Raw genomic sequence first — 226,930 nt, 5'->3', positions numbered from 1 at the left:
GGTGATCATGGACGTTGACCCGCCAGTCCCAGGGGACGCTCCTGCCTCGCGGCGCAACCGGGATCGCACGCGAACGCAACAGGCCGCACCCAGGCTGCGGCAGACCACCCAGCCGCGCCGTCCAAGCGATCTTTAAGCCCCGCCCGAACGCCTAAGCCTCGGCGAGTTCGGTGAGCCAGCGGGCGGCGTCGGTTCTGGCCTGCGCCCAGGCGCGTTCCAGCGGCGGGACGGGCATGCCGGTGGTGTACATCAGGGCCAGGCCGCGCAGGGTGTTGATCACGACGTCGGCATGCACCTCGACCTGCCGCTCGCCGGGGGCGAGGCCGGTCATCCGGCGCACGACGTCGCGCAGCGCCTCCTCGATCTCCGCCTCCAGGCGCAGCACCCGCGGGCGCAGCGCCGGGTCGGTCCGGCCGGCCACGTAGACCTCCAGCGCGGCGGTGTAGATCGGCGACTTGAACACCACCCACAGCTCGTCCAGGCCGGCCTCCACCCGCTGCCGGCCGGGCGGCACGGCCGCCAGCAGGGCCTGCGCCTCGACGGTGCGCCGGCGGGCGATCTCGTCCACCACGTCCACCACCAGCCGGCGTTTGTCCGGGTACTGGTGGCTCACCGCGCCCCGGGAGACGCCGGCCCGCTCGGCGACGGCGGCGATGGTCGCTCCGGCGTAACCCCGTTCCACCAGCAGCTCGATGGTGGCCGCGATGGTCTTCTCCCTGGTCGCCGAGCTGCGTTCCAACTGAGTCGCCACGAGCGCTAGCTTACAAGACGTGCGTCCTGTAACTTGCGAGTCAGCCGACTTGCAAACGGGACGACAGGAGTTCGGATGCCACGTCAGCCGAGGGTCGCCATCATCGGCGCCGGCATGTCCGGGATCTGCACGGCGGCCAAGCTGCGCCAGGCCGGCATGACCGACTTCGTCATCTACGAGAAGACCGGCGAGGTCGGCGGCACCTGGCGGGAGAACACCTACCCGGGCCTGTCCTGCGACGTCCCGTCCCGCTACTACAGCTACACGTTCGCGCCCAACCCGGACTGGACCCGGGTGTTCTCCCCCGGCCCGGAGATCCACGCCTACCTACGCCGCGTCGCGCGGGAGCTGGAGATCGTCCCGCACGTCCGGTTCAACACCGAGGTGGCCGAGGCCGAGTGGCTGGCCGACCGGTCGGTGTGGCGGTTGGGCACCAAGGACGGCGAGGAGCGCGAGTTCGACTTCATCGTGTCCGCCGCCGGGGTGCTACACCACCCGAGGACGCCGGACATCCCCGGCCTGGACGAGTTCGCCGGCGCCGCCTTCCACTCCGCCCGCTGGGACCACTCGGTGCCGCTGGACGGCAAGCGGGTCGCGGTGATCGGCAACGGGTCCACCGGCGTGCAGATCACCACCGCGCTGGCCCCCCGGTGCGCGTCGTACAAGATGTTCAGCCGCACCCCGCAGTGGGTGATGCCGATCGCCAACCCCCGGTACAGCCGGCTCAGCCGGGCGCTGCTGCGCCGGTTCCCGGCGCTGAACCGGGCCTGGGGGCGCGTGGGGTACAAGTTCTGGCAGCAGGTGTTCGAGAAGTCCTTCTGCCAGGCGGTGATCCGGCCGGGGTGGCAGCGGCGGCTGCTCACCGCGATCTGCCGCCTGCACCTGCTGCGGCTGCGCGACCCCGAGCTGCGCCGCCGGATGCGGCCGGCCGACCAGCCCATGTGCAAGCGGATGATCTTCGCGTCCGGGTTCTACTCCAAGTTCGCGCGCGGCCAGGCGGAGCTGGTCGACTCGCCGATCGAGCGGGTCACCGAGCGCGGCATCCTGACCGCCGACGGCACACTGCACGAGCTGGACGTGATCGCGCTGGCCACCGGCTTCCACGCGCACGCCTACCTGCAGCCGATCGAGCTGGTCGGGCAGGACGGGCTGCGGCTGTCCAAGGTGTGGAGCGACGAGCCGCGCGGCTACCGGACGGTGGCGCTGCCCGGGTTCCCCAACTTCTTCCTGCTGCTCGGCCCGCACTCGCCGATCGGCAACCAGTCGCTGTTCATGATCACCGAGACTCAGGTGGACTACGCGCTGCGCTGGATCGACCGCTGGCGGCGCGGCGAGTTCACCGCCGCCGCGCCCCGAGAGGACGCCGCCGAGACGTTCAACGCCGAGCTGCGCACCGCCTACCCGAGCACGATCTGGACCAGCGGCTGCGACAGCTGGTACATCGGCAAGGACGGCCTGCCCGCCCTCTGGCCCTTCACCCCCCAGGCCCACCGCGACATGCTCGCCACCCCCCGCCCCACCGAATGGCACCTAACCGGAGCCGCCTAGCCGGACTCACGCTCCCAACGCGAGCAGCCTCTCGACGAGGGGCCGGGCCTGGGCGGCGGGGCCGCCCGGGCCGAGCGCCTGGGCGGATGCGGTGTAGCCGTCCAGGATCAGGACCAGCTGGTCGGCCAGGGCGTCCGGATTGGGCTCGTCGGGGAGTTCGGCGGTGAGGGTGCGGACGGTGTCGCGGATCCACCGCTTCATGGCGACCGCGTGCCGGTGAGCGGCCAGCGAGTCGTCGGGCAGCTCGGTGAGCACCATCAGGAACGTGCAGCCCCGGCACTCCGGCGCCGCCGGGGCGACCTCCGCGCTCAACACCTCGAACAGTGCCAGGATGCGCTCCCCGGCCGGGCGCCCGTCGGCGGCCACCACGTCCGTGATCGCCCGCCGCCGCAGCTCGGCGGCGCGTTCGGTGTAGGCGGCGACCAGCTCGTCCTTGGACGGGAACAGCCGGTACAGCGTGGTCGGGGCGACGCCGGCGTCGGCGGCGATCTTGTCCACCCCGGTGGCCCGGATGCCCTCCCGGTAGAACAGGTCACCGGCCACGCACAGCACGTGTTCCCGGGTCTCCGCCGAACTGCGGCGCGGTTGTCTTGGCACGAGCCCAGTCTAGCGCTAATGTTAGGGAACGTTCCCTTACATTCACTGGAGAGGGTTATGGGCAACCTGACTGACAGAACCGCACTGGTCACCGGCGCCTCCCGAGGTATCGGCCGGGCCATCGCCACCCGGCTGGCCGCCGAGGGTGCGCTGGTCGCGGTGCACTACGGCAGCAACCAGTCCGCCGCCGACGAGACCGTGGCCGCCATCCGCGACGCCGGCGGCCAGGCGTTTGCGGTGCGGGCCGAGCTGGGTGTACCGGGTGACGTGGACACCCTCTTCGACGGGCTGGCCGCCGGCCTGGACGGCCGGCCGCTGGACATCCTGGTGAACAACGCGGCGACCATCGCCTACGCGGCCACCATCGACACGGCGACCCCGGACGACTTCGACCGCCAGTTCGCGATCAACGTTCGCGCGCCGTTCTTCATCACCCAGCGGGCGCTGGGCGTCATGCGCGACGGCGGCCGGATCATCAACGTGTCCTCCGGCGTGACCTGGTTCGCCACTCCGGAGACGGTCTATGCCATGACCAAGGGCGCACTCAACGTGCTCGGCCGCTCACTGGCGCAGCAGCTCGGCCCCCGGGGCATCACGGTCAACACGGTCTCCCCCGGCATCACCGCGACCGAGATGAACACCTGGCTGGACACCGAGCCGGAACGGGCGCGGCAGGTGTACGCGATGGTCGCGCTGGGCCGGGCCGGCCAGCCGGCGGACATCGGCGACGCGGTGGCGTTCTTCGCCTCCGACGACGCGCGCTGGATCACCGGCGAGACCGTCGAGGTGAACGGCGGTCTACTCCTCGGCCCACCCCGCCCGACAAACTGATAGCCACCTTCGGGCGCCTCCCGCGAGGCTATGGCTCTGCGTGGAAATATGCGACATACGGCGTACGCAACGATGGATGCCAGCCCAACGACTCCTCTCGCCTCACAAGTGGCACGCGGAGGGCAACCGCGCGGAACGGCTGTGACCCGTGATGCTTGCCGAGGCTCAGCCCATGATCAGCAGGGCATGGTGATCGCATGGCGGGATCCGCACCGAGCACTCGGTGTCGCATATTTCCACGCAGAGCCATAGCGGCGAAGTAGGTACTCGAGTCGGAGTCTCAGGCTCCGACTGCCGGTGCCGAGCTGGGACACAGTTTTGAATCCGCGGTAAAATCTGTGCCGCGGGAGACGCCGGAGGTGTGCGGTGGGGCGGCAGGTTCAGTTGGTCTGCGCGTGGTGCGGGCCGGTGCTGGTGCTGTTGGGGCTGGGCGGGATGACGCTGGCCGGGGTCCTGCCGGTGCCCCCGGCGGCGAATGCCACGCCGGCCGAGGCGGCCGCGTTCTACTCGGAGAGCCCTAACCTGGTGCGGCTGGGGCTGATGCTGGCCAGCGTCGGGGTCAGCCTGATCGGCCCGCTGGTCGCGCTGATCACCGTCCAGATGGTGCGCATGGAACGGGACCGCCCACCCACCCTGGCCATTCTGCAGGCGGTGTCCGGGTCGGTGACCTGGGTGATGCTGATGGTCCCGATGATCATCCTGAACGTGGCGGCGTTCCGCCCGGACCGCTCCCCCGAGCTGACCCAACTGCTCACCGACCTGGCTTGGCTGCTGTTCCTCACCCCGGTGGCGCCGTTCCTGATCCAGAACTTCGCCATCGGCGCGGCCGTGCTGGGCGACCACGCCGGGACGCCGGTGTTCCCGCGCTGGGTGGGGTACGCCAACTTCTGGACCGGGCTGCTGTTCGTGCCCGCGCTGCTGGCCTTCTTCTTCAAGTCCGGGCCGTTCGCCTGGCACGGCATCTTCGTGTTCTACCTGGGCACCGTGGTCTACGGGACCTGGGTGCTGGTCATGTCGATGGTGCTACTGCGGGCGGTGCGGGAGCAGGCCCGCTGACCTCCAGGCCGAGGCGCTCCGGGCGGTTGCGTTCCAGCTTGCGACGCACCCAGCCGCGCGCCGGGTCGGCGGCGAATGCGTCCACCCGGTCCACCCGGAGCGATACATCCGTCCGAGTCCCTCAGTCACTGAGGAAGCGTCCCAGGTTCTGGTGCAGGTTGCGGATATTGCGCTCCTGGTAGTTGGCGAAGTGCACCTGCTTGATGCCGTCCGAGCGCATTCCCCGCTGGAACTTGACCAGGTTCACCATGTCCTGGTCGATGATCGGCCCCAGCCCACCCAGCTCGGCGACCTCGCCCCACGGCCGGTCCGCCGGGGTCATCTTCAGCGGGCTGTCCTTCGGCGGGTCGGCGTCGCCCGGCATCCACATCATCACCAGAACCTCGAAGATGCACGACTCATGGTCGTCGCCGTTCGGCCGCACCCGGTAGGCCATCGGGAACGCGTTGCCGGCCCACGGGATGAAGTTGGGGAACACGAAGTACTGGGTGGCGTCCAGCATCTCGGTGTCACTCGCCTTGGAGAAGTCCTGGCCGAACTGCTTGCCCATCGACTCGCGCACGAAGTCCGCGCACAGCCGCCGCGCGTCCATCTCGGTGGCGCCCTCCGGCAGCTGGGGCATCTCGAACTCGCCCTCACCGAACATGTTGCCCACCGCGTCGCCGAGCATGCCGTCCACGATCATCTGCGGGTCGTCCAGCTCACCGAGGTGCGGGCTGGACACCCCGACGATGCCCATCATGCGCGCGTGGTTGCCCCAGAAGTCGTACTGGGCGTTGCAGTCCGCCGAGTACGGCAGGAAGTTCGGGTGGGTGGCCACGATGTGGTAGATCTCCAGGAACGCCTCGGCGGCCAGCTTCCAGTTGCACGGGATGACCTTGCCGATGTGCGCGGCCTTGTACGCCTTCTCGCGCGGCCAGTTCCGGAAGTGCCGGGGAATGGTCTCGCCGAGGAACTCCTCGAACGGCGGGGCGTCCGGGTCGAGGTTGACGAACACGAAACCGTTCCAGGTGGCCGTGCGCACCTCGGAAAGATGCACGTCAGCGTCGCGCACCAGCGGGAAGTCCCACCGGCACGGGATCTGCTTGATCGAACCGTCCAGGTTGTAGCTCCACTTGTGGAAGCTGCAGGTGAACTCCTTGCCCGACATCGGGTCGCCGACCTCCGGGTCGACCAGCCGGGTGCCCCGGTGCATGCAGGTGTTGTGGAACGCCTTGATCTCGTCCGGACCCGAACGCACCACCACCACCGACTGGTCCACGATGTCGTAAACGCAGCGGTCGCCCACCTCGGGGATGTCGTTCTCCCGGCAGGCCATCTGCCAGACCCGCTTCCACAGCTTCACCTTCTCCAGCTCGTGGAAGGAGCGGTCCACGAACGGCCCCTTGTCCAGTGGCTCGTCGCCGAGGTCCCTGGTGGACTGCTCGAACAGCGCGTCCGGCACCGTGCCCCGGTCCTGGCGCAGGTAGTAGTCGGCGGTCCGCATGGACTCCCGTACCTCGGCGCTGACCGGACCGTCGTACTCGGTGGTGGAGTGGCTGACGTCAGTGGACACTGTTCCTCCCAGTGATAGAGAAGACGAAGTCGAGAATGCTTTCCGTGGTGGAGCCGGGGCCGAAGATCCCGGCGACGCCGAGGCCGCGCAGGGTCGGCTCGTCGTCGGTGTGGATCAGGCCGCCGACCATGACCGGCACGTCGGCCAGGCCGACGGAGGCCATGGCCTTCATCAGCTCCTCGACGTAGTACAGGTAGCTGGCGGTGGAGAAGCTGAGGCCGACGATGTCGGCGTCCTCGGCGGCGGTCGCGGCGGCGAATCCCTCCGGGGTGTTGTGCTCGCCGAGGTAGACCACCTCGATCCCGGCATCCCGGAAGTGCCGGGCCAGGGTGCGGATGCCCTTGGTGTGCACGTCGGTGCCGAGCATGCCCAGAACACATCTCACCCGGGTCATGGCGTGTGCCCCCAGGGCGAGGTGAGCACGCCGAACGGGTCGTAGGGGTGGCCGTGCGCCACCCGTACGGTGCCCCAGACCTCGGCGATGCTTCCGTCGGCGCGCAGCGCTTCGATCATCGCGCCGACCGGGTTCTCGCCTCGGCGGGCCACCGCGTAGAGATCGGCGGCCGCGGCGGCCAGCCGGGCGTTGTCCCGGTGCCGTTTCAGCTCCACGAACCGCTGGATGTGCGCCTCCACGTTCGCCCGGTCGAACCGGAACCGGGGTGGCTGCTGCTCGGCCGACGTCGGCACGAACCGGTTCACCCCGACCTTGATCCGCTCGCCGGTGGCCAGCTCCCGCTCCTGCCGGTAGTTGAACTCGTCCATCAGCGCCTCGATGGAGCCGTCCCGCACCGATTCGACCAGGCGGCGCTCCTCGATGCGGGCCAGCAGGGCCAGCGCCTCCGCCTCCACCCGGTCGGTGAGCGACTCGACGTACCAGCTGCCGCCCAGCGGGTCGGCGGTGCGCGCCGCACCCACCTCGTGGGCCAGGATCTGTTGGGTGCGGGTGGCCAGCTCGCGCGCCTCGTGGGTGGGGATGCCGACCGGTTCGTCCCAGGTGCACGCCTCCACCGACTGCACCCCGCCTAGCAGCGCCGCCAGGGTCTGCACGGTCGCCCGGGCCAGGTTGTTCAGCGGCTGCTGGTGGGTCAGCGAGCGGCCCGAGGTGTGGCAGGCGATGCGCAGCCGCATGGCGCGCGGGTCGGTGGCGCCGAACCGCTCCTTCATGGTGCGCGCCCACACCCGGCGCAGCGCGCGGAACTTGGCCACCTCTTCGAACAGGTCCACGTCGGTGATGGACACCCAGGCCAGGCTGGGCGCCACCTGGTCCACCGGGACGCCGCGCGCGGCCAGGTCGGTCAGCGTGGCGTTGGCGATGGCCATCCCGACGGCGATCTCCGCGACCGGCGTGAGGCCGCGTTCTCGCAGGTCGTAGGCCTGCGGGAGGCCCAGAGCCCAGCGCGGGCTGTGCTTGGCGGCGTACTCCACGCAGTCCACCGTGGCCCGGTGGGCCAGGTCCGCCGGCATGATCTTCTCGCCCCAGCCGGCCAGGGTCAGCTGCAGATGGTCGGGCATGTGCGAGCCCTGGATGTCGGCCAGCGGCACGCCGGTGTCCACCGCGAACGCGGCGATCATCGGGTAGATCATCATCGTGGAGTGGTAGGCCACGTCGGTCCGGGTGATGTCCACGCCGTCCAGCAGCCGTTTCACGTCGCGCAGGGACGGCAGCGAGCAGCCCTCCAGCCCGACGTCGGCGCGCAGCGCGGGGTGGTCCGGGTCCACCGCCTCGGCGGTCAGCGTGTCCACCGCGACGTCCACCCCGGCGCCGCCGGCGGCCAGTGCCTTGGCGATGCCGTCCCGGGTGTCCTCCGGCGCGCCGTAGCCGACGATGTTGCGCAGCGTCCACATCCGGCTCCGGTACATCTTCGGGTAGCTGCCCCGGGTGTACGGGAACTCACCCGGATCGCCCAGGTCACGGCCGTAGTCGATCGGCGTTTCGCCGTAGTGGCTCTCGGTCTCCAGCCCGCCCCAGGTCGCGGTCCGGGAAAGCCGCACCGAGTCCAGGTCCACCTCGGCGCCGAAACCCTCGTCAGCCACCTGCGTCGACCTCGCTCAGCGCACCCTCTCCGATCAGCTCGACCAGCCGGAACTTGCGGACCTTGCCGCCGGCGGTGAGCGGCATGGCATCGGTGAGGAACCACCGCCTCGGCGCCTTCTGGCCGGAGAGCCGCTCGCGCACCGCCGCCCGCCAGGCCGCCGGATCCGGCTCCACCCCGGGCGCGGGGCGGACCACCGCCGCGACCTGCTCGCCCCAGTACTCGTCCGGCATACCGACCACGGCCGCCTCGGCGATACCCGGCACGGTGTGCAGCAGGTCCTCGATCTCCCGGGGGTAGATGTTCTCCCCACCCCGGATGATCATGTCCTTGAGCCGCCCGGTGACCGCGACGTAACCCCGGTCGTCCATGGTTCCCAGATCACCGGTGCGGAACCAGCCGTCCGCGTCCAGCGCCTTCGCCGTGTCCTCCGGCCGGTCGAAGTAGCCGCTGAACTGGCCGATGCCCCGCACGTGGAACTCGCCGACCTCGCCGCACGGCACCACCTCACCGGACACCGGGGAGACCACCTTCATCTCGGTCCGCTCCAGCGGCCGGCCGACCCGCGCGGACTTGTCGGCCAGCGAGTCCCCGGGCAGCGACTGGCACATCACGCCGCCCATCTCGGTCTGCCCGAAGATGGCGCCGAACCGGGCGCCGAACTCCTTCTCCACCCGTCCGACCAGCTCCGGCGGCACCGTGGTCCCGCCGGACATCACCACCTCCAGGGAGGAGAGATCGGTGTCCGGGAAGCGGGGGTGCTCCATCATAGCGATCAACATGGTCGGCACACCGGGGAAGAACGCGGCCCGCTCGGCCTCGATCAGCTCCAGCGAGAGGCCCGGCTCAAACCCGGTGACCACGTGCGCGGACCGGTTCCACATGGCACCCAGCGCACCGAAACCGCAGCCCCCGACGTGGAACATGGGCAGCGGGTTCAGCCAGACCGACCCGGCCGCGATGCCGAACCGGCGGGCGAACAGCCGGGCGTTGTTCACCATGCCCCGGTGGGCCAGGATCGCCCCCTTGGGGAAACCCGTCGTCCCGGAGGTGTACTGGATCATCGCCGGGGAGGCCGGCGTGACCTCGGGCCGCGCGCCACCGGGGACCCCGGCCCACAGCTCGGAACCCGGCTCGAAGTCCAGAATATGGCGCAGTGCCGGCAGATCACCGCGCACGGACGCCACGAGCCGCCGGAAGTCCCGGCCCCGCACGTCCCCGGCGGCGACCACGGCGGCGCACCGGGACTGGCCGAGCGCGTAGCTCGCCTCCACCTCGGTGTACGCCGGGTTCAGGCTGACCACGGTGATCCCGGCCAGCGCCGCGCCGAACTGCACGACCTGCCACTCCGGCACGTTGGGCGCCCACACACCCAGGCGCTCCCCCGGCTCGAGGTGCTCCAGCAGCACGCCGGCCACCGCGTCCGCGTCCGCCACCAGCTCGGCGTAGGTCCACCGCCGGCGCGCCGCCGGGTCCCCCACACCGGCGACCAGGGCCAGCTCGTCCGGCGCCCGGGCGGCGGTGTCCCGCAGCAGCTCACCGACCGTGGTCTCGGCGACCGGCACGGAGGTGTCCGCCGGCCACAGCGATCGGGTGAGCCTGCACATCGGGCCTCCCGCTGGTGACTGGCCGCCGCGTCGTTGCGTACCGATAGGTAGCGTGGCATCGGCATGGTGTGGCTTGGAGCACGTATGACTATGTGACATAATTTGCCGACTGTCAATGCACGGGAGGGGACCATGGCCTCACTGGCCGCGGACCGCGCCGCGAACCACGCCGCGCAAGCCGAGGCCGAGGACCAGCGGGAGGAAGGCACCTGGCCGAGGGTTCTCGCGGCCGCCCGTGGGTGCTTCCTGCGCTACGGCGTGCGCAAGACCTCGATGGCCGACATCGCGGACGCGGCCGGACTGGCCCGGCAGTCCATCTACCGGTACGCCTCGAGCAAGTCCGCACTGGTGGACGCCGCCCTGCTGGCCCGGCTGAGCGAGATGGGCGAGCTGCTGCAGGACATCCTGTCGCGCACCGACGACTGGGAGACGGCGGCGGTGGAGGGCTCGGCGGCGGTGATCACCGCCGCGCGCACCGATCCCGAGCTGACCACGCTGCTCGAGGTCACCCACGGCCGCCACCTCTCCGAGCTCACCGCCACCTCCAGCGCCGCCATGCACCACCTGGTGGCCGAGCTGTGGCGGCCGCTGTTCGCCCGGGGACGCAAGGAAGGCAAGCTGCGCGAGGACGCCACCGAGGACGAGCTGGTCGAGTGGATCCGGGGCATCTACCTGATGCTGATGCTCCGGACCGACCTGGACGCGGACGGCGACCGGCATCTGATCCGGACCTTCCTGCTCCGCTCACTGGCCCCCTGAAATCCGAGAAATCGATCTCCGAGCATTCTCAAGCCATTAGTTGAGGATCGGAGTAATACCTCCGCCTTAAGCTTGGGCAAAACTTAAGGTTCGACACTCCCTCCCCATGTCATGATCTGACCTGGGGTGGGGGTGGTACGACCATGCAAATCTTGCTGATCGGCGACGACAAACGCGAGGCAAACGAGCTCGTTAAGTCGTTAGCCAAATACGATATTACGGCGAAATGGATCCGTAACGCTGGTGACGCATTTCCGGCATTCACCACAGTGGATCTTGTGCTGTTGGACTTCTCGACACCGGATATCGACGGCCTCACCGCGTGCCGGGCGATCCGCTCGATATGCGATGTGCCGGTAGTGGTGCTGACCAGCCGCACGGCCGTCGAGACCCGGGTGCGCGCGCTGCGCGCCGGCGCGGACGACTACCTGATCAAACCGGTCAACCCGGCCGAACTGATCGCCCGGATCCACGCGGTGGCGCGCCGAGCACGTGCCTCCGCACGCGCGGACACGCTACGCATCGCGGACATCGACATCGACATCGCCCGGCAGGTGGTCCGGGTCGGCGGAACCGACATCACCACCACCCGCAAGGAGTTCCAACTGCTCGCGCTGCTCGCCGACGAGGCCGGTCGAGTATGCCCCCGGGAACGTCTCATCGCACAGATTTGGGGCCGGCCATGGCCCGGCGCGAACGACACGCTGAATGTTCACGTGGCCATGTTGCGGGCAAAGATCGGGCGGCCCGATCTCATTCAGACGGTACGGGGTATCGGATATCGACTGCGCTCGGACAAACGGACCGAAAGGTTGGCGACATGCGCAAGGTGAAAGGGGTAAAGCGCGCGCCGGCCCGGCGTTACTGCCACCCGGCAGCCACGGTGCGTACCGCTTTGCCCGCGCAGCACTCCCGCACCGGCCGCATCCGGCTCCGCCCGCCGCTCAACAAGATCCACAATGGTGACACGGTCGCGGCCGTCGACCTGAGCGGCATCACCTGGTTCGGCGTCGCCGTGGGTGAGATCGACCAGGACCACCCGTGGCCGTCCGTCCGGGTCAAGGTCGGGCAACAAGTCATGATCTTTCCGGCGCGCGACGTCACGCTCTGGCCGGCCCCGGAAACCCTGATGGCGCGGCGCGCGGCCCGGCGGGCCCGCTACGCACGAGAGAACTGAGAGGCCACAGTGCGGGTACTCGTAGTCCAAGACGACGATCAGGCGGACAACACGCTGAGCGACGCCCTCAGCGCACAGGGTCACCGGCCGGTGAGCTGTGAGCCCGAGACCGAAGCCTTGATGGCCAACCTGGACACCGACCTGGTGCTGCTCGACCTCTCCCGCCCGGACGTCGACTGCTTCCAGGTGCTGCGGCAACTCTGGGGCACCACCGACGCCCCGGTGCTGCTGCTCAACGCCAACCGAGGCGGTGCGGCGGCCCCCGCCGCCCCGGCCGCCGAATGCCCGAGCGACCCACCCACCGAACCCATCCCGCTGCCCCAGTTGCTGGCGGCCGCGCGCGGCATCTCGCGGGAGGCGGGCCGCCGCACCGGGCAGGCGGCTCGGCCCAAGGTGAAGGTGGGCGACGTGCAGATCGACCTGGACGCCCGCACGGTCCGGGTGGGCAGCCGCTACATCACGCTCACCATGAAGGAGTTCGACATCCTCGAGGTGCTGGCCCGGCAGGTCGGCGTCGCGGTGAGCCGTAAGACGATCATGGACGAAGTGTGGCGGGACACCCGCGAGAGCACCTCGCACGCGCTGAACGTGCACCTCACCGCGCTGCGCACCAAGCTGGACCGGCCGAACCTGCTGTGCACAATCCGAGGCTTCGGCTACCGCCTGGGCTAACCCAGGTCGAAGACGAAGCGGTCGTGCTCGGGGTGCAGGCAGGACTGGTCCACCTTGCCGTTCGGGTCGGCCAGGAAGCTCCTGATCATCTTGCGGGCGCAGGCGCTGCCCCGGAACACCCCGTGGGTGGCGTTCGGGATGATGCTGAGCTGGCCGTTCGGGAACCGGGCTGCGGCCGTCCTGGCCACGGCGGGCGGGCAACCCGGGTCGATCTCGGCGGCCAGGAACAGCGTGGGCAGCGGGCTGCTCACCGGCTGCGCCTCGACCGGGTCCGGCGGCCCGACCGGGTAGCTCCGGCAGACCTGGAAGTACCGGCCCATCGAGTTCTCCAGCAGCCGCGAAACCGGGTCGCGCTGGGCGCGCCGGCGCATCCGGCCCTCGTCCTCGAACGGGAACTCTTCCTTGCACAGGTGGGTCAGGTGCTGCGCCTCGTGGTAGCCGGACCGCTCGGCCAGGTGCTGGTCCAGCTCGGTCATGTCGCCGGCGGTGAACCGGGCCACGGTGGCCGGTAGTGCCCGCGCGCCGGGCGAGCTGTAGGCGGTGTCCATCAGGAAACCGCCGAGGTCGTCGGCGGTGTAGGTCTTGCCGTTGATGGTCTGTGGCCCGGGCAGTAGCCGGTTGGCCAGCGCGTCCAGCTGGGGCGCGGCGTCCGGGAACCGGCCGTGGCAGGCCGGGTCGGCGGCGCACCGGGTGAAGATCTCCCGCACCGCGTCGGACACCATCTCCGGGCCGCCCTCGGCCCACATCGCCTCGGGCGTCCACGGCGAGTCCAGCACCACCGCTCGGACCCCCTCGGCGGCGTGCTGCACGGCGGCCAGGGCGATCCGGGTGCCGTAGGAGACGCCGAACAGGTCGATCCGGTCCAGCCGCAGGGCGGCGCGCAGGTCCTGGATGTCCCGTACCACCTCCTCGGCGTTGTAGCGCGACAGGTCCACGCCGGAGGCGCGCAGCCGCTCCGCGCAGGAAACCAGTTGGGCCGCGGCGACGTCGCTCAGCGGCCCGGCGTCGGTCAGCGCCACCTCGCCGCAGTCCAGTGCGGGCGCGGACAGCCCGCCGCCGCGCTGGTCGAAGAAGATCCAGTCCTGGTCGATGGCCACCAGCTCGCGGCCCCGGGCGTCGCGCAGCTGGCCGCCGACGTCCTCCACCGCGCCCGCGCCGGGCCCGCCGTGCAGGTACACCACCGGCACCGCCCCCGGCCTCGGCGCACTGGCCCGCACGATGGTCACCGGAAGGGCGATCCGCCGAGGGCCATCGGCGCCGCGGGTCTCCGGCACCACCAGCGTGCCGCACTCGATCTTGTTGGGCACCCCGGTGTAGTCCCCCGCGCAGGCCCCGGGACGGAACGCCGGCTCCGACGGCGCTTGCGGCGCCGGTTGCCCAGCGCACGCGGTCAGCCCCAACGTCACCACGGCAAGCATCGAACCCAGCAACAGCCGCATTGGTTCCCCCCTTGCCCGGTGACGTTAGCGCGGATCACGCCGGTTTGGCGTGCAGTCGTCGCATCTTGGCGAGGAGTGGGGGTGATCATGCCGTTGCCGCCGGCTGTGACCGTGGGTAGCCATCGCTGAACGCAACAGGCCGCACCCAGGCAGCGGCAGACCGCCGAACCGCGCCGTCCAAGCAGCTCTTTGAAACCGGCACCGTACCCCGGTCGTCAGGGCTTGCGTTGACGCGCGGGGGAACGTTTACGTTCGGAGCATGCGGATTGGGGAGCTGGCCGAGCGGACCGGGACGACCACCCGCGCGCTGCGGTTCTACGAGTCGCTGGGGCTGCTCGCCGCGCGGCGATCGGCGAACGGCTACCGGGCCTACGACGAGCACGACCTGCGCCTGGTCACCGAGATCGTCGGGCTGCGGGCGGCGGGCCTGAGCCTGGACGAGACCCGGCCGTTCGTGGCCTGCCTGCGCGCCGGGCACACCAGCGGGGACGACTGCCTGGACTCCATCGAGGTGTACCGGCGCAAGCTGGCCGAGGTGGACACCCTGATCGACCGGCTCGCCGAGGTGCGGGCCGACCTGGCCGGGAAGCTGGGCCGCGCGCTCGCCCGGCACCCCGGCACCTGCGGAGTACCCGACCACGAGGAGTCCCGATGCTCACCGAGTTGACCGACCAGACCTTCCGGCACGAGGTGCTGGAGGCGGACAAGCCGGTGCTGGTGGAGTTCTGGGCGCAGTGGTGCGGCCCCTGCCACATGCTCGCCCCGGTGCTCGCGGAGATCGCCACCGAGCGGGCCGGCCAGCTGGCCGTCTACAAGATCAATGCCGACGAGAACTCCCGCTACGCCCGGGACTACCAGGTCATGGCCCTGCCCACCATGCTCGTCTTCCGGGACGGCCGGCCGGTGCACGCGCTGGTCGGCGCCCGGCCCAAGGCCCGCCTGCTGGCCGAGCTGGACGCCGTGCTCGCCGGTTAGCCCGACGAGCACGGTTCAACCGGCATTGAACCGTTGAACGGATAGCGTCTCCGGCATGGCGGTGGTTGGCGAGGCGGACCTGGCGCGCATAGGCGCACTGATCGGCGACCGCACCCGCGCCGCCATGCTGCTGATGCTGTTGGCCGGGCGGCCGCGCTCCGCCTCCGACCTGGCGACGGCGGCCGGGGTGTCCGCCCCGCTGGCCAGCATGCACCTGCGCAAGCTGGTGGACGGCGGCCTGCTGGTGGTCGAGCCGGCGGGCCGCCAGCGGCTGTTCCGGCTGGCCAACGCGGTGGCCGACGCCCTGGAGGGGCTACTGTTGCTGGCCCCGCCCGCCTCGGTCGACTCGCTGCGCGCGGCGGTGTCCGGGCGACGATTGCGCTGGGCCCGGCTCTGCTACGACCACCTGGCCGGCACGGTCGGGGTGGCGATCCGCGACGGCCTGGTCGCCGCCGGCCACCTCGACCCCGGCGAAGCCGGCATGGGTCGGGCGGCCAGTTCGGCGTCCGACGGCAACACAGCTGACGACGTCACGGCCGGGGGTGCCGGGGCTTTCCGGGCGCTGGGCATCGACGTGGCCGTGCTGGAGCGCAGGCGCCGGCCACTCACCCGCCGGTGCATGGACTGGAGCGAACGGCGCGACCACCTGGCCGGCAGCCTCGGCGCCGCGCTGCTCTCCCGCCTGATCGAACTGGACTGGGTACGCGCGAGGGAGGCCAGCCGGGTGGTCACGGTGACCGCCGAGGGGCACGCCGGCCTGCGCGGCTGGCTGGACATCGCGATGGAGGTAACGGAATGAAACCCGCCGCTCTGCTGGTGGACATCTTCGGCACCACGGTGGACTGGTGGACCGGGGTGGCCGGCCAGGTCACCGCGATCGCCGCCGAGCGCGGGGTGCAGCTGGACGGCGGCGAGTTCGCCGGCGCCTGGCGGGAGCGGTACCTGCCGTCCATGGCCGAGGTCCGCGAGGGCCGCCGCCCCTGGGCCTACCTGGACACGCTGCACCGCGAGTCGCTGGACAAGCTGCTGGACGGCTTCGGTCTCGCGGACCGGTTCGACGAGGCCGACCGGCAACGGCTGGTGCGCGCCTGGCACCGCCTGCCGGCCTGGCCGGACGCGGCGGAGGGGCTGCGCCGGTTACGGGTCCGCTACCCCGTCGTGGCGCTGTCCAACGGCGGGTTCGCCCTGCTCATCAACCTGTTGAAGGCCGAGGACCTGCACTTCGACGCGATCATCTCGGCCGAGCTGGCGCACAGCTACAAACCGGACGCCCGGGTGTACCACCGCGCCGCCGGGCTGCTCGACCTGCCGCCCGAGCAACTGCTCATGGTGGCCTGCCACGGCTGGGACCTGGACGGCGCCCGGGCCGCCGGCCTGCGCACCGCGTTCGTCGAACGCCCGGCCGAGAAGGGGCCGGACCAGGACGCCGACCGGCCCGCCGACACGCCGACCGACCTGGCCTGCGCGAGCTTCACCGAGCTGGCCGGCGCCCTGGGGTGCTGATCAGCGCCGAAGGCGCTGCCGAGCGCGCGCCCAGTCAGGCGCGTGCCGGAAATCTAGCGCGAGTGGGTTCCGTCCAGCAGCATCCGCACCCCCACCCAGCCCCAGTAGACCCGGTGGTGGGCGATCCGCCCGTCCCGGATCTCCATCATCTCCACGATGTCCATCTGGTCGCCGTCCGGCGACTGCCGGGGGTACTCCCAGGTCAGGTGGGTGCCGTCGGTGAGGTAGCCGGTGCGGAAGCGGCGCCGCTCCGCCGGTTGGTTGGCGAACACCTTGGCGACGAAGGCGCGCAGGTTGTCCCGGCCGCGGATGACCCCCTCCTCGGTGCTCTGCAGGTGGCAGACCAGCGGGCTCTCCAGGGTGGCGTCCTCCCGGTAGAGGGCCATGGCGGCGTCCAGGTCCTTGGCGCCGAGTGCGTCGTCCCAGGCGCGGAAGATGTGTTCGATCTGCTGTTCGGTCATGCGGATGACGCTATGCGCGGGACGTTTCGCCCCGGACCAAATCGTGGTTGTGGCACGGTGGACCGGTGACCGAGCCAGCCGTGCCGGACCGCGACCTCACCCCGGTGGCCGCGCTGATCGGCGACCCCACCCGGATCGCCATGCTGGCCGCCCTGGCCGAGGGCCGGGCGCTGCCGGCCGGCGACCTGGCCCGGCGGGCGGGGGTGCGCCCGGCCACCGCGACCGCACACCTGCGCCGGCTGATCGACGGCGGGCTGGTGGCGGTGCGTGCGCAGGGCCGGCACCGCTACCACGAGCTGGCCAGTCCCTCGGTGGCCGCCGCGGTCGAGGCGCTGGCCCAACTCGCGCCGCCGGCCCCGGTTCGCTCGCTGCGCTCCGACCGGGCGGCGCGGGCACTCGCCGAGGCGCGCACCTGCTACGACCACCTGGCCGGCCGGCGCGGGGTGCAGCTGCGCGACCGGCTTCTCGCGGCGGGCGCGCTGCACCAGGAGAACGAGCGTGACCACCGGCTGACCCCGGCCGGCCGTTCGCTGCTCACCGGGCTGGACATCGACCCGGAGCGCCTGGCCCGCACCCGGCGGATGTTCGCCCGGGGCTGCGTGGACTGGACCCAGCGCCGCCCGCACCTGGCCGGCGCGCTGCCGGCCGCGCTCACCGCGCGCTTCCTCGAGCTGGGCTGGCTGAGCCGGGCGACCGGGCGCGCACTGCGCGCCGCGCCGGACTACGACCAGCGGCTGGATGCCTGGCTAGTGGGCCAGGAGCAGCGCACCGACCACCGGGACGCCGACGAACAGCAGCACGGCGAACACGGCGACCAGCCGCACCGTGGCGGCGGTGCGCGGGTCCAACGTCGTATACCGGGCGGGAGTCCTCATGAGGATCGATGATCCCCCGCCGTCAGCGGCCGCGCAGGGTCCTTGACGGCATCTTGACGGCTCAGCCGGCTAGGCCTGGCACCCGCTCGGCCAGGTCGTCCAGTCGCCAGGGACCGTCGGCCTGGATGGTCGCCTCGGCCGTCCAGCCCTTCAACAGGGAGATCGCCCCGCCCTGCACCGCGAACACCTGGCCGTTCAGCGGGCACTTCTCCTGGGCCAGATAGGCCACCAGCGGGGAGATGTTCTCCGGCGCGAACCCGTCGAACCCGCCCTCCGGCACCTCGGCCGCGAAGATCGCCCCCATGCCCGGGGTGGCCAGGGTGAGCCGGGTGCGCGCCACCGGGGCAATGCAGTTCACCCGCACCCCGTAGCGCTCCAGCTCCACCGCCGCGACCTGGGTGAGCGCGGCGATGCCGGCCTTGGCCGCGCCGTAGTTGGCCTGCCCGGCGTTGGGCATGAAGGTGCCGGACGCCGAGGCCGTGTTGATCACCGATGCGGCGCGCGGGCGACCGGCCTTGGCCTCGGCCTTCCAGTACGCCGCCGCGTGGTGCAGCACGGCCGCGTGCCCCTTCAGGTGCACGCCGATCACCGCGTCCCACTGCCGCTCGTCCAGGCTGGCCAGGAAGGCGTCCCGCAGGATGCCGGCGTTGTTCACCACGATGTCCAGCCCGCCGAAGGCGTCCACGGCGCTCCGCACCACCCGTGCGGCGCCGGCCCAGTCGGACACGTCGTCACCGTTGGCCACGGCCCGGCCGCCGGCGGCGGTGATCTCCGCGACCACCTCTTGCGCCGGTCCGGCGTCGGCGCCTTCGCCCGTGTTGTCCCCGCCGAGGTCGTTCACCACCACGCTCGCGCCTTCCGAGGCGAGCAGCAGCGCGTGCGCCCGGCCGATGCCGCGCCCGGCCCCGGTCACCACGGCGACCCGGTTGTCCAGCGTGCCCATCAGGCGACCAGCCCGGCGAGCTTGTCCAGGGACGCGGCCAGCTCCTTGTTGGTGGCCCGCTCCACCGCGTCCCCGATGGCGCCCACCATCATCTGGCTGATGAACTCGGCGTCGATCTCGGCCACCGAGGCGTCCGGGCCGTCCGCCGTCACGTTCAGCACGAAGGTGACCCGCGCGCCGGCCAGGCCGGTGCCGGACATCTTCAGCCGGGACGGCGCGGCAAGCTCCTGGATCGTCCAGTCGATCTTGTTCGCCATGCCCATGATGGTGGCCTGCTGGGTGGCCGTGCCGCCCTCGGCCAGCTCGCCCGGCACGTCGCCGTGCCAGCGGTCGTGGATGGTCATCCACTTCTCGTAGCCGCCGAGGTCGGTGAACGCCCGCCACACCTTCTCCTGGCTGGCGGCGATGTTCTTGCTGCACTGCGCCTTTGCCATGTCCGTCCTCCTCCGTCAGGCCGGCCGGTACGCGGTGACCACCGCGCTGCCGCCCAGGCCGATGTTGTGCTGAAGGGCGACCCGTGCGCCCGCGACCTGGCGTTTGTCCGCCGCGCCGCGCAGCTGCCAGGTCAGCTCGGCGCACTGGGCCAGCCCGGTGGCACCGAGCGGGTGGCCCTTGGAGATCAGCCCACCGGACGGGTTCACCACCCACCGCCCGCCGTAGCCGGTGTCGCCGGCCTCGACCAGCTTGTGCGCCTCCCCCTCGGCGCACAGCCCGAGCGCCTCGTAGGTGATCAGCTCGTTGGGGGCGAAGCAGTCGTGCAGCTCGATCACCTGCACGTCCTCCGGGCCGATGCCGGCCTGGTCGTACACCCGGCGAGCCGCCTCCGTGCTCATCTCCGAACCCACCAGGGTGCGCATGCTGCGGGTCTCGAAGGTGCCCGGCACGTCGGTGACCAGCGCCTGCCCGATGATCTCCACCGCCCGGTCGGCCAGGTCGTGCTCGGTCACGAACCGCTCGCTGGCCAGCACGGCCGCCGCCGAGCCGTCCGAGGTCGGCGAGCACTGCGGCCGGGTCAGTTGGGCCGGCTCGTAGACCATCTTGGCCGCCTTGATGTCCTCGACCGAGTAGTGCTCCTGGAACTGGGCGTACGGGTTGTTCACCGAGTGCCGGTGGTTCTTCTCCGCGATCATCACGTTGTGCTCGGGCGTTGAGCCGTAACGTTCGTTGTGCTCCAGCCCGGCCGCGCCGAACATCCACGGCGCCGGCGGGAAGGCCAGCTCGCGCAGCTCGGCCATGGCCATCAGGTGCCGCTGCATCGGCTGCTCGCGGTCGTTGTACGTGGTGCCCAGCGAGCCCGGCTGCATCTTCTCGAAGCCCAGCGCCAGGGTGCAGTCCGCCAGCCCGCCCCGGATCGCCTGCGCGGCCAGGAACAGCGCGCTGGACCCGGTGGAGCAGTTGCTGTTCACGTTGAACACCGGCACGCCGGTGAGCCCGAGGCCGTACACCGCCCGGTGCCCGGAGCAGGACTCGCCGTAGCAGTAGCCGACGTAGGCCTGCTCCACCTTCTGGTACTCGATCGCGGCGTCGGCCAGCGCGTTCTCCCCGGCCTCCTTGGTCATCGCCGGGTAGTCCCAGCCCTCCCGGCGGCCGGGCTTCTCGAACTTGGTCATCCCCACGCCGACGACGTAAACCTTGTTGCTCACTTCAGCTCCGCTCAGTCGGCGAACTCGGCGCGGCCGTCCTTGATCACGGCCTGGCCGTCGTCCTTGGTGGTCTGGAAGGAGTACGAACCGGCGCCGGACGGCCAGATCGCGGTGGTGATCGTGTCCCTGGGCCGGGCCGGCGCGCTGAACCGCACGGCCAGCCGGGTCAACCGGGCCGGGTCGGCGGGCGAGGCGTGCCCGAGCACCGCGTGCGAGGTGAACGCCATGGTGCACAGGCCGTGGATGATGATCCCGGGCAGGCCCATCTGCTTGGCGAACTCGTCGTCCAGGTGGATCGGCATCGGGTCGCCGGATGCCTCGGAGTAGCGGAAGGTCTGGTCCTCGTCGAACTTCTGCACCACCCGCTCGGCCGGTTCCCGGGCGCTCAGCGCCGGGTCGAACCCGTGCTCCGGCGGCGCCTCACCCACCTGCCCGTCGAACTTGCCGCCCCGGAAGAAGCCGACGAAGAACTGCTCGTTGACCAGGTCGCCCCGGTTGCTCCGGCACTCGATCTGGGTGGTCACGGTGACCCCGGAGGACTTGCCGGCCACCCCGACCGCCCGGGCCCGGCTGATGATCGTCTCGCCCGGCTCGATCGGCCGGCGGAACCGGAAGTCGTGCTCGCCGTGCAGGATGCGCATCATCAGCTCATCCGGCACCACCGCCATGGTGCGCTCGGCCATCAGCTGGAACGGCGGCACGATGGCGAACACCGGCGGCGCGTAGGTGCCGTCCAGGTGCTGGCTGGTCGGGTCGTTGGTGGCCTCCGCGTAGGCGACCACCCGCTCCCGGGTGACCTCGAACTCGACCTCGTCCCCCCACACCCCCAGCTGGGCGAGGTCGAACCCCGCGTTCTCCGGCATGTCGTCTCCTAGGTTGCTCCGTTGCCGGTAACTACCGTAGGAACTGGCGGTGGGGTCCGGGATGACCGTGACTAGCGGCATCGATGACCGAACAGATACCGCACGGACTGCTGGTAACTTCGCCCGCGGTGTCCACCTCGACCGTGCCGATCCAGTTCGTGCACCGCGCGTTGCAGGCCGCGGTGCGCGCCGGCGTGGACGTCAACGAGCTGCTGCGCGGCACCGGGGTGGCCCCGGACCTGGTGGTGCACGCGCGCAGCCGGGTCACCGTGGGGCAGGCCGCCCGGGTGGCCCGGCGGCTGTGGCGGCTGACCGACGACGAGATGTTCGGCGCGGGGCCGCACCCGGTGCCCCGCGGCACCTTCCGGATGGTCGCCCTCGGCGTAATCCACTCACCGGACCTGCGCACCGCGCTGCAACGCACCTGCGAGTTCAGCGCCGTGCTGCCCGGCCTGCCCACGATCAGCGCCTCGATGGGGCCGGAGCGCACCGTGGTCTGCCTGGACCACACCGGCCTGAGGGACCCGGAGCACCTGGTGGTGGACCTGATGGTCGGTGTGGTGCAGCGGTTCACCGCCTGGCTGGTCGGCCAGCGGATCAAGCCGCTGGCGCTGGAGCTGCCCTACCCATCGCCAGAGGACCCCGCGGACTACGACCGGGTGTTCGGCGCCCGGCCCCGTTTCGACGCCGAACGGGCCGCGCTCACCTTCGACAGCGCGCTGCTGGCGGCACCGGTGATCCGCACCGAGGCCGAGATGCTGGATTGGGTGCGCAACTCCCCCGGTGATCTGCTGGCCCGGCGGGACTACGGCAGCTCGCTGGCCGACCAGGTGCGCCGCATCATGGAGTACCCGCTGGTCTCCGCCGGCGCCCCGGTCCCGGCGCGGCCGGTGCCGTGGCCGGCCCCGGAAGAGGTGGCCGCGCGGCTCAACCTCAGCCTGCAACACCTGCGCCGCCGGCTGCGGGCGGAGGGCACCTCGATGAGCGTGATCCGCGAGGAGATCCTGCGCGACGCGGCCGTGGCCGCCCTGGCCAGCGGACGGGAACCGGTAACCGACCTGGCCATCCGCCTCGGCTTCTCCGAACCCAGCGCCTTCCGCCGCGCCTTCCGCCGCTGGACCGGCACCCCACCCGGCTCCTACCGGCCACGTTAGTGGGAAAGGTCGCTGGCACCTACCGCTCCAGCGCCACCTGGGAGACCAGGTTGCCCGGGCCGGCCAACCAGACGGCGACGGCGCGGGCATCGGCGGCGAGCGGGCGGTGCAGGTCCACGGTCAGCCGGTGCTCGCCCGGGCCGTCCACCGAGGTGGTGGCGCTGCCGGCGGTGCCGTCCGCGTCCCGCAGGAGCACGGAGAGCACCCCCCGCCCGGAGCTGGCGAACCGCGCCTCGACGGCGTTGTCGTCCTTGTCGGCCGAGGTCAGCCAGCCGCTGGCCCCCGGAGGGGTGCTCGGGCCGCCGGACAGCGGCATCCGCACCGCCAGCGCCTGCTCCACCGACCGAGGGGACTCCCGGCTGGCCAGCGCCTCGCTCGGGATCACCGGCCGGGCCGCGCGGGCCCCGCCGGGCGCCTGGTAGCCGGGCAGCGCGGCCACCCCCCAGCGGTAGGGGTCGCCCTGCACGCCCGGCCAGGTGGACCAGCCGATCCGGGTCTGCCCGGTCTGGTCCGGCGTGTCCGAGTCGTACACCAGCAGGTTCAGCCCCAGCCGGGCCGGGTCCACCGGCCCGGGCAGCGCGGACAGCGGGATCGCCACCTCGACCGTGTAGCCGCCGGGCACCGGCGTACTGGCGAAGCGCACCCCGGGGGCGGTCTGGGAGGCCGGCCCCTGGTGGTTGTCCGCGTCCCGCTCCGCGCAGGCCGGTCCCCCGGCGGTGAACGGCAGCACCGCCAGCTTCATCGTCGTCGCGGTGTTCTCGCTGGTCCCGGACGGATCGAGGGCGATCTCCAGGCTGTCCGTGCGCCAGTGACGCTTGCAGTCGGCGGCGGCCAGGGCCGCGCCGCGGACCGAGTCGTGGACCTCGGCGAACACGTTCAGCGTCTCGCCGGAGCGGGAAAGGCGGGCGGTGCCGGAGCAGTCCGCCGGCCCGTCACACGGCTGGTCGCCCTCCCAGCGCCGGGACAGGTCCAGCGGTGCGCCCGGGTACTCGCCCGGCGCGGCCACCCCGTCGATCACCGGCGCGGCCGGCACCGCGGGCACCGACGTGGCGGGCACCAGCTCCAGGGCCGGCCGTTCCGCGGCGGTCAGGCCGGTCTGGGTGCGGGCGCTCACCTGGTAGGGGTGGTCGCCGCCCTGGTTCGCGGTGGGCAGGGCCGGGTCGGTGCTGGTGAAGGTGAACGGCACCGCCGTGGACGTCCCCGGGGCGATCGCCGCGAACGGCTTCTCCCGCGCGTCCACCGCGAACCCGGCCGGCGGCGCCACCGTCACCGTGCCCGACTGGACGACGTCGGAGCGGTTGGTCACGGTCATGGCCACCTCCCGGGAACCCCCGGACGGCACGGTCAGCACCGGCGGCACCGATCCGCGCAGCCAGGGCATCCCGGCCCGTTCCGCCCACCGGTCGAACTCGGCCACCTGCGGGAGCCGCTGCTGGGCGACCTCGATGGTCCGGTCCGGTGGCACCCAGGCGCCGGGTGTTCGGGGCACGTCGGGGCCGGTACCGGTGAGGATGGCGGCGGGGAGGGCGGCGGCCGGGGTGCCGGGCGCCGGATACGGCACCCGGGAGTGCAGCTGGGTGAACCAGTCACAGCCCAGCCGCGCCGGGTCGCTCGGCACGTCCGGCAGCACGGCCCAGCCCTGCGTGACGTACCGGCGTTGCGCGTCCCGTTCCACCGCCGCCCAGGTACGGCCGTCCGGCGCGGAGGCCCCGCTCCAGACCCCGAACACCTGCTGGTTCGGCCCGGCCGGGATCACCGCCGACGCGCAGCCCGGCCCGGTGGGGGTGGCCGAATCCGAGCCCGCCAGCCCGTTGCGCAGGATCTTCGCCGGCGCGTACGGCTTCAGCCCCTCCCCGGTGATCTGCTCGGGGAAAGCGGCCGGGTCGGCCGCCGCGAAGTAGGCCTGGACGGCCAGGCGGGCGGCCAGCTGGTGGTTACCGTGGTTGCCCGGGGACGGCGCCGGGTCCATGGTGACGAGCACGTTCGGCCGGGTCTGCCGGACGATCCGGACCACCCGTTCCAGGGTGTCCCGCTCGTCCCACACCTGGCCGGTGAGCGCCGAGGAGACGGTGTAGAAGAAGTCCACCTTGTCCAGGTTGAGCACCTCGCCGACCCCGGCCAGCCCGACGGCGGCGCGCTCCTCGCCCTCCCGGATCATGCCGAGCGCCGGACCCTCCTCGTGCCCGACCGCGTTTCCGCCGCCCTCGCCCCGGGTGATGGTGAGCACGCCGTTGCGCGCGCCGGCCTGCTTCCACTGGCCGAAGGTGGAGAGCAGGCTCGCCTCGTCGTCCGGGTGGGCGCCGATGAACAGCGCGTCCAGCTTCACCGACTCGCCGGCCGAGGTGCCCTCCGGCGGCGGCTCGAGCGTCGGCCCGGCACACCCCGCGAGCACGGCGAGTCCCGTCAGCACGGTGAGCGCCGCGACGGCCCGGCCCATCCTGCCCCCTTGGGTCACTCGCGGAGCGCGCCGTCCAGCATGCCCCTGATGAAATGGCGTTGGAGGAACAGATACACGATCACCACCGGCGCCGCGACGATCACCGCGCCAGCCGCAAGCAAAGTGAAACCCGAGGTGTGCTGGCCCTGGAACAGCGCCAGCCCCAGGGGCGCCGTGCGCAGGCCCTGGTCGGTGGCCATGACCAGCGGAATCAGGAACTCGTTCCAGGTGAACATGAAGGTCAGCACCACCATGGTCACGATCGCCGGCCGGCCGGCCGGCACCAGCACCGACCACAGGATCCGCCAGCTGTTGGCGCCGTCCAGCCGGGCCGCCTCGATCAGCGTGCGGGGTAGCGCGGCGAAGTAGGCGCGCATCCAGAAGGTGCCGAACGCGACCGTCTGCGCCACCTGGGGCATGGCCACCGCGCCGAAGGTGTTGGTCAGCCCCAGGGTGCGCAGGTCGAAGTACAGCGGCACCACGATCACCTCGGCCGGCACCATCAGGCCCAGCACGAACAGCCAGAACAGCACCCGGCCGCCCGGCACCCGCATGGTCCCGAACGCGTAGCCGGTGAACAGCGAGAACACCCCGCCGACCAGCACCACGAACCCGGTGACCGCGACGCTGGTCAGCATCGAGGTGCCGAACCGCCCCTCCCGCCAGGCCGCCGGGAAGTTGGCCAGGCCGCCGCCGGTGCCGCCAACGTCGGGTGGCCCGAGCGCGGCCAGCACGATGGTGCCCAGCGGCCACAGCACGAACAGCGCGAAGGCCAGCAGGATCGCGTAGTTGGCCGCCCGTTCCGCCCGCGTGATCACCGCCGCCGGCCGATCCGGGCGATGCCCAGGTTGATGGCGAAGATGATCACGGTCAGGGTGACCCCGATGGCGGCCGCCGAGCCGACCTCGTTGGCCCGGAAGGCCCGGTAGTACACCTCGAACGCGGGCACCGAGGTCCGGTTGCCCGGGCCGCCGCTGGTGGTGATGTAGATCAGGTCGAAGGTCTTCAGGCCGGCGATCACGGTAAGGGTCAGCGCCACGGCCAGCTCGGCCCGCACCGAGGGCAGCGTGATGGCGAAGAACTCCCGCACCGGGCCGGCGCCGTCCAGGCGCGCCGACTCGTACAGCTCGCCGGGGATCCGGCTCATCCCGGCCATCATCAGCACGGTGACCAGGCCGGTCTGCACCCAGGTGCCGACCAGGCCGACCGCCGGCAGCGCGGTCGCCGCGTCACCCAGCCAGGCCCGGGCCAGCCCGTCCAGGCCGAGCGCCCGCAGCAGGTCGTTCACCGAGCCGTCCGGGGCGTACAGCCGCCGCCAGGCCACCCCGACCACCACCATCGCCATCACCTGCGGCAGGAACACCACGGTGCGGAAGAACGCCAGCCCGCGCACCCGCCCCCGGTTCAGCACGGCGGCCAGGACCAGCCCGATCGCGGTGGGCAGGCCGGCGAAGAACACGATCAGCACCAGCGCGTGCCCGAACGACGCGCGCAGCTTCTCGTCGGTGACCACCTCGGCGTAGTTGTCCAGGCCGACGAAGGTGGCCAGCGTCAGCCCGTCCCAGTCGTACAGCGACAGCTGCACCGCCCGCCCCAGCGGGAACAGCAGGAACGTCGCGTACACCACGAACGCCGGCAGCAGGTAGGCCAGCGGCAGCCACGGCGAATGCCCCAGCCGGGTCTTCCGGTCAACCATTCTTGGTGACGAAGGCGGAGTAGTCGGCCTGCACCGCGTCCAGGAACTGTTCCGGTGTCCTGGCGCCGCCGAGCAGGTCCTGCAGCGCGGCGCCCATGGTGTCCGACATGGTCGGCGTGGCGTAGTCCAGGTACGGCAGCAGCGCCGCGTTCGGCGCGGTGACCTGCGCGAACGCCGCGAACACATCGTGCGAAAGCCCGGCCGGCGGGGTCTGCGCGGCGGTGTTCACCACCGGCAGGTTGCCGGTCTCGGTGAGCACCTTCATGGCGTCCGGGTTGGTCACGAAGTCCAGGTAGGCGGCGGCCGCGTCGGGCTGCTTGCTACCGGCGGTGATGGCGAACGGCAGCCCGGTGCCGCCGGTGGCCGCGACCGCCCGGCCGGCCGGCGGCGGGGGCGCGATGAACCGCACCTTCGGCCCCATCGCCGGGGCCAGGTCGGCGGCCAGCCAGCTGCCGCCGATCATAAACACCGCCTCGCCCCGGGAGAACGCCTGCCAGGCCTGGTTGTTGTCTGTTCCATTCACCCCTTGATTGAAGTAACCGGAACGCGCCCAGTCGGCGACCTTCCGGGCGGCAGCCAGGTTCTCCGGGGTGGTCCAGGACGCGCCGGACCGGCCGAACGCCAGCGCGCCGATCTGCTCGGCCGGCACCAGCTGGTCCTGCACGGTGCCCAGCACGTGCAGCGCCGGCCACTTCTCCACGTTGCCCAGCTGCAGCGGCACCGCGCCGGCCGCCTTGGCCTTGGCCAGCGCGGCCTCGAAGTCGGCCCAGGTGCGGGGCGCGGCGATGCCCAGCCGGTCCAGCTCGGCCTGGTTGTAGTAGATGCCGACGACCTCGCCCACCTGCGGCAGCCCGTACAGGTTGCCCTCGCCGAACTTCTTCCCGTCCGCGGTGTAGCTGGAGTAGCGCTTCACCGAGGCCGGGAACCGCTCGTTCCAGCCGTACGCCTTGGCCCACGGTTCCAGGGAGAGCAGCTGGTTGGCCGCCACGAAGGCGCCCATCTCGGCCCGCCCGTTGTTGGCCTGCACCACGTCCGGGGCCTCGTTGCCGCTGATGGCCAGGCGCAGCGTGGTGGACAGGTCCTCGAACGAGCGGGACTCACGCTTGATCGTGACATTCGGGTAGCGGCGCTGGAAGGCGTCGTTCAGGCGCTGCATCTGCTCGTTCTGCCCGCCCCGGACCTCCTGGTCCCACACGGTGAGGGTGACCGGGCCGAGCGCCGCGACGTCCGTGCGCACCGGCCGGTCGGCGTCCTGCGCCGGCCGTTGGGCGTTCTGCGCACCGGGTGCGCAGGCGGCCACCAGCAGGGCGCACAGCCCCGCCAGCACGGTAACCAGGCGTTTGGGCATCGTTGCCCTCCTCGGGGTCAAGGCCGCTGGGGCGGGTCGGGTCGGTTGGGCGGGTCGGGGCGGGTCAGGTCCGACCGGCGGGCGATGGTCGCGGCCGCCCGCCGCACCCCGCACACGTGCGTGCGCGGCACCAGATCGTTCAGGAAACCGTAACGGCAGCGCAGCTCGGCGGCGGCGCGGCTGCCGTGGGCGGCTTCCATCGCCACCCGCTGCCACCAGTCGCCGATGTCGCCCCAGCCGGGCGCGGCCAGCGAGCCGCCGAACTCGTGCACCGCCAACCCGGCCGACACCCCGGCGAACAGCAGCCGGTGGCGCAGCGGCCAGCCGGCGATGGTGCCCAGCACCAGGCCGGCGCCGAACACGTCGCCGGCCCCGGTCGGGTCCAGCGCGTTGACCGGCAGCGCGGGCACGGCCGCCTCCTCGCCGGTGGTCGCGTCGACGGCGATGGCGCCGTCCCCGCCGCAGGTCACCACGGCCAGCGGCACGTGGTCGGCCAGCGCGTGCAGGGCGGCGGCGGGCGAGTCGGTGCGGGTGTAGCTCATCGCCTCCACCGCGTTCGGCATGAACGCGTCGCAGCCGGCCAGCGAGCCGAGCATGGCCCGGTCCCAGGCACCGGTCGGGTCCCAGCCGGCGTCGGCGAACACCAGCGCGCCGTCCCGGCGGGCGCGCGCGGCCCACTCGGGCAGCACCGGCTCCAGGCCGCCCTCGCCGATGCTGGTGATCACCGCGCGGCAGGGCGGCGGGGTGCCCACCAGCTCGTCGGGGCTGATCGGCAGCTCGTGCCCGTGGGTGACCATGCTCCGGTCCCGGTCGATCGCCATGGACACGGTCACCGGGGAGTGCCATTGGTCGAAGCGCCGGGACCGGGAAAGATCCACCCGTTCCTGCTCGGCCAGGGTCTCCCAGCAGAAGTCGCCGTACACGTCGTCGCTGAAACCGGCGGCCAGGGTGGTGCGCAGGCCCAGGCGGGATGCCGCCACGGCCAGGTTGGCGATCCCGCCCGGGCAGGAGGCCATGCCGGCCGCCCACACCTCGGTGCCCGGGGTCGGCGGGGTGGGCAGCCCGGTGAAGATGATGTCCAGGAAGACCGTGCCGGACATGAACACGTCGACCTCCGGCCGGCCCGGGCCGCGAAGATGGGCGAGCGGGTCCCACCAGACCGTCTCGTGCGGCGTCCCCGGGTCGAGCTCCGGGCTGGAATCGGTTTCCCGCTGCACCGCGCCGGCCACCGTCGCGCTCCTTCCCCTCACGTCCGGATACTGCCGCGTGCACCGCGCGAATGGCAACATTTTCTGCTCACTTCTGCGCGAAGTTGCTCGATCGTGCGCTATGTTGGCCCCGTGCTAGCGGCCATCCGCCATGGGGAGATCGTCCGCCTGGTGCGGTCCTCGGGCGTGGTGTCGGTACAGGCGCTCGCCGACAACCTCGGGGTGAGCCCGTCCACCATCCGCCGCGACCTGCAGTGCCTGGACGCCGAGGGGATGCTCCGGCGGGTGCGCGGCGGGGTGACCCTGCCGAACGGCGACCTGGACGACCCGGTGCCGTTCGCCCAGGTCGCGACGGTGGCGGCGGACGACAAGGAGCGCGTGGCCCGGCGCGCGGCCGAGCTGGTCGCCGACGGCGAGGTGGTGCTGCTGGACATCGGCACCACCACCGCGATGCTGGCCCGGTACCTGCGCGGGCGGCGCATCACGGTGATCACCAGCAGCCTGGCCGTGGTGGACGAGCTGCGCGACGACCAGTCGGTGGAGCTGCTCGTGCTCGGCGGGATCCTGCGCCGCAACTACCTGTCCATGGTCGGCATGCTGACCGAGCAGGCGCTGCGTGAGGTGCGCGCGCACCGCCTCTTCCTGGGCACCAGCGGCATCCGGCGGGACGGCCGGGTGATGGACTCCACCGTGGTCGAGGTGCCGGTGAAGCGCGCGATGATCGCCTGCGCGGAGCACACCGCGGTGCTCGCCGACCGCACCAAGTTCCCCGGCACCGGCCTGCTCCCGGTGTGCGGCCCCCAGGACGTGGACGTGATCGTCACCAACGAGGGAGCCGACCCGCTCACCCTGGCCGCGTGCGCGCGGGCCGGCACCGCGATCGCGCTGGCATGAAGCTCACCATCCTGGGCGGCGGCGGCTTCCGCGTCCCCCTGGTCTACCGCGCCCTGGCCGGTTCCCCGATCACCGAGGTCGCGCTGCACGACGTGGCCCCGGGGCGGCTGGCCGCGATCCGGGCGGTGGTGGCGCGGTTGCCCGGTCCCGCCGTGCGCACCACCACCGACCTGGACGACGCGCTGGCCGACGCGCGCTTCGTGTTCGCCGCGATCCGGGTGGACGGACTGGTCGGGCGCACGCTGGACGAACGGGTGGCGCTGGCCCACGGGGTGCTCGGCCAGGAGACCACCGGGGCCGGCGGCATCGCCTACGGCCTGCGCACGGTTCCGGTGGCCGTCCGGATCGCCGAGCGGATCGCCGCCGTGGCGCCGCGCGCGTGGACGATCAACTTCACCAACCCGGCCGGAATGATCACCGAGGCGATGCGCCGGGTGCTGGGCGACCGGGTGGTGGGCATCTGCGACTCGCCGGTCGGCCTGATCCGGCGGGCCTGCGCCGCACTGGACATCCCGGAGGGGGTGGCCCACGCCGACTACGTGGGGCTGAACCACCTGGGCTGGCTGCGCGGGCTGCGGGTGGACGGCACCGACCGGCTGCCCGAGCTGCTCGCCGACGACGCCGCGCTGGCCGGCATCGAGGAGGCGCGCCTGATCGGCCCGGACTGGGTGCGCGACCTCGGCGCGCTGCCCAACGAGTACCTCTACTACTACTACCGGAACCGGGAGGCCGTGCGGGCGATCCGGGGCGCGGCCAGCACCCGCAGTGAGTACCTGGCCGAACAGCAGGAACGGTTCTACGCCTCGGTGGCCGCCGACCCGGCCGGCGCGCTGGCCCGCTGGGAGGCCACGCGGGCCGAGCGGGACGCCAGCTACATGGCCGAGGGCCGGGGCGAGGCGGAGGAGCGCGCCGCCGAGGACATCGCCATCGGCGGCTACCAGGAGGTCGCGCTGCGCCTGATGGAAGCCCTCTCCGGGGCCGGCCCGGCCCGGGTGTTGATCCTCAATGTGCGGGGCGGCGGCGCGCTGGGCGGGCTGCCGGCCGACGCCGTGGTGGAGATCCCGTGCGCGGTCGGCCCGCACGGCATCACGCCGCTGGCCACCGGCCCCCTGCCCGGCGGGATGCTGGGCCTGCTGCAACAGGTCAAGGCGGTGGAGCGGGACACCATCGAGGCCGCGCTGACCGGTTCGGCGGCCCTGGCCCGGCGGGCCTTCGCGCAGCACCCCCTGGTCGACTCGGCCGCCGTGGCCCGCGACCTGGTGGACGCCTACCGGAAGGCCCACCCCTCCCTTTTGGAGCTGCTCCGCTGATAATGGCCCGGTGACCGGACTGCGCCGGGCGGCGGTGCTGCTGCCGTTATACCGAGGCCCGGCGGGCGAGCCCAGGCTGATCCTGATCCAGCGGACCCCGCGCGGCCGGCACGCCGGACAGATCGCGCTGCCCGGCGGCAACCAGGAGCCCTCCGACCCCAGCATGCGGGACACCGCGCTCCGGGAGACCCGCGAGGAGCTGGGCCTGCCGGCCGAGGAGCCGATCGACGTGCTCGAGGAGCTCCCGGTCACCCAGACCTACAGCACCGGCTACCTGGTCTGGCCGTTCATCGGCCGGCTGCACGGGGTGCCGGAGCGCTGGCGGCCGCAGCAGAGCGAGGTGGCCGAGGTGCTGGACTTCGCGGTCGCCGAGGTGGCCGACCCGGCCACCGTGGGCCGCCAGCGCATCGCGGTTCCCCAGTTCCGGGGCGAGGTGCCGGTGCGCCGGGTCGGCGGCTACACCATCTGGGGGCTCACGCTGCGCATCCTGGAGCCGGTGCTGCCCCGCGCGCTGGCCGGCGAGTTCCCGGTGTGACCGGTGTGACCGGTATGACCCGGCTGATCGCGCTGGCCACCGGCGCGGTGCTGGTCGCGTTCGCCGGCGGCTACGGCTGGCACCGGGACGAGTTCTACTACCTGCGGGCCGGGTTGCACCCGGCGCTGGGCTACGTGGACCAGCCACCGCTCACCCCGCTGATCGCCGGGGCCGGCTACCAGCTGTTCGGTGACTGGCTGGTCGGCTTCCGGCTGCCCGCCGCACTGGCCGCGGCGCTGACCGTGCTGCTGACCGGGGCGCTGGCCGGCCAGTTGGGCGCCGGACGCGGCGGCCGGGCGCTGGCGGCCGGCGCCGTGGCGGTCTCCGCGTTCCCCATCGCCACCGGGCACGTCGTCTCCACCAGCACCTTCGACCTGCTGGCCTGGACCGCGCTGAGCCTGCTGCTGGTGCGGGCGGTCCGAGACGGCGGGCCGGTCTGGCTGGCCGCCGGCGCGGTGGCCGGTCTGGGCCTGCAGAACAAGGCACTGATCATCGCGCTGCCCGCCGCCGTGGCACTAGGCCTGCTCGCGGTGGGGCCGAGGAGCGCGCTGCGCGGCCGCTGGCCGTGGCTGGGCGCCGGGGTGGCGCTGCTGATCTGGGCGCCGCACCTGGCCTGGCAGGCCGCCAACGGGTGGCCGCAGCTGACCATGGCCGACTCCATCGCCACCGTGGGCAACGGCGGCAGCGTGGGCCGCTGGCTGTTCCTGCCCTTCCAGCTGGTGCTGTTCTCCCCCCTGCTGGTGCCCATCTGGCTGGCCGGCTGGCGGGCGCTTCACCGCGAGCCGGCGCTGCGCTCGTTCGCGGTGGCCTTTCCGCTGCTCGCGGTGTTGCTGCTGGCCGCGGGGGGCAAGCCGTACTACCTGGCCGGCATGTACCCGCTGCTGCTGGCCGCCGGCGCGCAGCCCACGCTGCGCTGGGTGGCGCGGGCCGCCGGGCCGCGCGCGGCGAGGCTCCGGCGAGGGTTGCTGGCCGGCGCGCTGGCGTTCAGCGCCGCGATCACGGCGGTGCTGATGCTGCCGGTGCTACCCGCCCGGCTGCTGCCCGGCACGCCGATCGTCGCCATCCAGCCGATCTCGGCGGAGTCCATCGGCTGGCCGGAGTTCACCGCCGCCGTCTCGGCCGCCTACCGAGCAATCCCGCCGCCGGAGCAGGCCGAAACGGTGGCGCTGACCCGCAACTACGGCCAGGCCGGGGCCATCGACCTTTTCCGGGACCGGGACCCGTCGGCGCTGCCGCCCGCCTACAGCGGGCACAACGCCTACTACTCGTGGGGCCCACCCCCGGAGTCGGCCCGCACGGTGGTCGCGGTCGGCGTGGACGAGACGCGGCTGCGCGAGTGGTTCGGCTCGGTGCGGCCGGCCGGCCGGGTCGACAACGGGATCGGCCTGGACAACGAGGAACAGGGCCGGCCGATCTGGCTGTGCCGGGACCGCCGCGTGCCCTGGGCGGTCATCTGGCCCGCCCTGCGCCGAGTGGGCTAGGCCTAACCCCGGCGGGTTTCGTCCAGATCGGCCGCCCACTCGCGGGCCGGCGGGGACATCAGCAACCCCAGCGCGGCCAGCACCACGACGGCGGTTGCCGCGCCGAGCGGCACCTGGCCGGACGGCACCAGCAGCGTGTAGGCCACCGGCAGCAGCAGAAGCTGCGTGACGATCGCCGGAGTGCGCGCCCAGAACAGGCCGCGCAGCAGGCCCACGGCCACCCACAGCAACGCGGCCCCGCACAGCGCGAACATGCCCGCCTCACCCAGCAGCGGCCCCAACGGCAGGCTGGCCGAGGAGGCCCGGACCACCAGGTACCCGGCGAACCCCACGCCCAGCAGGCCCTGCAGGCCGACCAGCACGGCGGCCGCGCGCACCGGCCACGGCGGTCGGGCACCGGAACTCGGTGGCCGTTCGGCGGGCGGTTGAGTCACGCCCGCGAGGTTATCGCCCGGCCGGGCGCGGGACGCGTTCACCCGCTTTGGTTACCCTTCCCTCGTGCGCGCCCTGCTCGTGGTCAACCCCCAGGCGACGTCGACCACCCCCGCCGGGCGCGACGTGCTGGCCCGGGCACTGGCCAGCGAGCTGAAACTGGACGTGCTGCAGACCCAGTACCGGGGACACGCCGCCGAGGCCACCGCCGCCGCCGTGCGCGCCGGCGTGGAGCTGCTCATCGCGCACGGCGGGGACGGCACGGTCAACGAGGTGGTCAACGGCATGCTGGAGGCCGCCGCCGAATCCGGCGTGTTGCCCCCGCCGACCGAACTCCCGCTGCTGGCCGTGGTGCCCGGCGGTTCGGCGAACGTGTTTGCCCGGGCGCTCGGCCTGCCGCCCGACCCGATGGAGGCCACCTCGGCGGTCCTGCGCGCGCTGGCCGAGCGCAGCTGCCGGACGGTGCGCCTCGGGCGGGCGGACGACCGGTGGTTCACCTTCAACGCGGGCATGGGCTGGGACGCCGACGTGGTCGCCTCGGTGGAACGGGCCAGGGCGCGCGGACACGAGGCCAGCCCGGTCCGGTACGCCCGCACCGCGCTGCGCCACTACTTACGGCAGCGTCGCCACCCGAACGTGCTCACCGTCGAGGTGCCCGGTCGGTTGACCGAGACCGACCTGCGGCTGGCGATGGTCTGCAACACCGATCCGTGGACGTACCTGGGCTCCCGCCCGGTGCGCACCAACCCCGGCAGCGGCGCGACGGACGGCCTGGCGCTGTTCGGGTTGCGCAGTCTCGCCATGGGCACCGTGTTGCCGGTAATACGCGAGATATTGCGCAAACAAGGTGATCCAAACGGCCCGAACGTGGTACGTCACGACGAATTGCCACTCATTCGAGTGAGCAGCGAGACCCCCGTGGCGCTCCAGGTGGACGGCGATTACCTGGGAGAACGCCGCGAGGTGGAGTTCCTCTCAGTTCCCTCAGCACTGCGCGTCGTCGTGTGAGAACCGCGGCTCGTCGCGGTTGCCGGTGCGACCATCGGACGTAGCCAGCCCTTTTTCCGCCATTCACCGACCGAGCTGAACCGTCGATCCCGTTGGGGCTCGCATAGTTGCCCGTGATCGTTCAACGTTGTTCTCGAAGCCAGCACGGCCGCTGAGGAGCAATCCTCTGGCACGGTCGGCCCGGAACTCGGGGGAACCGCGTATAGCGCGGAGAACCCGGTGGGGCCGGCGGGTTCGGTCAGTCGTTCAGCGTAGTCGGTGACGCGGAGTAAACAGCCGCTACCCCGATTACGGTGTGTGGGTGAGGAAGCTCTCACCCGGCTGTCCCAGAATCCTTGAATAGACCCGTCGCTCGTGAAAGAATTCACAAGCGATATGACCGCAGACCAACCGCGATGAGGTGTGCCGGGCAACAACCCGCCCGGCGCGCGGAAGCAAGGAGCAAAGCAATCATGGACTGGCGCCACCGCGCGAGCTGCCGTGACGAGGACCCGGAGCTTTTCTTCCCCGTGGGGACGTCCGGGCCCGCACTTCTGCAGGTCGCCGAGGCCAAGACCGTCTGTCGGCGCTGCCCGGTGAACACCGAGTGCCTGACCTGGGCGCTGGAGAGCGGCCAGGATGCCGGTGTCTGGGGCGGTATGAGCGAAGACGAGCGTCGTGCGCTGAAGCGCCGCAACGCTCGCACTCGGGCACGTACGGGAGCCTGAGGGATACCCGAAAAGGGACCAAGCCCCAAACGCGCTCCCCGTCCGCGAGCCCGGACCGTTCAACGGTTCCGGGCTCGCGGTCTGTCTGAAGAACGTCAGTTGCGCAGCAACGGCACGCGGAGCACCGCTTCGGTGCCGATCGGCGCGCGCGGACGCATGCTCAACGAGGCGTCCAGCTCGGACTCCACCAGCGTGCGCACGATCTGCAGGCCCAACCCCTTGGACCGCTCCAGCGAGAAGCCCTTGGGCAGGCCCCGGCCGTCGTCCAGCACGGTGACCTCCAGCCAGCCGGCCGAGCGGTTCGCCAGCAGGACCACCTCGCCGCGCGCGCCCGGCGCGAAGGCGTGCGAGATGGCGTTGTGCACCAGCTCGGTCAGCACCAGCACCAACGGGGTGGCCAGCGCGCTGTTGATCACGCCGAAGGTGCCTTCGCGGCGCACCGTGACCTTGGACTCGGTGATCGCCACGTCGGTCATCATCGGGATGACCCGGTCCACCACCTCGTCCAGGTCCAACCGTTCGTCGACGGAAAGCGACAGGGTCTCGTGCACCAGGGCGATCGAGGTCACCCGGCGCATCGACTCGCCGAGTGCCTTGCGCGCCTCCTCGTTGGGGGTGCGCCGGGACTGCAGCCGCAGCAGCGCGGCCACCGTCTGCAGGTTGTTCTTCACCCGGTGATGGATCTCCCGGATCGTGGCGTCCTTGGTGATCAGCGCGCGGTCCCGGCGCTTCACCTCGGTCACGTCCCGGACCAGCACCAACGCGCCGGCCGGTGCCCCACGCGGGCGCAGCGGTAGCGCGCGCAGCAGCATCGCCGCCCCGCCCGCCTCCAGCTCCATGCGCAGCGAGGGCTTGCCGTCCAGCGCGGCCTTGATCCGCTTGACCACCTCGCTGGCGTCGAACGGGTCGCGGGCCAGCGGCCGGGTCACGTTGCTCAGCACCGCGCCGACCAGGTCGGCGGCGTGGCCCATCCGGTGGTAGGCGGACAGCGCGTTCGGGCTGGCGAAGACCACCCGGCCACCGGTGTCCAGGCGGATCAGCCCGTCGCCCACCCTGGGGTTGGTCTGGGTGTCGGCCGTGGAGTCCGGCGAGGGGAAGGTGCCGTCGGCGATCATCTGGCACAGGTCGGCGGCGCCGCCGAGGTAGGCGATCTCCAACGGGCTGGGCACCCGGGCCACGGCCAGGTTGGTGTCCCGGGAGAGCACCGCGACCACGCGCGAGTCGCGATATACCGGGATCGTCTCCCGGCGCACCGGAATGCCCTGGTGCCAGCGCGGCTCCTCCTCCCGGCAGATCCGCCGGTCGGCCACCGCACGGCGCAGCGGCGCGTGTTCCGGCTCGGTCACGATGGAGCCGACGGCGTCCTCGGGGTGCGCGGTGGGGGCGGTGGTCGGCCGCGCCTGGGCCACGCAGAGGAAACGGGTCTCCTCGGCCGGCGCGGCCGTGTCCTCTTCCGGCAGTGGAATCCACAGCATGAAGTCGGCGAACGACAGGTCGGCCAACATCTGCCACTCGGCGACCACCCGCTGCAGGTGGTCGACCTCTTGCCCGGAGAGCTTGGTGTGCGCCGCGACCAGCTCGGTCAGCGTTGACAAACCCTCTCCCATCACCCGCTGTCGAGGGACATCCAACCACGCATGGCAGACTCGGCTGAGCACCTAGTTGGAAAGTGAGGCGAGACCATGTCCCGCAGGGCCCGCAAGCGGCGCTCCCGCAAGAGCAACGGCGCGAACCACGGCAAGCGCCCCAACGCCTGACGTACGACGCGTGACCGGGGCGGTCTCTGCCTCCCGCACGCGCCGAACTGGGCGCGTGCTCGGCAAGCGCGTTCGCGCTAGAGCCGGCGTTCGATCCGGGTGCTGCGCACCTCGATGCTGGCGTGGCCGCCCCGGTGCTCGATCCGCACCTCGGCCTCTTCCACGGTGACCTGCGCCTGCTCGGCCATGGCCGAGCGGATCTGGTCCCTCAACCGGGCCCGCAGGGTGTTCGGCGCCTGCTCGCCGCCGCACTTGCGGGCCAGCAGCTTCTTCAGCTTCTCCTCGAGGCCGTACTCGGCCAGGCACGGGTTGCACTCGTCCAGATGCTTGGCCAGCAGCTCACGGCGCGCCTGGTCGCACTCCCGGTCGAGGAAGAGCCATACCTCCGCGAGCACCTCGTTGCAATGGGTCTCGTGCTCGTCTCCGCAGCTCACCTGGCCACCTCCTGGCCACGCAGGAAACCACGGTCACGCGCGGTGTCGGTCAGCAGGTCCCGCAGCTGGCGCCGGCCGCGGTGCAGGCGCGACATCACGGTACCGATCGGGGTACCCATGATGTCAGCGATCTCCTTGTAGGCGAAACCCTCGACATCGGCCAGGTAGACCGCCATGCGGAAGTCCTCGGGCAGCTCCTGCAGCGCCGCCTTCACGTCGCTGTCCGGCAGCCGGTCCAGGGCTTCCACCTCGGCCGAACGCAGCCCGGTCGAGCTGTGCTCGCCGGCCTGCGCGAGCTGCCAGTCGGTGATCTCGTCGGTGGGGTACTGGCTGGGCTGCCGCTGCCGCTTGCGGTAGCCGTTGATGTAGGTGTTGGTGAGGATGCGGTACAGCCAGGCCTTCAGGTTGGTGCCCGCGCGGAACGAACCGAAGGCGGCGTACGCCTTCAGATAGGTCTCCTGCACCAGGTCCTCGGCGTCGGCGGGGTTGCGCGTCATGCGCAGGGCGGCACCGTACAGCTGGTCGAGCAGCGGCATGGCGTCCCGCTCGAACCGACTGGCCAGGGCGGCCTCGTCCTGGGGGGTGGCGGCTTCCGGCTCCGCTGGTTCGGGCGTGGCCGGTTCGAGCGCGGTGTCCAGCTCGGAAGGCGTGGCCGACGCCACCGCCTCGCTCTCTGTTGCCACCAAGTTCCCTCCGTGCCGGTCGGCCGGCTTGCCGACTCGCGAAGAGGATACGCCCCGGGTCCGACGATTTTTGCCGGGCGCGGACGTGGTGCCGGCGGCGAACAGCTCGGTCATCGACTCTTCCGGCCCCGACACGGTCGGTTCGGTCACGGCGGTAAGGCATGCGTGTCCCACGGGCGGTGGAACGCCCCCGGCCGACGGGACATTCCCACTCCGTAAGGTGCACCACATGGCAGGCAAGACCCCGGCCACCGCGCTGCTGGACGCCCAGCGGGTGTCCTACCAACTGCACAACTACCCGCACCGGGCCGGCCAGGCGTACGGGCCGGAGGCGGCCGAGGCACTCGGCCTCGACCCGCGCCGGGTGTTCAAGACGCTGGTCGCCGAGGTGGACGGCGCGCTCGCCGTGGGCGTACTCCCCGTGACCGACACGCTGGACCTCAAGGCGCTGGCCTCGGCCGTCGGCGGCAAGCGGGCCAGGATGGCCGAGGTGCGCGGCGCCGAACGGGCCACCGGCTACGTGGCGGGCGGCATCTCCCCGCTGGGCCAGAAACGCCGGCTGCCGATCGTGCTGGACGCCAGCGCCAACGGTTTCGACACCGTGTTCTGCAGCGGCGGCCGGCGTGGCCTCGAGGTGGAGCTGGCCCCGGCGGACCTCATCCGCCTGACTGGTGCCAGGGTGGCAACAATCACTGCTAGTTAACCGTTCGGGGCGGTGACCGAACGGGTCGGCGCAGGTGAATCGGGGAGCGGTTGACGTGCGTCGTTGCTTCCGGTACGACGGGCAGGCCAATTTCACACCGTTGGGCGAACACCACCGGCCGGCGGGCGCGGCCCCGTTGATCTCGTTACGGTGGGTAGGAAAGATCCGTTTGTCGCCCGGTAGTGTTACGTTCGATAGCGGTCGGGGGAGGACTTAGGGTGTTGGTGCAGTTTCGAGTTCACACGGCATTAGGCTGATGTGATGACGGTGACAGCTCCAAACGGGTCAATGCAGAACGTGGGATGGCCGAACTCCATCTCGCCGGGCATTGGCGCATTCCGCATCGACGTGCCGTCGGACTGGTCGGCCATAGAGCCGACCGGTGGTCTCATCGCCTTCCTGGCCCCGCCCCGGGACGAGTTCCGGGTGAACCTGGTCGTCTTCGGCGAGCGGGTGCCGGCCGACAAGGAGCTCGGCGAACTGGCCGAGGAGGCGCTGCTCGGCGCCGGCGCGACCGACATCGTGGCGATCGGCGTCGACGGCGCGGAGACCGAGGACCAGCTGCCCAGCGCGGCCCGGCGCACCGACATCATGCTGGAGGGCCGGATGGTCCGTCAGCTGGCCGTGACCACCGAGGGTCCGGATCGCTCCCCGACCGGGGTACGCAGCGTGTATGCGCTGGTCGGCAGCTGCCTGACCGAGCGGGCCGACGTGGACGAGCACGTGCTCACCGAGATGATCTCGTCGTTCACCGTGACCGCCGAGGAGCCCTCCGTGATGCAGGCCCAGCCGGCGCAGCGCTAACCAGCGCCGAAGGCGCTGGGCCCGAGCACGTGCCCAGCTAGGCGCGTGCGGGAAACTTGCTTCAGTCGGCGGGGCGCAGCACCCGCTCCAGCCACTCGCCCACCGAGCGAGCCAGGCCGTCCAGGTCGCCCTTGAGCGAATGGTCCCCCGGCTGGAGAACCACGTCCCGATGCGGCGCCGGGTCCGGCCGGCCGAACGGGTCCCGTTCCCCCTGCACCACCAGCACCGGGACCTTCACCCCGGCCAGCTCCGGCAGCCGGTCCTTTTCCGGCTTACCCGGCGGGTGCACCGGGAAGGCCAGGCAGAGCACCGCCATCGCACCGCCCTCGTCCGCCGTCCGGCAGGCCACCCGCGCACCGGACGACCGCCCGCCGAAGACCAGCGGCAACCCCTCCAGCACTCCCTGGCCGAGCTCGTCGGCGACCGCCAACCAGGCCGCGTCCAGCTGGTGCGCCGGGGCCGGCGCACGCCGCCCGGCCACCCGGTACGGCTGCTCGACCAACGCCACGTGCACCCCGGCCCGCTTCGCCGCCTGTGCCGCCGCCACCAGGTCGGGCGCGGCCAGGCCGCCACCCGCGCCGTGCCCGAGCAGCAGCCCGGCCCGGCCCTCCGGCGCGCAGTGCAGGGCCACCCTGGCCGGGCCGTGCGGCGTGTCGATCTCCCGGGCGGTCATTTGCCCAGTTCTAACGCGAGGATGGGTTCGACCTCTTCGGTGCGCCTGAGCAGCTCGGGACCCTCGTTGCGGACGTTGTTCACCAGGTTCGACACCGGGCGCAGCTCCATCCGGGCAACCCGCTCCGGCGCGGGCGGGCGGAGCATCGCGGCCACCCGCTCATCGTCGGCGCCGGTGTCCGGGTCCAGCCAGGCCTCCCAGTTCTCCGGCGCGATGAGCAGCGGCATCCGCTCGTGCACGTTGATCAGCTCGCCGACCGCGTCGGTGGTCAGCACGGCGGCGGTGATCAGGGGGTCGCCCTCGCCGTTCGCCGCGCGCCAGAACTCCCACACGCCGGCCATGGCCAGTGAGGCGCCGTCGCCGCCGGTGATGAAGTACGGCTGCTTGGCCGACCCTTCGCGGCGCCACTCGTACCAGCCCTCGGCGGGGATCAGGCAGCGGCGGGACTGCATGGCGCGGCGGTACGCGGGCTTCTCGGTGGCCGTCTCCGACCGGGCGTTGATCATGCGCGAGCCGACCGAGGGGTCCTTGGCCCAGGAGGGCACCAGGCCCCAGCGCATCACCCGCACGCTGCGCTCCGTGCGGTCCGGGTCGGGAGTGCCCTCCTCGTCGCGCGGGTGCCGCTGCACCACCGCGAGCATCGGTTTGGTCGGCGCGACGTTGTAGTCCGGACCCGGGTCATCGCCGCCGGTGGCATCCACCGCGCGGAACTCGTCGGCGATGTCCGTCGCCGATTTCGTCGAGGCATACCGGCCGCACATATATCGATGCTCCCACATGGCTCCCACGTAGCCCGGATCCGGCGGCGGTACGGAATCATGGGCCTCATGTCCGCCTCTGCCGCGCCTTGGGTGGCGCCCACCGTGTGCCGGCCGGTCAACGGCCGGGTCCAGGTTGCCGGTTCCAAGTCCCAGACCAACCGGGCGCTGCTGCTCGCCGCGCTGTCCGGCGGGCGCTGCGCGGTGAGCGGCGCACCGGCCACCCGGGACACCGCGCTCATGCTCGGCGCACTGTCCGCGCTGGGTGTGCCGGTGTCCGGCCAAGCGGGCGAGGTGCTGGCCATCGGCCCGCACGACGGGCTGCGCGGCGGTTCCACGGTGGACTGCGGCCTGGCCGGCACGGTGATGCGGTTCGCCCCGCCGGCCGCCGCGCTGGCCGACGGCCCGGTGCGGTTCGACGGCGACCCGCGCGCCCGGGAACGGCCGATGGGGCCGGTCCTGGACGCCCTGCGTGCCCTGGGCGCCGGGGTGGAGGGGGAGGCGCTGCCGTTCACCCTGCACGGCACCGGCGGGCTGCCGGGCGGCGAGGTGGTGCTGGACGCCTCCGGGTCGTCCCAGTTCGTGTCCGGGCTGCTGCTGTCCGGGGCGCGCTACGACAAGGGCGTCCTGGTGCGGCACGACGGGAAACCGGTCCCCTCGCTGCCGCACATCGAGATGACGGTGGACATGCTGCGCACCGCCGGCGTGGAGGTGGATGACACGGAGCCGAACAGCTGGCGGGTGTCCCCCGGGCCGATCGCCGCGCGGGACTGGGCGATCGAGCCGGACCTGTCCAACGCCTCGGTGTTCCTCGCGGCGGCGGCGCTGACCGGTGGCCGGGTCACCGTGGCCGGCTGGCCGGCGGAGTCCCGCCAGCCCGGCGTGGCCATCCTGGACATCCTGGCCTCGTTCGGCGCCTCGGTGTCCCCCGGGCCGGACGGTCTGACGGTGACCGGGCCGGCCGAGCTGGCCGGCGTGGACGTGGACCTGCACGACGTCGGCGAGCTGACCCCCACCGTGGCCGCGCTGGCCGCGTTCGCCACCGGGCCTTCGGTGCTGCGCGGGGTGGCGCACCTGCGCGGGCACGAGACCGACCGGCTGGCCGCGCTGGCCGCCGAGCTGACCGCGCTGGGCGGTTCGGCGGCCGAGACCGAGGACGGCCTGGCGATCACCCCGGTGCCGCTGCGCGCGCCGGCCGACCGGCCGTGGCGGGCCTACGCCGACCACCGGATGGCCACCGCCGGCGCGCTGGTCGGGCTGCGGGTGCCCGGGGTGGCGGTGGACGACATCGGCAGCACGGACAAGACCATCCCGGACTTCCCGGCCCGCTGGCGGGAGCTTCTGGGCGACTCGTGAGGCTGGGATGAGTCCGCGCGAGTACGACGAGTCCGACGTCCGGGTCCGCCCCGGGCGCGGCACCCGACCGCGTACAAAGCGCCGCCCCGACCACGCCGACGCCGCGCCGGCCATGGTCGTGGCGGTGGACCGGGGCCGCTGGACCTGCGTGCCGGACGGCGCCGCACCGTCCCAGCACGTGGTGGCCATGCGCGCGCGGGAGCTGGGCCGCACCCCGATCGTGGTCGGCGACCAGGTGGACCTGGTCGGCGACGTCAGCGGCGAGCCCGGCGCGCTGGCCCGGATCGTCCGGGTGGCCGAGCGGTCCAGCGTGCTGCGCCGCACCGCCGATGACGACGACCCCTACGAGCGGCTGGTGGTGGCCAACGCCGAGCAGCTCATCATCGTGGTGGCGCTGGCCTCGCCACAGCCGAGCGTCGGCTTCGTGGACCGCGCGCTGGTCGCCGCGTACGCCGGCGGCCTCACCCCGGTGCTGTGCCTGACCAAGGCCGACCTGGCTCCGGCCGAGAGCGTGGCCGAACCCTGGGCCGAGCTGGACCTGCCGGTCCTGGTCACCCGGCACGACCAGCCGCCTTCGGCGCTCCGCTCGGTACTGGACGGCCGGGTGTCCGCGATGCTCGGCCACTCGGGGGTGGGCAAGTCCACCCTGGTGAACGCGCTGGTGCCGGACGCCTTCCGGGCGGTCGGTGTCGTCTCCGGGGTGGGCAAGGGCCGGCACACGTCATCCTCCGCGGTGGCTCTGCCGCTCGACCCGTCGTCGGCCGAGGCCGGCTGGATCGTGGACACCCCCGGCGTACGCTCCTTCGGCCTGGCCCACGTGAGCGCCACCGACGTGGTCACCGCATTCGCCGACCTGGCATCAGCGGTGGACGACTGCCCGCGCGGCTGCGGCCACCTCGGCCCGCCCACCGACCCGGAATGCGAGCTGGACCAACTGGTCGCCCGAGGCGGCGTAAGTCCCGGCCGCCTAACCGCCCTCCGCCGCGTCCTGGTAGCCCTGAGCGCCCCGTCGTGGTCGGTTTGACCAGAACCGGGTCGATCGACCTCTGGCTGGCGGCAGCGAGCTGACGGACGCGAGCCCAACTGTTCGATCGCTCGAGTTCGGCGGGATCCCAGGCCATATCGGCGTCACTCAGCAACCGGTCAAGCTCATCCAGGCGTGACGACGCCTCCCGCCAGGTCGCCCGCCCCTCAAGTAAAGGTCTAAACACTCGCAGGCATCGTCAAACTCAAGGGCAAGCTCGTCGAGCGACTCATCTGTGCCGAGTTTCCGCAGGTATCCGAGCTACGCTCGAGTTTCTGCGACGAGACGAGCCAATGCCTCGCCCAAAGCCTTCAGCCCGGCAGGCGCTGTCTCCGTCATCCGATGATGCCCCCAGAGTGAATAGCGCAAGAACGGGCAACCCAGCCTACGTCGCAACTGATGGGTAGGTAACTCAAGATCCAGGCGCAGCAGACTTCGCAAGATAGAGCCATCGCCCTACATTCGCGTTTGAATCAGCTGGAGGGTCGTCAAGTAACACATCGCAGGTAATTAGCATGTCTTCAGGCTGCAGGAGGCCATCCATGTCAAATATTATCTCCTCGGCATCCTCCTTGACCTCGTCCACACTCGAGCCCACCCATATGCGAAAGTGGAGCCGATCGGACATGACTTCGAGAGCGACCGCGTTGACCGACGGCGCTATCAGACCGAGTAGCGCCTGGACCGCCGCAACCACGTACCTGTTCTCGCGCTCCACTTGTCGCTGATCGACTTTCACCACTCACCCTCCGTCATGGACTGATCGGGACCACACTCGGGCTAGACGTGCCCTTGATCATGAAAGTGTTCGTCGGCTGGTTGATATAACCCGAACCGGGATTGTTATTATAGCCGGTTACACCATCGAACTTGACCTTGACATGTCCGGCCTTGGTCACACCCATCACTTCAGCTGACCCATTATGAAAAGCGTCCAACACCTTTTGAGCATCGTCTGTCGTATTGAAATAGCTAACAGTCCGTCCAGCTGGAGTCGTACCGAGCACGTGTCTTGCCTGTTTCTGCGGGCTCACTGCGGCACGCACCGCCTGACGATCGATTGTTACGCCGGCGGGTGTGGTGATGAAGCGAGCTACCTTAGCCCCGTCCACGACCTCGTCGGCGCCTTTGAGGAGTTTACCCGCAATCTTTCCACCCGGAACAACACCCATCATGGCAAAGGTGGCTTCGCCCTCCTTGCCTTCGGCGAGGTAGGCGCCCGCATTGATGACGCTGGCGGCGATGCCGACCGGGCCGGGAACGAAGCTGGCGGCGTCCAGGATCAGGTGGCTGACCTCCAGTGCCGTGGAACCCGCGCTGGAGGAGTCGCAACCGGCTTTGCTTCCGGATCCGTCCGCGCACACCGCGCTCGTGCCCTGCTCGTAGGGTGGAATGCCGGTGACCGGGTTCGGACAGTTCTCCGCTCCCTCGCATTCCTGCGCGATCGGTACCGCTCCCGGCGACGGGGGTGGCTGGACCCCAGGGGCGGCAGGCGCTCCGGAGGGCCTGGCGCCGTCAACCGGCGCGGCGGGCAACGCCGTCTCGTTGGGCCGCGCCCCGTCGATCGGCGCCGGGGCCGGGGTCGTCTTCGCGCCGTCTCCGGGCGCTACGGGTTCGTCCCGTTTCACGCCGTCCGCGACCGGTGCGGCGGTCGGCGTCGGCCGTGCACCGTCGGCCGGGGCTCCCGGTGCCGGGGCCTCGGTCGGCCGAGCGCCGTCCGCGACCGGTGCGGCGCTTTCGGTCGGCCTCGAACCATCGGCCGCGGGCGCGGCGGGCTCCGTCGTCCTCGCACCGTCCGCGCCTGGAACAGGCGTCTCCGTCTGCTTCGCACCATCCGCGACGGGTGCGGGCGTCTCGGTCGGGCGAGCACCATCCGCGACGGGTGCGGGCGTCTCGGTCCGCTTGGCGCCGTCCGCGACGGGTGCGGCGGTCTCGGTTTGCCTGCTGCCGTCGGCAGCGGACTCGGTGGTCGGCGCCGAGCTTCCCTGGCCTCCGTTCGGCTCGGACGTGGGCTTGGAGCCGTCCGCGTTCGACTCCTCCTCCGGTTTCCGGTCGGAGGTGCCACCGCTCGAACCGGCGGACGAGTCGTTGTTGTCGGAGCCGCTGCCGCACGGACTCCCATCGGAGCCACAGCCACCACCACCGCTGCCGCCACCGCCGTCCGCACCGTCCTGCGCGGGCACCAGGGGCACGGCCGCCGATACCGGCCGCACGGCCATGGCGCCGGCGCCATGGCCGCCGACCGGCGCCGAGGCGGCAGCGAGCAACCGGGCCGGTGAGACGTCCACAACGCCGAGTTGCAGGACCACCGCCAGGCCGGCAACCAATGCGGAGATCGCCAGTCGACGGAAATTCCGGGCACGGCAAAGCGCCGGTCGCACCATTGGTGTACTCCCCCTGCTCCAAGAGCCGACGTGGACCAGACGCCGCTCGTCGAACCGCTCAGGAATCTATCAAGGGAAAGTAATTCTGAAGCGGCTATTCACAGAGATGAGTAGAACTACTCATGCGTCATACCCGCAGCTCACGAACCCGCAGAGGATGACCGGAGCTTGATATTCGCCGGACTAACTGTCGTACTGGTTAACGAAGGCGTGCGGACTCGTAGGTGTCGTAGGCCCGTCGGTCGAAGAGGACGAAGCGGACCGTGGTGATGCCCGGAACCCTTTCGAGGGCCTCACGGACGGCGCCGAGCGCGATTTCCGCCGCCGAGTCCAGCGGCCAGTGGTAGACGCCGGTGGAGATCGCCGGGAAAGCCACGGTGGCGGCGCCGAGCTCGGCGGCTACCCGCAGCGAGTTGTGGTGGCAGTCGGCGAGCAGCGATGAGCGGTCCTCGCTGCCCGACCACACCGGGCCGACAGTGTGCACCACCCAGCGCGCGGGCAGCCGGCCGGCCGTGGTGGCCGCCGCCTGGCCGGTCGGCAGGCCGTCGGGGTAGCGGTCGGCGCGCAGTTTCCGGCATTCGGCGAGGATCTCCGGGCCGCCACGGTGATGGATCGCCCCGTCCACCCCGCCCCCGCCGAGCAGCGACGAGTTGGCCGCGTTCACCACCACGTCGACGTCCTGCTCGGTGATGTCGCCGACCACGCACTCGATGACCGCCATGCCGGCGATTGTGCCGAACAACAGGCGATCGTGGCGCGGCAACCGGACCGGATGACCCGACTCACGGGACAAACGAGCCCAACTCACCGTACCCAGATCCCCAACTCGCCGTACCTGGATCCCCGACTCGCCGTACCTGGATCCCCGACTCGCCGTACCTGGATTCCCGACTCGCGGGCAAGCACGGGGTCAGAGGTCCAGGAGGTCTAGGAGGAAGGGGAGCTCGGTGGGGTCGTACCAGGCGAGCTCGTAGTCCTCGGCCTCGCCGATGATGAACTCGGCGTCCAGGTCGCCGAGGTCGGCGGCGTCCACCGACGCGGCGGCCTGCTTGACCGCGTACTCCGCCTCGGGGTCGTCGATGTGCACGGAGGCGATGGCGGAGCGGGGGATCGAGCCGGTGACCCGGACGGCGGCGTCGTCCAGGTCGGGGCGCGCCTCGGCCATGTCGGTGTCGGCGGCGATGACGACCCGGCGCGGCCAGGCCTCCTCCTCGCGGTCCAGCTCGATGGAGAGCAGGCGCAATGACGCGCGCGCGGCGTCGCGCATGGCCACGTACTCCAGCTCCTCGGTGTCACCGCTGGCGTACGCCTCGCGCAGGCTCGGGGTGAGCGCGAACGCCGTTCCCCCGAGCGGGTCGACCACGCCGTCGGCGACGAGCCGCCGCAGCATGGGCAAGGTGGCCGGAATGTAGATACGCATGGTTCAACCCGTCGAGCCGGTGCGGAGTTCGTCCAACGACTCGCTGATCATGCCGGCGAGCAGGTCCACGTCGCCCATGGCATCCCGGTCCGCATTGAATCCGTAATAAACGCCACCATCGTACGAGGTGAGCCCGATGGCCAGGGCCTGCCCCCGGGCGAGCGGCACCACCGGGAACATCTCCAGCATGGTTGCCCCGGCCGCGTACAGCGGCACCTGCGGCCCCGGCACGTTGGTCACCACCACGTTGAAGATCCGTTTGGAGATACCGCTGGCCGCCCGGGCGCCGAGCGCGTGCAGCGTGGGCGGGGCGAACCCGCCGAGCCGCACCAGCGCCTCGGCGCCGACCGAGCGACCGCTGTCCGTGTGCGCGCGCAGTTGGTGGCTGAGCTGGTGCAGCCGCACCACCGCGTTCCCCTCGCCGACCGGCAGGTCTACCAGGAACGACGCCACCCGGTTGCCCATGTTCCCGGCCAGTGCGCCGGACCCGGTGGCAACGTCCGGGTCGGCGCGCACCGACAACGGCACCATCGCGCGTACCGTGCTGGAGCTGGTCACCGGTTCACCCCGGGCCAGCAGCCAGTTCCGCATCGCGCCCGCCACCACCGCGAGCACCACGTCGTTCACCGCGCAGCCGTGCGCCGTGCGCACCGCCCGGTAGTCGTCCAGACGGGTGCGGGCCACCGCGAACCGGCGCTGGGTGGAGACGGCCACGTTGAGCGGGCTGACCGGTGCGCGGCTGGCCGCGGTGCGAACCACGGTGGCGACCTGGCCGATCACGTCGGCCATCTTCCCGGCGGTGGCCACGGCGTCCCCGGCGGCGGCGCGCACGTTGTCCACCACCTCGGTCGGTCGGTTCCACGCGTCCCGTACCGCGTCGGTGACCAGCCGCAGCCCGCTGGGCTCGGGGCGCGGGCGCCATTCCGGCCCGTGCCCGGGCTGCCGGTCGGGCGAGACGTCCAGGATCACCTGCGCGATGTCGATCGCCCGCACCCCGTCCACCAGCGCCTGGTGGGTCTTGGTGACCATCGCGATGCGGTTGCGGGCCAGCCCCTCCACCAGGTACATCTCCCACAGCGGGCGGGTGTGGTCGAGCGGGCGGGACATCAGCCGGGCGATCAGGTCGAACAGCGCGCGGTCGGTGCCGGGTTTGGGCAGCGCGGACCGCCGCACGTGGTAACCGAGGTCGAAGTCCTCGTCGTCCACCCAGACCGGGCGGGCCAGGCTGGCCGGCACGTGCCGCACCTTCTGGCGGTACCGGGGCACCATGTCGATCCGCTGGTCGATCAGCCGGCGCAGCCGCTCGTAGTCGAAGCCCGACCGTGGACGGCGGAAGATGGCCACCGCGCCCACGTGCATCGGCGTGGTCGGGTGTTCGAGGTAGAGAAACGACGCGTCCAACGCCGAGAGGCGATCCGGCATGCCGAAATACTTACATGCGATGCTGGCACGGTGCCGCCCACCGGACCGAAACAGAGCCCGAAAGACACGTATATCACCGTGTACGGGCGAAAGCCGGTGCTGGAGGCCCTGGCCGACCCGGCGCTGAGCGTGGACAAGGTGATCGCGGCCGAGGACCTCTCCCGGTCCGCCCTCGGCCCGATCCTGAGCGCCGCGCGGGAGCGGGGCGTACCGGTGCGCCGGGCCACGGCCCACCGGGTGAAGGTGCTGGCCGGCAACGGCCGGCACGACCAGGGTGTGCTGGCCGACGTGGTGGCGCCGAGGATGCGCCTGGTCACCGACTTCCTCGCCGCGCTGCCGGCCCAGGCGCCGTGCGCGCTGCTGGTGCTGGACGCGGTGACCAACCCGGCCAACGTGGGCATGGTGCTGCGCAGCGCGACCGCCGCCGGCGTGGACGGCGTGCTGCTGCCCCGCCGGGGGGTGCCGGCCATCGACCCGCTGGTGATCAAGGCGTCCGCCGGGGTGGCGTTCCGCGCGCCGGTGTTGCGCTCGTCCACCGCCGCCGAAGGTTGCGCGGCACTGCGCGCGGCCGGGGTCCGGGTGCTGGGGCTGGACGCCCGTCCCGGCGGTTCGGCCCTGTTCCGCGACCCGCTGCCGGAACGGGCCGCGTTGGTGCTGGGCAACGAGACGGACGGGCTGTCCCCCGACGTACGGGCGGAGCTGGACGGCACGGTGGCCATCCCGATGCGCGGCGGGGTCGAGTCGCTGAACGTGGCCAGTGCGGCGGCGGTTGCCGCGTACGAGCTGATGCGCCTCCGGCGCCCGTGAGTGAGAAGTGTGGCTATAGCGATACTCGCCACTCACGGGGCAGCCTAAGCTGCCAATATGGTGAACCGCCGCTTCCCCCGACCGGCCGAGCTCCGCGAGCTGCTGCAACCCGCCCCGCTCAGCCTGGACTTCCTCCAGGCTCGGCTGGATCGCGCCGCTTCCATCGGTGACCTGCGGAAACTCGCCATGCGCCGGACGCCGCGCGCGGTGTTCGACTACACCGACGGCGCCGCCGGGGTGGGCGAGCTGGCGTTGCGCCGGGCCCGGGAGACCTTCGCGCGGCTGGAGTTCCACCCGACGGTGCTCACCGACGTGTCCGGGGTCTCCGCCGAGACGATGATCCTGGGCAAGCCGTCCGCCCAGCCGTTCGCGCTGGCCCCGACCGGTTTCACCCGGATGATGCACACCGAGGGCGAGCGCGCCGTGGTCGCGGTCGCCCAAGCGGAGAACATCCCGTACACCCTGTCCACGATGGGCACCAGCACCATCGAGGAGGTGGCCGAGGCCGCCCCGAACGCGCGCCGCTGGTTCCAGCTCTACCTGTGGCGGGACCGGGGTTTCGCCAAGGACCTGGTGGAACGGGCCATCGCCGCCGGTTACGACACGATCATGCTCACCCTGGACACCAAGGTGGCCGGGGCGCGGCTGCGGGACGTGCGCAACGGCCTTTCCGTGCCGCCGCAACTGACCCTGCGCACCTTCGTGGACGGCGCCATGCACCCGCGCTGGTGGTTCGACCTGCTGACCACCGAGACGCTCAGCTTCGCCACCCTGACCTCCACCGGGGGCTCGGTGGCCGGCGTGATCGACAAGGTGTTCGACCCGGCGATCACCATGGCCGACCTGGAGTGGCTGCGCGAGGTGTGGCCGCACAAGCTGGTGGCCAAGGGCGTGCAGTCGGTGGCCGATGCCGAGCAGGTGGTCAAGGCGGGCGTGGACGGCGTGCTGCTGTCCAACCACGGTGGCCGGCAGCTGGACCGCGCGCCGGTGCCTCTGGAGCTGGTGCCGGCCGTGCGGGAGGCGGTGGACGGCCGGGCGGAGGTGCTGGTGGACACCGGCATCACCACCGGCGCGGACGTGGTCGCCGCCGTGGCCATGGGCGCCAACGCCGCACTGGTCGGCCGCGCCTACCTGTACGGCCTGATGGCCGGCGGCCAGCGCGGCGTGGCCCGCGCCGTCCGCATCCTCGCCGACGAGGTGGCTCGCGCGATGGCGCTGCTCGGCGTCACCAAGGTCACCGACCTCAAGCCGTCACACGTGACGTTCCGCGCGTCCTAGTCCAGCGCACGCTTCTGGAAGCCGCGCAGGCCCAGCCAGCCGGACGCGAGGATGGCCGCCGTGGTGACGAGCAAGCACAGGGCGAACGGCAGGTGTGGCACGTGCGGCACCAGTGACGCGCGGATGCCCTCGCTCACGTAGGTGAGCGGGTTCAGCGCACACAGCACCTGGAACCAGCGGTGCCCGGCCAACGCCTCCCACGGGAACTGCACCGAGCCGGTGAACATGAGCGGCGCGAAGATCACCGCGAACAGCACGTTGATCCGCCTCGCGGGCAGCAGCGTGCCGATCGCCAGCCCCATGGTGCCGCCGAGCAGCCCGCCGAGCGCGGTGATCAGGAACCCGGGCAGCAGGCCGGCGAGCGGCCAGGACACGTGCGGCAGCACCAGGAAACCCACCGGCACCATGAGCACCGAGGCGAGCAGCCCGCGCAGCGCGCCGAACACCACCTTCTCCACGCCGACCCACGGGATGGGGATCGGCGCGAGCAGCCGGTCCTCGATCTCCCTGGTCCAGGCGAAGTCCATGACCAGCGGAAACGCCACCGCCTGCAGCGCGCCGAAGAATGCGTTCAGCGCCAGCAGCCCGGGCAGCATGATCTCCCCGTAGTTGCCGGCCACGTAGCCCGCGCTGCCCAGCACGTTGGCGAAGATGAACAGGAAGAAGAACGGCTGGATCAGCACCTGGGCCAGGAACGCGCCCAGTTCCTTCCCGGTCACGTGCACGTCGCGGGCCAGCACGGCGACGAACACGCGCGCCGGGGATGTGGTCGCGCCGGTCATCGCAGGTCCCTCCCGGTGAGGTGAATGAACACGTCCTCCAGGTCCGGCTCGCCGGGCGTCTTCACCGCAGCGTCCGGCGGCAGCGCCTCGACCAGCGCGGACGGGGTGTCCAGGGCCAGCATCCGGCCGTGGTCGACCACGCCGACCCGGTCGGAGAGCTTCGCCGCCTCGTCCATGTCGTGCGTGGTCAGCACCACCGTGACGCCGTCCGCGCGCAGCGCCCGGATCCGGTCGTGCACGAACAGCCGCGCCTGCGGGTCCAGCCCGGTGGACGGCTCGTCCAGGAACAGCACGGTCGGCCGGTGCATCAGCGCGCGGGCGATCATCAGCCGCTGCGACTGACCGCCGGACAGGTTGTCCACGCTGGCCTTGCCCTTGTCCGCCAGGCCCATCCGGTCCAGCAGCTCGTCCGCCCGGGCGCCGGCCTCGGCGCGGGACGAGCCGTGGTAGCGGGCGTGGAAGACCAGGTTGTTCCGGGCGGTCAGCGAGCGGTCCAGGTTCACCCGCTGCGGCACCACGCCGAGCCGCCCGCGCACCGCGACCGCGTCCCGCACCACGTCCAGGCCGGCCACCGTCGCGGTCCCGCCGGTGGGCAGAACGCGGGTGGTGAGCACGCCGACGGTGGTCGACTTGCCCGCCCCGTTCGGCCCCAGGAGCCCGAACACCTCGCCCGGCCGGACCGCGAATGACAGCCCGTCCACCGCGTTCGCCGGGCTCTTCGGATACCGCTTGACCAGTTCCTTCACCTCGGCCGCCGGGATGCCGGACACGTCCGGCACCCCGGGCGAGCCGGCTAATTCCGCGTAACCACGCTCCACGTCCGCCACCCCTCCCCAGGTACGACCCGTACCAGTGTGCGGTAGCTGGCGAACGATTTTCTTGACCTCAACCACCGTTGAGCCGCGATCCTGGCCGCATGATTCTGGTAACCGGTGCGACCGGCAACGTCGGCCGCGAACTCACCCGGCAGCTGCTCGACGCGGGCGAGCGGATCCGCCTGCTCACCCGTTCCCCCTCCACGGTGTCGGTGCCGGCCGGCGCCGAGGTGGTGGGCGGCGCCGAGGTGGTGGGCGGTGACCTCGGGCGGCCGGCCACCCTGGGTCCCGCGCTGGTCGGCGTGCGGCGGCTGTTCCTGAACGGGCCGCCCGGCGCGGCGCGGGGCGTCCTCGAGGTCGCCCGGGCCCACGGCGTCCGGCGGGTGGTGGTGCTGTCCTCGGGCAACGCCCGGGCCACTCGGGAGTGGGACGCGATCGGCGGGATGCACGCGGCGACCGAGCGCGCCGTGGCCGCGTCCGGCCTGGACTGGACCGCACTGCGCCCGGGCGCCTTCGCCAGCAACGCGCTCGCCTGGGCACCGGGGATCCGCGCCGAGTCGGTGGTACGCCAGGCCTACCCGCTCGCCGCCCGGGCCACCATCCACCCGGCGGACATCGCCGCCGCGGCGGTCGCCACGCTGCTGGGCGACGGGCACGGCGGGCAGGCGTACGAGCTGACCGGTGGGGAGTCGCTCACCTTCGCCGACGAGGTCGCCACCATCGGCGCGGCGATCGGCCGGCCGGTACGGCTGGAGCCGCTGTCCCCGGAGCAGGCCCGCGCGCGGATGGTGCAGGTCATGCCCGAGGCGATCGCCGACACGCTGTTGCGGCTGTGGGCCGAGATCGACGGGACCATCGCCCCGGTGAGCGACACCGTGCGGCGCCTGACCGGTTCGGCGCCGCGCACCTTCGCCGACTGGGCCAAGGAGCACGCCGAAACCTTCCGCTGACCGGTTTCGCCTGCCCGGTTTCGCCTGACCGTTTCGCCTGCCCGGTTTCGTCTGCCCGGTTTCGTCTGCCCGGTTTCGTCTGCCCGGTTTCGTCGAAACGCCCCGGCGCGGCGGTCCGGTCGGGGATACTCGAACGGCCCGGCGACCGGTCATGCCCCGGCGTCCCCATTCACGCGAACGCGCCCTTGGGGAGACGCATGACCGCAACCGTGGAACCCGGTGAGACCGTCGAACCCGGTGATCGGACCGCCCGGGTGGTGGTCCGCCGGCTACCCGGGTTCGACCCGACCGCGCCGGTCATCCCGGCACCCCGCCGCCCCACCGACACCGACCCACCCGAGGCGGCGGCCTTCCCCGACTCGGGCGGGGTGGACCCGGCCTACGTGCGACTGGTGCTGCGCTTGGTGCTGGAGGTGCTGCACCGCCGCCGGCCGCCGACCCACCTGGCCGGCGCGCTGGGTGTGCGGGCGCGCCGCTACGTGGCGTCCATGACCGGCCGGTTGGGCGAGCACCCGGGCGCCGGCCCGGGCCGCCGCCGGGCGGGCGGCACGCCGGTGGGCAGTACGCCGGTGGGCAGTACGCCGGTGGGCAGTACGCCGGTGGGCGGCAGGCCGGTGCGCGGGAGGCTGGGCGGCGGCCTCCACACCGTCCGGATCTGCTCACCGGCGGACGGGATCGCCGAGGTCGGCGCCGTGTGGGCGGACCGCAACCGGTACCGGGCACTGGCCGCCCGATTCGAGCGCGACCGCCCCACCCCGACCGGCCCACCGCGCTGGTACTGCACCGAAATCCGCCTGGGCTGACCCGCCCGGCCTCGACACCGCCGGCTTAAAGATCGACTTGGACGACCGGTGCCCGGGTGCTGTGCCGCGCCTTGAGGCGGCCTGTTGCGTCGGCCTGGCTCAGCCTGGCTACTCAAGGTGACGTCTCGGTCGGGGTGGGGCGGGGATTTCCGGCGGGTCTGTTCATCGACATCGACACCAGTCGGGATTTTTCGAGCTCGAACCAGCCTGACGTCGATCTCGATGAGCGACCCGCCCGCCCGGCCCCACCAGCAGCTACAGCGCGTGACAACGACCGAGCGACGCCCCGGCCAACGCAACCGGCCGCCGCCCGCGTCGCAAGGGGCCGTCACCAAGCCGCGGCAGACCAACCCGGCCGCGCCGTCCAAGCCATCCCGAGAACCCGCACCGCAACCCAACCGGCAGCCGGATCCGACCCCAATCCCCGTCGACGCACAGGAAACCGGGACCCCGCACAGGTCTCACCGTATGCGGCGTCACGGTTTCTTATGCGGCGCCGGTGGGGCGTCGGGGTGGGATCCGGCTGAGCCGCTCCGGCTAGAGCAGGGGGTTGCCGGGGGCTGCGTCGCCCAGGCCGACGAGGAGTTTGCGGAGCAGGGCGGCGAGCCGCTCCCGGTCGGTGCCGGACAGGCCGCCGAGCAGCTTCTCCTCCAGGTCGACGTGGCACACGACGGTCTCGTCGACCAGCTCGCGGCCGCGCTCGGTCAGCGTGATCAACACACTGCGCCGGTTGTGCGGATCCAGCTCGCGGGTCACCAGCTCCCGGGTGACCAGCCGGTCGATGCGGTTGGTGATCGCCCCGGAGCTGACCATCGACGCCTCCACCAGTTGCCCGGCGGTGAGCTGGTAAGGCGGCCCGGACCGGCGCAGCGTGGACAGCACGTCGAACTCCCACAGCTGCAGGTCGTGAGTGGCGAAGTGGTCGCTGATCTGGCGGTCGAGCAGCCGTGAGGCGCGCTGGATCCGGCCGACCACGCCCATCGGCGACGGGTCGAGATCGGGCCGCTCGGCCCGCCACTGATCCAGCCGCCAGTCCACGTTGTCCCGCACGGCAGGCCTCCAGGCATCTCAACGTTGAACTGTTTGACGTCATGGTATCAGTCCGCTACTTTTGTCGACGTTAAACATTTCAACGTTAAGGAGTCGACATGTCGCAGGCACCCAGCCGCCCGGCCGCCGGCAACGCGACAACGACCGGCAACGCGACAACGACCGGCGCCCCGAGAACGACCGGCGCCGCGGGACTGACCGCGCTGACCGCCGTCGCACCGGTCATCTGGGGCACCACGTACCTGGTCACCACCGAGTTCCTGCCCCCCGGCTACCCGTTGTTCTCCGGGGTGCTCCGTGCGCTGCCGGCGGGGCTGATCCTGCTCGCGGTGACGCGCAGGCTGCCGCACGGCGGGTGGCTGTGGCGCGCTCTCCTGCTCGGCACGCTCAACATCGGCGCGTTCATCGCGCTGCTGTTCATCTCGGCGTACCGCCTGCCCGGCGGCGTCGCGGCCACCCTCAACGCGGTGCAGCCGCTGTTCGTCACCGGCCTGGCGTTCCTGCTGCTGGGCGAGCGTCCCACCGGCTGGCGGCTCGGCTGGGGCGTGGCCGGCGTCCTGGGGGTCGGGCTGATCGTGCTGCGCGGCCAGCTGTCCTTCGACCTGATCGGCATCCTGGCCGGCGTCGCGGGCGCCGGCGTCATGGCCGCCGGGATCGTGCTCACCCGGCGTTGGGGGCGCCCGGACGGCGTCGGCGCGGCCACCATGGCCGGCTGGCAGCTCACCGCCGGCGGCCTGGTGCTGGTGCCGCTGGCGCTGGCCTTCGAAGGGCTGCCACCGGCGCTGGACCTCCGGGCGATCGGCGGCTACGCGTGGCTGGGCCTGCTCGGCGCCCTGCTCACGTACCCGATCTGGTTCGGCGGCATCGGCAAGCTGCCCGTGGTCGCCGTGGCCTTCCTGACCCTGCTCTCCCCCGTGGTGGCCACCCTCCTCGGCTGGCTGGTCCTCGGGGAGTCACTCACGCCGTGGCAGGGCGTCGGGTTCGTACTCGCCCTGACCGCCGTCGCCGCCGCCCAGCTGACCCCCGCCGTCTTCCGCAAAGGAGCCTGAACATGTCCCGCACCGTACTGGTCACCGGAGCCACCGGAACCGTCTCCACCGCACTCCTGAACGCACTGCAAGGCGCCGACGTCCGCCTGAAGGCCCTGGTCCGCGACGCGGCCAAGGCGAACGACGTCCGGGGTGCCGAGGTGTTCGCCGGTGACCTCGACGACCCCGGTTCGCTCCCGCCCGCCTTCGAGGAGGTGGACGATCTCTGGCTGCTGGTGCCGAACGGCCCGCGAGCCCCGGAGAACAACATGAACGCGCTGTGGGCCGCCCGCCAGGCCGGTGTGGAGCGCGTCGTTCGCCTGTCCGTGGTCGGCGCGGCGCACGACGCGCCGAACCGGAGCGGCCGGCTGCACGCGCTCTCCGACCGGGAGACCGAGCGGTGCGGCATGCGCTGGACGATCCTGCGCCCGCACTGGTTCATGCAGAACCTGCTGAACGAGGCCGGCGACATCGCCGCCGCCGGCACCTTCGCCCTGAACATGGGGGCGTCGCGGATCGGCATGATCGACGCCCGGGACATCGCCGCCTGTGCCGCCCGCGTGCTGCTGGACGACCCGGACCGCCACCACGGCCGGACGTACACCCTCACCGGTCCCCGCTCGCTGACCTTCGACGAGGTTGCCCGCGAGCTGGGCCGCGCCCTCGGCCGGCCAGTCGGGTACCTACCGGTCGGCGACGACGCCAGGCGCGGCACGCTGCTCGGTTACGGCGTGCCGCGCTGGATCGTCGACATGCTCGAGGAGTACGCGCGGGCCTACTCCTCCGGTTGGGGCGACTTCACCACCGACACGGTCACCGAGCTGCTCGGCCGCGGTCCGCGCGACGTCGCCGAGTTCATCCGCGACCACGCCGGCAGCTTCACCCCGGCCGACCAGCCCTAACGGTTAGCGCTGGTGGCCGCTCCGTGGCAGTGCTTGTACTTGCGGCCGGAGCCGCAGGGGCAGGGCTGGTTGCGGGACGGGGCGCCCCCGGCGGCCGCGCCGCCGGTGCCGGCGGCGGAGCGGGCCCGGCCGGACGAGCGGCGGGTAGTCTCGGTGCCGTCCTCGGACGGACCGCTGTACTGCAGCGCCCCGGTGTCGGCCGGCGCACCGAAGCCGCGCAGCGCCGGCGGGATGCTGCCGGTCGGGTCGGTGGTGGTCGGGTCGGAGGTGGGGTCCCCGGCCCGCGAGGCGTGCCGGCCGCGCTTGCCGGTCGGCGTGGCCGTTGCGGAGTCGACGCTCCCCGCCGCGACGCCGGCGGCGGCACCGGCCGCCGCACTGGCCGCGGCGGCACCCGCCACAGCGCCGGAATCGGTGGCCGGGGCCGCCGGGCGGGCGCTGCTGGCCGGGTCCGCGGCGCTCGGCGCGTCGGACAGCTCGACCGCCGGCTGGCTCTCCGTCTGCGCCGGGGTGACCTGCACGTTGAACAGGTACCCGACGGCCTCTTCCCGGATCCCCTCCAGCATCGCCACGAACATGTCGTAGCCCTCGCGCTGGTACTCGATCACCGGGTCCCGCTGGGCCAGCGCACGCAGCGAGATGCCCTCCTTGAGGTAGTCCATCTCGTAGAGGTGCTCACGCCACCGGCGGTCCAGCACGGTGAGCAGGATCTGCCGCTCCAGCTCGCGCATGCCGCCCTGGGACTCGATCGCCTGGTCGATCTCCGCCTCGCGCCGCCGGTAGGCCGCCTTGGCGTCGGCCACGACCTTCTCGTAGAGCAGGTCGCGGCTCATCTCCACCGGCTCCCCGAGGAAGTCCTCGCCCGTGTGGTCGTCGTCGTTGACCAGGTCCTGCCAGCGGATGCTGACCGGGTAGAGCGTGCCCAGCGCGGTCCACAGCGCATCCAGGTCCCAGTCCTCGGAGAACTTGTCCGAGGTGGCACCGTCGATGTACGCCGCGATCACGTCTTCCAGCATGTTCTCGACGTGCTTCTTCAGGTTCTCCCCGCCGAGCACCCGACGGCGCTCTTCGTAGATCACCGTGCGCTGGTTGTTCATCACCTCGTCGTACTTGAGGATGTTCTTGCGGATCTCGAAGTTCTGCGTCTCGACCTGGGTCTGCGCGCTCCGGATCGCCTTGGTGACCATCCCGGAGGTGATCGGGACGTCCTCCGGCACGTTGAGCTTGTTCATGATCATCTCGACGGCGGCGCCGTTGAACCGGCGCATCAGCTCGTCGCCGAGGGACAGGTAGAACCGGGACGTGCCGGGGTCGCCCTGCCGGCCGGACCGGCCGCGCAGCTGGTTGTCGATCCGCCGCGACTCGTGGCGCTCCGTGCCCAGCACGTACAGCCCGCCGGCCCGGCGCACCTCCTCGGCCTCCTCGGCCACCTGCCGCTTGGCCATGGCCACCGCCTCCGGCCAGGCCGCCTCGTACTCGTCGCGGGTCTCCACCGGGTCCAGGCCGCGCTCGCGCAGCTGCTGCTCGGCCATGAACTCGGGGTTCCCGCCGAGCATGATGTCGGTACCCCGGCCGGCCATGTTGGTGGCCACGGTGACCGCACCGGCCCGGCCGGCCTCGGCCACGATGGTCGCCTCCCGCTCGTGGTGCTTGGCGTTCAGCACCTCGTGCGGCACCTGGCGGGCCAGCAGTAGCTTGGACAGGTACTCGGACTTCTCCACGCTGGTCGTGCCGACCAGCACCGGCTGCCCCTCGCGGTGCCGCTCGGCGATGTCGTCGGCCACCGCCTCGAACTTGGCCGCCTCGGTCTTGTAGATCTGGTCGGCCTGGTCGTCCCGGACCATCGGCTTGTTGGTCGGGATGCTGACCACGTTCATCTTGTAGATCTGGTGCAGCTCGGCCGCCTCGGTCTGGGCGGTACCGGTCATCCCGGCCAGCTTCTCGTAGAGCCGGAAGTAGTTCTGCAGGGTGATCGTGGCCAGCGTCTGGTTCTCGGCCTGGATCTGCACCTTCTCCTTGGCCTCGATGGCCTGGTGCATGCCCTCGTTGTAGCGCCGGCCCACCAGCACCCGGCCGGTGAACTCGTCCACGATGAGCACCTCACCGTTGCGGACGATGTAGTCCTTGTCCCGCTTGAACAGCTCCTTGGCCTTGATGGCGTTGTTCATGTAGCCGACCAGCGGGGTGTTCGCCACCTCGTAGAGGTTGTCGATGCCGAGCTGGTCCTCGACGTAGCGGATGCCCTTCTCGGTCACCGCGATGGTGCGCTTGCGCTGGTCGATCTCGTAGCAGTTGGACTCGATCTGGTCGGCCTTCTTGGCCCGGTCCTCCGAGGTCCAGTTGGTGGTGTCGATGCCGGGCATCAGCGCGGCGATCCGCTGCAGCTCGGTGTACCAGCGGGCGCTCTGCTCGGCCGGACCGGAAATGATCAGCGGGGTGCGGGCCTCGTCGATCAGGATGGAGTCGGCCTCGTCGACCACGGCGAAGTAGTGCCCGCGCTGCACCATGTCCTCGCGCAGCCAGGTCATGTTGTCACGCAGGTAGTCGAAGCCGAACTCGTTGTTGGTGCCGTAGGTGATGTCGGCGGCGTACGCCTCGCGCCGCTCCGGCGGAGTCATCTCGGACAGGATCACGCCGACGGTGAGGCCGAGGAAGCGGTGGACCCGGCCCATGTTCTCCGCGTCGCGCTTGGCCAGGTAGTCGTTCACCGTGACCACGTGCACGCCCTTGCCCGGGATGGCGTTCAGGTACGCGGCGAGCACGCAGGTGAGCGTCTTGCCCTCACCGGTCTTCATCTCGGCCACGTTGCCCAGGTGCAACGCGCCGCCGCCCATCATCTGCACCTTGAAGTGCCGCTGCCCGATGGTGCGCACGGCCGCCTCGCGGGTCACCGCGAAAGCCTCCGGCAGCAGCTCGTCCAGGGTCTCGCCCTTGGCGAAGCGCTCGCGGAACTCGACGGTCTTGGCCCGCAGCTGCTCGTCGGAGAGGCCCTGTACGTCGGGCTCCAGCGTCTCCACATGATCGGCGATCTTGGAAAGCCGGCGCACCAACTTGTGTTCGCCGGCACGGAGCAGACGGTTCAGGACCACCGGAAGACCTCAGCTCGTATTCGAGTGTGACTACGACATGTACCAACGGCGCGCCAACGTTACGCGGGACACCGTAGTTCCATACACCATGGTAGGCACTCCCCGGACACGACGAAGGCACGGGCCGTGACAGCCCGTGCCTTCGTCTACGTTCCGAGGACCACGCAAGCCCTCGCGGGCTCGGTCAGGTCAGTCTGATCACTCCGTAGGCGTAGCCCTTGCGCCGGTAGACCACGCTGGGCATACCGGTGTCCGCGCAGGAGAACAGGTAGAAGTCGTGCCCGACCAGCTCCATCTGGGACAGCGCTTCGTCCACCGACATGGGCTTGGCGGCATGTTCCTTCCGCCGGACGATCCGGCCGGGCAAATTCTCCAGATCCTCGGTCGAGTCGGTCTCCTCCCACTCGACGGCGTTCCGGGGCCGGGGAATCTCCGGCATCCCGTTGCCGGAGAACTCGAGCTGGCTGGATGTCTCCTCGGTGCGTTCGGCCTCCAGGAGAGCGGTGCCGTTCACCTCGGCTCCGGCCATCATGCGTACCGTCGAGCGGGGGCGACGCCCGTACGGCACCCGGCGGCGGTCGTGCGCACGGCGAAGCCGGGACTCCAGCTTGCCGATTGCGCTGTCCAGCGCCGCATAGAAGTCCGGTCCACAGGCCTCCGCGCGGGCGATGCCGCTCCGGCCCCTTCCGGTGATCTCGACCCGCTGACAGTTCTTCAGCTGCCGGCGGTTGGGCTCGTGAAAGAGCTCCACTTCCATTCCAACGATCTTGTGGTCGTACCGTTCCAGTCGGGCGATCTTGTCGGTGACATGGACCCGGAAATGATCCGGAACCTCGACATTCCGACCAGTGACGACAATCTCCACTCGGACCTCCCTCTCGCACTCCGCGTCGGGATAACGGGCGGCGCGGTGATCACCGATGGTGACTCTCCGCGAACCGGTCTCGTTGGTTTGCTAGTCCTTCACCACTCGTTCAACGTGGTGGCACGCACGGTAACGCGCATCACGCCAATCCTCCAGAGTTATCTGGCGCAGAGCCCCCAGCCGGGCGGACCAGGTTCCCCAATCGGACCACCTGTACTACCCTTAGCCACTTTTATCTGCGGAAATAAGTGTCAGATATGCCCCGGCCGGTTACAGTTGAGGCTAGTGGTGTGCATGATGTTTAGCTTGCACCTGTTGCATCGCATAGCACGAGGGCGCCCCGCACCGGCACTCCGGCCTCGCTCAGCGCCGCCACGCAGTGACGCAAAGTGACCCCGGTGGTGACCACGTCGTCGATCACCAGCACCTCGGCCCCGGGCGGGGGAAGCCGGGACCGGTCCACCCCGACCCGGCCGAGCAGGTTCGCCGCCCGGGCCGCCGGGCTCAGCCCCACCGAGTCCCGCCCGCCGCCGCGCATGCGCAACGCGCAGCCGACGCCGACCGCGACGTTCGCCGCCAACAGCTCGGCCAGCCGTTCGGCCAGCGTGCGCACGTGGTCGTGGCCCCGGGCCCGGACCGCCGCGCGCCGCGAGGGCGCGGGCACCAGCCAGCACCGCTCGGCCACCGGCAGCGGGCAGCCGCGCAGCGCGGCGTGCAGCTGGCCGGCCAACGGCCCGGCGAGCTCCCGGCGGCCGCGTTCCTTGTAGCCGAGCAGCGCGGCGCGCAGCGGGCCGGCGTACCGCCCGGCCGCCACCACCGGCGGCAGCGCGGGAAGGCCGCCCACGAACCGGGGCCGGCCCACCCCGGCGGCGCAGTCCGGGCACCAGGCGGCGCCGTGCCGGCCGCAGCCGGCGCAGCACAGCGGCAGCACCAGCTCGACCAGCCCGCGCCACAGCGCCCTCGGTGCCGCCACCCGTCGGCTCACCCCACCCGCCCGTTGAACCCGCCCGCCCTCACCCGACCAGCCTGGCCGAACGGCCCCCCGGGCCGGCGCGGATCACCGGCCGGAGGCCCGAGTTGTGCACATCCGGGCCGGCCATCCACAGTCGGGCGGAACCGGCTGGCGGAAGAGGGTCAGCCGGGGTATCCGGCGATGACCCCGGCTCCGGGGGAGAGCTGGCGCCAGGTGCCGAGGTCGTCCGCGCCGAAGCTCCACAGCCCGTTCTGGTCGGTCACCAGCAGCGGCCGCCCCGGCGAGCTGGCGATCGAGGTCAGCGGCGGGGTCAGGTTGTTGGTCGGCACCGGGCTCAGGTCCAGCCCGTCCACCGACACCATCGCCACCGCGTTCTGCGCCGCCCTCCCGGCCACCGCGAGCTGGTCGGCGGCCCGCCAGTCCACGGTGATCAGGTTGGTCAGCTGGCCGGCGTGCAGCATCCGCACGTTGCGCACCACCGCGCCGCCGTCGGTCGACCGGGCCAGCGCACCGACCACCAGCCGGCCGCTGGCGATGGCCGCCACGCGCAGGCCGTCCCGGGAGAGCCGCAGGTCGGTGATCGGTCCCAGCGCGGTGAGCGAGGAGGCGTCCAGCGGCGCGCGCATGGGGTGTTTGGCCCCGTCGAAGGTCAGCCGGACGACCGTGTCCGTGTTGCGCACGCACCACAGCTCGCCCCCGGTCGGCGACCAGCTGGGACGGCTCAGCGCAACCCCCTGCACACCGGTCCCGCCCAGCGGGCCGCCCAGCTTGCCGACCAGCAGCGACCGGCCGCCCTGCCGGTTCACCACCGCGACCTGCTGACCGTCCGGGGACATGATGGCGCCGGCCAGGTCCAACCCGGCGACTCCGGGCGCGGCACCCAGCGGCGCGCCCAGCTCGGTGCCCATCAGCGGGCGGGCCTTGCCGGCGACCACGACCAGCCCGGGGATGTCCGGCCGGGGGTCGTCCGCGTTCTCCAGGTCGGCGAACGTCTCCCGGGACAGCACCGGTTCCTTGGCCAACAGCGGCGCGCCGTCGTCCAGCAACCGCACCCTGGACACGTTGACCTCGGCCACGCTCAGCACGATCTGCGCGGCGAGCAGCCAGCGCTGCCCCTCGTCCAGGTTGCCCAGCTCGGTCAGGTCCACGATCAGCGTGCCGTCCGGGCTGGTCGCCACGTTCGAACGCAGCCGGACCGCGCGCGGGATGGCGCTCACCGCCGCCCCGGACAGCGCGTCCGAGGGCCCGCCGAGCAGCTGTTCGACCACGCGCGCGGGCAGCGAGCGGGCCGGGCTCAGCGCCAGGTGGCGCAGGTCGGCCACCGGGCTGTGCCGGATCGGGTCGACGAAGTACAGGCGCACCTTCTTGTAGTTGGACCGCACGTCGCCCAGCCGCACGACCGTGCCGCTGGGCGGGCCGTCGATCCTCCACTGCCCGTCCTCGCGGCTCACCGCGACGTCCAGCTCGACCGGCGCCTCGGCCGGCGCGAAGCTGCCGTTCGCGGTGATGCGGCCCAGCTGCTGGCCGCGCAGCCGGACCACCGCGCGGTTCTCCCCGGGGGGATGCGCGTAGACGGTGTCGAACTGCTCGGCCAGCACGGTCAGTGAGGCGTTGTCGTCCCAGTTCTGCGCGTCGGCGGTGAGGAAACGCCGGGCGGCGGCGTGCCGGTTCTCGCTGCTCCCGGACGCGTTCACGAAGCCGCGCACCAGGTCCAGCGGGTTGGTCTCGTCCCCCGGCCCCGGCGGCAGTGCCGGCCCCTGGCCCTCGCTGATCTTCTTCAACGGGGTGACCTGGGACTCGCTCGGCACCGAGGCGCACCCGCCCGCGCCCAACACCCCGAGGGCCAACAGACCGGCCAGCAACCGCGCCAGCGGACGGTTCACCGCTGCTCCCCGGTCCGGGCCGGCTCGACGGCTTGATCCAGGTCGTCGTCCAGGTCGTCCGGTCGGCCGTCCGGCTGGTCCTCCGGCGGGGGCTTCGGCGCGGGGGTCTCCAGCGGTTCCTCGGTGGGCACCAGGGGCAGCGGGCTGCCGGCCAGCACCTGGCCGGCCACCTTGGGCAGCGTCAACCGGAACGCGGCGCCCCGCCCCGGCTCGCCCCAGGCCTGCAGCCAGCCGCCGTGCAGGCGGGCGTCCTCCAGGCTGATCGAGAGCCCGAGCCCGGTGCCGCCGCTGCGCCGCTGGCGCGAGGAGTCGGCCCGCCAGAACCGGTTGAACACCAGGCCGGCCTCTCCCGGCCGCAGCCCCAGCCCGTGGTCGCGGACCAGCACCGCGACGCTGTGCTCGTCCTCGGCCAGCCGGATCTGCACCGGCCGGCCCTCGCCGTGGTCCAGCGCGTTGGCCACCAGGTTCCGCACGATCCGCTCCACCCGGCGCGGGTCCATCTCCGCGACCACCCCGGCCGGCACGTCCAGCTCCAGCCGGGTGGCGTTCTCCTCGGCCAGGCCGCGCACCGCCTCCACCGCATTCAGCACCACCGGGCGCAGCTCGGCCCGCTCGGCGCTGAGGTCGGCCATGCCGGCGTCCAGGCGGCTGATCTCGAGCAGGTCGGCGAGCAGCGCCTCGAACCGGTCCAGCTCGTCCACCAGCAGCTCGGTCGAGCGGGCCAGCCCCTCCGGGAACTGCTCGCGGCTGGCGTGCAGCACGTCGGCGGCCATCCGCACGGTGGTCAGCGGGGTGCGCAGCTCGTGGCTCACGTCCGAGGTGAACCGGCGCTGCAGCGCGCCGAACTCCTCCAACTGGCGGATCTGGGCCTGGATGCTGGAGGCCATCTCGTTGTACGACTCGGCCAGCCGGGCGACCTCGTCGTCGCCCTTGACCGGCATTCGTTCCTCCAGGTGGCCGTCCGCGAACCGTTCGGCCACCTCGGCGGCCTGTTGCACCGGGCGCACCACCTGCCGGGTCACCAGGCTGGCCACCGCGGCCAGTAACAACAGCAGCACCAGGCCACCGACGATCAGCGTGCTCTGCACCAGTCCGAGCGTGCGTTCCTCGGACGAGAGCGAGAAAACCAGGTAGAACTGGAGGTCACGGCCGGCGGTGCGGATCGGCTGGCCGTAGATCACCGCCGGCACTCCGTCCACCGCCTGGAACTTGCGGGCCAGCACGCCGCTGGCCACCGTGGCGCGCAGGTCGGGCGGGATCGCGTTCAGGTCGCCGACGGTGGCCTGGGATCGCTCCTCGTCGTCGCCGGTGGTGAGCACCGCGCGGAAGTCGCCGACGTTCTGGTTTCGCGGCTGGTCGGTGAGGGTAACCACGGACAGCCGGTCCAGTGCCTTGTTCAGCGTGCCCAGCACGGACTCGTCGTCCGGGTTGACCGCCGACATCTCCCGCTCGAGTACGGCGGCGGCGGACTCCATCTGGTTCTTCGCGGCGGTCAGCTTGCTCTGCACCAGCCGGTCCGCGATCTGCGTCTGCAGCACCAGGCCGAGCACGATGATCACGCCGGTGCACAGCGCCAGGGTGCTCGCGGTGACCCGCAGCTGCAGCGAGCGGCGCCAGGCCACGCCGAAGATCGTGAGCACGTCGGCGACGATGTCGCGCAACGCTCGCAGCGAGGACGACACCGAACGGGACGTGCGCATCAGGGTTGTCTGATCACGGGGGGCCGGCCTTGTATCCCACACCGCGCACCGTCAACACCACCTCGGGCCGTTCCGGGTCGCGCTCCACCTTGGAGCGCAGCCGCTGCACGTGCACGTTCACCAGCCGGGTGTCGGCCGCGTGCCGGTAACCCCACACCTGCTCGAGCAGCACCTCCCGAGTGAACACCTGACGCGGCTTCCGGGCCAGTGCCACGAGCAGATCGAACTCCAGCGGGGTCAGCGAGATGTGCTGGCCGTTCCGCGTCACCTGGTGACCGGGAACGTCGATGTTCACCTCGCCGATGGTGAGCATCTCGGACGGCTCCGCGTCGGTGCGGCGCAGCCGGGCCCGGATCCGGGCCACCAGCTCCTTGGGCTTGAACGGTTTGATCACGTAGTCGTCGGCCCCGGACTCCAGGCCGAGCACCACGTCCACCGTGTCGCTCTTCGCGGTGAGCATGACGATCGGCACGCCGAACTCCGCCCGGATCGCGCGGCAGACGTCGATCCCGTTCATGCCCGGCAGCATGAGGTCCAGCAACACCACGTCCGGCCGCACCTCGCGCACCGCCGGCAGTGCCCTGGTCCCGTCGGAGACCACCGTGGTGTCGAAGCCCTCCCCCTTGAGCACGATGGAGAGCATCTCGGAGAGCGCTGGATCGTCATCGACCACCAGTACGCGCGATTTCATACTCTTAATGTTGTCATCCCTGCCTAGACCCTTAACCTCGAGGTGTGGGTATCAAGCGGTTGAACCATGCGGTGCTGTATGTGCGCGACCTGGAACGGAGCGTTCCGTTCTACGTCGGGGTGCTCGGTTTCCGGGAGGTGCACCGGGTCCCGGGCGCGGTGTTCCTGCGCGCGGCCGACTCGGACAACGACCACGACCTGGGACTCTTCGAGATCGGCTCGGCGGCGGGGGACTCGCCGGCCGGGCGCGGCGCGGTGGGGCTCTACCACCTGGCCTGGTCCGTCGGCACCCTGGCCGAGCTGGCCGACTACCAGCGCAAACTGTCCGCGGCCGGCGCGCTGGTCGGCGCCTCCGACCACGTCACCACCAAGGCCCTTTACGCCAAGGACCCGGACGGGCTGGAGTTCGAGGTCAGCTGGCTGGTCCCGCTGGACCGGGTGACCGAGGAGATGCGCTCCGAGCTGGCCACCCGCCCGTTGAACCTGGACGCCGAGCTGGACCGGTGGGGAGCCGACCTGGTCGGCATGTCCTGATCCACGCGGTCGCCGGCACGGGCGCCGGGGGGACTCAGCCGGGGCGGCCGGAGGTGGCGCCCAGGTCCATGCCGAGCGTGCGGGCCAGGCGGTCGCGGGCGGCGGAGATCGCTTGGGCGGGCTCCGCCGGGTCGCCGAGCAGCTCGAGCGCGTCGTTCACCGCCTTGCGCAGCGTGGCGCACTCGGCGGCGCGCGCGGCCACCTCGCTGTGCAGCTTCCAGAGCTCGGCGAACACCTGCACCTTGGACCGCAGGATCCACGGGTCGAACGGCTTGGTCAGGTAGTCCACCGCGCCCAGTTGGTAGCCGCGGAAGGCCAGGTGCGGGTCGTAGTTGGCGGCGGTGAGGAACACGATCGGGATGTGCCGGGTGCGCTCCCGCTGCTTGATGTGGCTGGCGGTCTCGAAGCCGTCCATGCCGGGCATCCGGGCGTCCAGCAGGATCACCGCGTAGTCGTTCACCAGCAGGTGCTTCAACGCGTCGTCGCCGCTGGTCACGGAGGTGATCTCGATCGGGAGGCCCTGCAGGATGGCCTCCAGCGCGACCAGGTTGTCCGGCCGGTCGTCCACCACCAGGACCTTCGCCCTGTTACCCGCCATTTCGGTTCTTGCCCTCGCGCGCCAGCGAGATCCATTTCGCCATGATGGTTAGCAGTTGCTCCTTGTCCACCGGTTTGGTGACGTAGTCGGTGGCACCGGCGGCGAGGCTCGACTCCCGCTCGCTCGGCATCGCCCGCGCGGTCAAGAAGACCACGGGAAGCTCGGCGCCACCAGGCAATTTGCGAATAAGTTTGGTGGTTGCGTTGCCGTCGAGATCGGGCATCATCGCGTCCATCAGGACGATGTCGATCTCCGGGTGCTCGGTGAGCAGCTCGATTCCGGCCGCGCCGTTGTCCGCGTAGAGCACCTTCAGCCCGTGCAGCTCCAATGCGCTGGTCAACGCGAACACGTTGCGCACGTCGTCGTCCACGATCAGCACCGTCGCGCCGTCCAGGTCGATCACCGGGCGCGCCGACACGACCGGCTCGGTGCGGGCGCGCAGGATCGGGCCGAGCCCACTGGACGGCTGGACCAGCCCGGGCACGCCGGAGCCGCTCACCACCGGTGACTCGGCGACGCCGCCGTCCCGGTCCTCCGCCGGATCGCCCGACGGCTCCGCGCCGTTGTCCCCCGGCGCCGAGGCTTCCGGCGACCGCGGCGCGATCGGCCCGCCGCCGTTGTTGGACACTCCGGCCGCCGGGGCGGGCCGCATGGGCATGTCCGGGTCGGTCCGGTCCATCGGCAGCTCGTCCGGCAGGAACAGGCTGAACACCGAACCGACGCCCACCTCGGAGCTGACCGTGATGGTGCCGCCGAGCATCTGCGCCAGCTCCTGGCTGATGGACAGCCCCAGGCCGGTGCCGCCGTACTTGCGGCTGGTCGTGCCGTCCGCCTGCTGGAACGCCTCGAAGATCATCTCGAGCTTGTCGCTGGCGATGCCGATGCCGGTGTCCTGCACCCGGAACGCGACCACCGCGTGCGCGTCGTCCAGCGAGGACACCCCGAACGACGGCCACGGCCGCGCCGACTCCACGGTGAGCGTGACCGAGCCGCTGGCGGTGAACTTCACCGCGTTGGACAGCAGGTTGCGCAGGATCTGCTGCAGCCGCTGCGAGTCGGTGTGGATGCTGGTGGGCAGCCCGTCGGCCAGGTTCACCCGCAGCTCCAGGCCCTTCTCCTCGGCCTGCGGCACGAACGCCTGCTCCACGTTGGCGGCCACCTGCTCCAGCCCCACCTGCTCCGGGTCCAGGTCCACCCGGCCGGACTCGATCTTGGAAAGGTCCAGGATGTCGTCAATCAGCAGCAGCAGCTCGGAACCCGCACTGTGGATGGTGGCCGCGAACTCCATCTGCTTCGGCGTCAGGTTGCGCTCCTCGTTCTCCGCCAGCAGCCGGGAGAGCAGCAGCAACGAGTTCAGCGGGGTGCGCAGCTCGTGGCTCATGTTGGCCAGGAACTCGGTCTTGTACTGGCTCGCCCGGGCCAGCTGCTGGGCCTGGTCCTCCACGCCGCGCCGGGCGGCGTCGATCTCCATGTTCTTGATCTCGATGTTGCGGTTCTGCTCGGACAGCAGCTCCGCCTTCTCCTCCAGCTCGGCGTTGGTGCGCTGCAGCTCGGCCGACTGGTCCTGCAGCTCGACGGCCAGCCGCTGGGACTGGACCAGCAGCTCCTCGGTGCGCCGGTTGGCCTGGATCGTCGCCAGGGTGACCCCGATCGCGCCGGCCAGCCGCTCCAGGAAGATCAGGTGCAGCGGGGAGAACGCGGTGACCGAGCCGAACTCGATCACACCCAGGGACTGCCCCTCGAAGAGCACCGGCAGCACCACCAGCTCGGTGGGCGAGATGGTGCCCATGCCGGAACTGATCGGCAGGTAGTCCGCCGGGATGTCCTTGACCTGCACGATCTGCTTGGTGGAGGCGGCCTGGCCGACCAGCCCCTCGCCGGCGCCGAAGCTGCGGTCCCGGGCCCCCGGATGCAGCGCGTAGCCGCCGGACAGCCGCCACTCGGCGACGCTGGGGTCCGTCCAGTCCGAGGCGGCCGGCTTGTCGCTGTCCGGCTTCGCGGGCAGGAAGAACGCCCCGACCTGGGCGTTCACCAGCGGTGCGACCTCATTCATGATCATCTGACTGACCTCGGTGAGGTCGCGCTGGCCCTGCAGCAGGCGGCTGATCCGGGCGATGTTGGAGTCCAGCCAGTTCTGCTCGGCGTTCTCCTTGGTGGTCTCCCGGAGCGTGAGGATCATCTGGTTGATCGTGTCCCGCAGGTCGGCGACCTCGCCCTGGGCCGTGACGTCGATCTGTTGGGTCAGGTCGCCCCGGGCCACGGCGGTGGACACCACCGAGATGGAGCGCAGCTGGGAGGTCAGCGTGGAGGCGAGCTGGTTGACGTTCTCCGTCAGGCCCCGCCAGGTGCCGGCGACGTCCTTGACCTGGGCCTGACCACCGAGCTTGCCCTCGGTACCCACCTCGCGGGCCACCCGGGTGACCTCGTCGGCGAAGCTCGACAGCTGGTCGACCATGGTGTTGACGGTGCTCTTGAGCTCGAGGATCTCGCCCCGGGCGTCCACAGTGATCTTCTGGGTCAGGTCGCCCTGGGCGACCGCGGTGGTGACCTGGGCGATGTTGCGGATCTGACCGGTGAGGTTGTCGGCCAGCTGGTTGACGTTGTCGGTCAGGTCACGCCAGGTGCCGGCGACGTCCTTGACCTGGGCCTGACCACCGAGCTTGCCCTCGGTACCCACCTCACGGGCCACCCGGGTGACCTCGTCGGCGAAGCTCGAGAGCTGGTCAACCATGGTGTTGACGGTGTTCTTGAGCTCGAGGGTCTCGCCCCGGGCGTCCACGGTGATCTTCTGGGAGAGGTCGCCTTTCGCCACGGCGGTGGTGACCTGGGCGATGTTGCGGACCTGGCTGGTGAGGTTGTCGGCCAGCTGGTTGACGTTGTCGGTCAGGTCACGCCAGGTGCCGGCGACGTCCTTGACCTGGGCCTGACCACCGAGCTTGCCCTCGGTACCCACCTCACGGGCCACCCGGGTGACCTCGTCGGCGAAGCTCGAGAGCTGGTCAACCATGGTGTTGACGGTGTTCTTGAGCTCGAGGGTCTCGCCCCGGGCGTCCACGGTGATCTTCTGGGAGAGGTCGCCCTGGGCCACGGCGGTGGTCACCTGGGCGATGTTGCGGATCTGACCGGTGAGGTTGTCCGCCAGTTGGTTGACGTTGTCGGTCAGGTCACGCCAGATGCCGGCGACGTTCGGTACCTGCGCCTGGCCGCCCAGGCGACCCTCGGTACCCACCTCGCGGGCCACCCGGGTGACCTCGTCGGCGAAGCTGGACAGCTGCTCGACCATCTTGTTCACGGTGCGCCCGATCCGCAGGTACTCCCCGCGCAGCGGCCGGCCTTCGATCTCCAGCGGCATGTGCTCGGAGAGGTCGCCCTCGGCGACGGCGGCCAGCACCCGGGCGATCTCCGAGGTGGGCCGGGCCAGGTCGTCGATCAGCGCGTTGACCGCGTGCGCGGCCTGCGCCCATTCGCCGTCCACGGCGTCCTCGTCCAGCCGCTCCGCCATCCGGCCCTCGCGGCCGACCACCCGGCTGATCCGCAGCAGATCCCGGTTGCGCCGCTCCAGCAACCTGGTCAGTTCGTTGAACCGGTCCGCCACCTGGCCGGGCAACCCGCCCCGGCGGGACAGCCGCACCTCGAACCGCCCGCGCCGCAGCTCGGTGACCGCCGAAGCGAGCTCGTGCAACAGCGCCTCGGCCGGATCCTGCGTCCGCGCGCTGGCAGTCTCGGAATTCCCGAGCGCCTCGGTCGTCCTCCGGACCGTCGTCATGCCTGCTGTCCTCTCCACCGGTCCGATGCGCCGCTGTGCCTTCGCGGCTACACCTTGGCAGACTGCGGCCGTGACCGTTCGGCTTCAACGGCGGCTTCGCCTGCCACCTGACGCGGCATCCACCCGTCGCGCCCGCTCAATGCTGCGGGCCGCGCTGGGCGAAGCCGGCCTGGCCGCACACAACCCCGACGACGGTAACAACTCCGGCGACACCGATCACGACCTCATAGACATCGTGCTGCTTTTGGCCAGCGAATTGTGCGATAACGCCACGTTACATGCCGGCACGGAGTACGAGGTCGAGGTTGATATCGATTCGGAGCGGGTGCTCGTCACGGTGACCGACCACGGCGCCGGGCCGCTGGAGCTCTATCTCGGCGAGCCCCGGCCCCGGTTCGGCCGGGCGTCCAGCCACGGGCGCGGGCTGCTGCTCGTGGAGCGGCTGTCCAGCGCGTGGGGCACCCGGCACGAACGGGGCGGCACGCACCGCACCTGGTTCTCGGTCAGCCGGGGCGACCACCCGGTCGCGGAGACCAGCGAGGCCCAGGAGGTTCCGGATTTCGCCAAGCTGGAACCCACGCTGCCGGACGCCGACCAGGTGCGCAGGCTGCTGCACATGCCGGCCCGGCTGGCCGCCCGGCTGGACACGCCCACGCTGGCCACCGAGCTGTCCCGGCGGCTGCGCGAGATGCTGGCCGCCGAATGGGTGACGGTGGACGTGGACCACGGGGACGGCGGCGGCACCGTGCCGCTGGCCCAGGCCGGGTCACCCCCGGTGACCCTGGTCGGGGTGCGGTTCCAGGAGTTCGCGCTGCCGCTCACCGCGCCGCTGCGCGGCACGCTGCGGGTGCCCACGCCCGGCGGGGTGGACCTGCGCACCTCCCGGATGGCCGAGCTGACCGCCGAACGGATCGCGCTCACCGTCGAGCTGGACTGGCTGCGCGGCGCCGACCTGCGCCGGCGGTCCTGGATGACCTACCTGGCGGACGCCAGCGAGCTGCTCGGCCAGTCCATGAACACCGACCTGGTGGTCGCGCTGGTGCCGCAGGTGGTGGTGCCCCGGCTGGGCCAGTGGTGCGCGGTCTACCTGCTCGGCAACGCCGGCGGCCCGCCCGGAACCGCCGGGCGGCAGTACCGGCTGGCCGCGATCACCCACGCCACCGAGGACGTGGTGCCCGAGCTGCGCACCGCGCTGGAGGACACGCCGCCGGTCGAGCTGGCCCGCTACCTGAAGGAGATGACCGGCGGGGCCACCGCGCCGGCCTGGTTCTCCGACCCGACCGACGGCATCGTGGTCGCGCTCACCGTGCACGGCCGGCCGATCGGCGCACTGGCGGTCGGCCGGCCGGCGCGGCGCTCGCACACCCCGGAGGACGTCGCACTGGTCGGCGACATCGCCCGCCGCGCCTCGCTGGCCATCGACAACGCCCAGTCCACCGCCGCACACATCGCCACGTCGCAGGCCCTGCAGCACGCCCTGCTGCCCCGGGGACTGCCGGACGTGGAGGGCGTGGACTTCGCCGCCGAGTACCTGCCGGCCAGCGCCGGCAGCGACGTCGGCGGCGACTTCTACGACATCCTCAGCGTGCAGCCGTACCAGTGGCTGGCCTCCATCGGGGACGTGTGCGGCAAGGGCGCGGCGGCGGCCGCGCGCACCGGGATGGTGCGCGACGTGCTGCGCGTGCTGGTCCGTGAGGGCCGCTCGCTGAAACGGGCGGTGCAGCTGCTCAACGACGTGATGATGGACGCCGCCGACCCGTACCAGTTCTGTACGCTGGCCACCGCGCTGGTCACCAAGAACGGTTCCGGTGAGCCACCCGGGCTGACCATCGAGCTGCTGCTGGCCGGCCACCCGCAGCCGATGCTGGTGCGCGCGGACGGCCGGTGCGAGTTCATCGGCGCGCACGGCACGGCGGTCGGCCTGGTCAGCAGTCCCAAGCTGGTCACCAGCACGCACCGGCTGGAGCCGGGCGACACCTTCGTGGCCTACACCGACGGGGTCACCGAACGGCGCAGGGGACGCGAGCAGTTCGGCCCCGACCGGCTGCTGGCCGCCGCCGCGCAGGGCGCCGGCCAGACGTCGCGCCAGCTGATCACGTCCATCCGCAACGCGGTGGAGTCCTTCTCCGCCACCCCGCCCAACGACGACATCGCCCTGCTCGCGCTGCGCCTGGCCACCACCGCCACCTGATTCAGTGATTAGCTGAGTACCAGGGTTTGCGGGGCGCCCAGCGAGTTGGCCACGTTGACCTGGACGACCAGCTTCGGGTCGGTGGCGACCACGGTGACCGTGGGATCGGCGCGGACCACCCGTGCGCCGGGGCGGTCCACGGTGAGGCGCAGCGTGTCCTGCCGCTGCGTGGGGTCGGCCACGGTGACCACCCAGCCGTCCTGCCGTGGTCCCCACATCACGGCGGCCGGGCCGGACACGCTGACCCGTTCCACCCCGGCGGCGGCGTGGAACAGCGCGCCGACCAGGTCCTGCTCCACCCGCACCGCCTGCACCAGCGGAGTGTTGACCAGCACCGTCCACCGGCCCACCGACGCCCCGGTGACCTCCGGCGTCGCGCCCGGCAGCACCGCGTAGGCGTACCGCGCGCCGGCCGGGCGTACCCCGTGGTCCAGCCAGACCCGCTGGTAGCGGCGGTTGTACGGGGTGAGGGTGCCGGCGGTGTTGGCGCCGGTGTCGATGTCCCGCCAGCTGCCGGTGCGGTCCTCCCGGAGCACCCCCAGGATGCCCTCCGGCGGCGCGTCCAGCGCCGCTCCCAGCATCACGTAGCCGCCGACCCCTTCCAGGTGCAGCCAGCGCGCCCCGGGCAGCGGCGCCCGCTGGCCCAGCTCGGTCGGCGCCGCGCGGCCCTCCACCAGCAGCGCGCCGGTGCCCTTCTCCCCCAGGTTGCGGTTCTCGATCACCGTGCGCACCGGGGCTCCGGTGCCGTCGGTGATGTCGCAGCCGAGGCAGAGCACCGCGCTGGGGGTGAAGAACCAGGCCTTCTTGGCCCGCAGCGTGCCGTCCTGGGCCACATGGTCCAGGCCGTGGCAGCCGTGCCGGTCGTCGAACCGGACGCCGCCGGCGTAGTCCGTGCCGCCCTTGGGCAGCGGCTCGCCGAGCAGCGGCGGGGGCGGCGTGTCCTTGCCGGTGGTGCCGGGCAGCGCCGAGGCGTCCACGGTGGGCCAGTAGGCGTCGGCGTAGTGGTCCGGGTGTTCCGGCAGGCCGACGTAGAGCACCCCGTCGCCGGTGTACCAGCCGCGCTTGTTCTGCCCGTTGATCGCCTCGTACCGGCAGGTCCGGGTCGAGCTGAGGCCAAGCGAGGCCGACCAGGCACCCCCGGCGCGGTGCACCATCCGGTCCATCTGGGGGAAGACCAGGTGCCGCTCGGCGGAGTCCGGGGAGGCCGACTCGTCCTCGGCCAGCGCCTCGACGTACTCCACCTCGGGCACCCCGACCGGCTGAGGCCCGCCGGCGTAGCGGCTCAGGTCCAGCGGTTCGCGCTCCGGCAGCACGCCACGCCCGCCCAGCCAGCCGGCCACCGAGGCGGCCAGCCGGTCCCTGGCCGGCTCCGGGGCGGTGCGGGCCAGCAGGGCGACCGCCGCGATCAGCTGTTTCCCCGCGTCCGCACCGGTCTCGCCCTGCCGTGACAGCATCCGCCCGCGCACCGACTCGTGCATCGAGCCGGCGAACAGGAACGGCGCGAACGACTCGTCCACCGAGTCCCGGAACCGCTGGCGCGCCTCCGGCTCGAGCTGGTACCGGGTGCCCCCGGTGACGTGCACCAGGCCGGCCACCGCGGTCAGCAGCACCAGCCCGTAGTGCCCCGGATAGGGCACCGAATCGTGCTGGATGAACGAGCCGTCGGTGCGGAACCCGTCGCCCTTCGTCACCTTGGCGACCAGGCTGTCCGCGCCCTTGCCGGCGGTATCGGTCACCGCCGCGACGCCGGCGGCCACCCGCGCGGGGTCCCCGGCGAGCGCCCCGGAGATCACGGTGATCAGCGCCTTGTCCGCCCGGTTGGCGCCGGTCTCCACGGTCTCCGGCTTCACCGTGCGCCGGTTCGGGTCGGCCACGAACCGCAGCACCGGCCGCAGGTAGCGCGCCCGGTCCGCCGCCGGCAGCCGGTCATCCAACGCGACGATGGTCTGCAGCAGCCAGTACGGCACGCCGATCTCGTAGACGTACCAGTTGCCCTGCTCGGTGGTGCCCTCGTTGTACTGGTTGCGGTAGAGCCAGTCCAGCGCGGCCAGCAGCCGGCCGGGCAGCTCGGGGCGCTTGCCGGTGGCCGACCCCGGGGTCGCCCAGGCCACCGTGATCGTGCGCAGCCGGTAGTACATCATCGGGAAGTACTGGCTGCCCGGGCCCTTCGGCAGGTCCGGCCACAGCGGCCGGGCGTCCGTCCCGTCCCCGTTGCCCGGTTCCGCCAGGCCGTCGGCGTAACGCCCGGCGACCGCGTCCAGCGCGGCCAGCGCCCGGTCACGGGCCGGCGAGGAGCGGTCCACGCCGATCTGCAGCTCGCGGTACGCGGTCACGATCCGGTCCAGCTCGTCCAGCGGCCCCGGCTCGCCGGCACAGCCGGGCAGCGCCGACGCGGTCAGCCCGGCCAGCGCCGTGAGTCCGGACCACTGAATTACCTGTCGCCGGCTGACTGACATGTCCCAAGCTTCGCGGACCCGTCGGCGATCACCGCAAGCGGGTCGGGGCCAGCGCGTCCGGCTCGAGGGCTATGTCGGCCGGCGGACTCTGGCCCAGCAGGACCGAAGCCGCGAACTCGGCGAGCGCCGGCGCCATCTGGATCCCGTAGCCACCCTGCCCGGCGTAGAACGCGAATCCGGGGTGCTCCGGCCAGCCGCCGACCACCGGCCCGCCGTCCGGGGCGAACGTACGCAGCCCGGCCCACACCGCGCGCACGCTGCGCAGGCCCAGCCGGGTGACGTCGTTCACCGCCTCCAGCGCGCGGGCGATGTGCAACTCGTCCGGCTTGGCGTCCCCCGGCTCCACCGGGTCCGCGTCGGCCGGGGAGACCAGCACGCCGTCCCCTTCCGGCCGGAAGTACCAGCGCTCGGCGGTGTCGGTGACCACCGGGTCGCCGCGGCCCAACCCGGCCGCCGGGTCCACCGGTGCGGTGCAGACCCCGCGCCGCTTCGGGGTGAAGCCGGCGGGTGGCACCCCGGCCATGCCGGCCACCCGGTCCGCCCAGGCGCCAGCCGCGTTCACCACCAGGTCACAGTCCAGCCGGTGCTCGCCCGCCACCACCCGCCAGCCGCCGCCCCGCCTCGGCCGCATCGACCGCACCGGCGCACTGGTCACGATGCTCCCCCTCCGGGCGACCAGCCCGCGCCGGTAGGCCTGGTGCACGCCGAGCACGTCGATGTCCATGCCGCCGCCGTCCCAGCCGGCCCGCCGGACCGCCTCCGGGCGCAGCGCGCGGCAACGGTCCAGCGCCTCCCGCGCGGTCAGCTCGACCAGTTCGGGCTGCGCCGCCAGCTCCTCGGCGAGGGCATGCTCACTGCGCTCGTCGGTGGCCACCATCAGGCACCCGCGTGGGGTCAGCGGGTCGGCCAGCTCGAACTCGGCGGCCAGCCGGTCGAACCGGGACCGGCTGGCCACGGTCAGCGCGCGCACCGGCGGCGGTCCATAGCTGGGCAGGTAGGTCGCCGCCGACCGGCCGGTGGAATGCACCGCCAGCGTCGACTCGGCCTCCACCAGCACCACCCGGTCCGCGCCGAGGCGCGCCAGCTCGTAGCCGATGGACACCCCCGCGATCCCGCCACCGACAACCACCACGTCCGACATGCACTCTCTCCTTTGCGGCCGCCCACCACCCAGCCCGCCCACGACCCAGCCCGCCACCCTTCCGAACGGGCACCTAACGTGTCATCCCCACAGGTTCGCCACATGAGTGATCAGTAGTCTGGTAGCTGAGTTCCGAGTCCGGAGGCAGTCATGCATCGACCCGCCCAGCCACCCTGGGGGCCGCCGGGCGGTGCGCCTCCGCCATCGGGAGGCGGGGCACCGCCCCCGGGTGCGCCGCACCCCGGTATGGCCCGCCGACCAGGCCCACCACCGCCCGGCCCCGGGATACGCCCCGGCCCACCGCCGCCCGGTCCGCGCCCCGGCGCGGGTCCGAGGCCAGGCCCCGGCGGCACCCGCCCCGGCCTGCCCCCGCCCGGTTCGGTCCCGCCCGGTTCGGTCCCGCCGGGATACTCGGCCGGCGGCGAGCCGCCGCGCCGGCGGCCACCCTGGCTGTGGATCGGCCTGGCCGCCGCCATCGTGGTCGTCCTGGCCGGCAGTTACCTGATCGCCAGCCAGTTCGGCGGCGGTCCCACCGGAACCCGCACACCGGCCGGCGGCTCGCCGAACGGCCAGCCGGAAGCCCTGAGCAACTGCACCGCGAACGTGGTCGACGCGTCGGGCGCCCGGCAGGCGTTGGAGGCCGCCAAGCCGGGCGACCGGATCTGTCTCAACGGCGACCTGGGCAACGAGGAGCTGCAGCTGCGCCGGTCCGGGGTGGAGAAGCAGCCGATCACCATCCTCGGCGGCGGAACCGCGACCACCGGGCAGATCACCGTGCGCGGCGACCACGTGGTGGTCGACGGCGTGCGCATGTCCAAGCCCCGCTCGCCCGGTTTCATGCTGATCGGCAACGACATCACGGTGCGCGCCAACGTGGTGGACAGCCCCCAGGTCGTGAAGAAGGGCGACGACGGCGACGGCATCCGGTTCTTCGGCAACGACATCAAGATCGTGCACAACCTGATCCGCAACGTGGTCAACCTGAACGGCCAGGACGGCAACCACGCCGACGCGATCCAGACCTACGCGACCTCGGACGAGAACGGCCCCAGCCAGCGGGTGCTGATCGACGGCAACCGGTTCGAGGAGATCGACAACATGTGCATGATCGCCGAGGGACCGGACAGCGAGGCCGGCGACGGCACCGGCGACGGCAAGTCGGGCCAGTTCACCATCACCAACAACTACTGCGACAACGGTGCCGGCCAGGCGTTCTTCTTCGACGACATCTCGGACGTGACGCTCACCGGCAACGAGGTCGTCGGCAAGATCGACAAGGCGTTCTCCCTGCAGAACGACTCCACCGGTGCGACCATCCGGGACAACAAGATCAGTCCGAAGGTCGGCTACGAGGTCGGCATGGACGACTCCTCCGAGGACGGCTACAACGGCCCCAAGCCCGGCGGCGGCCCCTGACCCACTGACCGGGCCGGCCCTCCGACCGTGCAAGTTCAGTCCCGAGTCATGCCCGGCCGTCAAGTTGGCCCCCCGGGGCGTGCAAGTTTGACCCGGGCTCTGGCCAACCGGCTCGACCCGAGCCACCGCCGGCCGAGGTGACCCGGGCCGCACCTGACCAGTTGCCCCGAGCCGACCGGGTTGACACGGGGCTCTGGCGCACCGAGTTTGCCCCGAGCCGCGCGAGGCGTCACCCGTGTCTTAGAACGGTGGTAATTCGGGTTCTGGGTCGGTGATGCGTTCACCTCTGGTGTGATAGCGGCGCCCGAGTGGGCTGATCCAGATGAACTGGCCTGGTTGGGGTTGGGTGACGGTCCAGCCTCCTTCGTGTTTGAGCCGATGGTCGTACTTGCAGCCGGGTCCAAGGTTGGTGCTGGCGGTGGCGCCGCCGTGTTGGTGGTCGACGGTGTGGTCCTGCTCGGATTGGGTGGCGGGCCGTCGGCAGCCGGGGGCGGTGCAGGTGCGGTCGCGGATCTGCACATACCGGCGCAACCCGCGCCCGGGCATTCGCCGCCCCGTCTGGCCCTCCCGGTCGGCGTCGGGGGCGGTGTGGGCATGGTGGTATTGGGTGGCGATGTCGCGGATCACCCCGGCCCAACCCGGTGGTGGGTCCTTACTCAACCGGGCCAGGACGGTGGCCGGGACAGCCAGCTCGACGATCCCACCGTCGGCGCGGTATACGGGTGGGCCGGTGGCGGGTCTTCGGCGGGTGAGGCCTTCGGCGAGTAGGTAGCCCTCATGGTCGGTGACCGCCCATCGCCATTGCCCCTGGTGTTGGCGGGCGACTGCCTGCCGGGCGGTCTGGGCGAGAATCGGCCCCCAGCCGGGCAGCTCGCCGGGCAACTCGTTGACCCCGGCAAGGCTGTCGAGCCGGGCGCGGACCTCGATGCCGGTCACTTGGCCGAGGGGTGCGCGCTCGCTGCTCGCCGGTCGAGGCGAGGCAGCCGGCTGGCGGTCATGCGGACCGTCCTCCGCCAGTCCGGCATCATCTGGTCCGGCCCAGGACGGCTCGGCGCTGGCGAGCTCGGCACAGTCCGGCTCGGCGTTGTCCGCATGTGCCCGGCCTGGCTCGGCGTTGTCTGCCGGGGTGGTGCTCAACTCGGGGCAATCCGGTTCGGGACTGTGTGGTTCGGGGCACGCCGGGCCTTCGGCCGCCCCGGTTGCGACTTGTGCGACTACAGCCGTTGGGACTTCGGCCGTTGGGACTTCCGTCGCTGAGACGTCGGCGGAGGGGACGGCGCCCGTTGGGGCTTCGGCCGCCGCGGCGTCGCTCGGCGTGGCTTCAGCGGTTGGGGTTGGGATCTGTGCGGCCTCGGCCAGCAGAGCGGCGATCATTTCCGCACGGGTCAGGTGATGGAAACGGCCATCCAAGAGCCGCAGGTAGATGTCCGCCCGCAACTGGTCGATGAGGCCGGGGTGTCCCGCGCGTTTCGCCGCTCGGGCCAGCTGGGAGATGCGTTCGGTCGCGGCGGCGGCCTCGTCCGGCGGCAGGCCCGACGCACTGATGACCGCGGTGCCGTCGGGGTTCAGATAACCCACCACCGCACGCTCGGCCAACGCCCGCTCGTAGGCATCCTCGGCATGGTCCGGATCCGCAGTGATGATCAGTTTCAGGATGCGGGCGCGCAGCTGGCCGGTGGTCAACCCCGGTGCCGCCGCCAGGACCGCGTTCAGCACCTTCACGATCAGCGCGGCCGGTAGACCGGCCAGGTGCTGGACGAACACCAGCGCCCGGCCCCGATCGACCCGCCCGGCCAACATCTCCGCATGCACCGCCGGCAAACCCCGACACAACAGGTAGGCGAACTCGGACTCGTTCCACCCCTGCCGACGGGTCATCGCCAACGCCGCCCGCACCTCATCCGCCGCGTAACGATCCGGCTCCACCAGACACACCACCGAACCCGGGCTGGCGGACGGGTCACGCTCCAGCGTCGAGGCGACCGCGCCGAGGTACACCCCGTCGGTATGCGACCGCTGCCGCGCGGAGGCCTGCAGATAGTCGATCACCGAACCGTTCGGCACCGCCGTCACATCGATCGAGGCCAACAGCGAGCCCAGCGCTGGGCCGACGGGGGTCCCCGCCAGCCGCGCACCAAGCCCGCCATCCATGTATTCGATTATACGTTCGATCACCGACACTTTTCGCCGGACTCGAAACAAAGATCGTCTAGTAGTACCAGAGGTTGGTCACCAGAGCGCCCACCACCAGCGTAAAGAACGCCGCCCACGGGCCGAGCTGGAAATCGCGCACCCGCAGATGGGCAAAGAACGCGCCGACGAAATACAGCACCAGGCCGCCGGCGGCGAACAGTCCGAGCCACGGCACGGCAAACCCGACCAACAGCCCCAACGCGCCCGACGCGAGCAGCGTGCCCAGCGGCCACCGCCACGAGCTGGGTACCCGCATCTTGCGGGCCTGCTCCCGCACGTACTCGTGGCCGAGGAAGTTGCCGAGCGCGGCGAGACCGGTGAACAGCGCGGCGAGGACGGTGACGGTGGCATGGACGGCGAACACGAGTACCTCCGGTGGACGTTGATAACCCCACCGACGCCCCGACCCCGGCAAAGGTGACCGGTCAGCGGCAAACCGCCGACGTCACCCGCTCATGGCCTCGGCCAGCCGCAGGTGACCGGCCGCCTCGTCGTGCCGGCTCTGCCGCTGCAGGGTGCGCCCGAGCAGCAGGTGCGCGTAGTCGGAGGCCGGGTCCTGCTCCAGCACCCTGCGCAGCTGCGCCTCGGCCCGTCCGAGCTGCGCCGAGTGGTAGTAGGCCCGGGCCAGCAACATGCCCAGCGCCGCGTCCTCGGGCACCTCGGCGACCAGCTCGGCGAACAGCCGCGACGCCGTGACGTAGTCCTTCGCGTCGAAGAACATCCTCGCCCGGTAGTACCGCTCCGCCATCGTCTCCATCGTGTGCCTCCTTCCGGAGCGACACAACGCGGCGACCGGCCGGCTCATTCCGGCTTGCGCTGCTGCCCCCGCAGGCTGCCCGGGTGCGCCTTGGCCGACGGGTCGCGACGGGTCTTGACCAGGCTGGCCACGGTGACCACCACCAGCACGCCGATGATCACGCCGAGGCTGACCGGGGTCGGGATCTCCGGCACCCGTTCGTCGATGTCCACGTGCGCCCAGTGCAGCATCAGCTTGACCCCGATGAACGCCAGGATCACCGAGAGGCCGGCGGACAGGTACACCAGCCGGTCCAGGAGCCCGGTGACCAGGAAGTACAGCGCACGGAGGCCGAGCAGCGCGAACGCGTTCGCGGCGAACACGATGTAGGGCTCCTCGGTCACGCCGAACACCGCCGGGATGGAGTCCAGCGCGAATAGCAGGTCCACCCCGCCGATGGCCACCAGCACCACCAGCAGCGGGGTGACCATCCGCCGCCCGTCGACCCGCGCGAACAACTGCCCGCCCACGTAGTCGTCGGTCACCGGCAGCAGCCGCCGCGCCGTGCGGACCACGACGTTGTTCTCCACGTCCGGGTCCTCGTTGCGGTGCCGGAACAGCTGGATCGCGGTGAACAGCAGCAGCAGGCCGAACAGCAGGAACATCACCGAGAACACGGAAAGCAGCGCGGCGCCGACCGCGATGAAGATCCCGCGCATGATCAGCGCCAGCACGATGCCGAAGGTCAGCACCTTGTGCTGGTACTCGGCCGGCACCACGAACGTGGACATGATGATCACGAAGACGAACAGGTTGTCGACCGAGAGGCTCTTCTCCACGATGTAGCCGGCGAAGTACTCGGCGCCGAACTCACCACCGTGGACGGAGGCGAACCACACCCCGAAACCGACCGCGACCAGCACGTAGAACACCGACCACGCGCTCGCCTCGCCGAACCCCACCCGGTGCGGACGCATCGCGGCCAGCGCCAGATCCACCGCGAGCAGGGCCACGATCAGCCCGATGGTCACGGCCCAGGTCAACAGGCTGATCTCGAGCACGCCACCTCCGCGGGACGGATATCGGAACGCGGCCGGATGTTATCCATCCGCCTCCCCCGGAGCGAGCAGGCGCACCGCGCCGGGACCTCCGGTGGCCGTCCAGCCGCCGAGCAGCTCCAAGGCCCGCCGCGAAGGAGACCCCGGCTCGGTGGTGTAGACGAACAGCGTGGTGTCGGGGTCACCGGGCGGGTTGAGGGTCTCGTACTCGACGGTCAGCTCGCCGACCACCGGATGGCGCAGCCGCTTCGAGCCGTGGGTGCGCTGGTGCACCCGATGCTGCTCCCACCACATGCCGAACTCCCGGCTGAGCTCGCGGAGCTCGGTTACCAGTGCGGTGGTGACCCGGTCGTCCGGGTCGTCGCCGACGTCCAGGCGCAGGCTCTGCACCGCGGCCCTGGCCTGGTCCGGCCAATCGACGAACAGTGACCGTGCATCCTCGTCGAGCAGGATCCAGCGCGCGTAGTTGCGCTGCTTCGGCGGTATCCGGTCGAAGTCCGTGAACAGCGCCCGGGCCAGGCGGTTGGCCGCCAGCACGTCGGTGCGCCGCCCGAGCACCAGTGCCGGCTGGTCCTCCAGGGCGTCCAGCAGCTGATAGAGCCCGGGTCGCACGCGCTGCACCCCACGCACCCGGCGGCGGGCCGGCGCCCCGGTGAGCCCGATCAGGTCCTCCAGGTGCGCCCGCCCGGCCGCGTCCAGCTCGAGCGCGCGGGCGATCGCCGCCACCACCGCCGGCGAAGGGACGATGCGCCGGCCCTGTTCCAGCCGGGCGTAGTAGTCGGGGGACACCCCCGCCAACAGCGCGACCTCCTCGCGGCGCAGGCCCGGCACCCGGCGCACCCGTCCGTCGGGCGGAAGGCCGGCCCGCAACGGGTCCACCTGGGCGCGCGCCCGCCGGAGGAAGTCGGCGAGCTCGCGGTTGGTTCCGGCCACCCGACCGATTGTTCCCGATCCGGCGTGTTCCCGGCTGGACCTCCGCGTCCTAGGTTCGCGCGACCTCGGTCCGACCGGGCGCGGAATGGGCGTCCACGGCGGTTCCCCCGAGCCACGCTGAAGTCACGCCGAATTCACGCCGAACCGGCCGAACGAGAGGAACCGCTGGTGAGCAAGATCCTGATCGTCATGTCCGCCGCCGATGCCTGGGAGCGCACCGACGGCTCGTCGTACCCGACCGGGTACTGGGCCGAGGAGCTGGCCGCGCCGCACCAGAAGTTCGTCGAGGCCGGCTACCGGGTGGACTTCGCCTCCCCGGGCGGGGTGCTCCAGCCGCTGGACCGGCACAGCGCCGACCCGGAGATCGCCGGAGCCGACTGCGCCCGCCACGTCGCGCACGCCGAGCGCGCGCTGCGCGAGTTCGGCCCGCCGCTCAAGCTGAACGAGGTGGACATCGCCGACTACGTCGCGGTGGTGCTTCCCGGCGGGCACGGTCCCGTGGTCGACCTCCACCGGGACACCGCCCTCGGCCGCCTGCTCACGGAGGCGGACGCGGCCGGGAAGCTCATCGGGGCCGTCTGCCACGGACCGGCCGGCCTGCTCGCCGCCGTCGACCCGGCCGGCGGGTGGGTGTTCGAGGGACGGAGGCTGACCGCGTTCACCGACGAGGAGGAGAGACTTTTCGGCACGGCGGACGGCGCACCGTGGCTGCTCGCCAGCCGGCTCCGGGAGATGGGCGCCCACCACTCGGGAGGGCCCGCCTACCAGGCGTTCACCGTGCGCGACGGGAACCTGTTCACCGGCCAGAACCCGGCATCCAGCGGTCCCATGGCCGACGCAATGATCGCCGCGCTGGACAACTGACTCTCGACGGGAACGGCCGCAAGGAGTAGAAACGTGTCCACGGGGAACGCCGGCTGGCCAAGGTTGCGCCGGAGGAGAAGGCCCAATCTCCCGGCCGGAGATCCCCAGCCCGAGTGCCGGGTACCCACGCGAAGTCACGCCGCCAAAAGGCAAGGGCGCCGTGGGTTTGCCTCAGTCGGCGGTTGTCGCCTTCTGAAGCCGAGACCGTTACACGGCCGCTTAGTGCACGCCTGGTAACCCGGTCACTCGGGCTCCCCGGGGGCGCGCGGGCAGGTTAGGATCATGAACCCACCGGCGGCGCCTTCGAGTCGGTGCGCGGCCGGGGCTCGACCCCGGTGGCCGATGGCCGCACCGCACTCGAGTTCCGCGCCGGATGAACGATTTGGGAAGCAGCCGCCCTGGTCCCCGACGTGCCGACCTGGGCGGCGACTCCTCCCCCGGCACCCCTCACATGTCCCGTGTGAGCTGTGCCACACGACAAGCGTAGCGCATCGCGTTTGACGCTTTCAACAGGGGTCGAACCAATTGCGAATACCCCTAGGGGAACACAATTTCAGGACACTGAATTGCCGGCACAGAATTGCAAAGGGCCGCGTTTCGGCGATTTCCACCTGGTGTAATCTCCTCGGCCCCGGATGAGCCGTTCCGGTGCCTTCCCCCGACGCCGGGCGGCTCATCCGGGACCCAATTCGCATTCCGCGTTCCCGATCGTGAACACCCGGATGAGTCGACGTCCCGCCCGGCTCGTCGTGCCGGCCGAGCGCGGTTGGCGGTCTATCGTCGCGCCGGTGATCGAGGGGGAGAACGACCGGTGGCGTCCGGTGCCGGTGCCGCCGGGGATGCCCGTGGCGCGGGTTTACGGATGGCTGGTCGACCAGGTGGGCCGGGTACTGCTGCACGACCACGGCAACGGGAACTATCAGCTGCCCGGCGGCACGCCGGAGGGCGGTGACGGCGATCTGGTCGAGACGCTGCGGCGTCAGGTGCTGGCGGACGCGCGGGTGACCGTCGCCGAGGCCGTGCAGCTGGGCTATCGGGCAACCGACGAGGGCGGGGAACCGAGGGCTCTGGTCAGCATGGTCGGGCGGATCGGCGAGGTGCTCCCCCGCCGGGTCGGCCCGGACCAGGATCGGCGGGTGCGCCGCCTGATGACCTCGCTGGACGCGGCCCCGGCGCTGCTCGGCTGGCGCACCACCGGGCCCCAACAGGCCGTCGCCGCCGCCCTGTTCGCGGAGAAGCGCTGGGACCTGCCCGCCTGTTCACCGCTGGCCTTCACCACCTACGCGGACTAGCCACTCCCGCAGCGCCGGCTCGAGGCGCCCGATGAGCGGCTCGATCTCGGCGGGCACCTCGGTGGGCGTGCAGACGATGATCCGCAGGTCGTCGTCGAGGTGCGGTGCCGGCGCGAGCGGGGCGTCGGCGGTGCGGTAGCCGAGCCGGAGGAAGACCCGCTCCTGGCCTTCCCGCACGCCGGCGGTGCCCCAGATCAACCGGCGGTCCAGCACCCGCGCCAGCGCGGTGCCGGCCAGCAGCAGGTGGCTGGCCAGTCCGTGCTGCCGCCAGGCCGGATCGACGATCAGGCGCCCGCCCTCCAGCACGTCGGAGTCGGCGCAGCGGGCGGCGGTGACCATCTCGGCCGCGGCGCGCGGGTTGATCTCGCGGATGCGGCTGGCCGGCAGCGCCTCCAGCCGGGCGTAGCGGACGCAGCCGACGATCCGGGCGCCGAGGGGTTCCCGCAGGATGAGGTGGTAGGCCGGCGCGTCGTGCGGGTCGGGATCGTGGAAGCCCCCGTCGGCGCGCCGGAAGGCCGGGCGCTGCCCGCCGTTCCAGGCCACCCGGGCGCGGAACTCCCGCATCTCGTCCAGCCACCCGCCGGGGGTGCACCGCGGCTCGTCCAGCCATCCGGCGGGGGCGCACCGCAGCTCCAGGGGCAGTTGCTCGGCGGTCGGGTGGCGCTTCTTCTCGGCGGTGCCCGACGTCGGTTCCATGTTCCGCTCCGCTCAGCCGGCCAACGGGGCGGTGGGCAGCTCGTCCAGTACGCCGGCCGCCCGCCGCACGTCCACGTCCAGGGGGCGGTCCGGGTCGACCGGGTCGACGCGCTCGGCCAGCCGGGCCAGCAGCTCCGAACCGGCCGCCGAACCGGGCTCGCGGCCACCGAGGTGCACCGCCTGCCGCAGCGCGACGGCCAGCGAGCCCTGCACCCAGCGCAGCTTCCGCGCCTGCTCGTACGCGGACAGAGCGGCCTGGGTGCCGAGCGGGACCACGTCCTGGTTGTGCTGGTTGGTGGGGATGCTCTGCATGGCCGCCGGGGTGACCGCGCGGCGCATCGCCACCACGATCGCCGTGGCCGTGATCTGCACGCCGGTGAGGCCGTGCTGGCGTCCCGGCTCCGCCGCCAGCGACGCGGGCAGCCCGTTGCTGCGGTGCGGGTCCATCAGCAGGTCCAGCTGGCGTTCGGCGAGGTTGGCCAGCTGGGTGAGCACGATGGACAGCAGGTCGGCGGCGAACGCGACCGGCTGGCTGAAGAAGTTGCCCCCGTGCACCACCTCGCCCTCGCCGGGGAAGAACAGCGGGTTGTCGCTGACCCCGTTCAGGTCGGTGGTCACCACCTCCGTGGCCTGCCGGGCCGCCCCGAGCACCGCCCCGGCCAGCTGCGGGACGCAGCGCAAGCTGTACGGCTCCTGCAGTGGCCGCCGGCCGGACGGCGTGGCGCCGCGCAGCCGCTCGCGCAGGTAGCCGGCCGCGTCGATGCCGCCCCGGTGGCCGGCGGCGCGCAGCAGCCGTTCGGAGGTGAACTCGTGGCCGGCGCCGAGCACCTCCGCGAGCAGCGCGCTGAGCGCGAGCCCGGCGGCCACCGACCGGAGAGCCCGCGCGCCGGCCAGCCCGGCCGCCGCACTGGTCAGCGACGTCCCGTTGACCAGCGCCAACCCGTCCCGGCCGGCGAGGGTCAGCGGGGCCAGCCCGGCCCGCTCGAGCGCCACCGACGCCGGCAGCCGGGTCGCGCCGACGAACATCTCGCCCCGCCCCATCAGCGCGGCGACCGCGTGCGCCAGCGGCGTGAGATCCCCGCTGGCCCCCACCGACCCGTACTCCGGTACCACCGGCGCGAGCGGGGTGGCCAGCGCGTCCACCAGTGCGCTCACCACCGACGGGGGGACGCCCGACCGGCCCTGCGCCAGGCTCCAGGTGCGGGCCAGCAGCATGGCCCGCACCACCGCCGGCGGCAGCGCCTCCCCCTGGCCGGTGGCCAGGAAATCGACCAGGCCCTGGGACTGCTCGGCGGGGTCCGGCCTCGGGTGGTAGCCGACCAGCGACCCGTAGCCCGTGGTCGCGCCGTAGACCGGACGGCCGGAGGCGACCACCTCGTCGACGTAGGCCCGGCAGTCCCGGATGCCGCGCAGGGCTTGTTCACCGATCTCCACCCGCACCGGTTCCGCCGCGGCTTCCAGGTCCGAAGGGGTCAGCCGGCCGGGGAAGCGCAGCACTCGGCAGGCCCGCACGACCACCAACCCGCACCTCCCGGACTCCTCGGCACCGCCCACCATGCCCACCACCGAGGCGGCCGGGTAGCGGCGGTCCACCCACCGGACCGGCGCTACCCGATCGCGTCACGGGTGCGGTAGGTGTTGTGCCGTATGCCCCAGGAGGCGCATGTGAGTGAAGATCCGCGCGGACGACTCCGCCGCCTGGCCGACCGCGGCACCGACCATGCCGACTCCGCCGACGCCGCCGGGTGGCGGCCGACCTTGTTCCGCCTCGACCGGAACGGCACCGACGGGCTCACCGCGCTGCTCGACTCGGGGGCGGTGCGCCGGGTGCACGACCGGCTGGCCGACCAGCTGAGGGCGCTGGTCGCCACCCGCCGGCCCGCCGACCGCCACCCCGCCGCCGAGCTGGAACGGCGGGCGTGGGCGTTCCTGGTCGGCCGGCATCCGGCCGACCACGGCACCTGGGTCTGGTATCCGTGGTCCGGGACGCTGGTGCACACGCTGCCCGAGGCCGAGTACCGCGAGCTGCGCACCGCCCGCAACCGCCACAAGATCACCACCACCGAGCAGCGCCGGCTGGCCGGCACCCGGATCGGCGTGGTGGGCCTCTCGGTCGGCAACGCGGCCGCCGTGACGCTCGCCCTGGAGGGCATCGGCGGGGCTTTCAAGATCGCCGACCTGGACCGGCTGGAGCTGTCCAACCTCAACCGCATCCGGGGCCGGCTGGCCGACCTGGGCGCGGAGAAGACGGTGCTGGCCGCCCGGCAGATGTTCGACGTCGACCCCTACCTGGAGATCGAACGGTGGGCCGGCGGCATCCGGCCGGAGAACGTGGACGAGTTCCTGCTCGGCGGCGGGAAGCTGGACCTGGTCGTGGAGGAGTGCGACGACCTGCACCTCAAGGTGCTGATCCGGGAGCGCGCCCGGGCGCACCGCATCCCCGTGCTGATGGACACCAGCGATCGCGGCATGCTGGACGTGGAGCGGTTCGACCTGGAGCCGGACCGGCCGGTCTTCCACGGCCTGGCGCCCTCGGTGCGCGCGGCGGACCTGTGCGGCCTCGCCGCCCCGGACAAGATCCCGTTCATGCTGGCCATCCTGGACGAGGAGCGGCTGAGCACCCGGGCGGCGGCCTGCCTGCCGGAGGTCGGGCACACGCTGGAGACCTGGCCCCAGCTGGCGTCCGGTGTCGCCCTGGGCGGGGCGGTGGTCGCGGACACCGCGCGGCGGCTGCTGCTCGGCGAGCCCGTCCCCTCCGGGCGCTACTACGTGGACCCGGACGCGCTGGTCGCCCCCGGCGCCGGGCTGCATCACACCCCGCCCACCGTCCCCACGGCGACCGCCGGAAGCGACGCGCCGGCCCTGCCACCGGAACCCCGGCGGGGCGCGGTCTGCGCGGAGGCCGCGCGGTGGATCGCCGCGGTCGGCACGCTGGCACCGTCCGCGCACAACGCCCAGCCCTGGTCACTCACCTGGCGCGGCGACGCGGCCCGGCTGGAGTGCCGGCACGACCCGGCCCGGGACCTGCCCAGCCTGGACTTCGAGCACGGCGCCACCTGGGTGGCCTTCGGCGCCCTGGCGGAGAACCTGGAGCTGGCCTCGGCCCACCTCGGCCTGCGCGCGGACACCCGGACCTGGCCCGATCCCGATGACCCGGCGCTGGTCTGCACGGTCACCCTCACCCCGGGGCCGGCATCGCCGAGGGTGCCGATCGAGGTGGTCGGCCGGAGGGCCACCAACCGGCGGCGCGGCCCGCGCCGGCCGCTGGGGGCGGGGCTGGCCCCGCTGCTCGAGGCGGCCTGCGCGGAGGCGGGCGGCCGGTTGCGGCTGCTGGCCGCCGAGCCGGAACTGGCCGAGATCGGCGCGCTGATCGGCGCCGGCGACCGCCTCAGCCTGCTGAACGAACCGATGCACCGGGACGCCATGGCGGGCTACCGGTGGACCCCCGAGGAGGCCCGGGCCCGGCCCTACGGGCTGGACCTGGCCACGGCCGAGCTGACCGGGGCGGAACAGGCGGTGTTCCGGGTGCTGCGCCAGTGGCGGGTCATGGCGTGCCTGTCCGAGTTCGGCGGTGGCCGGGCGCTGGAGGACCTGGCCCGCTCCTCGGTGGCCGGCGCGTCGGCGGTCGGCCTGATCACCGTCCCGGGGACGGCCAGGGAGAGCTACCTGCGCGGCGGGCGGGCCATGCAGCGGCTGTGGCTCGCCGCCACGGCGCACGACGTGGCACTGCAGCCGATGACCGCGCTGCCCTACCTGTTCGCCCGCCTCGAACGGGGCGGTGGTCAGGGCCTCGACCAGGGCGAACGCGCTTCGTTGCGCGCGCTGCGGACCCGGTACCGGAGGCTCTTCGACACCGGCACCGATGAGGCCGAGGTACTGCTGTTCCGGCTGGCGCACGTGGCGGCGCCGTCGGCGCGCTCCCTGCGCCGCCCGCTGGACCAGGCGTTCAGTTCGAGCCGGGGCAGCGGGTCAGGGACCGCAGGTTGGCGCTGATCACCGGGGCCGTGCGGCGCACCGCCTCGGCCAGCACCGGCAGTTTCCGGGCGTCCAGGGTGCTGGCCGCCAGTGCCGCGACGATCCGCCCGTCCCGGGTCCGCACCGGCGCGGCCACGCACACCACCGGCACGTACCGCCGCTCCTCGTCATAGGCCAGGTCCGCCTGGCGGGCGGCGTCGACCCGGCGGGCCCACTCACGCCCGGAACAGCCCTCCGGGACCGCGGGCTCCCGCGAGGAGGCGGCGAACAGCAGCTCCGGCGCGGTCCCCGGCGGCAGCACGGTTCCGGCGCGCAGCGGGAAGACCTCGTTGACCTCCCGGCCGACCCCGTCCACCAGCATCACCCGTTCGCGGTCGAAGACCGCCAGGCTGAAACCTCCCGCACCGGTCGCCCGGGCCAGCCGCCGCAACGGCGAGGCGGCGGCCGCGCGGAACTCCTGGGCCGGCCGCCAGGACTGGCCGAACCGGAAGATCCGGGGCCCGAGCTGGTAGCGGCCCGCCCGGCGTTGCACCGCGTTCAGCGCGGCCAGCTGGTCGAGCAGGCGGTGGGCAGTGGCCTTCGGCAGGCCGGCGTCGGCGGCCAGCCGGGTGAGCCCGAGCTCCTCGCCCCGCCCGAGCACCTCGAGCAGCGCGAAGGCGCCCTCGAGCACGCCGCGCCCTTCGCCCGGCTGTCTGCTCCGCCCGTCCGCCACGCCACCTCACCGTACGGCGGTCCATTTCGGTGACCTTGCGATCGGCTTGCCGCGGCCGGGCCGCAAGGTCACCGCAAGCCCGCCGCGCGAGGGTGTCCGGCGCCCCCAGCACCGAGGAGGACCACCGAAGATGCGTTTCACGAAGTTGTTGCTGGCCACCGCGCTGCCCCTGGCGCTGACGCTGTCGGCGTGCGGCGGGGGCACCGGGACCCCGCGGGCGGCGGACACCATCAGGATCGGGTTCCTCGGGGACCTCACCGGGGAGAGCTCCGGGCTGGTCATCCCGCCCCGCAACGGCGCCAAGATGGTGATCGACGACTACAACGCGACCAATCCGCCGAAGAAGATCGAACTGATCGAGTACGACAGCCAGGGCAGCCCCGACCAGGCCGTTCCACTGGTCACCAAGGCGGTGTCCCAGGACAAGGTCGTGGCCATGATCGGGCCGACCTTCTCCGGCGAGTCCAAGGCCGCCGACCCGGTCCTGGAGCAGGCGAAGATCCCCAACATCTCCCCGGTGGCCACCAACCCGGACCTGGCCAACAACGGTTGGAAGTACTTCCACCGGGTGGTGGCCAGCGACGCCGAGCAGGGTCCCGCGATCGCCAACTTCCTGGTCGCGGCCAAGAAGCCGCGCAAGGTGTTCGTGGTCAGCGACGACCAGGAGTACAGCGTGGGGCTGGCCAACGCGGTGGGCAAGCAGCTGGGCACCAAGGGCGTGCGGATGGAGCGCGACCAGTTCGCGCAGGCCGCCTCCGACCACTCGTCCACGGTGGCCAAGATCAAGGCGTTCGCGCCGGACGCGGTGTTCTTCGGCGGCTACTACTCCCAGGGCGGCCGGCTGCTCAAGCAGATCCGGGACGCCGGGATGACCGCCACCTTCGTCACCGGTGACGGCAGCCTGGACGTCGGCCTGGTCACCGGCGCGGGCCAGCGGGCCGCCGAGGGAGCCATCGTCGGCTGCCCGTGCGCGGTGCCCGGCGCCAAGGCGACCAAGGGCGCACTGAAGACCTTCTACGACACCTACCGCGCCCGCTACCACACCGATCCCGCCGTCTACGCCAGCGAGGGAGCGGACGCCGCGACCGCGTTCGTCAAGGCCGTCCAGGCCGGTCACACCACCCCGGAGGCGATCAACAGCTTCCTGGCCACGGTCAGCTTCCCCGGCGTGGCCAAGCTGACCAAGTTCCAGCCCAACGGCAACGTGGTCGGAGCCGCGATCTTCATCCACCAGGTGCGCAACGGGAAGCTGGAGCTGCTCGGCAACGCCAAGGACGCCAAGCTGGGTTAGGCCGTGTTTAAGAAGTCCCGGTCGATGGGCTTCGTGATCCAGGTGGTTTCCGGCAAGGCGGAGGCATGGCCTCGTACCGGGGTACGTGGCCGTGCCGACAACGCGGCCGGGGACCACCTGGGCGCGAAGACCGCGATCGAGGGCTTTTTAAACACGGCCTAGTTGCCGAGGGCTGACGATAACAAGTGACACTTTTCTTACGACCGGCGTGCTGTTAGGAATGGATGTGATCCCACTCACCATTGACCTGGAGGGACCATGTCTGTCGAGACACCCATCGACTCCGCCGCGGCCGACCACCCACACTGTCCGATCGTCCACTACGACTACCGGCAGTCCGACCGGAAGCCGCTGGAGAGCTTCCGGGTGGCCGACGAGCTGCGTGTCTCGGCTCCGGTGCTGTTCGTGCCCGACAACGGTCAAATCGACGGGCACGGTGGGTTCTACCTCACCACTCGGCAGGAAGACATCTTCCGGGTTCTGCAGGACACCGAATCGTTCTCCAATTTCACCGGCGGGCCGGGCTACGGCAAGCCGCAACCGGTCACGCTGATCCCGCAGAGCCTGGACCCGCCGGAGCACGGCGTCTGGCGCAGGCTGGCGGTCCCGCTGTTCGCCCCCGGCCGGATCAGGGCGATGGAACCCAAGGTCCGGTCCCGGTGCGTCGAGATCATCGAGGGATTCGCGGCGCGGGGGGAGTGCGACTTCGTCAAGGACTTCGCCAAGGTCTTCCCCACCACCGTCTTCCTCGAGCTGATGGGGCTGCCGATCGAAGATCTTGACCGCTTCATGCGGTGGGAGACCGCGTTCCTGCACGGCGACGCGGAAAGCGACCCGGACGGGTCACGCCGCAAGACCGCCGGCGTCGAGATGGTGGAACTGTTCTCCCAGGTCATCGAGGAGCGGCGGGCCGAGATGGCCTCGGGCGCGCCGTCTCGCGACGACCTGATCGGCGCGGCGCTCGACTGGGAGATCGACGGGCGACCGGTTCGGCACGATGAGCTGCTGTCGTACTTCGTGTTGCTGTTCGTCGCCGGGCTGGACACCGTCACCGCCGAGCTGAGCTACGCCTTTCTGCACCTGGCGACGCACGACGCGGACCGCCGGCGGGTGACCCAGGATCCGTCGGTGGTGCCCACGGCGGTCGAGGAGATGCTCCGGGCGTTCCCGATCGTCCAACTGCCCAGGGTCGCCACCCGGGACACCGAGATCGCGGGCTGCCCGATAAAGGCGGGCGACGTGGTACTGAACCTGCTCGGTTCGGCCGGGCGGGACGAGCGCGACCGCGCCGGGGCCGACCAGATACAGCTGGACCGCGCGCCGAACCGCCACTTCACCTTCGGCGTGGGGCCGCATCGCTGCCTCGGTTCTCATCTGGCCCGGCAGGAGATGGCGGTGGCCCTGCGGGAGTGGCACCGGCGCATCCCCGAGTACCACATCCCGGAAGGTGCCCAAATCACCGAGGAATCCGGCAACATGTGGAGCCTTCGGACGCTGCCGCTCGCCTGGGCACCCGCTGTCTCGCTCTAGCGGCGTGTCGCCACCGGTGTCCCGAGTCAGTTAACCAGCGCCAGCTCCGGTCCGGGGCGGTGCGACTGCGCCACCGCCCCGGACGAGAACGCAACGGCCAGAACGCCGGCCGCCAGCGGTCGCCCGGGCGCCGGGACCATGGCGCGGCTTTCCGGCGCGGGACCCTAACTACCAGGAAGTTTGTAGCCGGCGAACTTGTCGCGGAGGGTCTTCTTGGAGAACTTGCCGACGCTGGTCTTGGGGACCTCGTCGATGAACTCGACGGCGTCCGGCAGCCACCACTTGGCCACCCGGGGCTTCAGGTGCTCGATCACCTCTTCGGCGGTCAGCGACTCCCCCGGCTTGACCACCACGCAGGCCACCGGGCGCTCCACCCAGCGTTCGTGCGGGATGGCGATCACCGCGGCCTCGGCCACCTTGGGGTGGGCCATGATCTCGTTCTCCAGCTCGACCGAGCTGATCCACTCGCCACCGGACTTGACCAGGTCCTTGGTCCGGTCCACCAGCCGGACGAACCCGTAGGAGTCGGCGGCAGCCACGTCACCGGTGCGCAGCCAGCCGTCCTCGGTGAACTGCGCGCCGCCGCCCTCGCCCTTGTAGTACTCCTTGGCGATCCACGGGCCGGCCGCCTGGATCTCGCCGGTCTGCACGTCGTCCCACGGCACGTCCTCGCCGGTGTCCGGGTCGACCAGGCGCAGGTCGACCAGCGGGGCCGACTGGCCCTGGCGCGCGCGGATGTCGGCGCGCTGGTCCTCGGTGAGCTCGGCGTGGTGGCTGCGCGGGCTGTACATGGTGGCGATCGGGCTGGTCTCGGTCATGCCCCAGGCGTGCAGGAACGGGATGCCCAGCTTCTCCCGGAACGCCTCGGACAGTGACTTGGGCGCCGCCGAACCGCCGCACAGCATCACCCGCAGGCTGGACAGGTCGTGGTCGTCCAGCAGCGGCAGCACGCCCATCCAGATGGTCGGCACCCCACCGGTCGCGGTGACCCTGTGCTTCTCCAGCAGGGACACGATGGCCCCCGGGGTCATGTTCGGCCCGGGGAAGACCATGGACGTGCCGGCCAGCAGGCAGCCGTAGGGCAGGCCCCAGGCGTTGGCGTGGAACATCGGCACGATGGGCATCACCACGTCGGTCTCCCGCAGCCCCGGGCCGTCCGCGATCAGCGAGATCAGCGAGTGCAGCACGGTGGAGCGGTGCGAGTAGACGACGCCCTTGGGGTTGCCGGTGGTGCCGGAGGTGTAGCACATCGCGGCGGCGGTGTTCTCGTCCGCGACCTCGAACCGGCCGGTGAACGGCTCGGACTCGGCGAGCAGCTGGGCGTAGTTCAGCACCCGGGGGTCGTCCGGCACCGGGTCGTCACAGCCGTCGTCGATGACCACGAAGTGGCGGACGTCCGGCATCTTGTCGGTCAGCGGCCACAGCTGCCCGAGCAGCGACCGGTCCACGAAGATGATCTCGTCCTCGGCGTGGTTGGCGATGTAGGTCAGCTGGTCGGGGAACAGCCGGATGTTCAGCGTGTGCAGCACCCGCCCGGTGCACGGCGCCGCCATGTACAGCTCCAGGTGGGCGGCGGTGTTCCAGCTGAACGTGCCGACCCGGGCGTCCTCGCTGATCCCGAGCCGGTCCAGCGCCGTGGCCAGCCGGCGCACGTTGACCGCCCAGTCCGCGATGGTGGTGCGCTCCTCACCGCCGCCCCAGGTGGCGGTGACGATCTCCTTGTGCCCGAAGAACTGTTCCGCCCGGTGGAAGATGTGCGGAAGGGCGAGCGGGCGGTCCTGCATCAGGCCGAGCATTTGTGATCTCCTCGGTGTCGTCTGTGGCAGCCGGGAATAAAGGGTCAGCTTCTCAGCGAGACCGTACCGTCAGTCGGCACGCGCTTGATATACCTGACGTAACGCTTCTGGCCGAATACCCTGCGGAGCCATGACCTCCCGGCCCGCCGTCTGCCTCGATGTGGGCTCGGGCTGGGTGAAAGCGCTCGGCATCGACTCGGGCGGCCAGCCCAGCGGCATCGCCCAGCAGGCGACGACACCCTCGGACCTGCTGGAGGGGGTGCACGCGGCGGCCTCGGCGGTGGGCCTGGCCGGGCCGCTGACCCCTCGCCGGCCGGCCGGCGAGGACTCCGGCGCCGAGCTGCTGGCCTGTTCCTCCGCCGGCGGCGGGCTGCGCCTGGCCGTGGTCGGCCTGGACCGGCTGGCCAGCACCGAGGCCGGTTACCAGGTGGCCTGCTCCTCGGGCGCGCGGCTGGTGCACGTGCAGGCCGGGCTGCTGGAGCCGAGCGGGGTGCGCGCGCTGCGCGCCGCCCGGCCGGACGTGGTGCTGCTGGTGGACGGGGTGGGTGCGGCCGCCCCGCAGAGCCTGCTGCGCAACGCCGCCCGGCTGGCCCGTGCCCGGGTGCGGGCGCCGATCGTGCTCTCCGTGCACGAGTCGGTGCGGGCGGATGCGCTCGCGCTGCTGCGGGCCACCGCCCGCAACGTGGTGACCGCCGAACCCGCGCTGCCCGCAACCGGCCGGGTCTCCCCCGGTTCGGCGCGCGCCGCCGTTGCCACGCTGCTCGGCGGCCACCTGGTCGGCGGGCGCGGTTCGGCCACCACCGCCCGGTTCCGCCGGCTGGCCCGGTACACCACTCCGCGCGCGGTCGGCCGGGGGCTGGTGGAGCTGGTCCGGGTGCGTGACGCCCCGGGCGGCGCGGTGCTGGCGGTGGACGTCGGGTCGTCCACCACGGACGTCTACTCGGCGCTGCCGGGCGACCCGCCGGAGCTGGCCCGCTCCACCTCGGAGGCCGACCTGGGCATGCGCCGCTCCGCCGAGGGCATCCTGACCGACGGCCAGGCCGCGGGACTGATCGACCCGGTGGAGGCCGACCTGCTCACCCCGGCGGTCCGCCGGCTGGCCGAGGAGACCGGCTACCTGCCGACCGACTCCGGCGGCCGGGCGGAGGACCGCCGGCTGGCCGCGCTGGCAGCGGTGCTGGCCGTCCGGCGGCACCTGCGGGTGGAGCGGGAGCGGCTGGCCGAGGTCGGTGTGGGCCTGGTGGTGCTCACCGGCGGGGTGTTCCGCCAGCCCGACCCGAACGAGCTGGCCTCGATCCGGGTGACCCTGCGCTCCGACTCCGAGCTGCGCGAACTGCTCGAGGACTGCCCGGTGGCGACGGACGACGGCTTCGCCCTGGCCCCCGCCGGCCTGCTGGCCGAGCGCGGCCGGCTGGAAGCCGCCCACACCGTGCTGGACGCGGCGATCGCGCCCGACAACTAGGCTCGCGGCATGCCGGACACCCAGTACGAAGACCTGCTCCGCCAGGTGCTGGACACGGGCGCGCACAAGCAGGACCGCACCGGCACGGGCACCCGGTCGGTGTTCGGGCACCAGCTGCGCTACCGGCTCTCTGACGGCTTCCCCCTGATCACGACCAAGAAGGTGCACTTCCGCTCGGTGGCCTACGAGCTGCTGTGGTTCCTGCGCGGCGACGGGAACGTCACGTGGCTGCGGGACAACGGCGTCACGATCTGGGACGAGTGGGCGGCGCCGGACGGCGGCCTCGGCCCGGTCTACGGCGTGCAGTGGCGCTCTTGGCCGACCCCGGACGGCGGGCACATCGACCAGATCGGCGAGGTGTTGCGCACGCTGCGGGAGAACCCCGACTCCCGGCGGATCATCGTGTCGGCGTGGAACGTCGCCGACATCCCCCGGATGGCGCTGCCGCCGTGCCACGCCTTCTTCCAGTTCTACGTCGCCGACGGCCGGCTCTCCTGCCAGCTCTACCAGCGCAGCGCGGACCTGTTCCTGGGCGTGCCGTTCAACATCGCCAGCTACGCGCTGCTGACCCACATGATCGCTTCACAGGTGGGCCTCGACGTCGGCGACTTCGTCTGGACCGGCGGCGACTGCCACATCTACGACAACCACCTCGACCAGGTCCGCACCCAGCTCGCGCGGGACGCGCGGCCGTTCCCCACGCTTCGGCTGGAGCCGGCGGACAGCCTCTTCGACTACTCCTACGAGCACATCGCGCTCGGCGGCTACGACCCGCACCCGGCCATCAAGGCACCGGTGGCGGTGTGATCGGGCTGGTCTGGGCGCAGTCGGCGAACGGCGTGATCGGCCGCGACGGCACGCTGCCCTGGCACCTGCCGGAGGACATGAAGCAGTTCCGCGCGCTCACCTCTGGCGCCACCGTCCTCATGGGCCGCCGGACCTGGGAGTCGCTGCCGCCGAGGTTCCGGCCGCTGCCCGGCCGGCGCAACCTGGTTCTTTCGGGCACTCCGCAGGAGGGCGTCGAAACGTTCCCCGACCTGCCGGCGGCCCTCGCCTCGGTGTCCGGGGACGTGTGGGTGATCGGCGGAAAGGCGGTGTACCGGGCGGCGCTGCCGTTCGCCGACCGGATCGTGGTCACCGAGATCCAGGAATCCTTCGACGGCGACGTGCACGCACCGGACGTCGGCCGTTCACCCGACTCCGTCGGAGCGTGGCAGGAGTCCTCAACCGGCCTGCACTACCGCTTCCTGACCTGGAACTGACGCCCGCGCATTGACATTGATCGCTTCCTGTGGCGGTTGAGCAGCGGAAATCGCGGCTGCACCGCCACAACTGACGATCAAGCTAGCTCGCGGCGGCGGTGACGATGGCGCGCAGCGCGGCCCCGTCGAGCCGGCCCTGCAGCGGGCGGGCTTCGGCGTTCACCACCGTCGCGTCCCGCGCCGTGGACGCGTAGTACCGCCCGGCGAACGGCGCGGCGCCACCCAGCGGCGTCATGTTGCCGGTGCCGACCCGGTCCAGCACGGCCTTCAGCCCGGCGGCGCCGGCGGCATCCGGCATGTGCACCCAGGCCACCGCGACCTGCGCGAGGCCGCCGTCCGGGGTGCGAACCTCCAGCAGCGAACGGCGCAACCCCGCGCACGGGTTCGCGCGCAGGAACTCCCGCGTGCCGCCGTAGGAGTTCGCGACGCAGTCCCGGTCCTCCTGGCCGCTGGTCTCGGTGGCGGTGAAACCGCGTTCCCGCAGCCGCGCGACGGTCCGCTCCACCGCGACCGCCGACGCCGTCCCGGCCGAGTTCGGCGCCGCCGGGGCGGCGGGATCCGGAGCCGCCGGATTCGGCGCCGCGGGGGCGGCCGGGACCGGAGCCGCGGGGGCAGCCGGAGCCGGGGCCGCGGCGTTCGGCGCGGCGGGAGGTGCCGGGTCCGGAGCGGGTCTGCCCGGGTTGGCGGCCGGATCGGTGGCCGGGGCGGCGGGCACCGGCCCGGCCCCGGCAGCGGGCGAGGCCTCGGCCTCGGGCCGCTCCGGGCTGGCCAACTGCAGGCCGAGCACCCCGGTACTGAGAATGAACATCAAGGCGACGGCGGCCACGAGCCAACCCCGGTTGTCGTTGATCGCCCTCGGCAGGTTCAACTCGGGAGTCACCCCAATGCATCTAGGTAGACAGCATGACGTAGCGGCATCACTCTAATGGGTAGCCCATTTACCACACGCTCCTCCCCAGAATCACCGTCCGTGATGGCGCGCACACGAGCAGCAACCGGACGAATTGGCCCCGGGAGTGTCCGATCGGCGTAGTAGCGTTCAACCCGGGAACGCGTCCAACCAGGAGGGTCTGAACCAACATGAGTGCACCGACCACGGAGACCGATCGGTCCGGCGGCCGCTTCCAGCGGCGCAACGGGCTGGACTTCGCGGTGGCCGATCTCGCGCTGGCCGAGTTCGGGCGCAAGGAAATCCGGCTGGCCGAGCACGAGATGCCCGGGTTGATGGCGCTGCGCAGGGAGTACGCGGAGGCCCGGCCGCTGCACGGTGCGCGGGTGTCCGGCTCGCTGCACATGACGGTGCAGACCGCCGTGCTGATCGAGACGCTGGTGGCGCTGGGCGCCGAGGTGCGCTGGGCCTCGTGCAACATCTTCTCCACGCAGGACCACGCGGCCGCCGCCGTGGTCGTCGGCCCGCACGGCACCGAGGAGGAGCCCACGGGCGTGCCGTGTTTCGCCTGGAAGGGCGAGTCGCTGCCGCAGTACTGGTGGTGCACCGAGCAGATGCTGGCCTGGCCGGGCCACGACGGGCCGAACATGATCCTGGACGACGGCGGGGACGCCACGCTGCTGGTCCACAAGGGCGTGCAGTACGAGCAGGCCGGCGTGGTGCCGAACCCGGATGACAACGACTCCGAGGAGTACCGGATCATCCTGGACACGCTGCGCGCCTCGCTGGCCGCCGACGCCCAGCGGTGGACCAGGGCCGCCGCCGAGATCCGGGGCGTCACCGAGGAGACCACCACCGGCGTGCACCGGCTCTACCAGTTCGCCGAGCGCGGAGAGCTGCTGTTCCCGGCGATCAACGTGAACGACTCGGTCACCAAGTCCAAGTTCGACAACGTCTACGGCATCCGCCACTCGCTGATCGACGGCATCAACCGCGCCACCGACGTGCTGATCGGCGGCAAGGTGGCCGTGGTCTGCGGGTTCGGCGACGTGGGCAAGGGCGCCGCCGCCGCGCTGGCCGGCCAGGGCGCGCGGGTGATCGTCACCGAGGCCGACCCGATCTGCGCGCTGCAGGCCCTGCTGCAGGGCTACCAGGTGGCCCGGCTGGAGGACGTGGTCAACAAGGCCGACCTGGTGATCACCACGACCGGCAACAAGGACATCATCACCGTCGAGCACATGGCCGCGATGAAGCACCAGACCATCGTGGGCAACGTCGGCCACTTCGACAACGAGATCCAGATGGCCGCGCTGGCCGCCTACCCGGGCATCCAGCGGATCACCATCAAGCCCCAGGTCGACGAGTGGATCTTCCCCGACGGGCACACCATCATCGTGCTCTCCGAGGGCCGGCTGCTGAACCTGGGCAACGCCACTGGGCACCCCAGCTTCGTGATGTCGAACAGCTTCGCCAACCAGACGATCGCGCAGGTCGAGCTGTTCACCAAGCACGAGGAGTACAACAAGGACGTCTACCGCCTGCCCAAGATCCTGGACGAGAAGGTGGCCCGGATCCACGTGCTGGCGCTCGGCGGCGAGCTGACCAAGCTCTCCAAGGACCAGGCCGAGTACATCGGGGTGGACGTGGAAGGCCCGTTCAAGCCCGAGCACTACCGGTACTGATCTGACTGTGCCGCCCCGCACGCACCGAACTGGGTGCGCGCTCAGCCAACGCGTTCCGCGCTGATGGCCCCGGGCGACGGCTGGGCCCGCTGCGCGCTCGGGCACCGGCACTGGGGCATCCACGGCGCGGCCGGCCTGCTACTCACCCACCACGCCCCGGACGGCGCTGGCTGGCTGCTCATGCAGCACCGCGCCTGGTGGGGCCACCACGGTGACACCTGGGGCCTGCTCGGCGGGGCGCGCGGCCCCGGCGAGACGGCGGAGCACGCCGCCCGCCGGGAAACCCTCGAGGAGGCCGGCGTGGACGTCGCCGACTACCCGGTCGGCGGCGTCTACACCGACGACCACGGCGGCTGGAGCTACACCACCGTGCTGGTCAGGGCGCCGTCGCTGCTGCCGGTCGGCGTGCTGTCCGGGGAGAGCACGGACGTCCGCTGGGTGGCGCTGTCCGAGCTGGCGGGTTTGCGCCTGCACCCCGGGTTCGCGGCCAGCTGGCCGGCGGTGCGGGCGCTGCTGGGGTAGCTCGTTACCCTGCTCGGCGTGGGACGGTTGGTGGTCATCGAGGGCCTGGACGGCGCCGGCAAGCGCACCCTGGCCGACGCGTTGACCGGGGCGCTCGCCGCGCGCGGCCGGTCGGTGCGGCGGGCCGCCTTCCCCCGCTACGACGGCGTGCACGGCCAGCTGGTCGCCGACGCGCTGCACGGCCGGGCGGGTGACCTGGCCGACTCGGTGTACGGCATGGCGGCGCTGTTCGCGCTGGACCGCCGGGAGGCGGCCGACCAGCTGCGCGCCGCGCTGGCCGAGGCGGACGTGCTGCTGGTGGACCGCTATCTGGCGTCCAACGCGGCCTACGGCGCCGCCCGGCTGCGCCAGCCCGCCCCCGGCCCCTTCACCGACTGGGTGCTCGACCGGGAGCTGGGCCGGTTCGGCATCCCGGCACCGGACCTGCAGCTGCTGCTGCGGGTGCCCAGCGAGGTGGCCGCCGCCCGCGCCGCGCACCGCGAGTCCACCGACGCCGGCCGCACCCGGGACGCCTACGAGTCCGACGACGAGCTCCAGGCCCGGTGCGCCGAGGCCTACGACGGGCTCGCGGCGGCGAGCTGGGTGAGCCCCTGGACCGTGCTGGACGGCACCGACACCGCCACCGCCGTGGACAAGCTCGCCGCGGAGCTGTAACTAGACCTCGGCGACCTGGGTGGCTTCGGTGAGCCGGTGCAGCTGGTCCACGGCCGGCGAGCAGGGGAAGAGCAACAGCTCGTCACAACCCGCCTCGGCGAACTCGTCGACCGTCTCCCGGATGGCGTTCACGCTGGTCAGTGCGCCTTCGGCAATCTTGGAGGAATAGTCGCCGACGAACGCGTAGTAGTCCCCGATGTAGGTGTCGGCGAGCAGGCGGGCGTCCGCTCCCAGTGCGTAGTAGGCCAGCGCGGCCAGCCGGGGGGCGCCCTCGCGGCCCGCCTCGGCCCAGGCCGCGCGGGCCCGGTCGGCGCCCTGGCGGAACATGTCTACGCCACCGCCGCCGCTGATCCAGCCGGCGCCGTGCCGCACCAGCCGGCGGAAGGTCGGTGCGCCCATCCCGCCGATGAGCAGCGGCGGGCCGCCGTACTGCACCGGGGCCGGACCGATCGGCCCGGCGGTGCCCCGGGGCGCGCCGTTCCAGACGTCGGCCAGTTCCTCCAGCTGCGCGTCGAACACCTCACCCCGGTTCTCGAAGTCGCTGCCGGTGGCGATGAAGTCGTCCGCGCGGCCACCCACCGCCAGCCCCAGGGTGAGCCGGCCGGCGGCGAAGCTGTCCACCGTGGACAGCTGCTTGGCCAGCAGCGTGCCGTTCCCCCGGAACGGCGCGATCATGATGCTGGTGACCAGCCGGACCCGCTCGGTCACGGCGGCAGCGGCGGCGAGGGTCGGAATGGTCTCGTGGCTGCCGTAGACCACCCGGTCCAGGGTCCCGATGCTGGCGTAGCCGGCCGCGTCGGCCTCCCGCGCCCAGGCGAGGACGTCCGCGCCGCTGGCCGAAGGGATGGTCGAGGGCAGCCCAACTCCGAGATCCATGCCCCGACCCTAGTGGCTGAAGGGTTGAGGTGACGGACGACGACGCGTAAGTTACCCGTGCGTAAACCTCGGGGTGGTGACGCCGTGCTCGACTCAATCCTCGCGCAGCTGCACGATCCGGTCAGCCACGCGGCGCCGGTGTTCGTGCTGCTCATCGTGGTCGAGATGATCGCGCTGCGACACCCCGACCCGGACCACCCGCCGCCGCGGGGCTACCAGCGGCCGGACACCCGGACCAGCCTGCTGATGGGCCTGATCGGGTCGGGTGTGGCGGTGCTGTTCCGGGCCGCTTCGCTGGTCGGCTACTCGGCGGTCTACGTCTACCTGGCGCCCTGGCACCTGCCCGCCGACGCCTGGTGGACCTGGGCGATCCTGCTGCTCGGCGTGGATTTCCTCTGGTACTGGTACCACCGGCTGTCGCACCGCGTGCGCATCGTCTGGGCCGCGCACCAGGCGCACCACTCCAGCGAGTACTTCAACTACTCCACCGCGCTGCGGCAGAAGTGGAACCTCTGGTTCGAGACGCTGATCTGGCTGCCCCTGCCGCTGCTCGGCATGCCGCCGGCGCTGGTCTACACCGGCTTCTCGGTCAACCTGATCTACCAGTTCTGGGTGCACACCGAGCGGATCGACAAGCTCCCCCGGCCCATCGAACTGATCTTCAACACGCCCTCGCACCACCGGGTGCACCACGGCAGCGACCCGGAGTACCTGGACCGGAACTACGCCGGCATCCTGATCATCTGGGACCGCCTGTTCGGCACATTCGCCGCCGAGACCCACCGCCCCCGCTACGGCCTCACCACCCCGGTAAACACCTACAACCTGCTGAAACTCCAGTTCGGCGAGTACGCGGCGATCGCCCGCGACGTCCGCCACGCCCGAACCTGGCGCCACCGCCTCGCCTACCTCTTCGGCCCCCCAGGCTGGCACCCCGCCCCCTAACCCGATTCAGTCGGTTTGGCACGGTGATTCAGTGGGTTTGGCACGGTGATTCAGTGGGTTTGGCACGGTGATTCAGTGGGTTTGGCACGGTGATTCAGTAAACGCTGTTGACTGAATCACCGTGCTCAAGTCACTGAATCAGGCTGGCGGTGGTGGTTAGGCGGGGACGGGGGTGCCTCCCGCCACCAGGGAGACGATGTCGGCCAGGCCGACCTGGCGGCCGAAGGCGCCCCAGTTGCCCTCTGGGACCTCGTGGATGTGCACCCAGGCGTGCGGCTGGCGGAAGAGGCGCTCCGAGTCCTCCTCGGCACCGGCCAGCACCCGGGTCACCCGTTGCACCATGTCGGCGCGCTTGGCGTCGTTCAGCGAGCCGGCCGGCACGCTGACCCGGGCCACGTAGCGGGGCGGCTCGGCGTCGGTGACCTCGGCGCCACCCACGAACCAGGCGTCCGGCTCGTGCAGCACCAGCCAGGAGATGGACCGCGCGGCCTCGTTGTCCGGCGCGCCCTCGGCGACCATCACCTCGGAGACCAGCGAGCGCAGTGCGGCCTGACCCCGCTCGGAGGCGAAGGCACCCTTCGGGGCGTACAGCTCGACGAACGGCATGACTACTGAGTCCTTTCATTGAACTATCAGACGCCGAGAACGCTAGACGTGGTGAGTTCAATGAGTCAACCCTTAAGATGACCAGGTGCAACGAACGAGCTTCGCCGAGATGCACTGCTCCATCGCGCAGACCCTGGAAGTGGTCGGCGAGTGGTGGAGCCCGTTGATCGTGCGCGACGTCTACCTGGGCCTGCACCGGTTCGACGACATCGCGGAGAACCTCGGCATCTCCCGCAACCTGCTCACCCAGCGGCTGAACTACCTGGTCGAGCACGGCGTGCTGGAACGCCGGCAGTACCAGGAGCGGCCGCCGAGGTACGGGTACCACCTCACCCGGGCCGGGTCGGAGCTGGTGCCGCCGCTGATGGCGTTGATGGCCTGGGGCAACCGCTGGGCCACGCCGCCCGGCGGGCCGCCGGTGCGGCTGGTGCACGACGGCTGCGGCGCCGAGTTCACCCCCACGGTGAGCTGCTCGAACTGCGGCGAGGAGGTCACCGCCGCCAACGTCACCCCCAAGGCCGGGCCGGGCGCGGCGGTCGGCCCGGGGACCTGGGTGCTGTCCCGCAAGCGCGCCTGACGGCCAGGCCGGGCAGCCCGTCCAGGACGTCCGCCACCAGCACGGCCGGGTCGCCGACGGCCAGCTTGGCGAACGAACCGTGTGTACGAAGACGAAGACCCGCGAGGACACACCCGGAGCGTCTCCTCCCCCGGACCACGTCCGGGTGGGCGGCCCGGGTACCTTCAGGGGCACCGCGGCGGTATATCGGTACGGCGCCGCGGGTCGGGGGACAATTCGGGGGATGAGTCCAACATGGTCGATGCCGCACGTTCCGACATGCCGTCGGAGAAGCACACCGAGCAGCCGGACGAGGGACTGAGCCGGGGGCTGAAGCTCCTGCTGGTGCTCGCGGTGCTCGCACTGCTGGTCCCGCTGCTGGTGGCGAAGATCTTCACCATCCCGTCCGGGTCGATGGAGCAGACCCTGCACGGCTGCCCGGGCTGCGACAACGACCGGGTGCTGGTGGACCGGCTGGCCTACCGGTTCGGTGACCCCGAGCCCGGCGACATCGTGGTGTTCACGGTGCCGGAAAGCTGGCGCAACGCGGAGCTCCCACACCCGTCGCCCTCGTCGAACGCGCTGGTCGGCGCGCTGCGCGCGGTCGGCGCGACGTTCGGGTTGGTCAGCCCGGAGCGGGTGGACTTCGTCAAGCGGGTGATCGCGGTCGGCGGCCAGACGGTGGCCTGCTGCGACGCTCGGAACCGGCTGCTCGTGGACCGCCGGCCGCTGGACGAGCCGTACATCTACTACGACCCCGAGTCCGGCCGCGCCGCGCAGGCCCGGTTCGCGCCGGTCCGGGTGCCGCCGGGGCAGCTGTGGGTGATGGGCGACAGCCGGAGCAACTCGGTCGACTCGCGCGCGGCGCAGAACGGCCCGGTGCCGGTGGACGCGCTGATCGGGAAGGTTCGGCTGATCGTGCTGCCGATCAGCCGGTTCGCCACGGTGCCTAGGTAGTCACCACTCCCAGTCGGCGAGGTCGCCCTCGGGCGACCGGGCCTCGCCCACCAGCTCGGGTGGCTCGGGAGGCTCGCGGGTGGCGCGCAGGAACGCGGCCAGCTCCGAGCGAGGCAACAACAGCCCGACCCGGCCGTACGGCGAGCTGAGGATCAGCTCCAGCCGCTCCGGGTCGAGCAGGTCGGGCAGCACGGCCACGTCCCCGAGCCCGGCGGGGGCGTCCAGCCCGGCCCCCAACAGGTCCCGGCCGATGATCCAGCTGACCCGCTCCTCGGGGAACTCGCAGACCACCACGAGGGGGTCGCCGCTGCTCCAGGTCAGCAGAATTGGAATCCTCGCCGCGGTGGCGTCCCGGTCGAGGGACTCCACCAGCAGCGGCCAGCTCACCGTGACCGGCCCCGGCTCCGCGCTCATGGCGGGCTAATACGCCGAGCCGTCGTAAAGGCCGGCGCCGCTGTCCCGCGCGGCGTCGTAGACGTTGGTGTAGCTGCCCCGGCTACCCGCGACGAAGGGCTTGCGCTTCGGGCGGTCCCGCTCCAGCGGGCCGATCCGGCGCGCGTTGCCGGCCGTCCCGGCCCGACCGTGCCGGTTGCCGTAGCCCGCCTCGTCGTCCCGGTCGCGCTCGCGCTCCAGGTTCGCGCGGGTCTTCTCGCCGCCGGCGTCGTCGGCCATCTCCTCGCGGGTCTTCTCGTCACCGGCGTTGCCGACCCGCTCCCCCCGGCTCTGCTCCTCGCCCCGGGACTCACCCCGGGACCGCGACACGTGGCGCGGCTTCTCGTCGCCCTCGTCGTCCGAGCCGCCCCGGGCGCCGTCGCGCGAGTTGCACTGGTTGCCGGTCGGCAGGCCCAGGAAGCCCCGCTTGCACTTGGCGTGCCCGGTGCCGCCGCGGCCGTTGTCGCCGTCGTCGCTGTCGGCATGTGAGACGCCGGCGAACACGCCGGCCGAGGCCACCAACATGCCGGCCAATGCCGCCACGCGGCCCACCGCACGAACCTTGCTCACCTGAACCATGTCTCCTGTTTGATGCTCGAACGATGCTCGAACCGACTGCCGGGGACCGGCGGCGGTGCGGGTCTCGGAGCATCAGACGAGACCCGCACCGCGCCGTCATCCGTGGCGGATGTCTAAGCGCCGAAGGCGCTGGACCGAGCACGCGCCCAGTTAGGCGTGTGCGGGAGAGCTAGGCAGGGGACTAGTTGACCCCGTCGCCACCTTCGCCGCCGTTGCCACCGACGGCGTTGCACTGCGACACGTCATCGCCCTGGCCGAGAATGCCGGCCGAAGCGCCGATGGGCAGCACGCAGTTGACCTTGGTCTCCCCGCCGTCGCCGCCGTTGCCACCGTCGTTGTCGTGCGTGCCGCCGTGGTGGTGTCCACCGGCCAGCGCCAGGCCGCTGAACATCGCGGCACCCGCGGCGGTCAGCGTCACGACCGCGCTAGCCAGCACGGACTTCCTGCGGATCACGATAACCTCCAGAGATCATTTCTTGACGCCGAATCGCTTTTCGACCCGACGAAGATCTTCGTTTGCCGCGCCCAAAGACATGCGACGCGATTCAATTTGAAATCGGCCGGCGCCCGACTTGTCCCCCGACATCCCGTCGGTCGAAACCGAACGAGCCCGTCAGGCTATTCGCCGGCCGATATTCGCTCGTGCACACCCCGCCGACAGCTCGGGGTCAATACTTACCGGAGGTAGAATTACTGAAATCGGACGCCCGTTAACGTGTGTGACCGGTTTCTTAACAGTAGGCCTACCCAGCCGGGTCTAACATTGAGGTGGTGGAGGCCCCCGATGCATCCGGGGGCCTCCACCCCGAAGCCGTTACCAGCGCACTGAGGCGACTACCGCGCGGTCAGAACGCGGCGCCGGTGCCACCGGCTCCGGCAGGCCCGCCGGTCGCGTTGCACTGCCCGACCGGCCCGCCCTGGCCGATCACCCCGGCCGATGCACCGATCGGGACCACGCAGTTTGCGTTCGCGCCGCCGCCGGCTCCACCGAATCCGCCGTCATTGTCGTTCACGCCAGCGAACGCAACGCCGCCGAACAGGGCCGAGGCACCTGCGGCCAGCGCCGCGGCGGCGACCGCCGAAGCGGCACGACGCCCGAGCTTGCTGCTCATTCTTTCCTCCCGACTTGTCGGCAAAGGCGCCTTTCGCCTTAACCGGGGCTTAGTCCTAGTGCGTGGCAGATCCGGTTGTCCACGTCAGACCCGTGCGGCGGTCACAAAATACCTACAGGAGTGAGACTTTTGGCGCACATCGTCGCCTGATGGGGTGGCAAAATCCATCTAAAAACGCGGAGCGTGAGCGACACGCCGACGATCCTCACGTTAGAGTGAATAAATCTCAACTTGAGGTGCAGCTGCAGTCACCGGTGAGCGCTCACTCACATGGCCCATTTAGCTCACTCAATTCTGAAGATTCCCCAGCTCGCTCATCCGTAACACCAGTAACAGGCCGCAATCGGCCACTGAATCGACCGGTCACCCTCTGGAATTCCGATCGAATGACACCGCTGTGAGCCTTGTAGGAAAGTCTCGGTGACGTCACTACGCGGCAATACCCTCGTTGCCGGAAAGGGGGATCCCACGGTCGCGTGATGACCAGGCGAAGATGACCCAGCGTGGCGCTGTAACGGCGGGGGCGATGATTCAGCTAGAAGCTGTGACGAAGATATATCGCGCGGGCGAGGTAGAGGTCCGCGCGCTGGACGGCGTCGACCTGACCATCAACGAGGGCGAACTGGTCGCCATCATGGGCCCGTCCGGCTCGGGCAAGAGCACGATGATGAACATCCTGGGCTGTCTGGACGTGCCCAGCGCCGGCCGCTACCTGCTGGACGGCGTGGACGTTGCCCGGCTGTCCGACGACCAGCTCGCGGACATCCGCGGCCGCAAGATCGGCTTCATCTTCCAGTCGTACAACCTGCTCCCCCGCACCACCGCCATCGCCAACGTCGAGCTCCCCCTGCTGTACGCCAAGGACGACACCCGCACCCGCCGGGCCAAGGAGGCGCTGGCCGAGGTCGGCCTCACCGACCGGGAGCGCCACCTTCCCAACGAGCTGTCCGGCGGCCAGCAGCAGCGGGTGGCCATCGCCCGCGCTCTAGTCACCGAGCCGACCATGCTGCTGGCCGACGAGCCGACCGGGAACCTGGACTCCGCCGCCAGCGCCGAGATCGCCCAGATGCTGGTGCGCCTGAGCGACGCGGGCCGCACCGTCGTCCTCATCACCCACGAAGAGGAGATCGCCTCGTACGCGCGCCGGGTGATCCGGCTGCGTGACGGGCGCATCCTCAACGACTCGGCGGACACCCGCCCGCTGCCCGAGCAGAAGACCGCCCGGCGCACCGCCGCCACCGCGGCGGGTTCGGAGGTGACCGGATGACGCTGCGTGAAGCGGTGCGGGTGGCGCTGCGCGGCCTGCAGGCCAACCGGCTGCGCTCCCTGCTCACCATGCTCGGCATCATGATCGGTGTCGCGGCGGTGATCCTGCTGGTCGCACTAGGCAACGGCACGTCGGCGCGGCTGAACGACCAGATCGAGTCGCTGGGCACCAACCTCATCGGGGTGCAGCAGTCGCGGGGCAGCGTGGCGGCCAACGGGAAGGCGCAGCCGCTGTCCGACAAGGACGTGGACGCGCTGCGGGACGCCGGCCAGTCGCCCCGGCTCAAGAGCGTCACCCCGGTGAAGAACGCCAGCGCGGTCCTGGACAGCCAGAACGCCATGTGGCGGACCACGGTCTACGGCTCCACCAGCGACTATCTGGCCGCGTTCCACCGGACCATGGCCGCCGGCAACTTCTTCACCGAGGGCGACGTGCGCACCAGCAGCCGCGTGGTGGTGCTCGGGGAGAAGCCGGTGCAGAAGATCTTTGGTGGGTTCAGCGCGGGCGCGCTCGGCCAGACCATCCGGATCGGCCGGCAGTCCTTCCAGGTGGTCGGCGTGCTCGCGCCCAACGGACAGAACGACGACATCGCGGTCATGCCGATCACCGCGGCGCGCAGCTACCTGGTCGGTGGGGACGACGAGGTGGACCAGATCGTCGTCGAGGCAACCAGCCAGGCCAACGTGCCGGCCACCATGTCCAAGATCACCCAGATCCTGATGGACCGCCACAAGGTGCACAACCCGGCGCAGAAGGACTTCGAGGTCCGTTCCAACCTGGAGCTGCTGCAGAACTTCACCCAGATGAACGGCGTGTTCACCGTGTTCCTCGCGGCCATCGCGGCGATCTCGCTGCTGGTCGGCGGGATCGGCGTCATGAACATCATGCTGGTCACGGTCACCGAGCGGACCCGGGAGATCGGCATCCGCAAGGCGGTCGGCGCGCGCCGCAAAGCCATCCTCAAGCAGTTCCTCATCGAGTCGACCGTGCTGGCCGGCGTCGGCGGGATCGCCGGGGTCGTGGTGGGCATCGCGCTGTCCCTGCTCGGTGCCGGGCTGGGCGCCAGCTTCGGTCAGTTCGCTCCTCCGCAGCTCTCCGTGGGATCGGTGGTGCTGGCGTTCACGGTCAGCCTGTCCATCGGCCTGTTCTTCGGCGCGTACCCGGCCAACCGCGCCGCGCGCATGCGCCCCATCGACGCATTGAGGCACGAGTGAAGGAAGAGATGACGCTTCAGAGCCAGCTCAGGGTTGCCGCACTCGTGTTGCCGATGGTGCTGGTGGCCACCGGGTGCGGCAGTGGCGAGTCCGAACCCACCACCGCGCGGGTGGCCATGGGCAGCGTGTCGCACACCGTTGCCGCCACCGGGACACTGCAGGCCATCACCGAGCAGAAGCTCGGCTTCGCCAAGGGAGGCAAGCTGACCCAGCTGCTGGTCAGCGTGGGCCAGCAGGTGCAGGCCGGCCAGGTGCTGGCCATGATCGACGACCTGGACGCCAAGGCCGACCTGCAGAAGGCCACCGCCAAGTTCAACGTCGAGCAGGCCCGCCTGGACAAGCTGAACGACTCCAACCGGGTGGACGCCGCCGACGAGGACCACGACCGGGCCAACGACATCCTGGACGCCACCAAGGACGAGCGCAACGAGATCGGGGACGCCAACGGCGACTACATCAAGCAGCTGCGCGACCAGCTGGCCGACGACCGGGAGGGGCTGCGCAACGCGCGCGCCCAGCTGCGCTCCGACCAGAGCCGGTGCAACCGGTCGGCGACCGGCAACTCCCACCGCTACGGCGGCTACGGCGACTACACCGAGCTGACCTCCAAGAGCGACAAGGGCCTGCTGCTGGAGAACCCGCTGAACCTGCACTCGCCGTCCTGCGAACGCGCCGAGCGGGGCAAGCAGGCGGTCGCCTCCTACGAGCGGCGGCTGCGCTACGGGCAGAACCAGCTGAGCCAGGCGCAGCGCCGGGAGAACGTGGACTCCGCCCGTCAGCGGGTCGCCGTGGCCAACGCCAAGCGGGACGCCGCCGCCGCGAAGAACGAGGCCGAGGAACGGGCGCTCGACCTGCCGCACGAGATCGCCGAGCAGGAGGCCTCGGTCTCCGACGCCGAGGCGGAGGTGCGGCGCGCGCAGCGGGACGTGGACGACACCGTGCTGCGGGCCCCGGTCTCCGGCCGGGTGTCCAGCATCAACGGCACCGTCGGCGAGTACCTGGGCAGCGCTTCGGGCACCACGCCGCTGGCCCCGGGCGGCCGGGTCTCCCTGCCCGACGTGGAGGCCGGCGCCGGGGACAAGGACTCCGAGGGCAACAAGGCCACCCGGCCCGGCGGCAACTCCTTCATGAGCCTGAAGGACGTGAACAGCTACCAGGTGATCGCGCCGTTCGAGGAGTCGGACGCCGCGCAGATCCAGCCGGGGCAGAAGGTGAACGTCAGCTTCGACGCCGTCCCCGGGCTGAGCCGGACCGGCACGGTCGCCTCCATCGCCCCGGTCGGAACACAGATCAAGGACGTCACCAACTACTACGTGTCCGTGGTGCTGAACGAGCTCGACGACCGGCTCAAGGGCGGCCTCACCGCCGAGTCGAAGATCATCGTCGGCGGCCTGGACAACGTGCTCGTGGTGCCGTCCGCCGCCGTGCAGCGGGCCGGCAACACCGGTGTCGTGCAGGTCATGCAGGCGGATGGGACCACCAAGCAGGTGCAGGTGGAGCTGGGCCTGGTCGGCGACACCACGACGCAGGTCCTGAGCGGTCTCACCCTGGGCCAGCGCGTGGTGATCGCACAGAACTGACCGGGTTACCAAGAACCAGTCCGGGCCGGGCCCCACCTCGGCCCGGGCTCCCCGGGTCGCCGACGCCGAGCGGCGGTGACCCGCTCGAGGGTGGTGCGGATTCGCGGCTGGCAGTGTCAGGCCTCGGCCTGACCGGGGCTCCCGCCAGCGATCGGGCGCGCCTCCGCACCACCCCGAGCTCTGTACGGCCACGCTTTGGCTCTGCGTGGAGAGCACATGCGACCCTAGTGTCCTGATCCGAAGTCATGCGGCAGCGCCCGGCGCCCGGATGGCGCCTCGCGGCATTGTCGTCGTCGCCGGTAACGCCCCTACCAGCTCCTCCGAGTTGGACACCAGCGTTTGCGATGCATCCATCTGGATCGCCGGATCCTCGCCGCGACCCTCCGGCTCAGGACGCTAGGCGCGGGTGAGGCGGGCGTGCTCGCGGCCGTCGGCGGCCAGGAGCACGAGGGTCCCGCCGTCCAGTGCCGCGCGCGAGGCGTCCACCAGCCAGGCGGCGACCGGGACGTTCGAGCAGCCGATCTTGGTGGATGGGCCGGCGGTCGCCCAGAGGGTGCCGTCCGGGCCGGCCCGCCAGCGGCCGCGCTGCGCGTTGCAGCCGTCCGACCCGGTCCACCGGCCATCCGGGGCGAACTCGACGAATGCCGGTTTCGGGTCGTGCGCCCCGGCACCGTCGGCGGGTACCCAACGGCCGATCAGCTGGTTGGCCCCGGCCGGTTCCATCCCGGACTCGGCATCCGCCGCGCCGCTCCCGCCGACCATCGCCAGCATGATCGCCAGCACCACCAGTGTCCGAGTCATCGTCCGCTCCCCTTTCCTGCCCCGGAGACGGAGCCACTCCCCGATCGGGTTGCCTCCGGTGACCGGGCACACTCTCCGACCATGCTGGTGGCGCGTTCCGTGCTGTTGTTCGTGTTGGCGGCGGTGGCCGAGATCGGCGGTGCCTGGCTGATCTGGCAGGGCTTCCGGGAGGGGCGCGGCTGGCTGTGGATCGCCGGCGGGGTGCTTGCGCTCGGGGGTTACGGGTTCGTCGCGGCGTTCCAGCCGGACCCGCATTTCGGGCGGATCCTGGCCGCGTACGGCGGCGTGTTCGTCGCCGGGTCACTGGCCTGGGGAATGGCGCTGGACGGGTTCCGGCCGGACCGTTGGGACCTGGCCGGCGCGGTGCTCTGCCTGCTCGGGGTCGCGGTCATCATGTACGCACCCCGCACCGGTGCATGACTCACGCGGCCAGCAGCAGGGCCGAGCCGGTCGGCGTCAACCGGGCCGGCACGTCCGCGCGGGCCGAGGCGTCGATCAGGCCGGCCTGGGTGAGCCGCCGCCCGGCGAACTGGTCCGAGTAGCACACCCCGTCGATGACCAGCGTGGTCCCGCAGTCACAGGACAACCGGCAACGCCCTTCGGCGACGGCCCGTAGCACCTTGCGATCCCGGTAGCTGAGTGTGCTTGGCATCTCGACCGCCCTCTCCGGAGGGATTTCCCTGACCAGCCAAGCGTGCTCCTACCAGGCACGATGAACCATCGAGCTGCCCCTACTCCCAGTTGGGTCAACCCGCCATTTCCGGGTAGGGAGAACCCCCCTGGTCAGCCGCCGATGTTCAGCACCGCGAGGTTCCCGCTGTCCAGGTTGGTCACGTAGGCCTGCTTGCCGTTGGGCAGCACGCCGACGCTGGTCGGGCTGTTGCCGGTGGGGATGGTCGCGGTGACCTGGTTGGTCTCCGCGTTGATCACCGACACGGTGCCGTCACCGACGTTGGCGACGTAGCAGAACCGGCCGTCCGGCGCCCAGGAGATCTCCTGGGGGTTCTTGCCGACCGGGATGGTCGCGGTCACCTGGTTGGAGTTGGTGTCGATCATCGTGACCGAGCCCGAGTCGTAGTTGACGTTGGCCACCAGCGGCCGGGTGGGGTGCACGGCCAGGCTGTGCGGGCTGGTGCCCACCTTCACCTCGGCGAGCACGTTGCCGGTGGCCACGTCGAGCACGGATACCACGTTCGACTCGTGGTTCGCGGTGTACGCCTTGGTGCCGTCCTTGGAGAACTCGATCCAGTGCGGGTTGGCCGCGACCTTGATCTCCTTGGCCACGGCGTAGTTCGCGGTGTCGATCACCGAAACGGTGCCCGAGTCGTGGTTCGGCACCCAGAGGAACCGGCCGTCGGCGGTGACCGCGGAGAGGAACGGGCGGGTGCGCACCGGGACGGTCGCCACCACCTTGTTGGTCGTGGTGTCCAGTACGCCGACCACGGCGATGGTGCGCTGCTCGTTGAAGATGCTCAGGTAGACCCGCCGCCCGTCCGGCGAGAAGTTCACGTACTGCGGCGGCCCGGCGTCCACCGGAATGGTGGCGATCACCTTGTTGATCGAGGTGTCCACCACGGTGACCAGGTTCGCCCCCCGGTTGGCGATGTAGGCCAGCCGGCCGTTCGGGGAGATCGCGACGAACCCCGGCGTCCGCCCGGCCGGGATCGGTTCCCCGAGGCTCGGCACGGGCACGCTGGGGGCCACCTGGGCGGCCGGCTCGGGCGGCGCCACCGCCTGCGGGTTGGTCACCGGCTCGGCCACCGGCTCGCTGCCCGAGCTCAGCTGCCCGACGACCAGGAAGGCCGCCACCGAGACCGAGACGGCGGCGACCAGCGCGAGCGCGCCGAACCCGATCATCCGCCAGTTGACCTTGGAGCTCGGCGCCGGCGGCGGGGTGCGCCGGCCGAACTGCTCGGCCCACGGGTCGGCGGCCGGCGGCGGCGCGCTCGGCCGGGGTTGCCCGCCGAACTGCCCCGGGAGGCCGCCGAGCGGCTGGGGTCCGGTCGACGGCCCGCCGGAAGGCGTCACGTCGGTTCGCATGGGCGGCTGCCAGCCGGTGGGCGTATCGACCTTCGGTGGCTCGGCGCCCTGACCCGGTAGCACGGGGGCGGGCGTCGGGTCGGGGCGACCCGGCCGTGGCGTCGGGGCCGGACGGACCGACGGCGACGTCCCGTCCGGGCGTTCGGTCAGGTCCGCGCTGGCCGCCGACGGCGTCCGGTCCCGGCCGCCCGCAACGGGCGCCGGGTCCGCGCCGGTGCCTTGGGTCGGGTCCGAGCCGCCCGGGCCTTCCGGCTGGTCCGGCTGAGGCGTCGGCGTCGGACGGCCCGACTTGGGCGTCGGCGTCGGAGTCGGGCGACTCGACGGCGTCGGCGTCGGGCGACTCGACTTAGGCGTCGGCGTCGGACGCCCCGACTGCGGCGTCGGCGTCGGATTGCCCGACTGGGGTGTCGGCGTCGGACTGCCCGACTGGGGTGGGGGAGTCGGACGCCCCGACTGCGGCGTCGAAGTTGGACCACCCGACTGGGGTGTGGGAGTCGGACGACCCGACTGCGGCATCGAAGTCGGACCACCCGACTGGGGTGTAGGCGTCGGACGACCCGACTGCGGCGTCGAAGACGGGCGACCTGACTGCGGTGTCGGCGTCGGACGACCCGGCTGAAGCGTCGAAGACGGACCGCCCGACTCGGGGGTCGGCGTCGGGCGCCCGGACCGCGGCGTGGGACTGGGACGGCCCGACTGGGCTGCCGGCGTCGAGCGGCCCGGCTGCGGCGTCGGCGTCGGACGGCCCGGCTGCGGCGTCGGCGTCGGACGGCCCGGCTGCGGCGTCGGCGTCGGACGACCCGGCTGCGGCGTCGAAGACGAACGGCCCGATTGAGGCGTCGGCGTCGGAGCGCTCGGCTGGGGCGTCGGCGTCGGACGGCTCGACTGCGGCGTCGGCGTCGGCGTGGGACGGCTCGACTTAGGCGTCGGTGTGGGACGACCCGGTTGGGGCGTCGGCGTTCCGCCGGGAGGGCCGGACGGCGGCGTCCCGTTCGGGCGGCCCGGGCGAGGCGTCGGGGAGGGCCGGGCCGAGGGCCGAGGGCCTTCCGGAGGAGATTTTCCGTCGGGACGGCTCGAAGGCGACGTCCCCGGGGTCTGCGTCAGGTCGGCCCGGATCGGTTGGCTCCGCTCCGCTCCGCTCGGCGTGGCGTCCGGCCCGCCCGGCGGGGTGGCCGGCACGGGGCGGCCGGGGGGCGTACCGCCCGGTCGGCCCGGCGCCCCGCCGGGTAGCGGCGCGTCGTCCAGCTCGCGCCGGGAGGTACCGATGACCGGCGGGCGGGGCGCGTGCCCGTTCCCGGCGGGCATCCCGGCCAGGGTGGCCGCGCCCAGGGCGACCGCGTGCTTGGGGTGGGTGTCCACCACGGTGGGCCGGCCCAGTTCCTCGGAAACCATGCGCGCGACCAGCGGGATCCGCGACGAACCGCCGACCAGCAGCACCGCGCTGAGCTGGCGGGCGTCCACCTGCGCGGAGCGCAGCGTGCGGGCCAGCGCGCCGATGGTGGACTCGATGGGCGCGCGCACCATGCGCTCGAACTCGGCGCGGGTCAGCGTGACGTCGAAATGCCGGCCGGGCAGGAATACCGGGAGCACCGCCTCGGTGTCCACGGACAGCGCCTCCTTGGCCAGGATGCAGTCCTGGCGCAGGCGGGCCAGCGCGATGGTGGTCTGCGGGTCGGTCAGGTCCAGCTCGGCCAGCACGCCGCCGGCGGCGACGTTCACGTGGGCCAGGATGGCCTCGTCGAAGTCCACCCCACCCAGCCGCTCGATACCCTCCGGGGTACCCAGGATCTCCACCCCGCCGGACCGCTTGCACAACACGGTGGCGTCGAACGTGCCGCCGCCCAGGTCGTACACGGCGATGATCTCGCCGTCGTCCAGGTCGCGGGTGGCCGCGTAGTGCGCGGCGGCCGCCTCGGGCTCGGTGACCAGGGTGACGTCCGGCAGCCCGGCCAGGTGCGGGACCTCCTCGAACAGCCCTCGGCGGAACGGCCCCCAGTTCGCCGGGTGGGTGAGCACCACCCGCTCCGGCGGGTGCCCCTCGGTCGCCGAGACCTTGCCGATCACGTCGCGCAGCAGCGAGCCGAGCAGCGAGGTGACCGCATGGGGCGAGCCGCCGAGCATCACCGGGGTCGGGTCGCCGAGCCGGCGCTTGAACTCCCGGCCGACCCGGTCCGGGTTGCTGACCGCGCGCCGACCGGCGGCGTCCCCGGTGACCAGCTCGCCGTCCTCGCGGACGTAGACCACCGCGGGCGCCACCACCGATCGGTCGCCGAGGGTGACCATCTCTATCTGCTTCGGGTAGGCGATCGCCGCCGCGACAAAGGTGGTCCCGAGATCGACGCCAAGGTTGTACGCCACCGCGTCCCCTCCTTGGTGAGGTGCTTATCTTATTGAGGGGACTACTTTCGATCGAGAGGGTTGTCCCGTCTGTGACCAGGTGTTGTCCTGGTAGGGAAAACCCTACCCCCGGATGGGGTCAGCACCCTTCCACGCAACGTGATCTCCCCGGGATACTTCGGCGATGAACCCGGCGTCTCCCCGCCGCGAGGGCCCCGTCCGGCTGGCCGGCACCGCGCCCTCGCGCGCGGAGTCCGTCCAGTGGCGGCGTCGGCAGCGGCTCGAGCGCCAGCTGCACGACGGCGCCTCGCTGCGCCTGTCCGCGCTGGCCCTGCGGCTGGGCCTGCTGCGCCAGCGGCGGCCCGGCGAGGACGAGGCCTGGCGGGCGGACATCGGCGAGCTGCAGGAGGAGCTGCACACGGTGCTGCAGGAGCTGCGCGACGTGGCGAACCAGATCTACCCGCCGCTGCTCGACCAGGCCGGGCTCGGGCCGGCGCTGGCCGAGCTGGCCGAGCGCCGCGGTGCCCAGATAAGGCTGGATGTGCCGAAGGCCGACCGGTTCGGCCCGGAGGCCGAGGGCGCCGCGTACTTCGCCGTCGCGGAATGCCTGGTCGTCCGCCCCCCGGACGCCGGCCCGCTCGCGGTCACGGCGCGCCGGAACGGGACCGACCTGGTGCTCACGCTGTGCGGGCTGGACCCCGACTACCTGCTCGTCCTCGAAGACCACGCGGCGCCGCTCGGCGGCACGGTCGACCGGCACGGGCCGGAGGCCTCGGACACGATCACGGTGAGGATTCCATGCGAGTAGCGCTGGCCGAAGACGGTGCCCTGTTCCGCGAGGGACTACTGATGCTGCTGCGGGCGGCCGGCCACGAGATAGTCGGTGCGGTCGCCGGCGGGGACGAGCTGGTCGCCCTCCTGGCCAACGAGCCGGTCGACGTGGCCATCCTGGACATCCGGATGCCACCGGAGCCGGACGGCGGCCTGGTGACCGCCGAACGGCTGCGCGCCGCGCACCCCGACATGGGCCTGCTGTTCCTCTCCCACTACGCCGAGTCGCACTACCTGATGCGCATCCTGGAGATCGGCACGGAGCGGGTCGGCTACCGGCTCAAGGAGAAGGTGGGCAGCGTAGACGTGCTCACCGACACCCTGGACCGCATCGAGGCCGGGGAGATCGTGATCGAGCCGGTGCTGGCCAAGCGGCTGGTCGAGCGCCCGCGCGGAGAGAAGAAGGACATGGTGGCCTCGCTGTCCGAGCGCGAGCTGGACGTGCTGCGCCTGATGGCCGAGGGCCGGTCCAACAACGGCATCGCCAGCCGCCTGTTCGTCACGCCCAAGGCGGTGGAGAAGCACATCGCCAACATCTTCGGCAAGCTCGGCCTGCACACCGACACCTCCGAGCATCACCGCCGGGTGCTCGCCGTGCTCACCTATCTCCGCTCGCAGCACAGCGGCGTCTGACCCCTTAGTCTGCTGTTCAAGAGGTATCGCGCGAGGCCGGGAGGTGCGCGATGAACCGGACGGTATTGGCCAGGTCGCTGCGCTACCTCCTGCTCGCGTGCTTCGTCGCGGTGGTGTTTCCACTGGTGATCGGGCTCGTCGGGCGCCTGATGGACCCGCCGCAGGCGGCGGTGCTGTTGCCCTTCGCCTCGGCCGCGCTCGCCGTGGCCTGCCTCGGCCCGGTGCTGACGCGGGTGGACCGGCTGGTGCAGCGGCTCGCCCACGACTCCACCACCACGCCGTACTCGGCGCTGGCCGAGGCCTCCGCGCGAATCGGCGCCGGCTCGCTGGACGAGGCCCTGCCCGGTCTGGCCCGGGTGCTCGGCGAAGGAACGGGGGCGGGGCACGCGGCGATCTGGCTGGCCGTGGGCGACAAGCTGGTCGTCGCGGCGTCCTACCCGGCGCCCAACCCGGCGGTGGAGCCGCGCGCGGTGGACAACCTGGCGGTCCTGCTGGCCGAACCCGAGACCGACCAGGCGGTGCCGGTGCTGGAGGGGCCGAAGCTGCGCGCGGTGCTGGTCATCACCAAGCCGGGGCGCCCGATCACCCCGGCCGACCAGCGGCTCATGCAGGACGTGGCGAACGGCGCCGGCGTGTTGCTGCGTGGCGTGGCGCTGAACGCCGCACTGGCCGAGCGGGTCCGCCGCGCCGACGAGCTGGCCGCCGAGCTCGCCGCGTCCCGGTGGCGGCTGCACCAGGCGCGGGACGTGGAACGGCGCCGGCTGGTCAGCGAGCTGGGCAGCGCGACGACGGACCGGCTGACCAATCTGCGCACCGACCTGGCCGAGGCGCGGGACGCCCTCACCGAAACCTCCGAACAGGCGGGTGAGGAGGCCAAGGGCGCCATCGGCCGGGCCACGACGGACCTGGACGAGCTGCTGGACCGGTTCCGCCAGATCGCCCGGGGCGTCTATCCGGCGGTGCTGCGCGACCAGGGGCCGTTCGGCGCGCTGGAGGAGGTGATCGCCGACCTGCCCCGGCCGGTGGAGCTGACCGGCGAGCTGGCCGACCGGCTGGTCTGGGAGGTGGAGTCCGGCATCTACTACCTGACCGCCTCCGCGATCCGGCAGCTCGCCGAGCGGCCCGGCGCGCGGCCGCTGAAGGTGTACCTGCGGCACACCGAGGGCAACCTCATGGTGACCATCACCGACCCGGACCCACCCGCCACGCTCGACGAGCTGCGCGCCTGGCTGGCCGTGGACAGCGAGCGGCTGGCCGCGCTGGGTGGCGCCCTCGAGCTCACGGTGGACGGCGAGTCCTCGGTGGTGCTGCACGCCTGGCTGCCCGACCAACTCGCCCCGTCGGTCGTCGTGCCGGCGGCGGCCCGATGACCATCCGGCGCCTGAGCCCGGCGGGTGGCGCTTCCGCGCCCGCCCGCCCGCCCGGCGCGGCGGCTCTCCCGCCCGAGCCGAACCCGCTGCTCGCCCGCGCGGCGGCGGCCGGCTACGCGGTGCTGCTGGCGATGTGCGTCGTGGTGTCCCTCGGCTGGCTGGCGGTCGGTGCGGCGGTCGCGGTGGCCGCGCACTTCCCGGGCGCGGCCGAGGCCCTGACCGACCTGGCCGGCGGCGGAGCCGGCTGGGCGCGCGGGCTGTTGGCCGCCGTGCCGCGCGGCGAACCGGCCGGCCAGGCGGTCCTGGACTACCTGCTGTCCCTGGTCAACCTGGTGTTGGCCGGGCTGCTGCTGTTCATGGGACCGCGCGGCTGGGTCCAGCAGCTGCTCGCCCTGGCGATGATCGGGTCGGCCGGGGCGTTCAACCTGCAGGCCCACGCCACCACGGTGGCGGTGCGGGACGCCACCGGTTTCGACGTCGGCGGGCTGCACCAGGTGTTCCTGCACGGCGTCGCGGGGGCGGCATACCTGATCGCGCTGCTGCTGGTGCCGGTCGGCCGCCTGGGGCGGACGGCGGCCTCGGGGACCCTGGGGCGCGGTGCGCTCGCCGCGTCGGGCGCCGCCGCGCTGGGCGTGATCGGTTTCGGTACCGCGCTGCTGCCCCACACGCTCAGCTGCATCCTGTTCCTCGGCTTCGGCGTGCCAATGGTCGGGCTGGCCGTGCTGCCGTACCGGATCAGCCGGGGTCCCACCGCCGAGCTGCGCACCCAGGCCCGGCTGCTGTTCGCCGCGCTGCTCGCGGCGGTGGGCACCGGCGCGGTGCTGGTCGTGCTCACCCTGCTGCTGTGGTACCTGGACCAGCCCGGGCTGATGCTGGTCGACCCGACCGCGCACAGCGTGTCGGCGAACCAGCCGCCGACCGCGCAGCCGACCGCCCTGCTGTTCTGGTTCTCCCGGCTCGCCGCGGCCGGCGTCGCGGTTTCCGTGCTGGTGGCGGTGCGCCGGGACCGGCCGCACAGCGCCGAGCGGGCGTTCAGCCGGGGGCTGGCCTCGGTGATGGTGGTGGTGCTGGTCGGCGGCGGCTTCGTGGTGATCCACGCGATCGTCGGCTGGCTGCCGGACGCGAACAGCGAAGCCGGCTCGATCGCCGCCGCCGCCGTGGCCACCGCCGTGGCCGCCGTGGCCTTCCTTCCGGTCTACCTGCGCGCCGAGCGCCTGGTGGACCGGCTGCTCTACGGCGAGCGTCCCACGCCGTACCGCGTGCTGGCCGACGTGGCCGCGCTGTCCCGCACCAGCTCGTCGGACGGCCCGGACCTGGCCGGCCTGGCCGAGGCCATCGGTCGAGGCCTGAGCGCCCGGTACTGCCAGCTCACCGTGCTGCGCCCGGGCCTGCGCAGCCGCACGTACACCTGGTCCGGGGAGATCGACAGAGCCTCCGACGAGTCGCTCGCGGCCTCTCTGGTGACCCTGCCGATCCGCCAGGGACAGGAGCAGATCGGGGCCATCGCGGTGGATCGCGGCGCGGTGGCCGGCCTGCACAACGAGCGGCGCACCCTGCTGCACGACGTGGCGGACAGCCTCGGCGCGGTGCTGCAGGCCAGCCGGCTGGGCATCGAGCTGGAACGCCAGCTGCGCGCCGCGCTGGCGCACGCGGAGGACATCGCCGCCTCCCGGCGCCAGGCGGTCGCCGAGATGGACAGCGAACGGCGGGGCATCGAGCGCGACCTGCACGACGGCGCGCAACACCACCTGGTCACCCTGCGGCTGGCCCTCGGCCTGGTGGAGCACGAGGTCTCCACCGGTGCGCTGGCCCAGGCCAGGGACCGGTTCGACCAACTGATCAAGCAGGTGGACGAGGCCGAGGCGGTGCTGGCCCGGACGGCGGCCGGGGTTTCCTCGATCGCGCTCACCGAGCGCGGACTGGCCGAGGCACTGCGCGCCGCGTTCGCCACGGACGCCGGTGCCGAGCAACCGGTGGCCGTGCAGATCGACGAGTTCCTGGCCACGCACCGGTTCGCCGAGGACCTGGAGTCGGCGGTCTACTTCTGCTGCCTGGAGGCGGTGAACAACGCCCGCAAGCACGCGCCGGGCGCGACGATCACCGTGCGGGTGGGCGCGGAGCCCGGCCGGCTGCGGTTCAGCGTGCGCGACGACGGGCCGGGGTTCGACCCGGCGGGCACGCTGGACGCGATCGGTGCGCCCGGCCGGGGCATGCGCAACGTGCGCACCCGGATCATCTCGGTGGGCGGCCAGATCACCGTCGACTCCACGCCGGGGGCGGGCACCACGATCTCGGGCTGGGTACCGCTGCCGGCGGACCAACCGCTCCGGCGCACCGCACCGCTCACCGAGCCGGTTCCGGTGCCCCCGTCCGGCACGCTGCCGCTGCTGGAAGCCGCGACCATGCCCGGCCGGCTGATCCGGCCGGGCATCGCGGTCCCGGCTCCCGCGCCCCCCGGGCCGGCAACGTCCGCACCGGCGGCCCTCCCACCGGCAGCGCCCGCACCGGCAGCGCCGGCACCGGCGGCCCTCGCGCCGTCAGCGCCCGCACCGGCGGCCCTCGCACCGGCGGCGCCCGCACCGGCCGATCTCCCTCCGCTCACCCGCCCGGTGATCCGCCCCCGGCATCCCGAGGGCGCCCCGTCCCGCGCGACGGCCCTTCCGCTCGACCCGGAATCGCTGCTCGGCCAGGCTCGGGAACTGCTGCTTGCGGCCGCCGAACGACACCCGGATGGAGCCGCCCGCGACCGGATCGACCAGCTGACCGCCGAGCTCGGCGAACCGCCCCACCTGGCCGTGCACGGCGCCCCGGGCGCCGGCCGGACCACCCTGGCCGAAGCGCTGCGGACCCTGCCGGGCGGAGAACGGTTCGAGCTGGTCGACCCCGGCCCGGCCGGCCCGGCGCCGGTGGCCACGCTGTGGTTGCTGCGGGGTCCCACCGATCCACCGCCCCAACCCGGAGACGAACCGGTGGTAGGCCTGCTGACCAGGGCGGACGAGAGCGCCGACGGCGCGACCTACGCGCTGGAGCTGGCCAATGCGCTGGCCGAGGAGTACCGCGAGCACGCCCAGCTCGGCCGGCACTGCCAGACCGTGCTGCCGATCGCCGCGCTGCTCGCGGTCGCCGCGGCCGCACTGACCGAGGAACGTTTCGCCGCCCTGCGCGACCTGGCCTCACGGAACTCCGCCGACCCACCGGCCGACACGTCCGCCACGCCGCCCCCCGAGGTGCCCGCCGCGCCGTCCCCCGCACCGCCCGCCGACCCACTCCCGGGGCCGTCCGCCGACGTGTCCGACACGCCGCCCCCCGAGGTGCCCGCCGCGCCGCCCCCCGCGCCGCCCGCCGACCCACCCCCGGGGCCGTCCGCCGACGTGTCCGCCGCGCCGCCCGTCGACATGTCCGCCGGGCCGTCGGCCGCTGTGGCCCCCGAGCCGCCCGCGGAGCTGGAGCTGGTCGGCTGGCTCGGGCGGTTCGGGGTCCGGGCCGCCGTGGCGCTGATCCGGGACGGCACCGTCGACGATGCCGACCATCTGGCCCGCGAGCTGGTGGAACGCAGCGGGCTGCCCCGGCTAGTCGAGCTGCTGACCTGGCGGTACGCCCGGCCGGCCGAGGCGCGCAAGGTGCGCGCGGCGATGCGCTGCGTCGCGGAGCTCAGCACCGAACCGGATACGGACGACCTGCGTTACCGGCTGGACCGCCTGCGCGCCAACGCGCACGAGCTGGCCGAGATCGACCTCGCCGAGTCGCTGTGCGCCGAGGCACCTCCGCTGGACGGTCCCGACCGGCGGCTGGCCGAGCGGTTGCTGGGTTGGACGGGTAACAGCCCGGCCATCCGTCTGGGCCTCGCCGAGGACGCCGACCGGGAGCAGATCCGGGCCGCCGCCGCCGACCAACTGGCGCACTGGCAACGCCTGGCCGCGCACCCGGTGAGCACCTCCGCACGCCGCGACGCGGCCGCCGTGCTGGCCCGCACCTGCGAGGACCTGCTGAACCAGGAAACACCTGAGGCCACCGTCACCAGGACGATGGCCTCAGGTCCCCCTTCATAGGAGGGGATCACTCACCTCGGTGATCCCGAGTCTCCGGCTTGCTGCTCGACTCGCGGTGGTCCCGGACGACCGGCTCGGACGTCTCCTCCCGGTGGTCTCGCACGATCGGCTCCGGCTTCTGCTCCCGGTGGTCCCGCACGATCGGCTCCGAGTTCTGCTCCCGGTGGTCCCGGACAATCGGCTCGGGCTTCGGGTCACGGTGGTCCCGCACGATCGGCTCCGGCTTCGGGTCACGGTGGTCCCGGACAATCGGCTCCGGCTTCGGGTCACGGTGGTCCCGCACGACCGGCTTGGGCTTGTCGGGGTTGCCGGCGCCGTTGCCCGGGTCGATCGGCTTGGTCTCGGGCTTGTCGCCGGCACCGTTGCCCGGATCGATCGGCTTGTCTCCGGGCTTGTCCCCCGGCTTGTCTCCGGGCTTGTCCCCCGGCTTGTCTCCGGGCTTGTCCCCCGGCTTGTCTCCGGGCTTGTCCCCCGGCTTGTCCCCCGGCTTGTCCTCGGGCTTGTCTCCGGGCTTGTCTCCGGGCTTGTCACCCGGCTTGTCCTTGTCGTGGTCCTTGTCGTGGTCCTTGTCGTGGTCCTTGTCGTGGTCCTTGTCGTGGTCCTTGTCGTGGTCCTTGTCGTGGTCCTTGTCGTGGTCCTTCTTGTGGTCGTCGTCGTGACGGTCCTTGTCCCACACGTGGTCCCAGTCCTTGTCGTGGTGCCGCTTGGGCCACCAGTGGTCCCGCTTGCAGTGGACGGGACGGCCGTAGCGCACGTGGATGAACGTGTAGTCCTTGATCACCACGGTGGCCGGGCGGACGTAGGTCACCGAGCCCGGGCGGAAGGTCTGCCAGGTCTCACCGGTGTACGAGGAGTCGTCCTGCTTCGCGGCGGCGGTGAGCGGGTTGCCGCTGTAGCACTTCACCGTCGGCTCGCCGTAGTTGTCCACGAACACCGCCGTGCCCGCCTGCAGCACCGCCGGGTACGAGTCGTACCGGCCGTCGGCGTAGCCGTGCGCGGTGACGGCGGTGTCCGCGCGCAGCACCACCGGGGTCAAGGTGTTGACGAAGCCGGGGATCTCCTCGGCCTTGATGCTCAGCGCACCGGCCCAGGCGTTCGCCCGTTGCGGGTCGGCCTGCAGGTTCGCCACCAGGGTCTTGCCGTCACAGGTGGTCTGGTCGCCGTTGTCGGCGAAGAGGCCGGGGGTGTCACCGCCGAACTGTCCGGCGGTGTCGGCCGGCGCGGTCACGCCCTCCTGGTCCGCGCCCACCGGCGTCATGAACGGGTTGGCGCCGGCCGAGGACGTCTTCTCCAGCGCTACCGATGCGGCGGCCGGCTCGGCGGCGGCTTCGGTGGTCGTCGTCGGGTTGGACACCGGACCCGCGAGCAGCGCTCCGATCCCGACCAGCACGGCGAACGCGGCCAGCAACACGACGATCGTGGTGCGAACCGAGATCCCCGAACGCGGGGGCGACTGCGGGGGGCCAACCGGTGAGGTGTATGGGTCGGAACTCATCGGAGTTGCCTCTCGTGGGGGGGTCGTTTGCGGCCTGCACAAACGGTGTCACCCACGAGACATTCACTCGATGGTGTGGCCCCCCAACTCCGAGGAGCCACCCCCCGAACCCGGTGTCGGGTTTACCCCCGATCCGGCACCGGCGCGACGCCGCCGGCCGACGCGGCGGCCAGCCGGGAGTGCCGCCGGCCGTAGGCGTAGTACACCAGGAACCCGATCGCCATCCACCCGACGAACCGCAGCCAGGTCAGCGCCGTCAGGTTGTACATCAGCCAGAGGCAGGCCAGCGCGGCGAGCACGGGGACGACCGGCACCAACGGCGTGCGGAACGCGCGCGGCAGGTCGGGTCGGGTGCGCCGCAGCACCAGCACACCCAGTGACACCAGCACGAAGGCGAACAGCGTGCCGATGTTGACCATCTCTTCCAGCTTGTCCGCCGGGAACAGGGTCGCCGCGAGCGCCACCGCGCCGCCCACGATCAGGGTGATCCGGGTGGGCGTACCGTGCTCGCCGGTCCGGGCCAGGCCGCGCGGCAGCAGGCCGTCCCGGGACATGGCGAACAGCACCCGGGTCTGGCCGAGCATCAGCACCAGCACCACCGTGGTCAATCCGGCCAGGGCGCCGAGCGAGATGATCACAGCCACCCAGGTGACGCCGTGCATGGCGAACGCGGTGGCCAGGGTCGCCCTGGTGCCGTCCGCCTTGGTGGCCAGGTCGGTGTACTTCACCATCCCGGTGAGCACCAGGGACACCGACACGTACAGCACGGTGATCACGACCAGCGAACCGATGATGCCGCGCGGGACGTCCCGCTTCGGGTCGCGGGTCTCCTCGGCGGTGGTGGCCACCACGTCGAACCCGATGAACGCGAAGAACACCAGGGAAGCGGCGGCCAGCAGGCCGGTCACGCCGAACGCGGTGCCCCCACCGCCGGACAGCGCGAACAGGGTCTGGTCCAGCCAGGACTTGCCGCCGTCCGCGATCGCGGTCTCCGGCGGGATGTACGGCGAATAGTTGTCCACGTTGATGTACGCGATGCCGAGCAGCACCACCAGCAGGACCACGCTGATCTTGATCGCGGTGATCACCTGGCTCACCCTGCTGGACAGCTTCACACCGGCCACCAACACCCAGGTCAACAGCGCGACCAGCAGGAACGCCCCCCAGTCCACCGGGATGGGGCCGAGGTGCACGGTGGTGCTCTTGGCCCCCAGGCCGAGATACCCGAGGAACTGGGCCAGGTAGAGCGCCCACCCCTTGGCCACCGCCGCCGCGCCGACCGCGAACTCCATCACCAGGTCCCAGCCGATGATCCAGGCCATCAGCTCACCGAAGGTGGCGTAAGAGAACGTGTACGCGCTGCCTGCCACCGGCACGGTCGAGGCGAACTCCGCGTAACACAGTGCGGCCAGCCCGCAGGCGATCGCCGCCATCACGAACGCGAGGGATACCGATGGACCGGCGACATTGCCCGCCGTACTCGCGGTGAGGGTGAAGATGCCCGCCCCGACCGCGACCGCCACGCCGAACACCACCAGGTCCAGCGCCCCGAGATCTTTTCGGAGCTTCGTGCCTGGCTCATCGGTGTCGGCAATGGACTGCTCGATGCTTTTGACCCGAACCCGCCCGTTGCCTGCCATTCGCCGGACGCTACTACCGATCATGCGGCCCCGGCAGCACTGTTGAGCAGAACTTAAGGCCCGCGGTAGCCACCTTCCAATCGTCGGCGGTTCACCTGCGCGCCGCGACAGGGCAATATCAGTGACCTCAACGGACCTCGAGGCCAGCTGGACGGTGACGCCGTGCGCGAACACGTAGGAATGCTCACCGTCGGCGAGCTTCGCTCCGCGATCGACACCGGAAGCATCGACACCGTGCTGTTGGTGCTGGTCGACATGCAGGGGCGGTTGCAGGGCAAGCGCTGCGCGGCGCGCTACTTCCTGGAGGAAGTGCTGAAACACGGCGCGGAGGCCTGCAACTACCTGCTCGCGGTGGACGTGGACATGAACACCGTGGACGGCTACGCGATGTCCTCCTGGGAGCGCGGCTACGGGGACTTCGAGCTGGTCCCGGACCTGTCCACGCTGCGCAAGCTGCCCTGGCACCCGGGCAGCGCGCTGGTGTTCGCCGATCTGCGGCTGTCCTCCGGGGAACCGGTCGCGCCCTCGCCGAGGCAGGTCCTGCAGCGGCAGCGCGAGCGGCTGGCCGAGCGCGGCTGGCGGGCGCTGGCCGGCACCGAGCTGGAGTTCATCGTCTACCGGGACTCCTACGAGGACGCCTGGCGCGCCGACTACCGGGACCTGACGCCGGCGAACCTGTACAACGTGGACTACTCGATGCTCGGCACCGCCCGGGTGGAGCCGCTGCTGCACGCGATCCGGGCCGGCATGGCCGGCGCCGGGCTCTACGTGGAGTCGGCCAAGGGCGAGTGCAACCTGGGCCAGCACGAGATCGCGTTCCGCTACGACGAGGTGCAGGTCACAGCCGACAACCACGCGCTGTACAAGACCGGCGCCAAGGAGATCGCCGCCCAGCAGGGCTGCTCGCTGACCTTCATGGCCAAGATCGACGAGCGGGAGGGCAACTCCTGCCACATGCACGTCTCCCTGCGGGACGGCGCCGGCGAGCCGGTCATGGCGGGGCGCTACGGGGACCTCTCCCCCGCCGGCGAGCACTTCCTAGCCGGCCAGTTGGCCGCACTGCGCGAGTTCACCCTGCTGTTCGCGCCGAACATCAACTCCTACAAGCGGTTCGCGCCCGGCTCGTTCGCGCCGACCTCGGTGTCCTGGGGCGTGGACAACCGGACCTGCGCGCTCCGCCTGGTCGGTCGCGGGCCGTCGCTGCGGGTGGAGAACCGCCTGCCCGGCGGGGACGTGAACCCCTATCTCGGGCTGGCCGCGGTGATCGCCGCCGGCCTGCACGGCATCGACCACGAGCTGCCCCTGGAACCCGCGCAGACCGGCAACGCGTACACCTCGGGCGCACCGACCGTACCGACCACCATGCGCGAGGCGCTGACCCTGTGGGAGTCGTCCTCGCTGGCCAAGGAGTGCTTCGGCGAGGAGGTCGTGGAGCACTACGCCAACATGGCCCGGGTGGAGCTGGCCGCCTTCGACGCGGTGGTCACCGACTGGGAGCGGAGGCGCTGCTTCGAGCGGCTGTAGGTTGGCCGGCATGGGCAGGTTGGATGAGCGAGTTGCCGTGGTGACCGGCGCCGGCAGCGGGATCGGGCTGGCGGCCGCGCGGCGGCTCACCTCGGAGGGCGCGCGCGTGGCGTGCGTGGACATCGACCCGGGGGCGGCGAAGCGAGCGGCCGACGAGGTGGACGGGCTGGCCATCACGGCCGACGTCACCTCGCCGGAAGACGTCAAGCGGATCTACGCGAGCACCGACGAGCGCTACGGCCGGATCGACATCGCGCTGCACAACGCCGGCATCTCGCCGCCCGACGACGACTCCATCCTGACCACCGGCCTGGACGCCTGGCGCCGGGTGCAGGAGGTCAACCTGACCTCGGTCTACCTGTGCTGCCAGGCGGTGCTGCCGTACATGCAACGCGCCGGCCGGGGCTCGATCATCAACGTGGCCTCGTTCGTCGCGGTGATGGGCTCGGCCACCTCGCAGATCTCCTACACCGCCTCGAAGGGCGGCGTGCTGGCGATGTCCCGCGAGCTAGGCGTGCAGTTCGCCCGGGAGGGCATCCGGGTCAACGCGCTGTGCCCCGGCCCGGTCAACACGCCCCTGCTCACCGAGCTGTTCGCCAAGGACCCGGAGCGGGCGCAGCGGCGGCTGGTGCACGTGCCGATGGGCCGGTTCGCCGAGGCTTCCGAGATGGCCGCCGCGATCGCGTTCCTGGCCAGCGACGACGCCTCCTTCGTCACCGGCGCCGAGTTCCTGGTCGACGGCGGGATCTCCGCCGCGTACGTCACCCCGCTGTGACCCGCCCGCTGATCGGGCTGACCGCCTATCACGAGCCGGCGGCCTGGACGGTCTGGCGGGACGTCCCGTGCGCGCTGCTGCCCTGGGACTACGTCACGCGGGTGGTCGAGGCCGGCGGCGCCCCGGTGCTCCTTCCGCCGGTGCCCTCGGCGATCTCCTCGGTGGTGAGCCGGCTGGACGGCCTTCTCCTGGCCGGCGGCCCCGACATCGACCCCGAGCGGTACGGCGCCCCGCGCGCGGCCGAAACGCAACCACCCCGCCACGACCGCGACTCCGCCGAGCTGGCCGCCCTGCGCCTGGCCGAGGAACGCGGCATCCCGGTACTCGCCATCTGCCGGGGCGCCCAACTGCTCGCCGTCTCCCGGGGCGGCACGCTGCACCAGCACCTGCCCGAACACGCCCCCGCCCGCCCCGGCCACTACGACCCCTACGTGGTGAACGTGGCTCCCGGCTCGCGGCTCGCCGCCGCCCTGGGCCCGTCGGTGACCCTCTCCTGCGCCCACCACCAGGGCATCGACAAACCCGGCACCGGCCTGCAGCCGGTCGCCTGGTCCCCCGACGGCACAATCGAAGCGGTCGAGGACCCCGACGCCCCCTTCACACTCGGTATCCAGTCCCACCCCGAGACCACCCCCACCACCCTCCCCCTCTTCCAGTCCTTCATCACCGCCACCACCGCCACCACCACGGCGAGTCGGGGATCTAGGTACGGCGAGTCGGGGATCTGAGTACGGCGAGTCGGGGATGCGGGTACGGCGAGTCGGAGATCTGGGTACGCACCGCATGCCGTGAGTTATGCACATGGGGGTCGGTTGTCCACAGGCCCGCGAACCTCCGACCCACGCGGCGCCGGTTGCTGCGACCGTCGGTCACATGGAGGTTGGTTACGGGGAGCCCGGCGCATACGTACGTCGCACGTTGATCGCGCGCGTCGGCCGCCGGCGGGTCGACGCGGATCTCAGGCACGGGCGCTTGCGTCGGATCTGGGGCGGGGTGCTGATCGATTCCTCGCGTCAGCTCGACGTTCGAACCCGCGCGGTCGCGGCGTTGCTGCTCTGTGGGCCAAGCGCGGTGATCTGTGGGAAATCCGCCGCTTGGCTGCATGGATGCACAGCCGCCGACACCTCGGACACCCATGTGCTCGTCCCCTACGAGCACCCGGCCCGCACCCGGCCAGGACTCGCGGTGCACAACGGCCCGATGCCCCATGACGATCTCGTAGAGCTCGCCGGTCTACGGGTGCTCTCGGTCGAGCGAACGGTCGCCGATGTGTTGTGCACCGCCCAGCCACGGGAGGCGCTAGCGGTCACCGATCAGGCGCTGGCACTCCAGCCCGACGAAGGTCGTGAGGGGTTCCGGGCTCGGCTCGATCAGCGGCTGGCCGGCCGGGCCGACCCTCGGGGGACCAAACGTGCGGTCTGGTTGCTCGGGCTGGCGACCGGCCGGGCCGAGTCACCGCCGGAGAGTTGGCTGCTCCTGGAGGTCGTGGACCTGCGCTTTCCCATTCCCGAGGTGAACTGGCGCCTGTGCGGGCCGGACGGCCGATTGATCTACCGGCTGGACCTGGCCTGGCCAGAGCTACGGATCGTGCTTGAGTACGACGGGTACGCGGTGCACCACGGCCGAGAGGCGGAAGACCGGGCGCGAGCCGACGATCTACGGCGTAGGGGTTGGATCGTGTTGACCGCCACGAAGGAGGATCTGCGGGACAGCAGACGCCTCGAAGAAGCGCTGCGCGCGGCGTTCGCCAGCCGGGGTTACCGACGTCCCTGACCTCACGCCCGCCCTTCGTACCGAACCGGACCGACACCCCAAGCCCGACTCGCCGTACCCGGATCCCCGACTCGCCGTACCCAGATCCCCGACTCGCCGTACCCAGATCCCCGACTCGCCGTACCCGGATCCCCGACTCGCCGTACCCAGATCCCCGACTCGCCGTACCCGGATCCCCGACTCGCCGTACCCGGATCCCCGACTCGCCGTACCCAGATCCCCGACTCGCCGTACCTAGATCCCCGACTCGCGGTGGGGGGTGCGGTCTAGGTCGGGTTCGAGGTAGATGAGGCGGGCGGCGGGGACGGCGGCGCGGATGCGGCCTTCGGCATCGTCGATGGTTTGGGCCACCTGTTCCACCTGTAGGCCGGGGGTTAGGGCGATCTTGGCGGCGACCAGTAGCTCGTCGGGGCTCAGGTACTGGGTCTTGATGTGGATCATCCGCTGCACCTGGCCGGACTCCAGCGCGCCGGTGATCTTGGCCAGGGTGGCCCGGTCCGCGCCCTCGCCGATGAGCAGGCTCTTCATCTCGACGATCAGGATGGCCGCGATCACGCCCAGCAGGAGGCCGATGGCGACGGTGCCGACGCCGTCCCACACGCCGTTGCCGGTGACCACGGCCAGGGCCACGCCGAGCAGCGCGAGCACCAGGCCGACCAGCGCGCCGAAGTCCTCCAGCAGCACCACCGGCAGCTCGGGCTGGGTGGACTGGCGGATGAACCGCCACCAGCTCCGGTTGCCCTTCAGCGGCGTGGACTCCTGGATCGCGGTGCGGAAGCTGAACGCCTCCAGCACCACGGCCACGCCGAGGATCACGAAGGCGACGATCGGGGTGTCGATCGGGTGCGGGTCCAGGATCTTGTGCACGCCCTCGTACAGCGAGAACACCGCGCCGAGGCTGAACAGGAGCAGCGCCACCACGAACGAGTAGAAGTACCGGTCCCGCCCGTAGCCGAACGGGTGCGCCACCGTGGCCGCGCGCGCCGCCCGCTTCTGGCCGAGCAGCAGCAGCCCCTGGTTGGAGGTGTCCGCCACCGAGTGCACCGACTCGGCCAGCATCGAGGACGACCCGGTGACCAGGAAGCCGATGAACTTGGCCACCGCGATCCCGGCGTTGGCCAGCAGCGCGGCGACGATCGCTCGGGTACCCGAACCCGCGGACATGGTCACACTCCTACGAGGCGCTTACGTTGGGGGCGGGCGAATCCTATGCGGAACCCTCAGCGACTCTCAGCCTCGGTGCCCGCCGTGGCCAGGAACAGCTGCGCCGGCCCCTCGTGCGAGGCCGCCTTCACCTCGAAGTCCCGCGCGTCCAGCCAGATCGCCTCGCCCCGGCGCAGGCACAGTGACCGGCCCGAACCGGCGGAAACCTTGGCCGCGCCCTGGGTGCACAGCAGGATCCGCGGCCCGCAGTCGGGCAGCGAGACCACGTAGCCCTCGGTCGCGCCGGCCCAGTCCAACCGCCGCAACTGGAATTCCGAGGCCTCGGTGTCGTAGCGGGTGATCGCCCCGTCGCGCACGCCGTGCACCAGGGGCGGCGGGCCGGCGGCGAAGTTCAGCACGCGCAGCAGCTCCGGCACGTCGACGTGCTTGGGCGTCAGTCCCCCGCGCAGCACGTTGTCCGAGTTGGCCATCACCTCGATGCAGGCGCCGGACAGGTAGGCGTGCAGCACCCCGTCGCCCTGGTAGAGCGCCTCCCCCGGGGCCAGGGTGACCCGGTTGAGCAGCAGCGCGGCCAGCACGCCGGCATCGCCCGGGTAGCGCTCGGACAGCTCCAGCACGGTGCGCGTCTCGGCCCGGAACCGGGAAGCCGGGTCGCGCAGCAGCCGCACGCAGGCGTCCTGCACGGCCGGCACCAACCGGTCGAGCATCTCCTGCGGCAGGGTGATCCAGGTGGAGAACAGCGCCCGCAGCCCGTTCTCGTCCGGCTGGCCGGCCAGCAGGCCCACGTGCCCGGCCAGCTCGGGCGCGTCCAGCGCGTTCAGGAACTCCACCGTGGTGGCCGGCTCGCGGAACCCGGTGAGCGCGTGGAACTCGGTGAGCGCGCACACCAGCTCCGGCTTGTGGCTGGCGTCCTTGTAGTTGCGGCTGGCGTCGTCCAGCGGGATGCCCCGCTCGTTCTCCAGCGCGAATCCCGCCTCGGCCTGCCCCGCGCCCGGGTGGGCCTGCAGGCTCAGCGGCTCGTCGGCGGCGAGCACCTTGAGCAGGAAGGGCAGCCGGCCGCCCCAGCGCCGCGCGGTGGCCTCGCCCAACCGCCCCGCCGGGTCGTCGGCCAGCTCGCCCAGCAGCGAACGGCGGGTCCCGACCTCCGGGTCGACCAGGTAGGACGGGTCAGCCGGGTGCGCACCGAGCCACAGCTCGGCCTCGGGGTGTGCGGACGGGACCGGTCGGCTCTGCAGACCAGCGATCACCGTCCGGGAGCCCCACGCATAGCGGCGCACCGGGTTGTCCAGAAAGTCCATTGCTCTCTCAAAGTAGCTTGGCCGCGCACGCCGCGACCAATGGAGTCGCCAAGGCGTAGCTAGCCCAGGCTGTAGTTGTGACCCGCCGGGTCACGGTCCGAGCCGAGCACCGCGCCGGCCAGCCCGAGGTAGAGCGCGGCCAGGTCGAACCGGACCGCCATCAGCATCGCCCGCCGCAGCGCCGCGTGCGGGCCCCCCGGCGGAACCTCTTCCACCAGGTGCAGCACGTCCGCCGTCGGCCATTCCCGACCGGCCCGGCGCAGCACCGCGGCCGTGGGGTCGGTGTCCTCGGTGGCCAGCAGCAGCACCCTGGCCGGCGCGGGGAGCACGGTAGAACCGCCGCTGGCCTCCACCGGGTCGTCGAACGGGTCGTGGAAGATGTCCTCCTGGCGGTGTTCCGCCAGTACCCGTTGCAGCGCGCCGGCCCGGGCGGCCTGGGCCACGTCGGCGGCCTGCGCGATGATCGCCGCATGCCCGGCCAGGGTGGCCACCGCGTAGCCGGCCAGCGCCACGCCGGCCGGGTCGGTGCCCCAGAGCAGCGGGGTGTGGTCGGCCAGCCGCAGGGCCAGCGCCTTGGCCGGGTTGACGAACGGCTCGTGTGAGGGGTGGTCCCGCTCCAGCTCGCCGTCCAGTTCCCCGGCCAGTTCGTTCAGGTCGGCGCGCAGCAGGCCGAGCGCGGCCACGGTGACCAGCACGGCGGCCATGGCGCGCGGGAAGTCCAGGCCCGGCGGCACCGGGACCCGGGGCTCGAGCAGCCGGGCGGACCCGGCGCCGGCCGCCGCGATCGGCCCCTCGGCGGGCGCGGAGAGCACCACCTCGCAGCCCCGGTGGACCGCGCGGCCGACCGAGTCGGCCAGCTCCCGGTCACCGGAGTCGGAGGTGTGCGCGACCAGCACGTCCAGCGGTCCGATCCAGCTCGGCGCGGCGTCGGAGATGACCACCGGGATCGGGCACTCCGGCCCGAGCAGCGCGTTGACCAGCAGCGCGGCGTGTTCCGAGCAACCCGGCCGGCGGATCAGCACCAGGGCGCGAGGCCGGGAGCCGGCCAGCTGGCCTACCCCCGCCTCCTCGGCGGCGTGCGCGGCGGACCGCAGTTGGGCGCCGGCCGTGGCGGCGGAGCGGAGCAACCCGGAGGCGTCCGCCTCGGCCAGCGCCGCCGGATCGGCGAGCAGGCTGTCGTCCAGCACGGCGATCACTTCTCGTCCGGGGGAGCGCCGCCCGGCTCCGTCGCCTCGTCCAGCAGCAGCACCGGCACGCCGTCTACCACGGGGAAGGAACGGCCACAGGAAGTGCAGGTCAGAGCGTCCGCCCCCGGGTCGTCCGGGCTGCCGACACGCAGCGGCGCGTGATCGGGAGAAGGGCACGCGAGGATTTCCAGCAAGCGCTGATCCAGCTGCACGGCCATGGTTCTGCCCCTCTCTTCTTTACTGCCTGACCAGCGCGAGCACGTCCGCGCGCAGCGCGGCGACCGCCTCGGCGTCGGCCGCCTCCACGTTGAGCCGCAGCAACGGCTCCGTGTTGGACGGCCGCAGATTGAACCAGGCGCCGCCGGGCAGCGCCACCGTGAGCCCGTCGAGCTCGTCGGTGACCACGCCGTCCCGGCCGCCGTAGTGTCGCTTCACCGCCGACAGCGTGGCCACCGGGTCCGCCACCGTCGAGTTGATTTCGCCGGAAGCGGCGTACCGACCATAGTCGGTCATCAACTCGGACAGGGGGGCACTCCGCTCGCCGAGCGCGGCCAGCACGTGCAGCGCGGCCAGCAGGCCGGAGTCGGCCCGCCAGAAGTCCCGGAAGTAGTAGTGCGCGGAGTGCTCACCGCCGAAGATCGCGCCGGTCTCCGCCATGGTCTGCTTGATGAACGAGTGTCCGACCCGGGTGCGCACCGGGCGGCCGCCGTGCTCGGTGACGATCTCCGGAACGGCCCGCGAGGTGATCAGGTTGTGGATCACCGTCCCGCCCGGCTCGCGGGCCAGCTCGCGCACCGCGACCAGCGCGGTGATCGCGCTGGGGCTGACCGGCTGGCCCAGCTCGTCCACCACGAAGCAGCGGTCCGCGTCGCCGTCGAAGGCCAATCCAAGATCAGCACCGGCGGCCACCACTTCTTTGCACAGGTCGACCAGGTTGGCCGGGTCCAGCGGGTTGGCCTCGTGGTTGGGGAAGCTCCCGTCCAGCTCGAAGTACAGCGGAACCAGCTCCACGAACGGCTCGCGCAGCACGGCCGGCACGGTGTGCCCGGCCATGCCGTTGCCCGCGTCCACCACCACTCTGAGCCGCCGGGAGCCGCTCAGGTCCACCAGTCCGTGCAGGTAGTCGGCGTAGTCGCCGAGCAGGTCCCGCTCGGTGACCGTGCCACGCCGGCCCGTCTCGGGAAGCCCACGCTCGGCGTCCGCGCGGATCTGGCGCAGCTCCTCGGCGACCGGCACCGCACCGGCCCGGCAGAGCTTGAACCCGTTGTACGCGGCCGGGTTGTGGCTGGCGGTGACCATCGCCCCCGGCGCGTCCAGCCGGCCGGCGGCGAAGTAGAGCAGGTCGGTGCTGGCCAGCCCGATGTCGATCACGTCGAGGCCCTGCCCGGTGACGCCTTCGGCGAACGCCGAGGCCAGCTCGGGCGAGCTGACCCGCATGTCCCGGCCGACCGCGACCCGGGTCGCCTCGCCGGCCACCAGCGAAGCGAACGCCGCGCCGAGCCGAGCGGCAGTGTCCGGGGTCAGTGCGTCGCCCACAACACCGCGAATGTCGTACGCCTTGACGATCCCGGACAGGTCACGCGCCACCAGGAGAGCCTATATGTTGGCGGCCCGGCTCGACGGCTGGCCGATGAACTCGGCGATCAGCCGAGCCAGCTGGTCCGGCTGGTCGACGGGTACGAAGGCGCCCGCGCCCGGCACCCGGACCAGCCGCGCGTCCGGCCATTCGGCGGCCAGCCGTTCGGCGTAGCTGATGGGGAAGAACCGGTCGGCGTCGCCCCAGGCGAGCAGGATGGGCCGGCCGAACCGCCGCAGCTCCTCGGCCGCGGCCAGCGTGTACCGGGTGTGGATGCCCCGCAGCACCTTGCCGAGGTCGCGGCGCGCGCCGGCATCGGCGAGCACCGGTCCGGCCCAGTCCCTCAGCCGCTCGTGGTCCAGCTTCCGCTGGGCCAGCAGGCCGAAGCCGAGCGGCGAGGCGAGCACCGACGGCCAGCGGAACACCTGGCTGAGCACCCGCACCGCGCCGGGCACGTGCGCGATCCACTGCATCGGGCGGAACGCCGGCGGCAGGAAGTTGTCGTGGGTGTCGCAGTTGGTGAGCACCAGCCGGGCCAGCCGCTCGCCGTGCTTGGTCGCCGCCACCTGGCACATCGCGCCGCCGGTGTCGTTGCCGACCAGGGTGACCTCGCGCAGGTCCAGCGCGGCGATGAAGTCGGAGATCAGCCGGCCGATGCCGGGCGGGGTGAGGTCCGCGTCCGGGCGCATCGCCTCGGGATGCGAGCCCAGCGGCAGCGCGGGGACGACCACGCGCGCGCCGGTCGCGGCCAGTGCGGGCACCACGTCGCGCCACAGCGACCCGTTCACCAGCAGCCCGTGCACCAGCACCACCACCGGCCCGGAGCCACCGGTGTCCGTGTAGTGCAGCCGGCCCTGGCCCAGCTCGACCGTCTCCATCCGCCCGCCCCTTTCGTACAAACAGTCTGTATCTGAAGTTTCTACGCTAACATACAGCTTGTATGTCTATTCGGGAAGAGCGGGCCGAGGCGACCCGCACACAGCTGATCGACGCCGCCGCCGGGCTGTTCGCCGAGCACGGGTACGCGGGCGTGGGCACCGAGGACGTGGTGCGCGCGGCCGGGCTCACCCGGGGCGCGCTCTACCACCACTTCGCGGACAAGCGCGCCCTTTTCGAGGCCGTGCACGAGCGACAGGAGGAGCAACTGGTCGCCGCGATCGGACGGCGGATGGCCGAGGCGCGCGGCGACGCCGACCCGCTGGTCGTCGGCATGCGGGCGTTCCTGGACGCGTGCACCGAACCGGCCCTGCTGCGCATCGCCCTGCTGGACGCGCCGACCGTGCTCGGCTGGCGGCGCTGGCGGGAGATCGACGAGCAGTACGGCCTGGGCCTGATCATGGCCGCGCTCGAGGCGGCGATGGCCTCCGGCGCACTGCGCCGCCAAGACCCCCGCCCGCTGGCCCACCTGGTGCTGGCCGCGCTCGGCGAGGCCGCCCAGCTGATCGCGCACGCCGACGACCCGGCCCACGCCCGCACCGAAGTGGAGCCCGCGCTGCTCAGCCTGCTGAGCGGGCTGGGAGCGTAAGCCGGGCTCGCGCTCGGCCGGCGCCTTCGGCGCTAGTCATTCCCGCACGCGCCTAACTGGGCGCGCGCTCGGCCAGCGCCTTCGGCGCTAGTCCTCGTGGCTCCGGAGCACCCGCAGGTGGCGGGGGCCGCCGGCCACCGGGGTCGGGTCGCCGTGCACCGCACGACCGGCCTCCCGGACCGCCTCGGCCAGGGCGGTCAGCTCGTCCGGCGGCACCGCCGGTAACTCCCCCTCGTAACGCACCACGTCCCACCCGCGCGGCACGGTGAGCCGGCTGGCATGCGCGGCACACAGGTCGTACGAGTGCGGCTCGTGTTGGGTCGCGAGCGGCCCGACCACCGCGGTGGACTCGGCATAGACATAGGTCAGTGTCGCCACCGCGTGCTCGGTGCAACCGCTCCGTGAACAGCTCCGCACACTCCGCACCGGGTGACCTTATCTCCTGTCACACACCGGGCCCCGCAGCGACGCGTACCCTCACCGCGTGAGGTCTGTACGGAGGGGGCCGAAGAGCCACCCGTCGCATCGGGATCGCCGCGGGCGTGGCCTGCGCGGCCTGCGCTACCCGGTCACCGCGCCGGTGTTCAAGAACCGGGCGCAGCGGTTCGATGACCTGGTGCTGGAGGCGCTGGAACCGATCGAGGCGCGCTGGGGCAGCGAGCTCACCGAGCTGGACCTCGCGGTGGACCTGGTGCCGGAGATCGAACACACCGATCCGGACGCGGCCAGTTGGCCGCCGGAGGTGGTCGAAGATTTCGGGGTGCCGCTGGCGCAGCTGGTACCGGCCGGCGTGGACCGGCGGGGCCTGCCCACCCGGGCGCGCATCGTGCTCTACCGGCGCCCCCTGGAGGCGCGCTCGCGAGACGGCATAGACCTGGTCGACCTGCTGCACGAGGTGCTCATCGAGCAGATCGCGTGTTACCTGGGCGTGGAGCCAGGCTCGTTGGAGGGCGGCGACAAGCCATAGCCTGCCGCCCCTCGAGGTAGGACCTGCCCCGGCTGAACCGTTCTCGAGCGGCGTCTGCCGGGCCGCCGCTCGAGAACCACTCAGACGGCTCGTTTCTTCAGCTTGCGCCTCTCCCGTTCGGACAGACCACCCCAGATGCCGAAGCGCTCATCGTTCGCCAGCGCGTACTCCAGGCACTCCGAGCGCACCTCGCAACCGCTGCAGATCCGCTTCGCCTCCCGGGTCGAGCCACCCTTCTCCGGGAAGAACGCCTCCGGATCCGTCTCCGCACACAACGCCCGGTCCTGCCACTCCGGCGCCTCGTCCTCGCCGAGAGTCTCCAGTGCGTCGAACGCCTCCAACGTCGACCACGAGTCGGTTCGCCCGGAGCCGCCCCCGTCATCCTGCTCGCTACGGCCTGCCGCCCCGACGATCACATTCACCTGCCCATCTTCCGCATCAGTCATCTCACGTCGCTCCTCCCCCTGGAGCCTTCTTCCGTCCGTGAATCCCCCGCCACCGGACCGTTCAGCCGGGTTCAGCGCGGCCGTCGAATGACACCGGTGTGATTACACCGGGGGGATTCTAATAGGTCAAGCCGACGGCGCCGAATTCGGAGGGCAATTCGCCCGGTTGATGGCACTATCGGCAGACTGTGGGGGTGCTCGGATCATCCAGCAGGCTTCGTAGGCACGCTCCGGTGAGCCCCATCTTTCTCCTCCTCATCGCGATCACGGTGGGTGGTGGGGCGCTCTGCGCCCGGGGCGACGGCCCGCTGGCCACCCTCGGGGTGATGCTGGTGGTGCTCGGCGGGTGGGCGGTCTCACTGTGCCTGCACGAGTTCGGACACGCGTTCGTGGCCTTCCGGGGCGGCGACACCTCGGTGCAGAACCGGGGGTACCTCACCCTGGACATCCGCCGCTACCTCAACCCGATGCTGTCCTTCGTGCTGCCGGTGATCTTTCTCTTGATCGGCTTCGTGCCGCTGCCCGGCGGAGCGGTGTGGATCAACGACTGGGCGATCCGGTCGCGGTTCGCCCGGAGCATGGTTTCCCTGGCAGGACCCTTGATCAATTTGCTGCTCGGGGTTGTGCTGATCGTGACGATCGGCTCACTGGAGGCCTCCGGGCTACTGCTGCCGGCGCTCGCCTGCCTCGCCATGATCCAAGTGATGGCCTTCGTGCTGAACATCCTGCCGGTGCCCGGACTGGACGGATTCGGCGTCATCGAGCCCTACCTGTCGGCACGCAGCCGGGAGCTGGCGGACAAGGTCCGGCCGTGGGCGCCGCTGGCCTTCTTCGCCCTCCTGCTGGCGCTCGCTCCGCTCCGAAACCTGTTGTTCGCGGCCGGCGCCGGAGGCTTCGGGGCGCTCGGCGGCGACCTCAGGCTGGCGCTGCACGGCTACTCTGAGTTCACCACCTGGCTGTCCTAAAAGTCTCACCCTCAAGTTGATCGTTTGAAATGAGAACGAGACAACTGCGTATTTCTACCTACATTTCACATAAAGGACGGAAACGCAGGTGCCGTTATACCCTTGACGGGGTTACCGCGCGTTGTCGATCACGGTTACGGATCGAGTCGATCACCACTCGAGTAGTGCCGCCGTAGGGTCGGGCAACTCCCTCGATTGAGGCAGCTCGGCCGGATGTCCCACCGCCACCGCGCCCAGCGGGCGCCATCCGGTAGGCACGCCCAGCACCTCGTGCACCTCGGCGGCGGCGAAGATGGTCGACCCCACCCAGCACGATCCGAGCCCCTCCGCCGCGAGCGCGACCAACAGGCCCTGCACCGCCGCGCCGCCCGCCACGGTGAACATGGTGTCCTCGGCTTCCGTGCGGGCGGCGTCCGGGTAGGGCTGCGCGCCGTCCGCCACCAGGAACGGAATCAGCAGCTCAGGGGCCTTTCGCAGGATGTCGCCCTTGGCCACGCGGCGGTCGATCTCGTCCTTGCCGCGACCGTCGGAGGCCAGGTCACGGCGCCAGCGGTCGGCCATCGCGTCCAGCAGCTCGGTGCGCTTGCGGGGATCGCGCGGCCAGCCGAACCGGAACGGCCGGGTGTGGTGCGGCGCCGGCGCGGTGAGCGCGGCGGCCACCGCGCGCCGGATCGCCTTGGGGTCCACGGCTTCGCCGCTGAACGCGCGCACCGACCGGCGGGCCGGCACCGCTTCCCGCCGGCCCTGGGCCAGCGCATCGTCGGTACCCAGGCGAAACATGTCATCGGCCGGGTTGCGGACCAGGTTGGCGACTGTCGACCCGTCCTCCTTGGCGGTGAGTCCGCGCACCACCGCCACCGGGACGCCACCGAGCTTGCCCTTGACCAGATCGGCGGCCGCCGCGACCTCGTCGACCAGAGCCACCTCGGTCACCCTGAGTTCATTCCCAGCGGTATCGACCATGCCCTGATAGGAGTGCAGCACCGGCAACCCGGCCGACCCGATCGCCACGTCGGTCTGTCCCACCCGCCACGGCCGGCCCATCGTGTCGGTGATCACCACGGCGACCGTTTTGTTCGTCCGCTCGTACAGCGCGGCCCGCAGCCGGGCCGCGCTCGCGTCCGGGTCGACCGGCAGCAGGGCCAGCTCGTGCCGGTGCACGTTGGACGCGTCGACGCCGGCGTTGGCCTGGACGAGGCCGATCTTGTTGGCCACCACGAGGACCCGGCCCCGGCGGGCCACCACCCGCTCGGTCTCCTCGTCCACCAGCTCGCGCAGGCGCGCGTCCTTCTCGGCGGGGTCCTCCGGCACCGCGACCAGCCGGCCCTCCACCTTGGAAACGATCTTGCTCGTCACCACGACGACGTCGCCGTCCCGGAGGTCGCCGATGGCCGCCGCGATCGGGCCGGCCAGATCGTCACCGGGCCGGAACTCGGGCAGTCCTTGGACGGCGCGCAGCTCGATCCGGGGTACGGCGTGGTCTTCGCAGTGGTCGGCGTTGTGCTCAGGCACCGGCCACCCCGGCGATCTCCAGGGCGTGCCGGACCATCTTCGCCGTGGCCTCGGTGTCGGTCATCAGCAGCGGCACCGCGCGCACCGCCACGCCGGGCACGACCGCGCTGTCGGTCTCGTGGATCAGCCAACCGTCCAGCAGGCCGTCCCCGGCCGCGGCGCCGCGCGCGCCGTAGTGCCGGCCGACCGCCTCCGCCGTGGTGTCCACGCCGATCGCGGCCAGGCAGACGTCGGCCATGCCGCGCAGCGGGCGGTCACCGACGATCGGCGACACGCCGATCGTGGGCGCCCCGCCGGTCCGGATCGCCGCGCGGATTCCGGGCACGGCCAGGATGGCGCCGACGCTGACCACCGGGTTGGACGGCGCGAGCAGCACCACGTCCGCCTCCGCCAGCGCCTTCAGCACGCCGGGGGCCGGTTTGGCCTCCTCCGCCCCGACCGAGGCGAACCGGTGCGGCTTCGGGTCGGCCCGGTAACGCACCCACCACTCCTGGAAGTGGATCGCCCGTTGCGCGTTGTTCTCCGGGTCGTCGACCACCACGTGGGTCTCCACCCGGTCGTCGCTGGCCGGCAGCAGCCGCACCCCGGGCTGCCAGCGCGCACACAGCGCCTCGGTGACCGCCGACAGCGGGTATCCCGCGCGCAGCATCCGGGACCGGATCAGGTGCGTCGCCACGTCCCGGTCACCGAGGCCGAACCAGGTCGGCTCGGCGCCGTACGCCTTGAGCTCCTCGCCGACCCGCCACGTCTCGTCGGCCCGCCCCCAGCCACGCTCGGGGTCGATGCCGCCGCCCAGTGTGTACATGCAGGTGTCCAGGTCCGGGCAGATCCGCAGGCCGTGCAGCCACACGTCGTCCCCGACGTTCACCAACGCCGTGACCTGGTGTTCCGTGTTGCCCGGCAGGCCGAGCGCGGCCTTCACCCCGAGCAGGAACCGCGCACCGCCGACGCCACCCACGAGCGCCACAACCCTCATGGCAACCCACCCTACGTCCCCCGCGAGTCGGGGATTCGTGCACGGTGAGTCGGGGATATGAGTACGGCGGGGCGCGGCGGTTTGCGCACGGCGAGTCGGGGATCTGGGTACGGCGGGGCGCGGCGGTTTGCCCGGCACGGGCCTGGTTCGGTGGGCTGGGAGCGTCAACTCAGCGTGCTGAGTACGCCGACTCGCCGGGGTGAGGGGCGTGCGGGTCAGATTGCGCGGTAGTCCTTGGCGGCGTAGCGGGGGCCGAAGCGAGGGCGGGAGAACCCGGACGCCTCGACGTAGCGGACCGCTCGCTGGCGCTGTGGCGCGTATGGGGCCAGCACGGCGAGCATGCCGGCATCGTCCAGCGGCCGGCCGACCAGCGCCCAGCCGACCACCGACGGGATGTGGAAGTCGCCGACGCTGACCGCGTCCGGGTCCCCCCAAGCCCGCTGCGCCACCTCGGCAGCCGTCCACACACCGATCCCCGGCACCCGGCGCAGAAGCTCGCGGCCGCCCGAACCGCCCAGCGTGACCGCGCGCTCCAACCGGTGCGCAACGGCCGCCGCGGCCAGCAGCGCCCGGCGGCGGGCGGAGTCCACGCCCGCGCGGTGCCACTCCCAGTCCGGGATTGCCCGCACCGCGTCCGGGGTGGGCGGCACGCGCAGGCCCATCTCCCCCGCCGGCCCCGGTGCGGGCGTGCCGAAGCGCCGGCACAGCTCGCGGAACGAGCGCCGCGCCTCCACCCCGGTGACCTTCTGCTCCAGCACCGCGGGCAGCAACACATCCCACACCCGTCCACTGGTGCCCAGCCGCAACCCGGGCATCCGCCGCCGCGCCTCGGCGACCAGCGGGTGATGCGCGACGAACCCCGAGTCGTCGTCGTGCGCGCCGAGCAACGCCGGCAGGCCGTCCAGCATGATCTGGGCACCCGGTCCCCACGCGGTTGCGTGCACCGTGCCGTCCGAGGACCGGCGCAGCGCCATCGTGGCGGGCCCGCCCTCGGTGGTGGCGGCGCGCCAGCAGGTACCGGCCGGTGGGTCGAAGCGCAGTGTCGGGTCACCCTTGCCCCGCCGCAGCGGGGCCAGCAACCCGGCCAGATCCAGCGGGTAGTCCGGCTGCCACGTCCGCTCCGGCACGGCGGTCACGCGTCCGACGAGAACCGCACGCCGCCCGCCGGCAGGCGCACCCGGGGCCAGACCCGCACGCCGTCGCGCAGCTCGCAGCGCTCCCCCACCACCGCGCCGTCACCGATCACCGCGCCGTGCACCGACGCTCCGGCAGCCACCGTCGCGCCGGAGCCGAGCACCGAGTGCCGCACATCCGCTCCCTCGCCGACCGTCGCGCCGTCGAACAGGAGTGCGCCGTCCAACCGTGCGCCCGCCCCGACCACCGCGCCGACCCCGACGGTGCTGCCGCCGGTCACCACGGCGTCCTCGGCGACCTTGGCCTCGGCACAGAGCAGCGCCTCGCCACATGGCCCGGGCAACGCCGCCGACGGGGCCAACCCTCGTACCAGATCGGCCGACCCCTGCACCAGGTCCAAGGGGGTACCCATGTCCCGCCAGTAGGCGGCGTCCACGTGCGCCTGGACCCGGGCGTCAGCGGCGAGCAGCCCGGGGAACGTCTCGCGCTCGACCGACACCGGCCGCCCGTCCGGAATCGTGTCGATCACCGAGCGGCGGAACACGTAGCAGCCGGCATTGATCTGGTCGGTCGGCGGCTCATTGGTCTTCTCGAGGAACGCGAGCACCCGGCCGGTCTCGTCGGTGGGGACGCAGCCGAACGCCCGGGGGTCCGGCACCCGCACCAGGTGCAGGGTCACGTCCGCGGCACCGACCCGGTGGGTGTCCACCACCGAGGTCAGATCGGTGCCGGCCAGCACGTCGCCGTTGAACACCAGCACGTGCTCGGCGCGCAGGTAGGGCGCGACGTTGCGGATGCCGCCCCCGGTGCCCAGCGGTTCGGCCTCCACCACGTAGTCGATCTCGAGCCCGAACTCGGACCCGTCACCGAAGTAGCTGCTGAACGTCTCGGCCAGGTAGGACGTGCCGAGCACCACGTGCCGCACGCCGGCCGCGCGGATGCGGGACAGCAGGTGAGCCAGGAAGGGCACGCCAGCGGTGGGCAACATGGGCTTGGCGGCGGACAGGGTCAGCGGGCGCAACCGGGTGCCCTTACCACCGACCAGCACGACGGCATCCACATCGGACATGCTCACCCTCGTACGTTATCCAGCGGCCGCACGCTCCGGGCACACGGACCCGGGCACGTGCCGGGCGTCCACCTCGCTCGCCGTACCCGAATCCCCGACTCGCCGTACCCGAATCCCCGACTCGCCGTACCCGAATCCCCGACTCGCCGTACCCGAATCCCCGACTCGCCGTACCCGAATCCCCGACTCGCCGTACCTGAATCCCCGACTCGCCGGGGGTGGGGGGTTAGCGGGTGGCTCGGCGGACGGCGAGGGAGGCTCGGACGCCCAGGCCGGCCTTGAGGGTCAGGCGCAGGGGGAGCCAGACCGGGCCGGGGTAGTGGTCGGCCAGGTAGCGGTAGGCGCTGTGGTGGTGCTCGGCGACCATCCGGGCGGACACTCCGACGTTCGCCGACGTGGCCCGCGCGCCGAGGTGGGTGATCTCCGCCGCCGGGACGTACCGGTTGCGCCATCCGGCCTTGGTCAGCCGTTCGCACAGGTCGACGTCCTCGAAGTACATGAAGTACCGGGTGTCGAACCCGTTCACCGAGTCCATCGCCTCGCGGCGCAGCAGCAGGCAGGAACCGGACAGCCACTCGGCGTCGCGTTCCTCGATCGCCGACTCGGACTGCCGGTAGGCCCGGGTCCACGGGTTGCCCGGCCACACCGTGCCGAACACCGCGTGCCCGGCGCCACGCACCAGCGAGGGCAGCAGCCGGGCGGACGGGTACACCGAGCCGTCGGACTCCCGGATGAGCGGGCCGAGCGCACCGGCGCGCGGGGTGCGCTCACCGGCCGCGAGCAGCTCGTCGAGCGAACCGGGCCGCCAGACCACGTCCGGGTTGGCCACCACCACCCAGCCGATGTCCTGGCCGAGCTCGGCGACACCCCGATTGGCGGCACTGCCGTAACCGATGTTGTCGCCCACCCGCACGAGGGCCACGCGTTCGCGCTCGGCGACGGCACGCTCCGGGGAGCCGTCGGTAGAGCCGTTGTCAACTAACACCACACGGTAGGGACGAGTCGTGGCCTCTTCGAGCGAGTCGAGGAAGGCCGCCAAATCGTCGCCCGGGGAGTAGGTGACCGCCACCACCGCGATGCCGTCGCCGTAGGACTGCGCCATGGTGCGAATGTTAGAGGGAACCTCCTGCTAGTCGTCCTGCGGGTCACCATCCAGTTCCTCGAGCGCCTCGGCGGCCGCCGAACTGCCCCAGTGGGCGGCGTGTTCCAGGTAGGCGCGGGCCTCGTCCGGACGCCCCATCTCGGCCAGGAACCGCCCGAAAGCCAGCGCCCAACCCGGCTCCTGCTCCCGCTCGGCCGCCTCCAGCTCCCGCTCGGCCGCCGCCAGGTCTGCCCGGGCCTCCTGCAGGAACAGCGAGTACTCGATGTGCCCCCGGTAGGCGCCGAGCTCGGCGGCCCGCCGGTAGAGCTTCTCCGCGTCGTCGTAGCGACGGGTGGCCGCATGGACGAAGGCCAGCCCGAGCAGCGTGCTCGGGCGGCGCTCGTCGGCCCACTGCTCGGCGGCGCGGGCCGCGACGCGCGGGTCGGGCGAGCGTTCCCACAGCACGGCCACCAGGTTGGCCGGGGCCAGCTCGTCGCCCGCCTCGGCGGCCCGCTGGAGCATCTTTTCCGCCTCGGCCAACCGGCCCCGGTGCCGCAGGAACACGCCGAAGGTGTTCAGCGCGGACTCGTCGCCGGCGTTCACCGCCGCCCGGTAGGCCTCCTCGGCCCGGTCGGTGTCGCCGATGCCGGCCAGCGCGTCGCCCAGGGTGAGTGCCAGGTCGGTGCGGCCGGCCTCCACCCTCGGAACGAGCAGCTCGACCGCTTCGTGCCGGTAGCCCCGGTCCAGGTATGCCCGGGCGAGCAGCGCCACCCCCGAGGGCTCCCGCGCGGCGACCGCGCGCCGCAGCACCACGATCGCCTCGTCGTGCCGGTCCTCCGCATCGTCGAGCAGCTGCTGACCCTGTGCGCTCAACGGTTCTTCATCCACGTCAGCCATTGTGGCCCCACCCACCGACAAGTTATATCGCTGGTCGCCGATGATGCTCAGAAAGCGGCGGAGCCGTGATCCGACAGGAACCCACGGGAGCGGCGGATTCTGCTAGGAGCGGCTCCTCGCGCCGACCGGCGACCTCTCCGGCGCGACGTTACTGGTGTCGACATTGCTGGCGTCCTCGGTCGGCACACCGGCCTCGGTGGACTCCCGGTGCCGGCGAATCACCCGGTCCAGCCGGGCCTCCAACCGCTTGCTCTCCCGACACGCCTGCGTCCCCAACCAGAGGGCCACCACCGCCACCAGTACTAGCGGTACCCATTCCAGACCCACGTCATGGCCAACGACGGTGAACGCACGTCGGTGTGCGACGAACGCACCATCACTCGCACGGAGTAGAAGATCGCGAGGCCGAACGCAAGCACCTCAGCCCTCCGGCGTGTCGAGGGACGAGCGGTCCGCCGCGAACGCCGAACGGAGCGCGTCCCGCCAGTGCGGCAACGGCCGCAGACCGGCGGCGGCCCAGGACGAGCCGGACAACACGGAATACGCGGGCCGGGGCGCCGGGCGGGGAAACACGGACGAGTCGCAGGGCCGCACCCGCTCCGGGTCCGCGCCCACCTCCTCGAACACCGCCCGGGCCAGCTCGTACCAGCTCGCCTGGCCACCGGCCGCGCAGTGATAAGTCCCGTAGGGCGCCCCCGAACCGGCCAGCTCGACCAGCCCGCGCGCCAGGTCGGCCGCCCACGTGGGGCTACCGACCTGGTCGTTCACCACGTCCAGCGTCTCGCGCCGGTGGCGCAGCCCGGCGATGGTCTTGACGAAGTTCCCCCCGGTGGCGCCGTACAGCCAGGCGGCACGCACCACGTAGTGCGCGTCCAGGCCGGCGCGCACGGCCCGCTCCCCGGCCAGCTTGCCCGCCCCGTAGGCCGTGCGCGGCTCGACCGGGTCGTCCACCTCGTAGGGCCGGTCGGCCTGGTCCCCGGCGAACACGTAGTCGGTGGAAACGTGCACCAGCGTGGCGTCCACTTCGGCGCATGCGGCGGCCAGCCGGGCCGGGGCCAGCGCGTTCACCTCGCGCGCCCCGCTCGGGTCGGCCTCGGCGCCGTCCACGTCGGTCCACGCGGCCGCGTTGAGCACCACCCGGCGGCCGCCCGCGCGAGAGGCCCAGTCGCGCACCCACTCGGCCAGCGAGGGCGCGGTCAGGTCCAGCTCGTCGCGCCCGGGCGCGGTGAGGTCGGCGTCGCGCAGCAGCGCCGCCAGCTCGCTGCCCAGCTGCCCGCGCGCGCCGGTGACCAGCCAGCGGGTCACGCGGGGCCCGCCACCGCTACGCGCGCCTTGAGCGGCTCCCACCAGTCCCGGCGTTCGGCGTACCAGGCCACGGTGGCCGCGATCCCCTCGGCGAAGGACACCCTCGGCGCGTAACCCAGCTCGGTCGCGATCTTCGTGTGGTCCACCGAGTAGCGCCGGTCGTGGCCAAGCCGGTCGGCCACCGGCTCGACCATGGACCAGTCGTTGCCGGTCGCCTCGAGCAGGATCCGGGTCAGCTCGCGGTTGGTCAGCTCGGTGCCGCCGCCGATGTTGTAGATCTCCCCCGGCCGGCCCCGCTCGGCCACCAGCGCGATGCCCTGGCAGTGGTCGTCCACGTGCAGCCAGTCCCGCACGTTCAGCCCGTCGCCGTAGAGCGGCACCTTCCGGCCGTCCAGCAGGTTGCTCACGAACAGCGGGATGACCTTCTCCGGGAACTGGTAAGGCCCGTAGTTGTTGGAGCAACGGGTGATGCACACCGGAAGCCCGTGGGTGCGGTGGTACGCCCGGGCCAGCAGGTCCGACCCGGCCTTGGCGGCCGAGTACGGGGAGTTGGGCTCCAGCACGTGGTCCTCCGTCCAGGACCCGGAGGCGATGGAGCCGTAGACCTCGTCGGTGGACACGTGCACGAACTTGCCCACCCCGTGCTCCAGCGCCGCCTGCAGCAGGATCTGCGTGCCGGCCACATTGGTGGAGACGAAGTCGGCCGCGCCGGTGATCGACCGGTCCACGTGCGACTCGGCGGCGAAGTGCACCACCAGGTCCATTCCGGGCATCAATGAGTTCACCAGCTCGGCGTCCCGGATGTCCCCGTGCACGAACCGGTAGCCGGGCGCGTGCGCCACCTCGGCCAGGTTGGTTTCCGATCCCGCGTACGTCAGAAGGTCCAGCACAGTGACCTCGACGGCCGCGTCGTCGGCGTAACTCGGGGAGCCACCACCTAGAATGCGGCGGACGTAGTGCGAGCCGATGAAGCCGGCACCGCCGGTGACCATCATGCGCATGCCCGGAGTCTGGCATGGCATGCTTCGGCCCTTGGCAATCGAGTCATTGGAGTTGAACACGCGCGTGGACCCGCGGCCACATTCGACCGCCTCGGCAAGCCGACGCATCGGCCTGCGCGTGGTAGTGGCCCTGTTGTCCACGATGGTGCTGGCCACCACCGGCATCGGCTGGCGCTTCTACACCGACCTGACCGGCGGCATCAACACCAGTGACGTGATCTCGCTGGACGGGGGCGAGAGCAAGCCCTCCGGCACCGACGTGAACGTGCTGCTGGTCGGCGTGGACAGCCGCACCGACGCGCAGGGCCGCCCGCTGTCCAAGCAGGTGCTCGCCCAGCTGCGCAGCGGCGCCGAGGACGGCGTGCTCAACTCCGACACGATCATCCTGCTGCACGTGCCGGCGGACGGCGGCAAGGCGACCGCGATCTCCGTCCCCCGGGACAGCTACGTGGACATCCCGGGCCACGGCAAGGGGAAGATCAACTCGGCGTACCCGATGGCCACCCTCAAGGAGGCCGGGAAGCTGCGCAACGAGGGACTGTCCGAGCTCGAAGTGGAGAAGAAGAGCCGCGACGCCGGCCGGGCGCTGCTGGTCAAGACCGTGGAAAAGCTGACCGACCAGCACATCGACCACTTCGCCGAGGTCAACCTGCTCGGCTTCTTCCAGCTCACCAACGCCATCGGCGGCGTGCCGGTGTGCTTGAAGAACCCGGTCAACGAGTGGCGCTCCGGCGCCAAGTTCCCCGCCGGCCCGCAGACCATCTCCGGCGGCGCGGCGCTGGCCTTCGTGCGGCAGCGCTACGAGCTGCCGCAGTCCGACTTCAGCCGGATCCGCCGCCAGCAGGTGTTCCTCGCCTCGGTGGCGCACAAGATCCTCTCCGCCGGCACGCTGACCAGCCCCAGCAAGCTGCAGGGCCTGATCGACACGGCCAAGGAGTCGGTGGTGCTCGACCCGCGGCTGAACATCCTGGACTTCGCCCGGCAGGCGTCCAACCTGGCCGGCGGGAACCTGGAGTTCGTCACCATCCCCACCGCCGGCGCCGACAACAACTCCTCCGGCGACGTGGTGGTGGTGGACACCGACGACGTCCAGAAGTTCGTGAAGGAGAAGATCCAGGCCACCGGCACCGCCGCGCCGCCGCCGGCCGCCAAGCCGGACCCCAGCCAGGTCACCGTGGACGTGCGCAACGGCACCGGGCGCAGCGGCCTGGCCGCCCAGGTGGCCCGCAAGCTGGACGACCACGGCTACCAGCAGGGCAAGCTGGACAACATCGACGACCCGCCGAAGGCGTCCACCGTGCACTACGCGCCGGGCCACTCCGAGCAGGCGAAGGCGCTGGCCGACGTGCTCGGCGGGATCAACACCGAGGAGGACAGCGCGCTCACCGGAGACACCACCCGGGTGTACCTGGCCTCGGACTTCTCGGTCACCGACATCACCTCCCCCAGTGAGGACGACCGTTCCTCGTCGTCCTCGCGGCACCGCTCGTCCGCGCCGGCCGCGCCACCCGCGCCGCCGATCACCGCCGACGGCGTCCCCTGCATCGACTGACCACTCCCCCGGTTCGCGCCGCTCCTGTCGCCACGCCCCGGGGACCGCCAACTTCCATGATCACCATGACCTGACGGCCGTTCCGGCGGTCTCCCGGTGGCCACCAGGTCATGGTGATCATGAAATGCTCGCCGAGCGCACGGGGTGATCGCCAACTGTGGCGGTTCAGCCTCGATTTGCGACGCTCAACCGCCACGAACAGCGATCACCCCATCCTCGGTGATCACCCCGGCGAGAGGCCCTTGCGGATTCATTGGTAACAGCGTTACAGTTAATCGAAACGCCGTTACCGACGAAGCCGGAGAAGGCCATGAGCAACACCTACCTGGAAGGCGCGCTCGCCCCCGTGCGGGAGGAGCTCACCATCACCGACCTGCCGGTGACCGGCAGCATCCCCGAATACCTGGACGGCCGTTACCTGCGCAACGGGCCGAACCCGGTGTCCGAGGTGGATCCCGCCGTCTACCACTGGTTCCTGGGCGACGGCATGGTGCACGGCGTGCGCCTGCGGGACGGGCGCGCGGAGTGGTACCGCAACCGCTTCGTGCGCAGCGCACACGTGGCCAAGGTGCTCGGCGAGCCGGAGCCCAACTACCGGCGGACCGCGCCGCTCACCGCGTTGAGCGCCAACACCAACGTGATCGGGCACGCCGGCCGCACCCTGGCCATCGTGGAAGGCGGCGTGGCCAGCTACGAGCTGACCGACGAGCTGGACACCGTCGGCCCGTGCGACTTCGACGGCACGCTGCCCGGCGGTTACACCGCGCACCCCAAGCGCGACCCGGAGACCGGCGAGCTGCACGCCGTGTCCTACTTCTTCGGCTGGGGCAACAAGGTGCAGTACTCGGTGATCGACACCAATGGCCGCTGCCGGCGCACGGTGGACATCCCGGTCACCGGCAGCCCGATGATGCACGACTTCTCGCTCACCGAGAACCACGTGGTCTTCTACGACCTGCCCGTGGTCTTCGACGCCGCCCAGGCGGTGGCCGACGCGCCGATGCCCGGCCCGCTGCGCACCCCGGCCAAGCTGGTGATGTCCGCACTGATCGGCAAGGTGCGGGTGCCCGACCCGATCACCGCGAGCCTGGACCGCTCACTGCCCAGCGGTGGCCGCATGCCGTACAAGTGGGACCCCCGCTACCCCGCCCGCGTCGGTGTCATGCCGCGCGAGGGCACCGCCGCCGACCTGCGCTGGTACGACGTCGCGCCGTGCTACGTGTTCCACCCGATGAACGCCTACGACAACCCGGACGGCTCCATCGTGCTGGACGTGGCCCGGCACCCCAAGATGTTCGCCACCGACTTCAACGGCCCCAACGAGGGCCCGCCCACCCTGGACCGCTGGACCATCGACCCCACCTCCGGCAAGGTCCGCGAGGAGCGGCTGGACGACCACGGCCAGGAGTTCCCCCGGGTGGACGAGCGGCGGGTCGGCCGCCGGCACCGGTACGGCTACGCGGTGCAGGTGCTGCCGGACACCGGGGCGGCGGGCTCGGCGACGCTGCTCAAGCACGACCTCTCGCAGGGCCGGCTGGCCAGCCACTCGTTCGGGCCGAACACCCGGATCGGCGAGTTCGTCATGGTGCCCGCCCACCCCGACGCCGCCGAGGACGAAGGCGTGCTGCTCGGCTTCGTCTACGACCTGGCCACCGACCGCAGCGACCTGGCCATCCTGGACGCCCAGACCATGGAGGCGGTCGCCAGCATCCACCTGCCCGCCCGGGTCCCCGCCGGCTTCCACGGCAACTGGGTCCCCACCGCGTCCTGACCCACCCGCCCCAAACCGTGATTCAGTCACTTCAGCACCCTGATTCAGTCAACAGTGTTGACTGAACCGACCTGCTGAAGTGACTGAATCGGCGGGCGGGGGCGGGGGTCGCGCAGGCGCAGGGCCAGCAGGGCTCCGAGCACGGGTAGCACGATCAGGCAGGCGAGCGTGGTCTGCAGTGAGGTGGCCCCGGCCAGGGCACCGAGTGCGGGGGCGAACATCCCGCCGACGCTCACGGCCAGGCCCAGGGTGACCCCGCTCGCCGTGCCGATCCGGCTCGGCAGGTAGTCCTGTCCCAGCGTGATGTGCAGGGAGAACGGCGCATACGAAGACAACGCGGCCAACGCGACGAAAGCCAGTAGCGCGGGCCCGGGCACGAACGCGACGCCGGCCAGGGCCAGCGCGGACACCGCGTAGGACACCCGCATCACCGGCAGCCGGCCGAACCGCGCGGCCAGCTTGCCGCCCAGCCAGGTGCCCACCGCGCCACTCGCGTACAGCACGAACAGCGCGATCCCGCCGACCAGCGGGGAGTTGCCGACCCGTTGGAACACGAACAGCGCGAGGAAGGTGCTCAGCCCCAGGTAGGCCATCGAGCGCAGCACGATGATCAGGGTGAGCACGCCGAACTCCGGCCAGTTGTCCCCGGCGGTGACGCGGGCCTTCGCCGACGCGGCGCGCCGCTCGGCGGCCGCCCGCCGGCCCAGCAGCGGCAGGGTGACCAGCGTGCCGACCAGCGCCGGCAGCACCAGCACCGGCGCGGCGGCCAGGCCGCCGAACGCGAGCAGCGGGGTCACCAGTGCCGGGGCCAGCGCGAAACCGATGTTGCCGCCCAGCGAGAACCAGCTCATCCGCACGTGGTCACCACCGGTCACCGAGCGGGCCATCCGGGCGGCCGCCGGGTGGTACGCGGCCACCCCGACCCCGGACAGCGCGATCACCGCCAGCGACAGCGGGTACCACTGGGCGAACCCGACCAGCGCGACCCCGATGCCGGCCAGCAGCGTGCTCGCCGGGATCAGCCAGCGCATCTCCCAGCGGTCGTTGAGCAGCCCGAACAGCGGCTGGACCAGCGAGTTCAGCACGTTCGCGGCGAGCACGAACCCGGTCACCGCGAGGTAGTCGTAGTGGCGTTCGGCGACCAGGAAGGGCACCATCACCGGCACGATGCCCTGGTAGATGTCCACGCTGCCGTGTCCTACGGCGAGCAGCACGGTCGGGGTGCGACGGTCCGTCATGAGCTCCAGCTTCGGCCGCCACCCGGGTTGGCGGCTTCCGATAATCTGCCAATCGATGTCGAAAATCCGCCACGCCCCGGTCGCCGCCACCGCGCTGAGGACACTCGCCGCCGGCGACGAGATCGACGCGCACCGCCACGACGACAACCAGATCGTCTACGCGGCCCGAGGGGTGCTGTCGGTGACCACCGACCAGGGGCGCTGGATCGCGCCGGCCACCCGGGCGATCTGGGTGCCCGCCGGCGCCGTGCACGAGCACCGTGCCTACGGCCGGACCGACCTGCACATGGTCGGCCTGCCGGCCGGCGACAACCCGCTGCGGCTGGACGCGCCGGCGGTGCTCGCGGTCGGCCCGCTGCTGCGCGAGCTGATCATCGCGTACACCCGCGACCCGGAGGACACCAGCGCGGAGCGGCGCCGGCTGCGCGCGGTGCTGCTCGACCAGCTGCGGCAGTCACCGCGCGAGCCGGTGCGGCTGCCGACCCCGCGCGATCCCCGGCTGGTCGCGGTGTGCGCGCTGCTGCACGCCGACCCGGCCGACCCGAGGCCGCTGGCCGAGCTGGGCGGCCGGGTGGGCGCGAGCGACCGGACGCTGTCCCGGCTGTTCCGCGCCGAGCTGGGCATGACCTTCCCGCAGTGGCGCACCCAGCTGCGGCTGCACCGGGCGCTGATCCTGCTGGCCGACCGGACCCCGGTGACCACCGTCGCGCACCGCTGCGGCTGGTCCACCGCGAGCGCGTTCATCGACACCTTCCGCGCGACCTTCGGGCACACCCCCGGCCGTTCGCTGGAGGGTTAGCTCCCGCTAAAGAATGACCACTTGGCGCGCCCGGCCGTGGAAAGATGGTTCCCCGGGGCGGAAGGGGGTGCTGTGAGCGGCGTGCCGTTCTGGCAAACCCTGGTCGGCGTGATCGGGATGATCGTCTGGGGCGCGATGTGCGGTTTCCCCGCCCTCGCGCTCTACAGCCTGGCTATGCGCCCGCACGGCGGCGGGAAGTCCACCTGGGTCGCCCTGGTGCTGATCCTGCTCGTGTGGTTCCCGCTGGTCACCTGGGTGTGCATCTGGGCGATGTCCAACCTGATCGGGTTCACGCTGCTCTAGCGTCTAGCGGCGCAGCAGTGCCCTGGCCATCACCATGCGCTGGATCTGGTTGGTGCCCTCGTAGATCTGGGTGATCTTGGCGTCGCGCATCATGCGCTCCACCGGGAAGTCCCGGGTGTAGCCGGCCCCGCCGAACAGCTGCACCGCATCCACGGTGACCTCCATGGCCACGTCCGAGGCGTAGCACTTGGCGGCACTGGCGAAGAACGTCATGTCCGGCTCGCCGCGCTCCACCTTGGCGGCGGCGACGTAGGTCATCTGCCGGGCGGCCTCCACCTTCATCGCCATGTCGGCCAGCATGAACTGGACGCCCTGGAACTCGCCGATGGCCTTGCCGAACTGCTTGCGCTCCTTCACGTAGGCCACCGAGGCGTCCAGCGCGCCCTGCGCGAGGCCCACCGCCTGCGCGCCGATGGTCGGCCGGGTGTGGTCGAAGGTGCGCATCGCGGTCTTGAAGCCGGTGCCCGGCTCGCCGATGATCCGGTCGGCCGGAACGGTGCAGTCGGTGAAGTAGATCTCGCAGGTGGGCGAGCCCTTGATGCCCAGCTTGCGTTCCTTGTTGCCCACCTCGAAGCCCGGGTCGTCGGCGTGCACCACGAACGCGGAGACCCCGTTGGCGCCCTTGTCCGGGTCGGTCACGGCGAACACCGTGTACCACTTGGAGATGCCCGCGTTGGTGATCCAGGCCTTCCCGCCGTTGAGCACCCAGTGGTCGCCGTCCAGGCGCGCCTTGGTCTTCATCGCCACCGCGTCCGAACCCGACTCCCGCTCGGACAGCGCGTAGGAGATCATCGCCTCGCCCCGGGCGATGGACGGCATGACCTGCTGGCAGAGCTCGTCCGACCCGGACAGCAGGACCGGCATCGAGCCCAGCTTGTTCACCCCGGGGATGAGCGAGGAGCTGCCGCAGACGCGGGCCACCTCTTCGATCACGATGCACCCGGCGATCGCGTCCGCGCCGTCACCGCCGTATTTCTCCGGCAGGAATACCGCGTGGAAGCCGGCGGCGGTCAGCGCCTTGAGAGCCTCCGTGGGGAAGCGCGACTCCTCGTCGACCTCGGCCGCGTGCGGCGCGATCTCCTTCTCGGCGAGCGCGCGGACCGCGGCGCGGAGCTCCTGGTGCTCTTCGGGCAGCTGGTAAGCATCGAACGCGTCGTTCACAGATCGGGATGTTAGCCCTGGTCGGCGGCCCGCGCCCAGGGACGACATCCGTACGGGTAGGACCGCCCCCCGGCCTCGCACCACACTGTCGGGTGACGGGCCGGGAAACGAGACGACCCCCGGGGCGGTTTCACGCACATCGCGTGACCAAGCTGGACGACGGCTTGGACCCCGGGGGTCGGGTGACTGTCGGGAATTGCCGGCACCGAACCGGCTTCCATCGACCGTCAGGATTCTCGGTGCTAGCGGACAGCCACCTCACAAGTCCTATGGCAATACACCGCTGGACCACCTCCTCTCCTGTGTACCGCCACCGTACGTGCGGCCGAGGAACCCCCGCAACGCGGTTTCTCAGGGACCCCGTCCCCGGTCACACCCGCGTTCGGTGTGTGCGAGCGACCCCCGTCGGTGGGTGGGTTAGTCGGTGAGAGAGGCGCGGAGGGCGGCGTCCTTGGTGAGGACCAGGCGTTCCAGGTCGGCCTGGTAGGTGAGCATGCGGGTGCGTAGCTCGGGGTCGGCGGCGCCCAGGAGGCGGACCGCCAGCAGGCCGGCGTTGCGGGCGCCGCCGATCGAGACGCAGGCGACGGGTACGCCGGCGGGCATCTGGACGATCGACAGGAGCGAGTCCATGCCGTCCAGGTGGGCCAGCGGGACCGGGACGCCGATCACCGGCAGCGGGGTCGCGCTGGCCACCATGCCGGGCAGGTGGGCCGCTCCCCCGGCGCCCGCGATGATCACCTGCAGGCCCCGGTCGGCGGCCTGGCGGGCATAGTCCAGCATCCGGCCGGGGGTGCGGTGCGCGGACACCACGGCGACCTCGTGCGGCACCTCGAACTCGGCCAGCGCCTCGGCGGCGGCCGACATCACCGGCCAGTCCGAGTCGCTGCCCATGATCACGCCGACCAGCGGCGACTCCGGGGAACTCACTTTCCCTGCTCCTTGTCTTCCTCTTCAGTGCCAGCCGTCGCGCCACACCGCTCGGGAGAGCCAGTCGGCGGCCAGCGCGGCGCGGCGGCGCACCGGTGCCACCTCTTCGCCCAGAACCGTCACGTGGCCGATCTTCCGGCCCGGCCGTTCCGCCTTGCCGTACAGGTGCACCTTGACGTCCGGGAAACGGGCGAACAGGTGGTGCACCCGCTCGTCCAGGCCCATCTCCGGGACCGGGTCGCCCCCCAGCACGTTGGCCATCACGGTGACCGGCGCCCTCGGCGCGGTGGACCCCAGCGGGTAGTCCAGCACGGCCCGCACGTGCTGCTCGAACTGGGAGGTCACCGAGCCCTCGATGGTCCAGTGGCCGGAGTTGTGCGGGCGCATGGCCAGCTCGTTCACCAGCAGGCCGGTGCCGTCCGGGCCCGGCTCGTCGATCTCGAACAGCTCGACGGCGAGCAGGCCGACCACGTCCAGCTCCTCGGCCACCCGCAACGCCAGCCGCTGCGCCGCCTCGGCCCGCGCCGGGGTGAGCCCGGGCGCGGGGGCGATCACCTGCACGCAGATCCCGTTGTCCTGCACGGTGTGCACCACCGGCCAGGCCGCGCCCTGGCCGAACGGCGAGCGGGCGACCAGTGCGGCCAGCTCGCGGCGCATCTTCACCCGCTGCTCGACCAGCAACGGCGTGCCGGCGGCGAGCGTCTCGGCCAGGATCGGCGCGGCGTGCAGCGGGTCGTCCAGCATCCAGATGCCGCGTCCGTCGTAGCCGCCGGTGCGCGCCTTGAGCACCACCGGCCAGCCGTGCCGGGCGGCGAACTCGTTCACCTCGCGCGGCGAGCTGATGGCCCGGAACGGCGGGCAGGGCACGCCCAGCGCGGACAGCCGCTCGCGCATCACCAGCTTGTCCTGCGCGTGCACCAGTGCCGCCGGCGACGGGCGCAGCGGCACCTCCAGCTGGGCGGCCAGCGAGGCCAACGGCTCGGCGGGCACGCCCTCGTGGTCGAAGGTGACCGCGTCGCAGCCCTTGAGGAACTCGGCGAGGGCCGCCGGGTCGTCCGGCTGCCCGAACACCACGTTCGGCGCGACCACGGCCGCCGGGTCGTCGGCGGACACCGCGAGCACGCGCAACGACTGCCCCAGTGCGATCGCCGCCTGGTGGGTCATCCGGGCCAACTGCCCGGCTCCGACCATGCCGACTACCGGGATACGGGTGCTCACGGGTAGAAGAGGATAACTCCCCAGCTCAGAGGGCTATGTACAGGCGGGCGCATGCCTCGGGATCACAGGTCAATAAACTGGGCCGCGTGACGGTGGTCGAAACGGTGCTCAGCTGGATCCCCCAGCCGTACCGCGACGTGGCGATCCGGCACCGGGAAATGGTGAAGTTCGGTCTGGTCGGCGGGACCACCTGGGTGATCGACACCGCCATCTTCCTGCTGCTGAAGAGCACGATCCTGGAGCCCAAGCCGGTCACCGCCAAGGTGATCTCCGTGGTGGTCGCCACCATCGCGTCCTACATGCTCAACCGGGAGTGGTCGTTCCGCACCCGGGGCGGCCGGGAGCGCCACCACGAGGCGGTGCTGTACCTGCTGATCAGCGGGATCGGCGTGGCCGTGTACTCCGCGCCGCTGTTCATCTCCCGGTACGTGCTGGACCTGCGGGTGCCGGCGGTGACCTTGTTCACCGAGCACCTGGCCGACTTCGTGTCCGGGCAGATCATCGGCGTGCTGGTGGGCATGGTGTTCCGCTGGTGGGCGTTCCGCCGGTTCGTGTTCCCGCACGAGGACGGCCGGCAGAAGCCGGTCCCGGCCGGTACCGGCGCGCCATGAGTCAGTGCGACGGGGAGGCGGGCGGGTGGAAGGCAGATCTGGCCCTCGCGTTGCGCCTGGCCGATCGCGCCGACGGGATCACCCTGGCCCGGTTCCGGGCCGCCGACCTGCGGGTGGACCGCAAGCCCGACCGCACGCCGGTGACCGACGCGGACACCGCGACCGAGGACGCGCTGCGCGCCGTGCTCGCCGCCGAGCGCCCCGGCCACGCGGTCGTCGGCGAGGAGCGCGGCGGTTCGGTGGACGCCGGCCGGGGCTGGGTCATCGACCCGATCGACGGCACCAAGAACTACTCCCGGGGCGTCCCGGTGTGGGCCAGCCTGATCGCGCTGGTCTCGGACGGCGACCCGGTGGTCGGCGTGGTGAGCGCGCCGGCGCTGGGCCGCCGCTGGTGGGCCTCGGCCGGCGGCGGAGCGTGGGCGTCCGACGCCTCGGGCGGGGAGCCCCGGCGGCTGGCCGTCTCCGGGGTACACGAGCTGGCCGACGCCTGCCTGTCCACCACCGAGCTGAGCAGCTGGGCCGAGCGCGGCGAGCTGGACCGGTACCTGGACCTGGTGGCCCGCTGCTGGGTGGTGCGGGCGTTCGGCGACTTCTGGCAGCACATGCTGGTCGCCGAGGGCGCCATCGACGTGGCCATCGACGCCGAGGCCAACGCCTGGGACCTGGCCGCCGTGCAGCTGGTGGTCACCGAGGCCGGCGGCCGGTTCACCGACCTGACCGGCGCGGACGGCTTCACCGGCGGCAGCGGCATGTCGTCCAACGGCCCGCTGCACGCGCCGTCGCTGGCCGTGCTGCGGGGCTGACCGGCCGGGCGTGGCACGATCCGGGGTATGACGGGGCTCACCTTCGGCGACTTCACCGGCGGCCGGGTGTTCGAACTCGGCACGGTCACCGCCGACCGGGACGAGATGCTCGACTACGCCCGCCGGTTCGACCCGCAGCCGATCCACCTGGCCGAGCGGCCAACCGCATCCGGGCTGTTCACCGCGTCGCTGTGGCTGCGCGCGTGGGTATCCGGTGTGGTGAACGACACCCCGGCGCTGCGCACCGGGGGCGCCAACTCGTTCAGCTGGCCGGCCCCGGTCTACCCGGGCGACGCGCTGGCCGCCCGCGCCGGCGTGCTCGGTGCCCGGCGGTCCAGGGACGACCCGAGCCTGGGCGTCGCGGACATCCTGGCCACGCTGAACCGGGGCGACGAGTGCGTGTTCCGGGGTCAGCTCACCGTGCTGTTGCGCGAGCCAACCTGACCTGGAGCTCCGTCGTGAACCGCGCCACGGGGTCGGCGAGGTCGAAACCGCCGAGCGTCTCGATCCGGCGCATCCGGTAGCGCAGCGTGTTGCGGTGGATGCACAGCCGTTTGGCCGCGGCGCCCAGGTCCGCGCCCGCGTCGAAGAACGCCAGCAGCGTGTCCAGGTGGTCGGTGTAGCGCGCGGCGTCGGCCCGGCGCAGGCTGGCCAGCGGCCCGCTGGCCAGCAGGTTCGGGTGGTCGGCGGTCAGCTCGGCCAACTCGGCCAGCACCAGGCGGGGGCGCAGCTCCTCGAGCCGGCCGATCCCGTCGGGGGGCAGGTCCAGGGCGCGGGCCAGGTCCCGGCTTAGGGAGGCCGGGTCGCCGTCCGGGCCGAACGGCTCGCTCAGGCAGGTCGCCAGGCCGGGGCCTCCGAACTCGGCGTACCGGCTGCGCAGGCGCTCGGCCAGCCGCACCGCTCCGGCCGGGCCCGGGTACCCGGCCAGCACGAACACCCGGCCGTCCAACCCCACCGCCGTGGCACCGGGACAGGTCAGCCTGGCGCACCGGGCCAGCAGGCCGTGATCGGGCAGGTCCGACGAACCCCCGAAGCCGATCAGGAACCACTCGCCGGCCGCTTCCGCGGTCGCCGGTCCCTCGGTCCGGCCGGCAGCGGTCCCGTCGCACCCGGTCCGGCCGGCCGCGGTCACTCTCCGCCCGGAGCGGGCCGGACGCAGCCGTTCGGTGAGCGGACGCAGCGCGCCACGGCCGGCGAGTACGCCGCGCAGCAACCGGCTGACCAGCAGATCCTCGTCCGGCGCCGCCGCCGGGGGATCCGGCAGGAATGCCGGCGCCGCCGAGGCCGCCACGTCCGCCGCGACGGCGAGCTCCTCGGCGGAGAGCAGCCGGTCCGCCTCGGCCACACTGACGTAGCCCACCACCGAGTCACGGGCCAGCACCGGCGCGACCAGCCGGGGACTCCCGCCGGGCGGGGTCAGCCGTACCGGCTCGCGGGTGTGGCGCAACCGGGCCAGCTCGCCGGTGCGGGTCAACCAGTCGCGCCCGGACTCGGGCACCCGCCGGGCCAGGATGGTCTTCACCCGCAGCGGGTCCAGCGGCTGGTCCCGGTGGGCGAACGCGAGCACCCGCAGCTCGGCATCGGTGATCAGCACCGGCGCGCGCAGGGCGACCGCCGCCGCCTCGGCCAGCTCGAAAAGCCGCCCGGGCTCGTGCGGCCGCTCGGCCGGCGCGGTGAGCCGGGCCGCCGGGAGCAGCGCGCGGGCCGTGAGGCAGATGTCGTCCCAGCACAGCTCGCCGGCGGCGAGCAGCAGCGCCACCCGGGCGTGCTCGGCCAGCTCCCGCCACGCCGGCAGATCGTCGACGCCCTTGACCAGCACGGCGGACACGCCGGCCCGGCCGGCCTCGGGCAGCAGCAGGTCCGGGCGGGCGGCGTCGGGGGCCAGCACCAGGTCGCCCCGGCAGAGCCGGTCCGGAGCGTGGGCGTCCCAGATGGTCACCCCGGTGACCGGGACGTCCAGGCCACGCGGGGCGGCGAGCACGTCGAACCGGTGTGCGCCGGCCAGCAGGCCGAGCAGCGTCACAACGGCCGGCTCGCCCCGCTCGGGCGCGGCCGGGCGCTCGTCCAGCAGCGTCATGCGTTCAGAGGCTAGGAACCCCGACAGCGCCCGTCAGTGGGCACACCGCCCTGTTTCGGCAATCTAGCTGGGCAGTATGCCCACTGTCGCTCGCGGTTCAGACCGGCCGGTCCCGTACCTGAATCCCCGACTCACCGTGCACGAATCCCCGACTCGCCGGGGGGTGGGTGGCTCAGGTCCAGTCGACGCCGACGGCCCGGACGGCGAGGTGCACCACCACGCGGTCGTCGGGGTCGTCCAGGTTCACCGGGAGGAGTTTGCGGATCCGGTCCAGGCGCTGCATCACGGTGTTGCGGTGCACGCCGAGCAACGCCGCCGTCTCGGTCGCCGAGGACTCCTGGTCCAGGTACCGGCGCAGGGTGCGCACCAGCTCCCCGGACGGGTCGGCCTCGCGCAGCGGGGTGAGGACCTCCGCCGCCACCGAGCGCAGCGTGCCGGACGCGTACCAGCCCACCAGCAGCCGTTTCATGCTCACCGCGTCCAGGTGCTCCACCGAGGCCGCGCCGTGCTCGGTGCGGGCCAGCAGGCACGCCTGGCGGGCCTCCTCCAGCGAACGCTGGATGCCCGCCGTGCCCGGGTGCGCACCGCCCACCCCGGCGCACAGCGCCAGGCCCCGGTGCGCCGCCTCCACCGCGAGCAGCGCGGACCGCACGGCGGCCAGCAGCGGGCCGGGGTCCAGCGCCTCCGGCTCGGATTCGGCGGTGGTCCAGAACGCCCAGCCGTCCGGGCGCTCCACCAGGCGCGCCCGGATCCCGCCGCCGGACAGCTGTTCCTCCAGCTCCTCCACCAGCTCGGCCGGCCGGGTGCCGGGACGCGACTCGCGCACCGCCAGCTGTACGGCGGTGTGCCACCCGGCCAGCCGCCAGCCCAGCGCGGCGGCCCGCTCCACGGTCCTCGGCGCCGGCGAGTCGCCCTGGTCCAGGATCTCGCCGAGCAGCAGCGCGCGCTGGCGGCTCTCCCGCTCCAGCGCCGCCGTGTTGCCGGCCACGTACACCGCGAAGGACAGCGCGGCGATGGCCAACGACTGGCGCAGCGGTTCCAGTAGCGCCCCGGTGGCCGTGCTCAGCCGGGCGACCAGCCAGAAGCTGGCCGGTCCGGCGCGGTCCAGCAGCACCGGGTGCAGCAGAACCACGTCCGAGGAGCCCAGCGGGAAGGTCTCGGCGGCCGGCCGGCCACCGGCCAACCGGGCGCGGATCTCCGGCCGGTGCAACGGCTCGCGGGCCGCCGGGTCGCCGGCCACCGGGCGGGACTCCGCGTCCACCAGCGCGACCGGCCCGCCCAGGGTCTGGGCGAGCGTCCGGGTCAGCTCCTCGGCGCTGGTCGGCGCGGTCTGGAAGCGCTGCGCGGTGGTACCGAGGATGCGCAGCCCGGCGATCTCCGGCGCCCGCACGTACGGGTCGAAGGTGGCCGCCACGGCGGCCGGGGCCACCGCCTCCACGCCGACCAGCGGGAGGGCCAGCTTGTCCGCGAGCCTCCTGGTCACCAGCGGCACCGGGCGGTCCGGGCGCTGCGCGATGATCCCGGACAGCCCGGCGCCCCGGCCGAGGCGCAGCGCCAGGTCGGCGGCCAGCTCGTCCAGCACCAGCTGTTCGGGTCCGAACACCACCACGCTGCCCGGGCTCAGCTCGCCGATGCCGGCCACGCCCGCCCCCGGCACCACCATGCGCACCGGCCGGTCCAGGCCGGCCGCGCCGCCGAACACCTCGTACCCGGTGAGCAGCCCCATGCCGAGCAGCTGCCCGAGCGTGACAGTGCTCATCGGCCGCGCGACGACAGCAGGGGGCCGGTGGCGGTCACCCGCAGGCGCACGCAGCGCACCGGGACGTAGGTCATCAGCGCCTCCCGCACCTCGCCCACCCGAACCCGCGCCGGGTCCGCGCCGGACCGGATCGCCGCCTCCCGCGCGATCCGCCGCGCCAGCGCAACACATTCCTCCCGGCTGCCCGAACCAAACCAGAACAGCCGGTCCACCGTCGCGGCGGCCCGCCCGCCGGCCGCGCCGAACGCGGCCGCGAACCGCGCGTGAGCCGGTCTTACCGGCTCCACCCCGGGCACCGCCAGCGCGCCGGCGCCGCCGCCGACCACCACCACGGGCACCCCGTCCAGCCCGGCCGCGACCCGGTCCAGCGCATCCCGCAGCCCGGCACCCGGCACCCCGGCCGACCGCACACCGGGCAGCCCGGCCCCCCGCACCCCGGCCGCCCGCGCACCGGGCAGCCCGGCCCTCGACACCCCGGCCGCCCGCGCACCGGGTGGGCGGGCCGACTCCGGCCGAGAGCCAGCCGCTCGGCCGACCGGCGCCCCGGGGACGTCGACCACCCGGATCGGCCGCAGGCTGGTGCGCACCCCGCACACCTCCAGGGGCAGCCCGCTCTCCCGGGGCAGCCCGTCGACCTGCGCGGACAGCCGCACGCCGACCGCCCCGGCGTCCACGACAACCAGGTCGGCCTCGCCGGTCAGGTGGGCCGCGCCGGCCCGGGCGGCGCCGTGCGAGGCGTCCAGCATGTGCAGCGGCTGCCGGGCGGCGCGGGCGGCCGGCAGCACGGTGCCGGTGCCGCCCATGAGGTAGAGGTCGGCGTCGATGCCCGCGCCGGCCAGCGAGCGGCCGAACTCCTCCACCAGCCGCCGCGCGCCCGGCGCGGCGGCCGCGTTGAGCACCGTGGTGTTCTCCCGCTCCAGCAGCCCGGCGCCACCGGACTCGTGGCTGGTGATCACCGGGACGTCCAGGAGCTCGGACAGCAGGCTCAGCGCGCGCTGTTCGTGCGCCGGGTTGATGTGCGCGTCGGTGCCGGTCACCGCGACCGCACCGACGCCGGCCGCGCGGCAGGTGGCCGCGAACTCCCGGACCGCCGGTTCGTCCAGCGGGCCGAACTCCATGCCGTCGTACCGGTGCCCCCCGCGTACCACCGCCACCGGGCCGGCGACCCGGGCGGCCAGCTCCGCCGGCCAGCCGGTCATCGGCGGCACCGAGGTGGTCGCGGGGGCGCCGATGCGCAGCACGCCAACCCGCTGCGCCTGTGAGTGATTTGTGTGGCCATAGCCACACAAATCACTCACAGGCAACGCAGCCGCCACCACGACCCGCTCGATCCCGGCCAGGGTCGCCGGATCGGCCAGGCCGGTGACCAGGTCGGACACACTCGCCTCGCCCGGCAGCTCGCGCCGAACCGGCGGACCGCCGTCGCCGGGCAGCAGCACGGCGGTGGCCCGCTCCGGAGCGAGGTCGATGCCCAGGGCGCTCACACGCGCACCGGTTCGATGTCGTAGCCGAACGCCCGGGGGCCGGCCAGCGCGATACCGTCGTCGGTGTGCCAGCGCGGGTCGGCGGGCATGGCGACCACATGGACCCGCTGGCCGACCACCAGGTCCACGGTCTGCATCACCGCCCCGGTGTCCGTGTCGATCACGTTGATCAGGTCCGGCACGGTCACCCGGACCACGCCGTCCTCGGCGGCCACCAGGTTCTCGTTCTGGAAGTCCACCCTCAGCACCCGGCTCGGGTCGTCCAGCGACTGGACGCTCAGCACCCCGCGCGGGAACCCGTCGGTGCCGGTCGGGTCGGAGCGCTGCACCAGCTCCGCGACCACGCCACGCACCAGCGGCACCCCGCCGAACTCGGCCAGCGACTCGGCGGACAACCCGGCGAGCGGCTCGGCGAGCGATCCGGTGAGCGATTCGGTAAGCGACTCGGTGAGCGCCCGGCCGATGCGCAGGCAGCGGCTCAGCCCGCCGTTGGCGGCGTACCGCGCGCACTGGCCGGCGGTCACCTGGTAGGTGCTGATCAGCGCGACCAGGCTGAGTTCGGGCAGGCAGCTGCGCAGCAGCGCGGAGACCGTGCGGTGGTCGGGGGCGGAGAGCATCACGCGCGCGTCCTTGGCGTCCACCGCGAACAGCGGCGCCGGGGAGATGCCGGCCAGCGTGAACAGCGTCATCTCCACCATCGGGAACACCCGACACATCGCGTCCGCGTCCAGGCACGGCAACCCTAGCTGGGCGGCCACCACCAGCGGCAGGGCCGCGTTCACCGGTCCCGGCTGGAGCGGCAGCACCGCCTCGCACGGCCGCCCGGCGGCGGTCTCCACCAGCTCGCGCAGCCGCTCGCTCTCCGCATCGCCGGGGAACATCTCGACCAGCGTGGCCGGGGCGCCCGCCCCGATCACCGGCAGCACCGGTGCGTCCGCGTCCATCTCGGCGGCGTCCACCAACGGTACCGGCCCGTACCGCTCGATCGCGGCCAGCAGCATCTGCCGAGGCACGTACCCGTCCCCGCCCCCTCCACTGCCCAGCACGGCCGCCCCCCGCACCAGGTGATCGACGTCCCCCACCCCGACATACCTCGCCACGCCACCCTCCCGACCAGCTCGCACACCGTTCAACCACCCGGAGCACATGTTGCACCCGTGCTCCCAGAGCCATGGCTCTGCGTGGAAATATGCAACAGCGGCCTGGACGACGGCTCCTTCGATGAGCTTGGCGGGTGCTCGCCGGTCGACCGCGGGTAGTCCAACCGCACGGCCGCGAATCACCGAGGTCGCGACCAGAGACATTTGATCATGGGAAAAGGTCTCTGATCGCGACCCCGGCACGAGTGCCGCCGGTTTGAGTAGGACCTGGGTTTACCGACGGCTTGGACCGCGCAGTTGCGCTGCTCTGATCCGAGAATAAGTACGGGCGGGGCGCATGTACTGGTGTGGCATGTTTGACCCTTCGGGTCAGCGGCCCTGGCCCCGGCTTGATCGCCAGCCGTGACAGCTCAGCCTCGAAATCGCGGCTGAGCCGCCAGGATCAGCGATCACCCCGGTGAACGCGACCAGCGGCACCATTCTCATTCCACTCGCGAGTGCCACACCGGCGGCATCCCTGTCTGCCGCGGCATCGAGTCCCGCCGGCCCGTTTTCCGGGTGGATCCCGGCGTTGGTCACGGACCGTAACACCAGTGAGGCGACGATGAAGACTGGCTCGACAAGCGCTTTTCGACGTCGACGAAGTGACGGGATCGGGAGCCCATGCACCCGTCACACACCGTGACGCAGTGATGAGACAACCTCCGCGAAACGCCACCAGCGGCAGCCGAGCCGCGGCAGACCGGCCCAAGCGGCGCCGTCCAAGCCATCGGTAAACCCAGCCCCACGCAAACCGGGGGCGCCCAGACAGATCACGGTCAATCGCCCCGCGCGGCGGTGGTGCGGGGGCTCACCACGCATGCGTGGTGTTGCTCAGCCGGTGAAGGTGGCGAATGCCGTTGCGAAGGTGCGGGCGGCGGAGGTGAGGTCGGGGATGGGCACGTACTCGTCGGCGGTGTGGGCGACGGTCATCGAGCCGGGGCCGTAGACCACGGTGGGGATGTCCAGCTGGTTGCGCAGGAACCGGGCGTCGGTGGCCAGGTAGAGGCCCCGCTCGGGGCCGCCGCCGCAGGCGCGCACGAACTCCGCGAAGGGGTGGCCACCCGCGCCGGGCAGCTCGGAGCCCTCCACGAAGGTCAGCACCTCCAGCTCGTAGACCACGCCAGTGCGATCAAGCACCTCCCTCAGCGCAAGGACGGCCTGCTCGCGGGTCTGCCCGGGCAGGGTCCGCCGGTCCACGCGCAGGGCGCAAGCACTGGCCACGATATTCGGCGCGGTGCCGCCGGAGATCACGCCGACGTTGCAGGTGGGCGTGCCGAGCAGCCGGTGCGCCGGGTCGCCGAAGTCGGCCAGGTGCAGCCCGGACACCAGGCGCGCGGCGTCCGCGATGGCCGAGTGGCCCCGCGCCGGGTCGCTGCCGTGCGCGGCCCGGCCGGCCACGGTGATCTCGGCGAGCAGCGCGCCGCGCTCGGCCACGCACACGCCCAGCTCGCTGGGCTCCGGCACGATGGCGCCCGCCACGCCGGAGATGAGCCCGGCGTGCAGCAGGGCCTCGGTGCCCCACCGACCGCCCGTCTCCTCGTCCGCGACCAGGTGGAACAGCACGTCGCAGGCGGGCGGGACCCCGACGTCCTGGCAGGCCCGCAGCCCTTCGATGGCCGCCGCGATGCCGCCCTTCATGTCGCACGCGCCGCGCCCGTAGAGCCGGCCGTCCCGCCGGACTCCCCCGAACGGCGGGACGGTCCAGTCCTCCGCGACCACCGGCACCACGTCGACGTGCCCGTTGACCAGCAGCCCGGGCCGGTCCCCGGTGCCGACCCGGGCCAGCAGGGAGACCCGCCCCGGCGCGGGCTCGAACACCTCCGGCCGGCCGCCGAGGCCGCGCAGCACGTCGGTGAGCAGCGGCAGGATCGGGCTCTCGTCGCCCGGCGGGTTGCGGGTGTCGCACTGGATCATCGCGGCGGTGAGGTCCACGCACCGCCGGGTGTCCACCGCCGCGCGGGCGGCGGCCGCCAGATCCACCGAGGTCACAGATACTCCTTGGTGCCGGGCAGGAACCCGAGCGGGCCGATCCCGGCGAGGAACTCGCGCAGCGCCGGCCGGTAGGCGAACAGGTCCGCGAACAGCGTTCGCGCTTCGTCCGCGCTGCCGGAACGGGCCAGCAGCACCGCGCGCCAGAAGTCGGCCTCCCGGTTGTCCGGCCCCAGCAGCTCCGAGGCGTCCGCCAGCCCGGCCAGCTTGGCAGCCAGCTCCTCCGGCGTCACCCCGGCGTAGGGGCCGATCATCAGGCCTTCCTCGAAGATCACCCCGCCGATCACGTCGAACGCCCGCTGCCGGGGCAGCAACCGCTCCAGCTCGCCGATCGGGTCGGGATGGTCGTCCACCCGCAGGTCCACCAGCACCTGCCGCCACGGTGTCGGGCCGCGTACCCCGGAGACCACGCTGAGCACCGCCGACTGGGAACCGCGCACGTCCCCGCCGGCGTCCTCGGCTGCCCGCATCGCGGCCAGCATCCGGTCGGCCAGCGGGCCTTTCGCGTCCTCGTACGCGGCCAGCATGTCCGGCACGACGGACGCGGCGGCCAGCATGTTGCCCTGCACCGCCACCCCGTCACCGGTCAGCCCGGCGGCATGCGGCGCGCAGCTGCCGCCGGTGAAGGTGGCGGCCCGGCCGGTCGCGTCGACCACGCCCAGCTGGCGGTAGCGGCTGAGCGGGTCGGCACCGGTGAGCGCGTCCACGATCACGTCCGGCGGCTGGCCTTCCCGCATGGCGGCCACCGCCGCCGGGCCGTAGTCCACGTTCACGAAGGCCTGGGTGGCGGCCGCGCCCACCCCGGCCTCGGCCCAGCCGACCAGCCGGCCGACCCCGAAGAAGTGCGACTGCGAGCCGACGCCCAGCTCCCCGGTGTCCGGGTCGCGCGCCACGATGGAGTACGTCATCTGGAAAGGTCCTCCCGGAGCAACTCGGCAACCCGGCCGGGAACTTCGAGCATCGGCAGGTGCCCGATGCCCTCCAGCAGGGTGACCCGGCCGCCGGTGGCGGCCGCGATCTCCTCGGTCATGGCCGGCGGACACGTGGGGTCCTCGGTGCCGCCCACCGCGTGCACCGGCGCGCGGACCCGGCCGGCGACGGCCCGGATGTCGGCGTCGAAAGCGCCGCGCAGGATGTCCGCGATCACCGCCTCCGAGCGGGTGCCGACCGCCTCCCGCATCACCCGGCGCACCTCGTCGTTCGCCCGGTAGGCCGCGCCCACGATGTCCGGCACCAGGTCGGCGAAGTACCGCTCGGTGCCCTTGGCCACCAGCTCGGCCACCATCGCCTCGATCGCCGAAGCGGGCACGCCGGTGCCCAGGGTGGACCCGAACGTGGTCACCCCGGTGGCCAGCTCCGGCCGCGCGGCGGCCACCGCCAGGCTGATCGAGCCGCCCAGCGAACCGCCGGCCAGGTGCGCCCGGCGCACGCCCAGCGCGTCCAGCACGGCCAGCGCGTCGGCCGCGTACCCGTCCACCGTGTACGGCCCGCTGAGCACCGAGCGGCCGTGCCCGCGCAGGTCCAGGGCCACCGCCGGCCGGTCCAGCAGCGCCATCACCCTGGTCCACACCCCGGCCGCCGAGTTGATCGGGTGCACCAGCAGCACCGGCTCGTCCGCCGCGAGGTCACCGGAGACCGTCACCGCCAAGTGCCCGGCCGGCCCGTCCACCGACCGGGCCGTCAGTGCGCGCGTCACTCGGTGACGTACTTGGGCGTGCCCTCGGGCGCGCTCTCGCTGACGTGCATGTGCCAGATCCGCCAGTCCGCGCCGCCGGCGCCGTCGTCCCGCCGGTAGAACTCGGTGTTGCGGAACCGGGTGACCCCGGAGTTCTCCAGCTTGCCGGTGGTGGCGTCGGGCATCAGCAGCTCGGCCTCGCCCTCCGAGGTGAGCAGCGCGACGTCCCCGTACACCTGCACCTCCGGCTCGCCCACGTCGGCGATCCGGGTGATGTTCACGCCCACCTTGTTCAGGTTGTCCCACAGCTTCGCCTTGTCGGCGGCGCCGTGGTAGGTGAATCCGTTCAGGTTGAACTGAAGGTAACCATCTCCCTCCGGGAAGTAGGGCAGCATGTTCTCCGCGTGCAGGCCCACGTTCGCGGCGAACCAGCCGTTGTGCACCTTCAGTACAGCGTCCTGGTCTGACATTTTCGCGCTCCTCTGCTCAGAACTCGGGCAACAACTCACGCACGGCGGCCAGGGACTCCTCCGCCCCGGCATCCACCAGCGGGACCACCACGACCCGGTCCGCGCCGGCGTCGAAGAAGCGCTGGAACGCGACCCGCGCATCGGCGGTCCCGCCGGTCACCGACATGGCCCGCAGCCACTGGTCGGGCATCTCGGCGTGCACCACCTCGGGACCGCCCCGGGTCAGCATCTCGGCCAGCGCGTCGTTCCCGCCGATGGAGGCCAGCAGCGGGTTCGGGCCGGTCGCGGCCAGGTAGAAGGCCAACACCGGCTTGATCTGTTCAACCGTCATGGACGCAGTGGCGGCGTCCCGGGCGACGTTCACCGCCACCAGCACCACCAGCTGGGGCTTCTCCCGGCCGGCGGAGGCGGCCGCCTTGTCCAGCTTCTCCCGGGTGGCGGCCACGTACTCCGGCGTGGCCAGCACGCTGACCACCATGCCGTCGGCCATCTCCCCGGCCAGCGCGATGCCCTTGTCGCCCAGCACCCCCAGGTAGACCGGCACCGGCTCGGCCGGCGGGTGGGTCAGCGCCACCTCGGTGAACCCGTGCACCAGCCCGTCGGCGGTGTGTTTCTGCCCGGACACCAGGGCCTGGAAGCCGGTCACGGTCTCGCGCAGCGCGCTCATCGGCTTCGGCACGGTGAGCCCCATCTGCGCGGTCCAGGCCGGCACGCCGTGCCCGATGCCGGCGCGGAACCGGCCGGGATAGGCGCGGGCCAGGGTGGACGCCTCCATGGCCAGCAGCGCCGGGTGGCGCACCACCGAGGACACCACGGCGGTGCCCACCTTGATCCGCTCGGTGGCACCAAGGGCGATCGCCGACGCGGCCATGCCGCCGAGGAAGAAGTAGTCCTCCGGCACCCACAGCTCGCCGAACCCGGCGGCCTCGGCCTCCCGGGCCACCTCGGCGACCTTCTCCGGCGGGGTGGTGCTGCCCATCAGCAGCCCGATCTTGCTGGTCATGAGAGTTCTCCTAGTGCGTGAAGGATTCGCTCCGGCAGCACCGGAATGGCGGTGAGCTCGGCCGCGCCGGCGGGCAGCGCGTCCTGGACGGCGTTCACGATCGCCGCCGGTGCGGCGATCACCCCGCTCTCCCCGACGCCCTTGGCGCCGTTGAGGGTGAACGGGGTCGGCGTCTCGGTGTGGAACAGGTCCAGCTCGGGAATCTCGGTGGCCAGCGGCACCAGGTAGTCGGCGAACGCGGTGGCGCGGGGCTGCCCGTCCTCGTCGTAGGTCAGCTCCTCCAGCAGCGCGGCGCCCTGGCCCTGCAACGCCCCGCCGACCACCTGCGCCTCGACCAGGCGCGGGTTCAGCTGGGTGCCGCAGTCGTGGCCGAAGACCAGCCGCCGCACGGTGACCTGGCCGGTGTCCCCGTCCAGCTCGACCAGCGCGGCCACCACGCCGTAGGAGAAGGCCAGCGCGGCCGGTTCGAAGGTTCCCAGCTCCTGAATGCCCGGCGCCATGCCGGCCGGCAGGTTCCCGCCCTGGTAGGCGGCCGACGCGATGGCGGCCAACGAGACCGGCGGGGTCGCCGCGCCACGTACCGCGAAGCCACCGGGAGAAGCGCCAGCGGAACGAGCATCGGCGCCGGGCACCCGTTCCACGTCGTCCGGGTCGGCCTCCAGCAGGTGCGCGGCGATCCGGCGCATCTTCTCCACCGCCTTGCCCGCCGCGACCAGCAGCGAGGACCCGCCGACCCCGGCGCCCCGGCTGGCCCCGCTGGCGTACGCCGTGTAGTGGCTGGACGCGGTGTCCCCGAAGCGCACGGTCACGTCGTCCATGGACACCCCGAACGCGTCGGCGGCGGCCTGCGCGAACGCGGTCTCCAGGCCCTGCCCCATCGGGGTCTGCCCGCTGTCCACCCGGACCGTGCCGTCCGGCTCCACGGTCACCGTGGTGGCGTCCCAGCCGCCGGTGGTCACCCCGATCAGCGGCAGCACGCCGGAGGGGCCGAAGTTGGTGCACTCGTTGTAGAAGGCCAGGCCGAGCCCCACCCGGCGGCCCTCGGCGCGGGCCGTGTCGCGGAACGCGACCGCTTCCCGGTACGCCGGGCGCTGCTCCAGCAGTGAAAGCATCCGCTGGTAGTCGCCGCTGTCGATGAGCTGCCCGGTGGCGTTGGTGTACGGGAAGTCCTCGATCAGGTTGCGCCGGCGCAGCTCGGCCGGGTCGAGGCCCAGCCGGCGGGCGGCGATGTCCAGCAGCCGCTCCATCGGGAAGTTGGCCTCCGGCTGGCCGAAGCCCCGGTAGGCGCCCAGCGGGGTCTTGTTGGTGACCACCGCCGTGGCCCGGATGTCCACCGCCGGCACCCGGTACGGCCCGCACAGCATCGCCCCGGTGGCCCAGCCGGTGCCCGCGCCGCAGGTGGACGGGGCGCTGCCCAGGTCCAGCGTGTAGCGGGCGCGCAGGCCGAGGATCGCGCCGTCCTCGGTGAACCCCACGGACAGGCGCATCTCCTGGGCCCGGGCCGGGGTGGAGGCCACGAACGACTCGTCCCGCTGCTCGGCGAACCGCACCGGCCGGCGCAGCGCCAACGCGAAAAACGCGGCCAGCACCTCCTCCGGGTAGAGCACGGCCTTCATGCCGAACGCCCCGCCCACGTCGGGCGCGACCACCCGGACCCGGGTCTCCGGGATGCCGAGCATCGCCGCGATGCCCTCCCGGACCTGGTGCGGCGACTGGGTGGAGGTGTAGACGGTCAGCTTGGGCCCGGCCGGGTCGTAGTCGCAGACCACGCCCCGCCCCTCCAGCGACGTGGCCATGATCCGCGCGCTGGTGAACGTCTCCTCGACCACCACCGGGGCCGCCGCCAGCGCGGCGGCGGCATCCGGCGGCTCCGGCATTCCCGGCGAGGCCGGCATGGGCCGGGCACCCAGCTCGGCGCCCGGCGGGGACGCGGTCGGGGTGACCGGCCAGGCGGCGGTGACCTGCACGTTGCTGCCCCAGTCCGGGTGCAGCAGCGGGGCATCCGGCGCCAGCGCGGCTTCCACCGTGGTGACCACCGGCAGCGGCCGGTAGTCCACCCGGATCAGCTCGCACGCGTCCTCGGCGACGTACTGGTCGCGGGCCACCACGACGGCGACCGGCTCGCCGACGTGCCGGGCCCGGTCCACCGCCAGCGGCCGGCCCGGCCCCACCTTCTGCCCCGGCAGGTCCCACAGGTAGCGCTGCGGCGCGATCCGCTCGAACAGCTCGGCACCGGTGGCCACCGCGTAGACCCCGTCCAGCTCGCGCGCGGCGGAGGTGTCCACGGCGACGATCTCCGCGTGCGCGTGCGGGCTGCGCAGCACCGCCAGGGTGGCCTCTCGGGGCAGGTGCACGTCATCGGTGTACCGGCCGGCGCCGCGCACGAACCGCGCGCCGTTGCGGGACTCCACCGGGGTGCCCAGATACCCGGTCACAACCGCTCCAGCGCGGCTTCGAGGGCGTCCAGGATTCCCGCGTAGCCGGTGCACCGGCAGATGTTGGCGGCCAGCCGGCGCTTCAGCTCTTCCCGGGTGAACGTGGCGCCGGCCCGCGCCTCGGCCAGGATCTCCGTGCCCAGCACCACGAACCCCGGGGTGCAGAACCCGCACTGGAAGCCCGAGTGCTCGATGAACGCCCGCTGCAGCTCGGAAAGCGAACCGTCGGCGTCCTCCACCCCTTCGACCGTGGTGATCTCCGCCCGGTCCGCCTGCACCGCCAGGGTCAGGCAGGCCCGCGCCGAGCAGCCGTCCACCAGCACCGTGCAGGCGCCGCACCAGCCCTGGTGGCAACCGGCGTGCGTGCCGGTGAGCCGCGCCGACTCGCGCAGGAAGTCCACCAGCAGCGTGCGCGGCTCCACCAGTGCGCTCACCCGCTCGCCATTGACTGTGACGCTCACGGCCGTCACCGCGCGCGAGCCGCTCATGCCGCGACCAGTTCGTCGATCAGCCGGCGCACCGCGGCCCGCGCCGCCACCTCGGCCAGCCGGGCGCGGTAGGCCGGCGAGCCGTACCGGTCGGCGTTCGGGGTGACCAGTTCGGCCAGCGCCTCGGGCAGCCCGTCCGCGTCCTCGGCGAGCACCTGGACCAGCAGCGGGGTGTCGGCCAGCCCGGAAACCGCCACCCGCATCCGGCCGTCGCGCAGCCCGGCGACCACGGACACCTTGGCGTGCCGGCGGAAGTGCCGCTGCTCGAAGACCCAGTGCTCGCCCGGCCCGGCCAGGGGCAGCCGGACCGAGGTGAGCAGCTCGTCCGGCCGCAGCGCGGTGCGGAAGGGACCGGTGAACAGCTCGGTGGCCTCGATCACCCGTTCCCCGCGCACCGACCGCACGCACACCGAGCCGCCCAGGCCCAGCAGCACGGCGGGCAGCTCGGCGGTCGGGTCGGCGAAGGCCAGGCTGCCGCCCACGGTGCCCCGGTTGCGGGTCGGCACGTGGCCGACGTGGTCGAGCGCCTCGCCCAGCACCCCCGGCGCGGCGGACGCCCCGCGCACCGCCCGCTGGGTGACCGAGGCGCCGATGCACAGCCGGCCGTCCCGCTCCGCCACGGTGGCCAGCTCGTCGATCAGCCGCAGGCCCACCAGCGCGGACGGGCGGCGCTGGCGGGCGTTTAGCTGAGCGATGAGGCTCTGCCCACCGGCCAGCACGGCGGCGTCCGCGCGCCGGTGCAGCTCGGCGCAGGCGTCCGCGACACTCGTCGGTTCGACGTACTCGAACGGCGCCGGCCGCATAAAGTCCTCCAGTCAACTGCCGTGACTGGAGAGAACCTAAAAGTGTCCGGCGTGCACTATCTTCGGCACGGCGGACAAACCTCCTCGTGATCGGGTGTGCACGTTGCCCTGGCTCGAGATGTTTGATAACACTCCGGGGTGGGACTTCGACCGAGGGCGGGGGGAACGGTGAGCGAGGACAGTTCCTGGATGATGCGGCCGCCCAAGCCGCCGGTGCTGGGGGACGAGTACTTCCGCAAGCCCTCGCCCGCCCGGATGTGGAACTACCTGCAGGGCGGCGACGACAACTACCCGCTGGACCGGACCGCCGGCGACATGATGGCCAGCGCGTTCCCGGACATCTTCTACCTGGCCAAGCAGACCCGGAAGTTCCTCATGCGCGCGGCGCACTACGTGGCCACCGAGGGCGGCGTGCGCCAGTTCATGGACATCGGCTGCGGGCTGCCCGGCCCGCGTGACCTGCGGGACCTGCACGAAGTGGTGCAGGAGATCCACCCGGACGCCCGGGTGGTGTACGTGGACAGCGACCCGGTGGTGCTCGCGCACGCCCAGGCGTGGCTGGTCAGCTCCACCCCCGAGGGCGTGTGCACCTATCTCGAGGCCGATGTGCACGACCCGGGGACGATCCTCGCCGAGGCCGCGGAGACGTTGGATTTCGACCGGCCGACCGCGATCTGCCTGCTCGGCATCCTCGGCCATGTCGCCGAGTTCGAGGAGGCCTGCGCGATCGTGGACCGGCTGGTCGCGGCGGTGCCGTCGGGCAGCTACCTGATCGTGGCCGACGGCTTCGACGACGGCGGGCCGCTGCACCAGGGCGTGGCCGACCGCAACACCACCGGTATCGACCCGTACCACCTGCGCCGGGTCGAGCAGTTCCGCCGCTACCTGCGCGGCCTGGAGATCATCGAGCCGGACATCGGCCCGGTGACCTCCTGGCGCCCGGATCCCGCCGAGGCCGACGGCCTCCGCCCGGCGCTGCAGTACGGCGGCGTCGCCCGCAAGCCCTGACTCCCGGAGACTCACCCGATGCGACGTGTCCTGCTGCTGTCCCTCATGCTCACCGGCCTGCTGGCCGGTTGTGCCGGCGGGCCGCCCGAGCCCGCGCGGCCGGCACCGGCCGCACTGCCCCCGGCCGAGGGCAACCAGCGCCTGGCCGGGGTGTGCCCGGAGACGGTGGTGATCCAGGACGTCTGGGAGCCGGACGCCAACCAGGCCGCCGAGTACCAGCTGATCGGCCCGGGCTACACCATCGACGCCGACCACAAGCGGGTCAGCGGCCCGCTGGTGGTCGGCGGCAAGGACACCGGGGTGAAGGTGGAGGTGCGCAGCGGCGGCGCGGCCATCGGCTTCGGCACCGTGCCGGCGCAGATGTACCTGGACCGCTCGATCACCCTCGGCTCGGTGCACGGTGACCTGGCCATCGCCACCTCGGCCAACCAGCCGGTGACCGCCGTGGTCGCCCCGCTGAACAAGAGCCCGATGAGCCTGATGTGGGACCCGGCCACCCACCCGGACTGGCGCGGGGTGGCCGACATCGGCCGCTCCGGGGCGAAGGTGGTGGTGGCCAAGGACAGCTTCTACGCCCCGCTGCTCGTGGCCAAGGGCCTGATCAAGGCCGACCAGGTGGACACCGGCTACACCGGCGCCCCGGCCCGGTTCGTCGCCGACCCGTCCATCGCCCAGCAGGGCTACCCGACCAGCGAGCCGTACATCTACGAGCACGAGGTGCCCAGCTGGGGCAAGCCGGTGAGCTACCAGCTGCTCGCCGATGTCGGCTACAACATCTACCCGCAGGGCCTGTCGGTGCGCACGGGTGACCTGGAGTCGCTGTCCGGCTGCCTGGCCCGGCTGGTGCCGATCATCCAGCGCGCGCAGGTCGACTACCTGAACAACTCCGGGCCGACGAACGAGCTGCTGGTCGAGGTGGTGAACCGGTACAACTCCGGCTGGACCTACTCGCGGGGTGTCGCGGACTACGCCGCCAAGATGCTCCGCGACCTGCGCATCGTGACCAATGACCGCGGCGGCGCACTCGGCGGCATGGACCCGGCCCGGGTGCAGTCGATGATCGACACCATGGCCCCCGTCCTGACCCGCACCGGCGCCACCGTCAAACCCGGCCTGCGCGCCGCCGACGTGGCCACCAACCGCTTCATCGACCCGGCCATCCGCCTCTCCCACTGATCAATTCATCCTCGGAGACGTTCTGCGTGCCGGCAGAGTCTCTAAGGATGAGTTGACCGTGTGCGGGTCGGGGCCTGGCAGGGCGCCCTGGGGTCCGGGTGATCATCATCAATCAGCGCGGTCCTCGCGGCCGCGAACCGGCGGCCCGGGACAGCTAGCGGCCGGTGAGCAGTGACCGGGTGCGGGCGGGCGCGGTCGGCGGGAGCGCGTCCAGGATGTCCACCAGGGTGACGCCGGCCAGGCTGGCCCGCCAGGCCCGGTGCGCGTCGGCCATCTTGGCGGCCAGGATGCAGGTCTCCCGGCAGTCCTCCGGGGGCAGCCCGCCCTTGCCCCGCTGCCGGATCTCCCGGCACTCGTAGGGCGCGGACGCGCCGTCCACCGCCTCCACCACCTCCAGCAGCGTGATCTCGGCGGCCGGCCGGGCCAGGCGGAACCCACCCCGGGGGCCGGTCGTCGCGGCGAGCACGCCGGCCTTGACCACCGACTGCAGCTGCTTGGCCAAGTACGGCGCCGGCACGTCGAAGTACTCCGCCAGCTGCGCCGCCGACGCGGTACCGCCGGGCTCCAGCTGCGCCAGGGAGGCAACGCAGTGCAACACCCACTCGGTGCTCACGGGCAACTTCACCGTCACAGCATATCTGCGGATATTGCGGATCTGCAAAGTCCGAGATAATCTCGGTGGCAGACAACCGGAACAGAAGGAGATCGTCATGCGAATCGCGGTAGCCGGCGCCACCGGCAACATCGGCTCCCTCACCGTCGCCGCGCTGGAACGGTCCGGGCACGAGGTGACCCGGATCAGCCGTTCCCTGGGCGTCGACCTGGTCGGCGGCGAGGGCCTGGACCAGGCGCTGGCCGGGGTGGACGCGGTGGTCGACGCGACCAACGGCCCGGTGTCGAGCGAGGCCGAGACGGTGGCCTACTTCGCCGCCACCACCGCCAACCTGCTGGCCGCCGAGCAGCGCGCCGGGGTGCGCCACCACGTGCTGCTCTCCATCGTCGGCGTGGACCGGGTGCCCGGCAACGCGCACTACGCCGGCAAGCGGGAGCAGGAGCGACTGGTGGCCGCCGGCCCGGTGCCGTGGACCATCGTCCCGGCCACCCAGTTCCACGACTTCGCCGGAATGGTGGCCAGCTGGACCGAGCAGGACGGCGTGGCGACCATCGCGCCGCTACTGGTGCAGCCCATCGCGCCGGCCGACCTCGCCGACGTGCTGGCGGAGGTCGCCGCCGGCGGGCCGAAGGGCCGCTACGCCGACGTGGCCGGCCCGGAGACCCAGGACCTGGTCGACATGGCCCGGCGCACCCTGGCGGCCCAGGGCCGCCAGGTCAAGCTGGTGCCCACCTGGTCGGGCGGCATCTTCGACGCCACCATGGCCGGCGACATCCTGCTCCCCACCCCCGACGCCCGCCTGACCCCCACCACCTTCGACCAGTGGCTAACCGCCACCCACCCCGTCCCAGTGCCTTCAGCACCCTGATTCAGTGCCTTCAGCACCCTGATTCAGTCAACAGTGTTGACTGAATCAGCGTGCCAAAGTGACTGAATCGGCGGAGGGGTCGGTTCAGGTGTAGGCGTAGCGGACGATCAGGTCGGTGACCTCGTCCAGGAAGACGTCGCGCTCGATGGGTGGGCGGTCCAGCACGTAGCGCATGGTGAGGTGCTCCACCACGCGCACGGACATCCACACCCGCACCGAGGACCGCGGCACCGGTTGCGAACGCAGCCGCAGGTGGGCCAGCACCAGCTCGCCGATGCGTTCCTCGACCGCGGCGATCTTCTGGCTGACGCCCAGCCGGGGGGTGTTCTCCGAGATGGCCCGCACCAGCTCGGGCTGCTCCTCGAGCGCGTCCAGGGTGACCTGCAGCGACTCCCGGATCAGCTCGCGCTCCCCGCAAGTACCGATCTTGGAGAGCAGGTGGCCGGTCACCCGGGCGACCAGCTGGTCGGTGTACTCCTGGACGACCGCCGCGACGATCGCGTCCTTGTCCGGGAAGTACTGGTAGAGCGAGCCGGGGCTGATCCTGGCGGCACGGGCGATCTTGTTGGTGCTCGCGGCGCTGTAGCCGTCGTTCTCGAGCACCGTGCGGGCGGCGTCCAGGATGGCCCGCACCATCGAACGCGAGCGGTCCTGTTGCGGCAGGCGCCGCCGCCTACCAGGCCCGCTGGTCGCCGGCGTCATCGAAAGACGAATTGAAGGCGAGCGATCGCTCGTGTCACCATGGAGGCACTGTATAACACAGTTCTCCTGGAGGCCACCATGCCGGACTTCCCCAGTGACTACGTCGCGCCGGCGGCCCGGGAGGAGACCGTCGCCTCGCTGCGGGTGACCGGCACGATTCCGGAGCACCTGGACGGCCGGTACGTGCGCACCGGGCCGAACCCCCTGCCCGGGCAGTTCGACCCGGCCAACTACTCGATCTTCGGCCTCACCGGCGACGGCATGGTGCACGGCGTGCGGCTGCGCGACGGCAACGCGGAGTGGTACCGCAGCCGGTGGGTGCGCGCGCCGCACGTGTCCCGGCTGCTCAGCGAGAAGCCGGTGACGGACAGCGGCCGGCCGACGTTCATCGCGCCCAACACCGGGGTGTTCGGGCATGCCGGGCGGACCCTGGTGGTGGCCGAGGGCGGCGGGCCGCCGTACGAGCTGACCGACGAGCTGGAGACGGTCGGCCCGTGCGACTTCGGCGGCACGCTGCCCGGCGGCTTCACCGGACACCCGAAGGTGGATCCGGCCACCGGGGAGTTGCATGCGGTCACCTACGGGTTCACCGGGCCGAGCAAGGCCAGGTACGTGGTGGTCAGCGCGAACGGCCGGGTACGCAAGGCCGAGGAGATCGACGTGCCCGGCCGGCCGCTGCTGCACGACATCGCGCTGACCGAGAACTACGTGGTTCTTTTCGACACCCCGCTGGTGCTGGACCCGGAACTGCTGATGCGCCGGATGGCGCCGCGCTGGCTGCCCGGCGCGGCGCTCGCCTTCGCCGCCCGGTTCGAACCGCCCAGCGCCATCGCCCGGCCACTGGTTCACCGCCTGCCCCGGCCGAAGACCGGGCAGCTGCCGCTGCGGTGGGACGCGAGGCACCCGGCGCGGATCGGCCTCGTTCCCCGCAACGGCCCGGCGGCGGTCCGCTGGTTCGACATCGACCCCTGCTACGTGTTCCACACGCTGAACGCGTACGAGGAGGACGGCGCCGTGGTCTGCGACGCGGTCCGGATCGAGGGGCCGCCGCCCGGGAAGCCCGAGTACGACGTCCGCGAGGTGCTGGACGTCGGCCAGCCCCGGCTGAACCGGTGGACCGTCGACCTCACCACCGGCGCGGTGAAGGAGTCGCTGCTCAACGAGCGGACTCAGGAGTTCCCCATGGTCGACCCGCGCCGGATCGGCCGCAAACACACCTATGGCTACACCGTGGCCTTCGAACAGAACGGGCCCGACGACCTGGCCGGGTCGGTGCTGCGCTACGACCTCGGCGCGGACAAGACCAGCGAGCTGCCGTTGCCACCGGGCCACCTGCCCGGCGAGTTCTCCGCCATCCCGGCGAGCCCGGACGCCCCGGAGCAGGACGGCCTGCTGATGGGATTCACGTACGACCGGGCCAACGGGGTGAGCAACCTGCTCATCGTCGAGGCCAGCACCCTCACCAGGCTGGCCGAGGTCCACCTGCCGGCCCGGGTGCCGTTCCTCTTCCACGGCAACTGGCTGCCGGCGAACTGAGTAATCGTTGCTCTTGCCAGCCGACCGGGCCGGCCGGAGCGTGGGCGCCATGACCAGTGTGGAACCGCGGCCCGCCGTACCGGTGACCGTCGAGCGCACCCCGCGGCCGGTGATGTTCTGGGCGCTGGTCGGCGCCGGTTTCCTGCTCCTGATGATCTATGAGTGGGGATCGTCCTGGCTGGCCGGCGACCTGGTGCCCACCACGGCCGGGCGGGACACCGCGCCCGCCTGGGCGACGGTCTCGGTGCGCGCGCAGGAGATCGCGCTGGGCGTACTGGCCCTGGTGGTGATCTGGCTGGTGGTGATCCGGCCGTGGCGGCGCGAGGGGCACCTCACGCTGGACGGGATGATGGTCATCTCCTGGGCCACCATGTGGGCCATCCAGGACCCGTGGGTGAGCTACAGCCAGACCACGATCTCCTACAACTCCACCGCCGTGAACCTGGGCTGCCCGCAGTGCCACGCCCCCGGCTGGCAGTCCAGCCAGGCGCTGGCCGAGCCGATCATCTGGGGATTGGGCTGCTACATCGGCCCGATGTACCTGGCCACCTTGCTCGCCGGGAAGCTGATGAGCCGGGCGCGCGAGCGGTGGCCGAGCACCGGCAAGTTCGGCCTGACCATGATCGCCATCGGCTCGCTGGCCGTCGCGGACCTCGTCCTGGAGGTCTTCTGGACCCGCACCGGGGTGTACACCTACGGCGGCGGGCACCCGGCGATCTCCCTGTTCGACGAGCACTACTACAAGTACCCACTGTGGGTCGGCGCGATCTGGGGCGTCGCCTGGGGGCTCATCGCGGCGGTCCGGTTCTTCCGCGACGACCGCGGCCACACAGTGGCCGAGCGCGGCATCAACCGGGTGAACACCACGCCGAGGCGCAAGCAGTTGCTCCGGCTGCTCGCGCTGGTCGGCATCATGAACTCGTCGTTCGCCTTCGTCTACAACGTGCCGGTGCAGATCTTCAGCATGCATGCGCACGCGTTCCCCCAGGACCTGCTGAACCGGCCCTACCTGCTCGGCGGGGTGTGCGGCGCCGGCACCGACTACGCCTGCCCCGACGCCCGCATCCCGATCCCCCGGGGCGACACCAGCGCCCGGATCACCCCCGAAGGCACCCTCCACGCCCCGAACGGCCTACCGAACCAACTGCCCCGCTGACGAGTCCACCGGGGGTCTGGCGCGCAATCAAGATCCACATCAACCTCACCGCCTTTAACCGCCGCAGAAGGTGCGTGAGTCGGCTACGGACCGTGGTCGGGTCGCGGCCGGGCCGTGGGCAGCTGGGGCGGGTGGCTTCATCGAGTGTTGGCTCGGTCCGGTGGTTTCCATGATCGAAGCGGACTGGTCCAGCGCTCGGCGGGTGACGGTAGCTCGAAACAGTTCGGAAGCCGATCCGGCCATTACAGTGCGTAGCGAGAGGGCGCCGGGTGCCCGAAAGCAGCGCCACAGGCCGCGCCCGAGCGGCGGGAGGCCACCCAACCGCGCCGTCCGCGCCGTCCGCGCCGTCCGCGCCGTCCGCGCCGTCCGCGCCGTCCGCGCCGTCCGCGCCGTCCGCGCCAACCGCGCCAACCGCGCCGTCCGAGCCGTCTTGAAACCGGCCCCGCCGTCTGCCGGCACCGCCGTCCCGGACCGGTTTCGAAGGTGACGCCGGGAAGACGAACAGGCACTAGTCCGCCGGGGTCACCTTGCCGGCGTCGCCGTCGACGTGGATGCGCTGGCCGCTGGCCAGGCGTTGGGTGGCGACCCCGGTGCCGAGCACGGCGGGGATGCCGTACTCCCGGGCGACGATCGAGCTGTGGCTCAGCGGGCCGCCGACGTCGGTGACCACGGCCGAGGCCATGGCGAACAGCGAGGTCCAGGCCGGCGTGGTCATCCGGGCCACCAGCACCTCCCCCGGCCGCATCTGCCCGAACTCCTCCGGGCCGCCCAGCACCCGGGCCGGGGCGGTGACCTCGCCCGCGCTCGCGCCCACCCCGGTGATCACGTCGCCGGTCTGGGACTGGTCGCCGGCCGGCATGGCGCGGGCCAGCGCCCGTTTCATCCAGCCGATCTCGGGCAGCATCTGCGGCGGGTTCGCCCGGCGCTGGCCGCGCCAGGTCATTCGGCGCTCCGCGATGACCTCGGCCGGCACCTTCTCGTGCGACGCCAGCTCCCGGTGGCGCAGCCAGAACACGTCCTCGGCGGCGGGCAAGATCCCGGACCCGGCGTGCCGGCGGCCGAGCTCCAGCAGCATCCGGCGGATGGCCGGCCAGGCCAGGCTGATGTCGGCCAGCGCGTCCTCCCGGGCCGGTCCGGTGTCCTGCGCCCGGCGCAGCAGCCGGTCGAACAGCGCCCGGCGCACCGGGCCCAGCCGGCTCCGGACCGCCCGGGTGTGCGCCTCCCGCCGGTCGGCGGACCGCCGCTGGCGCTCGTGCGGGTCGCCGCCCTGACCACCGAGGTGGAAGCGCAGGGCGTCCAGCAGCGTGCCCGGTTCGTCGGCCGGTACGGGCGCCGCGAAGTCCAGGTTGTAGGCGACGTGGCCGAACTCGGCCAGGTGCCGGTCGAACCGTTCCCGCCACTCCCGCCACACCTCGGGATCGAGTTCGGGGGGCCGTTCCGAGCTGTTCAGTTGATCAGCCAGCCCCGGCTGGGCGCCGACCCACTTCGCCAGGTCGTACAGGGACTTCTCGGCCCGGATGGGCTGGCTGTCGTAGCCGACCAGGAACTCCACCGCCGGCGGGTCGCCCTTCCGGCGAACCAGGCGGTTGTAGAAGGCCTGGAAGTACATCTCGCTCAGCGCGGCCTGCGGGATCACCGATTGGACGGCGGTGTAGTAGGTGGTGCCGGCGTCCAGCAACTGGCCGGCGCCGTCCAGCAGCTCCCGGTCGGACAGCTGGCCGACCGGCCGGCCCGCCCAGGCCCGCAGGGCCTCCACGTACCGGGGATGAGCCTGCCCGCGCCACCCGGAGACCCCGAAGTCGTCGTTCCGCCGGAAAAGGATCTTGGGCATCGCCGCCGGCGAACGCAGCAGCATCCGCCACATCGCGGCCCGGCGGTAGTAGTAGAAGGCGTACCCGTTGATCGTGGGGAACCGGATGTCCCCCTCCCGCATGACGGCGCGGCCGAACGCCCGGTTCATCAGCGCCCCCAGTGAACGGGTCACCGAGCCGTCGATCATGTCGGCGAACAGCGGGGACAGCGGGTCGGGCATCTGCTCGACGATGCTGGCCCGGAAGTAGTAGCCCTTCGGGTAGGGCTCCGGCCAGGTGGTGGGGACCTCGCCTACCGGTTCGGGCAGCGCGGTGACCGGCCGCGACTGCACGATCAGCAGCTCACCGTGCGAGCGAACCCACTCGATGTCCTGCGGCGCCCCGTAGTGCCCGGCGATCCGGGCGCCCAGCGCGGCCAGCCGCAGCGCGTCCCGGTCGTCCAGGACGGGCTCCCGGCGACGCCGGTCGTCCACCGGGACCTCCTCGGTGCCGCGTTCGGTGGTGACCGTCATGACCTGCTTGTCGGCGGTGTTGCGCTCCCGCACGCGGCCAGACTCGATCACCAGGTCGTCGGTGCTGACCGCCCCGCTGACCACCGCCTCACCCAGCCCCCAGGCGGCGCTGACCGCGATCTGGTCGCGGCGGCCGTTGGCCGGGTTGGCGGTGAACATGACCCCGGCCGCGGTGTCCGGCTCGAACGGCACCATCTCCTGCACCACCACGGCCAGGCTGACCTCGTCCGGGGCGATGTGCCGGCGCTCGCGGTAGGCCAGGGCGCGGGCGGTCCACAGCGAGGCCCAGCAGTCCCGGACGGCGGTGAGCAGGGCGTCGGAACCCCGCACGTTGAGGTAGGTGTCCTGCTGGCCGGCGAAGCTGGCGTCCTTGAGGTCCTCGGCGGTGGCCGACGAGCGCACCGCGACCGGCGGCTCCCCCAGCTCCCGATACGCCGCCACCGCCTGGGCGGCGATCTCCGCCGGGATTTCCCGACCGGTGAACAACGCCCGGATCCGCTCCGACGCCCGGTCGTAGTCACCACCCGGCCGGCTCAGCTCGAGGATCTCCGGCCCGATCCCGGTGGCCTCGACGAACCGGTCGTAGGCCGGGGTGGTCAGGACGAAACCGGGCGGCACGGGCAGGCCGGCGCGGGTCAGCTCGCCCAGGTTGGCGGCCTTCCCGCCGGCCAGCCCGACGTCACCCGAGCCCAGCTCGTCGAACCGGCGCAGATACTCGCTCATGACGCACCTCGGGTAGTCGTGTCAACGGTGACTCCGGCGGACACCAAACCGGGCGCCCGCCCCGCGCCGGCTTCGCCGGGAGGTCGCCCGGCGACGGCCCGCGCCAGTGCGGCGCGCATCCGCTGGTAGCCCGCCAGGACGCCCGGCAGGGCGGCGGCCAGGGCGGCCGGTTCGGGTTCACCGGGTGGTTGGACGGCGGACCGGATGGCGTGGGCGAGCGCCGAGGCGGCCCGCTCCGGGTCGTCGCCGATCGAGCCCGGAACTGGTGGATACAGGTAGAAACCGGTCTGGATCGCGCCGACCAGGTACCGGATCGTCTCCACGTCCAGGTCGGTGCGCAGCAGGCCGTGCTCGCGCAGCACCCCGAACATGTCGTCGGCCAGCTCGCCCTTGATGCCCCGCAACGGCCCGACCGCCGGGTCCTGCGCCATCTCGCCGAGCAGCTCGCCGTCCCGGGAGAACATCGCCAGCAGCAACGGCCGGCGCTGCACCTCGAGGAAGGTCAGCCGGGCCTGCTCGTCGGGCAGCAGCGCGGCCGGGTTCCGTTCGATCTCGCCGGCCAGCTGGTCCATGAGCTCCAGCGACTCGCGCATCAGCACGCACATGAACAGCCAGGCTCGGGACTCGAAGTGCAGGTACACCGTGCCCTTGCCGATGCCGGCGCGCTTGGCGACCTCCTCGATGGTGACCCGCTTGGAGCCCCAGCGCAGCACCAGCTCGGCCGTGGCGTCCAGGATCCGGGCCGCCCGCTCGTTCCGCCCCATCGAGGTCCTCCCGTGACCGGTGACCAGATTTCAAATCTGGTCACGAGTCACGCTAGCACGGCCTCAGTTGAGCGCGGCGAGCAGCTCGGCGGCGAAATCGGCGGTGTCGGTGATGTAGCCGGTGTGCCCGCCGGGCAGTTCGAGCACGGCTCGGTCGAGCATCTCGCCCAGCATGATCCCGCTGGTATAGGTCGGGTAGCCGCGCGAGGCCCGGCCCACGGCCGGCACGATGCGGTCCGCGTGCCTGGTCAGCAGATCACCGTCCGGGCACTCCTGGGTGTAGGAGCAGAGTTCGCGCTCGAACCAGTAGCTGGCGTTGGCGATGATCTGCGGCGCGGTCGCCGGCTCGGCGGGGCGGCTCATCACCGCGTGGTCGCACTCGGGGAAGAAGTACTCACGGAACCCGGCCAGCGCGGGGGCCGTTCCGGCCCGGCGGTACAGGTCGTACAGGTGGCGGCAGAAGTCCAGCTCCTCCCGCCCGTCTCCGGGCAACAGACGCAGGGCGCAGGGCTCGTACGGGATGAGCGTGCGGACCACGTCGGGACGGTCGGTGAGCAGCTGGAGCGCGACGACCGCGCCGGAGCTGGAACCGAACACGGTCGCCGGCTCGTCGGTGAGGTGCTCGATCAGCCGGCGGGCGTCGTCGCCGTCGGTGCGCAGCCGGTGCGCATAGTCCTGCGGCCCGTCGAGGTAGCTGCGGGAGAAGCCGCGCCGGTCGTAGGTGACCACCGTGTAGCGGTCGCCGAGCCGGGCGGCCAGCGCGGCGAAGATGCCGCCGACACCGGGCGCGCCGGGGATCAGCAGGAGCAGCGGGCCGTTGCCGAGGGTTTCGTAGTGGAGGTGGGCGCCGGGTACGTCGAGGGTGCTCATTTCACGGCTCCGATCGGTTGTGGGTCCGAGTGAGCGATTCGGCGCGCAGCACCGCGGCCTGCCGGTGGCCGATCTCGGCGGTCCCGGAGAGGAAATCCGCGATGGCGGCGAGCTGGTGGGCGTCGAAGCGGTCCAGCAGCTCGGCCACCTCGGCCCGCAACGGGGTGATCACCCGATGGATCTCCTCCACCCGCTCGGGGACGGGGCGCAGCACCTGCTTGCGCCGGTCCCACGGGTCGGGCTCGCGGCGCAGGTAGCCGGCCTTCTCCAGCCGGGCCACCACGCCGGTCACCGCACCGGTGGTCAGCCCGGTCAGGCCGGCCAGCTCGCTGCCGGTCAGCGCCTCCCGCTCGCGCAGCAGGTCGAGACATTTGTGGTCCGTCGGCCCGAGCCGCAGTCGCTCGGCAACCGCGTGGTGGAAAAGCACCATCGCGGTGGTGTGCTGCCGGGCCAGCCGCTCGACAATCGCCTTGACCAGCGCATCCCGTTCCGAGGTCTGATCCATCGCCGCCTCACTCACTCTGTAACTCGCTTAGAGACTAAGCGAGTTACAGAGCGTCCCGCAAGGTGTGCCGGCGCCGGCGGGTCAGTCCTTGTTGGCCAGCTCCTTCTGGTACTTCTCGGTCATGTGGGCCACCGCCTGGTGCTGCTGGGCGGCCATGCCCTCGCGGGTGGACATGGCGCGCTCCTTGGCCGCCCGGGTGGACTCGGCCTGGCCCTGGAACTCCGGCATCACGTGCTGCGCGATCAGCTCGTAGGAACGCCGGGTGGCCTCCGGGTTGGCCCACTCGTGCGCCAGCTGCAGGAACGCGCCGAACCCGCCGCCCGACTGGTCCACCAGCCGCTGGACCTGCGCGCGGGCGTCCTCCGGGGCGCCGATCACCCCGGCTCCCGAGCTGTTGATGAAGTCGATCATCTCGCGGACGTTGCCGCCCTCCACCGCCATCTGCGGGAATGCGGCCACCTTCTGGAAGTAGCGGAACCACTGCTCGATGCCGTACTCCACGTCCCGGTAGGCCTGCTCGCGAGTCTCCGCCACGTACATCGGGCTGACCAGCCGCCACTTGCCCCGGTCCACCGTGGTGCCGAAGGTGGCCGCGCGCTCCTCCATCACGTTCCAGTGGTGCGCCAGCGCGTCGAACCCGTCCTGGGTGAGGGTGGCGCCGATGGACAGCAGGCCCACCCCGTGCCGCCCGGCCAGCCTCGGCCCGGTCGGCGAGGCCACGGCGGCCACCGCCACGTCGAAGTCCGAGTACGGCCGCAGGTGCAGGCGCGCCTCGTGCAGCCGGTGGGTGCCGGTGTCGATGGTGACCGGCTCGTCCGAGCGGAGCAGCCGCATGACCACGTCCAGGTTGGTCTCCAGCAGCTCGCGGGTCTGGGTCGGGTTCAGCCCGATCATCGCCGAGTCGGTGGGCAGCGAGCCGGGACCGACGCCGAGCATGGCCCGTCCCCGGGTCAGGTGGTCGAGCAGCACCAATCGTTCCGCCACCCACAACGGGTTGTGGTACGACAGCGAGACCACGCCGGTGCCCAGCTTGATCCGCCGGGTGCGCTCGGCGGCGGCCGCGATGAAGATCTCCGGCGAGGCGATGATCTCGCTGCCGGCCGAGTGGTGCTCGCCGATCCACGCCTCGTCGTAGCCCAGGTGGTCCAGGTGCTCGATCAGCCGCAGGTCACGCTGCAGCGCGAGAGTGGGGTTCTCCCCCGCCGGGTGGAACGGAGCCAGGAAGATGCCGAAACGCAAGTTGCCCATGCAACGAACCTAGGAGCCGGGGGTGACCGGCGACACCCTTGCACGCACGTTGCACGACCGCGCGGCTCAGCCGGCGTCGGCCACCTCGTAGAGCAGGGCGTACACGTGCGTGACGCTCGGGATGTCGGAGAAGTCCAGCGGCTCGTCCGACGCCGACTCGACGCTCAACGTCCCGCAGCCCAGCATCCGCTCGAACACGGTCTGCCGGAACCGCACGCTGGTGATCCGGTTCATCGGGATCTCGAACCCGGACCTGGTCAGCACCCCTTCGCGGACCAGCACCCGCCGGTTGGTCAGCACGAAGTGCGTGTTGCTCCAGCGCAGCAGCGGCGCCACCGCGCACCAGACGATCAGCCCGAGCGCCACCAGGCCGAGCACCCAGAATCCGTAGGGCGCCCACGGGGCCGGGGCGATCAGCGCGGCCAGGTACGCGGCGCCGCCCACGGTGACGAGTAGGGCCAGCGCCGGGAACACCAGCATCTTGGGATGCGGGTGCTGGTGCGTGAGCACCCGCTCGCCGGCGACCAGCAGCTCGTCGGGATAGGGCACGACTTCACGTTAGCGGCCACGCGCGCTGGCCCGCGCAAGCCGCGCCGTCCACCCCGGCTCGGGGTGATCGTCATCCCTGGCGGTACAGCGTCGATTTTCGCGGCTGAACCGCCACGGACCGCGATCAAGGCCGGCATGCCACATTGAGTCAGCGCGGGCTCATGGCCAAGACGGTGGCGCTGTCCGGCGCAGATCAACTCGACGGGGCCGGCCGCAGGTGGACCACGTCGCCGGCGGCCACCGCCCGGGTCACCCCGGTGCGCTCGACGAGCACGACCAGGCGGCCGTCCGCGTCCACGTCCCGCGCCACGGCCAGCTCGGACTGCCCGCCCGGCAGCTCCAACCGGACCCGCGAGCCCAGGGTGGCGCACACCGACCGGTACGCCGCTCGCAGCCCGGTGGCGTCCGGGTCCCCGGCCGCCGCCCGCCATTCCGCCTCGTCGGCGAGCAACCGGCGCAACAACGCGACCAGCAGTTCTCCCCTCCCCACCGACGCGCCGACGGCGGCCAGTGAGGTCCCGGTGTCCGGCAGGTCCTCGGCGCGGGTGTGCACGTTCAGCCCGATGCCCAGCACCAGGGCCGGATGGTCGCCGGCCGTGGCTACCTCGGCCAGCAGCCCGGCGCCCTTCCGCGCATTGTCGGCCGGGCCGAGCAGCAGGTCGTTGGGCCACTTCAGCGCGGCGGTCACCGGGGTCAGCTCGCGCAGCGTCCGGACCAGGGCCACCCCGGCCAGCAGCGGCAGCCAGCCCCACCGGTTCGGCGGCACGCCGGCCGGGCGCAGCAACACGCTGAAGGTCAGCCCGGTGCCGGTCGGCGAGTCCCACCGCCGGTCCATCCGGCCCCGGCCGGACTCCTGCAGCTCGGCCACCAGCACCGTGCGGTCCGGGGCACCGGAGCGGGCCTCGGCGAGCAGGTCGGCGTTAGTGGACCCGGTGCGCGCCACCACGTCCAGCCGGTTCACCACGCCGTCCAGCGCGGACCGCAGCGCGGTTATATCAAGTTCGTCGGTCGCATCCATGTCAAGTCGTCAACCTAGTACCCTCGTCGACATGATCCCGTCCGACAGTGCGGAGCTGGAGCGGCTCTGGCAGCAGACCGCCGATGCGGTGCGCGAGGAGATGGCCAACTTCGAGGAAGAGCTTGCCCGCGACTTCGCCGAGATGCACGACCGGCTGGATGCCATGCTCGCGGAGCAGCGGGCGATCGTGAATCGGCTGGACGCGACCATCGCCCGGGACGAGGAGAACTAACCACCCGGCTGTGACGTGTGATGCTGAGCGCGCGGACCGGCCGTTCCGGTAGTTAAAGTACGCAGCCATGAGCACCGCCATGGAGTCGATCGGCGAACCGCCCGCCGACGAGCCGGACATCCACACCACCGCCGGCAAGCTGGCCGACCTCTACGGCCGGCACGACCAGGCGGTGCACGCCGGCTCCGAGCAGGCCATCGAGCGCCAGCACGCCAAGGGCCGGCAGACCGCCAGGGAGCGGATCGACCAGCTGCTGGACCCGGGGTCCTTCATGGAGCTGGACGCGCTCACCCGGCACCGCTCGACCAACTTCGGCATGGACCGCAACCGCCCGCTGGGCGACGGCGTGGTGACCGGCACCGGCACCATCGACGGCCGGCCGGTCTGCGTGTTCAGCCAGGACGCCACGGTGTTCGGCGGGGCGCTGGGCGAGGTGTACGGCGAGAAGATCGTCAAGGTGATGGACCTGGCGACCAAGATCGGTTGCCCGATGGTCGGCATCAACGACGGCGGCGGCGCGCGCATCCAGGAGGGGGTGGTCGCGCTCGGGCTCTACGGCGAGATCTTCATCCGGAACGTGCGCTCCTCCGGGGTGATCCCGCAGATCTCGCTGATCATGGGCGCCTGCGCGGGCGGCGCGGTGTACTCGCCGGCGATCACCGACTTCACCGTGATGGTCGACCAGACCTCCAACATGTTCATCACCGGGCCTGACGTGATCAAGACGGTGACCGGTGAGGACGTGGAGATGGAGGAGCTGGGCGGCGCCCGGGCCCACAACTCCAAGTCCGGGGTGGCCCACTACCTGGCCTCCGACGAGGAGGACGCGCTCTCCTACGTGAAGGAGCTACTGTCCTTCCTGCCGTCCAACAACCTCTCCGAGCCGCCCCGGTTCGCCCCCTCCGAGCCGGTGGAGGGGTCCATCGCGGACGGGCTGACCGACACCGACCGGGAGCTGGACACCATCGTCCCGGACTCCCCCAACCAGCCGTACGACATCCACGAGGTGATCACCCGGGTCGTCGACGACGGGGAGTTCCTCGAGGTGCAGGCGCTGTGGGCGCCGAACATCGTGGTCGGCTTCGGCCGGGTGGAGGGACAGAGCGTCGGCGTGGTGGCCAACCAGCCCACCCAGTTCGCCGGCTGCCTGGACATCGACGCCTCGGAGAAGGCGGCGCGGTTCGTGCGCACCTGCGACGCGTTCAACATCCCGATCCTGACCTTCGTGGACGTGCCCGGATTCCTGCCCGGCACCGACCAGGAGTGGAACGGCATCATCCGCCGCGGCGCCAAGCTGATCTACGCCTACGCCGAGGCCACGGTGCCCAAGGTCACCGTGATCACCCGCAAGGCCTACGGCGGGGCGTACGACGTGATGGGCTCCAAGCACCTGGGCGCGGACGTGAACATCGCCTGGCCGACCGCGCAGATCGCGGTCACCGGGGCACAGGGCGCGGTGAGCATCCTGTACCGCAAGGAGCTGCGCGAGCTGTCCGGCGACGAGCTGACCGCGCGGCGTGCGGAGCTGCAGACCGACTACGAGGACACCCTCTGCAACCCCTACCTGGCCGCCGACCGGGGCTACATCGACGCGGTCATCCCGCCCGCGCACACCCGGGGGCACGTGGGCCGCGCGCTGCGCCTGCTGGCCACCAAGCGGGAGGCCGCGCCGGCCCGCAAGCACGGGAACATCCCGCTGTGAGCCCGCCGGAGGAGCAGACCCCGGAGCAGCGGCGCGCGCTGTTCCGGGTGGTCCGGGGCGAGCCGGACGACGCCGAGGTGGCCGCGCTGACCGCGGTGCTGGCCGCCGCCGCGTCCGCCACCCCCGGACCGGCCGAGCCGGACACCCGCGGCCGGAGCGTCTGGGTGGACCGCACCGCCGCCGTCCGCGCCCCCCTGCATCCCGGCCCCGGCGCCTGGCGAAACCACTACCTGCCCCGCTGAGACCACAGCCTTTCACGTGCTCCACGTGCTAGCCTGTGGTCGTGAAGCAGAACCTCACCGTCCAGCTCGACGACGAGGTGATCCGCCGCGCCAAGGCCCTCGCCGCGCGACGAGGCACCTCGGTCAGCGCGATGGTGGCACAACACATCGACGAGCTGACCGCGGCCGATGAGCGGTATCAGCGCGCGCGGGAATCGGCGCTGCGCATGATGGCGGAAACCCGTGAGGAGCGCGCCCGCCTGGCCCGTGAGGAGCCATCGGACCAGGAGCCGTACCGGTGGAACCGCGACGAGGTCTATGAGGAGCGACTCGGTCGCTACAGCTCGTGACCGTCTTCGTCGACACGAACATCCTGGTCTACACGTACGACCCGAGGAACCGAGACAAGTCGACCAAGGCCGAGATGCTTCTCGCTCAGCTGTGGGACAGCGACTCCGGTGCGCTCAGCACCCAGGTCCTCCAGGAGTTCTACAACGTGGCGACCGGCAAGTTGCGGCTGGCGCCGGCAAGGGCGCGAAGGATCGTCGCAAACTATGCCGAGTGGGCGACCGTGGAGACCACGCCACAACTGATCGTGTCGGCCAGCCTGCTGCACGAGCTGCACGGGATCAACTTCCGGGACGCGCTGATCGTGGAGGCCGCGTTGTTGGCCGGGGCCGACACGCTGCTCACCGAGGACCTTCAGGACGGCCTCCGGTTCGGGGAGCTGACCGTGCGGAACCCGTTCTCCGGCTGACCGGGAGCGGTCCCGGCCACGCGATGGGAAATTGGCGATCAGGACCCAACCCTCGCGGGGCGGCCGGGGTCGGACCGGTCGAGCCGGTGAGAGCGTCCGGCGGAAGGGGCGTGAGTCATGTACCCGAACCAGCCGAACCCGGCCCGGCCTTACGTCGCGCCGAGGCCGTACCCGCCCTACCCTGGGCCGGCGATGCCTTATACCGATTTCCCCGCCGGGCTGGTGCCACACCAGCGCGGTTGGCACCCTGACCTCCTGGACACCACACAGGGCAGGCCGGGCACGGTCATCGCCGCGGCGGTGATGGCCTACCTCGGCGCGGCCGTGCAGGGGCTGACCGGCGTGCTGCTGCTGATCGGGTCGACCAACCCCGGGTTCGTGCGCGGGTTCGGCACCGGCTCCGGGCTCATCGGTGCCGGGGCGGGCCTGATCGCCGTGCTGGGGCTGTTCTGCCTGGTCATGGCCGCGATCCTGGTGGTCGGCGGGGTGCTCGCCCAGTCCGGGCGCAACATCGGCCGGATCGCACTGTCCGCCGTCGGCGGCCTCGGCATGCTGCTGCAGGTGTACTCGATCGCGGTCGGCGGGTTCCTCGCGGTGCTCGGGCTGGTCTGGATCGCCACCGGCTGCGCGCTGCTCTGGACCAGCCGGGCCAACGACTGGTACCGCCGGACCTGAGCCCCTTAGGCCACCGCGCGGGTGAGCGCGTGCTCGACCAGCGCGACCAGGGCCGCCCGGCAGGACTCCGGATCCCGCGCGTCCAACCGCACCATGGGGGTGTCCGGCGGCAGCACCAGGGCGTGCCGCACCTCGGCGTCGCCGAACCGCTCGGCGTCCGGGAACTCGTTCACCGCCACCACGAACGGCACGCCCCGGTTCTCGAAGTAGTCGATCGCCGGGAAGCAGTCGTCCACCCGGCGCAGGTCGACCAGCACCACCGCGCCGACCGCGCCCACCGCCAGCTCGTCCCACATGAACCAGAACCGGGACTGGCCGGGCGTGCCGAACACGTACAGGATCATCGACTCGTCCACGGTGATCCGGCCGAAGTCCATGGCCACCGTGGTGGTGCGCTTGTCCGGCACCTGGCTCAGGTCGTCCACCCCCTCGGAGAGGGAGGTCATCTCCTGCTCGGTGCTCACCGGCGGGATCTCGGAGAGCGCGCCGACCATGGTCGTCTTGCCCACGCCGAAGCCACCGGCGACCAGGATCTTCAGCGGTACCGGCGACGCCGATAACTCGCCGGGCACGGTGTCCTTAGTGGGTGCGGAGTCCATCCAGCAGCCTTTCCAGCAGCGCACGGCTGGGTGGTCCCCCGGCCGTGGTCGGCGGTGGCGCATGCACCACCAGGTATCCGGCGCCGGCCAGGTCGCTGACCAGCACCCTGGCCACGCCGACCGGCACGCCCAGCGCCGACCCGATCTCCACCAGGGAGATCGGGCGCAGCCCGCCGAGGTCCACGATGGCCCGGTACTCCGGGTCCAGCGAACCGGCCAGGCGCGCGCCGTGCCCGCTCACCGTGACCAGCGCCTCCAGGGGCATGTCCAGGCCCTCGGTGGTGTGGGTGCGCCCCTTGGTCAGCGCGTAGACCGGGACCACCCGCCCGGCCTGGCCGGCGGTGGCCCGCATGGGCCGGGTCACGAGCGTGCCGGAGCCCCGCGCCCGGCCGGGGTCAGCGCGTGCCCGACGCTGGTGGCGAGCATGGTCATCTCGTAGGCGATCATGCCCAGGTCGCAGTCGCGCTCGGTGTGCACGACCAGGGTGGATCCGGCGCTGACCGCGGTGGCGAACAGGTAGCCGCCGGCCATCTCCACGATGGTCTGGGTGACCGGTTCGGTGCCCAGCAACGTCGCCGCCCCCCGGGCCAGGCTGACCAGTCCGGAGGAGGCGGCGGACAACCGGTCCGCCAGCTCGTCGGAGACGCCCTCGGAGCAGGCCAGCGGCAGCCCGTCGCCGGACAGCACCAGCCCGTGGCGGACCCCCGGGGTGGTCCGCGCGAAGTCGTTCAGCAGCCAGTCCAGCCGGGGCTGGCCGTTCGACTGGTTCATGTCGGTCGTTCCCACTTACCGTTCTCCTGTTCGGCGGCGACGCGCGCGGCGTGCCGGCTGGCCTGGTAGCGCGACAGCGCGTCGGAGGAGGTGGGCGGCGCCGGTGCCTCGGGCTGCTCCGTCCTCGGGTACGGCACCGGGTGGCGCAGCTCGGGCGCGATGTGGGTCTGCGGCCGCCGCCGGGTGAGCCGGGGGCGGTCGTCCGCCGGCTGCTCGTCCTCGGGGTCCAGTGCCGGTGGCGGCAGCGGCGCGGCCCGTGCGGCCATCGCCGCCGCGTGCTCGGCCACCGTCAGCTCCCGCTGCGACCGCTCGGCCCTCGGCGACTCGGCCCTCGACTGCTCGGCCGGCGCGCGCCGGGGCGGTTCGGCCGGCGCGGGCCCGCGGCGGGCCTCCACCGGCGCGTGTACCGGTTGGGCCTCGGTCGGGGCGTACCCGGCCCTCGGGTGACGCTGGCCGGCCTCGGCGTGCGCGGCTCGGCCCGGCTCGGCGTACGCGTAACCGCCGCGGGAGGACTCGGCCGGCGCGTACCCGTCGCGGGACGGCTCGGCCGGCGTGTAACCATCGCGGGACGGCTCGGCCTTCGCGTAACCGTCGCGGGACGGCTCGGCCGGGGTGTAACCGTCGCGGGGGAACTCGGCGGTCGCGTACCCGTCGTCGCGGGACGGCGCGGGGTGCCCGCGGTCGGCGTCGGCGTGGGTACGGGCCGGTTCGGCGTGGACGTACTCGACGCGCCGGGCGCCGACGGGGGCCGGTTCGGCGCGGGTCGTCTCGGGGCGGGCGCGGACGGGAGCCTCGGTCCGCTCCCACCGGCGCTGCCCGTCCACGGTGACCAGTGCGGACGACTCCCGCGAACGGCCGCGCAGCCGGCCCAGCACCGGCGCCGGCAGCAGCCCGCCGCCCCGGCGCACGTGCCGCCCGGCGTCCGGTTCCACCGCCGGGCCGAACAGCTCCGCCGGCAGCACCACCGCCGCGGTCACCCCACAACCGGGGGTCGGGGTGAGCGACACCGTGATGCCGTGCCGCTTGGCCAGCCGGGCCACCACGTGGAAGCCCAGCTGCCGGGAGGCGGAGAGGTCCACCTCGGGCGCCTCGGTGAGCAGCTTGTTCGCCTCGATCAGCGCCTCCGGGCGCATGCCGACGCCCCAGTCCTCGATGGTGAGCAGCTGCGCGCCGGCCACGTGCGGGTACGGCCGCTGCGCCACCGACACGGTCGAGCCCGGCGGGGAGAACCGCACCGCGTTCTCCGCCAGCTCGGCCAGCAGGTGGGTCAGGTCGGCCACGCAGTTCCCGGCCACGGCCAGGTGCTCGGCCACGTTGAAGGTGACCCGCTCCAGGTCCTCGGTCTCCGCGATCGCCGCCTGCACCACCTCGCGCAGCGGCACCGGCACCGGCCACACCCGCGAGGCTCCCTCGCCGGAGAGCACCAGCAGGCTTTCCGCGTTCCGCCGCACCCGGGTGGCCAGGTGCTCCAGCTGGAACAGCTCGCCGAGCGCATCCGGGTCGCGTTCCTTCTCCTCCAGCTGGTTGATGATGTCCAGCTGGCGGTAGAGCATCTTCTGGTTGCGCCGGGCCAGGTTGATCAGCAGGTCGGAGGTGAAGCGGCGCCGGCCGGCCTCCAGGTCGGTCTGCCGCGCCGCCTGGTGCACCCGGTACTGGTCGTCCTCGCTGACCCGCCAGAACAGCACCACCCCGGTGCACGCGGCGGCCACCGCGATGCCGTGCACCGCCGACCACGCCCACGGGTTGGCCTGCGCGGCGTGGTGGTTGAAGATCAGGTGTGGGTAGAGCGCCGAACCGACCCCGTGGCTGACCACCGTGAAGAACACGTTCCATAAAAATGGGATCCAGTCCTGGTAAAGCGCGATGAACCCGATGATGATGAAGAAATGGAAGTGCGCCTCAATTGATCCATGAGTGAATCCGACCAGGGAAACCGAACACCACGTCAGCCCGGCGGTTACGATCACCGAAGCCAGCCGGCGGACCTTGGTCACATATCCCAGGAACACGCACAGGAGCGGCACCGACATCGCCTCGGCGACCAGCAACGGGGAGTTGCCGAGCACCAAGCCGAAGGCAAAAAGCACTGGTAGGTGGAGTACTAGCACGATGAGCACGATTCGGTGCCGGCGCAACCATGCCGCATCGTCCAGGGTGTTGCCGCGCGGCAGGTACCGCCGCAGCGAGATCATTGGCATGCCCATCAGGTTTTCGTTTTGGAATTGGGGAGCTACCCGACGGACCCTAGCCCTGAGCGCCCCACAGCGCCCCCGGATGCAAATCATTTGGTCTCTTCGCGCGAGAAACGCGGACGAGCGGGCCATTCCGGAGCGGGCCATTTGGAGCAGCCGGATAGGGTTGGACACCGTGCAGGTGATCCTCGCGTCGGCTTCCCCGGCCCGGCTCGGCGTGCTCCGCGCGGCCGGTCTGGCCCCCCAGGTACACGTTTCCGAAGTGGACGAGGACGCGGTGCTCGCCTCGCTGCGCGACGCCCCGCCGGCCGAGGCGGTGACCGCGCTGGCGAGGGCCAAGGCCGCGACGGTGGCCGAGCGGGTGGCGGCCGGGGCCGCCGAGACGTTCGAGGCGCTGGTGATCGGCTGCGACTCGATGCTGTCCATCGACGGCGAACTGGTGGGCAAGCCGGGCACGGCGGACGTCGCGCTCGCCCGCTGGACGGCGATGGCCGGGCGCACCGGCGAGCTGGTCACCGGGCACGCGGTGCTGCGCCTGTCCGGCGGAGCGGTGACCAAGGAGGCCTGCCGGCACGCCGGCACCACGGTGCGGTTCGGCCGGCCGCGCCAGGCCGAGCTGGAGGCCTACGTCTCCTCCGGGGAGCCGCTGCACGTGGCCGGCGGGTTCACCCTGGACGGGCTCGGCGGGTGGTTCGTGGACGGCATCGACGGCGACCACTCCAACGTGATCGGCATCAGCCTGCCGCTGCTGCGCGCGCTGCTCACCGAGGTGGGTGTGACGGTGACCGACCTCTGGCAATGAGGACTGCAGCTCCCGCGCGCGCCTAACTGGGCGCGCGCTCGGCAAGCGCGTCCCGCGCTAGGCTGAGTCCTATGCCGGTACCCAACGACACCGATGCCAAGCTCGCCGCCTACGCGCACCCCGAGCGCCTGGTCACCACCGACTGGCTGGCCGAACGCCTGGGTGAACCCGGGCTGGCCGTGGTGGAGTCCGACGAGGACGTGCTGCTCTACGACACCGGCCACATCCCGGGCGCGGTCAAGGTGGACTGGCACACCGAGCTGAACGACCCGGTCACCCGGGACTACGTGAACGGTGAGCGGTTCGCCCAGCTGCTCGGTGAGAAGGGCATCGGCCGGGACACCACCGTGGTGATCTACGGCGACAAGAACAACTGGTGGGCCGCCTACGCGCTGTGGGTGTTCAGCCTGTTCGGCCACTCCGACGTGCGGCTGCTGGACGGCGGCCGGGCCAAGTGGGTGGCCGAGGGCCGCGAGCTGACCCGCGACGTGCCCAAGCCCGACCCGGTCGAGTACCCGGTGGTCGAGCGGGACGACAGCGTGATCCGCGCGTTCAAGGAGGACGTGCTCGCGCACCTGGGCAAGCCGCTGGTGGACGTGCGCTCGCCGGGCGAGTACTCGGGCGAGCTGCTGCACATGCCGGACTACCCGCAGGAGGGCGCGGTGCGCGGCGGGCACATCCCGGGCGCGGCCAGCGTGCCGTGGGCGCGGGCCGCCGCCGAGGACGCCACGTTCAAGAGCCGGGCCGACCTGGAGGCCATCTACCAGCAGGAACAGGGCCTCGCGCCGAGCGACGACGTGGTGGCGTACTGCCGGATCGGGGAGCGCTCCAGCCACACCTGGTTCGTGCTCACCCACCTGCTGGGCTTCGAGAACGTGCGCAACTACGACGGCAGCTGGACCGAGTGGGGCAACTCGGTGCGGGTGCCGATCGCTACGGGGACGGAACGGGGCTCGGTCGGGTGACCAGCACCAGCGAGCTGCCCCCGAGGCTGGCGGAGTTGGTGGACGACTTCGCCGGCGTCGGGGTGAAGGACCGCCTGCAGCTGCTGCTCGAGCTCTCCGAAGAGCTGCCGAAGCTGCCGGCGAAATACGACGGGCACCGCGAGGACATGGAGCAGGTGCACGAGTGCCAGACCCCGCTGTTCCTGGCGGTCGAGGTGGACGAGGGCCGGACGGTGCACCTGTACTTCGACGCGCCGCCCGAGGCCCCGACCACCCGGGGCTTCGCGTCGATCATGCACACCGGGCTGGACGGGGAGTCGGCGGACACCGTGCTGAACGTGCCCAACGACTTCTACCTGAAGCTCGGCCTCGGCGAAGCGGTCAGCCCGCTCCGGCTGCGTGGCATGGCCGCCATGCTGGCCCGGATCAAGAACCAGGTCCGGGCGGGTAGCGCCAGTTAGTACGAAATCGTATAGTACGAAATCGTGATACTTGGCCTGCAGCGCGCCACCCACGCCACCCTGCAACTACTCACCGCCGAGCTGGTCGACCTGGACCTGACCCCTTCGGAGATCAATGCCCTGGGCAACCTGGCCGACGGCCGGGGCCGCACGGTCTCCGAGCTGGGACGCGCGATCGGCACCCGGCCCACCACGCTGACCAGCGTGCTCGACCGGCTCGAGCGGCGCGGCCACATCACCAGGGCCGCCCGGGCCGGCGACCGCCGCTCGGTGCTGGTCGAGCTCACCCCGAGCGGCCGCGCCGCCGCCGAAACCATCCGGCGCGCGATCGAGGGCCTGGAACAGCGCGCCCTCGCCGGGTTGCCGCCCGAGGCACTCGCCGGCTTCCACGCCGTGCTGCGCGCGCTGGCGGAGCTGTGAGCACCGCGTTCGACGAACTGCTGCGCGAGGCGACGGCGGGCGGCGAACGGTTCGGCCACCGCGAGCACGTGCACCTGACCTGGCTGGCGGTCCGGCGGTTCGGCACCGCCGGGGCGGTCGACCTGGTCGGCGCCGGCATCCGCCGCGCCGCGCGGGACGCCGGCAGGCCCGGGAAGTACCACGCAACGATCACTCGCGCCTGGGTGGAACTGGTCGGGCACCACGTGGCCGAGGACCCGGTGCTGGACTTCGCGACCTTTGCCATCGTCGAGGCGAACGCGCCGCTGCTGGACCGGGGACTGCTCGCCCGGTTCTACCGGCCGGAAACCCTCGCCGGCGCGCAGGCCCGCGCCGGTTGGGTGGAACCCGACCGCTCCCCCTTCCCCTGGCGGGGCCCAACCGCCTGAGAGGGATCGACCGCCCGGCGGTGTCTGGTGGGGGTCCGGGTATGCGGAGCCGGTGTCGGTTTAAAGACCGGCTTGGACGGCGCGGCCGGGTTGTCTGCCGCGGCTTGGGCGTGGCCCGTTGCGGTTCGTTGTGGCGCGGCTGGTTTCACTTGTTGCCCTCGCATGACCAGGGTGACGGGTGTTGCCACGCCGGCGGTCATTTTCATGGTCATCAGGGCATGGTGGTCGTTTCGAGTCGCCCGGAGCGGCCCTGGTGTCCTGATGACCATGTGGTCGGTGGTTGCGGCCGCCCCACTCCGCCCACAGGTCGGTGGTTGCGGCCGGGGATGATCGCCATCCGTGGCGGTTCAGGGTCGAAAATCGACGCTCAACCGCCAGAAACGACGATCACCCAAACCCACCCGCACCCACGCCCGCGAGCGCCCCGCCGGCGGCCCGCCCGCTGCTTACTCAGCCGGGGAGCAGGGCCGGGGGGACGGGGGTGATCGACTCCGGGGTGTCCGGGTTGTCCCGGATGGTGATCGACTCGACGGTGTAGGCGGTGCCGCCGGGCACCGGCCGGGTCTGGAACCTGGACAGCTCGGTGAACCGGTGGAACTCGCAGTCGTGGGCGAACGCGCCGACGGCCGGGTCCCAGTCCGCGCCGGCGGTGTAGAACAGGTCGTAGGCGCCGTCCGCGATGCCTTCCACGCGCGCCCCGCCGCCGGCGGTCACGGCCACCGAGACCAGCAGGTTCCCCCGGTCCACCAGCTTCACCACCGCGTCCACGGTGCCCTCGTTGCGCACCTCGAGCACGCCGTCGCCGCGCTGCTCCGGCGTCCGCCGGTCGGTGAGCAGCTGGCCGTTGGCCAGGCGCGGCGGCGCCGGCGGGGGTTCGGCGGACGGCAGCGCGGCCCCCCAGCGGTAGGGCGGGGCGAGCCGGGCCGCGCCGTCGCGCAGGCCGGGCATGTTGGGCGCGGCGCCGATCGCGGCCAGCGCCGCCGGGCCGGTACACACCGCCCGGCCGTCCACCCGCTCGGCCAGCGCGGTGATGTCGCCGCTCAGGCCCCGCAGCCGGCCGGCCAGCGCGGCGTTGCCGGCGGCCGCTTCGTCCGGCACCGAGGTGGCCCTGGTCAGCTCGTCACCGGCCCACCCGGCCGCGTCCGCCGCCGCGCGCACCGCCCGGCCCAGCTCGTCCGGCTCGGGCGCCAGCCGGACGGTGGCCAGCGCGCCGGTCAGGCGTTGGTCGGTACGCCCGAGCACGTCCTGGTAGTCGCTGCCCGAGAAATCGCAGCCGGTCAGCAGCGTGAGGCCGACCAGCCCCGCCACCGTTCCCACGCGCCGCCCGCCGGATGACCTCACGACACCAGATCCTGCTCCATCCGGTCGGGGTTACCTCCGATCAACCCCCCGGAAACCTCCGCGGCGGACATCAAATGAACCCTCAGGAATCATCAATTTCCGCTCAAACCTCTGGTCTTCGGTCCGCGGGGCCACCAAGGTCGGTGAATGCGGCGGATGAGGGGGGATGCCGCGTGCACGCAACGACCGTGGCGCTGCCGGGGGACACGTGGGGAATCAGCGGGGGCAACTTCCTGCTGCTCTACTGGCTGCTGATCTGCGCCGTTCCCGTAATGGCCGGCTTCGCCCGGCGCACCATCCGACGCGAGCCGCCACCGGCGGACGCCGACCGGACGCCGCTCGAGGCCGATCCGTACCAGGTGGCCTACCTCAACGGCGGCCGCGAGCTGACCGTGCTCGCCGCCGTCGGGTCGCTGCGGGTGACCGGACTGATCAGCGTCCGGCGACGCCGGTTCCAGCGGTCGGACCAGCCGGTGGACCCGCCCACGCATCACCTCGAGCTGGCCGTGCTGGAATCCGCCGGCGCCCCGGTCTCCCGGCCCGCACTGATCACCAAGGCCCCGGTTCGCGCGGCGCTGGACCGGCTGGACGCCGAGCTGCGCCGGCGTGGCCTGCTGCTTTCCGAGGGGCAGCGCACCCGGATGCGCATGTGGTCCCTGCCCATGCTGGCCCTCGGCGCGTTCGGCCTCTACCGGGCCAGCGCCGGCCTGGCCAACGACCGGGCCATCGGCTTCCTGGCGTTCTCCCTGATCGTGGTCGCGCTGGTGTCGATCGGGCTGCTCCGGGTACCCGGCCGGGGGCGCACCGAAGCCGGCGACGCGGAGCTGGCCCGGCTGCGGGCGGCCCATCCCGAGCTCTCCCCGGACATGCGCCCGAACTGGGTGGGCAACGGGGCGGGCGCGGCCGCGCTCGGCGTCGGGCTGTTCGGCATCGGCGCGCTGACCGCCGCCGACCCGGTGCTGGCCGCCGAGATCACCCAGCAACCGTGGTGGGCCGGCACCGGATCGGGCGGCTCCAGCGGCACCGGCTGCGGGTCCGGTAGCAGCTGCGGCGGCGGTGGCGGATGCGGCGGCGGGTGCGGCGGGTGAGCCCTCTGGAGGGGCGCGGCGTCGGTATCGGCTGGCGGCCGGAGATCGCCGGGTTTGTCGACTCACTGCCCGGGCTGCGGTTCACCGAGGTGGTGGCCGAGGCGGTGTGCGCCGATCACCTGCCTCCGGCGCTGGTGAAGCTGCGGGAGCGGGGCGTGAGCGTGGTGCCGCACGGCACCCGGCTGTCCCTGGGCGGCGCCGAGCCGGTCGACCGGGACCGGGTGCGCCGGTTCGCCGAGGTGGCCGCCGCGGTGGACGCGCCGCTGGTCAGCGAGCACGTGGCGTTCGTCCGGGCGGGCGGGCTGGAGGCCGGCCACCTGCTGCCGGTGCCGCGCACCCGGGAGGCGCTGGACGCGCTGACCCGCAACATCCGAACCCTGAGCGCCGAACTGGACGCACCCCTGGCCCTCGAGCCGATCGCCGCGCTGTTCGACTGGCCGGAGGACGAGCTGACCGAGGCGCGGTTCCTCACCGAGCTGCTCGACCGCACCGGCGCCTACCTGCTGCTGGACGTGGCCAACTGCTACGCCAACGCCCGCAACCGGGGCCAGGACCCGGCCGAGGCGCTGGCCGCGCTGCCGCTGGAGCGGGTGGCCTACGCGCACATCGCCGGCGGCGCCCCCGGCGGCGGTTTCTACCACGACACGCACACCTCGGCCACGCCCCCGGCGGTGCTCGAGCTGCTCGCCGAACTGTGCCTGACCCACCGCCCGCCGGCGCTGCTGCTGGAGCGGGACGGCGCCTACCCGCCGGCGGCCGAGCTGACCGCCGAGCTGACCGCCATCGCGGCCGCCTCGGACCTGCCCGATATCACTCGTTCGGGCGAGACGGTGTGGGCGCGGTGAGCAAGTCCACACTCGCCGAGCGGCAGGCCGCCCTGGTCGCCGCGCTGGTCGCCGGCGAGCCGTCCCCGGCGGGCTTCGACGCTGACCGGCTGGCCGCCACCGGGCGCGCGCTGCGGCACAAGCGGGCGGGCGAGGTCGCCGCCGTCTGGCCCGGCCTCGCGGCCAGCTTCGGTGACCGCTGGGGCGAGCATTTCAGCAGGTGGGCGCGGGGAAGACCGCCCCAGGGGGCGCTGCGCGACGGCTGGGACATGGCCCGCGAGCTGGCCTCCGTGATCCGCCTGGCCGCCCCGGCACGGGTGGAGCTGGCCTGCCGGGAGGCGGGCGCGCGGTATAGCGGGCGGGCCGCGCCGAGGCGGCGGGTCGGACCGGTTGTCCGGGTGGTCCCCGGCGGCCTCGTGCTGGGTGTGGCGGGCCACGTCTGGCGGTTGGGCCGCTGACCGGCGCCACTGTGGGCTGCATCGCTGTCACGCCGATCTGCACATTCGGCCACGCCGCATAGACTTCCCGATCGAAATACCAAGCCGGTCGGAAGAATCTCGTTGCAGGAGGCACTGTGGCCCGGGAAGCGACCCGTCAGTTGCGGAAAGTGCTCATCGCGAACCGCGGTGAGATCGCGGTGCGGGTAATCCGGGCCTGTCGGGACGCCGGCCTGGCCAGCGTCGCGGTGTACGCCGAGCCCGACCGCGACGCGCTGTTCGTGCGGCTGGCGGACGAGGCGTTCGCGCTGGGCGGCAACACCGCCGCCGAGTCCTACCTGGACTTCGACAAGGTGATCGGCGCGGCCCGGCAGGCCGCCGCGGACGGCATCCACCCCGGCTACGGCTTCCTCTCCGAGAACGCCGACTTCGCGCAGGCGGTGATCGACGCCGACCTGGTCTGGATCGGGCCGTCACCCCAGTCGATCCGCGACCTGGGCGACAAGGTGACCGCGCGGCACATCGCGATGCGCGCCGGCGCGCCGCTGGTGCCCGGGACCGCCGACCCGGTGTCCGGGGCCGACGAGGTGATCGAGTTCACCAAGGAGCACGGCCTCCCGGTGGCCATCAAGGCCGCGTTCGGCGGCGGCGGGCGCGGCATGAAGGTCGCGCGCGAGGAGAAGGAGATCGCCGAGCTGTACGAGTCGGCGGTCCGCGAGGCCACCGCCGCGTTCGGCCGGGGCGAGTGCTTCGTCGAGCGCTACCTGGACAAGCCCCGCCACGTGGAGACCCAGGTGCTGGCCGACCAGCACGGCAACGTGATCGTGGTGGGCACCCGGGACTGCTCGCTGCAGCGCCGCTTCCAGAAGCTGGTGGAGGAGGCGCCGGCGCCGTTCATCACCGAGGAGCAGCGCAAGACCCTCTACGACGCCTCCAAGGCCATCGTCAAGGAGGCCGGCTACTACGGCGCCGGCACCGTGGAGTTCCTGATCGGCCAGGACGGACTGATCACCTTCCTCGAGGTGAACACCCGGCTGCAGGTGGAGCACCCGGTTTCCGAGGAGACCTCCGGGCTGGACCTGGTGCGCGAGCAGTTCCGCATCGCCGAGGGCCGGGAGCTGAACATCAAGGAGGACCCTCGGCCGCGCGGCCACTCGATCGAGTTCCGGATCAACGGCGAGGACGCCGGTCGCGGGTTCCTCCCGGCGCCGGGCACGGTCACCGCCATCGCCTACCCGGCCGGTCCGGGTGTGCGGGTGGACGCCGGCGTGGAGGCCGGCTCGGTGATCGGCGGCCAGTTCGACTCGCTGCTGGCCAAGCTGATCGTCACCGGGTCGGACCGGGCGCAGGCGCTGGAGCGGTCCCGCCGCGCGCTGGCCGAGTTCCAGGTCGAGGGCATGGCCACGGTGCTGGAGTTCCACCGCCTGGTGGTGGAGGATCCGGCGTTCGCCGCGTCCGACAGCGACGGCTTCACCGTGCACACCCGGTGGATCGAGACCGAATGGGATAACACGGTACAACCGTTCAGTGCGGGCGCCGAGGCCTCCGAGGACGAGGATGCGCCCCGGCAGACCGTGGTGGTCGAGGTGGGCGGCCGGCGGCTGGAGGTGTCGCTGCCCGGCGACCTGGCGCTCGGTGGTGGCGGGGGCGGCGCGGCCGGTGCGGGTGCCCGCGCCGGCAAGGCACCGCGCAAGCGCGGCGGCGGCAAGGGCGGCCGGGCGGTGTCCGGTGACGCGGTCACCGCGCCCATGCAGGGCACCATCATCAAGGTCGCGGTGGCCGACGGGGACACCGTCTCGGCCGGCGACCTGGTGGTCGTGCTCGAGGCGATGAAGATGGAGAACCCGGTCACCGCGCACAAGGACGGCACCATCACCGGGCTGTCCGCCGAGGCCGGCAGCTCGGTCTCCCAGGGCACCGTGATCTGCGAGATCAAGGACGCCTGACCGGGAGCGTTAGCGATCGCGAACTGTTTCGCGATTTTCCCGTTCGCCGGGCATCCGCGCTCCTAGCGTGGGTCCATGGTCAACGATGCGCGCGGCTCGGGCATCAAGCTCGAGCCGCACATGATCCCGAAGCTGCGCGCGGCGTTCCAGGACGCCCAACGCCAGCTCGAGGAGGTCGTCCGGGACAGCGGGCGCAGCCTGCCGATGACCCAGCCGGCCATGGGGGACGCGGCCAGCCACGCCTTCCAGGCGGAGTTCAACCAGGGCGCCGCCTCGGCCCGTGACCAGCTGACCGCCTACCAGGCACGGCTGCGCGAGGTCGACACGGCGCTGGGCGAGATCCAGGCGGCCTACGACCGCAACGAGCAGGCCATCGCCGAGGATCTGAGCCGCAAGCTGGTGACGTGAGCCGGCCATGAGCTCGCCCGGTGTCGGCGGCTCGGAACACGAGCGGCTCTGGCGCGAGTCGCGGCAGGGCGACCCGGCCGCCGCCACCAACAGCCAGGCCGGCTACCAGCGCACCTCTGTGGCGCTGAACAAGATCTCCGAGACGATTCAGGCTCCGCTGAAGGAGTTCGGGCTGGCCTGGGAGGGCACGGCGGCCGGTGCGGCGAACCGGGGCATCGGCCAGCACGCCCGGTGGGCGGGGGAGGCCGCCGCCCGGTCCACCGCCGAGGGGGCGAAGGCGGGCGAGTACGCGCGCAGCGCTCAGGACGTGAAGCACAAGATGCCGCCCTACCCGCCCCAACTGTCCCCGGCGGCCCAGGAGAAGGGGGTGATGGGCGGCAACTGGGCGCTCGCCGAGGAGGAGCGGATGAACGCGCTGCAACGGGCCCGCCAGCTCATGGCCGACCACGCCGGCACCTGCCAGACGGTGCGCCCCTCCCCCGGGTTCGCCGGGCCGGCGCCCGGGGTGCGTGGCGCACCGCCGCCCCCCGGCGGCCGGAGCGGCGGTCCGGGCACCCGTGCGGGCTCGCCGGTTGCGCCGGGCGGGGCCGCGACGCCGGGGGTCACCGGAACCCGGCCGGGCGGACCGGCGGCCAGGGCTTCCGTTCCCGGCGCCCCGCGACCGGTCGGCGCCGAGCCCGCGGGGCGTCTCGGCCCGGGGGTGGCGGCGGGCGCCGGGTATCGCCAGAACCGTTCCGGCAGCGGCGTCGTCCCCGCTTCGGCGGCCGGGGCGGTCGGTCGCGGCGGGCCGTCCGATCGGCCTCGGGGCGACACCCGTCCGACCGTCGCCGCGAGCGGGCCGGCCGGGCGGACCGAGTCGAACGAGAAACGCGTTCCGGTGGTGAGCGGTCCGCCGGTCCGGCCGGAGCTGGCCGGCGTCCACCGGAACGCGGCGCCACTCCGGCCGCTGCGGCCCCGGGGCAACCGCCAGGCAAACACCGACAACGCGATCAGTGCCGGCCAGCCGAGTGCGGGTGGCGCGGGCGGGGTGGGTGGCGCGGGCGGGGCAAGTGGTGCCGACCAGTCCGGATCGGGCGGCCCCGCGCCCGGCCAGCCCGGCCCCGGGATGCCGAGCTCCGGCATGTCCGGCTCTGGGGTCCCAGGCTCTGGAGTGCCCGGCTCCGGAATGCCGGGTGGGGTGCCGCCGCCGATGCTCGGCGCCGGTGGCTGGCCCGAAGCCGAGGCGAACCGTCACGAACGCCCCGGCTACCTGCTCGACGACAGCGATCTCTTCCCGGACGAGGATGGGGTGGTACCTCCCGTGATTGGCCGATGACGACCGCGCCCCCCGCGCCGCACCGCCCCCGGCGCGGACCGGTCCGGCGGGTGCTCACCGCGGTCGAGTTCGACGTGCTGTGGGAGTGGCTGGGCCTGGGCGCCACCCCGGTGGTGCTGCGGCTGGACTCCCCCGGCCGCACCCACACCGAGCGGCGCGGCATCGTGGCCACCGGCTGGCAGGGTCTGCGCGAGCGCGGCCTGGCCGACGTGAGCGGCCCGGACCCGGAGATCGTCCGGCTGATGCACCTGCTCGCGGTGCCCACCTGCCAGGTGGAGCTGCGCATGCGGATGGGCCGCGAGCTGCGCGCGGTCGCCGCCGCCCGCCCGGGTGCGACCGTGCTGGCCGTGCGGCAGGACGAGACCGTGACGCTGTCCGCCGCGCCCGGCCCGATCGGAGCGATCATGGAAGCGATGCCGCCGGCGCCGAGCGGCCCGGGCCGGGCGGTATCCGTGCCCAGCGCCGACCTGGACGCGGCCGCCGCCGAGTCGGAGGCCGGCCTCGGGCTGGCCGAGGCGCTGCGCTACCGGGGCGTGCCCGCCGAGGAGGCCGAACTGGTCGCCGCCATGATGTCCGGCGAGCGTCGCCGGGGCCAGATCAGCGTGCTCGCCGCCGACCACTGGGGTGTCCTGCACCGGTTACCCAAGATCGTCGGCATGTTCGAGACCCACCGGGGCCGCTACCTCATCCAGCGCGACACCGCCGCCGACGGCGTCGACTGGACAACCCTCGCCCCCACCACCCAGCCCAGCCTCCGCCACCGCCTGGAACGCCTCCTAACCCAAGCCGAATCCCGCGCCACCCGCTTCTAACCCACCCACCCACCCCCCACCTGATTCAGTCACTTCAGCACATTGATTCAGTGGGTTTGGCACATTGATTCAGTGGGTTTGGCACATTGATTCAGTGGGTTTGGCACATTGATTCAGTGGGTTTGGCACGCCGGTTCAGTGGGTTTGGCACGCCGGTTCAGTCGGTTCAGCAGGCCGACGAGTTGTCCACATGGCCGCGGTTATCCACAGCCCGCGTCCCTTGCCCGGCAAAACGCACCCATCGGCGTCATCGTCATGGGTATGAAATATGGACAGAGCTTGCACGGCGCATACCGCCAACGCGAACTGGTCGACAGGGTCGGCCGATACACGGTTCGGGTAGCAATTCAGCACGGACACCTACAACGGATCTGGCCCCGCATTCTCATCGAGAGCGCGCGGTCCACGGACCTACTGACTCGTGCGGCCGCCGCGCAGTTGCTGAATGGCCCGCAGTCTGCGATTGCGAGTATGACGGCGGCCGCCTTGCACGGATGCACCGCGGTGACAGGTACGGAGGTCCACCAGCTAGTGCCCTACTGCGGGACGAGACGGAGACGCGTCGGCCTCATTCCGCACAACGGCTGGCTCCCGCCGGAGGACGTCGTCGAGCACCTCGGTCTACGGGTGGTGACGCCTGTTCGAGCCGCCACCGACCTGCTGTGCACCGTGCGCGCGCGGGACGCAATTGCGGTGATCGACCAGATGCTGGCCCTTCATCCAGTAGACCTGAGGGAGGATTTCCGAGCGCAGGTGCGAAGACGTCTCACTGAGCGGCCGGACGCCCGAGGGACCAAACGAGGAGCACGAATACTGGAGCTCGCCACCGGGCGCGCCGAATCCCCGCCAGAGAGTTGGCTGCTTCTCGAGGTCGACGCTCTCGGCTTTTCGGCGCCCAAGTCGAACTGGCCCATATTCGCCATCAATGGCAGAGAAATCTATCGGCTAGATCTTGCCTGGCCAGAATTTCTGATTGCATTGGAATACAACGGATACGCGGTCCATCTCGACCGGGAACTCGAGGACGCGCGCCGCGCGGAGGATCTGCGGCGAAGAGGTTGGATCGTGCTCACCGCAACGGCCGACGACTTTGCCGACAGCCGGGAGCTCGAGCGGCAGCTCCGGGAGGCATTTCGGGTCCGCGGCTACCAGCGCCCCTGCTGAAGTGACTGAACCAGCGTGCCAAACCCACTGAACCAGCGTGCCAAACCCACTGAATCAGCGTGCTAAACCCACTGAATCAGGCGAGGTTTTCTAGGAGGTCGGGGCGGGCTTCGGGGGCGGCGGCGCGGACGGCGTCGGCGGCGGCGTCGTCGGGCTCGGACTGGGATGCGCGTTCGGCGGCTACGCGCGAGGTGTAGACCTCGATTTCGCGGGCCACCGTCTTGGGAGACCAGCCGAGGACTTCGGCCATCAGGGACGCGACCGGCTCGGCGCAGTCCACGCCCCGGTGCGGGTACTCGATGGAGATCCGGGTGCGCCTGGTCAGCACGTCCTCCAGGTGCAACGCGCCCTCGTGGGCGGCCGCGTAGACCACCTCCACCCGCAGGTACTCCGGGGCACCCGGGATCGGGGTGAGCAGGTCGCGGCGCCCGGCGGCGACGTCCAGGACCTCGGGCAGCAACGAGCCGTAGCGGTCCAGCAGGTGCCGGATCCGGTACGGGTGCAGGTGGTAGTGCGCGCCCAGCTGCTCCGACTGGTTGACCAGCGCGTGGTAGCCGTCCGCGCCGAGCAGCGGGACCCGGTCGGTGATGGACGGCGCGACCCGGTTGGGGATGTCGGCGGCGGCCGCGTCCACCGCGTCGGCCGCCATCACGCGGTAGGTGGTGTACTTGCCGCCGGCGATCGCCACCAGGCCGGGCGCGACCCGGCCCACGGCATGCTCCCGCGACAGCTTGGAGCTCTGCTCGCTCTCCCCGGCCAGCAGCGGCCGCAGCCCGGCGTAGACGCCCTCGATGTCGTCGTAGGTGAGCGGAGCGGCGAGCACCCGGTTGACGTGGTCCAACACGTAGTCGATGTCCGCCTTGGTGGCCGCCGGATGGGCCAGGTCCAGGTTCCAGTCGGTGTCCGTGGTGCCCACGATCCAGTGGCTGCGCCACGGGATGATGAACAGCACCGACTTCTCGGTGCGCAGGATGATCCCGGTGTCCGCGACGATCCGGTCCCGGGGCACCACCAGGTGCACCCCCTTGGATGCGCGCACCCGGAACCGGCCGCGCCCGCCGGACAGCCGCTGGAGCTCGTCGGTCCACACGCCGGTGCAGTTGACCACCGCGTGGGCGAACACCGAGGTCTCCGCGCCGGACTCGGCGTCCCGGATGCGCACCCCGGACACCCGGTCCGCCTCCCGCTCGAACCCGATCACCTGGGTGGAGGTGCGGACGATGGCGCCGTAGTGCGCGGCGGTGCGGGCCACGGTGAGGGTGTGGCGCGCGTCGTCGGCCTGTGCGTCGTAGTAGCGCACCGCGCCGACCAGCGAGTCCGGCCGCAGCGCCGGGGCCAGCCGCAGCGCGCCGGCCCTGGTCAGGTGCTTCTGCCGGGGCACCGAACGGCCGCCGCCCATGGTGTCGTACAGGGTCAGCCCGGCGGCCACGTACGGCCGCTCCCAGAACCGCCCGTGCAGCGGGTAGAGGAAGCTGACCGGCTTGACCAGGTGCGGGGCCAGCCGGGTGAGCATCAGCTCGCGCTCGTGCAGCGCCTCCCGGACCAGCCCGAACTCCAGCTGCTCCAGGTAGCGCAGGCCGCCGTGGAACAGCTTCGAGGACCGCGACGAGGTGCCCGAGGCGAAGTCCCGCGCCTCCACCAGGCCCACCCGCAGGCCCCGGGTGGCCGCGTCCAGGGCCACCCCGGTGCCGACCACTCCGCCACCAATCACCACCAGGTCGAAGTGCTGCGCCGACAGCGCCTGCCAGGCCTGGTCCCGTTGCTCCGGCGACAACCGGCCGAGGTTCCGGTTCGGCCAGGTCGGATCCGACGAGTTGCTCCTCGGTGACTTACCCACGGAGCACACGGTACCGCTCGCGGCTTGCTCCACTCGGGTCTCGGCCGGCGCATCACCTAGACGCGCCCTGCCCCCCGGAATACGGTTTCCGAATACCTTCGAGGGGGAAGGCGAATATGCTTAATATCTTTGTCTCCGAGCTGGTCGGGACGGCAACTCTGATCTTGCTCGGTTGCGGCGTCGTGGCCAACGTGGTGTTGACCAACACGCTCGGCAACAACGGCGGCTGGCTTCTCATCAACTTCGGCTGGGGCATCGGCGTCTTCGCCGGCGCCTCCGTCGCGTCGACCAGCGGCGCGCACCTGAACCCGGCGGTGACCCTGGGCCTGGCCGTCGCGGGCAAGACCGAGTGGTCGCAGGTGCCGGTGTACTTCGCCGGCGAGTTCCTGGGTGCCTTCGTCGGCGCGGTGCTCACCTGGCTGGCCTACAAGAAACAGTTCGACACCGACCCGGAACCGGGTGGCACCCGGGGCATCTTCTGCACCGGGCCGACCGTGCCCTCGCCGCTGTGGAACACGGTCACCGAGGTCATCGGCACCTTCGTGCTGATGATCTGGATCCTGCTCTCCCCGGCGGCCAAGGCGGGCGACGGCGGGGTGCCGGAGTTCGGCAACTCCGCGCTCGGCTACGCCGGCGTGATGTTCCTGGTCATCGGCATCGGCAACTCGCTGGGTGGCCCGACCGGGTACGCCATCAACCCCGCCCGCGACCTGGCGCCGCGCATCGCTTACGCGGTGCTGCCGATCCGGGACAAGGGCAGCGCGGAATGGGGTTATTCCTGGGTACCGGTGGTCGGGCCCTTGATTGGCGCCACGCTGGCCGGTTTGCTCGTCCACGTCCTCCCGCTGTCCTGATTAGGAGACCTACCCAATGACGCAGTACGTCGCCGCTATCGACCAGGGCACGACGTCCACCCGGTGCATCCTGTTCAACCACGAAGGCCTGCCGGTTGCCTCGGACAGCCGGGAGCACGAGCAGATCTTCCCCCGGGCCGGCTGGGTGGAGCACGACGCCACGGAGATCTGGAACAACACCCGCGAGGTGGTCGCCGGTGCGCTGGCCAAGGCCGACGTGACCACCGACGACATCGTCGCCGTCGGCATCACCAACCAGCGCGAGACCACCGTGGTGTGGGACCGGGCCACCGGCGAGCCGGTGTACAACGCGATCGTCTGGCAGGACACCCGGACCGACCAGATCTGCGCCCAACTGGCGGAGAACGGCGGCGGGGAGAAGTTCACCCAGCGCACCGGCCTGCCCCTGGCCACCTACTTCGCCGGCCCCAAGGCCCGCTGGATCCTGGACAACGTCGAGGGCGCGCGGGAACGGGCGGAACGGGGCGAGCTGGCGTTCGGCACCATGGACACCTGGGTGCTGTGGAACGCCACCGGCGGCCCGGACGGCGGCCTGCACCTGACCGACGTGACCAACGCCTCCCGCACCCTGCTGATGGACCTGGAGACGCTGGCCTGGGACGACGAGCTGTGCGCCGCCGTCGGCGTGCCGAAGTCCATGCTCCCGGAGATCCACTCCTCCTCCGAGGTGTACGGCCAGGTGCGGGCCAAGGGCGTGCTGCCCGGGGTGCCCATCGCCGGCATCCTGGGTGACCAGCAGGCGGCCACCTTCGGCCAGGCCTGCCTGGACCCGGGCATGGCCAAGAACACCTACGGCACCGGCAACTTCATGCTGCTCAACACCGGCACCGAGCTGAAGCGCAGCACCAACGGCCTGCTCACCACGGTCTGCTACCAACTGGGCTCGGAGGCCCCGATCTACGCGCTGGAGGGCTCCATCGCGGTCAGCGGCTCGCTGGTGCAGTGGCTGCGGGACAACCTCGGCCTGATCGCCTCGGCGCCGGAGATCGAGGCGCTGGCCGCCTCGGTGGAGGACAACGGCGGGGCGTACTTCGTGCCGGCGTTCTCCGGGCTGTTCGCCCCGCACTGGCGTTCGGACGCGCGCGGCGCGATCGTCGGGCTGACCCGGTTCGTGAATCGCGGGCACCTCGCGCGGGCCGTGCTGGAGGCCACCGCGTTCCAGAGCCGCGAGGTGCTGGACGCCATGAACGCCGACGCCGGGGTCGACCTCACCGAGCTGAAGGTGGACGGCGGCATGGTGGTCAACGAGCTGCTCATGCAGTTCCAGGCGGACATCCTGGGCGTGCCGGTGATCCGGCCGGTGGTCAACGAGACCACCGCGCTGGGCGCCGCCTACGCGGCCGGCCTGGCCACCGGCTTCTGGTCCGACACCGGCGAGATCCGCACCAACTGGGCCAAGGACAAGGAGTGGACCCCGTCCATGGATGCGGCCGACCGCGACCGCCTCTACGCCCAGTGGCAGAAGGCCGTCACCCGCACGCTGGACTGGGTGTAGCAGTCTGGGTCGCCCGACCGGCCTACACGGCGCGCGCCGCGCGGAGGCGGGCCACCTCGTCGGCCGGGTAGCCGAGTTCGGTCAGGACCGCGTCGGTGTGTTGGCCGATGGCGGGGATGGGGTCCATTCGGGGCGGCGGTCCGGCGGTCACGGTGACCGGGGGGATCAGGGCGGCTAGCGGGCCGGCCGGGGAGCCTACCTCGGTCCATCGGTTCCTGGCGGCCAGCTGCGGGTGTTCGATCAGCTCGGCCATCCCGTTGCGGCGCGAGTGGGCGATCTTCGCCTCTTCCAGCCGCGCGTCGAGCTCGGCGGCGGTGAGCGCGGCGAACACCCCCTCGATCTCCGCGCGCAGCTCGTCCCGGTGCCGGACCCGGGCGGTCATGTCGGCGAACCGCTCGTCGCGGGTCAGCTCCGGCCGCCGGAGCACCGACTCGCAGAACCGCACCCACTCCCGGTCGTTCTGGATCGCCAGCATCACGTCCGGGCGCCCCTCACCGGTGCCGAACGGGCCGTACGGGGCGATCGCCGCGTGCGCCGCGCCGGCCGGCACCGGGGCCGACCCGCCGTAGCGCGTGTAGTACATCGGGAAGCCCATCCACTCGGTCAGCCCGTCGAACAGCGACACCGAGAACGCGCCGCCCCGCCCGGTCCGCTCGCGCAGCAGCAGCGCGGAGAGCACCCCGGAGTAGGCGTACATGCCGGCCGCGATGTCGGCCGCCGGCACGCCCGACTTGGCCGGCTGCTCGGGCGTCCCGGTGATCGACATCAGCCCGGTCTCCGCCTGGATGAGCAGGTCGTAGGCCTTCGCGTCCCGGTAGGGGCCGTCCTCCCCGTAGCCGGAGATCGAGCAGTGCACCAGCCTCGGGTGTTCGGCCGTCAGCTCGTCCGCGCCCAGGCCCAGGCGGGCGGCCGCGCCGGGCGCCAGGTTCTGCACGAACACGTCCGCGCGGGCCACCAGCTCCCGGGCGATCCGTGCCCCCTCGGCGTGCTTGAGGTCCAGCGTGACGCTCTCCTTGGAGCGGTTCAGCCAGACGAAGTGGCTGGAGAGCCCGTGCACCGTGGTGTCGTAGTCGCGGGCGAAGTCGCCGGGTCCGGGCCGCTCGATCTTGATCACCCGGGCGCCCAGGTCGGCCAGGTGCCGGGTGGCCATCGGCGCGGCCACCGCCTGCTCGCAGGCGACCACGGTGATCCCGTCCAGCGGGCGCATCGCCTCAGTCGAGGTCATCGTGGCGCATCAGCTGCCGGCTGGCCTCGGTGATCGACCCGGACAGGGACGGGTACACGGAGAACGTGTAGGCGAGGTCGTTCACGGTGAGGTTGTTCTGCACCGCCATGGCGATGGGCAGGATCAGCTCGCTGGCCACCGGCGCGACCACCACGCCGCCGATCACCACCCCGGTCGCCGGGCGGCAGAAGAGTTTCACGAATCCGCGCCGCAGCCCCTGCATCTTCGCCCGGGGGTTGGTGCCCAGCGGCAGCATGATGGTCCGCGCGGGCACCTCGCCGGAGTCGATGGTGGCCTGGCTGATGCCCACCGTGGCGATCTCCGGCCGGGTGAACACCGCCGCCGCGACGGTCTTCAGCTTGATCGGCGCGACGCCCTCGCCCAGCGCGTGCCACATGGCGATGCGCCCCTGCATGGCGGCGACCGAGGCGAGCATGAGCACGCCGGTGCAGTCGCCGGCCGCGTACACCCCGGGGGTGCTCGTGCGGGACACCCGGTCGACCGGGATGAAGCCGCCCCGGTCGGTGGCGATGCCCACCTCGTCCAGGCCGAGCCCGTCGGTGTTCGGCACCGAACCGACGGTCATCAGCGCATGCGACCCGGTCACCGTGCTGCCGTCGGCCAGGGTCACGCAGACGCCGTCCTCGGATCGCTTCACCGACTCGGCCCGGGTGCGCGGCAGGATGGCCACCCCGCGCTCGGCGAAGACGTCCTCCAGCACGGTGGCCGCGTCGGCGTCCTCCGCCGGGAGCACCCGGTCCCGGCTGGACACCAGGGTCACCGGCACCCCCAGCTCGGTGTACGCGGACACGAACTCCGCGCCGGTCACCCCCGAGCCGATCACGATCAGGTGCTCCGGCAGCTTCTCCAGTGAGTAGAGCTGGCGCCAGGTGAGGACGCGCTCGCCGTCCGGCTCGCTGCCCTTGAGCACCCTCGGGGTGGCTCCGGTGGCCACCAGCACCACGTCGGCGGGCAGCTCCTCCTCGCCGCCCTCCCGGGGCGAGGCGAGGACCAGGTGCGGCGCACCGGGCTTGGGCGCGTCGGCGAAGCGGGCGGTGCCGAGCACCGTGCGCACCCCCTCCCGCTCCAGCCGGGTGCGCACGTCCGCGGACTGCGCCCGGGCCAGCGAGCCGACCCGGGCGTTGATGCGGTCCAGCGCGACGGCGGCCGCCTGGTGGTCGGTGTCCAGGCCCAGCTCACCGGCGCGGCGCAGCTCGGTGCGCACGCCGGCCGAGGAGATGAACGTCTTGGACGGAACACAGTCGTCCAGCACACAGGCCCCGCCCATGCCGTCCCGTTCGATGACGGTGACCTCAGCACCGTGCTGGGCGGCCACCAGCGCCGCCTCGTACCCGGCCGGCCCGCCACCCATGACTACAATCCGGCTCACCGTCGTGCGCTCCCCTCCCGCTGGCCCGTCACAGGTAGACACTAGGCTGTCGGCGTGTCGCTCTACGCCGCCTATGGGTCCAACATGGATCCCGCCCAGATGAAAGAGCGATGCCCACACTCGCCGATGGCCGGAACCGGCTGGCTGATGGGCTGGCGGCTCACCTTCGGCGGCGAGGACTACGGCCCGGAAGGCGCGCTCGCCACGGTCGTCGAGGACGAAACCTCGCAGGTCTTCGTGGTCCTCTACGACGTCACCGATCACGACGTCGCCGTACTCGACCGCTGGGAAGGCGGCGAGCTGGGCCTGCACAAGAAGCTCCGGCTGCGCGTGCACACCCTGCAGGGCACCGAGCTGGCCTGGCTCTACGTCCTGGACGCCTACGAAGGCGGCCTCCCCAGCGCCCGCTACCTGGGCGTAATGGCCGACGCCGCCGAACAGGCCGGCGCCCCCGACGACTACGTCCAAGCCCTCCGCACCCGCCCCTCCCGCAAAGTAGGCCCCTAACCCATATCGCGGGTCCCCCCAGGCCATGTCGCGGGTTTCACCGGGCCATGTCGCGGGTCCCCTCAGGCCATATCGCGGGTTCCCTCGCCGGTAGACCACGAGCCGCACCCACGCCGGGCGAACGCGGCGCGCAACTCCCGCTCGAGTCGCCGGCTGTCGGCCAGATCTTCGCTGGTCACGAAGATGACGAGCCAGCCGCGCCGCCTGAGGTCCTCCGCGCGCCGCTCATCCTCCGCCTCCCGACCAGCGTGTACCGCGTGGCCGTTGTACTCCAGCGCGATCCGCGGCCCTTCCCACGCCAGATCCAGGCGGTACACCTCCTCACCGGCCGGTGAACGGACCGGCAGGTTCGCGGCCGGTGGCGGGAAACCGAGGCGAACCACTTCGAGCAACAACCAGCTCTCCGGCGGAGACTCCGCCCGCCCGGTTGCGAGGTCGAGCAGCTGCGCCGCGCGCCGGGTACCCCGCCGGTCCGGGCGTTCGGTCAACCGCTCGGCCAGTCGCGCACGGAGCCGCTCCTGTCCGGGCCCGTCGCACAGGCGCAGGGCTTGATCGACCACCGCGATGGCGTCGCGCGGTCGCGCCGTGCAGAGCAGGTCCGAGATCACTCGCTCCAGGCAGAAGACACGCAGCCCGGCAAGCTCGACGATGTCATCCGGACTCGGGAACGGCGCGTTGTGCACCACCAGCCCACCTCGGCTCCGAGACGGGTGACCGTACAACACCATGACATGGGTGGCCCGCGAGTCGATCGCGGTGCAGCCGTGCAGCCAGGCCGCCGTGGGGCCGGTGATGACCGCGCGCCGGCCGTGCGCGAGCAGGGCAGCGGCTGCCCTGGTGGGCACATCGAGCGCACGGCGGGCGTCCACCAGCACACCCGGCCCATGCGCACCAGCAGTCCGTCCCGTACCTCCGATTCCAACCGATGTCGGCCGAGGCGCTCCAACAGATCGGATCGAAGGTAGGCGCCATGTCGGTCCAACGGAGCATCCATGCGCCCAGGATCGCGCCGGCCCCGGGTCGCCCGGGCAAGTCATCCGCGGGCATGTGGACAACTGCGCCCCTGTGGATAAGTCGGCATCATCGAGTGAACGCGCGACACAGCCCGACGCAACCCGCGATATGACCTGGTGAAACCCGCGATATGGCGCGGTGAGGTGAGGTGGTTAGGCGGCGAGGCTGGCTAGGGCGGCGTGGACTAGGACTCGGACGCCTACGGGGAGGGCGCGTTCGTCCAGGTCGAAGGTGGGCTGGTGCAGGTCGCGGTGGGGGCCTACGCCGGACCAGACTCCCAGGCGGCCCATTGCGCCGGGGACGTCCTCCAGGTACCAGGCGAAGTCCTCGCCGCCGCTGGACTGCTCGGTGCTGGTCGCACCGTCGGGGCCCAGGGCGGCCACGGCGGCGTCGCGTAGGAGGCCGGCCGACAGGGCCTCGTTGAACACCGGCGGGACGCCGCGGGTGTGGTCCAGGACATAGCCGACGCCGAGCGGCGCGAGCAGCGAGGTGACCAGCGAGCGGACCAACGGCTCCAGCTCGGTCCAGATCCTGTGGTCGCCGGTGCGCAGGGTCCCGCGCAGCAGCCCCGCCTGGGGCACCGCGTTGGCCGCCTGGCCGGCCTCGACCGCACCCCACACCAGCACGGTGCCGGAGCGCGGGTCCACCCGCCGCGACAGCAGCGAGGGCAGCTGGGTGATCAGCACACCCAATGCGTTCACCAGGTCGGCGGTCAGGTGCGGGCGGGAGGTGTGCCCGCCGGGCGAGGTGAGCCGCACCTCCACCAGGTCGCAGGCCGAGGTGATCGGGCCGACCTTGGTGCCCAGCTGACCAACCGGCAGCCGGGGGTCACAGTGCAACGCGAAGATCCGCTCGACGTCCTCGAGCACGCCCTCGGCCACCATGTCCAGCGCGCCGCCGGGCTGGACCTCCTCGGCCGGCTGGAAGATCAGCCGGACCCGGCCGGGCAGCGCCGGCGCCTGGGCCAGCGCGAGTCCGGCGCCGAGCAGCATCGCGGTGTGGGCGTCGTGCCCGCAGGCGTGCATCACGCCGTCCACGCTGGACGCGAAGCTCAGCTCGGTCTCCTCGCGCAGCGGCAGCGCGTCCAGGTCGGCCCGCAGCGCGACGCAGTGGTCGCCGGAGCCGATGTCGCAGATCAGGCCGCATCCGTCCGGCCGTACCCGGGGCTTCAACCCGGCCGCGCGCAGCCGCGCGGCCACCATCGAGGTGCTGAGTCGCTCCTGCCGGGCGAGCTCGGGGTGCGCATGCAGCGTGCGCCGCCAGGTCACCAGTTCACGATTGTGCGCGGACAGCCAGCCGTCCAACCACCTGGGGCCCTTGCCGTGGCCGATGTCGGTCACCGGCTCGGCCGGCCCCAGGGCGTGAGCCGCCAGCAGTTCGGTGCGCGCGTCGAGCACAGACACCGGGTACCACCACCGATTCGTTCGTCGTTCCCGACGACCTCAGCCCGGGTGACGGATCGCTACCTCGTGAGCGCGGGGGAAGCATCCAGACCGTCGTCGCTGATACGTATGGTGCCCCAACTGAGTGCCCTCAAATCCCGGTTCGGCCGGTTATCGACTTTCGCGCGCTCAAGTGCTAGCGAGGTGCTGCGGGCGGCAGAGCGGTCAGGACAACCGGTACTTTTGCAAGGGTTGAACGGCTGTGACCCCGCTCACCACCGCTGAGCGGACGTTCGGCGACGACGTTCGCTATATCTTGTCGGGGCTGCGCCGTCCGACTGAAAAAACGCTACTCCGAACGGCCGCGATGGGGAAACCATGGCACCACGTGCGGGCGAGTTAACCGAATCGGGAGAATGGCAGGCATGTCGGCATCCGAGTCCACCACCGAGGGGACCGAGCCGCGCCGCATCGCGGGCCGGTACCGGCTGACCGAGCCGCTGGGCGCGGGCGCGATGGGCACCGTGTGGTCGGGGTACGACGAAGTGCTGCACCGGGCGGTCGCGGTCAAGGAGCTGAAGGTGCCGCCGGGCGTGCCCAGGGGCGAGATCGCCTCGATGCGCGAGCGGATGATGCGCGAGGCCCGCACCCTCGGCGGTCTCTCCCACCCCAACGTCATCACCCTCTTCGACGTGGTCGACGTCTCCGGCGACCCGTTCGTGGTGATGGAGCTGCTGCCCAGCCGCAACCTTTCCGAGGTGATCGGGGACCAGGGCCGGCTGACCATCAGCCAGGCCGCATCGGTCGGCCTGGCCACGGCGGCCGCGCTGCAGGCCGCGCACCGCGCCGGGATCACCCACCGGGACGTGAAGCCGGGCAACGTACTGGTCGCCCACGACGGGCGGATCAAGCTCACCGACTTCGGCATCGCGCGCAAGAGCAATGACGTCACCATGACCCAGACCGGCCTGGTGCTCGGGTCGCCCGCGTACATCTCCCCCGAGGTGGCCGCCGGCCAGCCGGTCACCCCGGCCGCCGACCTGTGGGGGCTGGGCGCGACCCTGTTCGCCGCCCTGGAGGCCCGGCCGCCGTACGACGTGGACGGCGACCCGGTGAAGACGGTCACCGCGGTGGTGCACGGCGAGGTGCCGAAGGTGCACGTCGGCGGCTCGCTGGCCGAGGTCATCGCCGCGCTCATGGTGAAGGACCCGGACCAGCGGATGTCGCTGGCCGACGTCCGGCACTACCTGCGCCCGCTGCTGGCCGACCCGGACGACCCGCTGTTCCCGGGCTCGGTGGACGCGTACACCACGGCCACCCCGCCGCTGCGGCCGATCTCGGGCCGTTCCACGGCGAACGGCAGCGGGGCCGGCCCCGCCGTCACCCCTCCGCCCGCCGCCGCGCCGCCCGGCCCGGCCGGCACCGGGGCGAGCCCGCACGCCGACGCGTCCGGGCAGTGGGGCGCGCACCCGACCGGGACCCCCGCGCCACTGGCCGACGACCCCGGCCCACTGCCCGGCGCGCCCCGGCCGCACCCGACCCCCGCCCCGACCCCGTCGCCGGCGCCGCCGCCGGCGCCGAGGCCCCGGCCGGCCGACCCGGTTTCCGGCACCTACGGCACCACCGGTGCGCCGGGCGCAACCGGTGCGCCGGGCACCACCGGCGGGTACGGCGCGGCGGGCACCTACGGCGCCGGCCCGGGCACCGCCGGTACCTACGGCGCGGCCGGCACGTACGGCGGGCCCGCCGGGGCGGCGGCCGCCGGGGGCACGCAGGGCACCGGCCGCCGGCCCAGCTGGCAGGCCGCCCCGCCGCAGCGGCCCCCGATGTCGAGGGCCGCCCCGCCACCGCCCCCGGCCACCGCCTCGCTGAGCGGCAAGTGGGCGGTTCCGCTGGCGCTGGCCGGCGCGGTCGCGGTGCTGGCCGGCGCCGCGCTGGGCTGGTCCAGCACCCGGGTGCTGGTCGGCCAGCCGGTGCTCACCACCACGGTGTCCAGCCCGGCGGGCAACGGGGCGAACCCGCAGCTCACCACGCACGCGGACACCGGCCGCTACGGCACCGGCGCACAGAACTTCACCGCCGCCGTTCCGGCGGGCTGGGAGGAGTACCGGGTGCCGGTGGAGGGCGAGGCGCTGTCGGTGCGGTTCATCAGCCCGGACGGCTCCCGGGAGATCAGCTTCGAAAAGCTGGCCGGCACCCGCACCAACCCGGCCAAGCCGGCCGACTTCCTGGGCACGTTGACCACCGCCAAGCTGGGTGTGGCGAGCGTCACCAAGCTGGAGGAGTCCGGCAACCGGGTGCGCTACCGGACCGACCTGACCGGCCCGGGCGGCCAGTCCAGCCGGATGACCTACGCACAGGTGAACCAGGCCGGAAACGACGTCTGGGTGATCCGGCTGACCGTGCCGGCGGACCGCGCGGGCGCCAACCCGCTCACCCTGTTCAACACGATCACGCAGAAGTTCCAGTCATGACCGACCCGGACACCCTGGCCGCCCAGGCCGCCGAGGCGCTCGCCGAGCGCACCGGATGGCCGGAACACGAGGTGGCCGTGGTGCTCGGTTCGGGCTGGCGGCCGGCGGCGGACGCGATGGGGCAGGCGCGCGCCGAGGTCAAGATGGCCGAGCTGCCCGGGTTCACCCGGCCCGCCGCCGCCGGGCACGGCGGCACGATCCGTTCGCTGGCCCTGGGCGACACAAAGGCCATGGTGCTTCTCGGCCGCACCCACCTCTACGAGGGCCACGGCGAGGCGGCGGTGGCGCACGCGGTGCGCACGGCGGCCGCGTCCGGCTGCCGGCGGGTCGTGCTGACCAACGCGGCGGGCGGCATCACGGAGGGGCTGGCCGTCGGCCAGCCGGTGCTCATCTCCGACCACCTGAACCTGACCGCGCGGTCGCCGCTGGTCGGCGCCCGGTTCGTGGACCTCACCGACCTGTACTCCCCCCGGCTGCGCGAGCTGGCCAGGAGCATCGACCCGACGCTGGTCGAAGGCGTGTACGCGGGTCTGCCGGGGCCGCACTTCGAGACCCCGGCGGAGATCCGCATGCTGCGCGGCATGGGTGCGGACCTGGTGGGCATGTCCACCGTGTTGGAGGCGATCGCCGCGCGCGCGGCCGGCTTGGAGGTGCTGGGAGTGTCACTGGTGACCAACCTGGCAGCCGGTCTCACCGGCCAGCCGCTGAACCACCAGGAGGTCATCGACGCCGGCAATGCGGCCGCCGCCCGGATGGGCGCGTTGCTGCGCGAGGTGGTGGCCTCGGCATGACCGAGGTCCAGGAGCACCCCGACACGCACGCCGCCGCGCTCCGCTGGATCGCCGAGGACCCGGACCCGAACACTCGCGAGGAGCTGCGCCGGCTGCTGGACGGCGAGCACCCGGACGAGCTGGCCGACCGGATGGCCGGGCCGCTGCGCTTCGGCACCGCCGGGCTGCGCGGCAAGGTGCGCGCCGGCCCCGCCGGGATGAACATCGCCGTGGTGCGCCGGACCACCGCCGGACTGGCCGCCTGGCTGCTCGAGCGGGACGCGGTGCGGGCCGGCGCCCGGCTGGTGGTGGTCGGCCGGGACGCCCGCCTGGGTTCGGCCCGGTTCGCCGCCGCGGCGGCCGGGGTGCTGGCCGGGGCCGGGTTCGACGTGATCGCGCTGGCCGACCCGCTGCCCACGCCGCTGCTGGCCTACGCGGTGCGGCAGCGGCGGGCGGTGGCCGGGGTGCAGATCACCGCCTCACACAACCCGCCGACCGACAACGGCTACAAGGTCTTCCTGGGCGGCCCGGACGAGGGCGCGCAGCTGGTGGAGCCGGCGGACGCGGAGATCGAGGCGGCCATCGCGGACGCCCCGGCGGCCGCCGACATCCCGTTCACCCCGGTGCCCGAGACCAACCCGGAGGGCCTGGTCTGGCACTACCTGGACCGGGTGTCCCGGCTGCCCTTCGGCGCCGACCGGAACCTGCGCATCGCGCTCACCCCGCTGCACGGCGTGGGCGGCGCGGTGGCGGTGCGCGCGCTGCGCTCCGCCGGGTTCACCGACGTGCGGCTGGTACCCAGCCAGGCCGAGCCGAACCCGGCGTTCCCCACGGTGGCCTTCCCCAACCCGGAGGAACCCGGGGCAACGGACGCGCTGCTCGAGCTGGCCCGCTACATCGACGCCGACCTGGCCGTCGCCCTCGACCCGGACGCGGACCGCTGCGCGCTGGGCGTGCCGGACCCCTCCGCCGACGGCGGCTGGCGGATGCTCACCGGCAACGAGACCGGCGCGCTGCTCGGCGAGCACCTGCTGGCCAACCTGGACCGGGAGTACTACCCGGACCCGCTGGTGGCCACCACGGTGGCCTCCTCCCGGCAGCTGCGGGAGATCGCCGCCGCGCACGGTGCCCGGTTCGCCGAGACGCTGACCGGATTCAAGTGGATCGTGCGCGCGGGTGACCAGTCGGAAGGCGGCGACCCGGGGTTCGTCTACGGGTTCGAGGAGGCGCTCGGCTACTGCGTGGACCCGGACGGCGTGCGGGACAAGGACGGCATCGCCACCGCCGTGCTCGCCGCGGACCTGGCGGCCACCCGCAAGGCCGAGGGCGGGTCCCTGCTGGACGCGCTGGACGAGCTGGCACTGGCGCACGGGTTGCACCTGACCGAGGCGGTGACCTTCCCGCTCGCCCCGGCCGACCGGGACGACGTGGTCGCCCGCCTGGGCCGGGTGACCAGCGGCGTCACCCGGCCGGCGCCGGACGTGCTGGTGATCGACGGCACCCGGGGCCGCGCGGTGGTCCGCCCGTCGGGCACGGAGCCGAAGCTCAAGGCCTACCTGGAGGTGACCGAGCCGGTCGCCGGCCGGGACGAGCTGCCCGCCGCCCGGGAACGCGCCGCCGAGCGCCTGGCCGAGCTGCGCGCGCACGTGTCCGAACTGGTCACGCCGTGACCCGCACGCTCCTGATCGTGCACCACACGCCGTCCCCGGCCACCTCGGAGATGTTCGAGGCGGTGCTGCGCGGCGCGACCGACCCGGAGATCACCGGGGTGGACGTGGTGCGCCGGGCCGCGCTGGCCGCCACGGCGTCGGACGTGCTGGCCGCCGACGGGCTGGTGCTCGGCACGCCGGCCAACATCGGCTACATGTCCGGCGCGCTGAAGCACTTCTTCGACCAGGTCTACTACCCGGTGCTGGACGACGCCCAGGGCCGGCCGTACGGGCTCTACGTGCACGGCAACCTGGGTGTCGAGGGCGCGGTGAAGGCGGTGGAGTCGATCGCCGACGGGTTGGGCTGGCGCCGGGCCGCCGCCCCGGTCACCGTGGCCGGCCAGCCGGACAAGGCGGCCCTCGAGGCCTGCTGGGAGCTGGGCGCGACGCTGGCCGCCGGGTTGATGGAGTGAGCCGGGCCCGGGGAACGCTCAAGTAGCCTTTCGCCATGGCGAGGCCGAAGGTGCACGACGAGGCGCTACGGGTGCGGCTGCTGGAGCAGGCGGTCCGGATCCTGTCCGAGGAGGGCCTCGACGCACTCAGCCTGCGCAAGCTGGCGGCCCTGGTGGGCACCTCCACCACGGCGGTCTACTCGCTGTTCGGCGGCAAACCGGCCCTGCTGCGCGCGGTGTTCGACGAGGCGTTCACCCGGTTCGGCCGGCGGCTGGGCGGAATCCGGCCGAGCGGTGACCCGATGGCCGACCTGCAGGCGTTGAGCGTGGCGTACCGGGAGAGCGCGCTGGCCGAACCGCACTTCTACCAGGTCATGTTCGGCCCGGTCGGCGGCGCGGTCGAGCCGGACCAGGACTCCGTGGAACGGGCCGAGGGCACCTTCCGGCCGCTGCTGAACGCGGTGCGCCAGGCGATCGACGCCGGCATCCTGCGGGACGAGGATCCCGCCGTGATCGCCACCAGCATGTGGGCCGGGGTGCACGGGCTGATCTCGCTGGAGCTGCGCGCGCTGCTGCCGGAGGCGGCCGGCGACCCGGCCGAGCTCTACCACCAGACCGTCCGGGCCACCGCACTCGGCTGGCGGGCCAAAACCCCGGCCGGCTAGGCAACGGCCGGTGATCGCCCGGGCGGCGCACCCGCAAACGCCGGCCCGGGCCAAGTCAGGGCCACGCGCTACCGCGCGCCGAACTGGCGGTCGCCGGCGTCGCCGAGCCCGGGCACGATGAACCGGGAGTCGTTGAGCCCCTCGTCCACCTGCGCGGTGACCACCCGCACCGGCAGGCCGGACTCCTCCACCACGGCCAGCCCCTCCGGCGCGGCCAGCACGCAGATCGCGGTGACCTCGCTGGCCCCCCGGTCGGTGAGCAGCCGCACCGCGTGCACCAGGGTGCCGCCGGTGGCCAGCATCGGGTCCAGCAGGAACACCGGCCAGCCGGCCAGCGACTCGGGCAGCGACTCCAGGTAGGAGACCGGCTGGAACGTCTCCTCGTCGCGGTACGCGCCGACGAAGCCGACCCGGGCCTCCGGGATCAGCGCCAGCGCGGCGTCCACCATGCCCAGCCCGGCGCGCAGCACGGGCACCAGCAGCGGCGGGGCGGCCAGCCGGTAACCGGTGGCCCCGGCAACCGGCGTCTCGATCCGCTCGGTGGCCAGCTCGGCGTCCCGGCAGGCCTCGTACACCAGCATCTCGGCCAGCTCGCGCAGCGCGGCGCGGAACGACTGGTTCGGGGTGCGGACGTCCCGCAGGGTGCTCATCCGGGCCTTGACCAACGGATGGTCCACCACGTGAAGCTGCATAGGCACGGCCGCATCCTGCCAGCCCCGGAGGCCCCCGGGCGACCCCGCCACAACTCATCATCAATTGGTTTACTCAATTCTCGGAAATCGTGATCACCTGCGGATATGACCGAGGTCTCAGACGCATATCGACCGTGCGTCGTCAAGTCACCCACAGTGACCCGTGAATCTGCCCCGAACGGGTGGTATCCGGCTGTAGGTGACACATTGGCCCGGCCTCGACCGCTGTACTCATCAGGAACAGTCGTCAGGAGGTGATCGGAGTGGCGGAGCACGCGCCAGCCAACGCGGCTTTGGTGGCCGCGGCAGAGCAGCTCGGACAGTGCGATGGCTACATCGTGCTCGCCGTGGACCCGCAGACCGGTGAGGTCGACGCACATGGCCCGTACGACGGCCTTTCGGCCACCCTGAAAGCGGACCGGCTGCGGCACGAGTTCGACGAGGGCGGATTGAACGACGTGACGGTGGGGGTAGTCCGCCTGCACAGCTCGACCTGACGGCTGTCCAGACGACACTCCCCCGGAAACAACCAACCAACCGGGCCGG

218 protein-coding genes are annotated in these 226,930 nt (G+C 72.1%); 103 read left to right on the top strand and 115 right to left on the bottom strand.

The features are described from left to right. Positions 1-151: 151 nt before the first annotated feature. On the bottom strand, positions 152-751 hold the full coding sequence (locus ABEB12_RS08850) for a TetR family transcriptional regulator (RefSeq protein ID WP_185064467.1): 600 nt from the start codon (positions 749-751) through the stop codon (positions 152-154). Positions 752-826: 75 nt separating this feature from the next. On the opposite strand from ABEB12_RS08850, the gene ABEB12_RS08845 reads away from it, so the two are divergent. Continuing rightward, positions 827-2,299, top strand: a complete 1,473-nt coding sequence (locus tag ABEB12_RS08845) for an NAD(P)-binding domain-containing protein (RefSeq protein WP_185064466.1) — start codon at positions 827-829, stop codon at positions 2,297-2,299. Positions 2,300-2,305: 6 nt separating this feature from the next. On the opposite strand, the gene ABEB12_RS08840 is transcribed toward ABEB12_RS08845, so the two are convergent. Then, positions 2,306-2,896, bottom strand: a complete 591-nt coding sequence (locus tag ABEB12_RS08840) for a TetR/AcrR family transcriptional regulator (protein WP_345702671.1) — start codon at positions 2,894-2,896, stop codon at positions 2,306-2,308. Positions 2,897-2,953: 57 nt separating this feature from the next. On the opposite strand from ABEB12_RS08840, the gene ABEB12_RS08835 reads away from it, so the two are divergent. Next, positions 2,954-3,727: an SDR family oxidoreductase gene (locus tag ABEB12_RS08835; protein ID WP_185064465.1), complete on the top strand. Its 774-nt coding sequence runs from the start codon at positions 2,954-2,956 to the stop codon at positions 3,725-3,727. Positions 3,728-4,093: 366 nt separating this feature from the next. Continuing rightward, positions 4,094-4,783 (top strand): hypothetical protein, encoded by a 690-nt coding sequence (locus ABEB12_RS08830; protein ID WP_185064457.1) that lies wholly within the window; start codon positions 4,094-4,096, stop codon positions 4,781-4,783. Between the two features lie 121 nt (positions 4,784-4,904). Here ABEB12_RS08830 and ABEB12_RS08825 read toward each other — a convergent pair whose 3' ends face one another. From ABEB12_RS08825 to ABEB12_RS08810, 4 genes are read right to left on the bottom strand one after another with little or no spacing between them, the layout of a single operon-like run. Next, entirely contained in the window at positions 4,905-6,338 is a 1,434-nt protein-coding gene (locus tag ABEB12_RS08825) for an SRPBCC family protein (protein ID WP_185064455.1), read from the bottom strand. Continuing rightward, positions 6,328-6,732 carry a cobalamin-dependent protein gene (locus ABEB12_RS08820; protein ID WP_185064453.1) on the bottom strand — a complete coding sequence of 135 codons (405 nt, stop codon included), beginning with the start codon at positions 6,730-6,732 and terminating at the stop codon, positions 6,328-6,330. The genes ABEB12_RS08825 and ABEB12_RS08820 overlap by 11 nt, the downstream gene beginning before the upstream one ends. Continuing rightward, a complete protein-coding gene (locus tag ABEB12_RS08815) occupies positions 6,729-8,372 on the bottom strand; it encodes a methylmalonyl-CoA mutase family protein (protein WP_185064452.1) in 1,644 nt (547 codons plus the stop codon). Before ABEB12_RS08815 ends, ABEB12_RS08820 begins: the two co-directional genes overlap by 4 nt. Further along, the gene (locus ABEB12_RS08810) at positions 8,365-9,978 is read right to left on the bottom strand and encodes an AMP-binding protein (protein WP_185064450.1); all 1,614 of its coding nucleotides are present in this window, start codon (positions 9,976-9,978) and stop codon (positions 8,365-8,367) included. Before ABEB12_RS08810 ends, ABEB12_RS08815 begins: the two co-directional genes overlap by 8 nt. 132 nt (positions 9,979-10,110) lie before the next feature. Between ABEB12_RS08810 and ABEB12_RS08805 the strand changes: the two genes are divergently transcribed. From ABEB12_RS08805 to ABEB12_RS08790, 4 genes are all read left to right on the top strand, one after another. Beyond that, positions 10,111-10,737 carry a TetR family transcriptional regulator gene (locus ABEB12_RS08805; protein WP_185064448.1) on the top strand — a complete coding sequence of 209 codons (627 nt, stop codon included), beginning with the start codon at positions 10,111-10,113 and terminating at the stop codon, positions 10,735-10,737. Positions 10,738-10,880: 143 nt separating this feature from the next. Continuing rightward, positions 10,881-11,570 (top strand): winged helix-turn-helix domain-containing protein, encoded by a 690-nt coding sequence (locus ABEB12_RS08800; RefSeq protein ID WP_185064446.1) that lies wholly within the window; start codon positions 10,881-10,883, stop codon positions 11,568-11,570. Continuing rightward, positions 11,558-11,914 carry a hypothetical protein gene (locus tag ABEB12_RS08795; protein WP_185064445.1) on the top strand — a complete coding sequence of 119 codons (357 nt, stop codon included), beginning with the start codon at positions 11,558-11,560 and terminating at the stop codon, positions 11,912-11,914. The genes ABEB12_RS08800 and ABEB12_RS08795 overlap by 13 nt, the downstream gene beginning before the upstream one ends. Positions 11,915-11,923: 9 nt before the next feature. Further along, positions 11,924-12,586, top strand: coding sequence for a winged helix-turn-helix domain-containing protein (locus ABEB12_RS08790; protein WP_185064443.1), 663 nt, complete (start codon positions 11,924-11,926; stop codon positions 12,584-12,586). On the opposite strand, the gene ABEB12_RS08785 is transcribed toward ABEB12_RS08790, so the two are convergent. Beyond that, positions 12,583-14,025: an alpha/beta fold hydrolase gene (locus ABEB12_RS08785; RefSeq protein ID WP_185064441.1), complete on the bottom strand. Its 1,443-nt coding sequence runs from the start codon at positions 14,023-14,025 to the stop codon at positions 12,583-12,585. The genes ABEB12_RS08790 and ABEB12_RS08785 overlap by 4 nt on opposite strands. A gap of 259 nt (positions 14,026-14,284) precedes the next feature. On the opposite strand from ABEB12_RS08785, the gene ABEB12_RS08780 reads away from it, so the two are divergent. Genes ABEB12_RS08780 through ABEB12_RS08765 form a run of 4 tightly spaced genes read left to right on the top strand, consistent with a single transcriptional unit; the run spans position 14,285 to position 16,503 of the window. Next, positions 14,285-14,692 carry a MerR family transcriptional regulator gene (locus ABEB12_RS08780; RefSeq protein WP_185064440.1) on the top strand — a complete coding sequence of 136 codons (408 nt, stop codon included), beginning with the start codon at positions 14,285-14,287 and terminating at the stop codon, positions 14,690-14,692. After that, positions 14,677-15,000 (top strand): thioredoxin, encoded by a 324-nt coding sequence (trxA, locus tag ABEB12_RS08775; protein WP_185064438.1) that lies wholly within the window; start codon positions 14,677-14,679, stop codon positions 14,998-15,000. The genes ABEB12_RS08780 and trxA overlap by 16 nt, the downstream gene beginning before the upstream one ends. A gap of 55 nt (positions 15,001-15,055) precedes the next feature. Then, the gene (locus ABEB12_RS08770) at positions 15,056-15,799 is read left to right on the top strand and encodes a helix-turn-helix domain-containing protein (protein WP_185064436.1); all 744 of its coding nucleotides are present in this window, start codon (positions 15,056-15,058) and stop codon (positions 15,797-15,799) included. Then, positions 15,796-16,503, top strand: a complete 708-nt coding sequence (locus tag ABEB12_RS08765; RefSeq protein ID WP_185064434.1) for a haloacid dehalogenase type II — start codon at positions 15,796-15,798, stop codon at positions 16,501-16,503. Before ABEB12_RS08770 ends, ABEB12_RS08765 begins: the two co-directional genes overlap by 4 nt. Positions 16,504-16,556: 53 nt before the next feature. On the opposite strand, the gene ABEB12_RS08760 is transcribed toward ABEB12_RS08765, so the two are convergent. After that, the gene (locus ABEB12_RS08760; RefSeq protein ID WP_185064432.1) at positions 16,557-16,964 is read right to left on the bottom strand and encodes a nuclear transport factor 2 family protein; all 408 of its coding nucleotides are present in this window, start codon (positions 16,962-16,964) and stop codon (positions 16,557-16,559) included. A gap of 65 nt (positions 16,965-17,029) precedes the next feature. On the opposite strand from ABEB12_RS08760, the gene ABEB12_RS08755 reads away from it, so the two are divergent. Continuing rightward, positions 17,030-17,851 carry a helix-turn-helix domain-containing protein gene (locus tag ABEB12_RS08755; RefSeq protein ID WP_221498519.1) on the top strand — a complete coding sequence of 274 codons (822 nt, stop codon included), beginning with the start codon at positions 17,030-17,032 and terminating at the stop codon, positions 17,849-17,851. A 49-nt stretch (positions 17,852-17,900) separates the two neighbouring features. Here the strand turns inward: ABEB12_RS08755 and ABEB12_RS08750 are convergent, their stop codons facing one another. Genes ABEB12_RS08750 through ABEB12_RS08735 form a run of 4 tightly spaced genes read right to left on the bottom strand, consistent with a single transcriptional unit; the run spans position 17,901 to position 21,288 of the window. Beyond that, a complete protein-coding gene (locus ABEB12_RS08750; protein WP_185064430.1) occupies positions 17,901-18,782 on the bottom strand; it encodes an SDR family oxidoreductase in 882 nt (293 codons plus the stop codon). After that, a complete protein-coding gene (locus ABEB12_RS08745) occupies positions 18,782-19,216 on the bottom strand; it encodes a type II toxin-antitoxin system Rv0910 family toxin (RefSeq protein ID WP_185064429.1) in 435 nt (144 codons plus the stop codon). Before ABEB12_RS08745 ends, ABEB12_RS08750 begins: the two co-directional genes overlap by 1 nt. 15 nt (positions 19,217-19,231) lie before the next feature. After that, positions 19,232-20,425, bottom strand: a complete 1,194-nt coding sequence (locus tag ABEB12_RS08740; protein ID WP_185064427.1) for a thiolase C-terminal domain-containing protein — start codon at positions 20,423-20,425, stop codon at positions 19,232-19,234. 11 nt (positions 20,426-20,436) lie between these two features. After that, positions 20,437-21,288: a MaoC/PaaZ C-terminal domain-containing protein gene (locus tag ABEB12_RS08735; RefSeq protein WP_185064425.1), complete on the bottom strand. Its 852-nt coding sequence runs from the start codon at positions 21,286-21,288 to the stop codon at positions 20,437-20,439. A gap of 128 nt (positions 21,289-21,416) precedes the next feature. Here ABEB12_RS08735 and ABEB12_RS08730 point away from each other — a divergent pair, with 128 nt between their 5' ends. Further along, on the top strand, positions 21,417-22,442 hold the full coding sequence (locus ABEB12_RS08730; protein WP_185064424.1) for an AraC family transcriptional regulator ligand-binding domain-containing protein: 1,026 nt from the start codon (positions 21,417-21,419) through the stop codon (positions 22,440-22,442). 19 nt (positions 22,443-22,461) lie between these two features. Here the strand turns inward: ABEB12_RS08730 and ABEB12_RS08725 are convergent, their stop codons facing one another. Genes ABEB12_RS08725 through ABEB12_RS08705 form a run of 5 tightly spaced genes read right to left on the bottom strand, consistent with a single transcriptional unit; the run spans position 22,462 to position 29,173 of the window. Beyond that, positions 22,462-24,879, bottom strand: a complete 2,418-nt coding sequence (locus ABEB12_RS08725) for a sugar-binding protein (RefSeq protein ID WP_185064422.1) — start codon at positions 24,877-24,879, stop codon at positions 22,462-22,464. Positions 24,880-24,893: 14 nt separating this feature from the next. After that, positions 24,894-25,697 (bottom strand): ABC transporter permease subunit, encoded by an 804-nt coding sequence (locus tag ABEB12_RS08720; RefSeq protein WP_185064420.1) that lies wholly within the window; start codon positions 25,695-25,697, stop codon positions 24,894-24,896. Beyond that, positions 25,694-26,575 (bottom strand): ABC transporter permease subunit, encoded by an 882-nt coding sequence (locus tag ABEB12_RS08715; protein WP_185064417.1) that lies wholly within the window; start codon positions 26,573-26,575, stop codon positions 25,694-25,696. Before ABEB12_RS08715 ends, ABEB12_RS08720 begins: the two co-directional genes overlap by 4 nt. Continuing rightward, positions 26,568-27,923 carry an extracellular solute-binding protein gene (locus ABEB12_RS08710; RefSeq protein ID WP_185064415.1) on the bottom strand — a complete coding sequence of 452 codons (1,356 nt, stop codon included), beginning with the start codon at positions 27,921-27,923 and terminating at the stop codon, positions 26,568-26,570. The genes ABEB12_RS08715 and ABEB12_RS08710 overlap by 8 nt, the downstream gene beginning before the upstream one ends. 17 nt (positions 27,924-27,940) lie before the next feature. Further along, positions 27,941-29,173 carry a PfkB family carbohydrate kinase gene (locus ABEB12_RS08705; protein WP_425572234.1) on the bottom strand — a complete coding sequence of 411 codons (1,233 nt, stop codon included), beginning with the start codon at positions 29,171-29,173 and terminating at the stop codon, positions 27,941-27,943. Between the two features lie 90 nt (positions 29,174-29,263). On the opposite strand from ABEB12_RS08705, the gene ABEB12_RS08700 reads away from it, so the two are divergent. The 4 genes from ABEB12_RS08700 to ABEB12_RS08685 are packed head-to-tail and all read left to right on the top strand — an operon-like array spanning position 29,264 to position 33,351. Next, a complete protein-coding gene (locus ABEB12_RS08700; RefSeq protein ID WP_185064412.1) occupies positions 29,264-30,025 on the top strand; it encodes a DeoR family transcriptional regulator in 762 nt (253 codons plus the stop codon). Beyond that, positions 30,022-31,335, top strand: coding sequence for a family 4 glycosyl hydrolase (locus tag ABEB12_RS08695; protein WP_185064410.1), 1,314 nt, complete (start codon positions 30,022-30,024; stop codon positions 31,333-31,335). The genes ABEB12_RS08700 and ABEB12_RS08695 overlap by 4 nt, the downstream gene beginning before the upstream one ends. A 10-nt stretch (positions 31,336-31,345) precedes the next feature. After that, positions 31,346-31,870, top strand: coding sequence for an NUDIX domain-containing protein (locus ABEB12_RS08690; protein WP_185064409.1), 525 nt, complete (start codon positions 31,346-31,348; stop codon positions 31,868-31,870). Positions 31,871-31,884: 14 nt separating this feature from the next. Further along, positions 31,885-33,351: a glycosyltransferase family 39 protein gene (locus ABEB12_RS08685; protein ID WP_185064407.1), complete on the top strand. Its 1,467-nt coding sequence runs from the start codon at positions 31,885-31,887 to the stop codon at positions 33,349-33,351. Positions 33,352-33,353: 2 nt separating this feature from the next. Here ABEB12_RS08685 and ABEB12_RS08680 read toward each other — a convergent pair whose 3' ends face one another. Beyond that, on the bottom strand, positions 33,354-33,785 hold the full coding sequence (locus tag ABEB12_RS08680) for a hypothetical protein (protein WP_185064405.1): 432 nt from the start codon (positions 33,783-33,785) through the stop codon (positions 33,354-33,356). Positions 33,786-33,849: 64 nt separating this feature from the next. Between ABEB12_RS08680 and ABEB12_RS08675 the strand changes: the two genes are divergently transcribed. Then, a complete protein-coding gene (locus tag ABEB12_RS08675) occupies positions 33,850-34,791 on the top strand; it encodes a diacylglycerol kinase family protein (protein WP_185064403.1) in 942 nt (313 codons plus the stop codon). Positions 34,792-35,243: 452 nt separating this feature from the next. Continuing rightward, entirely contained in the window at positions 35,244-35,498 is a 255-nt protein-coding gene (locus ABEB12_RS08670; RefSeq protein ID WP_185064401.1) for a WhiB family transcriptional regulator, read from the top strand. A gap of 95 nt (positions 35,499-35,593) precedes the next feature. Here the strand turns inward: ABEB12_RS08670 and ABEB12_RS08665 are convergent, their stop codons facing one another. Beyond that, a complete protein-coding gene (locus ABEB12_RS08665) occupies positions 35,594-37,093 on the bottom strand; it encodes a histidine kinase N-terminal domain-containing protein (protein ID WP_185064399.1) in 1,500 nt (499 codons plus the stop codon). An 87-nt stretch (positions 37,094-37,180) separates the two neighbouring features. Between ABEB12_RS08665 and ABEB12_RS42060 the strand changes: the two genes are divergently transcribed. Continuing rightward, positions 37,181-37,255, top strand: a complete 75-nt coding sequence (locus ABEB12_RS42060; RefSeq protein WP_425415348.1) for a 50S ribosomal protein bL37 — start codon at positions 37,181-37,183, stop codon at positions 37,253-37,255. 77 nt (positions 37,256-37,332) lie between these two features. On the opposite strand, the gene rsrA is transcribed toward ABEB12_RS42060, so the two are convergent. Then, positions 37,333-37,689, bottom strand: a complete 357-nt coding sequence (gene rsrA / locus ABEB12_RS08660) for a mycothiol system anti-sigma-R factor (RefSeq protein WP_185064397.1) — start codon at positions 37,687-37,689, stop codon at positions 37,333-37,335. Then, on the bottom strand, positions 37,686-38,372 hold the full coding sequence (locus ABEB12_RS08655) for a sigma-70 family RNA polymerase sigma factor (protein ID WP_425572232.1): 687 nt from the start codon (positions 38,370-38,372) through the stop codon (positions 37,686-37,688). Before ABEB12_RS08655 ends, rsrA begins: the two co-directional genes overlap by 4 nt. 229 nt (positions 38,373-38,601) lie before the next feature. On the opposite strand from ABEB12_RS08655, the gene ybaK reads away from it, so the two are divergent. Together ybaK and ABEB12_RS08645 are read left to right on the top strand one after the other, a co-directional pair. Beyond that, on the top strand, positions 38,602-39,075 hold the full coding sequence (gene ybaK, locus ABEB12_RS08650; RefSeq protein WP_185064396.1) for a Cys-tRNA(Pro) deacylase: 474 nt from the start codon (positions 38,602-38,604) through the stop codon (positions 39,073-39,075). Positions 39,076-39,363: 288 nt separating this feature from the next. Then, positions 39,364-39,879, top strand: a complete 516-nt coding sequence (locus tag ABEB12_RS08645; RefSeq protein WP_185064394.1) for a hypothetical protein — start codon at positions 39,364-39,366, stop codon at positions 39,877-39,879. A 61-nt stretch (positions 39,880-39,940) separates the two neighbouring features. On the opposite strand, the gene ABEB12_RS08640 is transcribed toward ABEB12_RS08645, so the two are convergent. Together ABEB12_RS08640 and ABEB12_RS08635 are read right to left on the bottom strand one after the other, a co-directional pair. After that, complete coding sequence (locus ABEB12_RS08640) at positions 39,941-40,552, bottom strand: alpha/beta family hydrolase (protein WP_185064392.1); 612 nt, start codon at positions 40,550-40,552, stop codon at positions 39,941-39,943. After that, complete coding sequence (locus ABEB12_RS08635; RefSeq protein WP_185064390.1) at positions 40,549-41,313, bottom strand: SOS response-associated peptidase family protein; 765 nt, start codon at positions 41,311-41,313, stop codon at positions 40,549-40,551. Before ABEB12_RS08635 ends, ABEB12_RS08640 begins: the two co-directional genes overlap by 4 nt. A 66-nt stretch (positions 41,314-41,379) precedes the next feature. Here ABEB12_RS08635 and aroA point away from each other — a divergent pair, with 66 nt between their 5' ends. After that, the gene (aroA, locus tag ABEB12_RS08630) at positions 41,380-42,666 is read left to right on the top strand and encodes a 3-phosphoshikimate 1-carboxyvinyltransferase (protein WP_185064388.1); all 1,287 of its coding nucleotides are present in this window, start codon (positions 41,380-41,382) and stop codon (positions 42,664-42,666) included. A gap of 7 nt (positions 42,667-42,673) precedes the next feature. Beyond that, on the top strand, positions 42,674-43,690 hold the full coding sequence (gene rsgA, locus ABEB12_RS08625) for a ribosome small subunit-dependent GTPase A (RefSeq protein WP_185064386.1): 1,017 nt from the start codon (positions 42,674-42,676) through the stop codon (positions 43,688-43,690). Between the two features lie 412 nt (positions 43,691-44,102). Here the strand turns inward: rsgA and ABEB12_RS08620 are convergent, their stop codons facing one another. The 5 genes from ABEB12_RS08620 to ABEB12_RS08600 all read right to left on the bottom strand — a co-directional run bounded on the left by ABEB12_RS08620 (position 44,103) and on the right by ABEB12_RS08600 (position 48,916). Beyond that, complete coding sequence (locus ABEB12_RS08620) at positions 44,103-44,432, bottom strand: hypothetical protein (protein WP_185064384.1); 330 nt, start codon at positions 44,430-44,432, stop codon at positions 44,103-44,105. A gap of 10 nt (positions 44,433-44,442) precedes the next feature. Further along, positions 44,443-46,074, bottom strand: coding sequence for a hypothetical protein (locus ABEB12_RS08615; RefSeq protein WP_185064383.1), 1,632 nt, complete (start codon positions 46,072-46,074; stop codon positions 44,443-44,445). 199 nt (positions 46,075-46,273) lie between these two features. Further along, positions 46,274-46,795 carry an O-acetyl-ADP-ribose deacetylase gene (locus tag ABEB12_RS08610; protein WP_185064382.1) on the bottom strand — a complete coding sequence of 174 codons (522 nt, stop codon included), beginning with the start codon at positions 46,793-46,795 and terminating at the stop codon, positions 46,274-46,276. A 189-nt stretch (positions 46,796-46,984) separates the two neighbouring features. Further along, a complete protein-coding gene (locus ABEB12_RS08605) occupies positions 46,985-47,494 on the bottom strand; it encodes a DUF6912 family protein (RefSeq protein ID WP_185064381.1) in 510 nt (169 codons plus the stop codon). Between the two features lie 3 nt (positions 47,495-47,497). Next, a complete protein-coding gene (locus tag ABEB12_RS08600; RefSeq protein ID WP_185064380.1) occupies positions 47,498-48,916 on the bottom strand; it encodes a wax ester/triacylglycerol synthase family O-acyltransferase in 1,419 nt (472 codons plus the stop codon). A gap of 78 nt (positions 48,917-48,994) precedes the next feature. On the opposite strand from ABEB12_RS08600, the gene ABEB12_RS08595 reads away from it, so the two are divergent. Next, positions 48,995-49,723, top strand: a complete 729-nt coding sequence (locus ABEB12_RS08595) for a TrmH family RNA methyltransferase (RefSeq protein WP_345702670.1) — start codon at positions 48,995-48,997, stop codon at positions 49,721-49,723. A 57-nt stretch (positions 49,724-49,780) separates the two neighbouring features. Further along, positions 49,781-51,001 carry an alpha-hydroxy-acid oxidizing protein gene (locus tag ABEB12_RS08590; RefSeq protein WP_185064378.1) on the top strand — a complete coding sequence of 407 codons (1,221 nt, stop codon included), beginning with the start codon at positions 49,781-49,783 and terminating at the stop codon, positions 50,999-51,001. On the opposite strand, the gene ABEB12_RS08585 is transcribed toward ABEB12_RS08590, so the two are convergent. Both ABEB12_RS08585 and ABEB12_RS08580 read right to left on the bottom strand, forming a co-directional pair. Next, a complete protein-coding gene (locus tag ABEB12_RS08585; RefSeq protein ID WP_185064377.1) occupies positions 50,998-51,783 on the bottom strand; it encodes an ABC transporter permease in 786 nt (261 codons plus the stop codon). The two genes, ABEB12_RS08590 and ABEB12_RS08585, sit on opposite strands and share 4 nt — an antisense overlap. Next, positions 51,780-52,601, bottom strand: a complete 822-nt coding sequence (locus ABEB12_RS08580; protein ID WP_425572231.1) for an ABC transporter ATP-binding protein — start codon at positions 52,599-52,601, stop codon at positions 51,780-51,782. Before ABEB12_RS08580 ends, ABEB12_RS08585 begins: the two co-directional genes overlap by 4 nt. Before the next feature lie 98 nt (positions 52,602-52,699). On the opposite strand from ABEB12_RS08580, the gene ABEB12_RS08575 reads away from it, so the two are divergent. Both ABEB12_RS08575 and ABEB12_RS08570 read left to right on the top strand, forming a co-directional pair. Beyond that, positions 52,700-53,548, top strand: a complete 849-nt coding sequence (locus tag ABEB12_RS08575; protein ID WP_185064376.1) for an NAD(P)H-binding protein — start codon at positions 52,700-52,702, stop codon at positions 53,546-53,548. Between the two features lie 197 nt (positions 53,549-53,745). After that, positions 53,746-54,351: an Rv3235 family protein gene (locus ABEB12_RS08570; protein WP_185064375.1), complete on the top strand. Its 606-nt coding sequence runs from the start codon at positions 53,746-53,748 to the stop codon at positions 54,349-54,351. 537 nt (positions 54,352-54,888) lie between these two features. On the opposite strand, the gene ABEB12_RS08565 is transcribed toward ABEB12_RS08570, so the two are convergent. Further along, positions 54,889-55,401 carry a MarR family winged helix-turn-helix transcriptional regulator gene (locus ABEB12_RS08565; protein WP_345702669.1) on the bottom strand — a complete coding sequence of 171 codons (513 nt, stop codon included), beginning with the start codon at positions 55,399-55,401 and terminating at the stop codon, positions 54,889-54,891. A gap of 98 nt (positions 55,402-55,499) precedes the next feature. Here ABEB12_RS08565 and ABEB12_RS08560 point away from each other — a divergent pair, with 98 nt between their 5' ends. Together ABEB12_RS08560 and ABEB12_RS08555 are read left to right on the top strand one after the other, a co-directional pair. After that, positions 55,500-56,450, top strand: coding sequence for an EamA family transporter (locus ABEB12_RS08560; protein WP_185064374.1), 951 nt, complete (start codon positions 55,500-55,502; stop codon positions 56,448-56,450). A gap of 2 nt (positions 56,451-56,452) precedes the next feature. Next, the gene (locus tag ABEB12_RS08555; RefSeq protein WP_185064373.1) at positions 56,453-57,331 is read left to right on the top strand and encodes an NAD(P)H-binding protein; all 879 of its coding nucleotides are present in this window, start codon (positions 56,453-56,455) and stop codon (positions 57,329-57,331) included. On the opposite strand, the gene secA is transcribed toward ABEB12_RS08555, so the two are convergent. From secA to mtrA, 6 genes are all read right to left on the bottom strand, one after another. Next, the gene (secA, locus tag ABEB12_RS08550) at positions 57,328-60,417 is read right to left on the bottom strand and encodes a preprotein translocase subunit SecA (protein WP_185064372.1); all 3,090 of its coding nucleotides are present in this window, start codon (positions 60,415-60,417) and stop codon (positions 57,328-57,330) included. The genes ABEB12_RS08555 and secA overlap by 4 nt on opposite strands. A gap of 184 nt (positions 60,418-60,601) precedes the next feature. Beyond that, on the bottom strand, positions 60,602-61,282 hold the full coding sequence (gene hpf / locus ABEB12_RS08545; protein WP_185064371.1) for a ribosome hibernation-promoting factor, HPF/YfiA family: 681 nt from the start codon (positions 61,280-61,282) through the stop codon (positions 60,602-60,604). Between the two features lie 301 nt (positions 61,283-61,583). Continuing rightward, positions 61,584-62,255, bottom strand: coding sequence for a ComF family protein (locus ABEB12_RS08540; protein ID WP_345702668.1), 672 nt, complete (start codon positions 62,253-62,255; stop codon positions 61,584-61,586). 161 nt (positions 62,256-62,416) lie between these two features. Further along, a complete protein-coding gene (locus tag ABEB12_RS08535) occupies positions 62,417-64,138 on the bottom strand; it encodes an LpqB family beta-propeller domain-containing protein (RefSeq protein ID WP_185064370.1) in 1,722 nt (573 codons plus the stop codon). Beyond that, on the bottom strand, positions 64,135-65,838 hold the full coding sequence (gene mtrB, locus ABEB12_RS08530) for an MtrAB system histidine kinase MtrB (RefSeq protein ID WP_185064369.1): 1,704 nt from the start codon (positions 65,836-65,838) through the stop codon (positions 64,135-64,137). The genes ABEB12_RS08535 and mtrB overlap by 4 nt, the downstream gene beginning before the upstream one ends. Before the next feature lie 13 nt (positions 65,839-65,851). Further along, positions 65,852-66,529, bottom strand: a complete 678-nt coding sequence (mtrA, locus tag ABEB12_RS08525; protein ID WP_185064368.1) for an MtrAB system response regulator MtrA — start codon at positions 66,527-66,529, stop codon at positions 65,852-65,854. A 44-nt stretch (positions 66,530-66,573) separates the two neighbouring features. Between mtrA and ABEB12_RS08520 the strand changes: the two genes are divergently transcribed. After that, on the top strand, positions 66,574-67,062 hold the full coding sequence (locus ABEB12_RS08520) for a VOC family protein (protein ID WP_185064367.1): 489 nt from the start codon (positions 66,574-66,576) through the stop codon (positions 67,060-67,062). 34 nt (positions 67,063-67,096) lie between these two features. Here the strand turns inward: ABEB12_RS08520 and ABEB12_RS08515 are convergent, their stop codons facing one another. Then, the gene (locus tag ABEB12_RS08515) at positions 67,097-67,660 is read right to left on the bottom strand and encodes a response regulator (RefSeq protein WP_185064366.1); all 564 of its coding nucleotides are present in this window, start codon (positions 67,658-67,660) and stop codon (positions 67,097-67,099) included. Beyond that, positions 67,650-71,426 carry a HAMP domain-containing protein gene (locus ABEB12_RS08510; protein WP_185064365.1) on the bottom strand — a complete coding sequence of 1,259 codons (3,777 nt, stop codon included), beginning with the start codon at positions 71,424-71,426 and terminating at the stop codon, positions 67,650-67,652. The genes ABEB12_RS08515 and ABEB12_RS08510 overlap by 11 nt, the downstream gene beginning before the upstream one ends. 70 nt (positions 71,427-71,496) lie before the next feature. Here ABEB12_RS08510 and ABEB12_RS08505 point away from each other — a divergent pair, with 70 nt between their 5' ends. Further along, entirely contained in the window at positions 71,497-73,617 is a 2,121-nt protein-coding gene (locus tag ABEB12_RS08505) for a SpoIIE family protein phosphatase (protein WP_185064364.1), read from the top strand. Positions 73,618-73,625: 8 nt separating this feature from the next. Here the strand turns inward: ABEB12_RS08505 and ABEB12_RS08500 are convergent, their stop codons facing one another. Beyond that, the gene (locus ABEB12_RS08500; protein WP_185064363.1) at positions 73,626-76,073 is read right to left on the bottom strand and encodes a polysaccharide lyase family 8 super-sandwich domain-containing protein; all 2,448 of its coding nucleotides are present in this window, start codon (positions 76,071-76,073) and stop codon (positions 73,626-73,628) included. Between the two features lie 28 nt (positions 76,074-76,101). Beyond that, positions 76,102-77,214, bottom strand: a complete 1,113-nt coding sequence (locus ABEB12_RS08495; RefSeq protein WP_185064362.1) for an FAD-dependent oxidoreductase — start codon at positions 77,212-77,214, stop codon at positions 76,102-76,104. Between the two features lie 246 nt (positions 77,215-77,460). On the opposite strand from ABEB12_RS08495, the gene ABEB12_RS08490 reads away from it, so the two are divergent. Next, positions 77,461-78,630, top strand: a complete 1,170-nt coding sequence (locus ABEB12_RS08490) for a right-handed parallel beta-helix repeat-containing protein (protein ID WP_185064361.1) — start codon at positions 77,461-77,463, stop codon at positions 78,628-78,630. A 240-nt stretch (positions 78,631-78,870) separates the two neighbouring features. Here the strand turns inward: ABEB12_RS08490 and ABEB12_RS08485 are convergent, their stop codons facing one another. The 5 genes from ABEB12_RS08485 to ABEB12_RS08465 form a co-directional block, all read right to left on the bottom strand. Next, positions 78,871-80,781, bottom strand: coding sequence for a hypothetical protein (locus ABEB12_RS08485; protein ID WP_185064360.1), 1,911 nt, complete (start codon positions 80,779-80,781; stop codon positions 78,871-78,873). 58 nt (positions 80,782-80,839) lie between these two features. Next, the gene (locus tag ABEB12_RS08480; RefSeq protein ID WP_185064359.1) at positions 80,840-81,187 is read right to left on the bottom strand and encodes a DoxX family protein; all 348 of its coding nucleotides are present in this window, start codon (positions 81,185-81,187) and stop codon (positions 80,840-80,842) included. Positions 81,188-81,268: 81 nt separating this feature from the next. Continuing rightward, positions 81,269-81,580: a tetratricopeptide repeat protein gene (locus tag ABEB12_RS08475; RefSeq protein WP_185064358.1), complete on the bottom strand. Its 312-nt coding sequence runs from the start codon at positions 81,578-81,580 to the stop codon at positions 81,269-81,271. 44 nt (positions 81,581-81,624) lie between these two features. After that, a complete protein-coding gene (locus ABEB12_RS08470) occupies positions 81,625-82,620 on the bottom strand; it encodes a TerC/Alx family metal homeostasis membrane protein (protein ID WP_185064357.1) in 996 nt (331 codons plus the stop codon). Between the two features lie 39 nt (positions 82,621-82,659). Next, positions 82,660-83,550 (bottom strand): MmyB family transcriptional regulator, encoded by an 891-nt coding sequence (locus tag ABEB12_RS08465; protein ID WP_185064356.1) that lies wholly within the window; start codon positions 83,548-83,550, stop codon positions 82,660-82,662. Positions 83,551-83,718: 168 nt separating this feature from the next. Here ABEB12_RS08465 and ABEB12_RS08460 point away from each other — a divergent pair, with 168 nt between their 5' ends. Together ABEB12_RS08460 and ABEB12_RS08455 are read left to right on the top strand one after the other, a co-directional pair. Continuing rightward, positions 83,719-84,414 carry a DJ-1/PfpI family protein gene (locus tag ABEB12_RS08460; protein WP_185064355.1) on the top strand — a complete coding sequence of 232 codons (696 nt, stop codon included), beginning with the start codon at positions 83,719-83,721 and terminating at the stop codon, positions 84,412-84,414. A gap of 788 nt (positions 84,415-85,202) precedes the next feature. Next, the gene (locus ABEB12_RS08455; RefSeq protein ID WP_185064354.1) at positions 85,203-85,706 is read left to right on the top strand and encodes an NUDIX hydrolase; all 504 of its coding nucleotides are present in this window, start codon (positions 85,203-85,205) and stop codon (positions 85,704-85,706) included. Here the strand turns inward: ABEB12_RS08455 and ABEB12_RS08450 are convergent. Further along, on the bottom strand, positions 85,674-86,402 hold the full coding sequence (locus tag ABEB12_RS08450; RefSeq protein ID WP_185064353.1) for a GNAT family N-acetyltransferase: 729 nt from the start codon (positions 86,400-86,402) through the stop codon (positions 85,674-85,676). The genes ABEB12_RS08455 and ABEB12_RS08450 overlap by 33 nt on opposite strands. A gap of 12 nt (positions 86,403-86,414) precedes the next feature. Further along, positions 86,415-87,995 (bottom strand): HAL/PAL/TAL family ammonia-lyase, encoded by a 1,581-nt coding sequence (locus ABEB12_RS08445; RefSeq protein ID WP_345702667.1) that lies wholly within the window; start codon positions 87,993-87,995, stop codon positions 86,415-86,417. 72 nt (positions 87,996-88,067) lie between these two features. Between ABEB12_RS08445 and ABEB12_RS08440 the strand changes: the two genes are divergently transcribed. Continuing rightward, the gene (locus ABEB12_RS08440; RefSeq protein WP_185064352.1) at positions 88,068-90,395 is read left to right on the top strand and encodes an Rv1355c family protein; all 2,328 of its coding nucleotides are present in this window, start codon (positions 88,068-88,070) and stop codon (positions 90,393-90,395) included. On the opposite strand, the gene ABEB12_RS08435 is transcribed toward ABEB12_RS08440, so the two are convergent. Continuing rightward, positions 90,349-91,089 carry a helix-turn-helix domain-containing protein gene (locus ABEB12_RS08435; protein WP_185064351.1) on the bottom strand — a complete coding sequence of 247 codons (741 nt, stop codon included), beginning with the start codon at positions 91,087-91,089 and terminating at the stop codon, positions 90,349-90,351. The two genes, ABEB12_RS08440 and ABEB12_RS08435, sit on opposite strands and share 47 nt — an antisense overlap. A 130-nt stretch (positions 91,090-91,219) precedes the next feature. Here ABEB12_RS08435 and ABEB12_RS08430 point away from each other — a divergent pair, with 130 nt between their 5' ends. The 3 genes from ABEB12_RS08430 (at position 91,220) to ABEB12_RS08420 (ending at position 93,910) form a co-directional block, all read left to right on the top strand. After that, the gene (locus ABEB12_RS08430) at positions 91,220-92,380 is read left to right on the top strand and encodes an ABC transporter substrate-binding protein (RefSeq protein ID WP_185064350.1); all 1,161 of its coding nucleotides are present in this window, start codon (positions 91,220-91,222) and stop codon (positions 92,378-92,380) included. Between the two features lie 3 nt (positions 92,381-92,383). Next, positions 92,384-92,542: a hypothetical protein gene (locus tag ABEB12_RS08425; protein ID WP_185064349.1), complete on the top strand. Its 159-nt coding sequence runs from the start codon at positions 92,384-92,386 to the stop codon at positions 92,540-92,542. Positions 92,543-92,638: 96 nt separating this feature from the next. Next, positions 92,639-93,910 (top strand): cytochrome P450, encoded by a 1,272-nt coding sequence (locus ABEB12_RS08420; protein WP_185064348.1) that lies wholly within the window; start codon positions 92,639-92,641, stop codon positions 93,908-93,910. A 164-nt stretch (positions 93,911-94,074) separates the two neighbouring features. Here ABEB12_RS08420 and ABEB12_RS08415 read toward each other — a convergent pair whose 3' ends face one another. Beyond that, a complete protein-coding gene (locus tag ABEB12_RS08415; protein ID WP_185064347.1) occupies positions 94,075-95,706 on the bottom strand; it encodes a long-chain-fatty-acid--CoA ligase in 1,632 nt (543 codons plus the stop codon). Positions 95,707-95,836: 130 nt separating this feature from the next. Between ABEB12_RS08415 and ABEB12_RS08410 the strand changes: the two genes are divergently transcribed. From ABEB12_RS08410 to ABEB12_RS08400, 3 genes are read left to right on the top strand one after another with little or no spacing between them, the layout of a single operon-like run. Then, the gene (locus tag ABEB12_RS08410; protein ID WP_185064346.1) at positions 95,837-97,168 is read left to right on the top strand and encodes a glutamate mutase L; all 1,332 of its coding nucleotides are present in this window, start codon (positions 95,837-95,839) and stop codon (positions 97,166-97,168) included. A gap of 9 nt (positions 97,169-97,177) precedes the next feature. Next, positions 97,178-97,975, top strand: a complete 798-nt coding sequence (locus tag ABEB12_RS08405) for a thymidylate synthase (RefSeq protein ID WP_185064345.1) — start codon at positions 97,178-97,180, stop codon at positions 97,973-97,975. Then, entirely contained in the window at positions 97,972-98,430 is a 459-nt protein-coding gene (locus tag ABEB12_RS08400) for a dihydrofolate reductase (protein ID WP_185064344.1), read from the top strand. Before ABEB12_RS08405 ends, ABEB12_RS08400 begins: the two co-directional genes overlap by 4 nt. Positions 98,431-98,512: 82 nt before the next feature. Here ABEB12_RS08400 and ABEB12_RS08395 read toward each other — a convergent pair whose 3' ends face one another. Further along, positions 98,513-99,310, bottom strand: coding sequence for a hypothetical protein (locus ABEB12_RS08395; RefSeq protein WP_185064343.1), 798 nt, complete (start codon positions 99,308-99,310; stop codon positions 98,513-98,515). A 200-nt stretch (positions 99,311-99,510) separates the two neighbouring features. Here ABEB12_RS08395 and ahcY point away from each other — a divergent pair, with 200 nt between their 5' ends. Genes ahcY through ABEB12_RS08380 form a run of 3 tightly spaced genes read left to right on the top strand, consistent with a single transcriptional unit; the run spans position 99,511 to position 102,177 of the window. Beyond that, entirely contained in the window at positions 99,511-101,001 is a 1,491-nt protein-coding gene (gene ahcY, locus ABEB12_RS08390; RefSeq protein WP_185064342.1) for an adenosylhomocysteinase, read from the top strand. 33 nt (positions 101,002-101,034) lie between these two features. Further along, positions 101,035-101,523, top strand: a complete 489-nt coding sequence (locus ABEB12_RS08385; protein WP_345702666.1) for an NUDIX hydrolase — start codon at positions 101,035-101,037, stop codon at positions 101,521-101,523. 18 nt (positions 101,524-101,541) lie between these two features. Beyond that, complete coding sequence (locus ABEB12_RS08380; protein WP_185064341.1) at positions 101,542-102,177, top strand: dTMP kinase; 636 nt, start codon at positions 101,542-101,544, stop codon at positions 102,175-102,177. On the opposite strand, the gene ABEB12_RS08375 is transcribed toward ABEB12_RS08380, so the two are convergent. Beyond that, positions 102,178-103,053 carry an LLM class flavin-dependent oxidoreductase gene (locus ABEB12_RS08375; protein WP_185064340.1) on the bottom strand — a complete coding sequence of 292 codons (876 nt, stop codon included), beginning with the start codon at positions 103,051-103,053 and terminating at the stop codon, positions 102,178-102,180. Positions 103,054-103,137: 84 nt separating this feature from the next. Between ABEB12_RS08375 and ABEB12_RS08370 the strand changes: the two genes are divergently transcribed. After that, entirely contained in the window at positions 103,138-103,998 is an 861-nt protein-coding gene (locus tag ABEB12_RS08370; protein WP_345702665.1) for a sterol desaturase family protein, read from the top strand. Between the two features lie 156 nt (positions 103,999-104,154). On the opposite strand, the gene ABEB12_RS08365 is transcribed toward ABEB12_RS08370, so the two are convergent. Then, entirely contained in the window at positions 104,155-104,604 is a 450-nt protein-coding gene (locus ABEB12_RS08365; RefSeq protein WP_185064339.1) for a hypothetical protein, read from the bottom strand. Positions 104,605-104,689: 85 nt separating this feature from the next. On the opposite strand from ABEB12_RS08365, the gene ABEB12_RS08360 reads away from it, so the two are divergent. Both ABEB12_RS08360 and lepB read left to right on the top strand, forming a co-directional pair. After that, the gene (locus ABEB12_RS08360) at positions 104,690-105,181 is read left to right on the top strand and encodes a winged helix-turn-helix transcriptional regulator (RefSeq protein ID WP_185064338.1); all 492 of its coding nucleotides are present in this window, start codon (positions 104,690-104,692) and stop codon (positions 105,179-105,181) included. 234 nt (positions 105,182-105,415) lie between these two features. After that, on the top strand, positions 105,416-106,117 hold the full coding sequence (gene lepB / locus ABEB12_RS08355) for a signal peptidase I (RefSeq protein WP_185064337.1): 702 nt from the start codon (positions 105,416-105,418) through the stop codon (positions 106,115-106,117). Here lepB and ABEB12_RS08350 read toward each other — a convergent pair whose 3' ends face one another. From ABEB12_RS08350 to ABEB12_RS08335, 4 genes are all read right to left on the bottom strand, one after another. Continuing rightward, complete coding sequence (locus tag ABEB12_RS08350) at positions 106,118-106,531, bottom strand: SsgA family sporulation/cell division regulator (protein WP_185064336.1); 414 nt, start codon at positions 106,529-106,531, stop codon at positions 106,118-106,120. A 6-nt stretch (positions 106,532-106,537) separates the two neighbouring features. Then, entirely contained in the window at positions 106,538-107,119 is a 582-nt protein-coding gene (locus ABEB12_RS08345) for a hypothetical protein (protein ID WP_185064335.1), read from the bottom strand. A 190-nt stretch (positions 107,120-107,309) separates the two neighbouring features. Next, complete coding sequence (locus ABEB12_RS08340) at positions 107,310-107,582, bottom strand: hypothetical protein (RefSeq protein ID WP_185064334.1); 273 nt, start codon at positions 107,580-107,582, stop codon at positions 107,310-107,312. Positions 107,583-107,973: 391 nt separating this feature from the next. Then, positions 107,974-108,240 (bottom strand): hypothetical protein, encoded by a 267-nt coding sequence (locus ABEB12_RS08335; protein WP_185064333.1) that lies wholly within the window; start codon positions 108,238-108,240, stop codon positions 107,974-107,976. A gap of 526 nt (positions 108,241-108,766) precedes the next feature. Between ABEB12_RS08335 and ABEB12_RS08330 the strand changes: the two genes are divergently transcribed. Genes ABEB12_RS08330 through ABEB12_RS08320 form a run of 3 tightly spaced genes read left to right on the top strand, consistent with a single transcriptional unit; the run spans position 108,767 to position 112,301 of the window. Next, positions 108,767-109,507, top strand: a complete 741-nt coding sequence (locus ABEB12_RS08330; protein ID WP_185064332.1) for an ATP-binding cassette domain-containing protein — start codon at positions 108,767-108,769, stop codon at positions 109,505-109,507. Then, positions 109,504-110,721, top strand: coding sequence for an ABC transporter permease (locus ABEB12_RS08325; protein WP_185064331.1), 1,218 nt, complete (start codon positions 109,504-109,506; stop codon positions 110,719-110,721). Before ABEB12_RS08330 ends, ABEB12_RS08325 begins: the two co-directional genes overlap by 4 nt. Before the next feature lie 8 nt (positions 110,722-110,729). Beyond that, on the top strand, positions 110,730-112,301 hold the full coding sequence (locus ABEB12_RS08320) for an HlyD family efflux transporter periplasmic adaptor subunit (protein ID WP_185064330.1): 1,572 nt from the start codon (positions 110,730-110,732) through the stop codon (positions 112,299-112,301). Between the two features lie 396 nt (positions 112,302-112,697). Here ABEB12_RS08320 and ABEB12_RS08315 read toward each other — a convergent pair whose 3' ends face one another. Beyond that, complete coding sequence (locus ABEB12_RS08315) at positions 112,698-113,102, bottom strand: META domain-containing protein (protein ID WP_185064329.1); 405 nt, start codon at positions 113,100-113,102, stop codon at positions 112,698-112,700. Positions 113,103-113,183: 81 nt separating this feature from the next. Here ABEB12_RS08315 and ABEB12_RS08310 point away from each other — a divergent pair, with 81 nt between their 5' ends. Further along, positions 113,184-113,522: a YnfA family protein gene (locus ABEB12_RS08310; RefSeq protein WP_185064328.1), complete on the top strand. Its 339-nt coding sequence runs from the start codon at positions 113,184-113,186 to the stop codon at positions 113,520-113,522. 1 nt (position 113,523) lies between these two features. On the opposite strand, the gene ABEB12_RS08305 is transcribed toward ABEB12_RS08310, so the two are convergent. Both ABEB12_RS08305 and ABEB12_RS08300 read right to left on the bottom strand, forming a co-directional pair. Continuing rightward, complete coding sequence (locus ABEB12_RS08305) at positions 113,524-113,754, bottom strand: hypothetical protein (protein ID WP_185064327.1); 231 nt, start codon at positions 113,752-113,754, stop codon at positions 113,524-113,526. A gap of 131 nt (positions 113,755-113,885) precedes the next feature. Next, positions 113,886-117,500: an Hsp70 family protein gene (locus ABEB12_RS08300; RefSeq protein ID WP_185064326.1), complete on the bottom strand. Its 3,615-nt coding sequence runs from the start codon at positions 117,498-117,500 to the stop codon at positions 113,886-113,888. A 163-nt stretch (positions 117,501-117,663) separates the two neighbouring features. On the opposite strand from ABEB12_RS08300, the gene ABEB12_RS08295 reads away from it, so the two are divergent. Genes ABEB12_RS08295 through ABEB12_RS08280 form a run of 4 tightly spaced genes read left to right on the top strand, consistent with a single transcriptional unit; the run spans position 117,664 to position 124,362 of the window. After that, positions 117,664-118,287 carry a histidine kinase gene (locus ABEB12_RS08295; RefSeq protein WP_185064325.1) on the top strand — a complete coding sequence of 208 codons (624 nt, stop codon included), beginning with the start codon at positions 117,664-117,666 and terminating at the stop codon, positions 118,285-118,287. Further along, entirely contained in the window at positions 118,278-118,943 is a 666-nt protein-coding gene (locus ABEB12_RS08290; RefSeq protein WP_185064324.1) for a LuxR C-terminal-related transcriptional regulator, read from the top strand. The genes ABEB12_RS08295 and ABEB12_RS08290 overlap by 10 nt, the downstream gene beginning before the upstream one ends. 50 nt (positions 118,944-118,993) lie before the next feature. After that, positions 118,994-120,313, top strand: a complete 1,320-nt coding sequence (locus tag ABEB12_RS08285; RefSeq protein ID WP_185064323.1) for a sensor histidine kinase — start codon at positions 118,994-118,996, stop codon at positions 120,311-120,313. Then, entirely contained in the window at positions 120,310-124,362 is a 4,053-nt protein-coding gene (locus ABEB12_RS08280) for an ATP-binding protein (RefSeq protein WP_185064322.1), read from the top strand. The genes ABEB12_RS08285 and ABEB12_RS08280 overlap by 4 nt, the downstream gene beginning before the upstream one ends. 7 nt (positions 124,363-124,369) lie before the next feature. On the opposite strand, the gene ABEB12_RS08275 is transcribed toward ABEB12_RS08280, so the two are convergent. After that, positions 124,370-125,857, bottom strand: coding sequence for a DUF6777 domain-containing protein (locus ABEB12_RS08275; protein ID WP_185064321.1), 1,488 nt, complete (start codon positions 125,855-125,857; stop codon positions 124,370-124,372). Positions 125,858-125,979: 122 nt separating this feature from the next. Continuing rightward, a complete protein-coding gene (locus ABEB12_RS08270; protein WP_185064320.1) occupies positions 125,980-127,497 on the bottom strand; it encodes an amino acid permease in 1,518 nt (505 codons plus the stop codon). 180 nt (positions 127,498-127,677) lie between these two features. Between ABEB12_RS08270 and ABEB12_RS08265 the strand changes: the two genes are divergently transcribed. The 4 genes from ABEB12_RS08265 to ABEB12_RS08250 all read left to right on the top strand — a co-directional run bounded on the left by ABEB12_RS08265 (position 127,678) and on the right by ABEB12_RS08250 (position 131,569). After that, a complete protein-coding gene (locus tag ABEB12_RS08265; RefSeq protein ID WP_185064719.1) occupies positions 127,678-129,021 on the top strand; it encodes a type I glutamate--ammonia ligase in 1,344 nt (447 codons plus the stop codon). Positions 129,022-129,031: 10 nt separating this feature from the next. Beyond that, positions 129,032-129,796: a 3-oxoacyl-ACP reductase gene (locus ABEB12_RS08260; protein WP_185064319.1), complete on the top strand. Its 765-nt coding sequence runs from the start codon at positions 129,032-129,034 to the stop codon at positions 129,794-129,796. Then, positions 129,793-130,524, top strand: coding sequence for a gamma-glutamyl-gamma-aminobutyrate hydrolase family protein (locus ABEB12_RS08255; RefSeq protein ID WP_185064318.1), 732 nt, complete (start codon positions 129,793-129,795; stop codon positions 130,522-130,524). Before ABEB12_RS08260 ends, ABEB12_RS08255 begins: the two co-directional genes overlap by 4 nt. 67 nt (positions 130,525-130,591) lie before the next feature. Continuing rightward, positions 130,592-131,569 (top strand): hypothetical protein, encoded by a 978-nt coding sequence (locus tag ABEB12_RS08250; protein ID WP_185064317.1) that lies wholly within the window; start codon positions 130,592-130,594, stop codon positions 131,567-131,569. 234 nt (positions 131,570-131,803) lie between these two features. On the opposite strand, the gene ABEB12_RS08245 is transcribed toward ABEB12_RS08250, so the two are convergent. Genes ABEB12_RS08245 through ABEB12_RS08220 form a run of 6 tightly spaced genes read right to left on the bottom strand, consistent with a single transcriptional unit; the run spans position 131,804 to position 137,672 of the window. Continuing rightward, complete coding sequence (locus ABEB12_RS08245; RefSeq protein WP_185064316.1) at positions 131,804-132,733, bottom strand: cation diffusion facilitator family transporter; 930 nt, start codon at positions 132,731-132,733, stop codon at positions 131,804-131,806. A gap of 56 nt (positions 132,734-132,789) precedes the next feature. Beyond that, entirely contained in the window at positions 132,790-134,031 is a 1,242-nt protein-coding gene (manA, locus tag ABEB12_RS08240) for a mannose-6-phosphate isomerase, class I (RefSeq protein WP_185064315.1), read from the bottom strand. A 59-nt stretch (positions 134,032-134,090) separates the two neighbouring features. Then, positions 134,091-135,227, bottom strand: coding sequence for a hypothetical protein (locus ABEB12_RS08235; protein WP_425572227.1), 1,137 nt, complete (start codon positions 135,225-135,227; stop codon positions 134,091-134,093). Then, complete coding sequence (locus ABEB12_RS08230) at positions 135,224-135,436, bottom strand: Trm112 family protein (protein ID WP_185064314.1); 213 nt, start codon at positions 135,434-135,436, stop codon at positions 135,224-135,226. Before ABEB12_RS08230 ends, ABEB12_RS08235 begins: the two co-directional genes overlap by 4 nt. 19 nt (positions 135,437-135,455) lie before the next feature. Further along, positions 135,456-136,805: a phosphomannomutase/phosphoglucomutase gene (locus ABEB12_RS08225; RefSeq protein ID WP_185064313.1), complete on the bottom strand. Its 1,350-nt coding sequence runs from the start codon at positions 136,803-136,805 to the stop codon at positions 135,456-135,458. Between the two features lie 9 nt (positions 136,806-136,814). Further along, the gene (locus tag ABEB12_RS08220) at positions 136,815-137,672 is read right to left on the bottom strand and encodes an alpha/beta fold hydrolase (RefSeq protein WP_185064312.1); all 858 of its coding nucleotides are present in this window, start codon (positions 137,670-137,672) and stop codon (positions 136,815-136,817) included. A 62-nt stretch (positions 137,673-137,734) separates the two neighbouring features. Between ABEB12_RS08220 and ABEB12_RS08215 the strand changes: the two genes are divergently transcribed. After that, the gene (locus ABEB12_RS08215) at positions 137,735-138,319 is read left to right on the top strand and encodes a TetR family transcriptional regulator (RefSeq protein ID WP_185064311.1); all 585 of its coding nucleotides are present in this window, start codon (positions 137,735-137,737) and stop codon (positions 138,317-138,319) included. A gap of 87 nt (positions 138,320-138,406) precedes the next feature. Here ABEB12_RS08215 and ABEB12_RS08210 read toward each other — a convergent pair whose 3' ends face one another. Continuing rightward, positions 138,407-138,745: a DUF3499 family protein gene (locus tag ABEB12_RS08210; protein ID WP_185064310.1), complete on the bottom strand. Its 339-nt coding sequence runs from the start codon at positions 138,743-138,745 to the stop codon at positions 138,407-138,409. A 58-nt stretch (positions 138,746-138,803) separates the two neighbouring features. Here ABEB12_RS08210 and ABEB12_RS08205 point away from each other — a divergent pair, with 58 nt between their 5' ends. Beyond that, entirely contained in the window at positions 138,804-139,286 is a 483-nt protein-coding gene (locus tag ABEB12_RS08205) for a metallopeptidase family protein (protein ID WP_345702664.1), read from the top strand. An 80-nt stretch (positions 139,287-139,366) separates the two neighbouring features. Here the strand turns inward: ABEB12_RS08205 and ABEB12_RS08200 are convergent, their stop codons facing one another. After that, positions 139,367-139,627, bottom strand: a complete 261-nt coding sequence (locus tag ABEB12_RS08200) for a WhiB family transcriptional regulator (RefSeq protein WP_185064716.1) — start codon at positions 139,625-139,627, stop codon at positions 139,367-139,369. Positions 139,628-139,965: 338 nt separating this feature from the next. Here ABEB12_RS08200 and ABEB12_RS08195 point away from each other — a divergent pair, with 338 nt between their 5' ends. After that, positions 139,966-140,697 carry a zinc metalloprotease gene (locus ABEB12_RS08195; RefSeq protein ID WP_185064309.1) on the top strand — a complete coding sequence of 244 codons (732 nt, stop codon included), beginning with the start codon at positions 139,966-139,968 and terminating at the stop codon, positions 140,695-140,697. 150 nt (positions 140,698-140,847) lie between these two features. On the opposite strand, the gene ABEB12_RS08190 is transcribed toward ABEB12_RS08195, so the two are convergent. From ABEB12_RS08190 to rfbB, 9 genes are all read right to left on the bottom strand, one after another. Beyond that, positions 140,848-142,209, bottom strand: a complete 1,362-nt coding sequence (locus tag ABEB12_RS08190) for a coenzyme F420-0:L-glutamate ligase (RefSeq protein WP_185064308.1) — start codon at positions 142,207-142,209, stop codon at positions 140,848-140,850. Then, positions 142,202-143,185 carry a 2-phospho-L-lactate transferase gene (cofD, locus tag ABEB12_RS08185; RefSeq protein ID WP_185064307.1) on the bottom strand — a complete coding sequence of 328 codons (984 nt, stop codon included), beginning with the start codon at positions 143,183-143,185 and terminating at the stop codon, positions 142,202-142,204. The genes ABEB12_RS08190 and cofD overlap by 8 nt, the downstream gene beginning before the upstream one ends. 215 nt (positions 143,186-143,400) lie before the next feature. Beyond that, positions 143,401-144,312: a DNA glycosylase family protein gene (locus tag ABEB12_RS08180; protein ID WP_185064715.1), complete on the bottom strand. Its 912-nt coding sequence runs from the start codon at positions 144,310-144,312 to the stop codon at positions 143,401-143,403. 5 nt (positions 144,313-144,317) lie between these two features. Continuing rightward, positions 144,318-145,388 carry a mannose-1-phosphate guanylyltransferase gene (gene manB, locus ABEB12_RS08175; RefSeq protein ID WP_185064714.1) on the bottom strand — a complete coding sequence of 357 codons (1,071 nt, stop codon included), beginning with the start codon at positions 145,386-145,388 and terminating at the stop codon, positions 144,318-144,320. A 226-nt stretch (positions 145,389-145,614) separates the two neighbouring features. Continuing rightward, positions 145,615-146,490 carry a glycosyltransferase gene (locus ABEB12_RS08170; RefSeq protein ID WP_185064306.1) on the bottom strand — a complete coding sequence of 292 codons (876 nt, stop codon included), beginning with the start codon at positions 146,488-146,490 and terminating at the stop codon, positions 145,615-145,617. 27 nt (positions 146,491-146,517) lie between these two features. Then, positions 146,518-147,357: a tetratricopeptide repeat protein gene (locus tag ABEB12_RS08165; RefSeq protein ID WP_185064305.1), complete on the bottom strand. Its 840-nt coding sequence runs from the start codon at positions 147,355-147,357 to the stop codon at positions 146,518-146,520. 111 nt (positions 147,358-147,468) lie between these two features. Continuing rightward, the gene (locus ABEB12_RS08160) at positions 147,469-147,654 is read right to left on the bottom strand and encodes a hypothetical protein (RefSeq protein ID WP_185064304.1); all 186 of its coding nucleotides are present in this window, start codon (positions 147,652-147,654) and stop codon (positions 147,469-147,471) included. Between the two features lie 132 nt (positions 147,655-147,786). Further along, positions 147,787-148,671, bottom strand: a complete 885-nt coding sequence (rfbD, locus tag ABEB12_RS08155) for a dTDP-4-dehydrorhamnose reductase (protein WP_345702662.1) — start codon at positions 148,669-148,671, stop codon at positions 147,787-147,789. Continuing rightward, a complete protein-coding gene (gene rfbB / locus ABEB12_RS08150) occupies positions 148,668-149,672 on the bottom strand; it encodes a dTDP-glucose 4,6-dehydratase (protein WP_185064303.1) in 1,005 nt (334 codons plus the stop codon). Before rfbB ends, rfbD begins: the two co-directional genes overlap by 4 nt. Before the next feature lie 142 nt (positions 149,673-149,814). On the opposite strand from rfbB, the gene ABEB12_RS08145 reads away from it, so the two are divergent. Both ABEB12_RS08145 and ABEB12_RS08140 read left to right on the top strand, forming a co-directional pair. Further along, entirely contained in the window at positions 149,815-151,224 is a 1,410-nt protein-coding gene (locus ABEB12_RS08145; RefSeq protein ID WP_345702729.1) for an LCP family protein, read from the top strand. A 310-nt stretch (positions 151,225-151,534) separates the two neighbouring features. After that, the gene (locus ABEB12_RS08140) at positions 151,535-152,995 is read left to right on the top strand and encodes a carotenoid oxygenase family protein (RefSeq protein WP_185064301.1); all 1,461 of its coding nucleotides are present in this window, start codon (positions 151,535-151,537) and stop codon (positions 152,993-152,995) included. A 44-nt stretch (positions 152,996-153,039) separates the two neighbouring features. Here ABEB12_RS08140 and ABEB12_RS08135 read toward each other — a convergent pair whose 3' ends face one another. After that, a complete protein-coding gene (locus ABEB12_RS08135; protein WP_185064300.1) occupies positions 153,040-154,233 on the bottom strand; it encodes an MFS transporter in 1,194 nt (397 codons plus the stop codon). A 55-nt stretch (positions 154,234-154,288) separates the two neighbouring features. On the opposite strand from ABEB12_RS08135, the gene ABEB12_RS08130 reads away from it, so the two are divergent. Beyond that, the gene (locus ABEB12_RS08130) at positions 154,289-155,032 is read left to right on the top strand and encodes a helix-turn-helix domain-containing protein (protein WP_185064299.1); all 744 of its coding nucleotides are present in this window, start codon (positions 154,289-154,291) and stop codon (positions 155,030-155,032) included. A gap of 72 nt (positions 155,033-155,104) precedes the next feature. After that, a complete protein-coding gene (locus tag ABEB12_RS08125) occupies positions 155,105-155,335 on the top strand; it encodes a hypothetical protein (protein ID WP_185064298.1) in 231 nt (76 codons plus the stop codon). A gap of 3 nt (positions 155,336-155,338) precedes the next feature. Here the strand turns inward: ABEB12_RS08125 and ABEB12_RS08120 are convergent, their stop codons facing one another. The 3 genes from ABEB12_RS08120 to ABEB12_RS08110 form a co-directional block, all read right to left on the bottom strand. Further along, positions 155,339-156,496, bottom strand: a complete 1,158-nt coding sequence (locus ABEB12_RS08120) for an acyl-CoA dehydrogenase family protein (protein ID WP_345702661.1) — start codon at positions 156,494-156,496, stop codon at positions 155,339-155,341. Positions 156,497-156,913: 417 nt separating this feature from the next. After that, positions 156,914-157,387 carry a 5-(carboxyamino)imidazole ribonucleotide mutase gene (purE, locus tag ABEB12_RS08115; RefSeq protein ID WP_185064712.1) on the bottom strand — a complete coding sequence of 158 codons (474 nt, stop codon included), beginning with the start codon at positions 157,385-157,387 and terminating at the stop codon, positions 156,914-156,916. A gap of 60 nt (positions 157,388-157,447) precedes the next feature. Further along, the gene (locus ABEB12_RS08110; RefSeq protein WP_345702660.1) at positions 157,448-158,641 is read right to left on the bottom strand and encodes a 5-(carboxyamino)imidazole ribonucleotide synthase; all 1,194 of its coding nucleotides are present in this window, start codon (positions 158,639-158,641) and stop codon (positions 157,448-157,450) included. Between the two features lie 86 nt (positions 158,642-158,727). On the opposite strand from ABEB12_RS08110, the gene ABEB12_RS08105 reads away from it, so the two are divergent. From ABEB12_RS08105 to ABEB12_RS08095, 3 genes are read left to right on the top strand one after another with little or no spacing between them, the layout of a single operon-like run. Then, entirely contained in the window at positions 158,728-159,252 is a 525-nt protein-coding gene (locus ABEB12_RS08105; RefSeq protein WP_185064296.1) for a GtrA family protein, read from the top strand. After that, positions 159,249-160,055, top strand: coding sequence for a histidinol-phosphatase (hisN, locus tag ABEB12_RS08100; RefSeq protein WP_185064295.1), 807 nt, complete (start codon positions 159,249-159,251; stop codon positions 160,053-160,055). The genes ABEB12_RS08105 and hisN overlap by 4 nt, the downstream gene beginning before the upstream one ends. A gap of 27 nt (positions 160,056-160,082) precedes the next feature. After that, entirely contained in the window at positions 160,083-160,499 is a 417-nt protein-coding gene (locus ABEB12_RS08095) for a MaoC/PaaZ C-terminal domain-containing protein (protein ID WP_185064294.1), read from the top strand. Here the strand turns inward: ABEB12_RS08095 and ABEB12_RS08090 are convergent. The 12 genes from ABEB12_RS08090 to ABEB12_RS08035 all read right to left on the bottom strand — a co-directional run bounded on the left by ABEB12_RS08090 (position 160,471) and on the right by ABEB12_RS08035 (position 175,380). Continuing rightward, entirely contained in the window at positions 160,471-162,132 is a 1,662-nt protein-coding gene (locus ABEB12_RS08090; protein WP_185064293.1) for a helix-turn-helix domain-containing protein, read from the bottom strand. The two genes, ABEB12_RS08095 and ABEB12_RS08090, sit on opposite strands and share 29 nt — an antisense overlap. A gap of 172 nt (positions 162,133-162,304) precedes the next feature. Beyond that, positions 162,305-163,891 carry a helix-turn-helix domain-containing protein gene (locus tag ABEB12_RS08085; RefSeq protein ID WP_185064292.1) on the bottom strand — a complete coding sequence of 529 codons (1,587 nt, stop codon included), beginning with the start codon at positions 163,889-163,891 and terminating at the stop codon, positions 162,305-162,307. Beyond that, entirely contained in the window at positions 163,888-165,375 is a 1,488-nt protein-coding gene (locus tag ABEB12_RS08080) for a hydantoinase/oxoprolinase N-terminal domain-containing protein (RefSeq protein ID WP_185064291.1), read from the bottom strand. The genes ABEB12_RS08085 and ABEB12_RS08080 overlap by 4 nt, the downstream gene beginning before the upstream one ends. Beyond that, positions 165,372-166,475, bottom strand: coding sequence for an S-methyl thiohydantoin desulfurase domain-containing protein (locus ABEB12_RS08075; protein WP_221498514.1), 1,104 nt, complete (start codon positions 166,473-166,475; stop codon positions 165,372-165,374). Before ABEB12_RS08075 ends, ABEB12_RS08080 begins: the two co-directional genes overlap by 4 nt. Positions 166,476-167,348: 873 nt before the next feature. Next, complete coding sequence (locus ABEB12_RS08070) at positions 167,349-168,506, bottom strand: M20 family metallopeptidase (protein WP_345702659.1); 1,158 nt, start codon at positions 168,504-168,506, stop codon at positions 167,349-167,351. Beyond that, complete coding sequence (locus tag ABEB12_RS08065; RefSeq protein ID WP_185064289.1) at positions 168,503-169,414, bottom strand: DUF1028 domain-containing protein; 912 nt, start codon at positions 169,412-169,414, stop codon at positions 168,503-168,505. Before ABEB12_RS08065 ends, ABEB12_RS08070 begins: the two co-directional genes overlap by 4 nt. Then, positions 169,411-170,202 carry an alpha/beta fold hydrolase gene (locus tag ABEB12_RS08060; protein ID WP_345702658.1) on the bottom strand — a complete coding sequence of 264 codons (792 nt, stop codon included), beginning with the start codon at positions 170,200-170,202 and terminating at the stop codon, positions 169,411-169,413. The genes ABEB12_RS08065 and ABEB12_RS08060 overlap by 4 nt, the downstream gene beginning before the upstream one ends. Continuing rightward, positions 170,199-170,651: a nuclear transport factor 2 family protein gene (locus tag ABEB12_RS08055; protein WP_185064288.1), complete on the bottom strand. Its 453-nt coding sequence runs from the start codon at positions 170,649-170,651 to the stop codon at positions 170,199-170,201. The genes ABEB12_RS08060 and ABEB12_RS08055 overlap by 4 nt, the downstream gene beginning before the upstream one ends. Positions 170,652-170,667: 16 nt before the next feature. Further along, entirely contained in the window at positions 170,668-171,654 is a 987-nt protein-coding gene (locus ABEB12_RS08050) for an LLM class flavin-dependent oxidoreductase (RefSeq protein ID WP_185064287.1), read from the bottom strand. Further along, positions 171,651-174,089, bottom strand: a complete 2,439-nt coding sequence (locus ABEB12_RS08045) for a molybdopterin cofactor-binding domain-containing protein (RefSeq protein ID WP_221498513.1) — start codon at positions 174,087-174,089, stop codon at positions 171,651-171,653. The genes ABEB12_RS08050 and ABEB12_RS08045 overlap by 4 nt, the downstream gene beginning before the upstream one ends. Continuing rightward, positions 174,086-174,550, bottom strand: coding sequence for a (2Fe-2S)-binding protein (locus ABEB12_RS08040; protein WP_345702657.1), 465 nt, complete (start codon positions 174,548-174,550; stop codon positions 174,086-174,088). Before ABEB12_RS08040 ends, ABEB12_RS08045 begins: the two co-directional genes overlap by 4 nt. A 23-nt stretch (positions 174,551-174,573) precedes the next feature. Next, positions 174,574-175,380 carry an FAD binding domain-containing protein gene (locus ABEB12_RS08035; protein WP_185064285.1) on the bottom strand — a complete coding sequence of 269 codons (807 nt, stop codon included), beginning with the start codon at positions 175,378-175,380 and terminating at the stop codon, positions 174,574-174,576. 168 nt (positions 175,381-175,548) lie between these two features. Here ABEB12_RS08035 and ABEB12_RS08030 point away from each other — a divergent pair, with 168 nt between their 5' ends. Together ABEB12_RS08030 and ABEB12_RS08025 are read left to right on the top strand one after the other, a co-directional pair. Next, on the top strand, positions 175,549-176,388 hold the full coding sequence (locus tag ABEB12_RS08030) for an SAM-dependent methyltransferase (RefSeq protein ID WP_221498512.1): 840 nt from the start codon (positions 175,549-175,551) through the stop codon (positions 176,386-176,388). 18 nt (positions 176,389-176,406) lie between these two features. Continuing rightward, complete coding sequence (locus ABEB12_RS08025) at positions 176,407-177,564, top strand: ABC transporter substrate-binding protein (protein WP_185064284.1); 1,158 nt, start codon at positions 176,407-176,409, stop codon at positions 177,562-177,564. 154 nt (positions 177,565-177,718) lie between these two features. Here ABEB12_RS08025 and ABEB12_RS08020 read toward each other — a convergent pair whose 3' ends face one another. Next, positions 177,719-178,189, bottom strand: coding sequence for an Rrf2 family transcriptional regulator (locus ABEB12_RS08020; RefSeq protein ID WP_185064283.1), 471 nt, complete (start codon positions 178,187-178,189; stop codon positions 177,719-177,721). 85 nt (positions 178,190-178,274) lie between these two features. Between ABEB12_RS08020 and ABEB12_RS08015 the strand changes: the two genes are divergently transcribed. Beyond that, positions 178,275-179,045 carry an NAD(P)H-binding protein gene (locus ABEB12_RS08015; protein ID WP_185064282.1) on the top strand — a complete coding sequence of 257 codons (771 nt, stop codon included), beginning with the start codon at positions 178,275-178,277 and terminating at the stop codon, positions 179,043-179,045. Positions 179,046-179,129: 84 nt separating this feature from the next. Here ABEB12_RS08015 and ABEB12_RS08010 read toward each other — a convergent pair whose 3' ends face one another. Further along, complete coding sequence (locus ABEB12_RS08010) at positions 179,130-179,747, bottom strand: TetR family transcriptional regulator (RefSeq protein ID WP_185064281.1); 618 nt, start codon at positions 179,745-179,747, stop codon at positions 179,130-179,132. Positions 179,748-179,786: 39 nt separating this feature from the next. On the opposite strand from ABEB12_RS08010, the gene ABEB12_RS08005 reads away from it, so the two are divergent. Together ABEB12_RS08005 and ABEB12_RS08000 are read left to right on the top strand one after the other, a co-directional pair. Further along, positions 179,787-181,283: a carotenoid oxygenase family protein gene (locus tag ABEB12_RS08005; protein WP_345702656.1), complete on the top strand. Its 1,497-nt coding sequence runs from the start codon at positions 179,787-179,789 to the stop codon at positions 181,281-181,283. Between the two features lie 49 nt (positions 181,284-181,332). Continuing rightward, positions 181,333-182,439, top strand: a complete 1,107-nt coding sequence (locus tag ABEB12_RS08000; protein ID WP_185064280.1) for a spirocyclase AveC family protein — start codon at positions 181,333-181,335, stop codon at positions 182,437-182,439. A 508-nt stretch (positions 182,440-182,947) separates the two neighbouring features. On the opposite strand, the gene ABEB12_RS07995 is transcribed toward ABEB12_RS08000, so the two are convergent. From ABEB12_RS07995 to ABEB12_RS07965, 7 genes are all read right to left on the bottom strand, one after another. Further along, positions 182,948-185,485 carry a PEP/pyruvate-binding domain-containing protein gene (locus ABEB12_RS07995; protein WP_185064279.1) on the bottom strand — a complete coding sequence of 846 codons (2,538 nt, stop codon included), beginning with the start codon at positions 185,483-185,485 and terminating at the stop codon, positions 182,948-182,950. Beyond that, positions 185,482-186,249 (bottom strand): TetR family transcriptional regulator, encoded by a 768-nt coding sequence (locus ABEB12_RS07990; protein WP_185064278.1) that lies wholly within the window; start codon positions 186,247-186,249, stop codon positions 185,482-185,484. The genes ABEB12_RS07995 and ABEB12_RS07990 overlap by 4 nt, the downstream gene beginning before the upstream one ends. Positions 186,250-186,312: 63 nt before the next feature. After that, positions 186,313-187,119 carry an alpha/beta fold hydrolase gene (locus tag ABEB12_RS07985; RefSeq protein ID WP_185064277.1) on the bottom strand — a complete coding sequence of 269 codons (807 nt, stop codon included), beginning with the start codon at positions 187,117-187,119 and terminating at the stop codon, positions 186,313-186,315. A gap of 1 nt (position 187,120) precedes the next feature. Further along, positions 187,121-187,624: a MarR family transcriptional regulator gene (locus ABEB12_RS07980; protein WP_185064276.1), complete on the bottom strand. Its 504-nt coding sequence runs from the start codon at positions 187,622-187,624 to the stop codon at positions 187,121-187,123. Positions 187,625-187,705: 81 nt separating this feature from the next. After that, positions 187,706-188,872 carry an LLM class flavin-dependent oxidoreductase gene (locus ABEB12_RS07975; protein WP_185064275.1) on the bottom strand — a complete coding sequence of 389 codons (1,167 nt, stop codon included), beginning with the start codon at positions 188,870-188,872 and terminating at the stop codon, positions 187,706-187,708. Positions 188,873-188,938: 66 nt separating this feature from the next. After that, a complete protein-coding gene (locus ABEB12_RS07970) occupies positions 188,939-189,421 on the bottom strand; it encodes a PH domain-containing protein (protein WP_185064274.1) in 483 nt (160 codons plus the stop codon). A gap of 193 nt (positions 189,422-189,614) precedes the next feature. Then, positions 189,615-190,439, bottom strand: a complete 825-nt coding sequence (locus ABEB12_RS07965; protein WP_185064273.1) for a biotin--[acetyl-CoA-carboxylase] ligase — start codon at positions 190,437-190,439, stop codon at positions 189,615-189,617. A 31-nt stretch (positions 190,440-190,470) separates the two neighbouring features. Between ABEB12_RS07965 and ABEB12_RS07960 the strand changes: the two genes are divergently transcribed. The 6 genes from ABEB12_RS07960 (at position 190,471) to ABEB12_RS07935 (ending at position 194,026) form a co-directional block, all read left to right on the top strand. Beyond that, positions 190,471-190,671, top strand: a complete 201-nt coding sequence (locus tag ABEB12_RS07960) for a hypothetical protein (protein ID WP_185064272.1) — start codon at positions 190,471-190,473, stop codon at positions 190,669-190,671. A gap of 67 nt (positions 190,672-190,738) precedes the next feature. Beyond that, positions 190,739-192,373 (top strand): carboxyl transferase domain-containing protein, encoded by a 1,635-nt coding sequence (locus ABEB12_RS07955; RefSeq protein ID WP_185064271.1) that lies wholly within the window; start codon positions 190,739-190,741, stop codon positions 192,371-192,373. Beyond that, positions 192,370-192,615 carry an acyl-CoA carboxylase epsilon subunit gene (locus tag ABEB12_RS07950; protein WP_185064270.1) on the top strand — a complete coding sequence of 82 codons (246 nt, stop codon included), beginning with the start codon at positions 192,370-192,372 and terminating at the stop codon, positions 192,613-192,615. Before ABEB12_RS07955 ends, ABEB12_RS07950 begins: the two co-directional genes overlap by 4 nt. 41 nt (positions 192,616-192,656) lie before the next feature. Beyond that, the gene (locus tag ABEB12_RS07945; RefSeq protein ID WP_185064269.1) at positions 192,657-192,944 is read left to right on the top strand and encodes a DUF6364 family protein; all 288 of its coding nucleotides are present in this window, start codon (positions 192,657-192,659) and stop codon (positions 192,942-192,944) included. Further along, complete coding sequence (locus tag ABEB12_RS07940) at positions 192,941-193,351, top strand: PIN domain-containing protein (protein WP_185064268.1); 411 nt, start codon at positions 192,941-192,943, stop codon at positions 193,349-193,351. Before ABEB12_RS07945 ends, ABEB12_RS07940 begins: the two co-directional genes overlap by 4 nt. Positions 193,352-193,543: 192 nt before the next feature. Further along, positions 193,544-194,026 (top strand): Asp23/Gls24 family envelope stress response protein, encoded by a 483-nt coding sequence (locus ABEB12_RS07935; RefSeq protein WP_185064267.1) that lies wholly within the window; start codon positions 193,544-193,546, stop codon positions 194,024-194,026. Between the two features lie 5 nt (positions 194,027-194,031). Here the strand turns inward: ABEB12_RS07935 and ABEB12_RS07930 are convergent, their stop codons facing one another. The 4 genes from ABEB12_RS07930 to ABEB12_RS07915 are packed head-to-tail and all read right to left on the bottom strand — an operon-like array spanning position 194,032 to position 197,600. Beyond that, positions 194,032-194,625, bottom strand: a complete 594-nt coding sequence (locus ABEB12_RS07930; protein ID WP_185064266.1) for an ATP/GTP-binding protein — start codon at positions 194,623-194,625, stop codon at positions 194,032-194,034. Further along, a complete protein-coding gene (locus ABEB12_RS07925) occupies positions 194,606-194,977 on the bottom strand; it encodes a DUF742 domain-containing protein (RefSeq protein ID WP_185064705.1) in 372 nt (123 codons plus the stop codon). The genes ABEB12_RS07930 and ABEB12_RS07925 overlap by 20 nt, the downstream gene beginning before the upstream one ends. An 8-nt stretch (positions 194,978-194,985) precedes the next feature. Beyond that, positions 194,986-195,411, bottom strand: a complete 426-nt coding sequence (locus tag ABEB12_RS07920) for a roadblock/LC7 domain-containing protein (protein WP_345702655.1) — start codon at positions 195,409-195,411, stop codon at positions 194,986-194,988. After that, positions 195,393-197,600, bottom strand: coding sequence for an ATP-binding protein (locus tag ABEB12_RS07915; RefSeq protein ID WP_185064265.1), 2,208 nt, complete (start codon positions 197,598-197,600; stop codon positions 195,393-195,395). The genes ABEB12_RS07920 and ABEB12_RS07915 overlap by 19 nt, the downstream gene beginning before the upstream one ends. Positions 197,601-197,763: 163 nt before the next feature. Here ABEB12_RS07915 and ABEB12_RS07910 point away from each other — a divergent pair, with 163 nt between their 5' ends. The 5 genes from ABEB12_RS07910 (at position 197,764) to ABEB12_RS07890 (ending at position 200,622) form a co-directional block, all read left to right on the top strand. Continuing rightward, positions 197,764-198,390: a Maf family nucleotide pyrophosphatase gene (locus ABEB12_RS07910; protein WP_185064264.1), complete on the top strand. Its 627-nt coding sequence runs from the start codon at positions 197,764-197,766 to the stop codon at positions 198,388-198,390. A 71-nt stretch (positions 198,391-198,461) separates the two neighbouring features. Continuing rightward, on the top strand, positions 198,462-199,355 hold the full coding sequence (locus ABEB12_RS07905; protein ID WP_185064263.1) for a rhodanese-like domain-containing protein: 894 nt from the start codon (positions 198,462-198,464) through the stop codon (positions 199,353-199,355). Continuing rightward, a complete protein-coding gene (locus ABEB12_RS07900) occupies positions 199,352-199,795 on the top strand; it encodes a SufE family protein (protein ID WP_345702654.1) in 444 nt (147 codons plus the stop codon). Before ABEB12_RS07905 ends, ABEB12_RS07900 begins: the two co-directional genes overlap by 4 nt. Before the next feature lie 24 nt (positions 199,796-199,819). Further along, on the top strand, positions 199,820-200,215 hold the full coding sequence (locus ABEB12_RS07895) for a MarR family transcriptional regulator (RefSeq protein ID WP_221498508.1): 396 nt from the start codon (positions 199,820-199,822) through the stop codon (positions 200,213-200,215). After that, on the top strand, positions 200,212-200,622 hold the full coding sequence (locus ABEB12_RS07890; protein WP_185064262.1) for a hypothetical protein: 411 nt from the start codon (positions 200,212-200,214) through the stop codon (positions 200,620-200,622). Before ABEB12_RS07895 ends, ABEB12_RS07890 begins: the two co-directional genes overlap by 4 nt. 450 nt (positions 200,623-201,072) lie before the next feature. Here ABEB12_RS07890 and ABEB12_RS07885 read toward each other — a convergent pair whose 3' ends face one another. Continuing rightward, entirely contained in the window at positions 201,073-201,939 is an 867-nt protein-coding gene (locus ABEB12_RS07885) for a hypothetical protein (RefSeq protein WP_185064261.1), read from the bottom strand. A 197-nt stretch (positions 201,940-202,136) separates the two neighbouring features. Here ABEB12_RS07885 and ABEB12_RS07880 point away from each other — a divergent pair, with 197 nt between their 5' ends. From ABEB12_RS07880 to ABEB12_RS07845, 8 genes are all read left to right on the top strand, one after another. Then, the gene (locus ABEB12_RS07880; RefSeq protein WP_185064260.1) at positions 202,137-203,051 is read left to right on the top strand and encodes a TIGR04222 domain-containing membrane protein; all 915 of its coding nucleotides are present in this window, start codon (positions 202,137-202,139) and stop codon (positions 203,049-203,051) included. Next, entirely contained in the window at positions 203,048-203,896 is an 849-nt protein-coding gene (locus ABEB12_RS07875; RefSeq protein ID WP_345702653.1) for an MbnB/TglH/ChrH family RiPP precursor modification enzyme, read from the top strand. Before ABEB12_RS07880 ends, ABEB12_RS07875 begins: the two co-directional genes overlap by 4 nt. Next, positions 203,893-204,333, top strand: coding sequence for a hypothetical protein (locus ABEB12_RS07870; protein ID WP_185064258.1), 441 nt, complete (start codon positions 203,893-203,895; stop codon positions 204,331-204,333). The genes ABEB12_RS07875 and ABEB12_RS07870 overlap by 4 nt, the downstream gene beginning before the upstream one ends. Before the next feature lie 140 nt (positions 204,334-204,473). After that, positions 204,474-206,258, top strand: coding sequence for an acetyl/propionyl/methylcrotonyl-CoA carboxylase subunit alpha (locus ABEB12_RS07865; protein WP_221498507.1), 1,785 nt, complete (start codon positions 204,474-204,476; stop codon positions 206,256-206,258). 75 nt (positions 206,259-206,333) lie between these two features. Continuing rightward, the gene (locus tag ABEB12_RS07860; protein ID WP_185064256.1) at positions 206,334-206,666 is read left to right on the top strand and encodes a hypothetical protein; all 333 of its coding nucleotides are present in this window, start codon (positions 206,334-206,336) and stop codon (positions 206,664-206,666) included. Positions 206,667-206,673: 7 nt separating this feature from the next. Next, positions 206,674-207,981: a hypothetical protein gene (locus ABEB12_RS07855; protein ID WP_185064255.1), complete on the top strand. Its 1,308-nt coding sequence runs from the start codon at positions 206,674-206,676 to the stop codon at positions 207,979-207,981. Continuing rightward, positions 207,978-208,793, top strand: a complete 816-nt coding sequence (locus tag ABEB12_RS07850) for an ESX secretion-associated protein EspG (protein WP_185064254.1) — start codon at positions 207,978-207,980, stop codon at positions 208,791-208,793. The genes ABEB12_RS07855 and ABEB12_RS07850 overlap by 4 nt, the downstream gene beginning before the upstream one ends. Positions 208,794-209,264: 471 nt before the next feature. Further along, the gene (locus tag ABEB12_RS07845) at positions 209,265-209,957 is read left to right on the top strand and encodes a hypothetical protein (RefSeq protein WP_185064253.1); all 693 of its coding nucleotides are present in this window, start codon (positions 209,265-209,267) and stop codon (positions 209,955-209,957) included. A 76-nt stretch (positions 209,958-210,033) separates the two neighbouring features. Here ABEB12_RS07845 and ABEB12_RS07840 read toward each other — a convergent pair whose 3' ends face one another. Then, positions 210,034-211,794 (bottom strand): glycerol-3-phosphate dehydrogenase/oxidase, encoded by a 1,761-nt coding sequence (locus ABEB12_RS07840; RefSeq protein ID WP_345702652.1) that lies wholly within the window; start codon positions 211,792-211,794, stop codon positions 210,034-210,036. A 116-nt stretch (positions 211,795-211,910) separates the two neighbouring features. Between ABEB12_RS07840 and ABEB12_RS07835 the strand changes: the two genes are divergently transcribed. Together ABEB12_RS07835 and glpK are read left to right on the top strand one after the other, a co-directional pair. Beyond that, positions 211,911-212,648 (top strand): aquaporin, encoded by a 738-nt coding sequence (locus ABEB12_RS07835; protein WP_185064252.1) that lies wholly within the window; start codon positions 211,911-211,913, stop codon positions 212,646-212,648. Between the two features lie 16 nt (positions 212,649-212,664). Further along, the gene (glpK, locus tag ABEB12_RS07830) at positions 212,665-214,164 is read left to right on the top strand and encodes a glycerol kinase GlpK (RefSeq protein WP_185064251.1); all 1,500 of its coding nucleotides are present in this window, start codon (positions 212,665-212,667) and stop codon (positions 214,162-214,164) included. A gap of 22 nt (positions 214,165-214,186) precedes the next feature. Here the strand turns inward: glpK and ABEB12_RS07825 are convergent, their stop codons facing one another. Then, positions 214,187-215,389, bottom strand: a complete 1,203-nt coding sequence (locus ABEB12_RS07825; protein WP_221498506.1) for a CoA transferase — start codon at positions 215,387-215,389, stop codon at positions 214,187-214,189. Next, on the bottom strand, positions 215,376-216,779 hold the full coding sequence (locus ABEB12_RS07820; RefSeq protein WP_185064250.1) for an NAD(P)H-quinone dehydrogenase: 1,404 nt from the start codon (positions 216,777-216,779) through the stop codon (positions 215,376-215,378). Before ABEB12_RS07820 ends, ABEB12_RS07825 begins: the two co-directional genes overlap by 14 nt. 54 nt (positions 216,780-216,833) lie before the next feature. Here ABEB12_RS07820 and ABEB12_RS07815 point away from each other — a divergent pair, with 54 nt between their 5' ends. Beyond that, positions 216,834-217,286 (top strand): gamma-glutamylcyclotransferase, encoded by a 453-nt coding sequence (locus ABEB12_RS07815; RefSeq protein ID WP_185064249.1) that lies wholly within the window; start codon positions 216,834-216,836, stop codon positions 217,284-217,286. A gap of 62 nt (positions 217,287-217,348) precedes the next feature. Here the strand turns inward: ABEB12_RS07815 and ABEB12_RS07810 are convergent, their stop codons facing one another. Further along, positions 217,349-218,155: a hypothetical protein gene (locus ABEB12_RS07810; protein WP_185064248.1), complete on the bottom strand. Its 807-nt coding sequence runs from the start codon at positions 218,153-218,155 to the stop codon at positions 217,349-217,351. A gap of 297 nt (positions 218,156-218,452) precedes the next feature. Next, positions 218,453-219,703, bottom strand: a complete 1,251-nt coding sequence (locus ABEB12_RS07805) for an amidohydrolase (RefSeq protein ID WP_185064247.1) — start codon at positions 219,701-219,703, stop codon at positions 218,453-218,455. A 404-nt stretch (positions 219,704-220,107) separates the two neighbouring features. Between ABEB12_RS07805 and ABEB12_RS07800 the strand changes: the two genes are divergently transcribed. The 5 genes from ABEB12_RS07800 to ABEB12_RS07780 are packed head-to-tail and all read left to right on the top strand — an operon-like array spanning position 220,108 to position 225,692. After that, positions 220,108-222,156, top strand: coding sequence for a protein kinase domain-containing protein (locus tag ABEB12_RS07800; RefSeq protein WP_185064246.1), 2,049 nt, complete (start codon positions 220,108-220,110; stop codon positions 222,154-222,156). Further along, positions 222,153-222,947, top strand: a complete 795-nt coding sequence (locus ABEB12_RS07795; protein WP_185064245.1) for a purine-nucleoside phosphorylase — start codon at positions 222,153-222,155, stop codon at positions 222,945-222,947. The genes ABEB12_RS07800 and ABEB12_RS07795 overlap by 4 nt, the downstream gene beginning before the upstream one ends. Further along, on the top strand, positions 222,944-224,596 hold the full coding sequence (locus ABEB12_RS07790; protein ID WP_185064244.1) for a phosphohexomutase domain-containing protein: 1,653 nt from the start codon (positions 222,944-222,946) through the stop codon (positions 224,594-224,596). The genes ABEB12_RS07795 and ABEB12_RS07790 overlap by 4 nt, the downstream gene beginning before the upstream one ends. Before the next feature lie 50 nt (positions 224,597-224,646). Continuing rightward, positions 224,647-225,048, top strand: a complete 402-nt coding sequence (locus ABEB12_RS07785; RefSeq protein WP_185064699.1) for an NAD(P)H-dependent oxidoreductase — start codon at positions 224,647-224,649, stop codon at positions 225,046-225,048. Between the two features lie 35 nt (positions 225,049-225,083). After that, a complete protein-coding gene (locus ABEB12_RS07780) occupies positions 225,084-225,692 on the top strand; it encodes a WHG domain-containing protein (RefSeq protein ID WP_185064243.1) in 609 nt (202 codons plus the stop codon). Between the two features lie 68 nt (positions 225,693-225,760). On the opposite strand, the gene upp is transcribed toward ABEB12_RS07780, so the two are convergent. After that, positions 225,761-226,384 (bottom strand): uracil phosphoribosyltransferase, encoded by a 624-nt coding sequence (gene upp / locus ABEB12_RS07775; RefSeq protein WP_185064698.1) that lies wholly within the window; start codon positions 226,382-226,384, stop codon positions 225,761-225,763. A gap of 263 nt (positions 226,385-226,647) precedes the next feature. Here upp and ABEB12_RS07770 point away from each other — a divergent pair, with 263 nt between their 5' ends. Then, positions 226,648-226,881 carry a hypothetical protein gene (locus ABEB12_RS07770; protein WP_185064242.1) on the top strand — a complete coding sequence of 78 codons (234 nt, stop codon included), beginning with the start codon at positions 226,648-226,650 and terminating at the stop codon, positions 226,879-226,881. The last annotated feature ends 49 nt before the right edge of the window (positions 226,882-226,930 follow it).

This window comes from Actinospineispora eucalypti, from assembly GCF_039543365.1.
In the GTDB taxonomy this organism is placed as follows: domain Bacteria; phylum Actinomycetota; class Actinomycetes; order Mycobacteriales; family Pseudonocardiaceae; genus Pseudonocardia; species Pseudonocardia eucalypti.
The sequence above is the reverse complement of the archived record's forward strand: the minus strand, read 5'-3'. Positions and strand labels throughout refer to the sequence as shown.

Bases quoted from the DNA above. Each gene is read 5' to 3' on its own strand.
- ABEB12_RS08845 (WP_185064466.1), top strand. From the start codon at position 827: ATGCCACGTCAGCCGAGGGTCGCCATCATCGGCGCCGGCATGTCCGGG.
- ABEB12_RS08835 (WP_185064465.1), top strand. From the start codon at position 2,954: ATGGGCAACCTGACTGACAGAACCGCACTGGTCACCGGCGCCTCCCGA.
- ABEB12_RS08820 (WP_185064453.1), bottom strand. From the start codon at position 6,732: ATGACCCGGGTGAGATGTGTTCTGGGCATGCTCGGCACCGACGTGCAC.
- ABEB12_RS08810 (WP_185064450.1), bottom strand. From the start codon at position 9,978: ATGTGCAGGCTCACCCGATCGCTGTGGCCGGCGGACACCTCCGTGCCG.
- ABEB12_RS08805 (WP_185064448.1), top strand. From the start codon at position 10,111: ATGGCCTCACTGGCCGCGGACCGCGCCGCGAACCACGCCGCGCAAGCC.
- ABEB12_RS08800 (WP_185064446.1), top strand. From the start codon at position 10,881: ATGCAAATCTTGCTGATCGGCGACGACAAACGCGAGGCAAACGAGCTC.
- ABEB12_RS08795 (WP_185064445.1), top strand. From the start codon at position 11,558: ATGCGCAAGGTGAAAGGGGTAAAGCGCGCGCCGGCCCGGCGTTACTGC.
- ABEB12_RS08785 (WP_185064441.1), bottom strand. From the start codon at position 14,025: ATGCGGCTGTTGCTGGGTTCGATGCTTGCCGTGGTGACGTTGGGGCTG.
- ABEB12_RS08780 (WP_185064440.1), top strand. From the start codon at position 14,285: ATGCGGATTGGGGAGCTGGCCGAGCGGACCGGGACGACCACCCGCGCG.
- trxA (WP_185064438.1), top strand. From the start codon at position 14,677: ATGCTCACCGAGTTGACCGACCAGACCTTCCGGCACGAGGTGCTGGAG.
- ABEB12_RS08770 (WP_185064436.1), top strand. From the start codon at position 15,056: ATGGCGGTGGTTGGCGAGGCGGACCTGGCGCGCATAGGCGCACTGATC.
- ABEB12_RS08765 (WP_185064434.1), top strand. From the start codon at position 15,796: ATGAAACCCGCCGCTCTGCTGGTGGACATCTTCGGCACCACGGTGGAC.
- ABEB12_RS08760 (WP_185064432.1), bottom strand. From the start codon at position 16,964: ATGACCGAACAGCAGATCGAACACATCTTCCGCGCCTGGGACGACGCA.
- ABEB12_RS08750 (WP_185064430.1), bottom strand. From the start codon at position 18,782: ATGGGCACGCTGGACAACCGGGTCGCCGTGGTGACCGGGGCCGGGCGC.
- ABEB12_RS08745 (WP_185064429.1), bottom strand. From the start codon at position 19,216: ATGGCAAAGGCGCAGTGCAGCAAGAACATCGCCGCCAGCCAGGAGAAG.
- ABEB12_RS08735 (WP_185064425.1), bottom strand. From the start codon at position 21,288: ATGCCGGAGAACGCGGGGTTCGACCTCGCCCAGCTGGGGGTGTGGGGG.
- ABEB12_RS08725 (WP_185064422.1), bottom strand. From the start codon at position 24,879: ATGGGCCGGGCCGTCGCGGCGCTCACCGTGCTGACGGGACTCGCCGTG.
- ABEB12_RS08715 (WP_185064417.1), bottom strand. From the start codon at position 26,575: ATGGTTGACCGGAAGACCCGGCTGGGGCATTCGCCGTGGCTGCCGCTG.
- ABEB12_RS08710 (WP_185064415.1), bottom strand. From the start codon at position 27,923: ATGCCCAAACGCCTGGTTACCGTGCTGGCGGGGCTGTGCGCCCTGCTG.
- ABEB12_RS08695 (WP_185064410.1), top strand. From the start codon at position 30,022: ATGAAGCTCACCATCCTGGGCGGCGGCGGCTTCCGCGTCCCCCTGGTC.
- ABEB12_RS08685 (WP_185064407.1), top strand. From the start codon at position 31,885: ATGACCCGGCTGATCGCGCTGGCCACCGGCGCGGTGCTGGTCGCGTTC.
- ABEB12_RS08670 (WP_185064401.1), top strand. From the start codon at position 35,244: ATGGACTGGCGCCACCGCGCGAGCTGCCGTGACGAGGACCCGGAGCTT.
- ybaK (WP_185064396.1), top strand. From the start codon at position 38,602: ATGGCAGGCAAGACCCCGGCCACCGCGCTGCTGGACGCCCAGCGGGTG.
- ABEB12_RS08645 (WP_185064394.1), top strand. From the start codon at position 39,364: ATGCAGAACGTGGGATGGCCGAACTCCATCTCGCCGGGCATTGGCGCA.
- ABEB12_RS08640 (WP_185064392.1), bottom strand. From the start codon at position 40,552: ATGACCGCCCGGGAGATCGACACGCCGCACGGCCCGGCCAGGGTGGCC.
- ABEB12_RS08635 (WP_185064390.1), bottom strand. From the start codon at position 41,313: ATGTGCGGCCGGTATGCCTCGACGAAATCGGCGACGGACATCGCCGAC.
- aroA (WP_185064388.1), top strand. From the start codon at position 41,380: ATGTCCGCCTCTGCCGCGCCTTGGGTGGCGCCCACCGTGTGCCGGCCG.
- rsgA (WP_185064386.1), top strand. From the start codon at position 42,674: ATGAGTCCGCGCGAGTACGACGAGTCCGACGTCCGGGTCCGCCCCGGG.
- ABEB12_RS08615 (WP_185064383.1), bottom strand. From the start codon at position 46,074: ATGGTGCGACCGGCGCTTTGCCGTGCCCGGAATTTCCGTCGACTGGCG.
- ABEB12_RS08610 (WP_185064382.1), bottom strand. From the start codon at position 46,795: ATGGCGGTCATCGAGTGCGTGGTCGGCGACATCACCGAGCAGGACGTC.
- ABEB12_RS08605 (WP_185064381.1), bottom strand. From the start codon at position 47,494: ATGCGTATCTACATTCCGGCCACCTTGCCCATGCTGCGGCGGCTCGTC.
- ABEB12_RS08600 (WP_185064380.1), bottom strand. From the start codon at position 48,916: ATGCCGGATCGCCTCTCGGCGTTGGACGCGTCGTTTCTCTACCTCGAA.
- ABEB12_RS08590 (WP_185064378.1), top strand. From the start codon at position 49,781: ATGGTGAACCGCCGCTTCCCCCGACCGGCCGAGCTCCGCGAGCTGCTG.
- ABEB12_RS08585 (WP_185064377.1), bottom strand. From the start codon at position 51,783: ATGACCGGCGCGACCACATCCCCGGCGCGCGTGTTCGTCGCCGTGCTG.
- ABEB12_RS08575 (WP_185064376.1), top strand. From the start codon at position 52,700: ATGATTCTGGTAACCGGTGCGACCGGCAACGTCGGCCGCGAACTCACC.
- ABEB12_RS08570 (WP_185064375.1), top strand. From the start codon at position 53,746: ATGACCGCAACCGTGGAACCCGGTGAGACCGTCGAACCCGGTGATCGG.
- ABEB12_RS08560 (WP_185064374.1), top strand. From the start codon at position 55,500: ATGTCGCAGGCACCCAGCCGCCCGGCCGCCGGCAACGCGACAACGACC.
- ABEB12_RS08555 (WP_185064373.1), top strand. From the start codon at position 56,453: ATGTCCCGCACCGTACTGGTCACCGGAGCCACCGGAACCGTCTCCACC.
- mtrB (WP_185064369.1), bottom strand. From the start codon at position 65,838: ATGCGCACGTCCCGTTCGGTGTCGTCCTCGCTGCGAGCGTTGCGCGAC.
- mtrA (WP_185064368.1), bottom strand. From the start codon at position 66,529: ATGAAATCGCGCGTACTGGTGGTCGATGACGATCCAGCGCTCTCCGAG.
- ABEB12_RS08515 (WP_185064366.1), bottom strand. From the start codon at position 67,660: ATGGCGGGTAACAGGGCGAAGGTCCTGGTGGTGGACGACCGGCCGGAC.
- ABEB12_RS08510 (WP_185064365.1), bottom strand. From the start codon at position 71,426: ATGACGACGGTCCGGAGGACGACCGAGGCGCTCGGGAATTCCGAGACT.
- ABEB12_RS08500 (WP_185064363.1), bottom strand. From the start codon at position 76,073: ATGTCAGTCAGCCGGCGACAGGTAATTCAGTGGTCCGGACTCACGGCG.
- ABEB12_RS08495 (WP_185064362.1), bottom strand. From the start codon at position 77,214: ATGTCGGACGTGGTGGTTGTCGGTGGCGGGATCGCGGGGGTGTCCATC.
- ABEB12_RS08490 (WP_185064361.1), top strand. From the start codon at position 77,461: ATGGCCCGCCGACCAGGCCCACCACCGCCCGGCCCCGGGATACGCCCC.
- ABEB12_RS08485 (WP_185064360.1), bottom strand. From the start codon at position 80,781: ATGGATGGCGGGCTTGGTGCGCGGCTGGCGGGGACCCCCGTCGGCCCA.
- ABEB12_RS08475 (WP_185064358.1), bottom strand. From the start codon at position 81,580: ATGGAGACGATGGCGGAGCGGTACTACCGGGCGAGGATGTTCTTCGAC.
- ABEB12_RS08450 (WP_185064353.1), bottom strand. From the start codon at position 86,402: ATGGAACCGACGTCGGGCACCGCCGAGAAGAAGCGCCACCCGACCGCC.
- ABEB12_RS08430 (WP_185064350.1), top strand. From the start codon at position 91,220: ATGCGTTTCACGAAGTTGTTGCTGGCCACCGCGCTGCCCCTGGCGCTG.
- ABEB12_RS08420 (WP_185064348.1), top strand. From the start codon at position 92,639: ATGTCTGTCGAGACACCCATCGACTCCGCCGCGGCCGACCACCCACAC.
- ABEB12_RS08415 (WP_185064347.1), bottom strand. From the start codon at position 95,706: ATGCTCGGCCTGATGCAGGACCGCCCGCTCGCCCTTCCGCACATCTTC.
- ABEB12_RS08410 (WP_185064346.1), top strand. From the start codon at position 95,837: ATGACCTCCCGGCCCGCCGTCTGCCTCGATGTGGGCTCGGGCTGGGTG.
- ABEB12_RS08405 (WP_185064345.1), top strand. From the start codon at position 97,178: ATGCCGGACACCCAGTACGAAGACCTGCTCCGCCAGGTGCTGGACACG.
- ahcY (WP_185064342.1), top strand. From the start codon at position 99,511: ATGAGTGCACCGACCACGGAGACCGATCGGTCCGGCGGCCGCTTCCAG.
- ABEB12_RS08375 (WP_185064340.1), bottom strand. From the start codon at position 103,053: ATGGATCTCGGAGTTGGGCTGCCCTCGACCATCCCTTCGGCCAGCGGC.
- ABEB12_RS08365 (WP_185064339.1), bottom strand. From the start codon at position 104,604: ATGCCGTTCGTCGAGCTGTACGCCCCGAAGGGTGCCTTCGCCTCCGAG.
- lepB (WP_185064337.1), top strand. From the start codon at position 105,416: ATGGTCGATGCCGCACGTTCCGACATGCCGTCGGAGAAGCACACCGAG.
- ABEB12_RS08350 (WP_185064336.1), bottom strand. From the start codon at position 106,531: ATGAGCGCGGAGCCGGGGCCGGTCACGGTGAGCTGGCCGCTGCTGGTG.
- ABEB12_RS08335 (WP_185064333.1), bottom strand. From the start codon at position 108,240: ATGAGCAGCAAGCTCGGGCGTCGTGCCGCTTCGGCGGTCGCCGCCGCG.
- ABEB12_RS08330 (WP_185064332.1), top strand. From the start codon at position 108,767: ATGATTCAGCTAGAAGCTGTGACGAAGATATATCGCGCGGGCGAGGTA.
- ABEB12_RS08325 (WP_185064331.1), top strand. From the start codon at position 109,504: ATGACGCTGCGTGAAGCGGTGCGGGTGGCGCTGCGCGGCCTGCAGGCC.
- ABEB12_RS08320 (WP_185064330.1), top strand. From the start codon at position 110,730: ATGACGCTTCAGAGCCAGCTCAGGGTTGCCGCACTCGTGTTGCCGATG.
- ABEB12_RS08315 (WP_185064329.1), bottom strand. From the start codon at position 113,102: ATGACTCGGACACTGGTGGTGCTGGCGATCATGCTGGCGATGGTCGGC.
- ABEB12_RS08310 (WP_185064328.1), top strand. From the start codon at position 113,184: ATGCTGGTGGCGCGTTCCGTGCTGTTGTTCGTGTTGGCGGCGGTGGCC.
- ABEB12_RS08305 (WP_185064327.1), bottom strand. From the start codon at position 113,754: ATGCCAAGCACACTCAGCTACCGGGATCGCAAGGTGCTACGGGCCGTC.
- ABEB12_RS08295 (WP_185064325.1), top strand. From the start codon at position 117,664: ATGAACCCGGCGTCTCCCCGCCGCGAGGGCCCCGTCCGGCTGGCCGGC.
- ABEB12_RS08290 (WP_185064324.1), top strand. From the start codon at position 118,278: ATGCGAGTAGCGCTGGCCGAAGACGGTGCCCTGTTCCGCGAGGGACTA.
- ABEB12_RS08285 (WP_185064323.1), top strand. From the start codon at position 118,994: ATGAACCGGACGGTATTGGCCAGGTCGCTGCGCTACCTCCTGCTCGCG.
- ABEB12_RS08280 (WP_185064322.1), top strand. From the start codon at position 120,310: ATGACCATCCGGCGCCTGAGCCCGGCGGGTGGCGCTTCCGCGCCCGCC.
- ABEB12_RS08275 (WP_185064321.1), bottom strand. From the start codon at position 125,857: ATGAGTTCCGACCCATACACCTCACCGGTTGGCCCCCCGCAGTCGCCC.
- ABEB12_RS08270 (WP_185064320.1), bottom strand. From the start codon at position 127,497: ATGGCAGGCAACGGGCGGGTTCGGGTCAAAAGCATCGAGCAGTCCATT.
- ABEB12_RS08265 (WP_185064719.1), top strand. From the start codon at position 127,678: ATGCTCACCGTCGGCGAGCTTCGCTCCGCGATCGACACCGGAAGCATC.
- ABEB12_RS08260 (WP_185064319.1), top strand. From the start codon at position 129,032: ATGGGCAGGTTGGATGAGCGAGTTGCCGTGGTGACCGGCGCCGGCAGC.
- ABEB12_RS08250 (WP_185064317.1), top strand. From the start codon at position 130,592: ATGCACATGGGGGTCGGTTGTCCACAGGCCCGCGAACCTCCGACCCAC.
- ABEB12_RS08245 (WP_185064316.1), bottom strand. From the start codon at position 132,733: ATGTCCGCGGGTTCGGGTACCCGAGCGATCGTCGCCGCGCTGCTGGCC.
- manA (WP_185064315.1), bottom strand. From the start codon at position 134,031: ATGGACTTTCTGGACAACCCGGTGCGCCGCTATGCGTGGGGCTCCCGG.
- ABEB12_RS08230 (WP_185064314.1), bottom strand. From the start codon at position 135,436: ATGGCCGTGCAGCTGGATCAGCGCTTGCTGGAAATCCTCGCGTGCCCT.
- ABEB12_RS08220 (WP_185064312.1), bottom strand. From the start codon at position 137,672: ATGGAGACGGTCGAGCTGGGCCAGGGCCGGCTGCACTACACGGACACC.
- ABEB12_RS08215 (WP_185064311.1), top strand. From the start codon at position 137,735: ATGTCTATTCGGGAAGAGCGGGCCGAGGCGACCCGCACACAGCTGATC.
- cofD (WP_185064307.1), bottom strand. From the start codon at position 143,185: ATGAGGGTTGTGGCGCTCGTGGGTGGCGTCGGCGGTGCGCGGTTCCTG.
- manB (WP_185064714.1), bottom strand. From the start codon at position 145,388: ATGTCCGATGTGGATGCCGTCGTGCTGGTCGGTGGTAAGGGCACCCGG.
- ABEB12_RS08170 (WP_185064306.1), bottom strand. From the start codon at position 146,490: ATGGCGCAGTCCTACGGCGACGGCATCGCGGTGGTGGCGGTCACCTAC.
- rfbB (WP_185064303.1), bottom strand. From the start codon at position 149,672: ATGCGCATGATGGTCACCGGCGGTGCCGGCTTCATCGGCTCGCACTAC.
- ABEB12_RS08145 (WP_345702729.1), top strand. From the start codon at position 149,815: ATGGTGCTGGCCACCACCGGCATCGGCTGGCGCTTCTACACCGACCTG.
- ABEB12_RS08140 (WP_185064301.1), top strand. From the start codon at position 151,535: ATGAGCAACACCTACCTGGAAGGCGCGCTCGCCCCCGTGCGGGAGGAG.
- ABEB12_RS08135 (WP_185064300.1), bottom strand. From the start codon at position 154,233: ATGACGGACCGTCGCACCCCGACCGTGCTGCTCGCCGTAGGACACGGC.
- ABEB12_RS08130 (WP_185064299.1), top strand. From the start codon at position 154,289: ATGTCGAAAATCCGCCACGCCCCGGTCGCCGCCACCGCGCTGAGGACA.
- purE (WP_185064712.1), bottom strand. From the start codon at position 157,387: ATGGGCAGCGACTCGGACTGGCCGGTGATGTCGGCCGCCGCCGAGGCG.
- hisN (WP_185064295.1), top strand. From the start codon at position 159,249: ATGAGTCAGTGCGACGGGGAGGCGGGCGGGTGGAAGGCAGATCTGGCC.
- ABEB12_RS08095 (WP_185064294.1), top strand. From the start codon at position 160,083: ATGACGGGGCTCACCTTCGGCGACTTCACCGGCGGCCGGGTGTTCGAA.
- ABEB12_RS08090 (WP_185064293.1), bottom strand. From the start codon at position 162,132: ATGACGCTGCTGGACGAGCGCCCGGCCGCGCCCGAGCGGGGCGAGCCG.
- ABEB12_RS08085 (WP_185064292.1), bottom strand. From the start codon at position 163,891: ATGAGCACTGTCACGCTCGGGCAGCTGCTCGGCATGGGGCTGCTCACC.
- ABEB12_RS08065 (WP_185064289.1), bottom strand. From the start codon at position 169,414: ATGACGTACTCCATCGTGGCGCGCGACCCGGACACCGGGGAGCTGGGC.
- ABEB12_RS08055 (WP_185064288.1), bottom strand. From the start codon at position 170,651: ATGTCAGACCAGGACGCTGTACTGAAGGTGCACAACGGCTGGTTCGCC.
- ABEB12_RS08050 (WP_185064287.1), bottom strand. From the start codon at position 171,654: ATGACCAGCAAGATCGGGCTGCTGATGGGCAGCACCACCCCGCCGGAG.
- ABEB12_RS08035 (WP_185064285.1), bottom strand. From the start codon at position 175,380: ATGCGGCCGGCGCCGTTCGAGTACGTCGAACCGACGAGTGTCGCGGAC.
- ABEB12_RS08025 (WP_185064284.1), top strand. From the start codon at position 176,407: ATGCGACGTGTCCTGCTGCTGTCCCTCATGCTCACCGGCCTGCTGGCC.
- ABEB12_RS08015 (WP_185064282.1), top strand. From the start codon at position 178,275: ATGCGAATCGCGGTAGCCGGCGCCACCGGCAACATCGGCTCCCTCACC.
- ABEB12_RS08010 (WP_185064281.1), bottom strand. From the start codon at position 179,747: ATGACGCCGGCGACCAGCGGGCCTGGTAGGCGGCGGCGCCTGCCGCAA.
- ABEB12_RS08005 (WP_345702656.1), top strand. From the start codon at position 179,787: ATGGAGGCACTGTATAACACAGTTCTCCTGGAGGCCACCATGCCGGAC.
- ABEB12_RS08000 (WP_185064280.1), top strand. From the start codon at position 181,333: ATGACCAGTGTGGAACCGCGGCCCGCCGTACCGGTGACCGTCGAGCGC.
- ABEB12_RS07995 (WP_185064279.1), bottom strand. From the start codon at position 185,485: ATGAGCGAGTATCTGCGCCGGTTCGACGAGCTGGGCTCGGGTGACGTC.
- ABEB12_RS07990 (WP_185064278.1), bottom strand. From the start codon at position 186,249: ATGGGGCGGAACGAGCGGGCGGCCCGGATCCTGGACGCCACGGCCGAG.
- ABEB12_RS07985 (WP_185064277.1), bottom strand. From the start codon at position 187,119: ATGAGCACCCTCGACGTACCCGGCGCCCACCTCCACTACGAAACCCTC.
- ABEB12_RS07980 (WP_185064276.1), bottom strand. From the start codon at position 187,624: ATGGATCAGACCTCGGAACGGGATGCGCTGGTCAAGGCGATTGTCGAG.
- ABEB12_RS07975 (WP_185064275.1), bottom strand. From the start codon at position 188,872: ATGGGCAACTTGCGTTTCGGCATCTTCCTGGCTCCGTTCCACCCGGCG.
- ABEB12_RS07965 (WP_185064273.1), bottom strand. From the start codon at position 190,439: ATGGATGCGACCGACGAACTTGATATAACCGCGCTGCGGTCCGCGCTG.
- ABEB12_RS07960 (WP_185064272.1), top strand. From the start codon at position 190,471: ATGATCCCGTCCGACAGTGCGGAGCTGGAGCGGCTCTGGCAGCAGACC.
- ABEB12_RS07955 (WP_185064271.1), top strand. From the start codon at position 190,739: ATGAGCACCGCCATGGAGTCGATCGGCGAACCGCCCGCCGACGAGCCG.
- ABEB12_RS07935 (WP_185064267.1), top strand. From the start codon at position 193,544: ATGCCTTATACCGATTTCCCCGCCGGGCTGGTGCCACACCAGCGCGGT.
- ABEB12_RS07930 (WP_185064266.1), bottom strand. From the start codon at position 194,625: ATGGACTCCGCACCCACTAAGGACACCGTGCCCGGCGAGTTATCGGCG.
- ABEB12_RS07925 (WP_185064705.1), bottom strand. From the start codon at position 194,977: ATGCGGGCCACCGCCGGCCAGGCCGGGCGGGTGGTCCCGGTCTACGCG.
- ABEB12_RS07915 (WP_185064265.1), bottom strand. From the start codon at position 197,600: ATGGGCATGCCAATGATCTCGCTGCGGCGGTACCTGCCGCGCGGCAAC.
- ABEB12_RS07905 (WP_185064263.1), top strand. From the start codon at position 198,462: ATGCCGGTACCCAACGACACCGATGCCAAGCTCGCCGCCTACGCGCAC.
- ABEB12_RS07860 (WP_185064256.1), top strand. From the start codon at position 206,334: ATGGTCAACGATGCGCGCGGCTCGGGCATCAAGCTCGAGCCGCACATG.
- ABEB12_RS07855 (WP_185064255.1), top strand. From the start codon at position 206,674: ATGAGCTCGCCCGGTGTCGGCGGCTCGGAACACGAGCGGCTCTGGCGC.
- ABEB12_RS07850 (WP_185064254.1), top strand. From the start codon at position 207,978: ATGACGACCGCGCCCCCCGCGCCGCACCGCCCCCGGCGCGGACCGGTC.
- ABEB12_RS07845 (WP_185064253.1), top strand. From the start codon at position 209,265: ATGACGGCGGCCGCCTTGCACGGATGCACCGCGGTGACAGGTACGGAG.
- ABEB12_RS07835 (WP_185064252.1), top strand. From the start codon at position 211,911: ATGCTTAATATCTTTGTCTCCGAGCTGGTCGGGACGGCAACTCTGATC.
- glpK (WP_185064251.1), top strand. From the start codon at position 212,665: ATGACGCAGTACGTCGCCGCTATCGACCAGGGCACGACGTCCACCCGG.
- ABEB12_RS07825 (WP_221498506.1), bottom strand. From the start codon at position 215,389: ATGACCTCGACTGAGGCGATGCGCCCGCTGGACGGGATCACCGTGGTC.
- ABEB12_RS07800 (WP_185064246.1), top strand. From the start codon at position 220,108: ATGTCGGCATCCGAGTCCACCACCGAGGGGACCGAGCCGCGCCGCATC.
- ABEB12_RS07795 (WP_185064245.1), top strand. From the start codon at position 222,153: ATGACCGACCCGGACACCCTGGCCGCCCAGGCCGCCGAGGCGCTCGCC.
- ABEB12_RS07790 (WP_185064244.1), top strand. From the start codon at position 222,944: ATGACCGAGGTCCAGGAGCACCCCGACACGCACGCCGCCGCGCTCCGC.
- ABEB12_RS07785 (WP_185064699.1), top strand. From the start codon at position 224,647: ATGTTCGAGGCGGTGCTGCGCGGCGCGACCGACCCGGAGATCACCGGG.
- ABEB12_RS07780 (WP_185064243.1), top strand. From the start codon at position 225,084: ATGGCGAGGCCGAAGGTGCACGACGAGGCGCTACGGGTGCGGCTGCTG.
- upp (WP_185064698.1), bottom strand. From the start codon at position 226,384: ATGCAGCTTCACGTGGTGGACCATCCGTTGGTCAAGGCCCGGATGAGC.